The 225,773-nt window shown below is 72.7% G+C and carries 202 protein-coding genes, 3 tRNA genes, 2 pseudogenes and 1 riboswitch (2 of these 208 running past the window's edge); of the genes and pseudogenes, 90 read left to right on the top strand and 117 right to left on the bottom strand.

The window, feature by feature from the left end; genetic code table 11:
* Positions 1–218, top strand: partial view of a hypothetical protein gene (locus tag OG500_RS23650; protein ID WP_327068828.1) — the 3' portion only. It extends 76 nt beyond the left edge of the window; only the last 218 of its 294 coding nucleotides appear in the window; its start codon lies off the left edge, out of view; its stop codon occupies positions 216–218.
* A 24-nt stretch (positions 219–242) separates the two neighbouring features.
* Here OG500_RS23650 and OG500_RS23645 read toward each other — a convergent pair whose 3' ends face one another.
* The gene (locus OG500_RS23645) at positions 243–965 is read right to left on the bottom strand and encodes a ferritin-like fold-containing protein (protein ID WP_327068827.1); all 723 of its coding nucleotides are present in this window, start codon (positions 963–965) and stop codon (positions 243–245) included.
* A gap of 505 nt (positions 966–1,470) precedes the next feature.
* Here OG500_RS23645 and OG500_RS23640 point away from each other — a divergent pair.
* The 5 genes from OG500_RS23640 (at position 1,471) to OG500_RS23620 (ending at position 7,231) form a co-directional block, all read left to right on the top strand.
* Complete coding sequence (locus OG500_RS23640; protein WP_442907149.1) at positions 1,471–3,906, top strand: DEAD/DEAH box helicase; 2,436 nt, start codon at positions 1,471–1,473, stop codon at positions 3,904–3,906.
* Positions 3,907–4,042: 136 nt separating this feature from the next.
* Complete coding sequence (locus OG500_RS23635; RefSeq protein ID WP_327068825.1) at positions 4,043–4,930, top strand: alpha/beta fold hydrolase; 888 nt, start codon at positions 4,043–4,045, stop codon at positions 4,928–4,930.
* A 332-nt stretch (positions 4,931–5,262) separates the two neighbouring features.
* Positions 5,263–5,409, top strand: a complete 147-nt coding sequence (locus OG500_RS23630) for a hypothetical protein (RefSeq protein WP_327068824.1) — start codon at positions 5,263–5,265, stop codon at positions 5,407–5,409.
* Between the two features lie 278 nt (positions 5,410–5,687).
* On the top strand, positions 5,688–6,326 hold the full coding sequence (locus OG500_RS23625; RefSeq protein WP_327068823.1) for a DUF6758 family protein: 639 nt from the start codon (positions 5,688–5,690) through the stop codon (positions 6,324–6,326).
* Between the two features lie 44 nt (positions 6,327–6,370).
* Positions 6,371–7,231, top strand: a complete 861-nt coding sequence (locus OG500_RS23620) for a PHP domain-containing protein (RefSeq protein WP_327068822.1) — start codon at positions 6,371–6,373, stop codon at positions 7,229–7,231.
* Between the two features lie 34 nt (positions 7,232–7,265).
* Here the strand turns inward: OG500_RS23620 and OG500_RS23615 are convergent, their stop codons facing one another.
* The 3 genes from OG500_RS23615 to OG500_RS23605 are packed head-to-tail and all read right to left on the bottom strand — an operon-like array spanning position 7,266 to position 9,435.
* A complete protein-coding gene (locus tag OG500_RS23615) occupies positions 7,266–7,910 on the bottom strand; it encodes a suppressor of fused domain protein (RefSeq protein ID WP_327068821.1) in 645 nt (214 codons plus the stop codon).
* Between the two features lie 30 nt (positions 7,911–7,940).
* Complete coding sequence (locus OG500_RS23610) at positions 7,941–8,897, bottom strand: DMT family transporter (RefSeq protein WP_442789212.1); 957 nt, start codon at positions 8,895–8,897, stop codon at positions 7,941–7,943.
* Entirely contained in the window at positions 8,890–9,435 is a 546-nt protein-coding gene (locus OG500_RS23605; RefSeq protein WP_329583240.1) for a hypothetical protein, read from the bottom strand. The genes OG500_RS23610 and OG500_RS23605 overlap by 8 nt, the downstream gene beginning before the upstream one ends.
* Positions 9,436–9,561: 126 nt before the next feature.
* Between OG500_RS23605 and OG500_RS23600 the strand changes: the two genes are divergently transcribed.
* The 3 genes from OG500_RS23600 (at position 9,562) to OG500_RS23590 (ending at position 12,713) form a co-directional block, all read left to right on the top strand.
* On the top strand, positions 9,562–10,863 hold the full coding sequence (locus OG500_RS23600) for a magnesium transporter MgtE N-terminal domain-containing protein (protein WP_327068819.1): 1,302 nt from the start codon (positions 9,562–9,564) through the stop codon (positions 10,861–10,863).
* Positions 10,853–11,485: a DUF1003 domain-containing protein gene (locus tag OG500_RS23595; RefSeq protein ID WP_442789211.1), complete on the top strand. Its 633-nt coding sequence runs from the start codon at positions 10,853–10,855 to the stop codon at positions 11,483–11,485. Before OG500_RS23600 ends, OG500_RS23595 begins: the two co-directional genes overlap by 11 nt.
* A 67-nt stretch (positions 11,486–11,552) precedes the next feature.
* Positions 11,553–12,713, top strand: a complete 1,161-nt coding sequence (locus tag OG500_RS23590; RefSeq protein WP_327068818.1) for an Mrp/NBP35 family ATP-binding protein — start codon at positions 11,553–11,555, stop codon at positions 12,711–12,713.
* Between the two features lie 57 nt (positions 12,714–12,770).
* On the opposite strand, the gene OG500_RS23585 is transcribed toward OG500_RS23590, so the two are convergent.
* The 4 genes from OG500_RS23585 to sigE all read right to left on the bottom strand — a co-directional run bounded on the left by OG500_RS23585 (position 12,771) and on the right by sigE (position 15,865).
* Entirely contained in the window at positions 12,771–13,430 is a 660-nt protein-coding gene (locus OG500_RS23585) for a hypothetical protein (RefSeq protein WP_442789210.1), read from the bottom strand.
* A 164-nt stretch (positions 13,431–13,594) separates the two neighbouring features.
* A complete protein-coding gene (locus OG500_RS23580) occupies positions 13,595–14,032 on the bottom strand; it encodes a sec-independent translocase (protein WP_327068817.1) in 438 nt (145 codons plus the stop codon).
* Between the two features lie 166 nt (positions 14,033–14,198).
* Entirely contained in the window at positions 14,199–15,146 is a 948-nt protein-coding gene (locus tag OG500_RS23575) for a zf-HC2 domain-containing protein (RefSeq protein WP_329583235.1), read from the bottom strand.
* Positions 15,143–15,865, bottom strand: coding sequence for an RNA polymerase sigma factor SigE (gene sigE / locus OG500_RS23570; protein ID WP_327068815.1), 723 nt, complete (start codon positions 15,863–15,865; stop codon positions 15,143–15,145). Before sigE ends, OG500_RS23575 begins: the two co-directional genes overlap by 4 nt.
* Before the next feature lie 330 nt (positions 15,866–16,195).
* Here sigE and OG500_RS23565 point away from each other — a divergent pair, with 330 nt between their 5' ends.
* Positions 16,196–16,828 carry an O-methyltransferase gene (locus tag OG500_RS23565; protein WP_329587691.1) on the top strand — a complete coding sequence of 211 codons (633 nt, stop codon included), beginning with the start codon at positions 16,196–16,198 and terminating at the stop codon, positions 16,826–16,828.
* 176 nt (positions 16,829–17,004) lie between these two features.
* Here the strand turns inward: OG500_RS23565 and OG500_RS23560 are convergent, their stop codons facing one another.
* On the bottom strand, positions 17,005–17,172 hold the full coding sequence (locus tag OG500_RS23560) for a DUF3117 domain-containing protein (RefSeq protein ID WP_280668201.1): 168 nt from the start codon (positions 17,170–17,172) through the stop codon (positions 17,005–17,007).
* Between the two features lie 387 nt (positions 17,173–17,559).
* Between OG500_RS23560 and OG500_RS23555 the strand changes: the two genes are divergently transcribed.
* Positions 17,560–18,360, top strand: a complete 801-nt coding sequence (locus OG500_RS23555; RefSeq protein ID WP_327068814.1) for an enoyl-CoA hydratase/isomerase family protein — start codon at positions 17,560–17,562, stop codon at positions 18,358–18,360.
* An 89-nt stretch (positions 18,361–18,449) separates the two neighbouring features.
* Here OG500_RS23555 and OG500_RS23550 read toward each other — a convergent pair whose 3' ends face one another.
* Together OG500_RS23550 and OG500_RS23545 are read right to left on the bottom strand one after the other, a co-directional pair.
* Positions 18,450–19,016: a DNA-3-methyladenine glycosylase I gene (locus OG500_RS23550; RefSeq protein ID WP_327068813.1), complete on the bottom strand. Its 567-nt coding sequence runs from the start codon at positions 19,014–19,016 to the stop codon at positions 18,450–18,452.
* Entirely contained in the window at positions 19,013–19,477 is a 465-nt protein-coding gene (locus OG500_RS23545; protein ID WP_329583227.1) for a DivIVA domain-containing protein, read from the bottom strand. The genes OG500_RS23550 and OG500_RS23545 overlap by 4 nt, the downstream gene beginning before the upstream one ends.
* A gap of 199 nt (positions 19,478–19,676) precedes the next feature.
* Here OG500_RS23545 and folP point away from each other — a divergent pair, with 199 nt between their 5' ends.
* Positions 19,677–20,489, top strand: coding sequence for a dihydropteroate synthase (gene folP, locus OG500_RS23540; protein ID WP_327071650.1), 813 nt, complete (start codon positions 19,677–19,679; stop codon positions 20,487–20,489).
* Between the two features lie 53 nt (positions 20,490–20,542).
* On the opposite strand, the gene OG500_RS23535 is transcribed toward folP, so the two are convergent.
* Together OG500_RS23535 and dapE are read right to left on the bottom strand one after the other, a co-directional pair.
* Positions 20,543–21,382, bottom strand: coding sequence for a TIGR00730 family Rossman fold protein (locus OG500_RS23535; RefSeq protein ID WP_327068811.1), 840 nt, complete (start codon positions 21,380–21,382; stop codon positions 20,543–20,545).
* A gap of 99 nt (positions 21,383–21,481) precedes the next feature.
* Entirely contained in the window at positions 21,482–22,570 is a 1,089-nt protein-coding gene (gene dapE / locus OG500_RS23530; RefSeq protein WP_327068810.1) for a succinyl-diaminopimelate desuccinylase, read from the bottom strand.
* Between the two features lie 158 nt (positions 22,571–22,728).
* Between dapE and OG500_RS23525 the strand changes: the two genes are divergently transcribed.
* Together OG500_RS23525 and OG500_RS23520 are read left to right on the top strand one after the other, a co-directional pair.
* Positions 22,729–23,742, top strand: coding sequence for a hypothetical protein (locus OG500_RS23525; RefSeq protein ID WP_327068809.1), 1,014 nt, complete (start codon positions 22,729–22,731; stop codon positions 23,740–23,742).
* Positions 23,743–24,096: 354 nt separating this feature from the next.
* Positions 24,097–25,041 carry a hypothetical protein gene (locus OG500_RS23520; RefSeq protein WP_329583223.1) on the top strand — a complete coding sequence of 315 codons (945 nt, stop codon included), beginning with the start codon at positions 24,097–24,099 and terminating at the stop codon, positions 25,039–25,041.
* An 89-nt stretch (positions 25,042–25,130) separates the two neighbouring features.
* Here OG500_RS23520 and dapC read toward each other — a convergent pair whose 3' ends face one another.
* Together dapC and fdxA are read right to left on the bottom strand one after the other, a co-directional pair.
* Complete coding sequence (gene dapC, locus OG500_RS23515; RefSeq protein WP_442789209.1) at positions 25,131–26,273, bottom strand: succinyldiaminopimelate transaminase; 1,143 nt, start codon at positions 26,271–26,273, stop codon at positions 25,131–25,133.
* A gap of 4 nt (positions 26,274–26,277) precedes the next feature.
* Positions 26,278–26,607 (bottom strand): ferredoxin, encoded by a 330-nt coding sequence (fdxA, locus tag OG500_RS23510; protein ID WP_184935784.1) that lies wholly within the window; start codon positions 26,605–26,607, stop codon positions 26,278–26,280.
* A gap of 141 nt (positions 26,608–26,748) precedes the next feature.
* Here fdxA and OG500_RS23505 point away from each other — a divergent pair, with 141 nt between their 5' ends.
* Both OG500_RS23505 and OG500_RS23500 read left to right on the top strand, forming a co-directional pair.
* Entirely contained in the window at positions 26,749–27,765 is a 1,017-nt protein-coding gene (locus OG500_RS23505) for a GNAT family N-acetyltransferase (protein ID WP_442907148.1), read from the top strand.
* Between the two features lie 99 nt (positions 27,766–27,864).
* On the top strand, positions 27,865–28,749 hold the full coding sequence (locus OG500_RS23500; RefSeq protein WP_327068806.1) for a transglutaminase-like domain-containing protein: 885 nt from the start codon (positions 27,865–27,867) through the stop codon (positions 28,747–28,749).
* 25 nt (positions 28,750–28,774) lie between these two features.
* On the opposite strand, the gene OG500_RS23495 is transcribed toward OG500_RS23500, so the two are convergent.
* Positions 28,775–29,416 carry a response regulator transcription factor gene (locus tag OG500_RS23495; protein ID WP_329583215.1) on the bottom strand — a complete coding sequence of 214 codons (642 nt, stop codon included), beginning with the start codon at positions 29,414–29,416 and terminating at the stop codon, positions 28,775–28,777.
* A 168-nt stretch (positions 29,417–29,584) separates the two neighbouring features.
* Here OG500_RS23495 and OG500_RS23490 point away from each other — a divergent pair, with 168 nt between their 5' ends.
* Positions 29,585–29,794 (top strand): hypothetical protein, encoded by a 210-nt coding sequence (locus OG500_RS23490; RefSeq protein ID WP_327068804.1) that lies wholly within the window; start codon positions 29,585–29,587, stop codon positions 29,792–29,794.
* 108 nt (positions 29,795–29,902) lie between these two features.
* Here the strand turns inward: OG500_RS23490 and OG500_RS23485 are convergent, their stop codons facing one another.
* From OG500_RS23485 to OG500_RS23470, 4 genes are all read right to left on the bottom strand, one after another.
* Positions 29,903–31,213, bottom strand: coding sequence for a sensor histidine kinase (locus OG500_RS23485; RefSeq protein WP_329583211.1), 1,311 nt, complete (start codon positions 31,211–31,213; stop codon positions 29,903–29,905).
* An 8-nt stretch (positions 31,214–31,221) separates the two neighbouring features.
* The gene (locus OG500_RS23480) at positions 31,222–31,944 is read right to left on the bottom strand and encodes an ABC transporter permease (protein ID WP_329583208.1); all 723 of its coding nucleotides are present in this window, start codon (positions 31,942–31,944) and stop codon (positions 31,222–31,224) included.
* Positions 31,941–32,906 (bottom strand): ABC transporter ATP-binding protein, encoded by a 966-nt coding sequence (locus tag OG500_RS23475; RefSeq protein ID WP_327068801.1) that lies wholly within the window; start codon positions 32,904–32,906, stop codon positions 31,941–31,943. The genes OG500_RS23480 and OG500_RS23475 overlap by 4 nt, the downstream gene beginning before the upstream one ends.
* A gap of 126 nt (positions 32,907–33,032) precedes the next feature.
* Complete coding sequence (locus OG500_RS23470) at positions 33,033–35,174, bottom strand: S9 family peptidase (protein WP_329583202.1); 2,142 nt, start codon at positions 35,172–35,174, stop codon at positions 33,033–33,035.
* Between the two features lie 280 nt (positions 35,175–35,454).
* Between OG500_RS23470 and OG500_RS23465 the strand changes: the two genes are divergently transcribed.
* The 9 genes from OG500_RS23465 to OG500_RS23425 all read left to right on the top strand — a co-directional run bounded on the left by OG500_RS23465 (position 35,455) and on the right by OG500_RS23425 (position 46,492).
* Positions 35,455–35,649 carry a DUF2304 domain-containing protein gene (locus tag OG500_RS23465; protein WP_327068799.1) on the top strand — a complete coding sequence of 65 codons (195 nt, stop codon included), beginning with the start codon at positions 35,455–35,457 and terminating at the stop codon, positions 35,647–35,649.
* A gap of 44 nt (positions 35,650–35,693) precedes the next feature.
* The gene (gene mshB, locus OG500_RS23460) at positions 35,694–36,608 is read left to right on the top strand and encodes an N-acetyl-1-D-myo-inositol-2-amino-2-deoxy-alpha-D-glucopyranoside deacetylase (RefSeq protein ID WP_329583198.1); all 915 of its coding nucleotides are present in this window, start codon (positions 35,694–35,696) and stop codon (positions 36,606–36,608) included.
* Positions 36,608–37,039: a DUF6113 family protein gene (locus OG500_RS23455; RefSeq protein WP_327068797.1), complete on the top strand. Its 432-nt coding sequence runs from the start codon at positions 36,608–36,610 to the stop codon at positions 37,037–37,039. The genes mshB and OG500_RS23455 overlap by 1 nt, the downstream gene beginning before the upstream one ends.
* Before the next feature lie 188 nt (positions 37,040–37,227).
* Positions 37,228–39,606, top strand: coding sequence for a peptidoglycan binding domain-containing protein (locus OG500_RS23450; protein ID WP_329583194.1), 2,379 nt, complete (start codon positions 37,228–37,230; stop codon positions 39,604–39,606).
* A gap of 553 nt (positions 39,607–40,159) precedes the next feature.
* On the top strand, positions 40,160–41,185 hold the full coding sequence (locus OG500_RS23445; RefSeq protein ID WP_327068795.1) for an ABC transporter permease: 1,026 nt from the start codon (positions 40,160–40,162) through the stop codon (positions 41,183–41,185).
* 150 nt (positions 41,186–41,335) lie between these two features.
* Positions 41,336–43,075, top strand: a complete 1,740-nt coding sequence (locus tag OG500_RS23440; RefSeq protein ID WP_327068794.1) for an ABC transporter substrate-binding protein — start codon at positions 41,336–41,338, stop codon at positions 43,073–43,075.
* Positions 43,076–43,235: 160 nt separating this feature from the next.
* The gene (locus OG500_RS23435) at positions 43,236–44,216 is read left to right on the top strand and encodes an ABC transporter permease (RefSeq protein ID WP_327068793.1); all 981 of its coding nucleotides are present in this window, start codon (positions 43,236–43,238) and stop codon (positions 44,214–44,216) included.
* Positions 44,217–44,271: 55 nt separating this feature from the next.
* Complete coding sequence (locus OG500_RS23430; RefSeq protein ID WP_327068792.1) at positions 44,272–45,342, top strand: ABC transporter ATP-binding protein; 1,071 nt, start codon at positions 44,272–44,274, stop codon at positions 45,340–45,342.
* Positions 45,343–45,370: 28 nt separating this feature from the next.
* Positions 45,371–46,492 (top strand): ABC transporter ATP-binding protein, encoded by a 1,122-nt coding sequence (locus OG500_RS23425; RefSeq protein ID WP_329583189.1) that lies wholly within the window; start codon positions 45,371–45,373, stop codon positions 46,490–46,492.
* 59 nt (positions 46,493–46,551) lie between these two features.
* Here the strand turns inward: OG500_RS23425 and OG500_RS23420 are convergent, their stop codons facing one another.
* From OG500_RS23420 to OG500_RS23390, 7 genes are all read right to left on the bottom strand, one after another.
* Positions 46,552–47,727 (bottom strand): ABC transporter ATP-binding protein, encoded by a 1,176-nt coding sequence (locus OG500_RS23420; RefSeq protein WP_329583186.1) that lies wholly within the window; start codon positions 47,725–47,727, stop codon positions 46,552–46,554.
* Complete coding sequence (locus OG500_RS23415; RefSeq protein WP_327068789.1) at positions 47,720–48,772, bottom strand: ABC transporter ATP-binding protein; 1,053 nt, start codon at positions 48,770–48,772, stop codon at positions 47,720–47,722. The genes OG500_RS23420 and OG500_RS23415 overlap by 8 nt, the downstream gene beginning before the upstream one ends.
* A gap of 16 nt (positions 48,773–48,788) precedes the next feature.
* Entirely contained in the window at positions 48,789–49,817 is a 1,029-nt protein-coding gene (locus tag OG500_RS23410) for an ABC transporter permease (RefSeq protein WP_327068788.1), read from the bottom strand.
* Positions 49,810–50,733 (bottom strand): ABC transporter permease, encoded by a 924-nt coding sequence (locus OG500_RS23405; RefSeq protein ID WP_327068787.1) that lies wholly within the window; start codon positions 50,731–50,733, stop codon positions 49,810–49,812. The genes OG500_RS23410 and OG500_RS23405 overlap by 8 nt, the downstream gene beginning before the upstream one ends.
* A 67-nt stretch (positions 50,734–50,800) precedes the next feature.
* On the bottom strand, positions 50,801–52,438 hold the full coding sequence (locus tag OG500_RS23400; RefSeq protein ID WP_327068786.1) for a peptide ABC transporter substrate-binding protein: 1,638 nt from the start codon (positions 52,436–52,438) through the stop codon (positions 50,801–50,803).
* A gap of 185 nt (positions 52,439–52,623) precedes the next feature.
* Complete coding sequence (gene typA, locus OG500_RS23395) at positions 52,624–54,492, bottom strand: translational GTPase TypA (protein WP_329583179.1); 1,869 nt, start codon at positions 54,490–54,492, stop codon at positions 52,624–52,626.
* A gap of 132 nt (positions 54,493–54,624) precedes the next feature.
* Complete coding sequence (locus OG500_RS23390; protein ID WP_329583176.1) at positions 54,625–56,193, bottom strand: ABC transporter family substrate-binding protein; 1,569 nt, start codon at positions 56,191–56,193, stop codon at positions 54,625–54,627.
* A gap of 125 nt (positions 56,194–56,318) precedes the next feature.
* Between OG500_RS23390 and OG500_RS23385 the strand changes: the two genes are divergently transcribed.
* The 3 genes from OG500_RS23385 to OG500_RS23375 are packed head-to-tail and all read left to right on the top strand — an operon-like array spanning position 56,319 to position 59,768.
* Positions 56,319–57,104: a hypothetical protein gene (locus OG500_RS23385; RefSeq protein ID WP_327068783.1), complete on the top strand. Its 786-nt coding sequence runs from the start codon at positions 56,319–56,321 to the stop codon at positions 57,102–57,104.
* Between the two features lie 20 nt (positions 57,105–57,124).
* Entirely contained in the window at positions 57,125–59,008 is a 1,884-nt protein-coding gene (locus OG500_RS23380) for a fumarate reductase/succinate dehydrogenase flavoprotein subunit (RefSeq protein ID WP_329587688.1), read from the top strand.
* On the top strand, positions 58,995–59,768 hold the full coding sequence (locus OG500_RS23375; RefSeq protein ID WP_329583173.1) for a succinate dehydrogenase/fumarate reductase iron-sulfur subunit: 774 nt from the start codon (positions 58,995–58,997) through the stop codon (positions 59,766–59,768). The genes OG500_RS23380 and OG500_RS23375 overlap by 14 nt, the downstream gene beginning before the upstream one ends.
* Before the next feature lie 43 nt (positions 59,769–59,811).
* Here OG500_RS23375 and OG500_RS23370 read toward each other — a convergent pair whose 3' ends face one another.
* The 5 genes from OG500_RS23370 to OG500_RS23350 all read right to left on the bottom strand — a co-directional run bounded on the left by OG500_RS23370 (position 59,812) and on the right by OG500_RS23350 (position 69,386).
* Entirely contained in the window at positions 59,812–62,499 is a 2,688-nt protein-coding gene (locus tag OG500_RS23370) for a SpoIIE family protein phosphatase (protein ID WP_442907054.1), read from the bottom strand.
* A gap of 336 nt (positions 62,500–62,835) precedes the next feature.
* Entirely contained in the window at positions 62,836–65,616 is a 2,781-nt protein-coding gene (locus tag OG500_RS23365; protein ID WP_329583170.1) for a SpoIIE family protein phosphatase, read from the bottom strand.
* A 98-nt stretch (positions 65,617–65,714) separates the two neighbouring features.
* Entirely contained in the window at positions 65,715–66,182 is a 468-nt protein-coding gene (locus OG500_RS23360; RefSeq protein WP_327068780.1) for a (deoxy)nucleoside triphosphate pyrophosphohydrolase, read from the bottom strand.
* A gap of 875 nt (positions 66,183–67,057) precedes the next feature.
* Positions 67,058–68,515, bottom strand: coding sequence for a DUF4190 domain-containing protein (locus OG500_RS23355; protein ID WP_329583166.1), 1,458 nt, complete (start codon positions 68,513–68,515; stop codon positions 67,058–67,060).
* Positions 68,516–68,573: 58 nt separating this feature from the next.
* A complete protein-coding gene (locus OG500_RS23350) occupies positions 68,574–69,386 on the bottom strand; it encodes a methyltransferase domain-containing protein (RefSeq protein WP_329583163.1) in 813 nt (270 codons plus the stop codon).
* 146 nt (positions 69,387–69,532) lie between these two features.
* Here OG500_RS23350 and OG500_RS23345 point away from each other — a divergent pair, with 146 nt between their 5' ends.
* From OG500_RS23345 to OG500_RS23335, 3 genes and pseudogenes are all read left to right on the top strand, one after another.
* Positions 69,533–70,114 (top strand): pyridoxamine 5'-phosphate oxidase family protein, encoded by a 582-nt coding sequence (locus OG500_RS23345; RefSeq protein WP_329583161.1) that lies wholly within the window; start codon positions 69,533–69,535, stop codon positions 70,112–70,114.
* 35 nt (positions 70,115–70,149) lie between these two features.
* Positions 70,150–71,282, top strand: a pseudogene (locus OG500_RS23340) (dihydrofolate reductase family protein).
* 59 nt (positions 71,283–71,341) lie between these two features.
* Positions 71,342–72,004 (top strand): HAD-IA family hydrolase, encoded by a 663-nt coding sequence (locus OG500_RS23335; protein WP_327068776.1) that lies wholly within the window; start codon positions 71,342–71,344, stop codon positions 72,002–72,004.
* 158 nt (positions 72,005–72,162) lie between these two features.
* On the opposite strand, the gene OG500_RS23330 is transcribed toward OG500_RS23335, so the two are convergent.
* The gene (locus tag OG500_RS23330) at positions 72,163–72,417 is read right to left on the bottom strand and encodes a Txe/YoeB family addiction module toxin (protein WP_329583158.1); all 255 of its coding nucleotides are present in this window, start codon (positions 72,415–72,417) and stop codon (positions 72,163–72,165) included.
* Positions 72,414–72,695, bottom strand: a complete 282-nt coding sequence (locus OG500_RS23325; protein ID WP_327068768.1) for a type II toxin-antitoxin system Phd/YefM family antitoxin — start codon at positions 72,693–72,695, stop codon at positions 72,414–72,416. The genes OG500_RS23330 and OG500_RS23325 overlap by 4 nt, the downstream gene beginning before the upstream one ends.
* Positions 72,696–73,078: 383 nt before the next feature.
* Here OG500_RS23325 and OG500_RS23320 point away from each other — a divergent pair, with 383 nt between their 5' ends.
* A complete protein-coding gene (locus tag OG500_RS23320; RefSeq protein WP_329583153.1) occupies positions 73,079–73,348 on the top strand; it encodes a type II toxin-antitoxin system Phd/YefM family antitoxin in 270 nt (89 codons plus the stop codon).
* Positions 73,341–73,604, top strand: a complete 264-nt coding sequence (locus OG500_RS23315) for a type II toxin-antitoxin system RelE family toxin (RefSeq protein WP_329583150.1) — start codon at positions 73,341–73,343, stop codon at positions 73,602–73,604. Before OG500_RS23320 ends, OG500_RS23315 begins: the two co-directional genes overlap by 8 nt.
* Before the next feature lie 144 nt (positions 73,605–73,748).
* Here the strand turns inward: OG500_RS23315 and ychF are convergent, their stop codons facing one another.
* Entirely contained in the window at positions 73,749–74,822 is a 1,074-nt protein-coding gene (gene ychF, locus OG500_RS23310; protein ID WP_327068689.1) for a redox-regulated ATPase YchF, read from the bottom strand.
* A 138-nt stretch (positions 74,823–74,960) separates the two neighbouring features.
* Here ychF and OG500_RS23305 point away from each other — a divergent pair, with 138 nt between their 5' ends.
* On the top strand, positions 74,961–75,563 hold the full coding sequence (locus tag OG500_RS23305) for a DUF6542 domain-containing protein (protein WP_327068688.1): 603 nt from the start codon (positions 74,961–74,963) through the stop codon (positions 75,561–75,563).
* Between the two features lie 57 nt (positions 75,564–75,620).
* On the opposite strand, the gene ppgK is transcribed toward OG500_RS23305, so the two are convergent.
* Together ppgK and OG500_RS23295 are read right to left on the bottom strand one after the other, a co-directional pair.
* Entirely contained in the window at positions 75,621–76,382 is a 762-nt protein-coding gene (gene ppgK, locus OG500_RS23300) for a polyphosphate--glucose phosphotransferase (RefSeq protein ID WP_327068687.1), read from the bottom strand.
* A 134-nt stretch (positions 76,383–76,516) separates the two neighbouring features.
* On the bottom strand, positions 76,517–77,491 hold the full coding sequence (locus tag OG500_RS23295) for a 4-hydroxy-3-methylbut-2-enyl diphosphate reductase (RefSeq protein WP_327068686.1): 975 nt from the start codon (positions 77,489–77,491) through the stop codon (positions 76,517–76,519).
* A 97-nt stretch (positions 77,492–77,588) separates the two neighbouring features.
* Here OG500_RS23295 and OG500_RS23290 point away from each other — a divergent pair, with 97 nt between their 5' ends.
* Positions 77,589–78,953 (top strand): APC family permease, encoded by a 1,365-nt coding sequence (locus tag OG500_RS23290; RefSeq protein WP_327068685.1) that lies wholly within the window; start codon positions 77,589–77,591, stop codon positions 78,951–78,953.
* 10 nt (positions 78,954–78,963) lie between these two features.
* Entirely contained in the window at positions 78,964–80,241 is a 1,278-nt protein-coding gene (gene xseA, locus OG500_RS23285; RefSeq protein WP_327068684.1) for an exodeoxyribonuclease VII large subunit, read from the top strand.
* Here xseA and OG500_RS23280 read toward each other — a convergent pair whose 3' ends face one another.
* Positions 80,242–80,739: a GNAT family N-acetyltransferase gene (locus OG500_RS23280; protein WP_329583143.1), complete on the bottom strand. Its 498-nt coding sequence runs from the start codon at positions 80,737–80,739 to the stop codon at positions 80,242–80,244.
* A 73-nt stretch (positions 80,740–80,812) separates the two neighbouring features.
* Here OG500_RS23280 and OG500_RS23275 point away from each other — a divergent pair, with 73 nt between their 5' ends.
* A complete protein-coding gene (locus OG500_RS23275; RefSeq protein WP_327068682.1) occupies positions 80,813–81,076 on the top strand; it encodes an exodeoxyribonuclease VII small subunit in 264 nt (87 codons plus the stop codon).
* Positions 81,077–81,207: 131 nt separating this feature from the next.
* Entirely contained in the window at positions 81,208–81,816 is a 609-nt protein-coding gene (locus OG500_RS23270) for a malonic semialdehyde reductase (RefSeq protein ID WP_327068681.1), read from the top strand.
* 96 nt (positions 81,817–81,912) lie between these two features.
* On the opposite strand, the gene OG500_RS23265 is transcribed toward OG500_RS23270, so the two are convergent.
* Complete coding sequence (locus tag OG500_RS23265; protein ID WP_327068680.1) at positions 81,913–82,455, bottom strand: DUF4245 domain-containing protein; 543 nt, start codon at positions 82,453–82,455, stop codon at positions 81,913–81,915.
* Between the two features lie 197 nt (positions 82,456–82,652).
* On the opposite strand from OG500_RS23265, the gene glpX reads away from it, so the two are divergent.
* Complete coding sequence (gene glpX, locus OG500_RS23260) at positions 82,653–83,693, top strand: class II fructose-bisphosphatase (protein WP_327068679.1); 1,041 nt, start codon at positions 82,653–82,655, stop codon at positions 83,691–83,693.
* 159 nt (positions 83,694–83,852) lie between these two features.
* On the opposite strand, the gene OG500_RS23255 is transcribed toward glpX, so the two are convergent.
* Positions 83,853–84,227, bottom strand: a complete 375-nt coding sequence (locus OG500_RS23255; protein ID WP_329587685.1) for a WhiB family transcriptional regulator — start codon at positions 84,225–84,227, stop codon at positions 83,853–83,855.
* Positions 84,228–84,577: 350 nt separating this feature from the next.
* Positions 84,578–85,291, bottom strand: coding sequence for a DUF1707 SHOCT-like domain-containing protein (locus OG500_RS23250; protein WP_329583138.1), 714 nt, complete (start codon positions 85,289–85,291; stop codon positions 84,578–84,580).
* A 208-nt stretch (positions 85,292–85,499) separates the two neighbouring features.
* On the opposite strand from OG500_RS23250, the gene OG500_RS23245 reads away from it, so the two are divergent.
* On the top strand, positions 85,500–87,161 hold the full coding sequence (locus tag OG500_RS23245; RefSeq protein WP_329583135.1) for a fumarate hydratase: 1,662 nt from the start codon (positions 85,500–85,502) through the stop codon (positions 87,159–87,161).
* Between the two features lie 45 nt (positions 87,162–87,206).
* Here OG500_RS23245 and OG500_RS23240 read toward each other — a convergent pair whose 3' ends face one another.
* Entirely contained in the window at positions 87,207–87,530 is a 324-nt protein-coding gene (locus tag OG500_RS23240) for a nuclear transport factor 2 family protein (RefSeq protein WP_327068676.1), read from the bottom strand.
* Between the two features lie 206 nt (positions 87,531–87,736).
* Here OG500_RS23240 and OG500_RS23235 point away from each other — a divergent pair, with 206 nt between their 5' ends.
* Entirely contained in the window at positions 87,737–88,237 is a 501-nt protein-coding gene (locus tag OG500_RS23235) for a hypothetical protein (protein WP_329583132.1), read from the top strand.
* 111 nt (positions 88,238–88,348) lie between these two features.
* Here the strand turns inward: OG500_RS23235 and OG500_RS23230 are convergent, their stop codons facing one another.
* The gene (locus tag OG500_RS23230) at positions 88,349–88,558 is read right to left on the bottom strand and encodes a hypothetical protein (protein WP_329583130.1); all 210 of its coding nucleotides are present in this window, start codon (positions 88,556–88,558) and stop codon (positions 88,349–88,351) included.
* A gap of 210 nt (positions 88,559–88,768) precedes the next feature.
* On the opposite strand from OG500_RS23230, the gene OG500_RS23225 reads away from it, so the two are divergent.
* From OG500_RS23225 to OG500_RS23215, 3 genes are all read left to right on the top strand, one after another.
* Positions 88,769–91,792 (top strand): AfsR/SARP family transcriptional regulator, encoded by a 3,024-nt coding sequence (locus OG500_RS23225; RefSeq protein ID WP_329583127.1) that lies wholly within the window; start codon positions 88,769–88,771, stop codon positions 91,790–91,792.
* Positions 91,793–92,322: 530 nt separating this feature from the next.
* Complete coding sequence (locus tag OG500_RS23220; protein WP_327068672.1) at positions 92,323–93,066, top strand: class I SAM-dependent methyltransferase; 744 nt, start codon at positions 92,323–92,325, stop codon at positions 93,064–93,066.
* Between the two features lie 67 nt (positions 93,067–93,133).
* Positions 93,134–95,077 (top strand): ATP-binding SpoIIE family protein phosphatase, encoded by a 1,944-nt coding sequence (locus OG500_RS23215; RefSeq protein ID WP_329583123.1) that lies wholly within the window; start codon positions 93,134–93,136, stop codon positions 95,075–95,077.
* Between the two features lie 51 nt (positions 95,078–95,128).
* On the opposite strand, the gene OG500_RS23210 is transcribed toward OG500_RS23215, so the two are convergent.
* Positions 95,129–96,478, bottom strand: coding sequence for an FAD-binding oxidoreductase (locus OG500_RS23210; RefSeq protein ID WP_327068670.1), 1,350 nt, complete (start codon positions 96,476–96,478; stop codon positions 95,129–95,131).
* A gap of 235 nt (positions 96,479–96,713) precedes the next feature.
* Complete coding sequence (locus tag OG500_RS23205) at positions 96,714–97,676, bottom strand: LysR substrate-binding domain-containing protein (RefSeq protein ID WP_329587682.1); 963 nt, start codon at positions 97,674–97,676, stop codon at positions 96,714–96,716.
* Between the two features lie 143 nt (positions 97,677–97,819).
* On the opposite strand from OG500_RS23205, the gene OG500_RS23200 reads away from it, so the two are divergent.
* Positions 97,820–98,377, top strand: coding sequence for a peroxiredoxin (locus tag OG500_RS23200; RefSeq protein ID WP_329583120.1), 558 nt, complete (start codon positions 97,820–97,822; stop codon positions 98,375–98,377).
* A gap of 3 nt (positions 98,378–98,380) precedes the next feature.
* On the top strand, positions 98,381–98,911 hold the full coding sequence (locus OG500_RS23195; protein ID WP_327068668.1) for a carboxymuconolactone decarboxylase family protein: 531 nt from the start codon (positions 98,381–98,383) through the stop codon (positions 98,909–98,911).
* 1 nt (position 98,912) lies between these two features.
* Here the strand turns inward: OG500_RS23195 and OG500_RS23190 are convergent, their stop codons facing one another.
* The 6 genes from OG500_RS23190 to OG500_RS23165 all read right to left on the bottom strand — a co-directional run bounded on the left by OG500_RS23190 (position 98,913) and on the right by OG500_RS23165 (position 106,189).
* Entirely contained in the window at positions 98,913–99,662 is a 750-nt protein-coding gene (locus OG500_RS23190) for a hypothetical protein (RefSeq protein ID WP_329583117.1), read from the bottom strand.
* Positions 99,659–100,975, bottom strand: coding sequence for an AAA family ATPase (locus OG500_RS23185; protein ID WP_327068666.1), 1,317 nt, complete (start codon positions 100,973–100,975; stop codon positions 99,659–99,661). Before OG500_RS23185 ends, OG500_RS23190 begins: the two co-directional genes overlap by 4 nt.
* Before the next feature lie 9 nt (positions 100,976–100,984).
* The gene (locus OG500_RS23180) at positions 100,985–102,487 is read right to left on the bottom strand and encodes an AI-2E family transporter (protein WP_327068665.1); all 1,503 of its coding nucleotides are present in this window, start codon (positions 102,485–102,487) and stop codon (positions 100,985–100,987) included.
* 186 nt (positions 102,488–102,673) lie between these two features.
* Complete coding sequence (locus tag OG500_RS23175; protein ID WP_327068664.1) at positions 102,674–103,432, bottom strand: lytic transglycosylase domain-containing protein; 759 nt, start codon at positions 103,430–103,432, stop codon at positions 102,674–102,676.
* A 393-nt stretch (positions 103,433–103,825) separates the two neighbouring features.
* The gene (locus OG500_RS23170; RefSeq protein ID WP_327068663.1) at positions 103,826–105,160 is read right to left on the bottom strand and encodes a PhoH family protein; all 1,335 of its coding nucleotides are present in this window, start codon (positions 105,158–105,160) and stop codon (positions 103,826–103,828) included.
* 234 nt (positions 105,161–105,394) lie between these two features.
* Positions 105,395–106,189, bottom strand: a complete 795-nt coding sequence (locus OG500_RS23165; protein ID WP_327068662.1) for an isoprenyl transferase — start codon at positions 106,187–106,189, stop codon at positions 105,395–105,397.
* A gap of 375 nt (positions 106,190–106,564) precedes the next feature.
* Between OG500_RS23165 and OG500_RS23160 the strand changes: the two genes are divergently transcribed.
* The 3 genes from OG500_RS23160 (at position 106,565) to OG500_RS23150 (ending at position 110,161) form a co-directional block, all read left to right on the top strand.
* Positions 106,565–108,142 (top strand): chitinase, encoded by a 1,578-nt coding sequence (locus tag OG500_RS23160; RefSeq protein ID WP_329583111.1) that lies wholly within the window; start codon positions 106,565–106,567, stop codon positions 108,140–108,142.
* Between the two features lie 255 nt (positions 108,143–108,397).
* Positions 108,398–108,916, top strand: a complete 519-nt coding sequence (locus tag OG500_RS23155; RefSeq protein ID WP_329583108.1) for a hypothetical protein — start codon at positions 108,398–108,400, stop codon at positions 108,914–108,916.
* Positions 108,917–109,018: 102 nt separating this feature from the next.
* Positions 109,019–110,161 carry a hypothetical protein gene (locus OG500_RS23150; RefSeq protein ID WP_329583105.1) on the top strand — a complete coding sequence of 381 codons (1,143 nt, stop codon included), beginning with the start codon at positions 109,019–109,021 and terminating at the stop codon, positions 110,159–110,161.
* On the opposite strand, the gene OG500_RS23145 is transcribed toward OG500_RS23150, so the two are convergent.
* A complete protein-coding gene (locus OG500_RS23145) occupies positions 110,121–111,050 on the bottom strand; it encodes an aminoglycoside phosphotransferase family protein (RefSeq protein WP_329583102.1) in 930 nt (309 codons plus the stop codon). The two genes, OG500_RS23150 and OG500_RS23145, sit on opposite strands and share 41 nt — an antisense overlap.
* A 119-nt stretch (positions 111,051–111,169) precedes the next feature.
* Here OG500_RS23145 and OG500_RS23140 point away from each other — a divergent pair, with 119 nt between their 5' ends.
* Both OG500_RS23140 and pip read left to right on the top strand, forming a co-directional pair.
* Entirely contained in the window at positions 111,170–112,582 is a 1,413-nt protein-coding gene (locus OG500_RS23140) for an MFS transporter (RefSeq protein ID WP_329583099.1), read from the top strand.
* Between the two features lie 108 nt (positions 112,583–112,690).
* Positions 112,691–113,650, top strand: a complete 960-nt coding sequence (gene pip, locus OG500_RS23135; RefSeq protein ID WP_329583097.1) for a prolyl aminopeptidase — start codon at positions 112,691–112,693, stop codon at positions 113,648–113,650.
* Here pip and OG500_RS23130 read toward each other — a convergent pair whose 3' ends face one another.
* The gene (locus OG500_RS23130) at positions 113,651–114,241 is read right to left on the bottom strand and encodes a dihydrofolate reductase family protein (protein WP_329583094.1); all 591 of its coding nucleotides are present in this window, start codon (positions 114,239–114,241) and stop codon (positions 113,651–113,653) included. It abuts the gene before it with no gap.
* Positions 114,242–114,311: 70 nt separating this feature from the next.
* Between OG500_RS23130 and OG500_RS23125 the strand changes: the two genes are divergently transcribed.
* A complete protein-coding gene (locus OG500_RS23125) occupies positions 114,312–114,908 on the top strand; it encodes a TetR/AcrR family transcriptional regulator (RefSeq protein ID WP_327068655.1) in 597 nt (198 codons plus the stop codon).
* 7 nt (positions 114,909–114,915) lie between these two features.
* On the opposite strand, the gene OG500_RS23120 is transcribed toward OG500_RS23125, so the two are convergent.
* From OG500_RS23120 to OG500_RS23110, 3 genes are all read right to left on the bottom strand, one after another.
* The gene (locus OG500_RS23120) at positions 114,916–115,833 is read right to left on the bottom strand and encodes a hypothetical protein (protein ID WP_329583090.1); all 918 of its coding nucleotides are present in this window, start codon (positions 115,831–115,833) and stop codon (positions 114,916–114,918) included.
* 305 nt (positions 115,834–116,138) lie between these two features.
* A complete protein-coding gene (locus OG500_RS23115; RefSeq protein WP_329583087.1) occupies positions 116,139–117,002 on the bottom strand; it encodes an ABC transporter permease in 864 nt (287 codons plus the stop codon).
* Positions 116,999–117,985 carry an ATP-binding cassette domain-containing protein gene (locus OG500_RS23110; RefSeq protein WP_329583081.1) on the bottom strand — a complete coding sequence of 329 codons (987 nt, stop codon included), beginning with the start codon at positions 117,983–117,985 and terminating at the stop codon, positions 116,999–117,001. Before OG500_RS23110 ends, OG500_RS23115 begins: the two co-directional genes overlap by 4 nt.
* A gap of 99 nt (positions 117,986–118,084) precedes the next feature.
* On the opposite strand from OG500_RS23110, the gene OG500_RS23105 reads away from it, so the two are divergent.
* Positions 118,085–118,213 carry a hypothetical protein gene (locus OG500_RS23105; RefSeq protein ID WP_327068651.1) on the top strand — a complete coding sequence of 43 codons (129 nt, stop codon included), beginning with the start codon at positions 118,085–118,087 and terminating at the stop codon, positions 118,211–118,213.
* A 138-nt stretch (positions 118,214–118,351) separates the two neighbouring features.
* Here the strand turns inward: OG500_RS23105 and OG500_RS23100 are convergent, their stop codons facing one another.
* Both OG500_RS23100 and OG500_RS23095 read right to left on the bottom strand, forming a co-directional pair.
* Positions 118,352–118,759, bottom strand: a complete 408-nt coding sequence (locus OG500_RS23100; RefSeq protein ID WP_329583076.1) for an RICIN domain-containing protein — start codon at positions 118,757–118,759, stop codon at positions 118,352–118,354.
* A gap of 48 nt (positions 118,760–118,807) precedes the next feature.
* Positions 118,808–119,248 (bottom strand): ATP-binding protein, encoded by a 441-nt coding sequence (locus OG500_RS23095; protein ID WP_329583073.1) that lies wholly within the window; start codon positions 119,246–119,248, stop codon positions 118,808–118,810.
* Between the two features lie 212 nt (positions 119,249–119,460).
* Here OG500_RS23095 and OG500_RS23090 point away from each other — a divergent pair, with 212 nt between their 5' ends.
* The 3 genes from OG500_RS23090 to OG500_RS23080 all read left to right on the top strand — a co-directional run bounded on the left by OG500_RS23090 (position 119,461) and on the right by OG500_RS23080 (position 121,050).
* Entirely contained in the window at positions 119,461–120,297 is an 837-nt protein-coding gene (locus OG500_RS23090; protein ID WP_329583070.1) for a helix-turn-helix domain-containing protein, read from the top strand.
* Positions 120,281–120,490 carry a DUF397 domain-containing protein gene (locus OG500_RS23085; protein ID WP_329583067.1) on the top strand — a complete coding sequence of 70 codons (210 nt, stop codon included), beginning with the start codon at positions 120,281–120,283 and terminating at the stop codon, positions 120,488–120,490. The genes OG500_RS23090 and OG500_RS23085 overlap by 17 nt, the downstream gene beginning before the upstream one ends.
* Positions 120,491–120,576: 86 nt before the next feature.
* The gene (locus tag OG500_RS23080; protein ID WP_329583064.1) at positions 120,577–121,050 is read left to right on the top strand and encodes a GNAT family N-acetyltransferase; all 474 of its coding nucleotides are present in this window, start codon (positions 120,577–120,579) and stop codon (positions 121,048–121,050) included.
* A gap of 13 nt (positions 121,051–121,063) precedes the next feature.
* Here the strand turns inward: OG500_RS23080 and OG500_RS23075 are convergent, their stop codons facing one another.
* Positions 121,064–122,203 carry a M20/M25/M40 family metallo-hydrolase gene (locus tag OG500_RS23075; RefSeq protein ID WP_329583061.1) on the bottom strand — a complete coding sequence of 380 codons (1,140 nt, stop codon included), beginning with the start codon at positions 122,201–122,203 and terminating at the stop codon, positions 121,064–121,066.
* Between the two features lie 183 nt (positions 122,204–122,386).
* On the opposite strand from OG500_RS23075, the gene OG500_RS23070 reads away from it, so the two are divergent.
* On the top strand, positions 122,387–123,127 hold the full coding sequence (locus tag OG500_RS23070; RefSeq protein WP_329583058.1) for a class I SAM-dependent methyltransferase: 741 nt from the start codon (positions 122,387–122,389) through the stop codon (positions 123,125–123,127).
* 31 nt (positions 123,128–123,158) lie between these two features.
* Here the strand turns inward: OG500_RS23070 and OG500_RS23065 are convergent, their stop codons facing one another.
* Positions 123,159–123,713, bottom strand: coding sequence for a Uma2 family endonuclease (locus OG500_RS23065; protein ID WP_329583055.1), 555 nt, complete (start codon positions 123,711–123,713; stop codon positions 123,159–123,161).
* Positions 123,714–123,864: 151 nt separating this feature from the next.
* Here OG500_RS23065 and OG500_RS23060 point away from each other — a divergent pair, with 151 nt between their 5' ends.
* The 4 genes from OG500_RS23060 to OG500_RS23045 are packed head-to-tail and all read left to right on the top strand — an operon-like array spanning position 123,865 to position 126,525.
* Positions 123,865–124,230 (top strand): SAV_915 family protein, encoded by a 366-nt coding sequence (locus OG500_RS23060; protein WP_327068642.1) that lies wholly within the window; start codon positions 123,865–123,867, stop codon positions 124,228–124,230.
* Entirely contained in the window at positions 124,227–124,544 is a 318-nt protein-coding gene (locus OG500_RS23055) for a DUF6317 family protein (protein WP_329583050.1), read from the top strand. Before OG500_RS23060 ends, OG500_RS23055 begins: the two co-directional genes overlap by 4 nt.
* 17 nt (positions 124,545–124,561) lie before the next feature.
* Entirely contained in the window at positions 124,562–125,968 is a 1,407-nt protein-coding gene (locus tag OG500_RS23050; protein WP_329583047.1) for a WXG100 family type VII secretion target, read from the top strand.
* A gap of 23 nt (positions 125,969–125,991) precedes the next feature.
* On the top strand, positions 125,992–126,525 hold the full coding sequence (locus tag OG500_RS23045; RefSeq protein WP_329583044.1) for a hypothetical protein: 534 nt from the start codon (positions 125,992–125,994) through the stop codon (positions 126,523–126,525).
* A gap of 8 nt (positions 126,526–126,533) precedes the next feature.
* Here the strand turns inward: OG500_RS23045 and OG500_RS23040 are convergent, their stop codons facing one another.
* Positions 126,534–127,781: a serine hydrolase domain-containing protein gene (locus tag OG500_RS23040; protein WP_329583041.1), complete on the bottom strand. Its 1,248-nt coding sequence runs from the start codon at positions 127,779–127,781 to the stop codon at positions 126,534–126,536.
* 244 nt (positions 127,782–128,025) lie between these two features.
* Here OG500_RS23040 and OG500_RS23035 point away from each other — a divergent pair, with 244 nt between their 5' ends.
* The gene (locus tag OG500_RS23035; RefSeq protein WP_327068637.1) at positions 128,026–128,427 is read left to right on the top strand and encodes a hypothetical protein; all 402 of its coding nucleotides are present in this window, start codon (positions 128,026–128,028) and stop codon (positions 128,425–128,427) included.
* A gap of 66 nt (positions 128,428–128,493) precedes the next feature.
* Here OG500_RS23035 and OG500_RS23030 read toward each other — a convergent pair whose 3' ends face one another.
* On the bottom strand, positions 128,494–129,183 hold the full coding sequence (locus OG500_RS23030) for an A24 family peptidase (protein WP_327068636.1): 690 nt from the start codon (positions 129,181–129,183) through the stop codon (positions 128,494–128,496).
* Positions 129,184–129,334: 151 nt separating this feature from the next.
* Here OG500_RS23030 and OG500_RS23025 point away from each other — a divergent pair, with 151 nt between their 5' ends.
* Both OG500_RS23025 and OG500_RS23020 read left to right on the top strand, forming a co-directional pair.
* Complete coding sequence (locus OG500_RS23025) at positions 129,335–131,767, top strand: serine/threonine-protein kinase (protein WP_329583037.1); 2,433 nt, start codon at positions 129,335–129,337, stop codon at positions 131,765–131,767.
* Positions 131,768–131,851: 84 nt separating this feature from the next.
* A complete protein-coding gene (locus OG500_RS23020) occupies positions 131,852–133,066 on the top strand; it encodes a pyridoxal phosphate-dependent aminotransferase (protein WP_327068634.1) in 1,215 nt (404 codons plus the stop codon).
* Between the two features lie 159 nt (positions 133,067–133,225).
* On the opposite strand, the gene OG500_RS23015 is transcribed toward OG500_RS23020, so the two are convergent.
* Positions 133,226–135,052: a phosphoenolpyruvate carboxykinase (GTP) gene (locus tag OG500_RS23015; protein WP_327068633.1), complete on the bottom strand. Its 1,827-nt coding sequence runs from the start codon at positions 135,050–135,052 to the stop codon at positions 133,226–133,228.
* A 268-nt stretch (positions 135,053–135,320) separates the two neighbouring features.
* On the opposite strand from OG500_RS23015, the gene trhA reads away from it, so the two are divergent.
* Positions 135,321–136,037, top strand: coding sequence for a PAQR family membrane homeostasis protein TrhA (gene trhA, locus OG500_RS23010; RefSeq protein WP_442789204.1), 717 nt, complete (start codon positions 135,321–135,323; stop codon positions 136,035–136,037).
* Positions 136,038–136,059: 22 nt separating this feature from the next.
* Here trhA and OG500_RS23005 read toward each other — a convergent pair whose 3' ends face one another.
* The 3 genes from OG500_RS23005 to OG500_RS22995 all read right to left on the bottom strand — a co-directional run bounded on the left by OG500_RS23005 (position 136,060) and on the right by OG500_RS22995 (position 138,164).
* The gene (locus OG500_RS23005; protein ID WP_327068631.1) at positions 136,060–136,335 is read right to left on the bottom strand and encodes a hypothetical protein; all 276 of its coding nucleotides are present in this window, start codon (positions 136,333–136,335) and stop codon (positions 136,060–136,062) included.
* 206 nt (positions 136,336–136,541) lie between these two features.
* Positions 136,542–137,423: a hypothetical protein gene (locus OG500_RS23000; RefSeq protein ID WP_329583029.1), complete on the bottom strand. Its 882-nt coding sequence runs from the start codon at positions 137,421–137,423 to the stop codon at positions 136,542–136,544.
* Positions 137,424–137,432: 9 nt separating this feature from the next.
* The gene (locus OG500_RS22995) at positions 137,433–138,164 is read right to left on the bottom strand and encodes a papain-like cysteine protease family protein (protein ID WP_329583026.1); all 732 of its coding nucleotides are present in this window, start codon (positions 138,162–138,164) and stop codon (positions 137,433–137,435) included.
* Positions 138,165–138,439: 275 nt separating this feature from the next.
* Here OG500_RS22995 and OG500_RS22990 point away from each other — a divergent pair, with 275 nt between their 5' ends.
* Positions 138,440–139,402 carry a hypothetical protein gene (locus OG500_RS22990; RefSeq protein ID WP_329583023.1) on the top strand — a complete coding sequence of 321 codons (963 nt, stop codon included), beginning with the start codon at positions 138,440–138,442 and terminating at the stop codon, positions 139,400–139,402.
* Positions 139,403–139,407: 5 nt separating this feature from the next.
* On the opposite strand, the gene OG500_RS22985 is transcribed toward OG500_RS22990, so the two are convergent.
* A complete protein-coding gene (locus OG500_RS22985; protein ID WP_329583020.1) occupies positions 139,408–140,274 on the bottom strand; it encodes a GNAT family N-acetyltransferase in 867 nt (288 codons plus the stop codon).
* A 66-nt stretch (positions 140,275–140,340) separates the two neighbouring features.
* Positions 140,341–142,395, bottom strand: coding sequence for a thioredoxin domain-containing protein (locus OG500_RS22980; protein WP_329583017.1), 2,055 nt, complete (start codon positions 142,393–142,395; stop codon positions 140,341–140,343).
* 161 nt (positions 142,396–142,556) lie between these two features.
* Between OG500_RS22980 and OG500_RS22975 the strand changes: the two genes are divergently transcribed.
* Positions 142,557–143,036, top strand: a complete 480-nt coding sequence (locus OG500_RS22975) for a very short patch repair endonuclease (protein WP_329583014.1) — start codon at positions 142,557–142,559, stop codon at positions 143,034–143,036.
* An 85-nt stretch (positions 143,037–143,121) separates the two neighbouring features.
* Here the strand turns inward: OG500_RS22975 and OG500_RS22970 are convergent, their stop codons facing one another.
* The 3 genes from OG500_RS22970 to mca form a co-directional block, all read right to left on the bottom strand.
* Positions 143,122–144,852 carry an LCP family protein gene (locus OG500_RS22970; protein ID WP_329587679.1) on the bottom strand — a complete coding sequence of 577 codons (1,731 nt, stop codon included), beginning with the start codon at positions 144,850–144,852 and terminating at the stop codon, positions 143,122–143,124.
* 476 nt (positions 144,853–145,328) lie between these two features.
* The gene (locus OG500_RS22965; RefSeq protein WP_327068579.1) at positions 145,329–145,520 is read right to left on the bottom strand and encodes a hypothetical protein; all 192 of its coding nucleotides are present in this window, start codon (positions 145,518–145,520) and stop codon (positions 145,329–145,331) included.
* 80 nt (positions 145,521–145,600) lie between these two features.
* Positions 145,601–146,497 (bottom strand): mycothiol conjugate amidase Mca, encoded by an 897-nt coding sequence (gene mca, locus OG500_RS22960; protein WP_327068577.1) that lies wholly within the window; start codon positions 146,495–146,497, stop codon positions 145,601–145,603.
* A 137-nt stretch (positions 146,498–146,634) separates the two neighbouring features.
* Here mca and OG500_RS22955 point away from each other — a divergent pair, with 137 nt between their 5' ends.
* On the top strand, positions 146,635–147,054 hold the full coding sequence (locus OG500_RS22955) for a DUF4307 domain-containing protein (RefSeq protein WP_327068576.1): 420 nt from the start codon (positions 146,635–146,637) through the stop codon (positions 147,052–147,054).
* 288 nt (positions 147,055–147,342) lie between these two features.
* Positions 147,343–147,843: a transcription elongation factor GreA gene (gene greA / locus OG500_RS22950; protein WP_327068575.1), complete on the top strand. Its 501-nt coding sequence runs from the start codon at positions 147,343–147,345 to the stop codon at positions 147,841–147,843.
* Between the two features lie 179 nt (positions 147,844–148,022).
* Here greA and OG500_RS22945 read toward each other — a convergent pair whose 3' ends face one another.
* The 3 genes from OG500_RS22945 to OG500_RS22935 form a co-directional block, all read right to left on the bottom strand.
* Positions 148,023–148,886 carry an ABC transporter permease gene (locus OG500_RS22945; RefSeq protein ID WP_329583010.1) on the bottom strand — a complete coding sequence of 288 codons (864 nt, stop codon included), beginning with the start codon at positions 148,884–148,886 and terminating at the stop codon, positions 148,023–148,025.
* A 1-nt stretch (position 148,887) separates the two neighbouring features.
* Positions 148,888–149,931: an ATP-binding cassette domain-containing protein gene (locus OG500_RS22940; RefSeq protein WP_329583007.1), complete on the bottom strand. Its 1,044-nt coding sequence runs from the start codon at positions 149,929–149,931 to the stop codon at positions 148,888–148,890.
* Between the two features lie 171 nt (positions 149,932–150,102).
* Positions 150,103–151,257: a cystathionine gamma-synthase gene (locus OG500_RS22935; protein ID WP_327068571.1), complete on the bottom strand. Its 1,155-nt coding sequence runs from the start codon at positions 151,255–151,257 to the stop codon at positions 150,103–150,105.
* Between the two features lie 113 nt (positions 151,258–151,370).
* Here OG500_RS22935 and msrA point away from each other — a divergent pair, with 113 nt between their 5' ends.
* The gene (msrA, locus tag OG500_RS22930) at positions 151,371–152,036 is read left to right on the top strand and encodes a peptide-methionine (S)-S-oxide reductase MsrA (protein WP_329583004.1); all 666 of its coding nucleotides are present in this window, start codon (positions 151,371–151,373) and stop codon (positions 152,034–152,036) included.
* A 22-nt stretch (positions 152,037–152,058) separates the two neighbouring features.
* Here msrA and OG500_RS22925 read toward each other — a convergent pair whose 3' ends face one another.
* The 5 genes from OG500_RS22925 to OG500_RS22905 all read right to left on the bottom strand — a co-directional run bounded on the left by OG500_RS22925 (position 152,059) and on the right by OG500_RS22905 (position 158,472).
* Positions 152,059–153,531 carry a phytoene desaturase family protein gene (locus tag OG500_RS22925; protein WP_329583001.1) on the bottom strand — a complete coding sequence of 491 codons (1,473 nt, stop codon included), beginning with the start codon at positions 153,529–153,531 and terminating at the stop codon, positions 152,059–152,061.
* 139 nt (positions 153,532–153,670) lie between these two features.
* Entirely contained in the window at positions 153,671–154,606 is a 936-nt protein-coding gene (locus tag OG500_RS22920) for a helix-turn-helix domain-containing protein (protein WP_329582997.1), read from the bottom strand.
* A 60-nt stretch (positions 154,607–154,666) separates the two neighbouring features.
* A complete protein-coding gene (locus OG500_RS22915; protein ID WP_442789357.1) occupies positions 154,667–155,842 on the bottom strand; it encodes a L,D-transpeptidase in 1,176 nt (391 codons plus the stop codon).
* Between the two features lie 272 nt (positions 155,843–156,114).
* On the bottom strand, positions 156,115–156,447 hold the full coding sequence (locus OG500_RS22910) for a hypothetical protein (protein WP_327068565.1): 333 nt from the start codon (positions 156,445–156,447) through the stop codon (positions 156,115–156,117).
* Between the two features lie 627 nt (positions 156,448–157,074).
* The gene (locus OG500_RS22905) at positions 157,075–158,472 is read right to left on the bottom strand and encodes a cystathionine beta-synthase (RefSeq protein WP_327068564.1); all 1,398 of its coding nucleotides are present in this window, start codon (positions 158,470–158,472) and stop codon (positions 157,075–157,077) included.
* Positions 158,473–158,677: 205 nt separating this feature from the next.
* On the opposite strand from OG500_RS22905, the gene OG500_RS22900 reads away from it, so the two are divergent.
* The 3 genes from OG500_RS22900 to OG500_RS22890 all read left to right on the top strand — a co-directional run bounded on the left by OG500_RS22900 (position 158,678) and on the right by OG500_RS22890 (position 162,309).
* Positions 158,678–159,775 (top strand): SGNH/GDSL hydrolase family protein, encoded by a 1,098-nt coding sequence (locus OG500_RS22900; protein WP_329582992.1) that lies wholly within the window; start codon positions 158,678–158,680, stop codon positions 159,773–159,775.
* Between the two features lie 42 nt (positions 159,776–159,817).
* Positions 159,818–161,038 (top strand): acetyl-CoA C-acetyltransferase, encoded by a 1,221-nt coding sequence (locus OG500_RS22895; protein WP_327068562.1) that lies wholly within the window; start codon positions 159,818–159,820, stop codon positions 161,036–161,038.
* Positions 161,039–161,439: 401 nt separating this feature from the next.
* A complete protein-coding gene (locus OG500_RS22890) occupies positions 161,440–162,309 on the top strand; it encodes a hypothetical protein (RefSeq protein ID WP_442907147.1) in 870 nt (289 codons plus the stop codon).
* Positions 162,310–162,364: 55 nt separating this feature from the next.
* Here the strand turns inward: OG500_RS22890 and OG500_RS22885 are convergent, their stop codons facing one another.
* From OG500_RS22885 to OG500_RS22875, 3 genes are all read right to left on the bottom strand, one after another.
* Positions 162,365–162,745, bottom strand: a complete 381-nt coding sequence (locus tag OG500_RS22885) for a hypothetical protein (protein WP_327068560.1) — start codon at positions 162,743–162,745, stop codon at positions 162,365–162,367.
* Between the two features lie 103 nt (positions 162,746–162,848).
* Positions 162,849–163,673: a Bax inhibitor-1/YccA family protein gene (locus tag OG500_RS22880; protein WP_329582986.1), complete on the bottom strand. Its 825-nt coding sequence runs from the start codon at positions 163,671–163,673 to the stop codon at positions 162,849–162,851.
* A gap of 169 nt (positions 163,674–163,842) precedes the next feature.
* Positions 163,843–163,927: transfer RNA gene (locus OG500_RS22875), tRNA-Leu, on the bottom strand.
* A 316-nt stretch (positions 163,928–164,243) separates the two neighbouring features.
* On the opposite strand from OG500_RS22875, the gene OG500_RS22870 reads away from it, so the two are divergent.
* Positions 164,244–165,014 carry an ABC transporter ATP-binding protein gene (locus tag OG500_RS22870; RefSeq protein WP_327068558.1) on the top strand — a complete coding sequence of 257 codons (771 nt, stop codon included), beginning with the start codon at positions 164,244–164,246 and terminating at the stop codon, positions 165,012–165,014.
* A 52-nt stretch (positions 165,015–165,066) separates the two neighbouring features.
* On the top strand, positions 165,067–167,640 hold the full coding sequence (locus tag OG500_RS22865; RefSeq protein WP_329582983.1) for an ABC transporter permease: 2,574 nt from the start codon (positions 165,067–165,069) through the stop codon (positions 167,638–167,640).
* A gap of 253 nt (positions 167,641–167,893) precedes the next feature.
* Here the strand turns inward: OG500_RS22865 and OG500_RS22860 are convergent, their stop codons facing one another.
* The 7 genes and pseudogenes from OG500_RS22860 to OG500_RS22830 form a co-directional block, all read right to left on the bottom strand.
* Complete coding sequence (locus OG500_RS22860; RefSeq protein ID WP_327068556.1) at positions 167,894–169,276, bottom strand: NAD(P)/FAD-dependent oxidoreductase; 1,383 nt, start codon at positions 169,274–169,276, stop codon at positions 167,894–167,896.
* Positions 169,277–169,784: 508 nt separating this feature from the next.
* Positions 169,785–170,729, bottom strand: a complete 945-nt coding sequence (locus tag OG500_RS22855; protein ID WP_329582980.1) for a Ppx/GppA phosphatase family protein — start codon at positions 170,727–170,729, stop codon at positions 169,785–169,787.
* A 122-nt stretch (positions 170,730–170,851) separates the two neighbouring features.
* Positions 170,852–171,388, bottom strand: a pseudogene (locus OG500_RS22850) (DUF501 domain-containing protein); the annotation flags it as partial.
* A gap of 16 nt (positions 171,389–171,404) precedes the next feature.
* Positions 171,405–171,860 carry an FtsB family cell division protein gene (locus OG500_RS22845; protein ID WP_327068553.1) on the bottom strand — a complete coding sequence of 152 codons (456 nt, stop codon included), beginning with the start codon at positions 171,858–171,860 and terminating at the stop codon, positions 171,405–171,407.
* 151 nt (positions 171,861–172,011) lie between these two features.
* Positions 172,012–173,301, bottom strand: a complete 1,290-nt coding sequence (gene eno / locus OG500_RS22840) for a phosphopyruvate hydratase (RefSeq protein ID WP_327068552.1) — start codon at positions 173,299–173,301, stop codon at positions 172,012–172,014.
* Positions 173,302–173,506: 205 nt separating this feature from the next.
* Complete coding sequence (locus OG500_RS22835; protein WP_327068551.1) at positions 173,507–174,403, bottom strand: LysM peptidoglycan-binding domain-containing protein; 897 nt, start codon at positions 174,401–174,403, stop codon at positions 173,507–173,509.
* Between the two features lie 5 nt (positions 174,404–174,408).
* Positions 174,409–174,557: riboswitch (cyclic di-AMP (ydaO/yuaA leader) on the bottom strand.
* Between the two features lie 228 nt (positions 174,558–174,785).
* Entirely contained in the window at positions 174,786–176,042 is a 1,257-nt protein-coding gene (locus OG500_RS22830) for a cytochrome P450 family protein (RefSeq protein ID WP_329582975.1), read from the bottom strand.
* 148 nt (positions 176,043–176,190) lie between these two features.
* On the opposite strand from OG500_RS22830, the gene OG500_RS22825 reads away from it, so the two are divergent.
* The gene (locus OG500_RS22825; RefSeq protein ID WP_327068549.1) at positions 176,191–176,625 is read left to right on the top strand and encodes a hypothetical protein; all 435 of its coding nucleotides are present in this window, start codon (positions 176,191–176,193) and stop codon (positions 176,623–176,625) included.
* A 7-nt stretch (positions 176,626–176,632) separates the two neighbouring features.
* Here OG500_RS22825 and OG500_RS22820 read toward each other — a convergent pair whose 3' ends face one another.
* The 4 genes from OG500_RS22820 to OG500_RS22805 all read right to left on the bottom strand — a co-directional run bounded on the left by OG500_RS22820 (position 176,633) and on the right by OG500_RS22805 (position 180,868).
* Positions 176,633–177,640 carry a MazG family protein gene (locus OG500_RS22820; RefSeq protein WP_329582971.1) on the bottom strand — a complete coding sequence of 336 codons (1,008 nt, stop codon included), beginning with the start codon at positions 177,638–177,640 and terminating at the stop codon, positions 176,633–176,635.
* Positions 177,641–177,706: 66 nt separating this feature from the next.
* Positions 177,707–178,378, bottom strand: coding sequence for a hypothetical protein (locus OG500_RS22815; protein ID WP_327068546.1), 672 nt, complete (start codon positions 178,376–178,378; stop codon positions 177,707–177,709).
* A 154-nt stretch (positions 178,379–178,532) separates the two neighbouring features.
* Complete coding sequence (locus OG500_RS22810) at positions 178,533–180,305, bottom strand: serine/threonine-protein kinase (protein ID WP_329582968.1); 1,773 nt, start codon at positions 180,303–180,305, stop codon at positions 178,533–178,535.
* Entirely contained in the window at positions 180,302–180,868 is a 567-nt protein-coding gene (locus tag OG500_RS22805) for a hypothetical protein (protein WP_329582965.1), read from the bottom strand. Before OG500_RS22805 ends, OG500_RS22810 begins: the two co-directional genes overlap by 4 nt.
* A 234-nt stretch (positions 180,869–181,102) precedes the next feature.
* On the opposite strand from OG500_RS22805, the gene OG500_RS22800 reads away from it, so the two are divergent.
* Positions 181,103–181,489: a VOC family protein gene (locus tag OG500_RS22800; protein ID WP_327068543.1), complete on the top strand. Its 387-nt coding sequence runs from the start codon at positions 181,103–181,105 to the stop codon at positions 181,487–181,489.
* A 7-nt stretch (positions 181,490–181,496) separates the two neighbouring features.
* On the opposite strand, the gene OG500_RS22795 is transcribed toward OG500_RS22800, so the two are convergent.
* Positions 181,497–183,575, bottom strand: a complete 2,079-nt coding sequence (locus OG500_RS22795; protein WP_329582962.1) for an N-6 DNA methylase — start codon at positions 183,573–183,575, stop codon at positions 181,497–181,499.
* Between the two features lie 185 nt (positions 183,576–183,760).
* Here OG500_RS22795 and OG500_RS22790 point away from each other — a divergent pair, with 185 nt between their 5' ends.
* Positions 183,761–184,363, top strand: coding sequence for a DUF4352 domain-containing protein (locus OG500_RS22790; RefSeq protein WP_329582959.1), 603 nt, complete (start codon positions 183,761–183,763; stop codon positions 184,361–184,363).
* A gap of 106 nt (positions 184,364–184,469) precedes the next feature.
* Here the strand turns inward: OG500_RS22790 and mfd are convergent, their stop codons facing one another.
* On the bottom strand, positions 184,470–188,108 hold the full coding sequence (gene mfd / locus OG500_RS22785) for a transcription-repair coupling factor (protein WP_329582956.1): 3,639 nt from the start codon (positions 188,106–188,108) through the stop codon (positions 184,470–184,472).
* A gap of 537 nt (positions 188,109–188,645) precedes the next feature.
* Between mfd and OG500_RS22780 the strand changes: the two genes are divergently transcribed.
* The gene (locus OG500_RS22780; RefSeq protein ID WP_327068539.1) at positions 188,646–189,917 is read left to right on the top strand and encodes a nucleotide sugar dehydrogenase; all 1,272 of its coding nucleotides are present in this window, start codon (positions 188,646–188,648) and stop codon (positions 189,915–189,917) included.
* Between the two features lie 43 nt (positions 189,918–189,960).
* Here OG500_RS22780 and OG500_RS22775 read toward each other — a convergent pair whose 3' ends face one another.
* From OG500_RS22775 to OG500_RS22765, 3 genes are all read right to left on the bottom strand, one after another.
* Entirely contained in the window at positions 189,961–191,322 is a 1,362-nt protein-coding gene (locus OG500_RS22775) for a hypothetical protein (RefSeq protein ID WP_329582953.1), read from the bottom strand.
* Positions 191,323–191,486: 164 nt separating this feature from the next.
* On the bottom strand, positions 191,487–193,997 hold the full coding sequence (locus OG500_RS22770) for an SUKH-4 family immunity protein (protein WP_329582950.1): 2,511 nt from the start codon (positions 193,995–193,997) through the stop codon (positions 191,487–191,489).
* Between the two features lie 82 nt (positions 193,998–194,079).
* A complete protein-coding gene (locus OG500_RS22765) occupies positions 194,080–195,081 on the bottom strand; it encodes an SMI1/KNR4 family protein (RefSeq protein WP_329582947.1) in 1,002 nt (333 codons plus the stop codon).
* Between the two features lie 267 nt (positions 195,082–195,348).
* Here OG500_RS22765 and OG500_RS22760 point away from each other — a divergent pair, with 267 nt between their 5' ends.
* Positions 195,349–195,813, top strand: coding sequence for a YwqJ-related putative deaminase (locus OG500_RS22760; RefSeq protein WP_327068535.1), 465 nt, complete (start codon positions 195,349–195,351; stop codon positions 195,811–195,813).
* 97 nt (positions 195,814–195,910) lie between these two features.
* Positions 195,911–196,450: an SUKH-3 domain-containing protein gene (locus OG500_RS22755; RefSeq protein ID WP_327071641.1), complete on the top strand. Its 540-nt coding sequence runs from the start codon at positions 195,911–195,913 to the stop codon at positions 196,448–196,450.
* Positions 196,451–196,584: 134 nt separating this feature from the next.
* Here OG500_RS22755 and OG500_RS22750 read toward each other — a convergent pair whose 3' ends face one another.
* On the bottom strand, positions 196,585–197,856 hold the full coding sequence (locus OG500_RS22750) for a sensor histidine kinase (protein ID WP_327068534.1): 1,272 nt from the start codon (positions 197,854–197,856) through the stop codon (positions 196,585–196,587).
* A 251-nt stretch (positions 197,857–198,107) separates the two neighbouring features.
* On the opposite strand from OG500_RS22750, the gene ppc reads away from it, so the two are divergent.
* Positions 198,108–200,894 carry a phosphoenolpyruvate carboxylase gene (ppc, locus tag OG500_RS22745; RefSeq protein ID WP_327071640.1) on the top strand — a complete coding sequence of 929 codons (2,787 nt, stop codon included), beginning with the start codon at positions 198,108–198,110 and terminating at the stop codon, positions 200,892–200,894.
* Between the two features lie 71 nt (positions 200,895–200,965).
* Here the strand turns inward: ppc and OG500_RS22740 are convergent, their stop codons facing one another.
* From OG500_RS22740 to OG500_RS22715, 6 genes are all read right to left on the bottom strand, one after another.
* Complete coding sequence (locus OG500_RS22740) at positions 200,966–201,709, bottom strand: hypothetical protein (RefSeq protein WP_327068533.1); 744 nt, start codon at positions 201,707–201,709, stop codon at positions 200,966–200,968.
* Positions 201,710–201,896: 187 nt separating this feature from the next.
* Complete coding sequence (gene pth, locus OG500_RS22735; RefSeq protein ID WP_327068532.1) at positions 201,897–202,478, bottom strand: aminoacyl-tRNA hydrolase; 582 nt, start codon at positions 202,476–202,478, stop codon at positions 201,897–201,899.
* 97 nt (positions 202,479–202,575) lie between these two features.
* A complete protein-coding gene (locus OG500_RS22730) occupies positions 202,576–203,169 on the bottom strand; it encodes a 50S ribosomal protein L25/general stress protein Ctc (protein ID WP_327068531.1) in 594 nt (197 codons plus the stop codon).
* Positions 203,170–203,512: 343 nt separating this feature from the next.
* A complete protein-coding gene (locus OG500_RS22725) occupies positions 203,513–204,490 on the bottom strand; it encodes a ribose-phosphate diphosphokinase (protein WP_327068530.1) in 978 nt (325 codons plus the stop codon).
* A 204-nt stretch (positions 204,491–204,694) separates the two neighbouring features.
* On the bottom strand, positions 204,695–206,152 hold the full coding sequence (gene glmU, locus OG500_RS22720; RefSeq protein ID WP_329582940.1) for a bifunctional UDP-N-acetylglucosamine diphosphorylase/glucosamine-1-phosphate N-acetyltransferase GlmU: 1,458 nt from the start codon (positions 206,150–206,152) through the stop codon (positions 204,695–204,697).
* Positions 206,153–206,352: 200 nt separating this feature from the next.
* Positions 206,353–206,425, bottom strand: a tRNA-Gln gene (locus tag OG500_RS22715).
* 273 nt (positions 206,426–206,698) lie between these two features.
* On the opposite strand from OG500_RS22715, the gene OG500_RS22710 reads away from it, so the two are divergent.
* The 3 genes from OG500_RS22710 to OG500_RS22700 all read left to right on the top strand — a co-directional run bounded on the left by OG500_RS22710 (position 206,699) and on the right by OG500_RS22700 (position 209,002).
* Positions 206,699–207,667, top strand: coding sequence for an acyl-CoA desaturase (locus tag OG500_RS22710; protein WP_327068528.1), 969 nt, complete (start codon positions 206,699–206,701; stop codon positions 207,665–207,667).
* Between the two features lie 26 nt (positions 207,668–207,693).
* Positions 207,694–208,377 (top strand): TetR/AcrR family transcriptional regulator, encoded by a 684-nt coding sequence (locus OG500_RS22705; RefSeq protein WP_327068527.1) that lies wholly within the window; start codon positions 207,694–207,696, stop codon positions 208,375–208,377.
* A 127-nt stretch (positions 208,378–208,504) separates the two neighbouring features.
* A complete protein-coding gene (locus tag OG500_RS22700) occupies positions 208,505–209,002 on the top strand; it encodes a MarR family winged helix-turn-helix transcriptional regulator (protein WP_327068526.1) in 498 nt (165 codons plus the stop codon).
* Between the two features lie 7 nt (positions 209,003–209,009).
* On the opposite strand, the gene OG500_RS22695 is transcribed toward OG500_RS22700, so the two are convergent.
* From OG500_RS22695 to OG500_RS22655, 9 genes are all read right to left on the bottom strand, one after another.
* Positions 209,010–209,903: a response regulator transcription factor gene (locus OG500_RS22695; RefSeq protein ID WP_329582935.1), complete on the bottom strand. Its 894-nt coding sequence runs from the start codon at positions 209,901–209,903 to the stop codon at positions 209,010–209,012.
* Positions 209,904–210,027: 124 nt separating this feature from the next.
* Complete coding sequence (galK, locus tag OG500_RS22690) at positions 210,028–211,161, bottom strand: galactokinase (RefSeq protein ID WP_329582933.1); 1,134 nt, start codon at positions 211,159–211,161, stop codon at positions 210,028–210,030.
* A gap of 39 nt (positions 211,162–211,200) precedes the next feature.
* The gene (gene galE, locus OG500_RS22685) at positions 211,201–212,172 is read right to left on the bottom strand and encodes a UDP-glucose 4-epimerase GalE (RefSeq protein WP_327068523.1); all 972 of its coding nucleotides are present in this window, start codon (positions 212,170–212,172) and stop codon (positions 211,201–211,203) included.
* Complete coding sequence (galT, locus tag OG500_RS22680) at positions 212,169–213,365, bottom strand: galactose-1-phosphate uridylyltransferase (protein WP_327068522.1); 1,197 nt, start codon at positions 213,363–213,365, stop codon at positions 212,169–212,171. The genes galE and galT overlap by 4 nt, the downstream gene beginning before the upstream one ends.
* 167 nt (positions 213,366–213,532) lie before the next feature.
* A complete protein-coding gene (locus OG500_RS22675; RefSeq protein ID WP_327068521.1) occupies positions 213,533–214,201 on the bottom strand; it encodes a response regulator transcription factor in 669 nt (222 codons plus the stop codon).
* A 202-nt stretch (positions 214,202–214,403) separates the two neighbouring features.
* A tRNA-Thr gene (locus OG500_RS22670) sits at positions 214,404–214,479 on the bottom strand.
* A 160-nt stretch (positions 214,480–214,639) separates the two neighbouring features.
* Positions 214,640–215,953, bottom strand: a complete 1,314-nt coding sequence (locus OG500_RS22665) for an MFS transporter (protein ID WP_327068520.1) — start codon at positions 215,951–215,953, stop codon at positions 214,640–214,642.
* A 248-nt stretch (positions 215,954–216,201) separates the two neighbouring features.
* The gene (locus OG500_RS22660; RefSeq protein WP_329582930.1) at positions 216,202–217,485 is read right to left on the bottom strand and encodes an ABC transporter permease; all 1,284 of its coding nucleotides are present in this window, start codon (positions 217,483–217,485) and stop codon (positions 216,202–216,204) included.
* Positions 217,482–218,402, bottom strand: a complete 921-nt coding sequence (locus tag OG500_RS22655; RefSeq protein ID WP_329582927.1) for an ABC transporter ATP-binding protein — start codon at positions 218,400–218,402, stop codon at positions 217,482–217,484. The genes OG500_RS22660 and OG500_RS22655 overlap by 4 nt, the downstream gene beginning before the upstream one ends.
* Positions 218,403–218,506: 104 nt before the next feature.
* Here OG500_RS22655 and OG500_RS22650 point away from each other — a divergent pair, with 104 nt between their 5' ends.
* The 3 genes from OG500_RS22650 to OG500_RS22640 all read left to right on the top strand — a co-directional run bounded on the left by OG500_RS22650 (position 218,507) and on the right by OG500_RS22640 (position 220,543).
* Entirely contained in the window at positions 218,507–219,451 is a 945-nt protein-coding gene (locus tag OG500_RS22650) for an SPFH domain-containing protein (protein ID WP_327068517.1), read from the top strand.
* A gap of 6 nt (positions 219,452–219,457) precedes the next feature.
* A complete protein-coding gene (locus OG500_RS22645; protein ID WP_329587676.1) occupies positions 219,458–219,781 on the top strand; it encodes a hypothetical protein in 324 nt (107 codons plus the stop codon).
* A 132-nt stretch (positions 219,782–219,913) separates the two neighbouring features.
* Positions 219,914–220,543: a GOLPH3/VPS74 family protein gene (locus OG500_RS22640; protein ID WP_329582924.1), complete on the top strand. Its 630-nt coding sequence runs from the start codon at positions 219,914–219,916 to the stop codon at positions 220,541–220,543.
* Positions 220,544–220,629: 86 nt separating this feature from the next.
* On the opposite strand, the gene OG500_RS22635 is transcribed toward OG500_RS22640, so the two are convergent.
* From OG500_RS22635 to OG500_RS22625, 3 genes are all read right to left on the bottom strand, one after another.
* On the bottom strand, positions 220,630–222,120 hold the full coding sequence (locus tag OG500_RS22635) for a S8 family serine peptidase (protein ID WP_327068515.1): 1,491 nt from the start codon (positions 222,118–222,120) through the stop codon (positions 220,630–220,632).
* A gap of 122 nt (positions 222,121–222,242) precedes the next feature.
* Complete coding sequence (locus tag OG500_RS22630) at positions 222,243–223,928, bottom strand: WXG100 family type VII secretion target (protein ID WP_327068514.1); 1,686 nt, start codon at positions 223,926–223,928, stop codon at positions 222,243–222,245.
* 43 nt (positions 223,929–223,971) lie between these two features.
* Positions 223,972–224,607, bottom strand: coding sequence for a hypothetical protein (locus tag OG500_RS22625; RefSeq protein ID WP_327068513.1), 636 nt, complete (start codon positions 224,605–224,607; stop codon positions 223,972–223,974).
* 391 nt (positions 224,608–224,998) lie between these two features.
* Between OG500_RS22625 and OG500_RS22620 the strand changes: the two genes are divergently transcribed.
* Positions 224,999–225,773: the start of an FUSC family protein gene (locus OG500_RS22620; RefSeq protein WP_329582920.1), read on the top strand. The gene runs 1,316 nt beyond the window's last position; the window shows 775 of its 2,091 coding nt (coding positions 1–775); it begins with the start codon at positions 224,999–225,001; its stop codon lies off the right edge, out of view.

Here is a 225,773-nt window from a genome sequence, read left to right as displayed (position 1 = left end):
CCGCGTACTACCCGATGGCGCGCGGCCTGACGATCGGCACGGGCCTGGTGTCGGCGCTGCTCAGCGGCGTGATCACGCGGATCACGCTGGCCAACGGCCATCCGGCCACCACCGTGCTGATCACGCTGGTCTGCACCGGGCTGCTCACCTCGGTACTGGCCCGGCCCGACCAGGCCGCCAAGCGCGGCAGCCACCGCCGCCGCCGGCACGCCGCGTAGCGGTCGGCCGGGCCGCGCGGTCGATCAGGAGGCCAGGCCGAGCGCGCTCATCCGCTTGGTGTGCGCCTCGGTGATCCGGTTGAACATCTTGCCGACCTCCACCAGGTCGAAGCCGCGCACCTCGGCGCCGCCGACCAGCAGGTTGGAGAGCGCGTCCCGCTCGGCCACCACCCGCTGCGCCTGGCTGAGCGCCTCGCCCATCAGCCGCCGGCCCCAGAGCGCGAGCCGGCCGCCGACCCGCGGGTTCTCCTCGATCGCCTGGCGCACCTTGTCCACTGCGAACTGCGCGTGCCCGGTGTCGCTCATCACCCGCAGCACCAGGTCCCGGGTGTCGTCGTCGAGACGGACGGCCACCTCGCGGTAGAAGTCGGTCGCGATCGAGTCGCCGACATAGGCCTTGACCAGGCCCTCCAGCCAGTCCGAGGGCGCGGTGACCCGGTGGAAGGACTCCAGCGGCTCGACGAAGGGGGTCATCGACTCGGTCGGGTCGGCACCGATCTCGGCCAGCCGGTCGTGCAGCAGCTGGTAGTGCGCGAACTCGGCCGAGGCCATCCGGGCCAGCGCCGCCTTGTCGGCCAGGCCCGGCGCGAACTTGGCATCGTCGGCCAGGCGCTCGAAGGCGCTCAGCTCGCCGTAGGCGAGGGCGCCCAGCAGGTCGAGGACGGCCGCCCGGTAGTTCGGGTCGGCCGAGCAGGTGGTCCAGTCACCGATCGAGCCGACCTGGCCGGCCTCGCCTTGAGTCTCCATGGATCGTCACTCTAGACCGCCGTGCCGTCACCGTGAGCCCGCCCAGCTGGCATGTCAGACGCGTCACGTGTTCGAGTCGTCGGCTGACTGTACAGTGGTGCAGAGACCCGTATGCCCGCACGGTCCGCAAACCGCGCGGGTTCGCTTCGCCCGGACGACTCCGGTGCGAGGCGCTTGGGGACTCACGTACGCGGATGCCCGGTCGGAGAGCCGATCGGCTCCGACCTTGGCTTGGACCCCAAGCCAGGCACCGCATCAGTGGCCGAGCGAGGGCCGCCGCGGACCGCGCCGCAGGGCGCCGGTCCCGCGCCGGACCCCTCACGGGACCTCTCCCCCACGCCACGGGACGCCGCGGCCCAGCCAGGGCCCGGCCGCGCCCGGACGCCGCAGGGACCGGCGCGGTCGTGCACGACCTCGCAGCTCGCGAACCGCCCCCCGGGCAGGACGCAGCCGCGAGGCTGCCCGCCGCCTCTCGCTCTGCCCGCCACACGGAAGAGGCAGCACCCTGTCCACCACGACTGAACCGACGAAGACCACGTTCCGCGAACTCGGCATCCTCCCGGAGACCGCCGAGGCGCTGGAGGCGGTCGGCATCATCCACCCGTTCCCGATCCAGGAGATGACCCTGCCGGTCGCCCTCACCGGGCACGACGTCATCGGCCAGGCCAAGACCGGCACCGGCAAGACCCTGGGCTTCGGCCTGCCGCTGATCGAGCGCGCCATCGTGCGCGCCGACGTCGACGCCGGCCGCGCCACCGAGGCGCAGCTCTCCGACAGCCCGCAGGCGCTGATCGTGGTCCCCACCCGCGAGCTGTGCACCCAGGTCACCAACGACCTGCAGACGGCCGGCAAGGTCCGCAACGTGCGCGTGCTGGCCATCTACGGCGGCCGGGCCTACGAGCCGCAGGTCGAGGCCCTCAACAAGGGCGTCGACATCGTGGTCGGCACCCCGGGCCGACTGCTCGACCTGGCCGGGCAGAAGAAGCTCGACCTCTCCAAGGTCCGCGCGCTGGTGCTGGACGAGGCCGACGAGATGCTCGACCTGGGCTTCCTGCCCGACGTCGAGAAGATCATCACCATGCTGCCCGCCAAGCGGCAGACCCTGCTCTTCTCGGCCACCATGCCGGGACAGGTGATCAGCCTGGCCCGCCGCTACATGAGCCAGCCGACCCACATCCGGGCCGCCGCGCCGGACGACAGCGGCCACACCGTGGCCAACACCACCCAGCACATCTTCCGGGCGCACTCGCTCGACAAGGTCGAGCTGGTCTCGCGCATCCTGCAGGCCGACGGCCGCGGCCTGGCGATGATCTTCTGCCGCACCAAGCGGACCGCGGCGGACGTCTCCGACCAGCTGACCCAGCGCGGCTTCGCGGCCGGCGCGGTGCACGGCGACCTCGGCCAGGGTGCCCGCGAGCAGGCGCTGCGGGCCTTCCGCAGCGGCAAGGTCGACGTGCTCGTCTGCACCGACGTCGCGGCCCGCGGCATCGACGTCGAGGGCGTCACGCACGTCATCAACTACCAGTGCCCCGAGGACGAGAAGACCTACCTGCACCGGATCGGCCGCACCGGCCGGGCCGGCGCCTCGGGCACCGCCGTCACGCTGGTCGACTGGGACGACATCCCGCGCTGGCAGCTGATCAACAAGGCGCTGGAGCTCGGCTTCAGCGAGCCGGAGGAGACCTACTCCACCTCGCCGCACCTGTACGAGCTGCTCAACATCGCACCGGGCACCAAGGGCGTGCTGCCCCGCTCGGAGCGCACCCGGGCCGGACTGGCCGCCGAAGAGGTCGAGGACCTCGGCGAGACCGGCGGGCGCGGTGCCCGCTCCGGCCGCGGTGACCGCGGCGGTGACCGCGACCGTGGTCGCGGACGTGGCGGGGCCGACAGCTCCGGCCCGCGCCGCGGCCCGGCCGTCGAGCAGCCGGCGGCCGAGGAGCGGCCGGCCCGCGCCCCGCGCAACCGGCGGCGGACCCGTGGCGGCGCGTCGGTCGCGGGCGAGCAGGCGCAGGCACAGCAGCAGGTGACGGCCGGCGGCCAGAGCACCGCCGCGCCGGCCGGCGGGCCCGTGAGCGTGGACGGCGAGAGCACGGCCCCGCGCCGTCGCCGCCGCCGCTCGCGCGGTGGCGCCTCCGGTGAGGCCCAGGTGGCGGCGGCCGTGGCCGCGCCGCAGAGCGCGCAGGGCGAGGTCACCGTCGCCAAGCCGGCCGCCGCCCCGGCGCCCGCGGTCGAGACCCTCGTGGTCGAGGCCCCGGCCGCCGCCACGGTGGTGCCGAGCCAGGCGGAGGCCCCGGCCGAGGAGAGCGCGACCCCGGCGGTCAAGAAGACCACCCGGGCGCGGAAGAGCGCTGCCAAGCAGGCCACCGCCGTCGAGGCACCGGCCGCCGAGGCACCGGCCGTGGTGGAGACCATCGAGGCAGAGGCCGCACCGGCCCCCGCCAAGAAGACCACCCGCACCCGCAAGACCGCCGCCAAGAAGACCACCGCCCCCGAGGCCACGGTCACCGAGGCACCGGCCACCGAGGTCACCACCGAGCCCGAGGCCGCACCGGCCAAGGCCCGCAAGACCGCCGCCAAGCGCACCACCAAGAAGGCCACCGCCGCCGAGGCACCGGCCATCGAGGCACCGGCCGTGGTGGAGACCATCGAGGCAGAGGCCGCACCGGCCCCCGCCAAGAAGACCACCCGCACCCGCAAGACCGCCGCCAAGAAGACCACCGCCCCCGAGGCACCGGCCACCGAGGCACCGGCCGTGCTGGAGACCATCGAGGCAGAGGCCGCACCGGCCCCCGCCAAGAAGACCACCCGCACCCGCAAGACCGCCGCCAAGAAGACCACCGCCCCCGAGGCCACGGTCACCGAGGCACCGGCCACCGAGGCGGTCCCCGCCCCGCGCCGCCGTACCCGCAAGGCCGTCGCGGAGGCCCCGGTCGCCGACTGACCCGGCGCCGACAGGCACAGCACGCACCGAGAGGGGCGGTCGGACCAGCTGGTCCGACCGCCCCTCCCGGCCGTCCCGGCAGCTCAGGCCCTATGCTCGGGTCGGCGCTGCCAGCCGGCCGACGAAGGAGTTTCCCTTGAGCACGCTGCCCTTCCTCGCCCTTCCCCCGTGCGCCGCCGCCGTGCGGCTGGCCACCACGCGCGGGGAGTTCGCCGCGCTGCGGGCCGAGCCGGCCGGTGTCCCGCGCGGCACCGCGCTGCTGGTGCCGGGGTTCACCGGCAGCAAGGAGGACTTCATCGCGCTGCTGGAGCCGCTCTCGCTCGCGGGCTTCCGGGTCGTCGCCTACGACCAGCGCGGCCAGTACGAGACCGGCGGCGGTGCCGATCCGGCCGGCTACGCGCTGCCCGAGCTGGGCCTGGACCTGCGGGCGGTCACCGAGCTGCTGGCCGCCGAGCCCGCGGCCGGACCGGTGCACCTGCTCGGCCACTCCTTCGGCGGCTTCGTCTCGCGGGAGGCCGTGCTGTCCGGCAGCGCGCCGCTGCCCTGGGCCTCGCTGGTGCTGCTCTCCACCGGCCCCGGGCCGCTCGACCCGCCGGAGGCGGCGCGCACCAAGCTGCTGATGGACGCCCTGCTGGGCGGCATGGACCTGGAGACCATCTGGCAGGTGAAGGAGGAGATGGACGGCGACCAGTCGGACGCCGCCCTGTCCCCGGCGCCCGAGGTCACCGACTTCCTGCACCGGCGCTGGCTGGCCAACGTGCCGCAGGCGCTGGTGGCGATGGGCGAGCGGCTGGTCGGCCAGGAGGACCGGACCGAGGAGCTGGCGGCCGTCGCGCTGCCCAAGCTGTACGTCTCCGGGAGCGAGGACTACGCCTGGCCGGTCGAGGAGCAGGCCCGCACGGCCGCGCGGCTGGGCGTGCCGCACGTGGTGGTGGACGGCGCCGGCCACTCCCCCAACGCCGAGCGCCCGGCCCGGACCGCCGCCGTGCTGCTCGACTTCTGGTCCTCGGTGGGCACCGGCTGACCACCGCTCACCCGTCCCCGGTGCACCGCCACGGCCGCGCACCGGGGATTTCTGCTGGCCCAAAAATCCTTAGTTACGGTAATATTTGATTCTGGCTGGGAATGAACAGCCCCACCTGTGCGGTTGAGCCCCGATGGACGTCACCGAAACCACGACGTCATCAGCGGGCAATCGCCAGGCAAACGTCCGGCGCCACGCTGGCGGACCGGGCCCGATCGGGCCGCCGTCCCGCCGGCAGCGAGGGGGGACACATGGCACTGACCGCCGTACCGCGACCGACGAGCAGCACCCCACCGCCTCGGGTGCCACCGAGGCCAGCAGAGGAGAGGCCCATGCGTTTCGAGATTCTCCGACTGGACGACCAGCAGGGTTCCGCCACCGATCGGCTGATCGCCGACGCCGAGACCGTCCGCCAGCTGGTGGCGGACGCCGCCCTGACCGGCGAACGTCTCTACATCCGTCCGTGCCACAACGCCTGACACCGCACCAGGCCGCCCCGGCGCCCTGCCTGGCCGCGTCCCGCTCCCTGACGCCCCGACCATCGATTCGTCGATGACGGGGCGTCAGCCGTTCCCCCCGGCGCTGCCGTGCGCCCCGGCGCGCCCCGCCGACGTTTGCCGTCGGGCGGGGCGGGACATCCCCTAGCCGGGGCCGCCGCCCCGGCCGAGCGGGCCCGCCACCGGATCCGCTCGCCGAGGCCCTCCGTACGGGTGATCGTCCTTGACGCGGCGGCCCGGAGGGAGGAGCGTTGGCTGTTATGAGGGGCGAGCCAAGTTGCCCGAGGTGCGGCGGTCGGGTGCGTGCCCCCGGGCTCTTCCGTGACACCTGGCAGTGTGACGAGCACGGTGCCGTCCATCCGATGCAGCCGGTGCTGCCACCGAGCATCGAGGCGCTGAGCGTGGCCGTGGCCCGCTCCCAGGTGCCCGTCTGGCTGCCCTGGCCGCTTCCGGTCAGCTGGCTCTACACCGGCATCGCGCACGTGGGTGACGACCTCTCAGGGGCCCGCGCCACCGCCGTGGCCTGCTCCGGCCCCGCGCCGCTCGGTGGCTTCGGCGAGCTGGTCCTGGTGGCCGAGGAGCTCGGCGTCGGTCTCGGCGCCCGGTACGCGGGTCTGCCCGGGCCCGACCCCGGCGACGCCCTCTCGCTGCACAAGCCCGCCGACACCAAGCTGCTGGCCGCCGGCCGGCCCACCCCGATGTGGCACCTCCAGGGCGCCCCCGACGACCGTGCGGTCTACGTCGGCGAGGCGCTGGGTCTGTGGCTCTGGGCGATCGCCTGGCCCGAGCAGTCCGCGCTGCTGATGTACGACGAGCTGGTCCTCACCGACCTGCGGGACGCCGGAGCCGAGCTCGAACTGCTGCCCTGCGGAGCCCTCTCCCAGCAGCTCCTGGGCTGACTATCCTGGGCTGCCTTGACCCGCAGCGAGCCAGGAGCCAGCCCGTGCGCATCGACCTGCACGCCCACAGCAACGTCTCGGACGGCACCGACACCCCGAGCGAGCTGATCGCCGCCGCCGTCGCCGCCGGGCTCGACGTGGTGGCGCTGACCGACCACGACACCGTCGCCGGCCATGCCGAGGCGGCCGAGGCGCTGCACGCGCTGCCGCCCGGCCGACGCCCTGTCCTGGTGCCCGGGGCCGAGCTCTCCTGCCGGGTCGGCGGGATCAGCATGCACCTGCTGGCCTACCTCTTCGATCCGACCGAGCCGGAGTTCGCCCGTGAGCGCGAGCTGGTGCGCACCGACCGGTTCCGCCGCGGGCAGGCGGTGGTCGAGCGGTGCCGGGAGCTGGGCGCACCCATCAGCTGGGAGCAGGTGCAGCGGATCGCCGCCGGGGGCAGCTCGGTGGGCCGTCCGCACATCGCCAGCGCGCTGGTGGAGGCCGGCGTGGTCAAGGACGTCTCGGCCGCCTTCACCGCCGAGTGGCTGGCCAACGGCGGGCGGGCCGACGTGCCCAAGCACGAGACCGACCCGGCCGTCGCGGTGCGGCTGGTCCGCGCCGCGGGCGGGGTGCCGGTCTTCGCGCACCCGGGCGCCGACAAGCGCGGACGCACCGTCTCCGACCAGGTGATCGCCGACCTCGCGGCGGCCGGGCTGGCCGGCCTGGAGGTCGACCACACCGACCACGACGAGCCGACCAGGGTCCGGCTGCGCGGCCTGGCCGCCGAGCTGGGCCTGTTCACCACCGGCTCCAGCGACTACCACGGCACCCGCAAGACCGTGCGGCTGGGCGAGTTCACCACCGCGCCCGAGGCCTACCAGGCGCTGCTCGACCAGGCGACCGGGGCCAAGCCGATCGACTGACCCGGGCCGGTCCGACCGGTCCGCCGACGGGCCGTCAGTCCAGCGCCACCGCGCGCCGCTGCGGGTCCCGCAGGTCGGTGCCGCGTTCCAGCCAGCGCTCCTGCAGCGCGCCCGCGCCGTGCACCCGCTTGTGGGCCGCCTCGTTGGGCGTCATCGGCAGCAGCGGCAGGAAGCGCACCGGGTCGGCGGGCTCGTCCAGTTCGAGGTCCGCGACCAGGCCGCCGCTCTCGGCCGCCAGGACCGAGGTGAACGGCGCACCCTCCCAGAGCGGTGCGCCCAGGTCGAGCGAGCTGCCGGGGGCCACCACCAAGCCCTCGACCTGCGGCGTCGCCGCGAAGGTGGCCAGTGCCCGGAGCACGTCGTCGCGCCCGCCGCGCAAGGTCAGCAGCAGCTCGGCGCGCGGGCCCCGCACCGGGTCGGCCAGCGCCGCGGTGGGGTCGGCCATCGGTGCGGCGGCCATGCCCAGGGTGGCGTACCGCACCAGGCCCTCGGTGTCGGGGCCGAACCGCAGCACCTCGATCCGCTCGGCCCCGAGGAAGGTGATCGAGGCCCGTCCGCTCGGCTCGCCGAAGGTGGTGAGCAGCCGTGCCTCGACGGCGGCCAGCACCTCGTCACGGGTCGGACCCTGCGGTCCGTGCGGTTGGCCGGGGTCGCCGAAGAGCGGGAAGTCGTGCGCCATACCGCGAGCGTACCGGTCGGTAGCCGCCGCTCAGCGGCGCCCGCCGCGCACCACCAGGGCCAGCCCCAGCAGGATCAGCGCCACCGCCGGATAGGCGGCCGCGGCCGGCCACTGGCCCAGCCAGACCGCGGCGATCAGCGCCGCCCCCGGGGTCTCCAGCAGGATCGCCGTGGAGGTGACCGAGGGACCAAGCGTGCGCACCACGCGGTTGCTCAGCGAGTGGCCGAGCAGCTGGGCGGCGAGCATCAGCAGCGCGATCTGCCCCCAGACCCCGGCCGACCAGCCGGTCAGCCCGGTCCCGGTGGCCAGGCAGAGCGCGAGCAGGACGAGCGCGGTGGTGCTGTAGCAGACCAGCGTGTAGGCGGTGGTGCTGACGGTGCGCCGGACCTCGGCGCCGAGCAGCAGGTACCCCGCCGCGGCCAGTCCGGCCCCCAGCGCCAGCGCGTCGCCGAGCAGCGCGCGCGGGGAGACCGTCAGGTCCACCCCGGTGAGCACCAGCACGCCGGCGAAGGCCACGCACATGCCCAGCCAGACCAGCCGGGGCGGGCGCACGCCGGTCAGCCGCAGCAGCAGGATCGTCCACAGCGGGGTGGTGGTGACCAGCGCGGTCGAGGAGGCGACCGAGGTCATCCGCAGGCTGGGCATCCAGAGCGCGAAGTGCACGGCCAGCAGCGCCCCGGCGGCCATCGCGAGCAGCAGCGCGCGCCGGCCGATGGCACGCAGCTCGGCCCGGTGGCGCAGCAGGGCGTAGGGGCCGAGCACGCCCACCGACATGAGGTTGCGCCAGCAGGCGATGGCCAGCGCGGGCGCGGCCGTGGCGCTGATCAAGGGCGCGGAGAGCGAGATCCCCGCGATCGAGACGGCGAGCAGCAGCAGATCGGTCTTCGGCAGCCCGGCCGGGGCGGCGGGTGCGAGGGACGCCGGGGACGGCCCGGCCGCCGCGGTGGTGGTGGTGCGGCCGTGCACCGGGGCGGTGGACTCAGCCACGGCGCTTCAGTCGGCCCAGCACCAGCTTGGGCAGCCCCGCCGGGATCGGCCGCCGGGTGGTGGCGGAGCTCGGCATCGGCGAGGCGGCGTGCGAGTCCTGCGGCATCGCGCCCGGGTGCTCGGTCAGCGGGCCGACCGGCTCCAGCCGCAGCACCCGGCACTCGCGCGCCCAGCGCTCGCCGATGGTGTCGGTGTCGGGCGCGTTCAGCCGCTTGCCCTTGAGCTCCTCGACGGCGCCGGTCCAGGCCTCGCTGTGCGGCTCGGCCACCACCACCTGGGCCGGGAAGGCGACCAGCCGGCCGCCCTTGTCCTTGCTGCGCAGCACCACCTCGGCGCCGGCCCCCGCCGTCAGCCCGTGCAGCGGCTGCTCACCGGCGTCGCCGACCACCACCACGGCGCCGTCGTGCCAGGCGTGCCAGAGCGGACGGCGCTCGGCGGCACCGTCGGCCCGCACCCAGAGCAGACCGGACTTCTTCACGGCCTCCTCCAACAGGGCGCGGTCGAAGAAATCGTCAGCTGTGGCTCGCGTACCGTCCATAGCGCACAGCGTACGGGGCCGCCCGAGCGGCCCCGGGCGGCGGCGCAAGCCTGACGAGCCTGGCTCGATGGCGTTCGGTAGCCTGGCCCCCCACAGCCTGACCCACCGCGAGCGAGAGGACGTGCTTTGGCAGCGCACGGCAGTCGGGTCTTCATCTCCCACCTGACCGGAGTCGCCGTTTTCGATCCCAACGGCGACCAGGTCGGCCGGGTGCGCGACGTGGTCGTCTCGCTGCGGATCGGCGGCCGCCCGCCCCGGGTGCTCGGTCTGGTGGTCGAGGTGATCGGACGGCGCCGGATCTTCCTGCCGATGACCCGGGTGACCAGCCTGGAGTCCGGCCAGGTACTGACCACCGGGGTGGTCAATATGCGCCGCTTCGAGCAGCGCCAGACCGAGACCCTGGTGCTGGCCGAGCTGCTGGACCGCCGCGTCACCGAGACCGCCTCCGGCGACGAGGTGACCGTGCTGGACGTGGCCATGGTGCAGACCCGGCTGCGCGAGTGGGAGATCACCAAGGTCTTCGTGCAGCGCGGCAGGAGCAGCCGGCTGCGCAAGAACCGCGGCGAGGCGCTCACCCTGGACTGGTCCGCCGTCACCGGGTTCACGCTCACCGAGGAGGGCCAGGGCGCGGCCAACCTGCTGGCCACCTTCGAGCAGCTGCGCCCGGCCGACCTGGCCAACGTGCTGCACCACCTGTCGGCCAAGCGCCGCGGCGAGGTGGCCGCCGCGCTGGACGACGAGCGGCTCGCGGACGTGCTGGAGGAGCTGCCCGAGGACGACCAGGTGGAGATCCTCGGCAAGCTGCAGGACGAGCGGGCCGCCGACGTGCTGGAGGCGATGGACCCGGACGACGCCGCCGACCTGCTCTCCGAGCTGCCCGGTGACGAGGCCGAACGCCTGCTCCAGCTGATGGAGCCGGAGGAGGCGGCCCCGGTGCGCCGGCTGCTCTCCTACGAGGAGGACACCGCGGGCGGTCTGATGACCACCGAGCCGATCGTGCTGGAGCCGGACGCCACGGTGGCCGAGGCGCTGGCCCGGGTGCGCGTCGCGGACCACAAGCCGGCGCTGGCGGCGCAGATCTACGTCTGCCGGCCGCCGAACGAGACGCCGACCGGCAAGTACCTGGGTATCGTCCACTTCCAGCGGCTGCTGCGCGAGCCGCCGTACACGCTGGTCGGCTCCATCGTGGACGGCGACCTGGACCCGCTGCCGCCGGACACCCCGCTCCCGCTGGTCACCAGCTACCTGGCCACCTACAACATGGTCGCGGCACCGGTGGTCGACGAGGCGGACCACCTGCTCGGCGCGGTCACCGTGGACGACGTCCTGGACCACCTGCTGCCCGAGGACTGGCGCGAGGCAGCGCTGCACGGCGGCGAGGTGCACCGCAGCACCGAGCAGGAGAGCGAGGAACCTGGTGGACACTGACCGCAAGCACCGCCGGGAGGGCCGCGAGGAGCCGGCCCGCCAGCGCCTGCAGGGCGAGCTGCGCGACCTGCGGCAGCTGCGCGAGCTGCGCGCCCGCGAGGGCAGCCGCAGCCAGACCGTGCACGGCACCTCGGTGCGCTCCCGGCTGGACCAGCCGCGCACCGCGAGCCCGGGCCTCTTCTCGCTGCCCGCCTACGATCCGGAGGCCTTCGGCAAGCTCTCCGAGCGGATCGCCCGGTTCCTGGGGACCGGCCGGTTCATCGTCTGGATGACGGTGGTGATCATCATCTGGGTGCTCTGGAACACGATCCTGCCCCCCGCCGTCCACTTCGACAACTACCCCTTCATCTTCCTCACCCTGGTGCTGTCCCTGCAGGCCTCCTACGCCGCGCCGCTGATCCTGCTGGCCCAGAACCGCCAGGACGACCGGGACCGGGTCAACATGGAGCAGGACCGGGCCCGCAGCGACCGCAACATCGCCGACACCGAGTACCTGGCCCGCGAGGTGGCCTCGCTGCGCCAGGGGCTGGGCGAGGTGGCCACCCGGGACTTCATCCGGTCCGAGCTGCAGAGCCTGCTCAAGGAGTTGGACGAGCGCCGCGACGGGGTGGAAGTGGCCTGACCGGCTGTGACCCGCGGCACGCTACCGGCCAGTCAGGTGGCCGCGGGGCGCGCCGTACCATCAAGGCATGGCCAATGAGACTGAGGTGGCGACCGGCGTGACGGAGGAATCCGTCCGCGAGGCGCTGTCGACCGTGCAGGACCCGGAGATCAACCGACCGATCACCGACCTCGGCATGGTGAAATCGGTGGAGATCTCCGGCGACGGCACGGTACGGGTGGCCGTCTACCTGACCGTCTCCGGCTGCCCGATGCGCGAGACGATCATCGATCGGGTGAAGACCGCGGTCGGCCGGATCGCCGGCGTCACCGGCGTCGAGGTCGAACTCGACGTGATGAGCGACGAGCAGCGCAAGGAGCTCTCCCAGCTGCTGCGCGGCGGCGCTCCCGAGCGCGAGATCCCGTTCGCCAAGCCCGGCACGCTGACCCGGGTCTACGCCGTGGCCTCCGGCAAGGGCGGGGTCGGCAAGTCCTCGGTCACCGTCAACCTGGCCGCCGCGCTGGCCGCCAAGGGCCAGAAGGTCGCCGTGGTGGACGCCGACATCTACGGCCACAGCGTGCCGCGGATGCTGGGCGTCGAGGGCCGCCCGACCCAGGTCCAGGACATGATCATGCCGCCGTCGGCGAACGGCGTGAAGGTCATCTCGATCGGCATGTTCACCCCCGGCAACGCCCCCGTGGTGTGGCGCGGCCCGATGCTGCACCGCGCGCTGCAGCAGTTCCTGGCCGACGTCTACTGGGGCGACCTGGACGTGCTGCTGCTCGACCTGCCGCCCGGCACCGGCGACATCGCGATCTCGGTGGCCCAGCTGGTGCCGAACGCCGAGATCCTGATCGTCACCACCCCGCAGATGGCCGCCGCCGAGGTGGCCGAGCGGGCCGGCACGATCGCGCTGCAGACCCACCAGAAGATCGTCGGCGTGATCGAGAACATGGCCGGCATGCCCTGCCCGCACTGCGACGAGATCGTCGACGTGTTCGGCACCGGTGGCGGCCAGATCGTCGCCGAGGCGCTCACCCGGGCCACCGGCGCCACCGTCCCGGTGCTCGGCAGCATCCCGATCGACGTGCGGCTGCGTGAGGGCGGCGACGACGGCCGGCCGGTCGTGCTGGCGGCCCCCGACTCCCCGGCCGGCGCCGCGCTGCACGCGGTCGCCGACAAGCTGGGCGGACGCCAGCGCGGCCTGTCCGGCCTCTCGCTGGGACTCACCCCGAAGAACAAGTTCTGACCACAAGGTCCGCCGGCCCCTGGCCGGCGGACCTCGTCGGTACGCACGGACGGGCCCTCAGGGCCTGGTGTACGCCGCCAGGTCCGCGATCGCGCTGAAGCCCACGCCGTAGGCACTGACACCACGGCCGTAGGCGCCGAGCAGCACGCCCGGGGCCTCGCCGGCCAGCACCCAGCCGTACTCGGACTCGCGGTAGCGGAAGGGCTGCGGCAGGCCGTTGACCGGCAGGGTGAGCGGGGACCAGCCGGGGCCGCCGAGGTCGTCGGCCAGGTCCCAGGCCAGTGCGGTCTGCTGGTCCAGCCACTCCTGTCGACGGCCGCGGTCCAGCTGGCCCGGCCAGGTGACGGCGAGCAGCCCGGAACCGGCCAGCCAGGCGGCCGAGGCGGCGGAGGTCGCTTCCAGCACACCGGTGCCGTCCGCGCTGCGCCTCCCGGGGCGGCGGGCGACCGTGACCACGACCGCGAACCGGCGCGGCCCCGGGGCCTCGGGCTGCTTGGGCGGCTGCTCGCCGTGGCCGACCGAGCCGTAGTCGATGCTGCGCGCCGGGCCGGGGCGGTTGCCGCCGGCGCCCGCCTGGAGCAGCCAGCGCCGGCCGGTCCAGCCCTCGTCCAGGCCGTACCAGGGGAAGTCGGCCGCCTGGTAGGGCGCCAGCGGGTCGGTGGGCTCGGCCACCCGTCGGCCGGGCACCTCCGCCGCCTTGGCGGCGGTCGTTCCCACCGTACGACTGCTCGTCGCGTCCAATCCGGGACCTCCTTGGCAACCTGTCGGGCACTCAGCACAATAGCGGCGCAACGGCCGACACCCCGTCCGGCGGCTGGCCGGACGGGGTGTCGTCGTCGTACAGGGCCGTACGGGAGTTCGTGCGGGGCGGTCCCCGGTGCTCAGGTGGCGTCGAGGTCGTAGGGCGGGCGCTCGCCGGCCGCCAGCGGCGGACCGGCCGAGGCCGGGCTGGGGACGGCACCGCCCGCCGCGGCGGGGGTCTTGGTGGTGCTGACCCGGCCGGCGGCCGGCTTGTCGTCGAGCACCGACTTGAGGTCCAGCCCCTCGCGCAGGTCCTTCAGCCCCAGCGGGTCCTCCTCGCCGCCGACCAGCGTCTTGCGCACGAAGGTCTTGGGATTGAGGTCCTCGAACTCGAAGTCCTTGAACTCCGGACCGAGCTCGTTGCGGATGTCCTCCTTGGCGTTGTCCGCGAAGGTGCGCACCTTGCGGATGAACCCGGTGGCATCCTGGATCAGCTTCGGCAGCTTGTCCGGCCCGAAGATCACGATCGCCATGATGATGAGAGTGATCCACTCCAGGCCGCCGATGTCGAAGAACACGTGAACTCCCAGCTGCTGGCGGACGATCCCGGTTCGGCCCGCGACACCGGCTCCCTACAGGGTAATAGCCACCGGCCGGTCCTGGCCCACGGGTGGAAGAAGCCGTGGCAAAGACCAGCCGGTGGCCGGGGTACCTCGAGGTGGCGGGGCCAGGGCCTGTCCGGCCCTAGGGCGCTGACACGCGTCCGTGCGCCACCGGGCTGACTCCCCGGGCGGTGGGCCCCGGGCTCAGCAGGTCGTAGCCGTGGTCGGCGGGGCCGCCGAACGGCAGGTCCACCGTCTGCGGGCCGTGCAGCGGAGCCGCCGGGACACCGCCGGGCACCTGGGGGTTGACCGCCGTACCGTGCTGCTCGTCCGAGGGGCTGTCGCCGGCGACCGCGGCCAGGCCCAGGCTGCCGAAGCCGCCCAGTGCCACCGCCGCCACCGAGAAGGCGCCCGCCGCCGCCACCACCAGGCGCCGTCCGCGCGGCGCCGCGCCCGGACCCGAGCGCGGGCCCAGCGCCGCGGGGCGCTGGCTCTCGGCGCTGCCGCCCGAGCGGGAGGCACCGCGCCGGCCGCTCCACAGCCGCCCGTCCGGGCCGCGCCCGGTCTCCGGGTACCACCGGCCGGGGGCCGGGCGGGGGTCGACTCCGGGCAGCGGACTGCCGGCGCCCAGCGCGCCGGAACCGAACGAGGCACCCGCACCGTGGCCGAACGAGCCGCCGGTCAGCCTGCTGCCGCCCAGGGTGGGCGCGCTCGGCAGCACCGAGCCGCCGCCGGGGCGGTGGTCCTCGTCGTCGGGCAGCGCGGCGACCGCGAGCAGCCGGGCCATCAGCTGCCCGGACGGGCCGGGGGCATCGGTCCTGGTGAGCAGCTGCTTGACCGACCGGGCCTCCTCGGCCTCGGCCAGGCAGCCCGCACAGGTCGCCAGGTGCGCCTGGACCCGCTCACGGTCGTCATGGCCCAGCTCGCCGTCCAGGTAGGCGGTCAGCCGGTCACCGAGGTGGTGCTCCTCCACCGGGGACGACTCGCTCTGGCGTACGGCGATCGGCCGCAGCACGGACGCCTCCTGCCGGGCGCTCCCCTGCCCGGCGGGCACCGGGCGCCGGGCGCCGGAGCGGCCTGCGGCGCTCACGATCGCCTCCGCCCGCTCCCGCCCGCACCGGCCTCTCCCACGGCCGCCGCCACCGGCTCCAGCTGCTCCGAACCACCGCGCCGGACCCGGCCGGGCGCGGAACCGGGCGCACGGTGCTTGAGCGCGGCGCGCAGGTGCGAGCGGCCGCGGTGGATCCGGCTGCGCACGGTGCCCAGCTTGACGCCCAGGGTGGCCGCGATCTCCTCGTAGGACAGGCCCTCGATGTCGCAGAGCACCACGGCGGCGCGGAACTCCGGCGCCAGGGTGTCCAGCGCCTGCTGCACGTCGGCGTCGAAGTGGGTGTCGCTGAAGGCCTGGGCCGGGCTCGGCTCACGGCTGGGCAGCCGCTCGGCGGCGTCCTCGGCCAGCGCGTCGAAGCGGATCCGCTGGCGGCGGCGGACCATGTCGAGGAAGAGGTTGGTGGTGATCCGGTGCAGCCAGCCCTCGAAGGTGCCGGGGGTGTAGGTGGACAGCGAACGGAAGACCCGGACGAAGACCTCCTGCGTGAGGTCCTCGGCGTCGTGCTGATTGCCCGTCAGGCGGTAGGCCAGGCGGTAGACGCGGGCGCTGTGCGCCTCGACGATCTCCTCCCAGCTGGGCGGGGTCCAGTTCTGCGCGTCGGGCCCCTCGGCGAAGGTCGCAAGCGCAACGGGAGCCGAGGACTCGGCGGCGGTGCCGTCGGACGACTGGTTCAGGGGGGAGGACGCAGACTGGTTCATCACGGGCTTCGGCGTACGGGCCGACGAGGTGCCGCGGAGTTGCCGCCGCACAGGGACGTCGCCCTCGGCCACACCTCCTCGGTTGGCTCTTCTGCCCAGCAGGGCCACCACCATATCCACCTCACCCGTCAGTTCCGGATAAAAGTGTGCTCATCCACCCGACAGCACCACGAACCGTCTCCCGAGCCCCCTGGCAGGGCAACCCGGCGGGTTGGCACAGTCGCTCTCTGACCGTTCCAACGGCCCGCCGCCGGACGCGGTTCCCACCCGGCCAGTAATCTGTGGCAGGAAATATCGACATCCGGCAGCGCCCCTACTCCCCAGGACCAGATCATCGACTTCGGGCCCGCGGCTGCGACCCTCGCCGACACCTACGTCGGCGAGGACGCCGTGCTGACCTATGCCCGGGCGCAGGCGGCCCGCACCGGCGTCCAGGCGGTGGGTCCCAGCGGCGGCGCCTGCCTGCGGCTGCTGGCCGCGGCGCTGGGCGCCAAGGCGGTGGCCGAGATCGGCACCGGCACCGGGGTGTCGGGCCTGTACCTGCTGCGCGGGATGCGTCCGGACGGGATCCTGACCACCGTCGACCCGGAGCCGATCCGCCAGGAGCTGGCCCGCGAGGCCTATCTGGCGGCGGGCTTCGCGGCCGGCCGGGCCCGCTTCATACCCGGGCGCGCGCTGGACGTGCTGCCGCGGCTCGCCGACGGCCAGTACGACCTCGTCTTCTGCGACGGCGACCCCGCCGAGTCGCGGTCGTATCTCGCAGAATCGTTGCGGCTGCTGCGCCCGGGCGGCGCGGTCTGCTTCGAGGGGGTGTTCCAGCAGGGGCGGCTGACCGACCCCGCACTGGAGGATCCGGCGACCGCCGCCATGCGCGAGCTGGTGCAGGCGGTGCGGGAGAGCAAGGCACTGGTGCCCGCGCTGCTGCCGGTCAGCGACGGGCTGCTGTGCGCCGTCAAGCGCTGACCGGCACGGCCCGGGTGGGCCGGGAGCCCGGCGGGCCCGCGCGGGCCCCGGGAAGGCGGCCGTACGGGCACGAGAGCGGGGCCCGGTGCCGCTGGTGAAACCAGTCGGTGCCGGACCCCGAGAGTGCGCCGTGGCGATGCTGAGTGACGTCGCGGGACGCGTCCTTCGTGCGGGAGTCAGCCGCAGGCCTGCTTCAGGGCCTCACCCAGGGCGATTGCCTCGTCCGGAGTGAGCTCCACCACCAGGCGACCGCCGCCCTCGAGCGGAACTCGCATGATGATGCCCCGCCCCTCTTTGGTGACCTCGAGCGGGCCGTCACCCGTCCGCGGCTTCATGGCCGCCATGCTCGTTCCCCTTCCTGCAACCGCTCAGGTACGTACCAGCAGTCCGTCCACCGCCGGTATCGAACGCATTGATCGGAAGCCATTATCCCGCATACGGCGCCCCGATGACCAACATCACTCTTTCCGCACCAGCGGCCACACCGGTACGGACCGGCTGAATACGCCTCAGTCCCGCCCTCACCCGACCGGGCGAAGACCCATCAGTTACCGCGCCATACCTGCCCGAGCCCGCTACTATCCGGCCGTCCGGAGCCCGCGCGGTGACCGCCGCGCTCCCCGCGCGCAAGAGGCGACAAAGGTGCGCTACCTCACACTCCCGCCCGTCCGCGCGCTCCGGCATGCTGACTCAGGTCCGCGGTGTTACCGAACGGTTGGGAGCCCTCACCGATGTCCGACTCCGTCCTGTACGAGCTCGACGGCGCGCTCGCCGTCATCACCATCAACCGGCCGGACGCGATGAACGCGCTCGACACCCCGACCAAGGTGGCGCTGCGGGACATCGTCACCGAGGCGGCCGGCGACCCCGCGGTGCGCGCGGTGCTGCTGACCGGCGCGGGCGGCAAGGCGTTCTGCGTCGGGCAGGACCTCAAGGAACACCTCGAACTGCTCGGGCGCGCCGAGCAGACCGGCGAGCCGCCGCTGAAGACCGTCGCCGAGCACTACAACCCGCTGGTGCGGGCACTGGCGGGGATGCGCAAGCCGACCGTGGCCGCGGTCGGCGGGGTGGCGGCCGGCGCCGGGGCCTCGCTGGCCTTCGCCTGCGACTTCCGGATCGTCGCCGACAGTGCCGGGTTCAACACCTCGTTCGCGGGCGTGGCGCTGACCGCCGACTCGGGCGCGTCGTGGACGCTGCCCCGGCTGGTCGGGCCGGCCCGGGCCACCGAGCTGCTGATGTTCCCGCGGACGGTCAAGGCCGCCGAGGCGCTCACCCTCGGGCTCGCCACCCAGGTCGTCCCGGCCGCCGAGCTGGCCCAGGCCGCCCACGCGTTCGCCCGGAAGCTGGCGGACGGCCCGACGGTGGCCTACGGCGCGATCAAGGCCGCGGTGGACTTCGGCGCCTCGCACTCGCTGAGCGAGACGCTCGACAAGGAGGACGAGCTGCAGACCCTGGCCGGGGCCAGCGAGGACCACCGGATCGCGGTGCGCGCCTTCCTGGCCAAGGAGCAGCCGAAGTTCCTGGGCCGCTGACCGGTCCCCGAACGCGAACCGGCCCGCTGACGCACGGTCAGCGGGCCGGTTCGCTCTGTCGGATCGGTCGGCTCTGCCGGAGCAGCCGGTCAGCGGGCGTGGCAGCCGGCCAGGTGGTCGTTGACCAGCCCGCAGGCCTGCATCAGCGCGTACGCGGTGGTCGGCCCGACGAACTTGAAGCCGCGCCGCTTCAACTCCTTGGCCAGCGCGGTCGATTCCGGGGTGACGGCGGGGACGTCGGCCAGCGTGCGCGGTGCCGGGCGGGCCGGATCGGGGGCGAATCCCCAGATCAGCGCGTCCAGACCGCCGTCCAGGTCCTGGGCCGCGCGGGCGTTGGCGACCGCCGCCGCGATCTTGAGCCGGTTGCGGATGATCCCGGTGTCCGTCAGCAGCCTGGCCTCGTCCTGCTCGGTGAAGGCCGCGACCCTGGCGATCTCGAAGCCGGCGAAGGCCGCCCGGAACCCCTCGCGGCGGCGCAGGATGGTGATCCAGGAGAGTCCGGACTGGAAGGCCTCCAGGCAGATCCGCTCGAAGAGCGGGTCCTCGCCGTGCACCGGCTTGCCCCACTCGGTGTCGTGGTAGACCCGGTAGTCGTCGGCGGACTCGCCCCACGGGCAGCGCAGCAGGCCGTCCGGGCCGGTCCTGAGGTCGGTCACGCCCGCTCCGCGCGCTCGGGCGCCCCCAGCGTGGCGTCCACCCGCCCGGAGGCGTCCACGGCGGCCTGCACGGGCTCGGGCGCCGCCACGGCGGTGTCCTGGCCGGCGGCGAAGTCCTCCAGGCCGGGCAGCGGCTGCGAACCGGCCTGCTCGGCATCGCCCGCGCGCCCGGCGTCCAGCCCCGCCACGGCCGCCTCCAGCTCGGCGATCCGCGTGTCGCGGTAGGCGAGTTCGGCGCCCAGTCGGTCCAGCACGTCGTCCACCTCGTCCATCCGGTAGCCGCGCACCGCCATCGGCAGCCGGATCTCGTCCACGTCCTGCCGGCTCAGCGGACGCTCCTGCGGCAGCCGGGCCGCGATCCGGTCGTGCACGGCCTCCGGCAGCGAGCCACCGCCGCCCAGTGCCACCAGTGCGGCACCACCGACCACCACGGCCATCGCCACCACGATCACCCAGAACACGAGCTGTCCTCCCGACACGTGAGTATGCGGCCGAGTGAGGGATCATGGTCCCTGGGAAGGCCGGGGCCCCATCATCGCACCAGGGTCCCCCTGGATCGATACCCGGCGATACCAGCGACACCTGCCGAGGACGGCGGAAGGAGCAAGGGTGGCACTGCGCCTTGGACCGCGCGAGTTCGGCGCGGATGAACTGGTCATCATGGCCATCGTCAACCGCACCCCGGACTCCTTCTTCGACCGCGGCGCGACCTTCGCCGACGAGGCCGCGTTCGCCGCCGCCGACCGGGCGATGGCCGAGGGCGCGGCGATCCTGGACATCGGCGGGGTCAAGGCCGGTCCGGGCGAGGAGGTGACGGTCGAGGAGGAGCTGCGCCGCACCGTGCCGTTCGTGGCCGAGCTGCGCAAGCGCCACCCCGGGGCCGTGATCAGCGTGGACACCTGGCGGCACGAGGTGGGCGAGGCGGTCTGCGAGGCCGGCGCCGACCTGCTCAACGACGCCTGGGGCGGGGTCGACCCGCGGCTCGCCGAGGTCGCCGCCCGGCACGGCGTGGGCCTGGTCTGCACGCACGCCGGCGGGGCCGAGCCGCGCACCCGCCCGCACCGGATCGGCTACCCGGACGTGATGGCGGACATCCTGCGGGTCACGGTCGGGCTGGCCGAGCGGGCCGCCGCGCTCGGGGTGCGCCGGGACGCGCTGATCATCGACCCCGGGCACGACTTCGGCAAGAACACCCGGCACTCGCTGGAGGCCACCCGGCGGCTGCCGGAGATGACCGCCACCGGGTTCCCGGTGCTGGTCTCGCTCTCCAACAAGGACTTCGTCGGCGAGACCCTGGACAAGCCGGTCGACCAGCGGCTGCTGGGCACCCTGGCCACCACCGCCGTCTCGGCCTGGCTGGGCGCCCGGATCTACCGGGTGCACCAGGTGGCCGAGACCCGGCAGGTGCTGGACATGGTCGCCTCGATCCAGGGCGTCCGGCCGCCGGCGGTGGCCCGCCGCGGCCTGGCCTGATCCGGGCCCGGGGTCCGATCCCCGGGCCCGGATCAGCGGCCGCCGGACAGGTCCTAGATCTCGCCGTTGGGGCGGCGGCTCTCGGCCAGGATCTTCAGCACCTCGTCCACCTCGTCGGTGACGTGGAACAGTTCGAGGTCCGCCGCCGCGGCCTTGCCCTGGGCGACCAGGGTGTCCCGCAGCCAGGCCACCAGCCCGCTCCAGTAGGCGCTGCCGAAGAGGATCACCGGGAACCTGGTGACCTTCTTCGTCTGCACCAGGGTGAGCGCCTCGAAGAGCTCGTCCAGGGTGCCCAGGCCGCCGGGCAGCACCACGAAGCCCTGCGCGTACTTCACGAACATCGTCTTGCGGACGAAGAAGTAGCGGAAGTTCAGCCCGAGGTCGACGAACTCGTTCAGGCCCTGCTCGTAGGGCAGCTCGATGCCCAGGCCCACGCTCAGCCCGCCGGCCTCGGAGGCGCCGCGGTTGGCCGCCTCCATCGCCCCGGGGCCGCCGCCGGTGATCACCGCGTAGCCGGCCTCGGCCAGCGCCCGGCCGATCGCCACCCCGGCCGCGTACTCGGGCGAGTCGACCGGCGTCCGGGCCGAGCCGAAGACGCTGACCGCGGTCGGGAGTTCGGCGAGCGCGCCGAAGCCCTCGACGAACTCCGAGGTGATCCGCCAGACCCGCCAGGGGTCGGTGTGCAGCCAGTCGGTGGGGCCGGTGGTGTCCAGCAGCCGCTGGTCCGTGGTGCCGGTGCCGACCTGCTCGCGGCGCAGCAGCACCGGGCCCTTCTGCTTCTCCGGCCAGGCCTTCTTGGTCGGCTCCGAATCCGTGAGGTCCGGCTCCACCAGCTCCGGCCCGTGGCCGAAGCGCCGTCCGTCTGCGCCGTCGTGCGCTGATGTCCCTGTCATGACGAAACTGTACGCCTGGCAGGGGTGATTAACGGGCAACCTTTGCCGGGCCGGCAGCTGACGGTACGGCGACGGTCAGGCGGTCAGGCGGTCAGGCGGTCAGGCGGTCAGCCAGTCGCGCAGCCGGCGCTCGCACTCGGCGATCGCGCTCAGCGAGCAGTGCTCGTCCCGCTTGTGGGCCAGGTTCGGGTCGCCCGGGCCGTAGTTGACGGCGGGCACGCCCAGCGCGCTGAACCGCGCCACGTCCGTCCAGCCGTACTTGGCCCGGGCGCTGCCGCCGGTGGCCGCCAGGAAGGCCTGGGCGGCCGGCTGGGCGAGCCCGGGCAGCGCGCCGGGCGCACTGTCGGTGACCTCGACCCGGAACCCCTGGAACACCTCGCGCACGTGCGCCGCGGCCTCGGCCTCGGTGCGGTCCGGCGCGTAGCGGAAGTTGACGGTCACCACGCACTCGTCCGGGATCACGTTGCCCGCCACCCCGCCCTCGATCCGCACCGCGTTCAGGCCCTCGCGGTACTCCAGGCCGTCGATCTCCACCCGGCGCGGCTGGTAGTCGGCGAGCCGGCCGAGCACCACGGCGGCCTGGTGGATCGCGTTGTCGCCGAGCCAGCTGCGGGCCGAGTGGGCCCTGGTGCCGGTCAGCAGCACCTGGGCCCGCAGGGTGCCCTGGCAGCCTCCCTCGACCATCGCCTCGCTGGGCTCCAGCAGCACCGCGAAGTCCGCGGCCAGCCAGTCGGGGTGCTGGGCGACCAGGTGGCCGAGGCCGTTGCGGGCGGCGTCGACCTCCTCGCAGTCGTAGAAGACGAAGGTCAGGTCGCGGTTGGGGTCGGTCAGGGTGGCGGCCAGCCGCAGCTGGACGGCGACGCCGGACTTCATGTCGGTGGTGCCGCAGCCCCAGAGCAGGTCGCCCTCGACCCGGGAGGGCAGGTTGTCGGCGATCGGCACGGTGTCCAGGTGGCCGGCCAGCAGCACCCGCTCGGAGCGCCCGAAGTCCGTGCGGGCCACCACGTTGTTGCCGTAGCGGTCCACGGTCAGGTGCGGCAGGGTGCGCAGCGCGGCCTCCACCGCGTCGGCCAGCGCCTGCTCGTCCCCGCTGACCGAGGGGATGTCGACCAGTTGCGCGGTGAGCGCACCGCCGTCCAGGCTCAGATCGAGGGCGGTCGGGACGCTGGTGGCGGGCTGGCTGCTCATGGCGCAAGCCTAGTGGGGGCGCCGGGAGCGGCTCCGCGCGGCACGGCCGAGGTGATCGCTTGCGTCCCGACGCAACCAGCACAGACCGCACAGTCGTCCGGTCAGGTGGTGACTGAGTACGGTGTGCGGGACACAAACGCGAGGCGAGAGGGGCCACGGTGGTCATTGAGGAGGGGGCGGCCCGTGGCCGCCGTCGGCGCCGCAGGCCGCTGCGCTGGGTGCTGACGTCGCTGCTGCTGGTCGGGGCGGTGATCGCCGGGCTGGTGCTGTGGAACCGCAACCACCTGGGCGAGAGCGCGGAGCAGTGCGAGGTCACCCAGCCCGGCGGCAAGCCGGTCACGATGGACCTGGACCAGGGCTCCAACGCGGCCACCATCGCGGCGGTGAGCATCTCCCGCGGGCTGCCGGAGCGCGCCCTGACCATCGCGCTGGCCACCGGGATGCAGGAGTCCAAGCTGCACAACCTGGCGGGCGGCGACCGCGACTCGGTGGGCCTGTTCCAGCAGCGGCCCTCCCAGGGCTGGGGCACCGAGCAGCAGATCATGGACCCGGTCTACGCCACCAACAAGTTCCTGGACGCGCTGGTGAAGGTGCAGGGCTACGCGCGGCTGCCGCTCACCGAGGCCGCGCAGGACGTGCAGAAGAGCGGCTACCCCGGCGCGTACGCCAAGCACGAGGCCAACGCCACCCTGCTGGCCGAGGCGCTCACCGGCCACACCCAGGCCACCTTCAGCTGCACGGTGAACTCCTTCCCGCAGTCCGACCAGGTCGACACCGGTGCGGCCTCGCCGAGCGGCACGGCGAGCCCGGCCGCCCCGAGCGGGGCGCAGCTGGTGACCCTCCAGGTGCAGCGCGAGTTCGGGCGGGCGGTGGCGGCGAGCCCGGCCACCAGCAGCCCGGCCATCAGCGGGGCCACGACGAGCCCGGCGCTCGCCCTCACCCCCGACCCCGGCCTGAACACCGGCGGGGGCCAGGACGCGCAGCTGCAGAGCGGCTGGGCGGTGGCGCAGTGGGCGGTGGCGCACGCCCAGGAGCTGAGCATCGGCACCGTCGCCTACAACGGCAAGGTGTGGCGGATCGACCGCTCCTCCGGCGGCTGGCAGCCGCTGGCGGGCGCGACCTCGACGACCCAGGTCCTGGTGACCCTCGGGATGCCCTCCGCGAAGCACTGACGCCCGCCCCTCGGGATCGTCAACGCGAATTGACGAACACCGGGCCGTTTGCCCCTCCGGCGAGTGAACATCGGGACGCCGAGTGGACGCGGCCGTCCGGTACGGCGCGCGCCGCGGCCGGTCCGTCCCCGCGCGGGGGCGGACCGGCCGCGCATCCCCGAGCCTTGGCGCGCAACGGAAGTGACGTTCCTTCGGAAGCGCGGCCCGCGGACGAAATGTCCCGGATGTCAGAAAAAAGATCATGCGATCTTTAGGGACTCTTTACCCTCGGTCACCGAAACCTTCTCGCTCCTCAGGCGGTAATCACGGCGTCCGCCCGGCGGACCCGTCGTGTCGTCACCTCTTAGGAGCACCATGTCCCTCCCCCTCTCGCGCCGGATCGCCCAGGCCGCACTCCTGGTCGCGGCCGGCGCGACCCCGCTGATCGCCGCCGGGTCGGCGTCGGCCGCCGAGCTGGTCCCGCACGGCACCGACCTCGGCTCCGGGTTCAGCAAGCTGGACGGCGTCACCAAGACCTCGACCCTGCAGGGGGAGACGCACCAGGCCGGGCAGGCCCTGGGCACCACCGCCGCGGTGCTCGGCCGCACGGCCGTGCCGGCCGCCGCCGACGCCACCGGCATGATGGCGGCCACCGCGCTGCCCCAGACCGACAAGATGGTGGACGAGCTCAACCACCAGGACGGCTCGACCACGGCCGCCAGCGGCCTGCTGACCGAGACCGCCCACAAGCTGGTCCCGCTGGTCGGCGGCTCGCTGCCCGGCGGCGCGACCCGCTCGATGCCCGCGATGCCCGCCTCGCCGCTGTCCGGCACCGGCGCGCTGGCCGCCCCCGGCTCGCTGCCGGGCCCGCCGACCGTGAGCGGGGTGGACAAGGTGGTCAACGCCGACACCGTGAGCAACCCGCTCGGCGCCACCCGCCACCTGCTCGGCCAGGTGCCGGCCACCAGCAGCCTGTCCGCCGCGATGCCGGGCCAGGACCGGCTGGCCGGCGCGCTGCCCAGCTCCGAGGGCCTGGGCAGCGCGCTGCCCGACACCGGCCACCTGCTCGGCGCGGTGCCCGCCACCCAGCACATCGGTGAGCACGGCCTGCCCAGCACCGAGCACCTGACCAGCGGCACCCCGCAGGCCGGCGACCTGGTGCACCCGACCGAGGCCACCGACGCACTGCACCTGGCCCAGCTGAACGGCCAGGCCGGCGAGAGCGCCCACCGGCTGGGCGGCCTGCCCGACCTGGGCAGCGTGCCGAACCTGCTCGGCGGCCTGACCGGGGCGCTGCAGCACACGCCGTCGGTGAGCTGACCGGCCGGCAGCCGCACCTGACGAAACGGGCGGTGGGGACGGTTCTCAACCGTCCCCACCGCCCGTTGTGCTGCCGTCCCGGCCGGGTGTCAGCCGTTCAGCCGCCGCACCGCCGCCGCGACCCGCTCGTCGGTCGCGGTGAACGCGACCCGGACGAACCGCTCGCCCGCGGGCCCGTAGAAGTCGCCGGGCGCCACCAGGATGCCCAGCTCGGCCAGCGCCGCCACGGTGTCCCAGCACGGCTCGTCCCGGGTGGCCCACAGGTACAGGCTGGCCTCGGAGTGCTCGATCCGGAAGCCGTGGGCGGTCAGCGCGTCCCGCAGCGCCGAGCGGCGGGCGGCGTACCGGGACCGCTGCTCGGCCACGTGCGCGTCGTCACCGAGCGCCGCGATGGTGGCCGCCTGGACCGGCGCCGGCACGATCATGCCGCCGTGCTTGCGGATCTCCAGCAGCTCGCGCACCACCACCGGGTCGCCCGCCACGAAGGAGGCGCGGTAGCCGGCCAGGTTGGAGCGCTTGGAGAGCGAGTGCACGGCCAGCAGGCCCTCGTGCGAGCCGCCGCAGACGTCGGCCCGCAGCACCGAGACCGGCTCGGCCTCCCAGCCCAGCTCGAGGTAGCACTCGTCGCTGACCAGCAGCGCCCCGTGCGTCCTGGCCCAGGCCACCGCGCGGCGCAGCTGATCGGCCGTCAGCACCCGCCCGGTGGGGTTCGAAGGCGAGTTGAGCCAGATCAGCCGCACCCGGGCGGGGTCCAGCTCCTCGACGTCCTCGTATTCGACCGGCGTCGCGCCGCACAGGCGGGCGCCGACCTCGTAGGTGGGGTAGGCCAGGCGCGGATAGGCCACCTGATCGCCCGGACCGAGGCCGAGCTGGCCCGGCAGCCAGGCCACCAGTTCCTTGGAGCCGATGGTCGGCAGCACGGCGTCCGGCGCGATCTCGGCGCCGACCCGGTGGCGCAGCCACCCGGCGATCGCCTGCCGCAGCTCGGGCGTCCCCCACACGGTCGGGTAGCCCGGGGTGTCGCTGCTGGCCGCCAGCGCCTTCTGGACCAGCTCGGGGACCGGGTCCACCGGCGTGCCGACCGAGAAGTCGCACAGCCCGTCCGGATGGGCGAGCGCGGTGGCCTTGTACGGCTCCAGCTTGTCCCAGGGGAAGACCGGCAGAAGGTCGGAGACGCGGCGCGCCGCCCCCGGGTGACCCGGGAACGGCGCGCGCGGTTCGTTCGTGCTCACAGGCTCAGTGCTCGCCCTGGTTCTGCGGCGGCAGGGCCGCGATGAACGGGTGGTCCCGCTCGATCAGGCCGAGCTTCGAGGCACCACCGGGCGAACCGAGGTCGTCGAAGAACTCGACGTTCGCCTTGTAGTAGTCCTTCCACTCCTCCGGAGTGTCGTCCTCGTAGAAGATCGCCTCGACCGGGCAGACCGGCTCGCACGCACCACAGTCGACGCACTCATCCGGGTGGATGTAAAGGGAGCGCTCGCCCTCATAGATGCAGTCAACCGGGCATTCTTCGATGCACGCCTTGTCCTTGACGTCGACACAAGGCTGCGCGATGACGTAGGTCACGCTGTCGTTCCTCCTCGGTTGGGCCGGTGCCCAAACTATCTGCTTGCGTGCGCGGGTGAGCGCGGCGTCGTCGATGCCCGCACCTAGTATCGCGGGTCAGAGACTACAAATGCACCGGAGGTTAGCTTGAGTAGCACCCCTATTCCGATCGGTGCCCGCCCCGAGGTCCGGATAGACCGCTCTGACGTGGGACGACGGGTCTCTGTGCGACAGGTCGAGCCGGCGCCCGACCCGGCCACCGGTCGCCCTTCGTTCCGCGATGCGATCGGCGTGCTCACATCCTGGGACGATCATGAGCTGACCGTGGTCACCCGCGACCGCTGCGAGGTGCGGATCCCGCTCGAGCGACTGGTCGCGGGCAAGGCGGTCCCGCTCTTCCCGGCCAGGAACACGCCGCTGCCCGCCACCGGCCCCGTCGAGCTGCAGCGGATCGCCGCGCGCGGCTGGCCCGCCGTGGAGCAGCAGCCGCTCGGCGAGTGGCTGCTGCGCGCCTCGGCCGGCTTCACCCGCCGGGCCAACTCGGTGCAGACCCTCGGCGACCCCGGGCTGCCGCTGCCGCAGGCGCTGGTGCGGGCCCGGCAGTGGTACGGCGAGCGCGGGCTGCCCACCTGGGTCGAACTGGTCACCCCGGGCTCGCCGGCCGAGCTGACCGCGGAGCTGGACCGGCTGGGTGCCCGGTTCGCGCCGACCCTGGTGCGCACCGCGCCGCTGGCCCCGCTCGCCCGGGCCGGCCGCGGCACGGGCGCGGGGGCGGGGGCGGTCCGGCTGTCGCGCGTCGCCGGCCCCGGGTGGCTCTCGGCCTACCAGCGGGTGGAGGCCGACCCGGCGCTCACCGAGGCCGCCCGCCAGGTGCTGCACGGCGGCCCCTCGGTCTGGTTCGCCACCGTCCCCGACCCGCACGGCGGCGTCCCGTCGGCGATCGGGCGGTGCGTCATCGACGGCCCGTGGGCCTGCTTCGGGGCCGTCGAGGTGCGCCCCGACGCCCGACGGCGGGGGCTTGCGACGGCCGTGATGGCGGCGCTGGCGGCACGCGCCGCCGAGGAGGGCGCGCAGGGCGCCTACCTGCAGGTGGAGGCCGAGAACAGTGGTGCGATCACGCTCTATGACGGACTCGGCTTCACGACGAGTCACACTTACCACTACGCCCGTCTTCCTTAGGGCTCGGCCCTCCACGTAGGTTCCCGCCATGGGAATCCCCTCGCGGGGTCCCCGCCCGTCAGCCGAAAGCCGTCACGCACGAAAGCCAGCGCAGCCACCGTGACCGAGCAGAGCAGAACCCGCTTCCGCGCCGAGGCCAGGTCGGAGCAGCCCGATCCGGTGCTGCTCTGCCTGTTGGCCGCCGCAGAGCACACCCTGGCCGACCCCGGCTACACCGAGGACGGCCGCCTGGAGCCGCCGCCCACCCTGGAGGCGCTGCTGGCGGCCTGTCAGGCCGCCCTGGACCGACACGCGGCCGCGGTGCGGCGCGCGGTCGCCGAGCGCTCCCCCGCCACGCCGGAGGAGACCGCGGCACTGCTGGCGGCGGTGCTGGGCGGCCGGGAACGCTTCCACGGCCGGCAGTCGGACTACCGGCGGCTGGAGTCCTCGCTGCTGCCCGAGGTGCTGCGGCGCCGGCGCGGCCTGCCGATCATGCTGAGCCTGGTCTGGTCCGCGGTGGCCGCCCGGGCCGGGCTGACGGTGCACGGGATCGCGCTGCCGGGGCACTTCATCGTCGCGGTGGGCGGCCCCGAGCCGGGCGAGGAGTACGTGCTGGCGGACCCCTTCCACGGCGGGCGGCTGCTCAGCTCGCAGGACGCCGCCACCATCGTGCTCGCCGCCGGCCACCGCTTCACCCCCGACCTGCTGACGCCCGCCCAGCCGCTGGACCTCACGCTGCGGGTGCTGGGCAACATCCGCAGCTGGGCCGCCGACCGGCCGGAGCAGGCCAGGGTGCAGCTGTGGGCCACCGAGCTGTCGCTGCTGCTCCCCCGGCACCCGGCCCAGCTGCGCCTAGAACGGGCCGAACTGCTCGTGCGCACCGGCGACTTCCTGGGCGGGGCGGCCGAGATGGAGGACTACGCGCGGATCCTGGACACCTTCGATCCGGAGTCCGCCGCCAAGGTCCGCCAGGAGGCCCGGTCGGCCCGGCACCGCCTCAACTAGGCGGTCGGGCCGGGCCGGGCCGGGGTCACATCCAGCCCTTCTCCTTGGCGATCCGGATCGCCTCGGCGCGGTTGCGGGCGCCGGTCTTCTGGATCGCCATCGACAGGTAGTTGCGCACCGTGCCCTCCGACAGGTGCAGGCGCCGGGCGATCTCGGCGTTCACCGCGCCGTCCGAGGCCGCCCCGAGCACGTCCAGCTCGCGCCCGGTCAGCGGGTTGGCGCCCTCGGCCAGCGCGGCTGCGGCCAGGGTCGGGTCGATCACCCGCTCGCCGCGCAGCACCCGCCGCACCGCCTCGGCGAGTTCGGCTGCCGGGGCGTCCTTGACCAGGAAGGCGTCCGCCCCGCTCTCCATCGCCCGGCGCAGGTAGCCGGGGCGCCCGAAGGTGGTGGCGATCACCACCTTGGTGCCCGGGCAGCGCCGCTTCAGCTCGGCCGCCGCCTCGATCCCCGTCATCCCGGGCATCTCGATGTCCAGCACGGCGACCTGGACGTCGTGCGCGAGCACCGCGTCGACCACCTCGTCCCCCCGCGACGCCTGGGCGACGACCTGGATGTCGCCCTCCAGCCCGAGCAGCGCCGCCAGCGCCTCGCGCACCATGCCCTGGTCCTCGGCGAGCAGGACCCTTATCCCTTGCACAGGCGTTCCTGCCCCCGTCTTGTCCGTCATGCGGCCAGCCTAGGCAATATCCGCCCGCCGCCTTCCACCAGGAGTGCGGCGTACTACGCCCAACAGGGTGAAAGCGTGCGTACGCGACTAACTGACCCCATGTCAGATAGTGCATTCTCTTGGACATAACGGGCCATAATCATCGGTCCGCCGGAGAAGGGAATACTTATGCGAATTCGCACCGCCCTGGTCGGCTTTGCCCTCGCTGGCATCGCGGTCGCCGGTACCGCGACCGGCGCCAGCGCCCACAGCATCAGCGGCTCCGAGGCGAAGTACCACAACAACAGCGGCACCGCCATGGCGGGCCGCGGCCAGGCCGGCGCCACCTGGAGCAACGAGGGTGGCTCCGAGGGCAGCTTCGACGCCTCGTCCGACTGATTTCCCCCGCGAGTCCCCCGCGCGGATCTCAATCGTGCGGCCGGGCCGGCCAGGCGCACCTGTGCGCCGCCGTCCCGGCCGTTGCCGTTGACGGGGCCTGAGGCGCCGTCAGGCCACCCGGGCGCCCAGCGGAACCAGGGCCCGGATCCGGAATCCCTTGCCGTGCTGGCCCGGTGAGGTCTCCAGGCGGCCGCCGACCAGCGCGAGCCGCTCGTCGAGGCCGGACAGCCCGTTGCCGGGGCCCGACTTGCCCGGGCCGGCCCCGTTGTCGGTGATCTCCAGGACGGCGTAGCGCCCGCCCTCACCGTCCCAGGTCTCGTCCAGGCCGATCGTGCAGAGGGTGGCGCCCTGCGCGTGCCGGACGATGTTGGTGACCGCCTCGCGCAGCGCCCAGGCGAGCGTCTCGGCCTCTGCCGCGCCGAGCCCCGGCCGGTCCTCGGCCAGTGCGGCGGGCGCCTCCAGGGTCACTCCGACGGTGCTCAGCGCCCGGCGGGCGGCGGAGAGTTCGACCGGCAGGGTGGGCCTGCGGTAGCCCGTGATGGCCGCCCGGACGTCGGTCAGCGACTCGCGCGCCACCTGCTCGATGTCGGTCACCTGGGCCCGCGCCGCCTCCTGCTGGCCGGCCTCCATGAACCGCCCGGCCAGCTCGCTCTTGAGGGTGATCAGCGAGAGCGAGTGACCGAGCAGGTCGTGCATGTCGCGGGCCAGCCGCAGCCGCTCCTCGGCCGCCGCCAGGTGCGCCACCGTCTCACGGGCGTCGCGCAGTTCGCGCATCACACCGACCAGGCGCTGCATCCCGATCATCGCGGCGCCGCCGAGGAAGGCCGGCAGGGCCAGCTCCCCGATCGTGCCCAGGTCCTGGGAGAGCGACAGGGCGGTCACCGCCATCGCCCCGGTGACCGTGGCGACCCCGGCGAGCGCCAGCCGCGGCACCAGCACCGCACCGACCGCGACCGCCAGGTAGTTGAACATGACCAGCCAGTCGGTGCCCAGGCCGAGGCTGGTGGCCGGCGCGAGCACCGCCATCACGGCGACCAGCGGGTAACTGCCGCGCCACCGGATGCCCCGCATCGAGCGGAAGAGCACCAGGGTGACGTAGCAGCCCAGGAAGCCGGCCAGGGCGGCCCAGCCGAACGCCTTGGCGGCCGGACCGTGGTGGCTGCCCGTCAGGTCCTTGATCGGGTAGACCAGGTAGAACGCCCACAGCAGCATCCAGCAGAGCTTCACCAGCAGCTGGCGCCGGTTGTCCACCGGACCGCCCGGGACCGCGCCCTTGAACTGCAGCTCGCCGTCCGCGGCGGCCAGCGCCCGCTCGGCGGCGCCGGACGATGAGCCGGCGCCGGACGGTGAGCCGGTGGAACGCCCCTGGTCCGCCGCCTCGGACTCGTCCGGGCGGCGGTCCAGCGGTGTTGTCGACATGGCGGCCATCATGCCTGCTTGGTGTCCCTGCGGTACAGCACGGCCGCCCCGGCCACGAAGACCGCCAGGAACCCGGCCAGCCCGGCCGCGGCCGACACGTCGAAGGAGGTGCCGGGGTGCACGAAGCCCGCCAGTTGGTTGTACAGGTAGACCGGGTTGAACCGGGCCACCGACTTCAGCCCGCCGGTGACCGGGAACCAGGTGCCGCCGAAGGCCGCCATCAGCATGTAGACGATCATCACGATCGGCTGCACCGCGCTCGGCTCCGCCGCGTACCCGAGCGCCACGCCCAGGGCCGCGAAGACGAAGCTGCCCACCCAGAGCGCGGCCACCAGGCCCAGCCACTGCCCGGCGTCCAGCCGCACGCCCTCGAAGGCGCCGAGCACGAAGACCACCAGGATCGAGGGCAGCGTGGTCACCGCACAGGAGCTGATCTTCGCCACCGCGTACGCCCGGCCGGGCAGCGCGGTCAGCCGCAGCTGTCGGGTCCAGCCGCTCTTGCGCTCCAGCGAGATCCGCTGCGCACTGCCGGTGAGCACCGCGCCGACCGCGCCGAAGGTGGCCATCGAGACCATGAAGTAGCTCTTGGCACTGACCCCGGTGGAGACGTTGCCGTTGCTGTAGGCGCTGATGAAGAAGAAGTACATCAGCGACGGGTACAGCACCGTGAAGAAGACGTAGCGCCGGTTGCGCAGCGTGCGCAGGATCTCCAGCTTGATCAGGGTCCTCATCGCGCCTGCTCCGTCCCGCTCAGGGTGCCGTCGTGCTCGTCCTGCTCGTCCTGCTCGCTGGTGATGGTCAGGAAGGCCTGCTCCAGCCCGAGGCTGGTGACCTCCAGACCGCGCGGGTAGCAGCCGGCCCGGTAGAGCCCGGCCACCACCGCGTCGGCGTCGGTGGAGCGGATCCGCACCGTGCGCACCCCGCTCGCCGGGCCGCTGATCTCCAGCGCCACCAGGCTCGGCAGCGCCCGCAGCGCGGACTCCTCGACCTGTCCGTCCGTCGCGTGCAGCTCGAAGCTGACCCGCCGGGCGCCGGCCTTGGCCTTGATCTCGGCGGACGAGCCGTCGGCGATCAGCCGCCCGCGGTGCAGCACCAGCACCCGGTCCGCGATCGAGTCGGCCTCTTCCAGGTAGTGGGTGGCGAAGAGCACCGTGCGGCCCTCCTCGGCCTGCCGGCGCATCGCGCCCCAGAACTGCTGGCGGACCGAGACGTCCATGCCGGTGGTCGGCTCGTCCAGCACGATCAGGTCGTTCTGCCCGGCGATCGCCAGCGCGAAGCGCACCCGCTGCTCCTGGCCGCCGGAGAGCTTGTCCACCCGGCGGTCGGCGATCTCGGTGATGCCCGCGTCCTGCAGCACCTGCTCGACCCGGTGGCCGCGCGGGTGCACGTCACAGGCCAGCTGCACCAGCTCGCGCACCTTGACGTCGGTCATCAGGCCGCCGCTCTGCAGCATCGCGCCCACCCGCCCGGCCGCCACCGCCGCGCGCGGGGTGCCGCCGAACAGGGTGACCTCCCCCTGGTCGGGGTCGCGCAGGCCGAGCAGCAGGTCCAGGCTGCTGGACTTGCCCGCGCCGTTGGGACCGAGCAGCGCCACGGTCTGGCCCGGATGTAGCGTCAGGTCGAGCCCGTTCACCGCCTTGACGTGACCGTAGCTCTTGCTGACCCGTCTGAACGCGGCCACTTCCTCGGGCATGGCGGCTCTCCCCGTCGTCTACTGCCGTTGTGCTGACCCGACCAGGATGGCGGAGCGGCGCCGGGCGCGGCAGTGTGCGTCGTCGCGTCCTCGGCATGACGGATGTCATGCCGAGGACGCCCAGGGTCACGGCGTCGGCTTCAGGCCCAGCTTCTCCTTCAGGAAGTCGACCTGGAGCAGCAGCAGGTTCTCCGCCACCTGCTCCTGCGGCGTCATGTGGGTGACGCCGGACAGCGGCAGCACGGTGTGCGGGCGGCCCGCGGCCAGCAGGGCCGAGGAGAGCCGCAGGGTGTGCGCGGCCACCACGTTGTCGTCGGCCAGACCGTGCACGATCATCAGCGGGCGCTCCAGCCGGGCCGCGTCCCCGGTCAGCGAGTTGGCCTCGTAGACCTCCGGGCGCTCGTCGGGGTGGCCCAGGTAGCGCTCGGTGTAGTGGGTGTCGTAGAGCCGCCACTCGGTCACCGGAGCGCCGGCCACCGCCGCGTGGAAGACGTCGGGACGGCGCAGCACGGCCAGCGCCGACAGGTACCCGCCGTAGGACCAGCCACGGATGGCCACCCGGCCCAGGTCCAGCGGGAACTCCTCGGCCAGCGCCTGCAGGGCCTCGACCTGGTCGTCCAGGGTGACGCCGGCGAAGTCGAAGGCGATCGCCTTCTCCCAGGCCGGGCTGCGGCCCGGGGTGCCGCGGCCGTCGGCGACCACCACGGCGAAGCCCTGGTCGGCGAACCACTGCGAGCTGAGGAAGGCGTTGTGGGCCTGCACCACCATCGCGGCGTGCGGGCCGCCGTACGGGTCCATCAGCACCGGCAGCAGGCCGTCGCGCTCCCGGTCGTAGCCGGTCGGCAGCACCACGGCGGCCGGGATCCGGCGCTCCCCGGCCAGCCGGAACTGCGGCCGGGTGGTGAGCACCGGGGTCTGCGCGTACGAGGTGACGGTCAGGAGGCTCTCCCCACCGCGCAGCACCTCGGCCCGGCGGCCCGGGCGGTCCAGGGCCGAGCTGGAGAGCACGGTGACCTCGCCGCCGCGCACCGCGTCCAGTGCCGCGCCCCGGCGCAGCAGGCGCGGGCCCGAGCCGTCCAGCGGGACGGCGTACAGGCCCTGCAGGCCCGGGGTCTGGTCCTCGGCGCCCTCGCCCGCGCTCGCGGTGCACAGGACCTCCCCGGCACCCACCGCCAGCACGGCCCGCAGGTGCAGGGTGTCGTCGGTCAGCTCGACCTGGTCGACGAGGAGCGCGCGGTGGCCGGGCTCGTCGCTGATCCGCACCAGCCGCCCGTCCGGGGTCCAGGCGGGAGCCCCGGGGAACAGCTCCAGCCAGGCCGCGTCACGCTCGGCGAGCAGCTCGCCGGTGGCGCCGGTGGCCGGGTCGACGGTCAGCAGCAGCTGGCTGCGCTGGTCGCGGGCCTGCACCAGGAGCAGCGGCACGCCGCCCGCCGACCAGTGCACCCGGCCCAGGTACGGGTAGGCGGCGCGGTCCCAGACGACCTCGGTGCGGGTGCCGTCCAGGGTGACCAGCCAGAGCGTGACCTCGGCGTTGGGGGTGCCGGCGGCCGGGTAGGCGACCTCGGTGGGCACCGTCGCGGGACTGGCCGGGTCGGCGATCCACCAGCGCTGCACCGGCGCGTCGTCGGCCCGCGCGACCAGCAGCGCATCGCTGCGCGGGGACCACCAGTAGCCGCGGTCCCGGTCCATCTCCTCCTGGGCGATGAACTCCGCCTGACCCCAGGTCACCCCGGCCGCCTCGGGCTCCGCGAGCGCGCGGTCCGCGCTGCCGTCGGCCGCGATCAGGCGCAGCGCGCCCGCGGTGGTCGGGTAGGCGATCCAGCGGCCGTCGGGCGAGGGGCGCGGGTCGAGCAGCGGTCCGGCGGCGGGCAGCTCGCGGGCCGCGCCGGCCACCAGGTCGGCGGTGAAGAGCCGCCCGGAGAGGGCGAAGGCGGCAAGCGTGGCCGCACCGTCCAGCGCGTAGCCGACGATGCCGGCCGAGCCCTCCCGGCTGCGCTCGCGGCGGGCGCGCTCGGCCGGCGAGAGGTCCTCCTCGCCGCCACCGAGCAGCTGCGCGGGGTCGGCGGCGACGGTCTCCGCGCCGGTGGCCGGGTCCAGCGTCCAGAGCAGGTTGGCCCGGTCCCGACCGGTGGAGCGCAGGAAGACGACCCGGGCCCCGTCGGGTGCCACGGCGAACGAACGGGGCTGGCCGACGGTGTAGCGCAGGGTCCGCGCGTACTGCCGGGGGAAGGTGTCCTGAGCGGTGGCTGAGGGAGCTTCAGTGGTCATGGCACCGCACCTTACGGCGTCGACCTGCCGCCGCTCACTCGTTCGGCGCAGCGTCAGGAAGTCGCCCGCACAGCCCCTCGCACCCCTTCCCACCGGCTGTTGCGCCGCTTCGAGGGCCCGCGCCACGACCGGCGCTGACTCACGGACAGTAATGCGATCCTCACTGATCGGGTATTCCTTGTTCGGGGATCCGGATGATCGATATCCGGTTCGACCCTGTCCGACACGGTCCAACCGCCGCCCGCACGGGCGGCGCACCCGAGAAGGGGTGTGAGCCGTCATGGCTTTGTCCATCTCCGCAGCCATGCTGATGCTGGTCATCGTGGTGGTCCTGGTCCGCCGCTCCGGCCTCAAGCTGGCCCACGCGGTCATCTGCTCGCTGCTGGGCTTCTACCTCGCCTCCACATCGATCGCGCCGTCGATCCAGCAGGTGACCAGCAACCTCGCCGGGATGCTCAATGACCTGAAGCTCTGAGACCTGGGGCAGCGGTCGTGGCGGCGGTCGTTAGGCTGCTCCCCATGACCGCTGCCGCCGACCGGACCACGACCGCAGACCGCCGCCTGCTGCTGGTGCACGCCCACCCCGACGACGAGTCGATCGGCAACGGCGCCACCATGGCCCGCTACGCCGCCGAGGGCGCCCAGGTCACCCTGGTGACCTGCACCCTCGGCGAGGGCGGCGAGGTGGTCCCGGCCGAGCTGGCCCACCTGACGGCGGACCGGCAGGACGAACTGGGCGCCCACCGGATCGGCGAGCTGGCCGCCGCGATGCGGGAGGTCGGCGTGACCGACGTCCGCTTCCTGGGCGGCCGGGGACGGTACCGGGACTCCGGCATGCTCGGCATGCCGGAGAACGACCGTCCCGACTGCTTCTGGCAGGCCGATCCGGACGAGGCCGCCGCGGAGCTGGTCGCCGTGGTGCGCGAGGTGCGCCCGCAGGTCCTGGTCACCTATGACGAGCACGGCGGCTACGGGCACCCGGACCACATCCAGGCGCACCGGGTCGCGATGCGCGCCGCCGAGCTCGCCGCCGACCCCGCCTTCCGCCCCGACCTCGGCCCGGCCTGGCGGATCGCCAGGATCTTCTGGAACCGCATGCCGCGCTCGGTGCTGCTGACCGGGCTGCGGGCCGCCGCCGAGCGCTTCGAGCTGGCCGCCGACCCCGAGGACGTGCCGGGCGTGGTCGCGGACGAGCTGATCGACGCGGCACTCGACGGCGCCGGGTTCGCCGACCGCAAGGCCGCCGCGATGCGCGCGCACGTCACCCAGATCACCGTGGACGGCACCTTCTTCGCGCTGAGCAACGACCGCTGGCAGCCGCTGGTGGCCGACGAGTACTACCAGCTGGCCCGCGGCGAGGCCGGCACCACCCGACCGCTGACCGACCTGTTCGCCGGCCTGTCCGGCGACGGCGCCACCGGAATCGAGTCCTGATGAGCAACCCGCTGCACACCCTGTTCGGCACCCGGGCCCAGCGGCTGGCCGAGCCGCTGCCGGCGCGCCCGGTGCGCATCGCCTGGTACGCGGTGCTCTTCGTGCTCGGCGCGCTGGTCTCACTCTGCGGTTGTTTTGTGCAGGGTCTGTGGAGCCCGGCCGGCCTGCTGTTCGCGCTGCTCGCCAACGGCGCCGTCTGCTACCTGGGCCTGCGGGCGACCGGCACCAAGCTGGGCGCGGGCGTGCCGATGATCGGCTGGTTCCTGGTCCTGCTGGTCCTGCTGTCCCCCCGCCCCGAGGGCGACTTCGTCCTGGCCACCGGGGTCGACTCGTACGTGTACGTCCTGGGCGGCTGGCTGCCCGGTCTGGTGTGCGCGACGCTGCCGACCCGCTCGCCGTTCACCTTCGGCATTCCGCGCCAGCGGGACTGACCGGACCCGACGGGCAGTCAACGCGCCCGCCCCGTAGGCTCGACGGTGCGGAACCGGACGTATCGGGTCCTGGAACCGGACGTATCGGGTTCTAAGGGAAGCAGTTCGCCACCCTGGGGTTCCCAGTATGGTGGTGCCGCAGCAACGTCGGACGAGCCGTCCGGCCGCGAACCCGGAGCAGAGCAGCATTGAGCAGCCGCGAATCTGACAGCGCCTACCCGTCCTCCCGGCGGGCGACGCCCCCCGGCCACCGGGCGGGTGAAGGGCTCGACGCCTACCCGTCGGGCACTCCCCCCTACGGCATCCCGGGGCTGGCGAACGGCTTCGGTGGCGACCCCTTCGGCTCCCCGAGCCCGGCGGCCCACGAGGAGACCGAGCCCGAGGTCCCCAAGACCGAGACGACGCTGACCACCCGAATCTCGATCAACATCCCGGGCTCCCGGCCGATCCCGCCGGTGGTGATGCGAAGCACCGTCAAGCCCGAGGAGCAGGCCGCGGAGCCGGAGGCCGGTGCCCGACGCCGCCCGGCGGCGCCCGCAGCCCCGGGCGCCGGGCCGGAGCCGACGCCGGCGCCGGACTGGCGCACGCCGCCCGGCGGGACCCCGGTGCCCGGCGGTGCCCAGGCGCCCGCCGGGGCCCAGCAGGGCGAGTCCGAGGCGGAGTCGACGGGCGAGTGGTTCCGGCCCCGGCAGAAGAGCCGGCCCGAGCCGGTGGGCTCCACCGCGCCGCGCGCCGCCGCCCCCAGCCCGGCGCCGAGCGTGGGCGCACCCGCCGCCGCACCCACCGGCGCACCCACCGCGCCGCAGGGACAGACGCCGTACCCCCAGGGCGGCGCGCCCGCCGCCCCGCTCTTCTCCGCGGAGAGCACCCTGCAGACCCCGCTGCCCCGGCCCGCCGGCACGCCGCCCTCGCCGTTCGGCGGCGGCGAGTTCGCGGGCAACGAGTTCGGCGGCGGCGGGTTCGGCGGCGGCGTACCGCAGCAGCCGGCCACCGGCAGCCCGTACTCCGACCAGCCGTACCAGCACACCGGCGGCACCTCCTACCCGGGCGCCGACCAGTCGTACGCGCCCGGCTCCCCGTACGCGAACGCCGGGCCGTACCCGGGCGACCCGTACCAGGGCAGGCCCGAGGGCCCGGCCGCCTCGTTCCCGGGTGCCGCCGACCCGCAGCCCGGCCTGGGCACGCCGCCCCCTGCCGCGGACCCCTTCGGGACCACCGCCAACCCGCGGCCCACCGGCACGCCCGGCGCGCCCGGACGGTTCGCCAAGCCGCAGCCGCCGGTCAACCCGCCCGGCGCCTTCGGCCGGCGCGCGCCCGGGTCCGAGGAGCCCGAGGACACCCAGATCGGCGGCTTCGACCCGATCAGCGGTGAACTGCCCGAGGAGGCCATACCGGGCCTGCCGGTCGCCGGCGTGTACGGCGCGGCCCCCGCTGCGCCGCGGCCCGGCGGCGCCGCCACCGCGGCGGGCGCCCCCCGGTCGGCCACCGAGCCGCCGGCCCCCGGCGCTCCGGTGCCCGCCCCCCTGGGCACCGAGCCGCTCGGCGGCGCCGAGGCCGCCCCGGCGGCCGCGCCGCCCAAGAAGCAGGCCGCTGCCAAGCCCAAGGCCCGCTCCAAGGTGCAGAAGCTGCTGGTCACCGGCGTGGGCGGGGTGCTCTTCCTGGGCGCCGCCGCGTACGGCACCGGCCTGATGCTCAACCAGGCGGACGTGCCCCGCGGCACCACCGTCCTGGGCACCGACATCGGCGGTGACAGCCGCGACCAGGCGGTCCACCAGCTCGACGGCACGGTGGGCCAGATCGGCGCGAAGCCGATACAGCTCAAGCTCGGCGACCAGACGCTGCCGCTGGACCCCGCGACCGCCGGCCTGAGCTTCGACACCACCGCCACCGTGGACGGCCTGACCAAGCACAGCTACGGCCCCATGACCGTGATCGGCTCGCTGGCCGGTGGCACCAAGAAGGTGCCGCCGGCCATGCGGATCGACCGGGCCAAGCTCAAGGCCGCGCTGGACAGCCTGGCGGCGAGCTCGGCGCACGGGCTCAAGGAGGGCTACGTCCAGTTCAGCGACACCGGCGACCCGACCGTGGTACCCGGTCAGGCTGGTCAGGCGGTGGACGGCAACTCGGCGGTCGACCAGGTGGTGCAGAGCTACCAGGACCGGGCCAACGGCAAGGCGGACGCCCCGGTCACCCTGGCGGTGACCGCCGCCCAGCCCAAGGTCTCCACGCAGGCGCTGCAGCAGGCCGCCGACGGTCTCGGCAAGGCGATCGTCAGTGGCCGGGTCACCGTGCTGGCCGGTACCGGCAGTGCGACCAGGAAGTTCGTCTTCACCAAGGCAATCGCCGCCAAGACGCTCACACTGGTGCCGGATGGCAACGGAAACTTCGTTCCCAAGTGGGACCTCAACCAGTTGGCGACGGCTGTCGGACCGGTCTTCGACAAGCTCAAGTTCCGTAAGAGCGACGGTACTTTGGCCCCGATCACAACCCAGGACGTGGCCGACGCGATCGCTTCCGTCTATGACAAGAACACGGATGCGGAGCGCACTTCCAAGTTCCATATGTGAGCATGTCAAAAATGCTCGGCCGAAGCCCCGGAACGTCGATCGTTCCGGGGCTTCGACGTGATTCACGGCGACATCTCGCCACTGGCGTGTAACCGACAGCGGGGTTGGGCAGCACCTCTCCCGACGGATTCCGGGAAGCCATTAATGGCTGACGAAAAGTCGCCAGCGGCGGCTTCCCGCCAAATCCGTCCGGATACCGGACGCTGAAAACCGACGAGTATTCACCCCATAGCAGGTCAAAACGGACACCTTTATCTATGCGCGTCAACCTTACAAAGAGCCGCCCTCGGCGTTCAGATACCGGTGCGACTAAGCCCTCGTTACGAACTTATGAACGAGCTTTGCCGGTATATGTCCGTTTTGGTACGTCTCGTCATGAGGCTGTCAAGTATCTGAAAGCTACAACCTGGTGGACATTCCAGAACGAAGCCAAAACTGCCTGTCCAGCTACAGAGAAACTCTTGACGTTCGATAAACGAGTTGCGAGAGTCCGTTCGACCAACTTCTTCCTCGTTGCTGCTGCACAGACCACACCGGCGGGAGCTTTCGCACCATGACGACGCCAACTGAGGACACGACAGAGACCGACCCGGTCCTCGTCGCGTCCGCGACAGGAGACGGCGGCAAGAAGCCCGCCGCGCTCCTCGGGCGCACCCCGGGCCAGATTGCCTGGAGCCGCTTCAAGCGCAACCGCATCGGTGTGTTCTGCGCCGCGATCGTGATCCTCTACATCCTGATCGCGATCCTCGCACCGGTGATCACGAAGTTGTACGGCCAGTCGCCCTACATCCCGTACGGGGTGCGCGACATGTCGCTGCTCGACGACTCCGGCATCCCGATCGGCGCGAACGGCGGCATGAGCTCGACCCACTGGTTCGGCGTCACGCCGAACGCCGGGTACGACATCTTCGCCAAGCTGGTCTACGGCATCCGCACCTCGCTCGGCATCGGCCTGCTCATCACCATCGCCTCCGGTGTGGTCGGCATCGTCGTCGGCGTCGCGCAGGGTTACCTCGGCGGCCGTTTCGACTACTTCGTCGGACGCTTCACCGACATGCTGCTGGCCCTGCCGCAGCAGCTCTTCTTCATCGCCTTCACCCCGATCGTGCTGGCCGTCTTCGTCGCGCCGGACCGGCCGACCCCGGTCTACATGCGCGTCATCGCGATCGTGCTGGTGCAGACGTTCCTCGGCTGGATGGCCACCGCCCGTCTGCTGCGCGGCCTGTCGCTCAGCCTGCGCGAGCGCGAGTACATCGAGGCCGCCAAGATCACCGGAGCCTCCTCCTGGCGCATCATCTTCAAGGAACTGATGCCCAACCTGGCGACCACCATCCTGGTGCAGATGACCCTGCTGCTCCCGGCCATGGTGACCGCGGAGGCCGGCCTCTCCTTCCTCGGCGTCGGCATGACCGAGCCGACCCCCGACTGGGGCCTGATGTTCCAGGACGCGGTGAACAACTACCGCAACGACCTGACCTACCTGATCTTCCCCGGACTCTCGCTGATGATCTTCACCATCGCGTTCAACCAGTTCGGAGATGCGGTCCGGGACGCGCTCGACCCGAAGACCATCCGCTAGCCGCTCCACCCCCCTTGTAACACCCTGTTTCACCTCGCTCCCCCCAGCACCGGCCACCCCGGGGCAACGCAGCCCCGCCGGTCCGCGCTGGTTAGACAGTTCATGACCAGTGACAGGTAGGAACCAATGAGACTTCGCAAGGCAGCACTCATGCCGGCGCTCGTGGCGGTCAGCGCCCTCACGCTGACGGCATGTGGTGGGGGCGGCGGCACCAAGTCCGACAACGCCAAGGGTCCGGCCGCCTCGGTCTCCACGATCGCCGTGGGCACCAAGGCCGACTCGACCGGCCCGGCCGCCGACGTTCCCGGGGCGAAGCAGGGTGGCACCGCCCACGGCATCGAGGCCGCCGGCTTCGACTACCTGGACCCGAGCCAGCAGTACGTCAACGAGTACCAGGCCGTCGGCATGCTCTACAGCCGTCAGCTGACGAACTACAAGACCGACCCGACGACCGGCAAGACCACGCTGGTCGGCGACATGGCGACCGACACCGGCACCGCCTCCGACGGCGGCAAGACCTGGACCTGGACGCTGAAGGACGGCCTGAAGTTCGAGGACGGCACGCCGATCACCTCGAAGGACGTCAAGTACGCCATCGAGCGCCTCTACGCGGACTACCAGACCAACGGTCCGACCTACTTCCCGGTCTGGCTCTCCGGCCAGGACTACCGCAAGGTCTACCAGGGCCCGGACCACGGTGAGCTGCCGGACAGCGTGATCGGCACCCCGGACCCGAAGACCATCGTCTTCCACTTCCAGGCCGTCCACTCGGACGCGAACTTCGCGGCCGCGATGCCCGACGTGACCGCGATCGAGAAGTCCGCGGACACCAAGCAGGACTACAACAACCACCCGGTCTCGATCGGTCCTTACAAGATCAAGGACTACCAGCCGGAGAAGTCGCTGACCCTGGTCCGCAACCCCAACTGGGACCCGAAGACCGACCCGCTGCGCCACCAGTACGTGGACAGCTGGGTGTTCGAGCTCAACGTCAGCAACCCGCAGCTGACCCAGCGCCTGATGGGTGGCGCCGGGACGGACAAGGACGCGCTGACCCTGGTCCAGAACGCGGACCCGAGCCTGACCCAGACGATCCAGAACGACCCGCAGTACAAGGCCCGCACCATCAGCCTGTACCAGCCGTACGTCGACGTCTTCTCGATCAACACCACCCGGGTGACCGACCCCAAGGTCCGCCAGGCGATGGCCAAGGCGTTCCCGTACTCCGCGGTGCTGCGTCAGTTCGGTGGTCAGACGGCCGGTGACCTGGCCGGCAACCTGGTCAGCCCGACCGTGTCCGGTTGGAAGGACACCGACCCGCTGGGCATCAAGGCCAACCCGGCCGGTGACCCGGACGCGGCCAAGAAGCTGCTCCAGGACGACAACAAGGTCGGCTACCACATCGTGCTGGCGTACGCCAACACCACCAGGTGGCAGACCATCTCCGCGACCATCCAGGACGCGCTGAACCGGGCCGGCTTCAACGTCGAGACCAAGGCGATCGACCCGACCACGTACTACACCGAGATCGGCAAGACCGACAACGGCTTCGACATGTACCGCACCGGCTGGGGCGCCGACTGGCCGAACGGCTCGACGGTCATCCCGCCGACCCTGGACGGCCGCACCATCGCCACCGGTGCGCCGAACTACTCGCACTACAACAACCCGGCGATGAACGCCGAGATGGACAAGATCAGCGCTGAGGCCGACCCGGCCCAGGCCGCGTCCGACTGGATGAGCCTCGCTGACAAGATCCTGAGCACCGACGTCCCGCAGATCCCGTACGCGTACGACAAGTTCTTCCAGGTCTACGGCGCCGGTCTTGGCGGCGTGGCCTACAACCCCGGCCTCGGCTGCATCGACCCCTCCAGCATCTTCATCAAGTAAGCACCGGACCCGGAGTCGGCCTCCGGGCCGACTCCCCCGGGCGGGGCCACCCTCATCGGGTGGCCCCGCCCGGGGGACGTGCTGACCGTCTGTGCCCCGGGCGGTCGCACTCTCCACGACGTGGCCGCCGTAGGCGCCCTCACTCGGAAGAGCTCACCCAATGCTCCGATTTCTCATCCGCCGGGCGCTCGGCGCGATCGTCATCATGTTCCTACTCATCTGCCTCACCTTCTTCGCCTTCCACGCGATGCCGGTGGACGCTGCGCAGCTGAACTGCCCCAAGGGCTGCAGCCCGCAGCTGCTGGAGCAGATCCGGCAGAACATGCACCTGAACCGGCCGATCACCACCCAGTTCTGGGACTACATCAGCGGTCTGTTCGTCGGCCAGGACATGGGCAACATCGGCCACTGCGCCGCCCCGTGCTTCGGCTACTCGTACAACACCTCCACCTTCGTGTGGAGCCGGATCGTCTCCAACTACCCGGCCACCTTCGTGCTGGCGATCGGCGGCGCGGCCTGCTTCCTGATCATCGGCGTCGGCCTGGGCATGCTCTCCGCCTGGAAGCAGGGCACGATCATCGACCGGATCGCGAGCTCGATCTCGCTGATCGGCCAGTCGACCCAGATCTACTTCATCGGCCCGCTGGCGATGGCGCTCTTCGTCTACAACCTGGGCTGGCTGAACCGTCCCGAGTACATCCCGATCACCCAGGACCCCTGGGGCTGCTTCATGGGCATGCTCCTCCCCTGCCTGGTGATGTCGGTGATCTTCTGGTCCAACTACACCCGCCAGGTCCGCTCGCTGATGCTCGAGCAGCTGTCGGAGGACCACATCCGGGCCGCCCGCGCCAAGGGCATGTCGAGCTCCTACGTCTGGTGGCGCTACGCGCTGCGCGGCGCGATGGCCCCGATCATCACGATCTTCGGCATCGACCTCGGCACCGTCTTCTCCGGCGCGATCATCACCGAGTTCACCTTCAACATCCAGGGCCTCGGCTTCCTCGCGGTCAAGTCCGTGACCTCGCAGGACATCAACCTGGAGCTCGGCGTGCTGATCTTCAGCTCGGTCGCCATCCTCGTCTTCAACATCATCGTCGACGCCGCCTACGGTCTCCTCGACCCCCGGGTCCGGCTGGGATGACCCCCTCCGCATCCGTATCAGTTCCGCACCACCCCGCCCCAGAGGAGATCCGACCGTGAGCACCCTCACCACGTCCGAGGCCGTTCCCGCGCCCCGGGCCGGCAGCAGCTTCCTCTCGGTGCGCGACCTGCAGGTCCGCTTCCGCACCGAGGACGGCATCGTCAAGGCCGTCAACAACCTCACGTTCGACCTCGAGAAGGGCAAGACCCTCGGGATCGTCGGTGAGTCGGGCTCCGGCAAGTCGGTGTCCAACCTGGCCGTGATGGGCCTGCACAACCCGAAGAACACCACCATCGAGGGCTCCGTCGTCCTCGACGGCCAGGACCTGCTCAAGGCCTCGCAGAAGGACCTCGAGAAGCTCCGCGGCCAGAAGATGGCGATGATCTTCCAGGACGCGCTGGCCGCGCTCTCGCCGTACTACACGATCGGTCGGCAGATCGCCGAGCCGTTCATGAAGCACACCGGCGCGAACAAGAAGGAGGCCCGCGAGCGCGCGATCGAGATGCTGCGCCGCGTCGGCATCCCGCAGCCGCAGACCCGGGTGGACGACTTCCCGCACCAGTTCTCCGGCGGTATGCGCCAGCGCGCCATGATCGCCATGGCCCTGGTCTGCGACCCCGAGCTGCTGATCGCCGACGAGCCGACCACCGCGCTCGACGTGACCGTCCAGGCCCAGATCGTCGACCTGCTCAAGGACCTCCAGCAGGAGTTCGGCACCTCGATCATCTTCATCACCCACGACCTCGGCGTGATCCGCGAGATCGCCGACGACGTGCTGGTGATGTACGCGGGCCGGGCCGTCGAGCGCGGCACCATGCGCGAGGTGCTCAAGAGCTCCCAGCACCCCTACGGCTGGGGCCTGCTGAGCTCGATCCCGCGGATCAACGCCTCGGTGGACGTGCCGTTGGAGCCGATCCCGGGCTCCCCGCCGTCGCTGCTGAACCCCCCGGCCGGCTGCGCCTTCCACCCGCGCTGCGCGTACCGTGAGCTGGTGGTCGGCGACAAGTGCGAGACCGAGCGCCCGGCACTCGAGCTGGCCAACGGACACCTGTCCGCCTGCCACCTCACCGCCGCGCAGAAGCAGTCCATCCTCACCGAGCAGATCCTGCCCCGGCTGAGCAGCTGAGCCTCGGTAAAGGAGCCAAGGAAACCCCATGAGCGCAGAGCAGACTCTGAGCAAGTCGGCCGGCAAGGCCGCCGCCTCCGGCACCCCGCTGCTGGAGGTCGAGGGCCTCACCAAGCACTTCCCGGTGATGGGCGGCTTCCCGTTCAAGCGCCAGGTCGGCGCGGTGCAGGCGGTCGACAACGTCAGCTTCACCGTGGCCGCGGGCGAGAGCCTGGGCCTGGTCGGCGAGTCCGGCTGTGGCAAGTCGACCACCGGCCGCCTGGTCACCCGCCTGTACGAGCCCACCAGCGGCTCGATCAAGTACAACGGCCAGGAGATCGCGCACGCCTCCCGCAAGGAGCTGGCGCCGATCCGGTCCGAGATCCAGATGATCTTCCAGGACCCGTACTCCTCGCTGAACCCGCGGCACACCGTCGGCACGATCATCACCAGCCCGATGGAGATCAACGGGATCAACCCGCCCGGTGGCCGCGCCGCCCGGGCCAAGGAGCTCCTGGAGATCGTCGGTCTCAACCCGGAGCACTACAACCGCTTCCCGCACGAGTTCTCCGGCGGCCAGCGCCAGCGCATCGGTGTCGCGCGCGCTCTCTCGCTCAACCCGAAGCTGATCATCGCGGACGAGCCGGTCTCCGCGCTGGACGTGTCGATCCAGGCCCAGGTGGTCAACCTGCTCCAGGGTCTGCAGCGCGACCTGGGCATCGCCTTCGTCTTCATCGCGCACGACCTGTCGATCGTGCGGCACTTCTCGCAGCGCGTCACGGTGATGTACCTGGGCAAGGTGGTCGAGATCGCCGACCGCGACTCGCTCTACAACAAGCCGCGTCACCCGTACACCCACGCGCTGCTGTCGGCCGCGCCGGACGCCGACCCGGACAACGAGGCCGCCGACCGGATCCGCCTCACCGGTGACGTCCCCTCGCCGCTCAACCCGCCGTCGGGCTGCCGCTTCCGCACCCGCTGCTGGAAGGCGCAGGAGAAGTGCGCGACCGAGGAGCCGCCGCTGGTGCAGCTCAGCGGCAGCGCCGAGGGCCACCTGACGGCCTGCCACTTCCCCGAGGACGGCAGCACCACCGATGCCGTGCGCATCTCCAAGAGCGACACCAAGGCGGCTGCCACGCCGGCCGCCAAGGCCGAGCCGGCCAAGGACTGACCGGGCCGCACTCCGACGAAAGGGCCCCCTCCGCGCATGGAGGGGGCCCTTTCGCGTGGTCACTGCGCGGGGTTCTCGCCCTCCGGCGCGCCGTGCCCGTTCTGCCCGTTCTCGCGCTCCGCCGCGCTCTGCCCGATCTCGCGCTCCGCCGCGCTCTGCCTGATCTCGCGCTCCGCCGCGAAGTGACACGCCGACTCGTGCGCCGCCGGCCCCGTCAGCCAGGACGGCCGGGCCAGCAGCGGCTCCTCGCTCGCGCACCGCTCCTGGGCCTTCCAGCAGCGGGTGCGGAAGCGGCAGCCCGAGGGCGGGTCGGCGGGCGAGGGCACGTCGCCGGTCAGCACGATGCGGTCGCGCCCCTCCCGCGCGCTGGGGTCGGGCACCGGCACCGCGGAGAGCAGCGCCTGGGTGTACGGGTGCGTGGCGTGGTCGTAGATCTCCAGGTCGGAGCCGATCTCCACCATCTTGCCCAGGTACATCACGCCCACCCGGTCCGAGATGTGCCGCACGATCGACAGGTCGTGCGCGATGAAGATGTACGACAGCTCGAACTCGTCCTGCAGCTTCTCCAGCAGGTTGATGACCTGGGCCTGGACCGAGACGTCCAGCGCGGAGACCGGCTCGTCGCAGATGATCACCTCGGGCTTGAGCGCCAGCCCGCGGGCGATGCCGATCCGCTGCCGCTGGCCGCCGGAGAACTGGTGCGGATAGCGGTTGATGTACTCCGGGTTGAGCCCGACCACGTCCAGCAGGTCCTGGACGGCCTTGCGCCGCTCGCCCTTGGGCGCCACCTCGGGGTGGATCTCGTACGGCTCGCCGATGATGTCGCCGACCGTCATCCGGGGGTTGAGCGAGGTGTACGGGTCCTGGAAGACCATCTGGATGTTGCGCCGCACCACCTTGAGCGCGTTGCCGGAGAGCCGGGAGATCTCCTCGCCCTTGTAGCGCACCGAGCCCGAGGTGGCCGGCTCCAGGTTCATCAGGACCTTCGCCAGCGTCGACTTGCCGCAGCCGGACTCGCCGACGATGCCCAGCGTCTCCCCCTTGCGCAGGTCGAAGGAGACCCCGTCCACCGCCTTGACCGCCCCGATCTGCTTCTTCACCACGACGCCCTGGGTCAGCGGGAAGTGCTTGACCAGGTCGCGGATCGCCAGGATCGGTTCGCCCTCGGAGACCGGCCGGCCGAAGGCCGCGTCCTGCGGCACGGGCGCGTTGAGCGCGGTGGCGCCGTCAGTCATCGAGGGTCTCCTTCCAGAAGTGGCAGGCGCTGGCCCGCCCCGGCAGCGGCGCGCCGTTCGCGTCCGTCACCTCGAAGAGCGGCGGCACGGTGGTCCGGCAGATCTCCTTGGCCCTGGGGCAGCGCGGGTTGAAGGCGCAGCCGGGCGGGATCCGCAGCAGGTTGGGCGGCAGCCCCTTGATCGCGTAGAGCTCTTGGCCCTTCTGGTCGAGCCGCGGGATGGAGTCCAGCAGGCCCCGGGTGTAGGGGTGGGCCGGCTTGGCGTAGAGCTCGTGCACCGGCGCGGTCTCGACGATCCGCCCGGCGTACATCACCGCGATCTTGTCAGCCACGTCCGCGACCACTCCGAGGTCGTGGGTGATCAGGATCAGGCCCATGTGGTACTCGGCCTGCAGCTCCGCCAGCAGGTCCATCACCTGGGCCTGGACGGTGACGTCCAGCGCGGTGGTCGGTTCGTCGGCGATGATCAGGTCGGGCTCCAGGGCCAGCGCCATCGCGATCATGATGCGCTGGCGCATGCCTCCGGAGAACTGGTGCGGGTAGTTGCCGACCCGCTCCGCGGCGGCCGGGATGCGCACCCGGTCCATCAGCTCGATGGCCTTGGCCTTGGCCTCCTTGCGCGACGCCCCTTGGTGCACCCGGTACATCTCGCCCAGCTGCGCGCCCACCGTGTGCACGGGGTTGAGCGAGGAGAGCGCGTCCTGGAAGATCATCGCCATCTGCGAGCCGCGGATCTTGCGCCGCTCCTCGGTGCCCAGGGTGAGCAGGTCGCGGCCCTTGAAGACGATCTGACCGCCGGTCACGAAGCCCGGCGGGCTGTCCAGGATGCCCATCACGGCCTGCGCGGTGACCGACTTGCCGGAGCCCGACTCGCCCAGGACGGCCAGCGTCTCGCCGGCCCGCACCGAGTAGTTCACCCCGTTGACGGCCGTCGCCACCCCGTCCCGGGTACGGAACTCCACGTGCAGGTCGCGGACCTCCAGCAGCGGGGACTCCTCGGTGTCCGCGGTGCTCTCGCGCGGCTGGGCGCTGATGCTGCTACTCATCGGTGGTGACCCTTCCTCAGCGCAGCTTGGGGTCGAGGGCGTCGCGGACCGCGTCGCCGAGCATGATGAACGCGAGCACCGTGATGCTCAGCGCGCCGGCCGGGAAGAGCAGCATGTGCGGCGCGATGCTGAAGGTGTCCGACGCGGCCGAGATGTCGATGCCCCAGGAGACCGTGGGCGGCTTGAGGCCGACGCCGAGGTAGCTCAGCGTGGCCTCCAGTGCGATGTAGGTGCCCAGCGCGATGGTGGCCACCACGATGATCGGGGCCACCGCGTTCGGCAGGATGTGCCGGATCATCAGCCGCCCGCTGCCGGCGCCCAGCGCGCGGGCCGCCGTGACGTAGTCCTGCTGCTTGGCCGTGATCACCGCGCCGCGGGCGATCCGGGCCAGCTGCGGCCAGCCGAGGACCACGATGAACGCCACCACGATCCAGACCGACCGGGTGGAGATCACCGAGAGGAAGACCAGACCGCCCAGCAGGATCGGGATACCGAAGAAGATGTCGGCGACCCGGGAGATCACCGAGTCCGACCAGCCGCCGAAGAAGCCGGCCAGCCCGCCCAGCAGGGTCCCGACGATCGCCGAGCCGGCGGTGGCGCAGACGCCGACGGTGATCGAGGCGCGTGCGCCGTAGACGGTGCGGGCGTAGACGTCGCAGCCCTGGGTGTCGTAGCCGAACGGGTGGCCGGAGGTGGGGCCCTGCTGCGACTTGGTCAGGTCGCAGCTGAGCGGGTTGGTCGAGGTGAGCAGGCTGGGCCAGATCGCCACGATGACCAGGAAGAGGATCAGCAGGCCGGAGATGATGAAGATCGGGTTGCGCCGCAGGTCCCGCCAGGCGTCCTGCCACAGGCTGCGCGGCTCCACCCGCTCCTCCGCCGCCGCGGTCTCCGGGTGGTCGGTCAGCCGCTCGGCCTTGATCAGGGTCTCGGCCTCCATGGTGCCGAGATCGAGGGTCCGGCTCTCGACCGCGCTCTGCATCTCCTCGTCTTCGTCGCCGGCCCCCGCCATCGGGTCCGATTGGTTGTACTTCTCCTGGTCAGGCATACCGGATCCTTGGGTCCAGGACCGCGTAGAGCAGGTCGACGAGCAGGTTGGCCAGCAGGAAGACGATGACCAGGATGGTCACGAAGCCGACCACGGTGTTGGTGCTCTGCCGCACGATCCCCTGGTAGAGGGTGTAGCCGACGCCGTGGATGTTGAAGATGCGTTCCGTCACGAGCGCGCCACCCATCAGCGCTCCCAGGTCGGTCCCCAGGAAGGTGACCACCGGGATCAGCGAGTTGCGCAGCAGGTGGTTGATCACCACCCGGCGTCTGGGCAGCCCCTTGGCCACCGCGGTGCGCACGTAGTCCGCCTTGCTGTTCTCCGCGACGGTGGTGCGGGTCAGCCGGGCGACGTAGGCGAGCGAGACCGAGGCCAGCACGATGCCCGGCAGGATCAGCGACTCGAAGGTCACGTCGAAGCCGACCGTGGCCGGCAGGATCCCCCACTTCACGCCGACCAGGTACTGCAGCACGTAGCCGGTGACGAAGGTCGGGATGGAGATGACCACCAGGGTGAGGACCAGCACCGAGTTGTCCGCGATCCGCCCCCGCCGCAGTCCGCTCAGCAGGCCCAGGCCGATGCCGAAGACCACCTCGATGACGAAGGCCACCGCCGTGAGCTTGAGGGTGACCGGGTAGGCGGCCGCCAGCTGCGAGGTCACCGTCTGGCCGCTGAAGGTGGTGCCGAAGTCCCACTGGAAGAGCTTGCCCATGTACTTGACGTACTGGAGCCACAGCGGGTCGTTCAGGTTGTACTGGGCCCGGATCTGCGCCGCCACGGCCGGATCCGGGGCCCGGTCGCCGAAGAGGGCGTTCACCGGGTCACCGAGCGCGTGCACCATGACGAAGATCAGGAAGGTGGTCCCGATGAACACCGGGATCATCTGGAGCAGGCGCCTCAGGACGTAGCGTCCCATGCGAACCTCCACTGGGCGGGCGAAGACCGGCGGCCGACTCCGCACGGGAGCCGGCCGCCGCCGCTGACTAGCTGACAGTGATCTCGGTGTAGACCGGGACGCTGAACGGGTCGAGCATCACGTTGCTGACGTGGCTGGACCAGGCGACCGTGCCGTTCTGGTACCAGAGCGGGATCGCGGGCACGTCGGTGACGAGCATCTTCTCGGCGGTCTGGAAGTCGGAGACCGAGGTGGCCGCGTCGGACGCCGCGTTCGCCGTGTTGACCTGCGCGTCGAACTGCGGGTTGCTGTAGTGCGAGTCGTTGGACGAGCCGCCGGTGGTGTAGACCGGCTGGATGAAGTCCTGGATCAGCGGGTAGTCCATCTGCCAGCCGGTCCGGAAGGGGCCGGTCATCTTCTGGCTGGTGACCTGGTTGCGGAAGTCCGCGAAGGTGCCGATCGGGTTGCCGACACAGGCGTTGTTGTTGCCCATCACCGTGTTGATGCTGTTGCAGGTGGCGTCGACCCAGTCCTTGTGCGGGCCGTCGGCGTTGTAGCTGATGGTCAGCTGGCCGCCGGGGATGCCGCCGCCCTGCTCGATCAGCTGCTTGGCCTTGGTCGGGTTGTAGGTGCAGAGGTCACCGCAGAGCCCGTCCTTGAATCCGCCGGTGGCGCCGAGAACCGGGGAGGTCCAGTCGCTGGCCGTCGTCCGGGTGTTGGTGAAGATGTTCTTGACGATCGTGGGCCGGTCGATCGCCATCGAGATGCCTTGGCGGACCAGCTTCGCGCCATCGGTGTTCCACTGCGGCTGGTACAGCGGGAACGAGATGGTCTGGATGATGCCGGCCGGCGTGTTCAGGAAGCGCGCCGTACTCGGCCCGCCCGCGAGCTGCTTGATCGCCGTGTTGGAGAGCGTGTTGTCGACGTCCAGGGCACCGGACTGGAGATCGGAGTAGGCGGCGTTCGGGTCGGTGTAGACGACGAGGTTGATGCCGCCGTTCTTCGGCTTGTTGGTGCCGCTGTAGTCCGGGTTCGGCACCAGCTGCATCTGCTGGCTGCGGGTGTACGACTGGATCATGTACGGCCCGTCGCCGATCGGCTTGTTCAGGTACCCGGCGTGGTTGCTGAAGAAGCTGGCGGGCAGCGGGTAGTAGGCGTTGTAGCCCAGGGTCTGCGGCCAGGTGGTGAACTTCTGGGTGAGCGCCACCGTGAAGGTGTTGTCGTTGACCACCTTGAGGCCCGACATCGTCTGCGCGGTCGGCGAACCGCTGGCCGGCGCGACGTCGTTGTAGCCCTGGATGTACTGGAAGAAGCTCGCGTTGACCTGCTTGTTGGTGGAGAGCGCGCCGTAGTTCCAGGCGTCCACGTACGACTTGGCGGTCACCGGGGTGCCGTCGCTGAACTTCCAGCCCGGCTTGAGCGTCACCGTCCAGTTCTGCTGGTCGGAGGAGGTGATCGAGTCGGCGTTGGCGTTGCTGGCCGCACTCGTCTTGGGGTCGTACTGGACCAGTCCGGCGAAGATCATGTTCATCACCGCGCCGCCGTTCACCTCGTTGGTGTTGGCCGGCTCCAGCGGGTTCTGCGGGTCGCCCCACCATGCCTTGACGACGCCACCGCCCGAGCCGCCGCCACTGCTGCTGCTGTTGCTACTGCTGCAGCCGGTGGCCGCCAGCGCCACCGATGTCACAGCGATCACGGCCCAGCGCACTCGGGTGGCTGCAGGCATGAAGGACCTCCTCGTGGTGTGTGTGAGGCATCACATCCCATTCGAGGGGCCCAGCCATGGCGGCGCACCCGCAGCAGGGCCACACGGGCACCCGGTGCCGCCGAACGGGTGGCCGGAACGCCGTCAGCCGGCTCCCCCGAAGGGGAACCGGCTGACGGGCTGCGGTGCGAAGAGCTGGCGCTGTGTCAGTTCTTCTTGGCGCGCGAGGCGCTGCGGCCGCGCTCCTTCTGGTCCAGCACGACCTTGCGGATGCGCACGGTCTCCGGGGTCACCTCGATGCACTCGTCCTCGCGGCAGAACTCGAGCGACTGCTCGAGCGACAGCTTGCGCGGCGGCACCAGGTTCTCGGTGGTGTCGGAGGAAGCGGCACGCATGTTGGTGAGCTTCTTCTCCTTGGTGATGTTGATGTCCATGTCGTCCTGGCGCGAGTTCTCGCCGACGATCATGCCCTCGTACACCTCGGTGGTGGGCTCGACGAAGAGCGTGCCGCGCTCCTGGATGCCCATCATCGCGAACGGCGTCACGACGCCCGCGCGGTCGGCCACCAGCGAACCGTTGTTGCGCATCCGCAGCTCGCCGAACCACGGCTCGTGGCCCTCGAAGATGCTGTGCGCGATGCCGGTGCCGCGGGTGTCCGTGAGGAACTGGGTGCGGAACCCGATCAGGCCGCGCGACGGGACGATGAACTCCATGCGCACCCAGCCGGAGCCGTGGTTCGTCATGGTCTCCATGCGGCCCTTGCGGACGGCCATCAGCTGGGTGATCGCGCCGAGGTACTCCTCGGGGCTGTCGATGGTCATCCGCTCGACCGGCTCGTGCACCTTGCCGTTGACGAGCTTGGTGACGACCTGCGGCTTGCCGACGGTCAGCTCGAAGAGCTCCCGGCGCATGGTCTCGACCAGGATGGCCAGCGCCAGCTCGCCACGGCCCTGGACCTCCCAGGCGTCCGGACGCTCGGTCGGCAGCACGCGGAGCGAGACGTTACCGATGAGCTCGCGGTCCAGGCGGTCCTTCACCATGCGGGCGGTGACCTTGTGGCCCTTGCCGCCCTTGCCGACCAGCGGCGAGGTGTTGGTACCGATGACCATGGAGATGGCCGGCTCGTCCACCGTGATCAGCGGCAGCGCGATCGGGTTCTCCAGGTCGGCCAGGGTCTCGCCGATCATGATGTCGGGGATGCCCGCGACGGCGCAGATGTCGCCGGGGCCGGCCACCTCGGCCGGCTTGCGGGTGAGCGCCTCGGTCATCAGCAGCTCGGTGATCTTCACCTGCTGGATCGAGCCGTCCCGCTTCATCCACGCGACCTGCTGGCCCTTGCGCAGCTCACCCTGCTCGACGCGGCAGAGCGCGATGCGGCCGAGGAAGTTGTCGGCGTCCAGGTTGGTGACGTGCGCCTGCAGCGGGGCGTCGGCGTCGAACTCCGGGGCCGGGACGTGCTCCAGGATGGTGGAGAAGAAGGGCTCCAGCGAGTCGCTGTCGGCCGGGACGGTGCCGTTCTCCGGCTTGGTCAGCGAGGCGACGCCGTCACGCGCACAGGCGTAGACGATCGGGAACTCGATCTGCTCCTCGGTGGCGTCCAGGTCCAGGAAGAGGTCGTAGGTCTCGTTGATGACCTCGTCGATCCGGGAGTCCGGGCGGTCCGTCTTGTTGATGCAGAGGATGACCGGGAGCTTGGCGGTGAGCGCCTTGCGGAGCACGAAGCGGGTCTGCGGCAGCGGGCCCTCGGAGGCGTCGACCAGCAGCACGACCGCGTCCACCATCGACAGACCGCGCTCGACCTCGCCACCGAAGTCGGCGTGGCCAGGGGTGTCGATGATGTTGATGGTGATCGGCGCGCCACCCTCCTTGGGGTGGTACTTGACCGCGGTGTTCTTCGCGAGAATGGTGATGCCCTTCTCGCGCTCCAGGTCGTTCGAGTCCATCATGCGGTCGTCGAGGTGCTGGTGAGCCGCGAAAGCGCCGGCCTGCTTGAGCATCGCGTCGACCAGGGTCGTCTTCCCGTGGTCGACGTGGGCGACGATGGCGACGTTGCGGATGTCATTGCGCGTGGGCATGCGGAGCGAACTCTCCCGGAGTCGTGGATTGCGGCGCCCCGGCCTGTCCCGGTCCACCCGCCGGGCTTACCATGCCACGGCTTGTCCTATGGTACGTGGCCGCCCACCGCTGACGCGAAGCGGAGGACCAGCTCAGCGCCGGAAGCCCAGGTCCTGGTAGCGCGGCCAGCCGAATCCGTAGGCGCCCGCACCCGCCACCCCGGCGCGCACCGCCACCAGATCAGGGCGCTGGTAGAGCGGCACCGAGTGGCCCAGCTCCCAGATCGCGGCATCGGCCTGCTGGAGCAGCGCGGTCCTCCTGGCCTGGTCCGGCTCGGCGGCGGCCCGGTCGAAGAGCCGGTCGATCTCGTCCGTCCCGGCGCCGCCGTAGTTCAGACCCGCCACCGGCTTGCCGTCCGGGCCCGGCTGCGGCTTGGCGTAGAGCGGACGCTCGTCGGTGGCGGGGAAGGCGGTCGCGGGCCAGGAGAAGAGCGCGAGGTCCCAGTCGCCGGCGGCCAGCTGGTCGTGGACGAAGCTGTCGGGGGCGGCGGCCTTCGGATGCACGGTGACGCCCTGCGGGGCCAGCTGCGCCACCAGGGCGTCGGCGGTGCGGCGGGCGGTGGCCGAGCCGTCCGGGTAGAGCAGGTTCAGCTCCAGGTGCAGCTGCTTGGCGGTGGCGCCCAGGTAGGCACTGTCGTCCTGGTAGCCGCTCTGGCCGGTCATGAGCAGGTGGTTGCCGAGCGGGGCCGCGGGCAGGCCGAGCGGGGTGAGCGCGGCCTGGACGAGCTTCTTGCGGTCCACGCAGGCGGCCACCGCACGGCGCACGGCGGCGTCGGCCAGCGGGCCGCGGGAACCGTTGAAGGTGAGCTGGGTGTAGGCGGGAGCCGCCGCGCGGTGCAGGGTGATGTTGGGCAGCGTCTGGGCCCGCCGCAGCGCCTGGACGGAGGAGTCCAGCGCATCGGTGGAGCCGGCACCCGGCGGGTGGTCGACGGTGCCCTCCAGTGCGGCCACGTCGACCTTGCCCTGGCCGAGCGCGTCCAGCCGGTCCGTGGTGGCCAGGAAGTCGAGCTCGTCGACCTTGGGCGGGTCGCCCCACCAACGGGCGTTGCGCACCAGGACCGCCCGTCCGCCCTTGGCGTCCAGCGACTGCAGGGTGAGCGGGCCGGCGCTGCGGGGCATGCCGGCGGCCGGGTAGAGCGGGCTGAACAGGCCCTGCCACTCGGCGTACGGGTGCTTGAAGACCACCGTGACCTGGTGCGGGTCGGCGCCGGGCGCGACCGACTCGATCGCCGCGTAGCCGGGGTGGACGCCCCGCTGCGCCGCCCACTGGGCGCTGAAGTCGGCCGCTGTCACCGGCGTGCCGTCGCTCCACACGGCCTTCGGGTTGAGCCGGTAGGTGACCGTGCGGCCCACCGCGTCGGCGCCGGCCAGGTAGTCCGGATCGGCCACCGGGCGGGCGCGGTCGTCCAGCCGGAAGAGGCTGGGCAGCAGGGCGTGGGCGATCAGCGCGGTGTCGGGGGTGGCGTCGGGCTGGTAGACGTCCAGTGAGGCGGGCACCGCGTCCACCGCCCAGCGCAGCGTGCCGCCCTCGCGGACCGAGCCGCGGTCGGCGGAGGTGAGGTCGGAGGCGGACTGGGAGGGCGTGGCCGGACCCTGCGCGCCGGAGCAGCCCGCCAGTGCGCCGAGCAGTGCGGCGGCGGCGAGCACCCTGATGCTCTTCATGGCGCCCACTCAACTCCCGCATCAGGGCGAAGAGCTGACGACACGACAAGTTGTCCTCCGATCGGCGCAGAGTCAATCCCGTCCGAGGTCTTCCGACCTGATGTGATCAAGGTCACACTCACAGGATGGCCATCACGACCAAGCGCGCTGCGATACCGGAACGCACTCTCCGTACCGACCGCTGGTGGTTGCCCCAGCTGAGCACGGCGGCCGGCCTGCTGGTCTTCATCGGCTACTCGACCTGGCGGGCCTTCAGCGGCAGCCACTACTACGCCGCCCCGTACGTCTCGCCGTTCTACTCCCCCTGCCTCGCGACCAACTGCGTGCCGATGCGCGGCGGGGCCGACTGGGCGGTGGTCGGCGACTGGTGGCGGCTCTCCCCCGCCCTGCTGGTGCTGATCTTCCCGCTCGGCTTCCGGCTGACCTGCTACTACTACCGCAAGGCCTACTACCGCGCCTTCTGGGCCTCGCCGCCGGCCTGCGCGGTGGGCGAACAGCACGCCAGGTACACCGGCGAGACCCGGTTCCCGCTGATCCTGCAGAACCTGCACCGCTACTTCTTCTACCTGGCCGTCCCGGTGGCCGCGATCCTGAGCTACGACGCGGCGCTCGGCTTCCGCAACGCCGCCGGCGCCTGGGGGCACGCCGGGCTCGGCACCCTGGTGCTGCTCGTGAACGTGGCACTGATCTGGGCCTACACGCTCTCCTGCCACTCCTGCCGGCACATCGTCGGCGGGCGGCTGCGGCACTTCTCCAAACACCCGGTGCGCTACCGGGCCTGGCAGCTGGTGGGGCGGCTCAACGCCCGTCACATGCAGCTGGCCTGGGCCTCGCTCGCCTCGGTCGGGCTGGCCGACCTGTACGTCTACCTGGTCTCGTCCGGCGTGTTCAGCGACCCGAGGTTCTTCTGAGGAGGGGCACTGTGACGGAGATGCACAGCTACGACGTCCACGACGGGTACGACGTGGTGGTGGTCGGCGCCGGCGGGGCCGGGCTGCGGGCCGCGATCGAGGCCCGCGAGCAGGGGATGCGGGTCGCGGTGATCTGCAAGTCGCTCTTCGGCAAGGCGCACACCGTGATGGCCGAGGGCGGCATCGCGGCCTCGATGGGCAACGTGAACAGCGGCGACAACTGGCAGGTGCACTTCCGCGACACCATGCGCGGCGGCAAGTTCCTCAACCACTGGCGGATGGCCGAGCTGCACGCCAAGGAGGCGCCCGAGCGGGTCTGGGAGCTGGAGGGCTGGGGCGCGCTCTTCGACCGGACCGCGGACGGGCGGATCTCGCAGCGCAACTTCGGCGGCCACGAGTACCCGCGGCTGGCGCACGTGGGCGACCGGACCGGGCTGGAGCTGATCCGCACCCTGCAGCAGAAGGTGGTGGCGCTGCAGCAGGAGGACTTCAAGGAGAGCGGCGACTACGAGTCGGGCCTGAAGGTCTTCCAGGAGTACACGGTCACAAGGATCCTGAAGGACGGCGAGCGGGTCGCGGGGGTCTTCGGCTACCAGCGGGAGAGCGGGCGGTTCTTCGCCGTCGCCGCCCCCGCCGTGGTGCTGGCCACCGGCGGGATCGGGAAGTCGTTCAAGGTGACCTCCAACTCCTGGGAGTACACCGGCGACGGCCACGCGCTGGCGCTGCTGGCCGGCGCCCGCCTGCTGAACATGGAGTTCGTCCAGTTCCACCCCACCGGCATGGTCTGGCCGCCCTCGGTGAAGGGCATCCTGGTCACCGAGTCGGTGCGCGGCGACGGCGGGGTGCTGCGCAACAGCGAGGGCAAGCGGTTCATGTTCGACTACGTGCCCGAGGTGTTCCGCGGCCAGTACGCCGAGACCGAGGCGGAGGCGGACGGCTGGTACGCCGACCCCGCCGGGCACCGCCGCCCGCCCGAGCTGCTGCCCCGTGACGAGGTGGCCAGGGCGATCAACTCCGAGGTCAAGGCGGGGCGCGGCACCCCGCACGGCGGAGTCTTCCTGGACGTCTCCAGCCGGCTGCCGGCCGAGGAGATCATCCGGCGGCTGCCCTCGATGCACCACCAGTTCAAGGAGCTGGCCGACGTCGACATCACCCGCGAGCCGATGGAGGTCGGCCCGACCTGCCACTACGTGATGGGCGGGGTGGAGGTGGACCCGGACACCGCGGCCAGCCCCGCCGTCCCCGGGCTCTACGCCGCCGGCGAGGTGGCCGGCGGGATGCACGGCTCCAACCGGCTCGGCGGCAACTCGCTCTCCGACCTGCTGGTCTTCGGCCGCCGCGCGGGACTGCACGCGGCGCGGTACGCGGCCGGGGCGCCGGCGCGGCCGGCGCTCGACGAGGCCCAGCTGTCGGCCGCCGCCGCCGAGGCGCTGGCCCCGTTCGGCGAGGGGAGCGAGCACCCGTACGCGCTGCACCAGGAGCTCCAGCAGACCATGAACGACCTGGTCGGGATCATCCGCCGGGCCGGCGAGATGAAGCAGGCGCTGGACCGGCTGGCGGTGCTGGGGCGGCGGGCCGAGGCGGTGGCGGTGGAGGGCCACCGGCAGTTCAACCCCGGCTGGCACCTGGCACTGGACCTGCGCAACATGCTGCTGGTCTCGGAGTGCGTGGCGCGCGCCGCGCTGCTGCGCCGGGAGAGCCGCGGTGGGCACACCCGGGAGGACTGGCCGGGGATGGACCGGGACTGGCGGCGGGTCAACCTGGTCTGCTCGCTGGCCGAGGGGCAGCTGACGGTCGAGCGGCAGCCCAACCCACCCGTCCGGGCCGACCTGCTGGCGCTGTTCGACCGCACCGAACTGGCGAAGTACTTCACCCCGGAGGAGCTGGCCGATGAGCACGGATGACAGGGAGTTCCGGATCTGGCGGGGCGAGGGCGGCGCGGGCGGGTTCGTCACGTACCGGGTGCCGGTCAACGAGGGCGAGGTGGTGCTCGACCTGGTGCACCGGCTGCAGGCCACCCAGGCTCCCGACCTGGCGGTGCGGTGGAACTGCAAGGCGGGCAAGTGCGGCTCGTGCAGCGCCGAGGTGAACGGGCGTCCGCGGCTGCTCTGCATGACCCGGATGTCGGTGCTGCCACCGGACGAGCCGGTGGTGCTGACCCCGCTGCGTGCCTTCCCCTCGGTGCGCGACCTGGTCACCGACGTGACGTTCAACTACGCCAAGGCCAGGGAGGTGGCCGCCTTCGTGCCGCCGGCGGGACTGGCACCGGGCGAGTACCGGATGCGGCAGGAGGACGTGGCGCGCTCGCAGGAGTTCCGCAAGTGCATCGAGTGCTTCCTGTGCCAGGACACCTGCCACGCGGTGCGCGACCACGAGGAGAACAAGGCGGCCTTCGCCGGGCCGCGCTTCCTGATGCGGGTGGCCGAGCTCGACATGCACCCGCTGGACGCGGCCGGTGCCGGCGGCCTGGACCGCCGTGCCAGTGCCCAGGACACCCACGGCCTGGGCTACTGCAACATCACCAAGTGCTGCACCGAGGTCTGCCCGGAGCACATCCGGATCACCGACAACGCGCTGATCCCGCTCAAGGAGCGGGTGGCCGACCGCAAGTACGACCCGCTGGTCTGGCTGGGCTCGAAGATCGGCCTGCGCCCGCGGGACTGACCCGGCCGCCGGGCCCCCTTGCGGCGGGGGCCCGGCGCGGCGGTCAGAGGCCCAGCTCGAACCAGACGATCTTCCCGTGCGGGGTCCGCCGGCTGCCCCAGCGCTCGGCCAGCAGGCTGACCAGCTGCAGGCCGCGCCCGCCCTCGTCGGTCTCCTGCGCCCGGCGCCGGCGCGGCTGGGCGTACCCGTCGTCCCAGACCTCGCAGACCACCGTGGTGTCGCGCAGCAGGCGCAACCGGATGTCGCCGCGCCCGTGCCGCAGCGCGTTCGTCACCAGCTCGCTGACCAGCAGCTCGGTGGTGTCCACCAGGTCGTCCAGGCCGCGGGTCAACAGCCAGGCGCAGGCCTTCTCGCGGGCCTTGGCCACCGAGGTCGGCTCGGGGGGCAGCTGCCAGTCGCCCACCGCGTCCTCGGGCAGCGCCCGGACCCGGGCCAGCAGCAGGGCGATGTCGTCCTCGCCGTGGTGCGGGTCGAGCTCGTTCAGCACCTCGTCGCAGAGCGTCTCCAGGACGGGCGCGCCGTTCTCCAGGGCGATCCGGAAGGCCTGCAGGCCCTCGTCCAGCTGGTGCTTGCGGGACTCCACCAGGCCGTCGGTGTAGAGGCCGAGCAGGGCGCCGTCGGGGAGGGTCAGGGTGACCTCCTCGAACGGCTCGCCGCCCACGCCCAGCGGCAGGCCGGGCGGCACGTCGAGCATCCGGGCCGGCTCGCCCGGGCTGAGCAGCGCCGGGGGCAGGTGGCCGGCGTTGGCGAAGACGCAGCGCCGGGTGACCGCGTCGTAGACCGCGTAGACGCAGGTGGCCAGGTAGACCTCGGGGGCGTCGTTGTCGCCGGTGCGCTGGGAGCCGTAGCCGGCCATCGAGCCGGGGCCCGGGTCGCCCAGGCCCCGGGCGATCTCGTCCAGCGAACCGAGCACCTCGGCCGGCTCCAGGTCGAGCATCGCCAGCGTCCGCACCGCGGTGCGCAGCTGGCCCATCGCGACGGCCGCGCGCAGGCCGCGGCCCATCACGTCGCCGATCACCAGCGCGGTGCGGTTGCCCGGCAGCGGGATCACGTCGAACCAGTCGCCGCCGACCTCGGTGTTGTTGTTGCTGGGACGGTAGCGGCAGGCGATCTCCAGGCCGCTGGCCTCCGGGTTGCCCGGGGGCAGCAGGCTGCGCTGCAGGATCAGCGCCCGCTCGTGCTCACGCCGGTAGAGCCGGGCGTTGTCCACGCAGACCGCGGCGCGCGCCGCGATCTCCTCGGCGATCGCCACGTCCCGCGCGTCGAAGGGCTCGCTGCCGATCGCCCGGGAGAGCTGGATCAGGCCGAGCACCACGTCCCTGGCGACCAGCGGGACCACCAGGGTGCTGCGCAGCAGCGGGTCGGGGCCCGGGTCCGGGATCGCGCTGCGCCCGGTGCGCAGCGCCCGGGCGTGCGGGGAACGCGGCGGGTAGCAGAGGGTGCCACCGGCCTCGGCGGCGGCCAGGCGCGCGCCGTAGGCCTGGTCCGGGTAGCCGCCCTGGTCGCCGCCGAGCAGCGAGCCGAAGCCCACCGCGCCCGCGCCGACCACGCTGGAGACCGCCACCCGGCGCAGCTCGCCGCTGCCGTCGTACGGGTGGGCGCCGGACCCGGTCAGCGAGGGACCGCTCTCGCCGGAGAGCAGTGCCGAGTAGAGGTCCACGGTGGCCAGGTCGCAGAACTGCGGGACGACCACGTCGAGCAGTTCCTTGGCGGTGGTCTCCAGGTCCAGGGTGGAGCCGATGTGCGCGCTGGCCTCGTTGACCAGCGCCAGGTTGCGGCGCACCCCGGCCGCCTCGCGCTCGGCGACGTGCCGGCTGGTGATGTCGTTGACCTGCCCGGCCACGCCCATCGGGCGCTCGCCGGGGCCGGTGAGGCGGTAGAGCGAGATCGCCCAGCGGCGTTCGCCGGACCGGGTCGGCACGGCACCGCTGAACCGCAGGTCGACCACCGGGTCGCCGCTCTGCAGCACCTGGCGCAGCGCGGACTCCAGCCGCTCGGCCTCGCTGGTGGTGAACAGGTCGTGCGCGCTGCGCCCGGCCAGCGCCTCGGGTTCGAGCCCGACCGCCTCGGCGAAGGCCCGGTTGACCCGCTGCAGCCGCAGCTGCCGGTCGAACAGGAAGAAGCCGCTCGGGGTCTGCCCGAAGACGGCCTCGGAGGCGGCCAGCTCGGTCTCGATCCGGCGCAGCCGGCCGAGGTCGACGGCCAGGCAGAGCGCGCCCGGCGAGCGCTCTCGCGAGTCTTCGAACTCTGCGCCCGGCTCGCCCGCTTCGTCCTTGGGGCCGACGGCCGGCATCAGGTAGACCTCGGCCAGGCCCTCGCGGCCGTCCGCTCCCCGGTAGGGCGCGGTGCCGACCCACTCCTCGCCGGCCAGCGTGCGCTCCAGCCTGGTGCGGCCCCGCCGCCACAGCTCGCGCGGCACCAGGGTGGTCACCGGATCGGCGCCCAGTGCCTCGGCGGCGGGCACCGCGAAGAAGTCGGCGGCCCGCTCGCTCCACTGGCTGATCAGCCCGTCCGGGCCGATCGCGAAGGTGGCGACGCGGATGAACTCGTAGATCGAGCCCGGATCGCCCTCGCCCCAGCGCGGCGAACCGAGCGGCTGGCGCTCGGCGGCCTCCGCCAGCTCGGCGTCCGTCGGCTCCGCGTCCGTCGGCTCCGCGTCGGCCGCGGCGGCATCGCGCCCGGGGTGGGTCTCGGGGACACGGGGGACGGCAGCGGCGGCTGGCCCGGACACCGGTGCACCCGACTGTCCGGGCACGCCGACATGGCCGCTACCACTCAGCGCCTCCCGCGCCGGCAAGCTGTTCAAGGACCGACCCCTCCAACCCGCGCCCATCCGGATGTCGAGAAGACCTGAGATGACCGAGTATTCATCATCCGAGGGCACGCGCACACGCCCCCAACATCACAACATCAAATCGGGCGAAGGATTTTGCCCCTGGCTTCGCGCCACCAGCCTGCCACCCTCGCGCCCCTGGTCCGCTCCCGTGCGCCTGGTCGGCGGACGTGACGTGAACAAGCCTTGAAAATTCGAATATCTGACCGAATCCCGCCCTGATCAATCCCGTGATCAATCTCGCCCCGGCTCCTTCCCCGGCAATTCCTGTTCGAACCAGACCACCTTGCCCATTCCCTCGGCCCGCGCGCCCCAGCGCAGCGCCAGCCGGCGCACCAGCTCCAGCCCCCGGCCGCCCTCGTCGGCGGCAGCCGCGTGCCGCTCCCTGGGCGGGTCGGGCAGCGGGTCGGAGATCTCCACCAGCAGCGTGTTGCCGAGGGTGAGCCGGACCCCGATCGGCGCGCTGGCGTACCGCACCGAGTTGGTCACCAGCTCGCTGACCAGCAGCTCGGCGGTGTCGCTCAGCTCCTCCACGCCCCACTCCTGGAGCGCGCCGCGCACCAGCCGGCGGGCCCGGGAGACCGCGGTGGGCTCGGCCGGCAGCGTCCAGCCCACGGTGCGGGCGCCTTCCTCGCCCCGGCCGAGGCGGGCCAGCAGCAGCGCCACGTCGTCGGGCTCACGGCCCTGCTCCATGGTGTCGAGCACCGCCTCGCAGGCGTGCTGGATCGACACGTACGGCTTCTCCAGCACCGACTGCAGCCGGCCCAGGCCGACGTCCAGGTCCTTGTCCCGGGACTCCACCAGGCCGTCGGTGCACAGCGCCAGCACACTGCCCTCGGGGATCAGCAGCTCCACCGCCTCGAACGGCACCCCGCCGACGCCCAGCGGCGCGCCCGAGGGCAGGTCCAGCACCTCGCCCTCGCCGCCGGGCAGCGGTCCACCGGAGCGGGCCGGGCCCGGCGTGGGCGGGCGCACCAGCACCGGTGGGATGTGGCCCGCCTTGGCGACCGTCAGCCGCGCGGTGGCCGGGTCGTAGACGGCGTAGACGCAGGTGGCGAGCAGCGCCTCGTCCGGCCCCTGAGCGAGGTCGTCGGCCAGCTCGTGGACGTGGCGCAGCAGCACGTCGGGCGGCAGGTCGAGGGCGGCCAGCACCCGCACGGCGGTGCGCAGCCGGCCCATCGTGGCGGCTGCCCGCAGGCCGTGGCCCATCACGTCCCCGACCACCAGCGCGGTGCGGTCGCCGGGCAGCGGGATCACGTCGAACCAGTCGCCGCCGACCTCGGTGCCGCTGCTGCCCGGCACGTAGCGGTAGGCGACCTCGACGCCGGTGGGCTGCGGCACCTGCTGCGGCAGCAGGGTGCGCTGCAGGGTGAGCGCGGCGGTGCGTTCACGCACGTACAGCCGGGCGTTGTCGAGCGAGCTGCCGGCCCGGTCCGCGAGCTCCACCGAGAAGGCCAGGTCGTCCCGGTCGAAGGCCTCGCGCCGGCCGGCCCGGCTGAGCACCAGCAGGCCGATCACGATGCCCCGGGCGCGCAGCGGGACCACCAGCATCGAGTGCGCGCCGAGCGCCAGCGCGGCCCGCACCTTGGGGTCGCCGGGGTAGGTTGCCTCCGCCAACTCCTCTGCTCCGGAGAGCAGTTCGGGCACTCCGCTGCGCAGCACCCGGCCGTAGCAGGACTCCTCGGCGAAGCTGATCCGGGCGCCCCGGCGGAGCATCACCTCGACGTCCTCGCCGTCCTGGACGGCCGCCACGCCGAGTTGGAGCAGCGAGGTGCGCCGGTCGTGGGCGTGCCGGGGCAGGTCGTCGCCGTGCGCCACCGCCTGGAGCAGGATCGCCGCCGCGAAGTCGGCGAGCCTGGGCACCACCGCGCCGGCCAGCTCCTGGGCGATCCGGCCGGCGTCCAGCAGGTCGCCGATCCGCGAGCCGAACTCGTTGAGCAGGGCCAGGCGGCGGCGGGCGTGCTCGACCTTGGCCACCGCGCGGTAGCGCTCGGTCACGTCCATCACGGTGCCGGAGATGCCGAGCACCTTGCCGCCGCGGTCGGTGAGCCGGCTGTAGGAGATCGACCGGTAGCCCGAGCGGACCGCACTCTGGGCGGCCAGCGTCACGTCGATCACCGGCTCGCCGGTGGCCAGCACCTGACGCTGGATCACACTGACCTCGTCGGCCGCCCGTTCGGGCAGCGTCTCGCCGGTGGTGCGGCCGATGTGGTCCTCGGCCGCCACCCCGTTCATCTCGGCCAGCGTCTGGTTGACGGCCGTGTAGCGCAGTTCGGTGTCCAGCACCGCGATGCCCAGCGGCGACTGCTCGAAGAGCGCGTCGCGCACCGCCAGATCGCGTTCCACGGCCTGCAGGGTGCGCGCCTCGGCGAGCGCGACCAGCAGGAACGGGGTGCCGTCGCCGTCCACCAGCAGGGAGATCCGGGCCTCCACCGGGACCCTGGGGCCGTCGCGGTGGTGCAGCCAGGTCAGCCCCTTCCAGCCGCCGGTGCGCAGCGCGATCCGGAACGCCTCGCGGGTCTGCGCGACGCGTTGCTCGTCGGCCATCAGCTCCTCGATCCGCCGGCCCACCAGCACCTCGCTGGGCCAGCCGAGCAGTTCCTCGGCGGCCGGGCTCCAGAGCACCACCCGGCCCGCGGTGTCGAGCATCGCGATGGCGACCTTGACGACGTCGAAGAGGCTGCCCTGGGTGTGCTCGCCGATCGCCTCGGGCGAGCTGGCGGCGCCGGCGGGGAACGGCTCCCCCGGTGCGCCGCGGTGGGCCGGGGCCGCCCGGGCGGCGGGGCGGGGGGCGGCGCCCGGGGCGGCAGCGGTGGGTGCGGCGCCGGTGGCGGGTACGGCCGATGCGGAGCGGGGGCGCGCTGCGGGCCCGGTGGACGGGCCTGCGGACGGGCGCTGCGCGCCGGGCGCCGGGGCGCTGACGCGCAGGCGCGCGCGGGCGGCTGCCCCACCCGTCCGCCCGGAGCGGGGGGCGCGGGTGCGTCGCGCTCCGTCGGCGCTACCCGTGCTGGTCACCGACGCGGCCTCCCAAGTACCGACGCGGACTGACGCCACTCGACACGCCAAACGTTACGGATCATGCCGAACTGTGACATACCCAGACGCAATGTGCACTATCCATGCGTTCGGGTCATCTTTTCCGATCGGCCTACAGGACCTGACGCCGGGCTCTGCGCTGACGGCGCATCAGCGGCCCTGAGCAGGCCGGCCACCTCCGGGAGCACCGCGCGGTCGTGCTCCAGCCAGTCCACCGCCGTCAGCTCGTCAGGTCCCAGCCAGCGCACCTCGGAGTGGTCCTGCAACGGCCGCGGCTCGCCCGCCACCAGCTCGGCCGCCCAGATCCGCAGCACCAGCCCGGCTCGGACCGGCCACTCGCCCGCCAGCCGGGTCACCGCCCTGGCCCGCACGCCCAGCTCCTCGGCGAGCTCGCGCTCCAGCGCCTGCTGCTCGCTCTCCCCCGGCTCGGCCTTGCCACCGGGGAACTCCCAGCGCCCCGCCAACTCGGCGGGCGCACTGCGCCGGGCGGCCAGCACCCGGCCCTGGGCGATCAGCGCGCCGCCGACCACGATCCGGTTCTCCATGCTGGGGAGCTTAGTCGGGCGGCCGGCGGAAACCGGCGGGCCGAAGGGGGGCCGGGCGGCGGGCCGCAGGAGGCCTGGGCCTGGGCCGACGATGGCGGGCTGCGCCGCGCCGGGCCCGGCTCGGTGGGGGTCGAGTCGGGCCCGGGGCGGTGCCGGTCGCACCCTGGCCCGAGGCTAGGGACGACCCGCTAACGGGACGTACGGACGAGGTTTCGGCGTCGTCACACACCCGGGGAGCCGGGTTAACGGCGCGTAAGACGTTGGGGTTCGCGGGTCGGCCGGACCGCCGGCCCACACCTCCGACACATGATTCGCCTACGACTGGCTCCGCTGATGCGGCTCCCGCACCAGCGAATCCCTACCGACGCGTACACCTGCCCCCGTTTCGCCCCCGTCCGACCGCCGCGCGGGAGGAGCCAGCACGTGGCCGCGTCGAGCCGCCCCCGCCCGGCGGGTGGGCGCAGCGCCGACAGCGGCCGTGGCAACGCGGTCCGCCCGGATCTCTCCGGCGCGGCCACCTCACGGACGACTATCGCAAGGGTGGACCGGCTCCCGCGTCGGCGCAAGGTCCTGGCTGTCTCGTTCCGGGCCGGGTCACCGGGTCGCCGTGCGGCGGACGGGCGGCCGACCGCGCCTCGGCCCCGCCCGGGTCCGGGCGCGCGGGCACCGTGGGCGCGGGCGCGCGGCGGCGCGGGCCGCCGTCGGCCGAGGCCACCGCGGCCGGCCCGGCGCCCGCCTGGCCGGGCCTGGACGGCACTGCGGTGGCCCCCGGTGCCCGTGGGGTCGGGTGCCGGTCCCGCACAGGCACCGGGCAGCGCTGCCCGCCACGGGCCGCGCTGCCCGTACTGAGTGAGGTCCCGACCGCTGCCCCGACGTCAGACGCTGTGCGGGACGTCGTCACTTCGCGGCGAAGCGCCGCCCTGGGCCGGCGGGTTGAGCCAGGACTCGTCGGTGGAGAGCTGGAGCAGCTGCCGGACCGCCTTCTGCTGGTCGTAGCCGCGGTGCTGGTCGGCCTGGGCGATCGCGCGCACCAGGTCACCCGTCCCGGTGGAACCGGCGGCCTGCTGCAGGGCCGGGATCCGCTGCCGCAGCTCGGCCAGCTGCGCGTCGAGCGCGGTGCGGACATCGGGGTCCCAGCTGCCCGCGTCGAGTTCGGTGGTCTGGGTGCGCAGCACGGTGGCCAGGGCGCCGGCCCAGTCGCGGTAGCCGTCCGGGTCGTCCGCGGCCGAGCCGCTCGGGCGCCGGCTCGCGGCCTCGTCGATGGCGTCCATCGCCTTCAGATAGTCGAGCTGGGCCGCGGTCGCGTTGCCGGCGTCCTTGCGGACCGAGCCGGTGTGCTGCTCGTCCGGGTCGGTGAAGAAGCAGGTGGCCTTCCGGTCCCCGGTGTCCCAGGAGGCCTGTTCCGGATAGAAGTAGTGCACCACCATGCCGTCGGGGACGGCCCAGTCGTCCATCGCGTAGTTCTGCGCCTGCTGGTCGCAGACCGTGCCGACCTGGCTCTTGCGCGCGTCCGCGTCCGGGTAGGCCTGGCCGGTGAGCAGGGTGTGGCCGACCACCTCGCCGTCGTGCGCGTCCGTGCAGGAGACCTGGTCCACCAGGCCGCCGGAGGTCCGGTTGAAGCAGTCGCCGACCCCCAGGTCCTCGGCCGAGCTGCCGTGGTCGGCGGCGAACGAGCCGCCGGCGTTGTGGGCGAGCGTGGCGGTGGTCACCACACCGAGGGTGGCCAGCAGCCCGAGGCCGGAGAGCACCAGGCCGCTCACGGCCAGGCCGGTGCCGCGCTGGCGGCGGTTGCGGATCTGGACCAGGCCGGTGATCCCGAAGGCGATGCCGAACGGCCACAGGAAGCAGGTCAGCGCGGTGACCAGGGCGGCGACGGCGAAGCCGTTCACGCCGGTGCGCGGTGGCGGGTAGGGCGCCGGGCCCCAGTACCCGCCGTACGGGGCGTGCGCCGCGCTCGGGGGGTACGGGGCGTAGGGCCCCGGGGCGGCCGGGTGGGGCGGGAGGCCGGGGGTGGACGGCGGGGCGAAGGGGTCGAAGGGGGGCGGGGTGGCGGCTGGCGGGGCGTCGGCGGGCGGTGCGTCGGCGGGCATCGGTGATGCGGAGGGGGCGGGGCCGGCTTCGGCCGGCGGGGTGGCGGCCGGCGGGGTGGCGGCCGGCGGGGTGGCGGCCGGCGGGGTGGCGGCCGGCGGGGTGGCGGCCGGCCCGCCCTCGGCAGCCGCCGTCGGCGCCGGCGGGGTGGCGGCCGGTCGCTTGACGAGCGACACGACCTCCTCCCGCGCCGCGTCCTGCTTGTCCTCTGCCGTCATCAGGCCCTTGCCCCCCTGCCCGCCCATGCGCGCACCAGTTCGATGGATGCGCGGACTCTAACCGACCGGGGCGCCGGCCAGCCGCTCAGCCTCGGGCCAGCACCTCGCCGTGCAGCACGGCGAACCAGCCGTCCGGCTGCACCGTCCAGCGCTGCCAGCCCTCGGCGATCGCGGCCAACTCGGCGGCGTCGGCCAGGCCGTGCTCCAGCGCGGTGGCCGCCAGCCCGGAGCCGCGCACCCGCTCCGCCCAGGACTCGCCCCACCACAGCCGCTCGCCGGGTGTGGCGAAGGTCCAACTGGAGCTGCCCGCCGCCACCTCGGTGAACCCGGCCGCCTGCGCCCAGGCCAGCAGCCGCCGCCCGGCGTCCGGCTCGCCCCCGTTGGCCCGGGCCGTGCTCCGGTACAGCTCCAGCCAGGCGGTCAGCTCGGGCAGTTCGGGGTACCAGGTCATGGCCGCGTAGTCGGCGTCCCGGGCGGCCAGCACCCCGCCCGGCGCCAGCACCCGGCGCAGCTCGCGCAGCACGGCCACCGGGTCGGCCACGTGCTGCAGCGTCTGGTGGGCGTGGATGACGTCGAACTCGCCTTCACCGTAATTCAGTTGGTGCGCGTCGCCGACCTCGAAGACGACGTTGTCCAGCCCCCGCCCGGCGACGTGGGCGGCGGCCTGCGCCAGCACCTCGGCCGAGGTGTCCACGGCCACCACGCGTCCGGTGGGGCCGACCAGCTCGGCCAGGTCGGCGGTGATCGTGCCGGGGCCGCAACCGACGTCCAGCAGCGCCTGCCCGGGCCGCAGCTCGGGCAGCAGATAGGCGGCCGAATTGGCCGCGGTGCGGCTGCGGTGCGAGCGCAGTACCGCCTCCTGATGGCCGTGCGTGTAGACAGTCCGATGCTCGGTCATGACCGGTCCCCTCCATGGCTGGTGTGGCCTTCAGCGGCCCTTCGAGCTTAACCAGCGTCTCAGTTGGCAAGAAATTCTGTCTCGCAATACGGGACGGCAGGACATGGACCTTTCCGGCTCCGAGCAGCCGGGCGAATAATCGAGCCATGGGAAAGAGCTACGACCGAATCGACGGCAGGCTCCGTACGTTCATCGAGGCCCAGCCGATCTTCTTCACCGCCACCGCCCCGCTCGCCGGGGACGGCCATGTGAACCTCTCGCCCAAGGGCCGGGCCGGCACCCTGGCGGTCCTGGACGAGCTGACCCTCGCCTACCTGGACTTCGGCGGCAGCCACGCGGAGACCATCGCGCACCTGCGCGAGAACGGGCGGATCACGCTGATGTGGTGCGCCTTCACCGGCCCGCCCACCGTGGTGCGGGTGCACGGCCGCGGCGAGCCGGTCTTCCGTGACGACCCGCGCTTCGCCGAGCTGCTGACCCGCTTCGCCCCCGAGGCGGACGGGCCGGGCCTGCGGGCGATCGTGCTGGTGCGGGCGGAGCGGATCAGCGACTCCTGCGGGTTCGCGGTGCCGTTCCTGGAGTACCGCGAGGAGCGCCCGCTGCACGCCGACTACTTCGGCCGCAAGAGCGAGCAGGAGTTCGCCGACTACTGCGCCGCCAAGGAGTACGTCGGGGTGAGCGTGGACGGCCTGCCCGGCCTGCCGCTCCCGCTGCCGCCCCGGCCGTGACCGCAGCGGCCCCGCGGCACCGTACGGTGGAGGGCATGCCCAACCGCCCGTACGTGCTGCTCAGTGCCGCGATGTCGATCGACGGCTACCTGGACGACGCCTCCCCCGAGCGGCTGCTGCTCTCCAACGCCGCCGACTTCGACCGGGTGGACGAGCTGCGCGCCGACTGCGACGCCATCCTGGTCGGCTCCACCACGCTGCGCCGCGACAACCCGCGCCTGCTGGTCAACCACCCCGACCGGCGGGCGGCCCGGGTGGCCGCCGGGCGAGCGGCCCACCCGCTCAAGGTGACCCTGAGCGCGCGCGGCGACCTCGCGCCCGACCTGCGGTTCTGGCACACCGGCGAGGGCCGGCTGGTGTACACCACCGACCGGGCGGCCGAGCGGCTGCGCGGCACGCTGGACGGGCTCGCGGAGGTGGTCGCGCTCGGCCCCCTGGTCGACCTCGGCGCACTGCTCGACGACCTCGGCCGGCGCGGGGTCGGCCGGCTGCTGGTGGAGGGCGGCGGCTCGGTGCACACCCAGTTCCTGGCCGAGGGGCTGGCCGACGAGCTGCAGCTGGCCGTCGCGCCGCTGCTGGTCGGGCAGGCGACCGCGCCCCGCTTCGTCAACCCGGCCGAGTTCCCCGGCGGGAGCACCCGGCGGCTGCGGCTGCTGGCGGCCCAGCCCGTCGGCGACGTCGTCCTGCTCCGCTACGCCCCCAAGGAGTCCACCCCGTGACCGACCGGACCGATCTCGACTTCCTCGCCCGCGCCGTCGAACTGTCCCGGCGGTGCCCGCCCTCCGCCGGCGCCTTCTCGGTCGGCGCGGTGATCGTCGGCGCCGACGGCGAGGTGCTCGCCGAGGGCCACAGCCGCGAGGGGGACCCGGTGGTGCACGCCGAGGAGTCCGCCCTCGGCAAGCTGGCGCCCGGCGACCCGCGGCTGCGCGCCGCCACCCTGTACAGCTCGCTGGAACCGTGCAGCCGCCGCGCCTCGCGCCCGCACCCCTGCGCCGACCTGGTGATCGCCGCCGGGATTCCCCGGGTGGTGCTGGCCTGGCGCGAACCGGACCTGTTCGTCACCGGCTGCGAGGGCGTGGACCGGCTCACCGCCGCCGGGGTGCGGGTGGTGGAGCTGGCCGAGCTGGCGGACGAGGCCCGGGCGGTCAACGCGCACCTGCTCGGCTGAGCGCGCCCGCCTTTTGTATCATCGGGGAACATAATCTCCCGCGCCCCGAGGAGCCAGGCATGTCCGCCGTCACCGAACTGTCCGTCCGCGCCCTGCTGCTCGACATGGACGGGACGCTGGTCAACTCCGACGCCGCCGTTGAGCGCTGCTGGCGGCGCTGGGCGGAGCGCCACGGGCTGGACGCGGACGCCGCGATGCACGTGGTGCACGGCCGCCAGGGCCACCTGAGCATGGCGATCCTGCTGCCGGACCGGCCGGTGGAGGAGAACCTGGCCGAGAACCGGATCATGCTCGCCGAGGAGAGCGCGGACACCGAGGGCATCGTCGAGGTCCCCGGCGCCACCGCCTTCCTGGCCGCACTGGCCCCCCACCCGCACGCCCTGGTCACCTCCGCCGACCTGGCCCTCGCCCGCACCCGGATGGCGGCCGCCGGCCTGCCGATGCCCGAACTCGCCATCACCGCCGAGTCGGTCGGCGCCAGCAAGCCCGACCCCGAGGGCTTCCTCAAAGCCGCCGCCGCCCTCGGCATCGACCCCACCCACTGCCTGGTCTTCGAGGACTCCCAGGCCGGCATCGAAGCCGCCCACGCCGCGGGCATGCGAGTCATCGGCGTCGGCCCGCGCGCCGCCGCCCACGCCCCGACGGCGCACGTGGACACCCTGCAGCAGATCCGCCTCACCCCGGGGCCGGACGGCACCCTCCTGGTCCGGGTCACGGCCTGACGGCGGACGCTGCCGGCTTGCCGCTTTGCCGCATCATGGGTGGACAGCGCTGTTGGCGGTGCGTCACACGTTGAACCTGAACGTTGAGTGCAGAGCAGCGACCTGCGGAAACGTCGTTTCGGAGGGGCTCCTCCCAGCACCGTCCCAGCACGGGCGGGTCAGTAGTGGTACCGAGCAGCGAGGATGACGATCTCCTTGTCCGTTACCAGGTAGACAAGGCGGTGCTCGTCGTCGATCCTCCGCGACCACACCCCAGGCAGGTGGTACTTCAAAGGTTCAGGCTTGCCGACCCCGGAGAAGGGGTCACGCCTGACGTCCTCGATGAGCTTGTTGATCCGGGCGAGCATCTTGCGGTCGTTCTTGAGCCAGGATGTGTAGTCCTCCCAGCCCTGATCCTCGAAGACCAGCCTCACGCGGCACCCGTACCCGCGTCCGCCGACTCGGGATCGATCAGCTCACGCTCGGACAGGTTGACGTTGGCCAGGGCGTTCTCATACGCCTTGAGGAGCCGCCGAGCGTTCGCCGGAGAGCGCAGCAGGTACGAGCCCTCACTCAACGCCGCGTAGTCCTCGGCCGAGACAAGTACGGCATTGCCGTGCTTGGAGACGATCTCGATGGCCTCGTGGTTCTCGTTGACCTTCTTGATCAGCGGAAAGAGTTCCTTGCGGGCTTCGCTCGCAGTGATGGACATGACCGGACCCCTCCCTCAAGTGGTACCTAATAACGTACCACTCTCGACGTTCGCTCGACGGGTGAACAGCTGACGGGCAGCCAGATTTCCCAGCACCATGCCAGCACGGGAAACAAGCAGGGCCCGACTCCGTAGAGCCGGGCCCCTTGTGACCTGCATGTTTGCCACGTCAGCGACGTGGTGTTCTTTCATCCGCTCACACGTTGAAGCGGAACATTCAGCACAGGGCTGCGACCTGCGGGAACACAGCCTTGGAAGTGGTCATCCAGCACCCATCCAGCACGGTGCGGACTTGTCCAGCGCATCCAGCACACGCAACCGCGATCACGCCCCACATAGCGAAGCGTTGTGTACACATGGAACACTCGGTACGCTTGGGCGCTATGACGCAGCCACTGCCCATAGAGTCCATCCGGGATGTGCGCGCACACCTGGCCGAGGTCGTGGAGCGAGCCGATCGGGACGACGTGCCCACGGTGATCACACGCCGAGGCAGGGAGGTCGCCGCCGTCGTCTCCATCGAGGTACTGCGCAAGTACCAGGAATGGGAAGAGCGCGAGATCAACCGGATCATCGATGAACGAATGGCGAACCCGGCCCCCGGTATCCCGATCGAGGACATCATGAGGGAGACCCTGGCTCGCAGTGAGTGAGCACCGAACCGTATTCCGACCTGAGGCTCAGGCCGAGCTTCGGAAGATTCCCCGCGACATTGCACTGCGCATCCTGGCCAAGCTGACCGAGCTGGAGAGCGATCCCCTCGGCTTCAACACCACCGCGCTCGTGTCGCAGCCCGAACGTCGGCGCCTGCGAGTCGGCGACTACCGGGTCGTCTACACGATCGACAACGGGGAGCTGGTGGTGTGGGTCGTGCACGTCGGGCATCGCTCCACCGTTTACGGCACCTGACACCGGCTGATCCAGCGTCAGGATATCCAGCACCTATCCAGCACCTATCCAGCACGGTGCGAACGAAGGGGTCGACCCCCAGAGGAGCCGACCCCTTTCGACCTGCATGCTTGACGAATCACCTAGCGTGCAGTAATGAGTCGATCACACGTTGAAGCGGAACTCCACCACGTCGCCGTCCTGCATGACGTAGTCCTTGCCCTCGATGCGGGACTTGCCCTTGGCGCGGGCCTCGGGGATGGAGCCGCAGTCGACCAGGTCGTCGAAGGAGACGATCTCGGCCTTGATGAAGCCCTTCTGGAAGTCGGTGTGGATCACGCCGGCGGCCTCGGGGGCGGTGGCGCCCTTCTTGATGGTCCAGGCGCGCACCTCCTTGGGGCCGGCGGTGAGGTAGGTCTGCAGGCCGAGGGTGTCGAAGCCGACGCGGCCGAGGGTGGCCATGCCGGGCTCTTCCTGGCCCATGGACTGGAGGAGTTCGAGGGCGTCGGCGTCGTCCATGCCGATCAGCTCGGACTCGATCTTGGCGTTCAGGAAGATCGCCTCGGCGGGGGCGACCAGGGCGCGCAGGCCGTCCTTGAAGTCCTCGTCGGTCAGCTCGTCCTCGTCGACGTTGAAGACGTAGAGGAAGGGCTTGGTGGTGAGCAGGTGCAGCTCGCGGACCGAGGTGGCGTCGAAGCCGGCCTCGAAGAGGGTCTTGCCGGACTCCAGGACCTTCTGGGCGGCCTCGGCGGCGGCCAGCGTGGCGGCCGACTCCTTCTTGAGGCGGGCTTCCTTCTGCAGGCGCGGCAGCACCTTCTCGACCGACTGCAGGTCGGCCAGGATCAGCTCGGTGTTGATGGTCTCGATGTCGTCCTTGGGCGAGACCTTGCCGTCCACGTGGACCACGTCGGGGTCGTTGAAGGCGCGGATGACCTGGCAGATCGCGTCCGACTCACGGATGTTGGCGAGGAACTTGTTGCCCAGGCCCTCGCCCTCCGAGGCGCCGCGGACGATGCCGGCGATGTCCACGAAGTCGACGGTGGCGGGCAGGATCCGCTCCGAGCTGAAGATCTCGGCGAGCTTGGCCAGGCGGGCGTCCGGGACACCGACCACGCCGACGTTCGGCTCGATGGTGGCGAACGGGTAATTGGCCGCCAGGACGTCGTTCTTGGTCAGGGCGTTGAACAGAGTCGACTTGCCGACGTTCGGCAGGCCGACGATTCCGATCGTGAGCGACATGAAGCGAGATCCCGTGGGCTTGGAGGGCGTGGAGCGGCACCGTACGGGCCGACCGCCCAGTCTAACGGGGCAGGACACGGAGCAGGTCTTGAGGCGTCATTACCCAAGGTGATGTAAATCGGACCGTACGTTGGGCATGTGGAGCAGAGCATCCGAACCCAGCCGCCCGGGCCCCGACCCCGACCGCCAGCCGGCGGCAGGTCGCGCGAGGCCGCCGTTCCGGGGCCGGCCGCGCCCCGCGATGCCGTCACCGTACGGCCGTCCCGTCTCCGCCCCACCTCCGGTGGACCCGCGCCGCTGATCCGGCTGCGGCAGCGGCTGGGGCGGGGCGGGTCCGGTGCGGAGGCGGCCAGACGGCCCGGGCCGCCGACCCGGCTGACCGCGATCGGCACCGGCCTGCTCTCGGTGCTCGGCACCCTCGCCTTCGGGCTGCTCGACCAACTGTTCTTCGGCGGCCTCGGGGTGCTGTTCGGGCTCGGGTTCCTGGTGGTCTGCTTCCAGAGCGCGGTGCGGGTGCGGCTCGCCGACCTGCCGGCCGCGCCGATCAGCGGGCCGATCGCGTTCGCACTGGCCATCGGGCTGCTCGGGCCCGCACCGCTGCCCGGGGTGATCGGTCAGCTGCTGGCACTGGCCGGCGGGCTGGCGCAGCGCGCGGGGTGGCTGTTCGCCGGGACGGGGCTGGCCACCGTCATCGTCGCCGCGCGGTTCGTCGCCCAGCGCCGGATCCGCCGCAGCCGCTGAGCGACCAGCGGATCCGGCGGGCCTGCCAGCGGGACTGCCCGCGCGCCTGGCGGCGCGTCAGCGTCCGGGACCGGCCGCGGCCATCGCGGCGCCGACGATGCCCGCGTCGTTGCGCAGTTCGGCCGGCACCACCGTGGCCGCCCGCTTGCTGAGCAGCGGCAGGAACTTCTCGTGCTTGCGGCTGACGCCGCCGCCGATGATCACCAGCTGCGGCGAGAAGAGCCGCTCCACCAGATCCAGGTACTCGTCCACCCGGACCGCCCAGTCCGCCCAGCTCAGCTCGTGCCGCTCACGGGCGGCGGCCGAGGCCCGGCGCTCGGCGTCCTTGCCGCGCAGCTCCAGGTGGCCCAGTTCGGTGTTCGGCACCAGCTTGCCGTCCACGAAGAGCGCGCTGCCGATCCCGGTGCCGAAGGTCAGCACCAGCACCACGCCCTGCTGGTCGCGGCCCGCGCCGTGCGCGATCTCGGCCAGTCCGGCGGCGTCCGCGTCGTTGAGCACGGTCGCGGGCAGGTCGAGCGACTCGCGGAACAGGCCCTCGGCGTCCAGGTCGATCCAGCCCTGGTCCACGTTGGCGGCGGTGCGGGTGCGACCGCCGACCACCACCCCGGGGAAGGTCAGACCGACCGGGCCGCGGTAACCGAAGTGGTCGACCACCTCGCGCACCGCGGCGACGACCGCTTCGGGGGCGGCGGGGTGCGGGGTGAGCACCTTGAACCTCGGCTCGGTCACCTCACCGCGGGTCACGTCCACCGGGGCACCCTTGATGCCGGTGCCGCCGATGTCCACGCCGAACAGTACGGATCCTGCGGGTGCCGTCACGTCGCCTCCTCAAGGACACAAGCGAGCGGGTCCGGGCCCGGCCGGCCGGCCGGGCCTCACCGTACGACCGTACGAGAGGTGGCGCCCGAAAGCAGCCGGGACGCCGCCACAGCGTCAGGTCGCCACGGCACCGGTCAGAGCTTGCCCGCCGCCTCGGCGCGCAGGTCGCGGCGCAGCTCCTTGGGCAGCGAGAAGGTGAGCGTCTCCTCGGCGGTGCGCACCGTCTGGACGTCCTCGAAGCCGCGCTCGGCCAGCCAGCCGAGCACGCCCTGGACCAGGATCTCCGGCACCGAGGCGCCGCTGGTCAGGCCCACCGTGGTGACGCCGGTCAGCCAGGCCTCGTCCAGCTCCTCGGCGAAGTCGACCAGGTGCGCGGCCTTGGCGCCGTACTCCAGGCCGACCTCGACCAGGCGGACCGAGTTGGAGGAGTTCTTGGAGCCGACCACGATCAGCAGGTCGGTCTCGGGGGCGATCTGCTTGACCACCACCTGGCGGTTCTGGGTGGCGTAGCAGATGTCGTCGCTGGGCGGGGAGACCAGCAGCGGGAAGCGCTTCTTCAGCTCGCCGACGGTGGCCATGGTCTCGTCCACCGAGAGGGTGGTCTGGGAGAGCCAGACGACCTTGGACTCGTCGCGCACCTGGACGTTGGCGACGTCCTCGGGGCCGTCGACCAGGTGGATCCGCTCCGGGGCCTCGCCCATGGTGCCGACCACCTCCTCGTGGCCCTCGTGGCCGACGAGCAGGATGTCGTAGTCCTCGTCGGCGAACCGGACGGCCTCCTTGTGGACCTTGGTCACCAGGGGGCAGGTGGCGTCGATGGTGGCGAGCTTGCCGGCCTTCGCCTCGTCGTGCACCGAGGGGGCCACGCCGTGCGCGGAGAAGACCACGATCGAGCCCTCGGGCACCTCCTCCGTCTCGTCGACGAAGATCGCGCCCTGCTTCTCCAGGGTCTGCACGACGTACTTGTTGTGGACGATCTGCTTGCGGACGTAGATCGGCGCCCCGTACTGCTCCAGGGCCTTCTCCACGGCGATGACGGCGCGGTCGACGCCCGCGCAGTAGCCCCGGGGGGCGGCGAGCAGGACGCGGCGCGAAGCGGTGGTCGACATGGCACCTATCGTACGGGCGGCCACCGGGGCCGGTGTGCCGCGCCGAGAACCCGGGGCCTGCGGGTCGGGTCCGGCGTTCGGTGATCAAATCTGAGGAATGAGCGATCGAGTCGGACCAGGTGGTCTGCGGCGCAGTCTCGGCCTGCGCGATCTGGTGGTCTACGGGCTGCTCTTCATCGCGCCGATGGCACCGGTGGGGGTCTTCGGGGTGCTGGACGCCAAGAGCCACGGCGCGGTGGCGGCGGTCTACCTGGCGGCCACCGTGGCGATGGGCTTCACCGCCTTCTCGTACGCGCAGATGGTGCGCGCGGTGCCGCGCGCCGGTTCGGTCTTCGCGTACGCCCGGGCCGGGCTGGGCGAGGGGCCCGGCTTCGTCGCCGGCTGGATGGCGATGCTCGACTACCTGCTGATCCCGGCGGTCGCCTACCTCTTCTCGGGCATCGCGCTGCACTCCCTGGTGCCGGGCGTGTCGCGGTGGGTGTGGACCGTGCTGGCCGTGCTGGTCACCACCGCGCTCAACCTGGCCGGGGTGCGCACGGCCGCCGCGGTGGGCTTCGCGGTGCTGGTGATGGAGATCGCGGTGCTGGTGGTCTTCGTGGTGGCGGCGCTGGTGGTGCTGGTGCGGGACGGGGCGGCGCGGCCGCTGCTCTCGCCGCTGGTGGGCACCGGGGGCTTCTCGCCGGCGGCAGTGCTGAGCGCGGTGAGCGTGGCGGTCCTGTCCTACCTGGGCTTCGACGCGATCGCCTCGTTCGTGGAGGAGGCGGTGGGCGCGTCGGCGGCGGTGGCCCGGGCGGTGCTGCTCTGCCTGGTGCTGGCCGGGGTGCTCTTCGTCGTGCAGACCTACCTGGCGGCGCTGCTGGAGCCGCTCACCCCCGAGCAGCTGGCCGCGCGCCCCGCCGCGCAGGGCTCGGCCTTCTACGACACGGTGCAGAGCGCGGTCGGCGGCTGGCTGCACACGCTGGTCGCGGTGAGCAAGGCGATCGGCGCCGCCTTCGCCGCACTGGCCGGGCAGGCGGCGGCCGGCCGGCTGCTCTTCGCGATGGCCCGCGAGGGGCGGCTGCCGCGCCGGCTCTCGGTGGTGGACCCGGGCTCGGGCGTGCCGCGCCGGGCACTGCTGGTCGCGGCGGTGGTGACGCTGGCCGCGGCGGGCTGGGCGGCGGGGCGCGACGACGGGCTCGACCAGCTGACCTCGGTGGTGGACATCGGCGCGCTGACCGCCTTCGCGCTGCTGCACGCCTCGGTGATCGGCTGGTACGCCGTGCGCAACGGCTCGCGGGACTGGCTGCGGCACGTGCTCGCACCGGTGCTGGGCATCGCGGTGATCGTCGCGGTGGTCCAGCAGGCCACGCACACCGCGCAGCTGGTGGGGGCGGTGTGGCTGGCGGCGGGGCTGTTGGTGCTGCTGGCCCAGCGGGGGCGCGGGGCGCGCGGATCGGGCGGCGCTGTCGGCCGCTCGCGCTAGCCTCAGGGGCATGGCCAACAGCAGCTCCCCCGAAGCCCCGCTCCCGGTCGCCAAGGTCTCGCAGCTGATCGGTGGCTGGGTGGACCGGCTGGGCGCGGTCTGGGTGGAGGGCCAGATCACCCAGCTCAGCCGGCGCACCGGCATGCAGTTCCTGACGCTGCGTGATGTCGAGCACGACGTCTCACTCGTCGTCACCTGCTTCCGCTCGGTGCTCGAACCGCTCGCCGACACCCTGCACGAGGGCTCCCGGGTGCTGGTGTACGCCAAGCCCGAGTGGTACACGGCGCGCGGCACCCTCTCGCTGCGGGCCACCGAGGTCCGGCTGGTGGGGCTCGGCGAGCTGCTGGCCCGGCTGGAGCAGCTCAAGCGCAGGCTGGCCGACGAGGGCCTGTTCGCCAGCGAGCGCAAGCGGCCGCTGCCGTTCCTGCCCGGCTGCGTCGGGCTGGTGACCGGCCGCGCCTCGGCCGCCGAACGGGACGTGCTGGAGGTGGCCCGGCGCCGCTGGCCCGCGGTCCGCTTCGAGGTGCGCAACGTGCTGGTGCAGGGCGCGCAGGCGGCTGGCCAGGTGAGCGCGGCGGTGCGGGAGCTGGACGACCACCCCGAGGTGGACGTGATCATCGTGGCCCGCGGCGGCGGCAGCGTGGAGGACCTGCTGCCCTTCTCCGACGAGGAGCTGTGCCGCACCGTGGCGCAGGTCCGCACCCCGGTGGTGAGCGCGATCGGGCACGAGCCGGACCAGCCGCTGCTCGACTTCGTCGCCGACCTGCGGGCGGCCACCCCCACCGACGCGGCCAAGCGGGTGGTCCCCGACGTGGGCGAGGAGCAGGCCCGGGTGCGGCAGCTGCGCGACCGGGCCCGGCGGATGGTCACCGAGCTGGTGCGGCGCGAGGAGCACGGGCTGGCCACCGTGCGCACCCGCCCCGCGCTGGCCGCGCCGCACCGGCTGGTGGCCGAGCGGGGGCAGGAGCTCACGGCGCTGGTCGAGCGCGCCCGGCGGACGCTGGGGCACCGGCTGGACCGGGCCGAGTCGGACCTGGGGCACACGCTGGCCCGGGTGGTGGCGCTCTCCCCCGCCGCCACGCTGGAGCGCGGCTACGCGGTGCTGCAGCGGCCGGACGGGCAGGTGATCACCGATCCGGCGCTGCTCACGGCGGGCGAGGAGCTGCACGCCCGGGTGGCGGGCGGCGGCTTCGGGGTTCGGGTCGGCCGGCTCGACGAGGACGGGCTCGCCGCGGCGCGACCCGACGGGGACGGGCCCGACGAGGGCCAGGTGCCGCGGACTCCCTAGCTAGGGCCGCGGGCGGTTGCGGGAGAGCGGCACCGAGTGCTCGGCGAAGCCGAGGCTGCGGTAGAGCTGCTCGCCGCCCTCGGTCGCGTGCAGGTCGATCCGGGTCACCCGCTGCTCGTCGAACCAGGCCAGCAGCGCCGCGGTGCAGGCCCGGGCGTAGCCGCGGCGGCGGTGCGCCGGGTCGGTGCAGATGTTGAAGACGAAGCCGAAGCGGCCCTCGGGGTGGCCGGGCGCCGGCAGCCGCTGCTCCAGGGTGCCGACCGCGCAGGCGGCCAGCCGGCCGGGGGCCGTGGCGTCGTCGACCACGAAGGCGGGCATGGTGGTGCGGCCCGGGTCGGCGAGCCGCTCGCGCAGCAGCGCCTCGGCCCGCTGCTGCCAGGGGCCGGGGCGGAGCTCGCCCTGCATCGCCTCGAACATCAGCAGGCGCAGCCTGACCAGCTCCGGGGCGTCCTCGGGCCGAGCCTGTCGTACAGCGGTCGTCGAACCTGTGTCGGTCATGGCGCCCGACCGTAGCGAGCGGGCCCGCGCGGGCGCAGCTGGATTTGTCGGGGCCTGCCCCTACGCTGAGCCCATGGCCGACGAGGAGACCGCAAGCAGCACGACACCCGATCAGCTGGGCTACGAGCAGGCCCGGGACGCCCTGATGGAGGTGGTCCGCCGGCTGGAGACCGGGGGCACCACGCTGGAGGAGTCGCTGGCCCTGTGGGAGCGCGGCGAGGAGCTGGCCAAGGTCTGCCAGCGCTGGCTGGACGGCGCCCGGGCGCGGCTGGAGGCCGTGCTGGCGGCCGAGCAGCAGGCGGACGGCGCCGGGGAGGGCGGCAGGGCCGGCGAGTGAGCCGGTCCGGCGGCGGTGCGAGCGGAGTGAGTCAGGTCACTCCACTTGAGAAATGGTTGAAACTTCACCTACATTGGTCCATGTGAGCGGCACTCGGCCGCCCGTACCGATCCAGCATGAGGTGCAGCACCATGACCACCGGCAATGACGCTCTCGTTCTCGACACCGCCGCCCAGGACCTGCTCTTCCGTGAGGCCCGCACCGCCAACACCTTCACCGACGAGCCGGTCAGCGACGAGCAGGTCCAGGCCGTCTACGACCTGGTGAAGTACGCGCCCACCGCCTTCAACCAGCAGGCCCTGCGCGTCGTCCTGGTCCGCAGCGCCGAGGCCCGCGAGCGCCTGGTGGCGCAGATGTCCGACGGCAACAAGGCCAAGACCGCCAGCGCCCCGCTGGTCGCGATCCTGGCCGCCGACAACGAGTTCCACGAGGAGCTGCCGGCCCAGTTCCCGGCGTTCCCGCAGGCCAAGGACGTCTTCTTCAGCGAGCGCCCGGTGCGTGAGAACTCCGCGCGCTTCAACGCCGCGCTGCAGGTCGGCTACTTCATCATCGGTGTGCGCGCCGCCGGCCTGGCCGCGGGCCCGATGACCGGCTTCAACGCCGAGGGCATCAACAAGGAGTTCTTCGCCGACGGCGACCACTCGGTGCTGGCCGTGGTCAACCTCGGCAAGCCGGGCGCCGACGCCTGGTACCCGCGTTCGCCGCGCCTGGCCTACGACGAGGTCGTCACCACCGTCTGAGCCACCGCGCCGCACAGCGTGCCGCGAATGGCCGTGGGCCCGGTCCCCGAGAGGGACCGGGCCCACGGCCATTCGCGTCGGTGCGTCGGACAGACCCTAGGACTTGAGTGCCTGGGCCAGCTCGCCCAGCTCCTGGTAGGAGGCGCTGCCGGTGACCAGGGTGGTGTCCGAGCCGCTGGTGACGGTCAGGCCGCGGTAGCTGTCGCCCTGGTAGCGGGACCAGTCCTGCCCGGCGATGGTCGCACTGCCGTCCGGTGCGTAGCCCGTGACGATGCTCTTGAGCAGGTCGGCCTTCGGCGCGTTGCTCTGCTCCACCGCCGCGTACTTGCCGTCCGGCGTCACGAAGCCCAGGTGCCAGCCGGCGTGGCCCTCGGCATCCGAGGGCTGGTAGGTCACCGAGGTCGCCCGCCACTTGTCCGAGAGCCCCTCGGGAGCCGCGATCGGGTACGGCGCCGCACGCTTGGCCGAAGCCAGCGCGGCGCTGTAGTCCACCACGTGCACGGGGTCGCCGTCGGTGCTGTGCGGGATGGTGAGGTACGCCACCAGGGCGACGCCCATCACGGCCACCATCGACAGGATCATGTCCCGGACGGTCTGCCGCCCTCTGCTGCTTGCTGCCACCCCCACATGGTGAACCATCACCGCTTCCGGGCCGACCACCGGGGTCCTCCGTGGCACCGCAAACCGCCCATAACGACGCAGAAGCGCAGGTAGAGGGGACCCGCGCCACAGACAGTCATTCCATCCACAGATACGATCGGATGACCCTCATCGCAGCGCTCGACCAGACAGTAGTCGACCGCTGACTGGCCGTCGCGTACAGAGAGGTAACGACGATGACCACGCAGCACCCCTCCCACCTTCCGCGTTCGCTGGAGGTGGCCCCGGAGGCCCCGGACCGCAACCTGGCCCTGGAGCTCGTCCGGGTCACCGAAGCCGCGGCCATGGCCGCCGGCCGCTGGGTCGGCCGTGGCGACAAGAACGGCGCCGACGGCGCGGCCGTCAAGGCCATGCGCACGCTCGTCTCGACCGTCTCGATGAACGGCGTCGTCGTCATCGGGGAAGGCGAGAAGGACGAAGCCCCGATGCTCTACAACGGCGAACGGGTCGGCGACGGCACCGGCGCCGAGTGCGACGTGGCCGTGGACCCGGTGGACGGCACCACGCTGACCGCCAAGGGCATGGCCAACGCGGTCGCCGTACTGGCCGTCGCCGACCGCGGCACCATGTTCGACCCGAGCGCCGTCTTCTACATGGACAAGCTCGTCACCGGCCCCGAGGCCGCCGAATTCGTCGACATCACCGCCCCGCCGGCGGTGAACATCCGCCGGGTCGCCAAGGCCAAGGGCAGCTCGGTCGAGGACGTCACGGTGATGATCCTGGACCGCCCGCGCCACGAGCAGCTGGCCCGTGAGGTCCGCGAGGCGGGCGCCCGGATCAAGTACATCGCCGACGGCGACGTGGCCGGCGCGATCATGACCGCCCGCGAGGGCACCGGCGTCGACCTGCTGCTCGGCGTCGGCGGCACCCCCGAGGGCATCATCGCGGCCTGCGCGATGAAGTGCATGGGCGGCGTGATCCAGGGCCGGCTGTGGCCCAAGGACGAGGCCGAGAAGCAGCGGGCGCTGGACGCCGGCCACGACCTGGACCGGGTGCTGACCACCAACGACCTGGTCAGCGGCGAGAACGTGTTCTTCGTGGCCACCGGCATCACCGACGGCGAGCTGCTGCGCGGTGTGCACTACCGCCACGAGACCGCCACCACCAGCTCGCTGGTGATGCGCTCCAAGAGCGGCACGATCCGGCAGATCGACTCCGTCCACAAGCTGTCCAAGCTGCGGGCGTACAGCGCGATCGACTTCGACCGGGCGAACTGACACCTCGCACGAACGGCGCTGGGCGCGGCCCCCTCGGGGGTCGCGCCCAGCGCCGTTCTGTTGCCGCGCCGCCGCGGTCGCCGGGTGCCGGGTCGCCGTTCTGCCGTGCCGCCGGGCGCCGGGTTGCCGCGGCGCACCGCCGGCCGGCGACGGCGCCGCTCAGCCCGCTATCCGCCCGGGCTCGGGCACCCGGCGCCGGGCAGCCCCGCGCTGGCCGGAGACCAGCTGGGCCTCGGCGCGCAGCTCGACGTCGCGGCGCCGCCGACGGGCCAGCACCACCCGCCGCTCGGCCGCCGTCAGCCCGCCCCACACGCCGTACGGCTCCGGCTGGGCGAGCGCGTGCTCGCGGCAGGAGAGCAGCACCGGGCAGCGGGCACAGACCTGCTTGGCGTGCTCCTCACGGGCCAGCCGGGCGGCCGTCGGCTCCTTGGAGGGCGCGAAGAACAGGCCCGCCTCGTCCCGGCGGCAGGCCGCGCCGGTGTGCCACGGGTTCTCCTCGGAGTGGTCGAGCCCGACCGCCGCGGGCGCACTCAGCGGGGCACCCCCGGACCCGCGCCGCTCGGTTGCGGCCCGGACGACGTCGGTGGTGCTGGGCTCGATCTGGTGCAGCACGGCGAACTCCTGACACAGCTCGGGAAAGGCTCGCGACACTGCCCGGCTGCCGCCCTGAGTGCCGTACGACGCCGTCTGACCGCAGCCGTTCAAGAAAACGATGTGCCGGAGGAATTACCCCGCACGATCCCGGTTCATGCACACCGTGTTCGTCCGGCCACAGCCTGCACTCGGGTCAACCAGTCGTGCCGGAAAAGGAGTTGACGGAACACCAGATTCCATCTGATGCTCCGTCAGACCATCGGGCGATGAGCTGCGCAAACCCGCGCCCGTCAGTCGCCCAGCTGCTTGCGCGCCCACTCCTTGAGCTTCTTGCCGCGGCGCGGCTTGGCGTCACAGCCGCCGAAGATCGCACTCCCCTTGACCCGGACCACCGGTGCGTACGGGTCGGCCGCGGTCTGCTCACGCACGTCGAAGCCACCGAAGACGCCGACCCCGCTGCCGATCAGCGTGACGTTCTCCGGCACCCGGATCGAGACCCCGCCGAACATCGCGGAGACCTCGATCAGCACCTCGGGGGCCTCGAAGACCGCGTCCGTCAGGTCGAGGTCCACGCCGCCGAAGATCGCCGTCGCGCGGATGTGCGAGCCGACCCGCCAGCGCCCCTTGCGGGTCGCACCGCCGAAGACCGCCACCAGGCTGGCCGACTCCTCGCGGGCCGGCGGCAGCGGGGCGGCGGCCGGCGCCGGGGCCGGGCGCGGAGCGTCGCCGGGCAGCGGCTGATGGGCGGGAAGGTCGCGGGTCAGCGGAGCCAGCTCGCCCAGCGTCTTGGCGCTGTAGGCCGCCTCGATCCGCTCGGAGTGCTCCTCGACGGTCAGCCGGCCCTCGGCGTAGGCGTCGCGCAGCAGCTCGGCGATCCGCTCCCGGTCGGCGTCCGAGGCGCGCAGCTCGGCCTCGGCCACCGGAGCATGGGGCGCCGGCGCGGCATCGGCCTTGCGCAGCGGGACGGGCTGGTCGGACGGCGCGGGTGACGGCGTATTCTCCACGTCCCTCAGCCTAGGGGCTGCACCCGCCCCGAACGAGGGGTATCAGGGTCGACTCCGGGTGCTCTTAGGGTCGGCAGCGGGTCCCCCTGAGGGTCGCCGACGTGACGCCGGTCACCCCGGCTCACCCGGGCGCGGCGCCACCGCCCGCGGGTTCTAACCTGGAAGGCGCTTCGCCGACGCAGCACCCCCGATCCGTGAAGGACCTCGCATGGCACCCACGCCAGACTTCGCCTACTCCGACCTCCTCCCGCTCGGGGCCGACCCGACCCCGTACCGCAAGCTGACCTCCGAGGGTGTCAGCACCTTCGAGGCGGGCGGACGGCGCTTCCTGCAGGTCGAGCCGGAGGCCCTGCGGCTGCTCACCGCCGAGGCGATGCACGACATCTCGCACTACCTGCGCCCCGCGCACCTGGCCCAGCTGCGCCGGATCCTGGACGACCCGGAGGCGAGCCCGAACGACCGCTTCGTGGCGCTGGACCTGCTGAAGAACGTCAACATCTCGGCCGGCGGCATCCTGCCGATGTGCCAGGACACCGGCACCGCGATCGTGATGGGCAAGCGCGGCCAGAACGTGCTGACGCAGGGCGGCGACGAGGCCGCGATCGCCCGCGGTGTCTTCGACGCCTACACCAAGCTCAACCTGCGCTACTCGCAGATGGCCCCGCTGACCATGTGGGACGAGAAGAACACCGGCTCCAACCTGCCGGCCCAGATCGAGCTCTACGCGACCGACGGCGACGCGTACAAGTTCCTCTTCATGGCCAAGGGCGGCGGCAGCGCCAACAAGTCGTACCTGTACCAGGAGACCAAGGCGATTCTCAACGAGAAGAGCATGCTCTCCTTCCTGGAGCAGAAGATCCGCGGGCTCGGCACCGCCGCCTGCCCGCCGTACCACCTGGCCATCGTGGTCGGCGGCACCAGCGCCGAGTTCGCGCTGAAGACCGCCAAGTACGCCTCGGCGCACTACCTGGACGAGCTGCCGACCAGCGGCGACGCGGCCACCGGCCACGGCTTCCGGGACCTGGAGCTGGAGGCCAAGGTCGTCGAGCTGACCCAGAAGATCGGCATCGGCGCCCAGTTCGGCGGCAAGTACTTCTGCCACGACGTGCGGGTCGTCCGGCTGCCGCGGCACGGCGCCTCGCTGCCGGTCGCGATGGCCGTCTCCTGCTCGGCCGACCGCCAGGCGCTCGGCAAGATCACGGCGGAGGGCGTCTTCCTGGAGCAGCTGGAGACCGACCCGGCCAAGTACCTGCCGGAGACCACGGACGACCACCTGGACGACTCGGTGGTGCGGGTCGACCTCAACCGGCCGATGGCGGAGATCCGGGCCGAGCTCTCCAAGCACCCGGTCAAGACCCGGCTGTCGCTGACCGGCACCCTGGTCGTGGCGCGCGACATCGCGCACGCCAAGATCAAGGAGCGGCTGGACGCCGGCGAGGGCATGCCCCAGTACCTCAAGGACCACCCGGTCTACTACGCCGGCCCGGCCAAGACCCCCGAGGGCTACGCCTCCGGCTCCTTCGGCCCCACCACGGCGGGCCGGATGGACTCCTACGTCGACCAGTTCCAGGCGGCCGGCGGCTCGATGGTGATGCTGGCCAAGGGCAACCGCTCCAAGCAGGTCACCCAGGCCTGCGCCACGCACGGCGGCTTCTACCTCGGCTCGATCGGCGGCCCCGCGGCCCGTCTCGCCCAGGACTGCATCAAGAAGGTCGAGGTCCTGGAGTACGCGGAGCTCGGCATGGAGGCGGTCTGGCGGATCGAGGTCGAGGACTTCCCGGCGTTCATCGTGGTGGACGACAAGGGCAACGACTTCTTCTCCGAGGTCACCGACGGCCCGCTGATCACCAGCATCCGGGTCCGCTCGTAGCTCTCGGGCGCTGTGCCCCGGAGCGGTCCTCGCTCCGGGGCACTGTCATGCCTGGCCGGTCTCGAAGCGGCTGACCTTGCCGTCCTCGACGGTGAACCGCCACGCGGTGCGCATCTCGCCCCAGGTCTCGTTGCGGAAGTTGGCGATCAGCGCCCGACCGCCGTCCGACTCGGTCTGCACCTCCATGTGGCCGCGGCTGGAGAAGATCTCCTTGTCGATCCACTCCACGAGGTCGCGGTCCGAGCCGTCGTCGGTCATCGTCGCGCCCTCGGTGAGCAGGGCGAGGAAGGCGGCGCGGTCTCCCGCGTTGATCGCGGTCACGAGGGCGCGCACGGTCGGGTCGGAGAGCTTGGCGGGGGCGATGGTCATCTGATGCATCCTCATGTGTGGGGGACTGGGGACTACTCCCGCACTGTCGCACGCAGGATCGATGCCCCCGGGCGCGAAAAGCCCGTCTCTTTATGCCTGTTCACCCGTACGGGGCATATGCACCGCGCGCTGGCATCGGCAATGTGGTTCGTCCGCAGATGATGTGAAGGCTCATCACATATCTGGAACCACAAGGATGGTGTCGCATGCTCCTTCGGTCCCCCGCCCGGCCCCGGCGACGTCTGATGACCGCCGCCGCCGTGGTCACCCTCGGCCTTGCGCCGCTGACCGCTGCGGCAGTCGCCGGTGCGGCGACGCCGTCGGACTCCCGCCTCGAGGTCGTCCGGATGAACCCCGACCCGGTTCCGGCCGGCGGGCAGACCGTTGTGCACGGTTTCGTCGCCAACAACGGCCCCGACACCACCGCCAGCCCGATCACCATGACGATCCTGTTCCCCGTCGGGAGCTACGCGGCGGAGCCGTTCTTCCCGACCGACTGCCAGCCCGGCATGGGCGGGCACAGCGTCACCTGCGTCTTCCCGGCCGGTCTGCTCCCCGGGCGGTCGGCCACGGCGCTGATCCCGGCCGACGTCTATGCGGGCACCCCCGCCGGGACCGTGCTGACGGGCGGGAGGGTGACGGTGACCAGCCCCGACGACCCGAACCCGACAGGCCACAGTCAGCCGTTCGAGATCCTGGTGCGCTGACCCGCCCTGAACGCAGCAGAGCCCCCGGAGGTTCCGGGGGCTCTGCGCGCGTAGCTACGGTGGCCAACTACGCGATGCAATCAAGCCAAACTCAGATGCGTCCGACGCCGGTCACTGTGAGGCGACGATCGAACCAAGAGGCCCGACGGTGCCGTTGCCGCTCGCCTGTGCGGGCGCCGCGGGCGCCGGCGTCGCAGCGACGTTGCTGGGCTCAACATGCTGGTCGCCAGCCTGCTCCGTCGCCTGGACAGCGCTCGTCAGGACGCTGTCCGCCTCGTCGGTCTGCTCGGGGAGCGCGATCGGAGTGTTGTTGTCGGCCATCGCCGAACCACCTCTCGGGTGCCAGTACTGAAGCGCCCCGGGCGGTCTGTCCGTGGCGTGGGGACAGTATCCTAGGGTCCGCTAAATGTCTTATAAACGGCCCTCCCGCTGAACAATCCGTCCGTTTTGCCCTTCCTGACCAGGCATTCCGGCCGGAGCATGGAGGCAACGACTTCGAGGTTCGAAGTAACAGGCCATCGGGGGACCCTCATGGAGCTTCAGGCAACGCCGCACAATGCCGTGCTGCGCTTCCAGGTGCTCGGACCCGTCCAGGCCTGGCGCGACGAGCAGCCCCTCGCGCTGGGATCGCCACAGCAGCAGGCCGTTCTGACCGCCCTGCTGCTGCACCGCGGACGGCCGGTGACCACCCAGGAGTTGGTGGACGGCCTCTGGGGCGACCGGCCGCCGCCGCAGGCGGTCGCGGCGCTGCGCACCTATATCTCCCGGCTGCGTTCCGTGATCGAACCAGGGCGAGAGGTGCGGAAGCCCGCAGAACTGCTGATTTCCGTCCGTGACGGATATGCGCTGAGGATTCCGGACGAATCACTCGACCTCGCGGTCTTCGACGCCCGCTGTGCCGAGGCGGCGACCGCCCGGCAGGCGGGCCAGTCGGAGGCGGCGCACCAGCTGATGACGTCGGCGCTCGACCTCTGGAGCGGGCAGCCGCTGAGCGGGATTCCCGGTCCGTACGCGGACTCCCAGCGCCAGCGCCTGGTGGAGCATCAGGTGGCGGCGCGCGAGGAGCGCTGCACCATCGCGCTCGAAATCGATCTGCACGCCGACATCGTCGCCGAATTGGGCCACTTGTCGTCCGAGCACCCGCTGCGCGAACGACTGCGCGAGCTGCTGATGCTCGCGCTTTATCGGTGCGGCCGACAGGCCGAGGCGCTGAGCGTGTACGCGACCACGCGAAAGCTCTTGATCGACGAGCTCGGTGTCGAACCCGGCACCGCCCTCGCGGCCATGCACGCGCGGATCCTCTCCGCCGACCCGACATTGATGAATTCCGCACCGGAATTGCGGATTCCAGCGGCCGAGCCCGTGCCGCTCGCACCGCCCGCGCAGCTCCCCGCCGACGTCTCCGACTTCAGCGGGCGCGGCGAGCTGGTCGGCGAGCTGCGCCAGCTGCTGCGCGGGGCCTCCGGCCAGGCGGTCGTGGTGACCTCGCTGGCCGGCATCGGCGGGGTCGGCAAGACCACACTGGCGGTGCACGTCGCACACAGCGTGCGGTCCGAGTTCCCGGACGGACAGCTCTACGTCGACCTGCGCGGGGTCAGCGCCACACCGGCCGACCCGACCGTCGTGCTGGGCGACTTCCTCTTCGCGCTCGGCATCACCGAGGCACCCGAGTCGTTCGAGCAGCGGGTGGCGATGTACCGCTCGATGCTGGCCGACCGGCGGATGCTGATCATGCTCGACAACGCCCGTGACGTGCAGCAGGTGACCCCGCTGATCCCCGGCGTGGCCGGCTGTGCCGTGCTCGCCACCAGCCGCTCGCGGCTGGCCGGGATCCCCGGCGCCCATCTCTTCGACGTGGAGGAGCTGAGCCCGGCCGAGGCGCTGGAGCTGTTCGCCGCGATCGCCGGGCGGCACCGGGTCGAGTCCGAGCCCGAGGCCGCGCTCGCGGTGGTGACCTCCTGCGGCTTCCTGCCGCTGGCGGTGCGGATCGCGGCGGCCCGGCTGGCGAGCCGGCCGCGCTGGACCGTCACCGACCTGGCCCGGCGGTTAGCTGATCAGCGACGGCGGCTGGACGAGCTGCAGCTGGGGAACCTGGCGGTGGAGACCACCCTCGGGCTCGGCTACGGCCAGCTCAAGCCCGCCGAGGCGCGGGCCTTCCGCCTGCTCGCCCTGATCGACTGCCCGGACCTGCCGCTGTCGGCGGTGGCCGCGTTGCTCGGCACCTCCGAGGACGAGGCCGAGGACATCGCGGAGGCGCTGGTCGAGGCCAACATGCTGGAGTGCTTCACCCCGGGCCGCTACCGCTACCACGACCTGCTGCGGCTCTTCGCGCAGAAGCAGCGGGAGAAGGCCGCGGACCTGGCGGACACCCAGGCCGCGCTGCTGCGCCTGCTCGCGCTGCTGGTCTCCACCGTGCGCAACGCGGCACCGCTCCTGGAGCCCGACGACGACCTGATCGAGCCCCTGAAGGAGCTGACCCATCCCGGTGAGCAGTTCGACAGCGCGGACGCGGCGCGCGGCTGGCTGCGTTCGGAGCTGCCGCTCATCCTGGGCGCGATCGAGGAGTCCGTCGCCGGCTCCGCGGAGTTGCTCCCGCTGGCGATAGACCTGCTGCTGACCCTGAACACCCTGGCCGAGGAGCAGAACCACGCCCAGCGGATCTGCCGCACCCTGACGGTGGCCGCCATGGCCGCCACCGAACTCGGCTCGGACGAGGCTCTGGCCCGGGTCCGCTACGCGCTCGCCTTCTTCGCCTACCTGACGGGCGAGTACCCCGAGGCCGAGCGCTCCCTGCGGGAGTGCCTGGCCCTGCTCAGCCTGCCGTCCCCCGGCCTGCGGTCGGCTGCCAGCAGCCTGCTCGGCACCGTGCTCGCCGCCACCAGCCGCCCGGCGGAAGCGCTGCACTTCTTCCAGCAGGCGCGCGACCTCAGCACGATGCTCGCGGCGATGGCCAGCGCGGCCCGGATCGAGAGCAACATCGCCCGCGCCCACCTGATGCTCGGCCAGGACGAGGAGGCCGTCTCCTCCGCGCAGTCCGCCGTGGCCGCCGCACGTGGCTCGGGCAACGCGGGCGCGCTGGCCGACACGCTCTACCAGCTCGGTGTGGTCCTGCGCGCCACCGGTTCGGCCGCCGAGGCGGCCGGCCATCTGAGCGAGGCGTACCTGCTCTACCAGCGCCAGCAGCAGCGGCTGCGCGAAGGTCTCGCGCTGGCCCGGCTGGCCGGCTGCCTACTGGCGGACGAGCGGGTGGCTGAGGCCGCAGCCGCGGCCGAGGAGGGTCTGAAGATCGCTCAGGAGCTGGACTCGGCCGCCTACTGCGAAGGGCTGGCCTCCGCTGCCCTCGGTGAGGCACTGGTACGGCTGGGCTCCCCCGAGCGCGGCCGTGCGTGCCTCACCGAGGCTCACGAGATCTTCTCCCGGCTCGGTGTGCCAGAGGCTCAGGTCGTCAGGAGCCTCATCGACGAACAGCAGCACACCGAGCCCTCCTCCCCCGACAGCGCCGTGAACACCGGAGTTCCCCCCCAGCAGGGCCCCCGCGCCCCGCTCCCCCGTTGAGACTCCGATGGTTCCCCCGATTTGGAAAGCGCGGCCCCCCGGACAAGGTGGCCCCGCAGCCCCCCGGCTGCGGGATCACCCTGCTGCGCTTCCCCGGCGCTGAGAAGACTCTGACAGTCGGCGATTGACGTTCAATAAACGACGGCAAGTCGCGCAGGTACAGGCATACTGTCAGCTCATCAGCCCAGTTCGGGCGGTCCGCACCTGGATTTCGCGCCAGTGCGGGCGTGCGCCACCGGAGCGCACCACCCCTGTCCACCCCGTCATGCTTCCATCTACCAGGCGGATCGCTGCCGCTTACCACGAGTTGGCCGGAAACGGACTCCAAAGCACGGTGATCACGCATATTCTCAAAGGCCAGGTGGCACATGCGGTGGGCAGTGCCCACCGCGGACCACGACGGACCACGACGACCATGCCGGACGGATGCGGACGGAGCTGACGAGGGCTCGACAGGCGGCGCAGAGCGGGACCACGGCCGGTGCGGCGCACCACGGTCGGTGGCCAGGTGGGAAAGGTGCCTCTCAATCGTGACGACGGGACAGATATCGGACCCCGCCCGGGGTGGGACCGCCGGGCCTGCCCCGACCTGCCGCAGCACCGAGCGAGCGCTGCAGGCGGTGGCCTTCGACGCGATCGGCCCCCGCTACAGCGAGGCCTTCCCCGCCAAGGCCGGCCAGCTCGCCGCCGGCCGCCGGCTGCTGGCCGAACTGGAGCCGGGCGCCCCGGTGCTGGACATCGGCTGCGGCACCGGTGACCCGACCATCCGCCAGCTCTCCGAAGGCGGTCTCGCGATCACCGCGATCGACCTCTCGGACGGCATGCTGAGCCTGGCCCGGCAGGAGCTGCCCGGCGCCGCGGCCTATCACCGGATGGACCTCTTCGACCTCGCCACCCCCCGCGCCGAGACCGCCTGGGGGCTGCCCCGGCTCGGTCCCGCCGGGGCCGGCAGCTTCGGCGCCGCCACCGCCTTCTTCTCCCTGATCCTGCTGCCCCAGCGGGAGATCCGGCCGGCGCTGAAACGGATCCGGACACTGCTGCGCCCCGGCGGTCTGCTGGTGCTGGGCATGGTCGAGGCCGACCTGGACGACTACCCGATGCGGTTCCTCGGCCAGGAGATCCGGATGAGCGGGTTCCTGCGCGAGGAGCTGACCGAGACGCTGCGCCGGACCGGCTTCACCGTGGAAGCGACGAACGGCCGGCCGTACGCGCCGGCCTGCTCCGCGCTGCCACCGGAGGAGCAGCTCTTCCTGCACTGTCGCCGCACCACCTGAGCTCCCCGTCCCACCCGCACCTCGTCCATCCCCCCAAGCCAGCTCCGACCAGTTAGAACGGGCAGCCGTGCGCGACCTTCCCCCTCCCCAGGCCGGCCAGCCGCCCGCCGTTCCGGCCCAGCGCCGGCCGCCGCCCGCCCCGGCCGTCACGGGCGTGCCGGGCGTGCCGGGCGTGCCGGGCGTGCCGGCGGGCAACGGGACGCCGCTGAACCTGCGGGTGCGACAGGCCGTCACCGAGCGCCTGGGCTACCTCAACGACGCGACCCGGTTGATCAACACCAGCCTGGATCCGGCGGTGACGGTGCGCAGCCTGGCCAAGGTGCTCGTCCCGGCGCTGGCGGACGCCGCGCTGGTCCACCTGCGCGAGCCCGACCGGCCCGGCGCCCGGGACCGCGACCGCGGCGCGCCGCCACCCGAGCTGCGGCTGCACCGGGCGGAGGGCACCCGGCTGGGCCTGAACCGCCGGGTGGTCGCCGCCCGGCCCGGCGGAGCGCTGGAGCAGGCGCTGCGCGAGGCTCTGCCCGCCGGCCCGATGGTGCTGGGCACCACCGAGGGCGAACGGCTGCGCCCGCTCTTCGCCGAGCTCTACGGCGCCCGGGCGCTGGCCGGCCTGGCCCGCGGCACGGCGCTGCTGGCGCTGCCGCTGCGCGGGCGGGAGAAGAGCGGGCGCAGCCGGCGGCGGGAGGACCCGGTGCTCGGCCTGCTGGTGCTGATCCGCCGCCCGGACCCGGCCCACGACCGGCACGACGCGCCCGGTGTCCCGGCCCTCCCCCGCCACCAGGAGCGGGATGCCGCCCGGCCCGCCAAGGAGCCCGCGCGGTTCGACCCGGCCGACACCCAGACCGCCGCCCACCTCGCCGCCTTGGCCGGCCTCGCAGTGGACACCGCGCAGCGCTACACCCGGGAGTCGGAGATCGCCAACGAGCTGCAGCGCAGCATGCTCCCGGACCACCTGCCGCAGCCGCACGGGGTCCGGCTCGCCCACCGCTACCTGCCGGGCGAGGCCGGCTCGCAGGTCGGCGGGGACTGGTACGACGCGATCCCGCTGCCGGGCAACCGGGTCGCGCTGATCGTGGGCGACGTGATGGGCCACTCGCTGACCTCCGCGGCCGTGATGGGCCAGCTGCGGACCAGCGCGCAGACGCTGGCCGCGCTCGACCTGCCGCCGCACGAGGTGCTCTACCACCTGGACGAGCAGGCCCAGCGGCTGGGCCGCGAGCAGCACCTGGCCACCTGCGTCTTCGCGGTCTACGACCCGATCGCCAACCGGATCGTGGTGGCGAACGCCGGGCACATGCCGCCGGTCCTGATCCACCCGGACGGGCGGGCCGAGCTGCTCGAGGACCTGCCGGCGGGCGCGCCGATCGGCGTCGGCGGGGTGGACTTCGCCTCCCAGGAGCTGGCGGCGCCGCCGGGTTCCGCGCTGCTGCTGTTCACCGACGGGCTGGTGGAGACCCGCCGCCGGCCGCTCGGCAGCGGCCTGGAGCGGCTGCGCGAAAGGCTCTCCGGGGTGCACCAGCACTCGCCCGAGCAGCTCTGCCACGAGGCGCTGCGGATCCTGCCGCCCGGCGACCGGGGCGACGACATCGCGCTGCTGGCCGCGGCCTTCGACGGGATCCCCGCCAACGACGTCGCCTACTGGTACCTCCAGCCGCGGCACGAGACCCCGGGGCGGGCCCGCCGGCTGGCCGGGCACGCGCTGCGCCGCTGGGGGCTGGACGAGCTGGCGGAGAGCACCGAGCTGATGGTCAGCGAGCTGGTCACCAATGCCGTGCAGCACGCCAAGAAGCCGGTGACGCTGCGGCTGGTGCGCACCTCGGTGCTGCGCTGCGAGGTCGGCGACGACAGTCCGCAACTGCCGCGCCGGCGCAAGGCGGGGCCGGAGGAGGAGCGCGGGCGCGGCCTGGAGCTGGTCGCCAAGTGCGCGGACTCCTGGGGGTCGACGCGGCTGGGCGGCGGCAAGGTGGTCTGGTTCGAGCAGCGGCTGCCGCTGCGGGTGCGGCACGGCTGAGCCGGTCCGGCCCAGGCCAGGTCAGGGCCGGTCAGGGCTGGTCAGGCCCGGTCAGGGGCACAGACCCAGGCGGCGTCCCAGGTCGGAGCGCATGGTGCCGGCGGGGTCCAGGCGGGCGCGGGCCGCGCGCCAGTCGTCGAGCGGCCGGTACATCGCCTCGAAGGCGGCGCGCCCGAGCCGGGCGTCCTTGGCCAGGTAGACCCGCCCGCCCGCCTCCGCCACCCGCCGGTCCAGCTGGTCGAGCACCGCGCGCAGCCGCGCCTGCCCGGCGCTGCCCGCCACCGGCAGGTCGACGGCGAGCGACCAGCCGGGCAGCGGGAAGGAGAGCGGGCCGAGGCCGACGTGCCCGAAGCGCTTGACGGTGCCGAGGAACGGCGCCGCGTGCGCGCGCCGCAGCGCGGTCAGCGCCTCGCCGAGCAGCCCGGCGGCCGGGTCCGGGACGGCGAACTGGTACTGCAGGAAGCCGCGCGGGCCCAGCGAGCGGTTCCACTCGCGCACCGCGTCCAGCCGGTGGAAGAACTCGGACAGGCCCTGGACGCCGGTGCGTTCGCGCGGCGCCTTGCGGTACCAGAGCCCGTTGAAGGCCCGCGCGGTCAGCGGCGTGAACGGGCCGACCGGGAGCCGGGGCGCGCGCGGCGCCCGCCCGGGGGCGTAGGCCAGGGGGCCGTCCGGGGCGTCCAGGTGGTCGCCGCGGTCCACGATGCCGCGCCCGAGGTGGGGGCCGCCGGCGGTGGTGTCGATCCAGGCGACCGCGTACCGGCTGGCCCTGGCGGCCTCGTCCAGTTCGTCCAGCAGGGCGTCCAGGTGCGCGGCCCGCCGGGAGGTGACCGTGAGGCGGCTGCTGCTGATCGGGATGAGCCGGATGGTGGCGGCCAGGATCACGCCGGTCAGGCCCATGCCGCCGACCGTCGCCGCGAAGGCCGCGCCGTCCACCTCCGGGGTCAGCAGCCGCACCTGGCCGGTGCCGTCCAGCAGTTCGACGCTCTCCACCCAGTGGCCCAGGCTCCCGTCCGCCCGCTGGTTCTTGCCGTGCACGTCGGCGGCGACCGCACCGCCCACGGTCAGCCGGCTGGTGCCCGGCAGCACCGGCAGCAGCAGCCCCTCGGGCACCACCTTGGCCAGCAGCTCGGCGAAGCGGGCCGACCCGGCGGCCCGCACGGTGCCGCCCAGCACGTCCACGGTGATCGAGCTGGGGGTGGCGGGGGCCAGCACCACCCCGCCGGCGTTCTGCGCGGCGTCGCCGTAGCTGCAGCCGGCGCCGCGGGCCAGCACCCCGCCCGCGGGACACCCGGCGACCAGCTCGCCCAGCGCCTCGGCCGCCAGCGGCCCGCGCACCCGGGCACGGCTGCCGGTGCTGCGGCCCCAGCCCTGCAGCAGGGTGTCCTGGCGAGGTTCCGTCATCTGTGGCTCCATCACGCCCGTCGCCGGGGCCGTGCACTCCGGCCGGGTGGCTTCGCGAACTGTCCGGCCTGGTCAAGCTCACCCTCCGGCAGGCCGGTCGGCGACGCGAGGACGACGTGCCGGCGCCCACCCGCGGCCGGCCGCCCGAGCCGCCACCATGCCTGGACAGAACGTGATTTGACCGAGCGTCAGAGCAGAGCCGGGAGGCCGGTGCATCACCCGGACGGGCGCATCCCTACGGGCCGACGATCCGCACCGGCAACTCGGCGAGGACCGCGCGCAGCGAGTCGGCGAAGCGGTCGTGCTCGGCGGCCCGGGCCGAGCCGGGGCGGGTGGCCAGGCCGATCCGGCGACCGGGGGCCGGGTCGGCGAAGTGCACGGCGGCCAGCCGGTCGGTGCGCCCGGCCTCGACCGCCAGGGCGGTGGCGGGCAGCAGCGTGACACCGAGGCCGCCGGCCACCAGCTGGACCAGGGTGGACAGGCCCGCCGCCCGGGTGGAGCCGCCACCGGCCTCGGCACCGACCTCGCGGCAGAGGTCGAGCGCCTGGTCGCGCAGGCAGTGGCCCTCCTCCAGGAGCAGCACGTCCAGGTCGAGCAGCACGTCGCGGGGCACGTCGGTGCGGCCGGCCAGCTCGTGCTCGGGCGGGGTGACCAGCACGAAGTCCTCGTCGAAGAGCGGGATGTCGCGGGTCGGCACGCTGCCTCCGGCGGGCAGCGCGAGCAGCAGCAGGTCGAGCCGACCGGCCACCAGGCCGTCGAGCAGCGAGGCGGTGCGCTCCTCGTGGACGTGCAGTTCGAGATCGGGGTACCGGTCGCGGACCAGGCGCAGCACGGTGGGCAGCAGGTAGGGCGCGACGGTGGGGATCACGCCCAGGTGAAGCGGCCCGGTGAACGGGCGGCGGGCCGCCTCGACCTCCTGGGTGAGGTCGTGCAGCGCGGTCAGCGCTCGGCGCGCGTGCTCGGCCACGCGCTTGCCCAGCGGAGTGATGATGACCTTGCGTGTCGTACGCTCCACCAACTGGGCACCGAGCGACTCCTCCAGCGCGGCGACGGCGCCGGAGAGCGCGGGCTGGCTGGTGCCGATGGCCGCGGCGGCGTCCCGGAAGTGCAGGTGCTCCACGACGGCGAGGAAGGCGCGCAGCTGTGCGACGCTGGGCTGCTTGGGGCGGCCGTGCGGGGTGCTGTGGTGGGTACTGATAACTCTCTCCGATCAGATGGATCGAGTCTAGCTATTTCACTGATCACTGCCGACTGTGTCACGCTTGGGTCACGTCGGGATCCGTCGAATCATAGGCAATCCGGACATACTCCCCGCACCTCTACACCCCAGGAGAAGCGAACGTGCTCACGATCGGTGACCAGTTCCCCGCCTACGACCTGACCGGCGTGGTCGGCCCGTCCGCTGACAAGCTGGAGTTCAAGCCCTTCAGCAGCAAGGACGTGGAGCCGAACGGCTGGCGCGTGGTCTTCTTCTGGCCGAAGGACTTCACCTTCGTCTGCCCGACCGAGATCGCCGCGTTCGGCAAGCTGAACGAGGAGTTCGCCGACCGTGACGCGCAGATCCTGGGCGTCTCCGGCGACTCGGAGTTCGTGCACCACGCCTGGCGCAAGGACCACGCCGACCTGGCCGACCTGCCCTTCCCGATGCTGGCCGACATCAAGCACGAGCTGATGCAGGCCTGTGGCGTGCAGGACGCGGACGGCACCGCCCAGCGCGCCGTCTTCATCGTGGACCCGAACAACGAGATCCAGTTCGTCATGGTGACCGCCGGCTCCGTCGGCCGTAACCCCAAGGAGGTCCTGCGGGTGCTGGACGCCCTGCAGACCGACGAGCTGTGCCCGTGCAACTGGAACAAGGGCGAGGACACCCTGGACGCCGCCGCCCTGCTGGCCGGCTGACCCATGGCGCTCGACGAGCTCAAGGCGGCTCTGCCCGACTACGCCAAGGACCTCAAGCTCAACCTGAGCGCGGTGATCGCCAACTCCGAGCTGCCGGCCCAGCAGCTCTGGGGCACGGTGCTCTCCTGCGCGATGGCCACCGGCAGCAAGTCGGTGCTGGCCGAGCTGGAGCCGCAGGCCAAGGAGATCCTGTCCGAGCAGGCGTACACCGCCGCCAAGGCCGCTGCCGCGATCATGGCGATGAACAACGTCTACTACCGGACGCTGCACCTGCTCTCCGACAAGGAGTACGGCACCCTGCGCACCGGGCTGCGGATGAACATCATCGGCAACCCGGGCGTGGAGAAGGTCGACTTCGAGCTCTGGAGCTTCGCGGTCTCCGCGATCAACGGCTGCGGCCAGTGCCTGGACTCGCACGAGCAGGTGCTGCGCAAGGCCGGTGTGGAGCGCGAGGTGATCCAGGCCGCGGCCAAGATCGCCGCCGTGGTCCAGGCCGTCGCCTCGGTGCTGGACGCCGAAGCCGCGCTCGCCTGATCTACCTCCCGTTGATGGGGCCCCGCTCGTTCGAGCCGGGCCCCATCAGCACGTTCGCGGTCAGCACGGTCAGGCCCGCCACCGCCTCCGGGCCGAAGACCAGCGCGGCGCGCGGCGCGGCGCGCAGCCGCAGCATCTCGTAGAGCACGTCCGCGAAGGGCTGCACGGCGAGCGCGTGACCCACCGCCGCCGCCTCGGCCCGCTCGCCCGCCGCGGCCAGGTGGGCCAGGTCGCGCAGCATCGAGCGGCAGCGCACATAGGCCTGGGCCCGGCCGCGCTCCAGCACCGGGCGGTCCAGGCCGAAGATCCGGATCGTCTCGCGGCCCTTGGCGCTGCGCGGACGGTAGGCGCCGGTGGCGAGCACCAGGTCGAGGTGGTCGGCGGGCTCCTCGGCGGTGGGGTCGATCAGCAGCGCGCGGCCCTGACGGTCCATCGGGTAGAGGTCGCGCTTCTGGTTGCTGTTGCAGAAGGCGCAGGCCCACAGGTGGTTGAGCCAGTCGAAGGCGCGTTGCGGGGCCAGGGCGATCGGCTGGAAGTGGTCGATGCTGGTGCCCTCGCTGTCCCCGCAGTACATGCAGCGGGACAGGCCCGCGGCCATCGCGACCAGGTGGACGCTCAGGTCGCGGCGGATCGTGCGGCTGTCGCGCCACAACTCCCGTGCGGCGCCGCCGCGATCCGAGAGCCGTTCGGCTCGGGCGGTCAACCGGGCGGACAGGTCCTCGGGTAACGGCTCGCGCCGCAGCGGGATCACCGCGGGCGTCCCAGCCGGGCCGCCACCTCGTCCACCCGGGCCGAGAGCGAACTCATCAGACGATCCGTCAACTCCTGGTACTCGGCCAGCTCCTCGTCCGTGGAGTCGCCGGCCAGCACCCTGCCCTCCAGGTCGCCGATCCGGCGCCGGGCGTCCTCGGCCCGGGCGGAGTACGGCGACTCCAGGCCGAACAGCTCGGAGAGCACCGCGTCGTCGCCGCTGCCGTAGACGATCCGGCGGTACAGCTCCTCACTGACCGGCTGCGGCGGGGCCTGCTCGTCCAGCCCCGCGATCCGGATCAGCCCGCCGGGGTCGGCGGCCTGGCAGATGTACGGGCTGTGGGTGGAGACGATGAACTGCACGCGGGGGAAGTGCGCCTTGAGCCAGGGGCCGATCCGCTGCTGCCAGCTCACGTGCAGGTGGGCGTCGATCTCGTCGATCAGCACCACACCGGGCAGGGTGATCGCGCCGCTCTCGTCCTGCGGCAGGCCGCCGTAGCAGTTCTGGAACTGGCGGACCAGGTCGAGCACCAGAGCGGCCACCGTGCGGTAGCCGTCGCTGAGTTCGCGCAGCGGGAAGTCGGGCCCGGGGGCCTCGGGATCGGTGGTGCGGCGCACCCAGAGACCGTCCGAGTCGACCCGGGAGACCGCGAAGCCGTCCGGCAGCAGGCCGTCCGAGAGCAGGCCGCTGACCACGTCCAGTGCCTGCTGCGCGCCCGGGCGGCCCTCCAGCCGGCGGACGTGCTGGTCGATCAGCCAGGAGACCCCCTCGGCGAGCGAGGCCTCCTCGTGGAAGAGGGTGGCCAGCCGGCCGACCGGACCGGCCGAGAGCATCAGCCGCTGGCTCTCCCCCGCACCGCCGAGCAGCCGGCGGAACGGGCCGTACCCGGCGAAGAACCAGCCGCGCGGGTTCTCCGCCCACGGACCGCGCTCGGGGCTGGGCGAGCCGAACACCTCCAGCTCGGGGCGCGGGCCGCCGGCCGGCCTGGTCCAGCGCAGGCCGAGCTTGAGGTCGTACTTGGGCGCCTTGCCGCTGCCCGCGAGCCGGTCCACCGACCAGTCGGGACGCACGAAGGCCTGGACCCAGCCGGTGCGCTCGCCGGCCGTGATCCAGCCGGAGAAGTCGCTGACCAGGCTGCGTGCCACCGAGGGCCCGCCGAGCGCCAGCGCGAGGGCGCGCAGCAGGGTGGTCTTGCCGGAGCCGTTGCGGCCTGCCAGCACCGTCCAGCCCGCCTGCGGGAGTTCCAGCTGCCGCACCTCGCGGGCCGGCGTGAAGCCCCGGATGCCCGAGATGCCCAGCCTGGTCACATACATGACGCAACTTTAGGTCGTGGCGGGCTGCTCCGGGGAGGGGTCGGACAGGACCCGCGCGGCGACGGCCGCCTCTTCGGCGGCCTCCTGGGCGGCTTGGGCGGCCTCCTCGGCGGCGTCCTGCGCCGCTCCCAGCGCCACGAAGACCTCGTCGGCCGCGGCATTGCGCCGCCGCTGGTGGCCGATCACCGTGTTGGTGACGGCGATCAGCGGCACCGCGACGATCGCGCCGGCGATCCCGCCGATGATCGAGCCGGAGGCCACGCCGAGCACCACGCCCAGCGGGTGCACCCGCACCGCGCGCCCCAGGATCAGCGGCTGCAACAGGTGGCCTTCGAGGTTCTGCACGGCGACCAGCACCACCAGCACCATGCCGGCGGTGTAGACGTCCTTGGTGACCAGCGCGACCAGCACCGCGAGGGTGCCGGTGACCAGCGCGCCGATCAGCGGCACGAAGGCGCCCAGGAAGATGATCACGGCCAGCGGCATCGCCAGCGGCACGCCGAGCAGCTGGATGCCGATGCCGATGCAGAGCGCGTCGATGAAGGCCACCGCGACGGTGCCGCGGACGTAGGCGGTCAGCGTGGCCCAGGCCTTGGGGCCGGCGCCGGCCATCGCGTGCCGGGACTGGCGGGGCAGGCCGCGCAGCAGCCAGCTCCAGATCCGGGCGCCGTCGTAGAGCAGGAAGTAGGTGGTGAAGGCGGCCAGCAGCACCCCGGTGATCACCTCGATGACGATGCTCACGGTGGTGAAGCCGAGCGAGGTGATCTGGTTGGTGTTGCTGGTGATCGCGATCTTGACCTGGTTGGTGAAGTCGGTCAGCTGGGTGTCGGTCAGGTGCATCGGCCCCTTGAGGAGCCAGTTGTGCAGCTGGTTGATACCGGCGGTGGCCTGCTTGGAGACCTCGCCGAGATTGGTGCTGACCTGCCAGAAGACGAACCAGCCGACCAGACCGATGCCGGCCAGCCCCATCAGGAAGGTGCCGGCCGCGGCCACCACCCGCGGCACGCCGTGCCGCTTGAGCCAGGAGACGGTGGGCTCCAGCAGCGCCGAGATGAGCAGGCCGGCCAGGATCGCGAAGGCGACCAGGCGCAGCATGTCGACCACCTGGAAGACCACGTAGAGCGCGGCGCCGAGCAGCAGCAGCCGCCAGGTCGACTCCGCCGCCACCCGCAGGCTCCACGGCACGGCGTCGGCGGGGGTGGCCGGGCGGCCCGGGTGCGGGTCGCGGCGGTACTGCTCGCGGTAGGGGGCCTCGCGCAGCTCGGGGGTCTCGCGGGGCGCGGCGTCGTGGTCCGGGGCCTCGGCGCGCGCGGCACGGCGCGGCGCCGGGGCCGGGTCGGCCGCCCGGACGGGCTGCGGCACGGGGACCGGAACCGGCTCGGGCCCGGCGGCCGACGCCCGGCGGTGCTCCTCCAGGGCGGCGCGACGGCGCTCCGCCAGCTTGGCCGCCACCGCGGCGCCCCAGGCCACGGCTTTGGCAGCCTTGCCCTCGCGCTTCTCACCCCTTGCCATCGAGGTCCGTCCTCCCGCTTGCGCCGTGGCCGCGTGCCACGGGTCTGCGGTATGACGCTACCCGCCTGGATCACCCGTTCGGCGCACCGGGCTCGAGAATCGCCGGACGGCGCGGCAAACGGGAGGCCCCCGAAAGCCCGATGCCCCCGGCCGAGGGGCCAGGGGCGTCCGGGAAGAGCCGGCGGTCTAGTACCAGCTGTGGGCCTGCCAGAACGACCAGGCGCCGCACGGGCTGCCGTAGCGGTCGTTCATGTAGCCGAGGCCCCACTTGATCTGGGTCGCGGGGTTGGTGCGCCAGTCCGAGCCGGCCGAGGCCATCTTGGAGCCGGGCAGCGCCTGCACCAGGCCGTAGGCGCCGGAGCCGGCGTTGGTCGCGGTGTAGTCCCAGCCGCTCTCGCGCGAAACGATGTTGCTGAAGCACTGGAAGCTCGACGCGTCCATCATGCTGGCCGCGATCGACTGCGCCGACCCGCCGCTGACCGGCGCCGTCGCGGTGTCGTTGGTGACCGCGAGCTGCGACTTGGCTGCCGCCCGGGCAGCGGCCTGCTGCGCCGCCTGCTGGGCGGCGGCCTTGGCCTGCGCATCGGCAGCGGCCTTGGCCTGTGCGTCGGCAGCCGCCTTGGCCGCGGCGTCGGCGGCCGCCTTGTCGGCGTCGGCCTTGGCCTGCGCGTCGGCAGCGGCCTTCAGGCGGGCGGCCTCCTGGGCGGCCTTCTGCGCCGCGAGGTCGGCCGACTGCTGCTGAGCCGTGGACTGGACGGCGAAGTTGTCGCTGATGACCTGCGCCTGGGCAGATGACGGGACGTCGGCCAGGAGCGTGGCTCCCGCGACGTCGACCGACTGGGGGGTCGCGCCCTCGCTGCCCGAGGCCACACCCACGACGGCACCGACAGCGGTGACGGCGGTGGCGGAGGCCACAGCAACTCCCCGGACCGAGATCCGAGTCACATGGTTTCCTTCCAGCGTCGCCCCCGCGTGACCGTGAGGACGCAACATGCCCTGGTCACTGGCCTCCACCTGTGCTGGTCACGGGAGGCACTGGCCCGGTGCCCGGGTGCCGGACGAGCCGGTGCGGGCAAGGAGTTCGGGCGGCGTACGGACCATCGATATTCAGTTGACGCCCAACAAACGGGCCGCACGCGGGGCCTGACAGAAACCTCACCATGCCGCAACCGGACGCCGGCGCGCAATTCCCGGTTGCGTGGCGAAGCTCACATCCACCCCTGGAGCGGGAATTGGCCGTTCGTCGGACAGCACCCGGTCCGATGTGCTGACGATCCGCCCAGTTCCGGACATAGGCCAGGAACCGGACGGATCGTTCGCATGCGCGCCGCGGCGGGCCTACGGCTGGATGTCCTCCAGCATCTCGGTCACCAGGGCGGCGATCGGGGAGCGCTCGGAGCGCGTAAGGGTGATGTGCGCGAAGAGCGGATGCCCCTTCAGCTTCTCCACCACCGCCACCACGCCGTCGTAGCGCCCCACCCGGAGGTTGTCCCGCTGCGCCACGTCGTGGGTGAGCACCACCCGCGAGCCCTGGCCGATCCGGGAGAGCACCGTGAGCAGCACGTTGCGCTCCAGCGACTGGGCCTCGTCCACGATCACGAAGGCGTCGTGCAGCGAGCGGCCCCGGATGTGGGTCAGCGGCAGCACCTCCAGCATCCCGCGGGAGATCACCTCCTCGATCACCGCGGGCGTGGTGACCGCGCCCAGGGTGTCGAAGACCGCCTGCGCCCAGGGGCTCATCTTCTCCGACTCACTGCCGGGCAGGTAGCCCAACTCCTGGCCGCCGACCGCGTACAGCGGCCGGAAGACCATCACCTTGCGGTGCTGCCGGCGCTCCAGCACGGCCTCCAGGCCCGCGCAGAGCGCGAGCGCGGACTTGCCGGTGCCGGCCCGGCCGCCGAGCGAGACGATGCCGACCTCGGGGTCGAGCAGCACGTCCAGCGCCACCCGCTGCTCGGCGCTGCGCCCGCGCAGGCCGAACGCCTCCCGGTCGCCGCGCACCAGCTTGACGCGGCCGTCGTGGGTGACCCGACCCAGCGCCCGGCCGCGCTCCGAGCTGAGCACCAGGCCGGTGTGCACCGGCAGCTCCTCGGCGCCGTCGATGTCCACGGCGGTGTCGTGCGGGGCGCCGAAGAGCTCGTCCACCTGGCCGCCGGAGACCGGCAGTTCGGACATACCGGTCCAACCGGACGTGATCGCCAGCTCCGCGCGGTACTCCTCGGCGAGCAGGCCGACCGCACTTGCCTTGATCCGCATCGGCAGGTCCTTGGAGACGACGGTGACGTCGTACCCCTCGGCCTGGAGGTTGCGGGCGACCGCGAGGATCCGGGTGTCCGCCTCGCCGCCGCCGAGCCGGTAGCCGGCCGGCAGCAGGGAGGGGTCGGAGTGGTTCAGCTCGACCCGGATCGAACCGCCGATCTCCCCCACCGGGATGGGCTCGTCGAGTCGGCCGTAGCGGACCCGGTAGTCGTCCAGCAGGCGCAGGGCCTGGCGGGCGAAGTAGCCCAGTTCGGGGTGGTGCCGCTTGGCCTCCAGTTCGGTGACCACGACCACCGGGAGCACCACCTCGTGCTCCTCGAAGCGCGTCATGGCGAGCGGGTCGGCCAAAAGCACGCTGGTGTCAAGGACGTACGTGCGCCGGTCTGGTGTCCGGCGGCTCTTGGTACTGACCACTAGGCCTCCAGGGCGGGCGACCCTGCGTCACCCGCGGCTCACCGGCCCCCGCGACCCCGATGGGCAGGGTGCCGGTCTGCCATGTCTATTCCCTGACGAAGCGTCCGGCATGCCCGAACAGACGAAGTGCTGGATCACTTCTCATGAACGTCAGACAGTGGTCACGCGCTATTGACGAGCTGTTGGGCGTGGCTGGAGGGACGGGTGGGGTTCCGGACCGCCCTGGCGCGCGGGTCAGCCGCCGTAGCGGCGGTGGCGCTGTTCGTACGCGCGCAGGGCGCGCAGGAAGTCGACTTTGCGGAAGGCCGGCCAGTACGCCTCGCAGAAGTAGAACTCGCTGTGCGCGCTCTGCCAGAGCAGGAAGCCGGACAGCCGCTGCTCGCCGGAGGTCCTGATCACCAGGTCCGGGTCCGGCTGGCCCTTGGTGTAGAGGCGCTCGGCGATGTGCTCGACGTCCAGGATCTCGACCAGTTCCTCGATCGTGGTGCCCCGGTCGGCGTGCTCCTGGAGCAGCGAGCGGACCGCGTCGGCGATCTCGTGCCGGCCGCCGTAGCCGACCGCGACGTTGACCGTGATGCCTTCGAGGTGCTCGGTGGCGGCGGCCGCGTTCTTCAGGATCTCGGCCGTCCTGCCGGGCAGCAGGTCCAGGGTGCCGATCGGGTTGACCTTGTACCGCTTGGCCTCGGCCAGCCCGGTCACCGCGTCCTCGATGATGCCCAGCAGCGGCACCAGCTCCTCGGGCGGGCGGTTGAGGTTGTCGGTGGAGAGCATCCAGAGGGTGACGACCTCGATGTTGGTCTCGTCGCACCAGCCGAGGAACTCGGCGATCTTGTCGGCGCCGCGCTGGTGGCCGAAGACCGTGGTGCCGCCGGCGGCCTTGGCCCAGCGGCGGTTGCCGTCCATGATCACGCCGACGTGGTGCGGGGTGCGGCCGAGGTGGGCCTCCACCCGCTGGCCGTAGAGGCGGTACATGCCGCCGAGGACGGTACGCAGACCTGGTGTGCGGTCGACGAGATCGCGCAGACCCATACGTTCAGCCCCTCCGAGCTTGACCCCTTTTGTCCCCGACCGGCCCTGGCTGCCACGGGTCCTGGAGCAGCGTACTCCCGCTCGATGAGGAGGAGGAAAGCCGCAGGTCGGCTGGGACATGGAGGTATGCGGACACTGTGGTGACGGTCACGTTCCGAGGCGGACACGGCGAGGTCTCCGATTCCTTAAAGAATGCGTAAGCAGGGGGTCGACTCCTTGACGCGTGCCATTGGTCTAGTCCAGCTTGTTCGACAAGCGGTTGCGGGTTCAACTGCCTGGTCTCCCCCCTCTTCGAGCGGTTCCCTCCCTCCCCCACGCGGGGCCGCCGCGACCCCCACCGCGGCGGTCCCTCTCCGCCCCACAGGAGAGTTCGTCATGGCCCGTACGGTCCTCCCCACCCACCGCCGACGCCGCCGGGCGCTGCCCGCGCTCGCCGCCGGCACCACCGCGCTCGCCCTGGCCGGCACCGGCCTGGCGGTCTTCGCCGGTGGCGCCAGCGCGGCGGTGGGCAACCTGGTCGTCAACGGCGGCTTCGAGTCCGGCCTGGCCGGCTGGACCTGCACCAGCGGGGCGAGCGTCGTCTCCTCCCCCGTCCACAGCGGCACCGGCGCGCTGCAGGCGACGCCCAGCGGCTCGGACACCGCGCAGTGCAGCCAGACCGTCTCGGTGCAGCCGAACTCCAGCTACACGCTGGCCGGGTGGGTGCAGGGGTCGTACGTGTACCTGGGCGCGAGCGGCACGGGTGCCGCCGGCGACCCGAGCAGCTGGTCGAGCCAGAGCGGCTGGAACCAGCTCAGCAGCACCTTCACGACCGGGGCGAACACCACGAGCCTGACGGTGTACGTGCACGGGTGGTACGGGCAGCCGGCGTACGGCGCGGACGACATCACGCTGACGGGGCCGGGCGGGTCGGGGACGCCGACGCCCACGCCCACGCCGACTCCCACTCCCACGCCGACGCCGACGCCGACCCCCACGCCCACCCCCACGCCGACCCCGACCCCGACTCCCACGCCGACGCCCACTCCCACCCCGACTCCCCCGCCGGGTGGCAGCCTGCCCAAGCACGTCATCACCGGCTACTGGCAGGACTTCGACAACGGCGCGACCGACCAGAAGCTCGCCGACGTCCAGAGCAACTACGACATCACCGCGGTCTCGTTCGCCAACGCCGACCCGACCACCCCCGGCGGGATCACCTTCGCGATCGACCCGACCCTCGCCACCAATCTCGGCGGCTACACCGCGGCCCAGTTCAAGGCCGACATCGCCGCCAAGCACGCGGCCGGCAAGAAGGTCGTCCTCTCGGTCGGCGGTCAGAACGGCGCGATCACCGTCGGCGACGCGGCCTCCGCGACCAACTTCGCCAACAGCGCCTACGCGCTGATCCAGCAGTACGGGTTCGACGGGATCGACATCGACCTGGAGAACGGGATCAACCCGACCTACATGGCGCAGGGCCTGCACAGCCTGGCGAGCAAGGTCGGCAGCGGCTTCATCCTGACCATGGCCCCGCAGACGATGGACATGTACACCACCACCAGCGGCTACTTCCAGCTGGCGCTGAACGTCAAGGACATCCTGACCGTCGTCAACACCCAGTTCTACAACTCCGGCGGCATGCCCGGCTGCAACGGCAGCGTCTACAACCAGGGCACCGAGGACTTCATCACCAGCCAGGTCTGCAGCTACATCCAGGGCGGCCTGAGCCCGGCGCAGGTCGGCGTGGGCGTCCCGGCCTCCAGCCAGGCGGCGGGCGGCGGCTACGTCAACTCGACCGTGGTGAACAACGCGCTGGACTGCCTGGCCACCGGCACCAACTGCGGCAGCTTCGTCCCGCCGGCCAAGTGGCCCACCATCCGCGGCGCGATGGCCTGGTCGACCAACTGGGACGCCAAGAACGGCAACGACTTCTCCACCAACGTCGGCAACCACGTGCACGGCATGGCGTGACGCCCGACGACCACCGGCCAACTCTCCGGCGCTGAGGCCTCCTCGGGGGAGGGGCCACAGCGCGGGGCGGGGCCCGTCACACCGAGCAGGTGTGGCGGGCCCCGCTTCGTTCGCGCCCGGCTGCCCGCCCGGCTCACCGGTCGGCGGCGGGAGTGGCGGTGGGCCCCCAGCCTGCCGTCCCGGGTGGTACGAGGGTCAAGGGGCCGGACCTCGGCCGGACACCGACCAGTCCCGTGGACAAAATATGATGAATTGGTGGAGAAGATCGAATACCGGCCCGAGGGCCGACTGCTGGGCTGGCTCGCCGTGGGCGTCTGCGCGGGCTGGGGCGTCACCTCGCTCTGCCTGGTGAGCTTCCTCGACGGCTGGGCCGTCTTCCTGGAGCACTGGCGCGAGGGGCGGCACGGGCCGCACGCGCGCAGTGCCAAGGTGCTCTCGACGGGGATGTCCCTGCTGCTGATCGTGCCCCTCGGCGTCAACTTCGTGCTGGCGCGCACCATCAGCACCGCCGCCGGCCTGCGCACCTGGATGCCGCTGCGGTGGCGCTCAGTGCCCTGGGAGCGGATCGAGGACATCCAGGTGGCGAAGCCGACCAGCACCTACTTCGGCAGCAAGTCGTACCGGGTCAGGGTGCGGCTGACGAACGGGAAGGCGCTCACCCTGCCCGCTCCGCTCTCCGATACGGGCGGCGAGGAGTTCATGCGGGCCGCGGACGCGATCATCGGACGCTGGCAGGCGGCCACCGGCGCGGTCAGCCTGACGAAGCGGGGCTGACCGGCACCCGCTGCCGACCGTGCCTTGGAACAAGGCGAACTGACGTGCCAACAGTAACTAAGGTTCGCAGGGCGGGGACGGACGGCGATGAGGGGGCCGACGGTGGATCGGACACAGCAGGTGCGGCTGCGACTCGTCAGGCGATTAGCCGCGGCCCTCATCGGACTGACGATCGCCACGATGACGGCGGGTTGCGGCGAGGACGACCGCGGCAACGGCAACGGCACGACGCCGGGGCCAACGGTGAACCTGGCGCAGTATGCGCAGGGTGTTCAGCAGGCCCAGCAGGAACTTGATCTGGGAGCCCTGTCGTACACCGCCATGAAGACGCTGAGCCCGAACGCCGAGGTCGAGTTCGAGGTGGCCGTCACCGACATGGGGAAGAGGTCCACCCGTCCGACCACGCCGCCCGGCGGCACCGTCGGCGCGCCCGGCAACGTGCCGACCGGGAGCGACCTCACGGTGACGCTGGACTGCTCGCAACCCCTGACCTGCAAGCCGCAGGACAGCAGCCGCAAGACCATCGTCGGCCAGGGCAACGCGGGAGTCTGGAGCTTCTCCGTCCACGCGGACCAGGTCGGCGACGCGCACCTGCACCTCGCCGTGGAGACCTATCTGGGCGACTCGGACACCGTCCTGTCGACGGTGCCGGTCGACCTCGATGTCACGGTCCGGCGCACTTTGCCGTACACCCTTTCGCAGGGCCTGCACTGGCTGTTCAGCACCCTGCCCGGCCTTGGCCTCTTCTCCGGGGGCGCCCTCGCCACGGCGGCCGGAGGTCTGCGACGGTGGCTGCACCTGCGGCAGCGCTCGGACGCCGACCGCGTGTTGGCGGCCATCCCGCGCCGCGCGATCCGGGACCAGCTGCTCTTCCGGCTGATCCACGACACCGGGCGGCCGGTGCGCGAGGTGGTCGCCCTCCGACCGGCTGACGTGCGGCTGAGCGGCGGCGCCTCCGGCGGGGGCCGCATGGCGGCGGCGGTCCTTCTCCCCGGTCCCGGCGGACGGCGCGAGCCCGTCGAGATCACCGACCGGCGCAGCGCACGGCTGCTCCATCAGCAGGTCGCGAGCTGCGCGGGCCGCCAGGGGCTGCTGCTGTCGGGCGAGGTGCAGCTCTCCGTGCCCGAGGTCGAGGAGCTCTGGCGCTGGTACTGCGGGCGCATCGGCCTGGACCTGCCGCTGCGCGATCTCGGCCGGAGGTCGCTCAGCGGCGGGTCTGGAACGACCCGAGCACCCGGCGGATGACCTGGCGGGCGGTGTCGGCCATCGCCGGGCGGGTGTCGCGGTAGTAGTGGAGCTCGCCGAGGGCGGTGGACAGGGCCCAGGCACGACCGCGGGCCCAGCAGGCGTCGTCGGTGTGGTCCGGGGGCAGTGCGGCGCGGAAGGCGGGGTGGGCGGCGGCGGGCAGCAGGTACCAGGCCGCGAGGTGGTCGACGGCGGGGTCGCCCAGGCCCAGGCAGCCGAAGTCGATCACGGCGCTGAGCCGGCCGCCGCTGGTCAGCACGTTGCCCGGCTGCAGGTCGGCGTGGATCCAGACGGCCGGACCGGGGTGGGCGGCGGCATGCAGGCCCGCCGCCCAGACCGCTTCGGCGACCTCGGCGTCGACGGTGCCGGGCTCGGTGACGGCGAGTCCGGCGATCGCGGCGCGGACCGGGGCGTCGCGCGCCGCCAGCGGCTCGCTGCGGTAGGACGGCGGGCCGTCGGCCGGGTCGATCAGGTGCAGCGCGCCGATGAACCGCGCCAACTCCACGGCGAGGGCTTCGGGTTCGGCAAGGGCTTCGGGCTCCACGACGGTCGCGGCCTCGCCGTCGAGCCAGGTGTGGACCGACCAGGGCCACGGGTAGCCCTCCCCCGGCACGCCCTGGCCCAGCGGGAGGGGGACGGCGACCGGCAGCCGGGGTGCGAGGTACGGCAGCCAGCGCTGCTCCTTCGCCACGTCGGCGGCCGAACCGGCGGTCCGGGGCAGGCGCACCACCCTGTCCGCGCCGAGCCGGAAGACGGCGTTGGAGGTGCCCGCGGAGTCGAGCGGCGTCACGGGCAGGCCCGCCCACTGCGGGAACTGGGCGGCGAGCAGGGCGCGTACCAGGGGCGCGCCGGTGTCCGGCTCGGCGGGGTGCAGCTTGGGCGCGGTCATGGGTGTCGATGCAACCGGGGCGGGCGGCGGTCGTCAACCGGGTTCCCACCTGCTGAAAATGGGTGGCCGGCGGTCAGTGGCGGTGCCTAGCTTGTGCGTTCGTGACTGATGATCCCATGATGACCGGGCCTCTCCCGGTCGCCGATCCCCCGCCGGCGCGGACAGCGGTCACCCCGGAGGGCCTGTTCTCCCGGACCTACGCCGCCGTGACCGTGAGCTTCACCGCGGTGATGTTCCTGACCGGTTTCGCCGCGCTCGCCGTGCTGCCCACCCTGCCGGTGGCCGCCCGCGACCTGCACGGCGTGGGCCGCTACCCGCTGGTGGCGGGCTGCTTCGTGGCCGCGAGCCTGCTGGGCGGGGTGCTGGGCGGCAGTTGGGCGGACCGGGCCGGGGCGCGCCGTCCGCTGGCGGCGGGCACCGCGCTGGCGGTGGTCACCCTGCTGGTCTCGGCCACCAGCACCACGATCTGGCAGCTGGCCGCCGGGCGGTTCCTGGACGGGCTGGCGGCCGGGATGGTGGCGGTGTCCGTCAACACCGCGATCGGCCAGGCCTACCCCGACCGCCTGCGCCCGCGGGTGCTGTCGCTGATGAGCACCAGCTGGATCATCCCGTCGCTGGCCGGTCCGCCGGTGGCCGGGCTGGTGGCCGCCTGGTGGTCCTGGCGGGTGGTCTTCTTCGGGCTGGCCGCGCTGACCGCGCTCCCGGCGCTGGCGGTGATCGTGCTGCTGCGGCGCACCGCCACCCCGGCACCCGCGCCGGTGCGCACGTCCGCGGGCGAACGCCCGCCGCGCCCGGGGCTGTTGGTGGCACTGGCGGTGAGCGTGGGCGCGGCGCTCGGGCAGTGGGCGGTGGCCGGGTGGGACGCGGCGCACCTGCTCTGCCTGCTCCTCGCGCTCGGCCTGCTGGTGGCGTTCACGCCGCGGCTGCTGCCGCCGGGCACCTGGCGGGCGGCGCGCGGTCTGCCCGTCACAGTGCTGCTGCGCGGCCTGGGTTCGGGGTCCTACTTCACGCTGGAGGCCTTCGTGCCGCTGCTGCTGGACACCGCCCGGCGGGTGCCGACCGCGGTGACCGGCCTGGCGTTCACCGGTGCCGCCGTGGCCTGGGCGGCCTCCTCCTGGGTGCAGAGCCACCTGCTGGCCGACCGCCCGCGCCAGCAACTCGTGGCCGTCGGCGCCCTGGTGCTGGCGCTGGCCGCCGGGCTCGGGATCGCCGGGACGCTGCCCGCGCTGCCCGCGCTCACCGCGGCGGCGGCGATCGTCGTGGCGGCCCTGGGGATGGGACTGCTCGCGCCGTCCGTCACGCTGCTCTCGCTCTCGCACAGCCCGCCGGACCGGCAGGGCTATGCGAGCAGCGCCATGCAGACCGCCCAGAACCTGGGCCAGGTCGGGGTGTTGGGGATCGCCTCGGCCGTGTTCAACGCCTGCTCGGGCTCGCACGGGGCCGGACTGGCCGGCTACGGCACGGTGTTCGCGCTGCTGCTGGTGCCGAGCCTGCTGGCCGCGCTGCTGGCGGGGCGGACCCGGACCGCCTGAGGGGTCCGCGGCAGGGACCGGACCGGCCGGGCGGAAATCAGGTGCGCGGCCTCAACACGCCGACTATTCTGGCGCGTTCGCTCTTCGTGCCTTCCCGAAGGAATCGCCATGACGGAACTGTTCACCGTGTCCGAACCGTACGATCACGGCCTGCTCGATGTCGGCGACGACAACCAGATCTACTGGGAGGCCTTCGGCAACCCCGAGGGGAAGCCCGTGCTGATCGTGCACGGCGGCCCTGGCGGCGGCCGGGGCAAGGGCCGCCGGTCGAGCTTCGATCCCGAGGTCTTCCGGATCATCCGGTACGACCAGCGCGGCTGCGGCGACAGCCTGCCGCACGCCGCCGACCCGGCCACCAGCCTGGAACACAACACCACCCACCACCTCGTCGCCGACATGGAGCGCCTGCGCGAGCACCTGGGCATCGAGCGCTGGATGCTGTTCGGCGGCTCCTGGGGCCCGACGCTGATCGTGGCCTACGCCGAGAAGTACCCCGAGCGGGTGACCGAGATCATCCTCATCAGCGCCTCGCTGGCCAGCCGGGACGAGATCGACTGGCTCTACAACGGCCTGAGCCGGCTGCTCCCCGGCCCCTGGGAGGCGTTCCGCGACGCCCTGCCCGCCGCGGAGCGGGACGGCGACCTGCTGGCGGCCTACAGCCGACTGCTGAACAGCCCGGACGAGGCCGTCCGTCTGAAGGCGGCACACGACTGGTGCACCTGGGAGGACGCGGTGATCGCCCACGAGTCGCAGGGCCACCCGGGCGCCTACAGCAACCGGTCCGACGAGGCGCTGGTGGCCCTGGCCCGGCTCTGCGCCCACTACTGGTCCCACGGCGCCTGGCTGGAGGAGGGCCAACTGGTGCGCGACGCCCACCGGCTGGCCGGTATCCCGGGGGTGCTGGTGCAGGGCCGGCTCGACCTGGGCTGCCCGCTCAAGGCCCCCTGGGAGCTGGCCAAGGCCTGGCCCGGCGCGGAGTTGACGGTGATCGACGACTCGGGCCACACGGGCAGCGACACCATGACCGAGGTGGTCATGGCTGCCGTCGCCCGGTTCGCCAAGCGGTAGCTAGCGGCGGATCAAGCGGGTGAGGGTGACCCCGTTGGGGAAGGCGGTGCGTTCGGCGACCGTGAAGGCGGTGGGGTCGAACGCGCCGTCGAAGAGCGGGACGCCGGCGCCGGCCACCACCGGGTAGCTCTTGAGCAGCAGCTCGTCGATCTCGGGCTGCAGGGCGCCGGCGAGCTTGCCGCCACCGCAGAGCCAGATGTCCAGCTCGGAGGCCTCCCGCTTGAGCGCGCGGACCAGGGCCAGCGGGTCGCTCGGAACGACGGTGACGGCCGGGTCGGTGTCCGGGGCGAGGGTGCTGGAGACCACGTACTGGCGCAGGTGCGCGTACGGGCTGGTGATCCCGGCGTCCAGCGCGGGGCGGTAACTGCCCAGGCCCATGAGGACGGTGTCGAAGCGGCGGTTGGGCGCGCGGTCGAGCCCGAGCGCGGGGCGCACGGCGGTCGGCACGGTCTCGGGGTAGAGCGAGGTGGTCCAGGACTGGTAGGCGGCGGTCTGCTGCTCGTCGCCGGCCGGGAAGAAGTCGTACTCACCGCCGGGGCCGGCGATGCGGCCGTCGAGCGTGACGGCGACGTAGTACGCGAGCTTGCGCAATGAACAACTCCATCCGCAGTACTCTGCCTGAAGTGACTACATACATAGTACTACGCCTGGAGTGGTTTCAATGGTGAGACGAAACGACCAACGGCGCACCGCACTCGTCGACGCCGCGATCGAGGTGCTGGCCCGGGAGGGCGCCCGCGGTCTGACCTTCCGGGCGGTGGACGCCGAGGCCGCCGTACCCGCCGGGACCGCCTCCAACTACTTCGCCAACCGCGACGACCTGCTCACCCAGGCCGGCGCCCGCGTCTACGAGCGCCTCCAGCCGGACGACGCCACCCTCACCCGCCAGCAGTCGGCCGGCCGCGACCGGGAGACCTACGCGGTGCTGATGCGCGAACTCGTCGGCCGCGTCGCCGGATTCCGCACCGGCTACCTGGCGCTCCTCGAACTCCGCCTGGAGGCCACCCGACGGCCCGAGCTGCGCGAGGTGCTCACCGAGCGGGTCCGCGCCGACCTCGACGCCAACCTCGCCTACCACCGGGCCTCCGGCCTGCCGGGCGACGCCATGGCCGTCAAGCTGCTGCACCTGGCGCTGAACTGGCTGATCGTCGAACAGCTCACGCTGCCGGACGTGTTCACCGAGGCCGAGCGGGAGCAGCTGGTGACAGCGGCGGTCGAGCGCATCGTGACGGCGGACGGGCGCGAGGACAGGTCCTGACCCAGGCCTAACCCGACTGCCCGGCGAGGGCCTGCTCCCGGGCGTCGCGCAGGGCCCGGCGGGCCAGACCGGCGCACCGGGCGGTGGCCGCCGCACCGCCGCCGACCGCGACCGGGCGGGCGCCCAGGCCCGCGCAGGAGCGGCAGATGCCCGGGCGTGGGACGGGGTCGTGGCACCTGGCGCACTCGGCGTAGCGCGGCGCTGGCGGCGGTTCGGGGGGCGGGGCGGCCGGGGGCAGCTTGCGTTCGAGGCGGCTGCGGAGGAAGGCCACCGGGGAGTGGACGGGCGCGGGCAGCTTGCAGCACAGGGCGCGCGCCAGGTCGGTGACGGTGCTGCCGCGCTCCAGCCACGGGATCACCAGTGGAGCGAGCACGCGGGCTTCGGCCTCGCCGATGCGCAGCTGCGGCTCCGGGCGGATCGCCCGGTAGAGCGCGTCGACGGCGGCTCGGGTCTGCTCGTCGGGCTCGGCCGGCCCGGCAGGCCCGGCAGGCCCGGCAGGCCCGGCAGACCCGGGGCTCGGGAGGGTGGGTTCTTTCTCTGGGTACTTTGTCTTATGGCCGTCAGGGGGACCGGCCTTCACCTCACCGGATCCCGGAGGGGCGGCACTCGGTGGCGTCCACTGCTGCTGCGGGAGCTGCGGGGTGTCGAAGACGTGCACCTCGGAGCGGAGCGTGCCGTCGGGCATCCGGACCAGGTCGACGCGGTAGTACCCGGCCCTGGTCAACTCGCCCAGGGCCCGGCGGATCGCACCGCGCCCCTGCGGGCTGGAGTCGGCCATCTGCCGCCCGTCCTCGCGCCAGCCGTCCGGGCGGGAGAGGAGGTCCGCGAGGAGACCCCGGGCCGTGAAGCTGAGTTGGCGATCCTGGAGGACTCTGTTGGAAAGCACGGTGAAAGAGCGCGCCTGCGCGCTACGATGGATGTGCATCGGAGGGCTAACTCCTGGTGTCGGACCCCGGGGTGTTCCTGCACCGCCGGGGTCGTTCCTGTTCTTGATGAAGTTGTGGGTTTTCCGGAAACGTAGCACGGTGAAAATCGGTGTGATCACCGAATCAAGCGTTTGAATCAAAGTGACTGATAGTTCGTCAATTTGATCGTGGCGCTTCGACTTTGCCCGTGCCTCTTCCGACGACGACAGACAGCAGCGCGCGCCGCGCTCGGTGGGTTCTCACCGAGGCGGCGCGTTGCGGTGCTGTGTGGTGCTGTGCGGTGCTGTGCTGTGCTTCGTGCGGATCAGGCCCGGCGGTTGAAGAGCTTCACGGCCCAGACGTAGGCCGCCACGCTGATCCCGACGCACCAGGCGATGGCGGTGAACCCGTCGTGGCCGATCGGGGTGCCGAGCAGCAGGCCGCGGATGGTCTCGATGATCGGGGTGAAGGGCTGGTTCTGGGCGAACCAGCGCAGCCACGGCGTCATCGAACCGGTGGGCACGAACGCGCTGCCGAGGAAGGGCAGCAGCGCGAGCGGCATCACGATGTTGCTGGCGCCCTCGGGGCTCTTGCTCAGCGTGCCCAGCGCCACCGCCAGCCAGGTCACCGCCACCGTCAGCAGGCCGATCAGCCCGATCGCCGCCAGCCAGTGGGCGACGTCCGCGGTGGGCCGGAAGCCCATCGCCACCGCGAGCCCGATGACGATCGCGACCGTGACCATCGTCTGGATCACGCTGCCCACCACGTGGCCGACCAGGATCGAGGCCCTGGAGATCGCCATCGTCCGGAAGCGGGCCACGATGCCCTCGGTCAGGTCGGTGCAGACCGCCACCGCCGTGCTCATCGAGGCGGAGGTCACCGTCATCAGGATGATGCCGGGGGCCAGGTAGTCGATGTAGTCGCTGCCGTGCCCGATCCCGTCGGCGAGCGTGCCGCCCAGCACGTAGACGAAGAGCAGCAGGAAGATGACCGGCACCATCAGCGAGCCGAGCGTCAGTCCCGGGTAGCGCAGCGCGTGCTTCAGCTTGCGCCGCAGCATGGTGGAGGAGTCGCGCAGGGCCTGCGGGCGCGCGGTGGGGGACATGGGGGTGCTGACACTGGTGCTCATGGTGTTCCTGCCCATCGGATCGGTCGTGGTGGTGGTCGCGGCGGCGGTGGTGGCGCTCATCGGGCGCTCTCCAGCGCCGGGGCGGGCCGGTCGGCGGAGGCGGCCGGGCGGCCGGTGAGGGCGAGGAAGACGTCGTCCAGGTCCGGGGTGTGCACGGTCAGCCCGCCGACCTCGATCGCCTCGGCGTCCAGCCGGTCCATCAGCGAGCGCAGGGAGCGCACGCCGCCGTCGCTGGGGACCTGCAGGGTGAGCGCGTCCTGGTCGGCGGTCACCTCGCCGAGGGAGCGGGCGGCCCGCTGGTAGGCGGCGGGGTCGGTGAAGGCCAGGCTGATGTGGCCGCCCGGGACCAGCCGCTTGAGCTCGTGCGCGGTGCCCTCCGCCACCAGCCGCCCGCCGTCCAGCACCGCGATGCGGTCGGCGAGTTGGTCGGCCTCCTCCAGGTACTGCGTGGTCAGGAAGATCGTGGTGCCGCCCGCCACGAGGTCGCGGATGATCTGCCACATCGAGCGGCGGCTGCGCGGGTCCAGCCCGGTGGTCGGCTCGTCCAGGAAGATCACCTGCGGGTTGCCCACCAGCGTCATCGCCAGGTCCACCCGCCGCAGCATCCCGCCCGAGAAGGTCGCCGCCGGCTTCCTGGCCACGTCCACCAGGTCGAAGCCCTCGAGGAGTTCGGCCGCCCGGCGCCGGCCCTCCCGCTTGCCCAGGTGCCGCAGGTCCGCCATCAGCAGCAGGTTCTCCTCCGCGGTGAGGAGCTTGTCCACCGCCGAGAACTGCCCGGTGACCCCGATCGCCGCCCGCACCGCGTCGGGCTGCTGAGCCAGGTCGTACCCCGCGATCCGCACCTGCCCGGCGTCCGCCGCGATCAGCGAGGTCAGGATCTGCACGGTGGTCGTCTTGCCGGCGCCGTTCGGCCCGAGCAGGGAGAAGATCGTTCCGGCCGGGACGCGCAGGTCGATCCCGTCGAGGACGTGCTTGTCGCCGTACGCCTTGCGCAGGCCGGTGGCCTCGATCGCGAGCCGGTTCGTGTGGTGTGACTGGGTCATCGTGTCCGCCTGTTCGGTGGTCGTTCCCTGCTGACAGGACGACTCTCGACGGGGGCGCTGATAGGCGCTGGAGCGACCGCTGACAGACCGCTGATACGGATGGGGAGGGCTCTGTCAGGGGAACGACCCACCGCACACCTCGAACACGGCGACGTGACGGTGGTGACCAGCGACACCGACGACCTGCGCCTGCTGTGCGATGCGCGCATCGCGGTCGAGCAGATCTGAGCTGGGCGTCGGGCGACTCCAGGAGGAGCCGCCCGGCACGCACTCATCACCGGACGACGACTGTCCGACGCGGCATCATCGCCGTGGCCACCCTGCGCGGAGTGCCTGGGGTGGCTCACTCGGCGTGCCCGGGGTGGCTCACTCGGCGTGCAGGATCCACCTCTGGTTGAGCGTGCCTCTGGCCCGCACCAGCGTCACGGGCGCGTCGGGTCCGTTCCCCTGCAAGACCGCACCGCGACTGCCCACCGCGCCGATAGTGGTCTCCCCGCCGGGTTCGACGACCCAGAGCTGCGCGGAGCTCTCACCGTCGCCTGCCTCATGCGTCACAGCGGCGCCCACACCCGCAGCCTGGAGGCACGTGCCCGGGGAGGCGGTACTGCTGAAGGTGCAGATGCCGACGCCGTCGCCGAAGGAGTCGACCTCGGTGAGGATCCACGTCTGAGGCCTCGCCGTGGAGTCGCGGCTCCGCAGCCGCCCTCCCTCGCCGGCGGCGAGACTGGTGCCGTCGGAGTAGTTCCGGACAACTATGGTGGTCTTGGCAGACATTGGGAGTCCCCTATCGGTGCTGACCCCGGCGATCGGAACGTAGCAACCCTAGGCCTGTCCGGCGGATCCCGTCCCCTCCGGGCCGACCAGCGCCCACACGCGCTTGCCGATGCCCTCACGCGGGCCGCAGCCCCAGGAGAGGGAGAGGCGGTCGACCAGGTACAGGCCGCGACCCGACTCACCGTCAGCGGTCGGGCAGAGGCGGGGCTGGGCGCTGCTCGGGTCCTCCACCGCGATCCAGAGCCGGTCCGGGTCGACCCTCAGGCCGACCCAGATCAGCTGGTCGGAGCGGGTGCCGTGCAGGACGGCGTTCGTGGCCAGCTCGGAGAGGACCAACTCCCCGTGCTCCCGGAAGCGTTCACCTCCCTTGACGCGACCGAGGAGGTCCCGGAGCAGGCGCCGCGCCATGGCGGGGGAACGGTCACGGCGCGGGAGCCAGCAGGCGTCGGTGGCGACCAACTCGGAGATGTCGCCGGGGGTATCAGGCATGGCGAAACCCCTTGGCTCCGAACCGGTGCGCGATATTGTGGAGCACGTCGACCTGCTTTCTCGATTCCCAGGTTGGCCAATCCCCGGGGCGCTGGCAGGCGTCGCCGGGGTCAGTTTTCGGCGGTTTCCAGATTGGCCGAAAGGGAAGGCTCCAACCACCCCCGAACTGTTACCAAATCACTGCGGTGGACGCTGATTTGAAAGGGTGTTCGATGGAGCTGCACGAGGATGACGGCAAAGTGACCCCCCGCACGATGCTCGGCCGCCGTCTGCGTCGGATGCGCGACGATGCAGGGCTCTCACTGCGCGCACTCGCTGAGCAAGTGGGCTACCCCCACACGTACCTGAGCCGCGTGGAGCACTGCGAGCAGCTCCCGTCAGAGGCGCTGGTCGCGGCGCTGGATACCTACTTCAAGACGAATGGACTCTTCGCCGATCTCCTGGAGCTCGCACAGGAGAACGCAGTACCTGACTACGGCAGGGTCATTGTCGGCGGGGAGGAAAAGGCGACGCGCATCCAGGTCTTCACCAGCAGCCTGGTCCCCGGCATCCTCCAGACCGAGGACTACGCACGGGCGCTGTTCCAGGTGTCCCAGCCGGGCGCTTCAGACGAGAAGATCAACGCCGTGGTCGACATCCGCATGCGGCGCAAGCGCGTCTTCGCCAAGGAGGATCCACCATTTTTCTGGGCCATCATCGACGAGGCCGCCCTACGGCGTCCCATTGGTGGCCGCAAGTGCATGCGGGAGCAAGTGAGGCAACTGATCAAGCCACCGACGGCACCCCAAGTGACCATCCAGGTACTACCGTTCGATCAGGGAGGCCATCCGCTGCTCGGAGGAAGCCTCACGCTGCTGACGCTGGGGAACGGCACTACGATCAGCTACGTCGAGAGCTTCGCCTCTGGGGAAACAGTGGAGCTGCCCAGGAGGGTTCTGGCCCTCACCCAGAAGTTCGACTTGGCCCGCTCAAAGGCGCTGCCTGAGAAGGAGACCCTCGACCTCCTCCATGCCTACCTGAAAGAGTACGAAGATGACGACCAAGCCTGACGCCCTCGCCTGGCGCAAGAGCAGCTACAGCAACGGCGAAGGTGCCGAATGTGTCGAGGTCGCCGACGGCCTCCCCGCCTCCGTCCCGGTGCGTGACAGCAAGGACCCCGAGGGCCCCGCGCTGACCTTCCCCGCCAGGGCCTGGTCCGCCTTCGTCGCCGATGTGAAGTCAGGCCGCATCCCGCTTGTCTGACGCGCTCGCCGCTGCCACCGGCCGAACCGGGAATCCCTGGGAAAACCGGTGGCCTGCGCCGCGACCGGCCTTGTACGGTCCCCCGGGTGACCGACGACAACAAGATCACCATTCGCCCCGCGGGCCCCGCCGACGCGGCGGAGATCGCCACCGTCCACATGACCTCCCGCGCGGCCACCATGCCGTACCTCCCCCCGCAGCGGCGCACCCATGACCAGGTGACCCGGTGGGCCGAGGACGTGCTGCTCAGGGAGTGCCGCACCTGGGTGGCGGTACGCGGGGCGGAGGTCCTCGGCTACGCCGCATTGGCGGGGGACCTGCTGGAGCACCTCTACCTGCGCCCGACCGTCCGCCGCCAGGGCATCGGCTCCCTGCTCCTCGACGAGGTCCGGCGGCACAGCCCCGCCGGTGTCTCGCTGCACGTCTTCGAGCAGAACACCGACGCGCGCGCCTTCTACGAGCGCCACGGCTTCACCGTCGTCGCCAGCACCGACGGCAGCGGCACCATGGAGAAGCTGCCCGACCTGACCCTGCGCTGGACCCCGAGCGCCAACCGCTGAGCAGGGCGGCACATCAGCGCAGGTCGTCGACCAAGTGCGCGAGGAGCGCCGCACGTTCGGGCATGCCCGCGATCTCGACGTACTCGCCTTCGGCGTGCGCCTTGTCGCCGACCGCGCCCAGGCCGTCGAGTGTCGGACACCCCACCGCGGCGGTGAAGTTGCCGTCGGAGGCGCCCCCGACCACGATGCCCCGCGGGCGCTCCAGCCCGAGCCTGCCCGCCTGGACGCACGCGCGCTCGAACAGCGCCGCGCTCGACGCGGGTGGCAGCGGCGGCCGGTGCGGACCGCCGGTGACGGTCAGCGAGGTGCCGGGGACCACCGTCGTCAGGCCCTTCAGCGCGGCATCGATGCGGGCGGCCTCCTCCTGGCTGGTGACCCGCACGTCGAGTTCGGCGTAGGCGTGCGCCGGGACGGTGTTGCCCGCGGTGCCCGCCGCGCTGAGGGTCGGGGTGATGGTGGATCCCGACTCGGGCCCGGCCAGGGCGTCGACGGCCAGCAGCAGGTGCGCCAACGCGGTGAGGGCGTTGGCTCCCTTCTCCGGTTCCAGGCCCGCGTGCGCGGCGCGGCCCGCCACCTCCAGCCGGTACATGCCGGTGCCCTTGCGCCCGGTCTTCAGCGCGCCGCGCCCCGAGCCTTCGAGGATGAGCGCGGCGGCGGACCGCCGGCCCAGGTCCTCGATCAGCTGCCGGCTGCTGTAGGACCCGATCTCCTCGTCGGAGGTCAGCAGGATCTCGACCCCCGCCCGGTCGTCCAGCACCGAGACGGCGTGGAAGAGCTGAACGATGCCGGCCTTCATGTCGAAGCAGCCCGGGCCCGTGGCGGTGCCGGCCGCCTCGTCCACGGCGAACGGCCAGCGCTCCAGCGTGCCCAGCGGCCAGACCGTGTCGAAGTGCCCGATCAGGGCGACGGTGGCGCCCCCGGGAGGCGCGGGCCACCGCCAGCGCAGCTGGGTCCGGCCGTCGACCTCGACGAACTCGCCCGGCTCGCCCAGGACTTCCTTGCCCAGCTGGGAGACGGCGTGCGCCCCGGCGGCGCAGGCGGCGACGTCCTCCGACGGGGTCTCGACGGATACCAGCCTCCCGAGCTGCTCCACCATGCGATCGGTCCGCCGACGCAGCTCGGCCGGCCTGCCACCCTCGTTGGTCATCTCCATCCCGGCATCATCGCGCACCGTGCGGTGCCGCGACGACAACCGGAGCGGGCTGGTGAGAACCCACAGCCCGTCGGACCGGCCGCGTCGAACGACCGGTGCGATCCCCTCATGGCCCGGCTGCGCACCCCCTGTGTTTGATGGGTGGCACCCCAACGACCCGGCAGGACAAGGGAGGGCAGCATCGTGAGTGTGCAGCAGTACGACGAGATCGGTGAGGCGTTCGAGGGCTTCAAGGCCCTGCCGCTGGCACAGTACGGGGAGGTGCCCGGCTTCCTGGCCTTGGTCGGGGACGTGCGCGACAAGGCGGTCCTCGACCTGGCCTCCGGCACCGGCTTCTACAGTCGCGAGTTCAAGCGGCGTGGCGCCGCCGAGGTGCTCGGCATCGACATCTCCGAGGTCATGGTCGCCGCCGCCGTGGAGTTCGAGCAGCGCGATCCGCTGGGCGTGCGGTACGAGGTGGGCGACATCGCCGAACTGCCGCCGCTCGGACGGCGCTTCGACGTCGCCACGGCGGTGCAGCTGCTCAACTACGCGCCGGACGCCGCCACCATGGAGCGGATGTGCCGCCACGTGCACCAAAGCCTCGTCCCTGGTGGCAAGTTCTTCCTCCTCAACCAGACGCCCGACTACGGCTTCGACGGGCCGCCTCTGGACAAGTACGGCTTCCGCGCCGAACTGACCGGCGAGAAGGCCGAGATGGGACCGCGCGTACGGATCACGGCACTGCTCGACCCGCCGATCTCCTTCGAATCCACCTGCCCGCGCCGCGAGGTCTACGAAGCGAGCCTGCGGGCAGCCGGATTCAGTGAGCTGGCCTGGGTCCCGCTGGGCGTCTCCGACGGCGGCCTGCGCACGTACGGCGCGGACTTCTGGGCCGACTGCCTCGCCAATCCCCCGCTGGTGATGCTGCGCTGCCGCGCGTGAGGGACGCACGGTCGTCCCGGCAGTCGTGTCGTCAGTTCGGGTAGGCGATCAGCTGGCTGGTGGCGAGATCGAAGGAAAACGGCTCCGGGACGGGCACGGTGTCGCCGAACTTGCCGTTCCACTGCCGGTGGTACACCCCGCCGGAGGGCTCGGAGTAGAGCGTGATCCGGCCCTCCCGGGGGTCGATCAGCAGGTAGAGCGGAATACGCATCAGCGGGTAGTCGCGGACCTTGCCCACCAGGTCGTTCTCCGGGTTCGACGGGGAGACGATCTCGACCGCGATCGCGGCCAGCTCCGCCGGCACCTCGTTGCCGCCGCTCTCGACCACGGCGATCGGGATGTACGTGAGATCCGGGTTGCGCAGCTTGCCGACGGCCGGCGAGGCCAGGTCGGTGTTCTCGCTCGGCATCAGCTCCGCGGGGCGATGGGCGTCGAACTGCTCCCGGACGATCTGCAGGTTGCGCTGATGGATCACCGATGGCGCGACCGTGATGGTGATCTGGTTGCCGGACGCCTCGATCTTCCAGCCCGAAGGTGGCGTCAGGCTTCGCGCGTACTCCAGCAGCTTGACGTGACGTTCAGGCATCTGGGACTCGACCATGCCCTCATCCTCCCGCTCCCCCATGTCCAGCCCGCCCCCTCCCATTGTCAGAGTTGGTGACTACTATCTGGTGATCAGCCCGGACCCCGCGTGATGCGCGGGGCCCCGACGGCGACATCGACGGTAGGAGAAGGCCGTGTCGATTCCCGACCCGGAACAGCCGGTACGGAGTGTGGCGCCACCCGCGTACGTCGGCGACTGGCTGCCCGAACTGGTCTACGCGCCCGCCCGGCCGATCATCCGCGAGGGACGCCGGGAGCTCCTGTACGAGGTCCGCCGCTACCCCGACGGACGGCAGGTCCTCCCGGTCTTCAGCACGCTGGAGCTGCTGGTGGCGGCGCTCGGTCCGGCACAGCCCTGGGCGCAGGCGCCACTGCGGGCGGTGCGCGCCGTCATGGCGGCAGCGGGCGTCACCGAGGTGGAGCTGGACCCGGTGGTGGCCGAGGGGGCCTGGCGCTGGAACGAGGCGGACCTGGCCCGGTATCAGGGGGGCATGCGATGAGCGGGCAGTACACCGTGGTCCTGGACGACCTCCAGGGCGCGTCCGACACCTTCCACCGGGAGGCGCAGAGCTTCGCGGCGATCATCCCCACCGACGGCCCACTCCGCCCCGACGGCGGCAGCGAGGCCGTCAACGGGATGCTGCAGTGCGTGCTGGAGGCGATCGGCGGCCTGCACCTCGCCGTTGCGGGCACCATCGGCAACCACGGCGACAAGCTCCGGACGGCACACGACAACTACCAGAAGTGCGAAGTGTCGGTGCGGGAGCTCTACGACGACCTGAGCAATCCCAGCAAGATCACCAAGCTCAACTGAGCGGACGGGGGAGAGACATGGCCGCCAAAACGCCATCGGCGCTCAAGGCGTTCGCGAACACCTGGGTGGGAGGCGACATCCACGGCCTCTCCGCCCTCGCGGGGACGCTGTACGGCTACGCGCCGCAGATCGACGAAGCCGTCACCTTCCTGGACACCAGCGTGACCAAGGTCGCCCACGACGCCGGCTGGACCGGGAGCGCCGCCTCGGCGTTCCAACAGGCCTGGGGCACCGACTCGATGGCGGCCAAGGCGCTGGAGAGCGTGATCTCCTCGGCCGGCGACGTGATCGACACCCTGGCCGTCAACCTCGCCTCGATCGAGTCGGCCCTGGAGGACGGCGCCGACCAGGCCCGCAAGGCGGGCGTGGCCATCGGCGCCGACGGCAAGCCACCCGCCGCCGCGCCCACCGTCGGGCCGCCGACCCCGGCCGAGGCCGCGGGCACGGGCGCGGGCGCGGGCACGGCCAGCGAAGCCGTTGCGGGCGAGTACGCGACGTTGTGGGCGCAGAGCATGCAGCTCGCCGAGGACGCCCGGGTCGACGCGGCCGGCCAGCTGCAGCAGATCTACCAGCAGATCGCACCGCCCGGCAGCGGCGGCAGCTCGCTGACCACCAGCGACAAGGTCACCGTCGGCGACTACCTGCGCGGGCTGTGGGCGGTTCCGTCCGCGTACAGCAAGACGGTCAACGAGCAGGTCGAGAAGCTGAGCAAGGACGCGGCGGCGGCCAAGACCGCCTGGGTCAAAGCGAAGAACGCGCGCCCCAATCCGAACATCGCGATGCCGAAGGACGTCAAGGACGCTCTGCACAATGCGCGTGTGGAGCTGGCGAGTGCGCAGACGGACCTCGCGGCAGCGGAAAAGGTGGAGAGCAGGTTCCCGCTGTCGAGCGAGGTGGACGTCCGGGCATCAACGTTCATGACCGGGCTGACCTCAGAGGCCCGCGCCACGGCGGAATCCGACCTCCTTGAGAAGACCGTCAAGTTCGCGGGCGACATCCCGGTGCTGGACTACGTGGCCGCCGGTGCCGGCACTTACCTGGGGGCCCGGGACGACATACAGAAGGGCATGCCCTGGTACGAGGCCGTACCGGAGAACGCCTTGGCCAACCTCGGCAGCCTCGCGGTCGGCTCTGCGGCCGGCGCGTTCGTCGGCGGCGCGATCGCGGCTGCCGGCTTCGCCGGTGCTACCGTCACCGGCGTGGCGGTCGGTGCAGTGTTCGGTGGCGCGGTCTGCGTCGGCGTCGGCGACCTGACCTCCAACCTCTTCCACGAACACTGGGACGAGGACATCCACAAGGACGGCGTCCTGGGCGGTATCGGCGACGGCATCGGCCACAGTGCGGCCAAGACCGTCTCCGACCTCGGCAGCCTGGCCGGGAATGTGGACCACCTGGGCAAGAAGCTCTGGCACGGTATTTTCTGACGCCCCCACGCAAGGATCAGCACATGCGCAAGCGCGACAAGGCCGTCCCACCGTCCTGGGAACGCGTACACCTGCCGCATCTCCCCGACGGCGTGACGCTGCTCTCGATCCCCGGGGTCGGCCTCGGTTGGTACCTGCGCCGCTGGCGCTACTGGGCAGCCCGTGTGATCATCCTTGCCTTGGCGGCGGGAGCGATGGCCGTGTCACTCCTGATGTACAAGTTGATCCTCGTGGACGACCCCCACACGACCCGCTTCGGCGCGGAGTGGTGGGGGGTCGTGGCCTTCGGGGTCCTCGCCACCATCGAAGGCTTCCGGATGGCCTTCTTCAGCCGCGAACTCCCCTTCCCCGGCCTCCGGAAGCCCCCGAGCAGGGCCATCCGCAACCTGCTCGCTCTTCCCCTTCTCGTCTACATCCTCAGCATCGTCTTCCTCGCCCCCGGCGTCTTTCTTTCCGCGACCATCGATGCCCTGCGCCTCGTCCCCCACCACGAACGCACCGCCCGCGACGACCTGATCGCCCAGCTCCGCGCCCTCCCCGGCTACACCGAGCGCTGACCCGGCCCTCACTTCCCACCCGCCCCCGGGGCCAGCACCGCGCCCAGCAGGCGGTCCGACACCGCTGAGGGGCCGCCGTTGTTGACCGCCGTGCTGGAGACCGAGAACACCGCGCGCAGCGAGAGGTCACGCGTCGCGAACATCCCGTTGACGTAGCCGTAGTCGTGGCCCGTCTTGCCCCACAGCGTCTGGCCGTTCGGCAGCGGGATGGACATCAGGCCCGCGCCGAAGCAGGCCGGGCCGGGCTTGCCGGCGACGGCGCAGTTGAAGGTGTCGGTGTACGGGACGGGCTTGCCGTCGGGGCCCTTGGGCAGCGTGAACATCTCGTTCAGCTGGGCGGGCGGCAGCAGTTGGCCCTTGAAGAGTGCGCTGATGAAGTGGTCCAGGTCGGCCGGGGTGGAGATCATGTTGGACGGGTCGCCGCCCTGCTCGCTGACGTCGACGGGCTGGCCGGCGCTGTTGGTGAGGTAGCCGTGCAGGTAGGGCCTGGGCATGGTCGGGTCGTCCTCGGGCACCGAGGTCTGGTCCAGGTGCAGCGGGTCGAGGATGCGGCTGGTGACCTCGTCCCGGTACGAGTTGCCGGTGATGTGCTCGATCAGCGCGCCGCCGATCCGGAAGCCGAGCGAGTTGTACTCCTGCTCGGTGCCGGGCGCGAAGTGCGCGGTCGGCCAGGGGCGGTCGGTGGGCCGCAGGGTGCCCTCGATCTCGTCGTCGAAGGTGCGGTACTGGAGGTGGTCGGCGATCTGCTGGTCCGCGGTCAGCGCCGGTGCGCCCTCGAAGACGTCCGGCAGGCCGCTGGTCATGTTGAGCAGTTCCCGGACGGTGATCGGGGCGTAGCGGTCCGGGAGCAGGCCGGGCAGGTACGACTGCACGCTCTGGTCCAGGTCGATCCGGCCCTCCTGCGCCAGCTGCAGGATCACCACGGTCTCGAAGGTCTTCGAGATGCTGCCGATGTGGAAGTGCGCGTTGTCCGCGACGCTGCGGCCGGTCACGGTGTCGCCGGAGGCGCCGCGCCACAGCTGGCCCGGCTCGGCGACCCGGGCGATGGCGCCCGCCGCCTGGTCGCCGGGGCGGATGTCGATGGCCGCCTGGAGCGCGGCCGGGTCCAGCGCGGGGAAGCCGGGCGTGGAGACCGGCGCGCCGCCCGAGGAGGCGGGTGCGTCCGCAAAGGCCGTCGCCCCGCCCGCCGCGGTGGTGGCGACCAGCGCGGAACAGGCCAGGCTCAGGGTGGCGATGCGACGGACGAGGGTGTTCATCAAGGACTCCGACTGAGGATGCGTCAACTGGTGTTCGGTACGGGTACATCCTGTCGGCGCGGCGCCCCTGCCGGGTATCGGGTACAACCCTGGAACGCCCCTGAGGAGGACCCCCGAGGGACGCCCCGGTGCCCGCGACGATGTCCGAAACGCGCACAGGGGAGCCTGACTCTCCGTACACCATCGATAGCATGCAGTGGCCACGTGGTGACTGCCCGTGGCGCCCCCGATGAACGGAGTCCCCATGCGTCATCGCCGCTTCCGTCTGGCCGTCATCGCCGTGGCCGCCGTGGGCCTGTCGGCCAACGCCGCGTCCGCCACCACCCGCGCCGACGCCGGTCCCTCGGCACAGGTGTGCAAGGAGGGCTACTTCTGCCTCTGGGAGGGGGAGTACCAGACCGGCCGGCTGCTCTTCGCCGAGGACGCGCATGTGACGGACGAGGGCTTCCAGTTCCCCGACCGGGACGACATCGAACCGCCCATCCACCCGCTCTCCGCCCGCAACCCGGTGCCCGACGACTTCGGCTGCGTCATCCGCCTCAACAACCAGCCGAAGTTCGCGGGCGAGGAGCAGGAGCTCGCCGGTTCCGGCGACCACGAGCTCGACGGCCACCGGGTGGCCTCGATCACCACCGACTGCGGCTGACCACTACCCGCCACGCCTGGTGCGGCGGGCCGGCCCCGGCCCGCCGCACCACCGACGGCCCGCCGCTCAGCTCGCCGCCAGCACCGTCAGCAGCGCCCCGAGCAGCATGCACGGCCCGAACGGCAGCGGGTCCTTGGGTCTGGCCCGGCGGGTCAGCAGCAGGGCCAGCCCCCAGCAGGCGGCGAGCAGGAAGCCCGCGAAGGCGCCGTCCAGCACCCAGCGCCAGCCGTACCAGGCGAGCAACGCGCCCAGGGTCGGGGCGAGTTTGGCGTCGCCCAGGCCCATCGGGCCGAGTGCGGCCAGCGACCAGTAGACCAGGCCGAGCACGAGGGCGGCCAGCAGGCAGCGGAGCAGGACGTCGCCGTGCCGGAAGCCGGTGCCGAGGAGCAGGACGGCGGTGCCGGCGGCCAGCGGCAGGGTCAGCGCGTCCGGCAGGCGGTGCACCGCGGCGTCGACGAAGGCGAGCACCACGCCGAACAGGCCGACCCAGGCCAGCAGCAGCCCGATCGGCCAGCTCGCCGCCGTGCCGACGGCCAGGCCCACCCCCACCGCGACGACCTCCACGGCCAGCGGCGGCGGGCCGGAGAGCTCGGCGCACCCCGGGCAGCGGCCGGTCGGCGGCAGCCACCGGCGGGCCCGCGCGCAGCGGCAGGTGCGCGGCGGCTCGCCGGCGGGCACCGCGTGGCGGGTGGCGGCGGCGCGCAGGACCGGCGCGGCGGCGGCGCCGGCCAGCGTGCCGAGGATCAGACCGATCATGCCGGTGCTCCTCCCCTGCGCACGCCACCGCCAATCACGACGGCCCGGACTGCGCCCGCGCACACCGCTGTTGGTCTTCCCAGCGGGGCGCGCGCCCACCACAGTAGTGATCTGACCGATCGTCACCGAGGACGCACGGGGGACCACACGCATGGGGCTGCAGCCACTCGGGCCGCAGGATCCGCAGGCCATCGGGCCGTACCGGCTGCTGGCCCGGCTCGGTTCCGGCGGCATGGGCCGGGTCTACCTGGGGCGGCCGAGCGAGGGCGAGGGGCCGGGTCCGGTCCGGGCCGTCGCGGTCAAGGTGGTGGACGCCGACTACGCGCGGGGGCGCGACTACCGGCCCCGGTTCCGGGCCGAGGTGACGGCCGCCGGCGCGGTCAGCAGCCCGTACGTGGCGGCGCTGCTCGCGGCCGACCCGGAGGCCGAACCACCCTGGCTGGCCACCGAGTTCGTCCGCGGCGTGGCACTGCGCGAGCTGGTGGAGCAGGTCGGGGCGCTGCCGGAGCGGACGGTGCGCCGGCTGGGCGCCGGGCTGGCCGAGGCGCTCACCGCGATCCACGCGGCGGGGCTGGCGCACCGCGATCTGACGCCCGCCAACGTGCTGGTGACCGCCACCGGGCCGCGGGTGATCGACTTCGGCATCGCCCGCGCCGCCGGGGCGCCCGCCCTGACCCGCACCGGCGCGGTGATCGGCACGCCCGGCTACCTGGCCCCCGAGGCGGCGGCGGGCTTCCGGGCCGGGCCGGCCGGGGACCTGTACGCGCTGGGCGCGGTGCTCTACTACGCCGCCACCGGCCACCGCCCGCATCCCGGCCCGCCGCACCGGAGCAGACCGGGCACCCTCGCCGGGCGGTTCGACCGGCTCACCGGCCACGGCCCGGACCTGCGCGCGGTGCCGGCCGGCCTGCGGCCGCTGCTGCGCGACCTGCTCTCCCGCGATCCGATCGACCGGCCGATCGCCCGGGCGGTACGCCGACGGCTGCTGCCGGACGAGGCCGGGGCGACGCTCGAATACCTGCCGACCTGGCTGCCGGCGGCGACCCGGGCAGTCGTGGCGGACCAGCTCCAGGCGGCGGACGGCTACCTGCACCCCGGCGGGCGGGCCGGATCCGGGCTCGGCCGGGCGCTGGCCCAGCTCGGCGGGGTGCTCACCGGTGCGGGACGGAACACCAGCGGGGAACGGGACCCCGGCGCGGGCACCGCCGGCCCCTCCCCCGCCGGTGAGCACCCCGCATCCGCCGCGGCCGAAGCCCCCGACCCCGCCCCCGGAGCGCCGCCCGCCGCCGCGCCGGTGAGCACCCCGCCGCGCCCGCCCGCCACGCTCTCCCGCCGCACCGCGCTGCTCGCCGGCGCCGCCGCCACCACGGCCGCGGGCGCGCTGAGTTGGGCGGCGCTGGGCCGCCCGGGCCGTACCCCGCTCGCCGCACCGCCCGTCGGGCAACTGCAGCGGCTCTGGGTGCACAGCAGCGACATCACGGACAACCTGCAGCCGCAGTTCGCCCCCTCGCCCGCGAACGACATGCTGGTCTACACCTCCGACGGCCAGCTGATCGCCGTGGGCGGCACCAGCGGGGTGGTCGCCTGGTCGTTCACGGCGCCCGACGCCCCGCTCAGCGATCCCGTGGTGAGCGGTCCGCTGACCCTGGCGCTGGCCGGCAGCACCATCTACTGCTTCAACACCGCCGACGGCTCCCAGAACTGGAACACCGCCAACGCCACCCGGAACCCCGACGGCACCCCCACCTGGCCCCCGGGCCAGCTGGCCACCCAGGTCGGCACCGTCCTGCCGCAGACGCTGGTGCTGGCCAACGACTACGCGCTGTACGGCGGCGGCCCGGTGCTGTCGGACAGCGGCCCGCCCACCCGGTACTCCTGGTTCGCGCTCTCGCTCGGCAACCACGCGGTCAAGTGGGCCTTCTCCGAAAAGATCATCCGGAGCGGCACGATCTTCGCCAGTGACTCCGCCTGCCTCGGTCACTCGCAGACCGGTGCACTGGTCTTCGCCGCGGCGAGCTCCGGCTACGTGACGCTGGTCGACCCGCTGCAGGGCGGCGCGCTGTGGCAGTTCCCGGCGACCAGCGCATCCGACCCGGAGACCAGTACGACCAAGCGCACCAGCTGGATGGTCCCCGAGATCGACCAGCTCTACCTGCCGATCGGGCAGGACGAGGCGACCCTGCAAGCGCTGGCCAACGCGGACGGCAGCGAGCTGTGGCAGGCCGCACTGCCGCGGGGGGCCGGCGGGCCGTGGGCGGCGCCCGCCCCCTACCGCGGCCTGGTGCTCGCCACCTGCGGGCCGCCGCTGGTGTACGCGTTCGACGCGTCGAGCGGCGCCCAGCGCTGGTCCTGCGCACTGCCCGGGCCGCCCGCCGCGGAGCCCGCTCTGGTGGTGAACGACAGCCTCTTCGTGCCGGGCGCGTCGAATCAGCTCTACCGGGTGGATCTGCGCCGACGGCGCGTGGACGGGGTGTTCGCGCCGGATTCGCGGTTCGCGACCGGCTGGCGGCTCGACGCCGACGCGCAGAACGCGCTGCTCTACGCGGCCCTGGGACGCTCGTTCTACGCACTGCCGGTGCCGTGACGCGCGGGCCGGGCACTGGGTGACCGCCGACCGCGTGGTCAAGAACACGCGCGGGCGCACACCCGGGCGCCGTACAGTGACGGGATGCAGGTCATCCAGTCCAGCAAGCTCGCCCATGTCTGCTACGACATCCGGGGTCCGGTGCTCGACGAGGCGATGCGACTGGAGGACCAGGGGCATCGCATCCTCAAGCTGAACACCGGCAACCCCGCCGCGTTCGGCTTCGAGGCGCCGCCGGAGATCCTCCAGGACATCCTGCGCAACCTCTCCACCGCGCACGGCTACGGCGACTCCAAGGGCCTGCTCTCCGCGCGCCGCGCCGTGGTGATGAGCTACGAGGAGCGCGGGCTGCACGGGCTGAGCGTGGAGGACGTCTTCCTCGGCAACGGCGTCTCCGAGCTGATCCAGCTCGCCATGAACGCGCTGCTGAACGACGGCGACGAGGTGCTCGTCCCCGCGCCGGACTACCCGCTGTGGACGGCCTCGGTCAGCCTGGCCGGCGGCACCGCCGTGCACTACCGCTGCGACGAACAGGCCGAGTGGTACCCGGACCTGGCGGACATCGAGTCCAAGGTCACCGACCGGACCCGGGCGATCGTGGTGATCAACCCCAACAACCCCACCGGTGCGGTCTACCCGCGCGAGGTGCTCGAGGGGATCGTGGAGATCGCCCGCCGGCACCAGCTGGTGATCTACGCGGACGAGATCTACGACAAGATCCTCTACGACGGCGTGGAGCACGTGCCGCTGGCCACGCTGGCGCCCGACCTGTTCTGCGTCACCTTCAACGGCATGTCCAAGGCCTACCGGGTGGCCGGCTTCCGCTCCGGCTGGATGGTGCTCTCCGGCGACCGGGGCCGCGCCCAGAGCTACATCGAGGGCCTGCACGTGCTGGCCAGCATGCGGCTCTGCGCCAACATGCCCGCGCAGCACGCGGTGGCGGCCGCGCTCGGCGGCCGGCAGTCGGTCAAGGACCTGCTGCTGCCCGGCGGCCGGCTGCTGGAGTCGCGCGACGCCGCGTACCGGCTGCTCAACGAGATCCCCGGCGTCAGCTGCGTGAAGCCGAAGGGCGCGCTGTACGCGTTCCCGCGGCTCGACCCCTCGGTCTACAAGATCAAGGACGACGCGCAGATGGTGCTCGATCTGCTGCGCGCCCAGCGGATCCTGATCGTCCAGGGCAGCGGCTTCAACTGGCCGGAGCCGGACCACTTCCGGCTGGTCACGCTGCCGCGCCCGGAGGAGATCGAGGACGCGGTGACCCGGATCGGCGACTTCCTGGCGGGGTACGTCCAGCCGTAGGCACGGATGTCGGAACGGCCGCGGTCCCCGGCCCGACGACCCCCGGACGGGGAGGTCGCCGGCCCGGGGACCGCGGCCGTACGGCGCTGACGTCAGAGGTCCGGCCGCCGCGCCACTCCGCAGCGGCGGCCGGACCTGGTCGCAGGAGCCCTCGCGGGCTCAGCCCAGGCGCTTGAGCAGGGCCTGGTACTCGTCCCACAGCTCGGTGGGCGTGTGGTCGCCGAACAGCTCCAGGTGGGCCGGGATCAGCGCGGCCTCCTGGCGCCAGATCTCGTTGTCGACCGAGAGCAGCAGCTCCAGGTCCTCCGCCGAGAGGTCCAGGCCGTCCAGGTCGAGCGCGTCCTTGGCCGGCAGCACGCCGATCGGCGTCTCCACGCCCTCGCCGGTGCCCTGCAGGCGCTCGACGATCCACTTCAGCACGCGGCTGTTCTCGCCGTAGCCCGGCCAGACGAACGTGCCCTCGGCGTTCTTGCGGAACCAGTTGACGTAGTAGATCTTCGGCAGCTTGGCCGCGTCGGCGGCCGCGCCGAGCTTGAGCCAGTGGGCGAAGTAGTCGCCCATGTTGTAGCCGCAGAAGGGCAGCATCGCGAACGGGTCGCGGCGCAGCTCGCCCACGGTGCCCTCGGCGGCGGCGGTCTTCTCCGAGGCGATGTTGGAGCCCAGGAAGACGCCGTGCTGCCAGTCGAAGGACTCGGTGACCAGCGGGACGGCGGTGGCGCGGCGGCCGCCGAACAGGATGGCCGAGATCGGCACACCCGCCGGGTCCTCCCACTCGGGGGCGATGGTCGGGCACTGCGCGGCCGGCACGGCGAAGCGCGCGTTCGGGTGGGCGGCCGGGGTCTGGCTGGCCGGCGTCCAGTCGTTGCCGCGCCAGTCGGTCAGGTGGGCCGGCGGCTCCTCCGTCAGGCCCTCCCACCAGACGTCGCCGTCGTCGGTCAGCGCGACGTTGGTGAAGACGGTGTTGCCGTACAGCGTGTCGATCGCGTTGGCGTTGGTGTCCACGCCGGTACCCGGGGCGACGCCGAAGAAGCCGGCCTCCGGGTTGATCGCGTAGAGCCGCCCGTCGGCGCCGAAGCGCATCCAGGCGATGTCGTCGCCGATCGTCTCGACCTTCCAGCCCGGGATGGTGGGCTGGAGCATGGCGAGGTTGGTCTTGCCGCAGGCGCTCGGGAAGGCGGCGGTGACGTACTTGACCTCACCGTTCGGCGCGGTGAGCTTGAGGACGAGCATGTGCTCGGCCAGCCAGCCCTCGTCGCGCGCCATGGTGGAGGCGATGCGCAGCGCGTAGCACTTCTTGCCCAGCAGGGCGTTGCCGCCGTAGCCGGAGCCGAAGGACCAGATCTCGCGGGTCTCCGGGAAGTGCGAGATGTACTTGGTGGTGTTGCACGGCCACGGCACGTCCGCCTGGCCCTCGGTGAGCGGGGCGCCCACGGTGTGCACGGCCTTGACGAACTCGCCGTCCTCGCCGAGCTGGTCGAGCACGGCCTGGCCCATGCGGGTCATCACGCGCATCGACACGGCGACGTAGGCGGAGTCGGTGATCTCGACGCCGTAGGCGGCCAGCGGCGAGCCGACCGGGCCCATCGAGAACGGCACGACGTACATCGTGCGGCCCTTCATCGCGCCCCGGAACAGCCCGTCCCGGCCGCTGAAGATCTCCCGCATCTCGGCGGGCGCCTTCCAGTGGTTGGTGGGGCCCGCGTCCTTCTCCTGCTCGGAGCAGATGAAGGTGCGGTCCTCGACGCGCGCGACGTCGCTCGGGTCGGAGGCGGCGTAGTAGGAGTTGGGCCGCTTCTGCTCGTTGAGCTTCTTGAAGGTGCCCTGGGCGACGAGCAGGTCGGCGAGGCGCTGGTACTCCTCCTCCGAGCCGTCGCACCACTCGACGCGGTCCGGCTGGGTGAGCTCCGCGATCTCGCTGACCCAGGTCAGCAGCCGCTGGTGGCGAGTGGGTGCCGCCGCGCTGACGGCAGAGTTCTCGTACGACACGATCGCTCCGTTTCACGCCTGCTCGGCCATCGAGCAGGCGTCCGGGGGGTTGAGGGTGCTTGCAGCGTAGCCCCGGCTCGAAAAGCCCAACACAGCGCGATGGCGTTTTTGCCGCAAGTTTTGCTCCTCTATGGCCAAAAACTGGCACTTTCGCGGGCGGTTGCGGCACGTCCGAGTCCTCTCCGGATCACATCCAACTCTGCCATATTGTCCAAAAGTGATGAGAGCCACTTCCTACTTATCAGTAACCTACGCAGGCGTAGGTAGCATGAGCGCCATGACAGCGGATCAGAACCCGGCTACGGACCCGGTCGCCGACGTGACGGCGACGAGCGCGGCGCCCCTGCCCGCCAAACCCGCCTGGCGCGGCTGGCTGCACGCGGGCATGTTCCCGGCCTCGCTGGCGGGGGGCATCGTGCTGATCTGCCTGGCGGACTCACCGCGGGCCCGGCTCGCCTGCGCCATCTACTCCGTGAGCGCCTGGCTGCTCTTCGGCATCAGCGCGGTCTACCACCGCTTCACCTGGGGCCCGCGCGGCGACGCGATCCTGCGCCGGCTGGACCACGCGAACATCTTCCTGATCATCGCCGGGTCCTACACGCCGTTCACCATCCTGCTGCTGCACGGCGGGCGGCGCGAGACGCTGCTCTGGCTGGTCTGGGGCGGGGCACTGGCCGGGATAGCGTTCCGGGTCTTCTGGGTCGGCGCACCGCGCTGGCTCTACACGCCGTGCTACCTGGCGCTGGGCTGGGCCGCGGTCTTCTTCCTGCCCGACTTCCTGCACACCGGCGGGGTCGCGGTGATCACGCTGATGATCGTCGGCGGGCTGCTCTACAGCGCGGGCGGCGTGATCTACGGGCTGAAGCGGCCCAACCCCTCACCGCGCTGGTTCGGGTTCCACGAGGTCTTCCACGCGTTCACCCTCGGAGCGTTCATCGTGCAGTACGTAGGGGTCTCGCTGGTGGCGTACAGCGTGACGAGCTGAGCACGCCCACGGTCCGCCGCCGTCAGTGGGAGGCGCGCTCGCGGACCCGGCGGCAGCGCTCGCAGTGGGCGGCGTCCGGGCGGGCATCGGGGTCGGCCGCGGGCTCGTGGCGGGACTCGACCGGATGACCCAGGTACCGGAACCGCCGGGAGACGTGCACCATCACCAGCAGCGCCTCCACCGAGGCCACCGCCCACACCAGTGCGGCGCCGTCGGCCAAGTAGGCGGCCACCACGGCCAGAGCGGCACCGACGACGGCGACCGTCCCCCAAAGCTGCAGGTCCCGCGTGTCCTTCATGGCGCTCGCCACCTCTCCCCGGTCTAACCCAGTGACACATGGTATCTACCGATAGTGACAGGGCGTAGTCAAAGACGAGCGAACAACACATCAATGTTTCATCAACTCCGGGTGCCGGAACGGCTGCCGGTCCCGCCCGGGGCGTCCAACGCCGAGTGGCCCCACGGGAGATGATCCCGTGGGGCCACTCGGCTGCGCGGCCTCGGTCAGCCGCGCGCCCGGCGGCGGACGGCCAGGCCGGCGCCCGCCAGCGCGGTCACTCCGAGCGCGCCGGCGGCCGTGAGCGCCGGCACGGGCAGGCCGAGTGCGCCGCCCACGGCGCCCGCGCCCTGCTGCGCGACGCTCGCCGTGGTCGGCGAGAAGCCGCCGCCCAGCCCGGCCTTGTCGTAGGCCGAGCCCGGCAGCTTGTCGCCGTACCGCCGGTGCACCAGCTGCTGGTACGCCGCCAGGCTCGTCCCGTTCGCGCCCACCGACTCCCGGGCCTCGGTGTCCAGCGGCAGCACCCGGCCCGCGCGCAGCACGTACCAGGCGTTCACCTGCGGCTCACGGAAGACCGTGCCACCGCCGCCGGCCGCGCCGCGCGCCGCATAGTCGGTCTCGTCGCTGCCGGAGGCGATGTTCACCACCCGCCAACTCCCGTTCTGCTGGACGGCCCAGACCGAGGCCTTCTGCCCGTCGGCGGCCACCGCCTCGGTCGCCGTGAAGTCCGCCCGGGCCACCGGCGATCCCTTGGTGCCCGCGACGAAGCCCGGGTCCAGGGTGTAGACCGGGACCGTCGCGCCGACCAGCGTCGGGTCCGCCTGTGCCGCCGCCTTGGCCTCGGCGGCCGCGCCGAGCTGGAGCGGCTGGGTGGGCGGCACGCCCCTGCGGGCGAAGAAATCGCCCAACTGACCGAGGACGGCCGGGCTCTGGACCGCCGAGCGGGCGGCGGCCAGGTCACCGGCGGCCACCGCGGCGGGTGCCGCCTCGCCGGCCGCCCAGGGTGCGGACTGCGGTGCGGCCTGGGCCGGCAGCGCCAGCGCGAGTCCGGCCGTCGCCGCCAGGACGGCCAGCACGGCTGCCCGATGCGAGAACTGAGTGATCGTCATGGCTCCTCCTCACGCTCCGATCTGGTACAGGGAGTGGGTCCAGGAGAAGGAGTCGTTGCTGACGTAGTAGTTGTAGTCCGCCCAGTTGTAGCGGTTGTCCGAGGGCCACGGGTCGCCCCAGTAGACCCAGTTGTTGCCGGTGTCGTACCCGTACAGCACCTCCATGTGGCCGCCGCCCGAGGACCACTGGATCCGGGTCTCGACCGGCCGGTTGTTGGTGATCTCGTTCTGCACGGTGCTGTAGTACAGGTACCCGGTGACGTAGTTGCCCGGGTTGATCCCGATCCAGCCGAGCGCGTTCTGCACGTCGTCCAGCGCCGCCTGGCTGTTGGGGCAGGAGGAGTTGATGCTGCGGCCAAACGCGGCGTTGCAGAACTGGTTCTGGCTGTAGGTGTAGCCGAACCAGCTCGCGACGGTGTCGCCGCTGGCCGCCCAGCACCAGTTGGAGTTCTGCTGTTGCTGCATCCCGATGTTGAGCGTCTTCCAGCTGCCCGCGTCGGGGGTCGCGGCACTGGGAGCATCGGTCCCGGAGCTGGTGCCGGCGGCGAACGCCGGCTGTGCCTGGGCGAGCCGCCCGGACTGCGCGGGCGGTGCGGCGGCGGCCGAGGCCGGGGAGCTCGCCGCCACGGTCAGGGCCGGGGCGAGCGTGGCCAGCGCGGCGACGGCAAGCGCCTTGCGCAGCCAGGCCGTTCCGGTCGGCCGGGCCGTTCTGGTCGGCCGGGCGGTTCTGGGCAGGGGCATGGGCGTTTCCTCCTTGCGGACGGGCAGGGAAGGGAAGTGGGGGACACGCGAACCCCGGTGCCGTCGCGGGCGGCGGTGGGGTGTGACCGAGCATCAGCCGTTGACCGTCCCTGGTCAACCGTGGTTCGGTGGCCTCCGGACCCGGTGTGAACGGCGCCCTCCGAGTGTGAACAGCACCGGGCGCCGGGCGACGCAGGGCCCACCCCACGGGTGACGAGGGGCCATGGAGGTGTGAATATTCACCGCACCCGCCGCCCCGGGAGGGAGGCCGCGCCATGGGGCGATCGCCACAGCGCACCGCACCGCACGCCGTGCGGCCCGACCTGGCCACGGTCCTGCGCACCGGCCCGTTCCACCTCGCGCTGCGCACCGCGCTCAGCGCGCGCGGCCTGGCCCTGCACCGGGTCCAGCAGCACCTCGCGCAGCGCGGCGTGCACGTCGGAGTGACCAGCCTGAGCTACTGGCAGCAGGGCCGGCGCCGCCCCGAACGCGCCGAGTCGCTGCGCGCGGTGCGGGCCCTGGAGGAGGTGCTGGAGCTGCCCGCGCACTCGCTCACCCGGCTGCTCGGCCCGCGCCGGGCCGCTGCGGACGCCGCGGCCGGGCCGCCGGTGGCCACCCGCCCCTACCGCGACCTGATCGCCCCCGCCGACGCGGTCGACCACCTGCTCGCCGGGCTGCCCGGGCCGCGCGACACTGATCTGCACACGGTCACCCACATCGAGCGGATCCGGATCGGCGCCGACCGCCAGTTGCTGCGCCGCGACTCGCAGCACGCGGTGCGGGCCCACCGCGACGGCATCGACCGGTACCTGGCGATCCACCAGGGCGACCCCGGCTGCGACGTGTCCCAGGTGGTGGTGCGGGCCGAGGAGAACTGCCGCCCGGGCCGGATCAGACGCGACCCCGCGGCCCAACTCGTCATCGCCGAACTGCTGCTCGACCGCCGCCTGCGCACCGGCGAGACCCACCTGCTCGGCTACGGCTTCGACGACGCCCCCGCGCCGCAGCCCAGCACCGAGTACGTGCGCGGCTTCAACTCCGGGACCGGGCAGTACGTCCTGCAGGTCACCTTCCACCCGCAGGCGCTCCCGGTGCGCTGCCACCGCTTCGTCAGCAGCGCACCCGGCGCGCTGCCCGACGAGACCGAGGAGCTCACGCTGGACGGGCACCACTGCGTCCACTTGATCGCCACCGGGCTGGCGCCCTGCCTGCTGGGCATCCGGTGGGACTGGGACTGACCGCCTCAGCCCGTGAAGCTCAGTTCCAGGTTGTCCGCCACCGGCCGGTAACCGATCTTCTGGTAGATCGAGTTGCTCACCGGGTTCGCCAGGTCGGTGTAGAGCAGCACCTCCTGGGCCCCGCGCGCGATCGCGAGCGTGGAGGCGCCCGCGGTCACCGCGCTCGCGTAGCCGTGGCCGCGCTCCTCGGGCGGGGTGTAGACCGGGCCGATCCGGGACATGCCCGCCAGCGTCGGGGAGACCGCCGCGATCGACACCGGCCGGACCTGCTCGTCCGCGCCGTCGGTCTCCCACACGAGGATGTCCCCCTCGGCCGTGCGGCGGGCCACGCTCTCCTCCACCGGGGTGAAGGCAGGTATCCCGGCCTCGGTCAGGAAGGCCTGCCACCAGCCGACCAGCAGCGCGTGGTCGTCCGGCCCGGCGGCGCGCAGCCGGCCCCGCACGGTCGGCAGGACCAACTCGCCCAGCCGATAGAGCCGCAGGCGCTCCCGCACGTCGGTGGTCAGGTCGAACCGCTCGGCCCAGGCGCCGGCGAACGCCTCGGCCACCGCCGTGGTGGCCGCCACCCCGGACAGCCCCGACCACCCCTCGGGCAGCGCCAGTGCCAGCTCGGCCGCGCGCTCGGGCGCCATCGCGCTCAGCCGCAGCGCATGCGGCGGGGTCTGCACGAAGGCCGCGGTCACCGGGGCCTTCGGGCCCGCGCGCCACCAGCCCAGGCGCGGCGGCAGCGCCGGGTCCCCACCGACCGACTGGCCGGCCGCCAGCCGGTGGACGAGGGTCAGCAGCACGGTGTTGGCGGCCGGGTGCTCGCCCAGGAAGCCCTCCGCGTGCGCCCGGAACTCCGCGACGTCCTCAGTGCATGTCCAAGTCATCCACCGATCCTGGCCGCCGCATCCGCCGCCCGCACCTGAATATCCGGGGCGGCGGATGCGCCCGCCTCAGCGCCGGGTGGCCCCCACCTGCTCGGCCAGCGCGGCCGGGTCCGAGGTCGGCACCTGGCAGGCGAAGTGCCGGCAGACGTAGGCCGCCGGCGCCCCGTCCAGCAGCGGCCGGTCGGCGAGCAGCGGCACCTGCAGGCCGGTGCTCTCCCCGGTCGCCGTGCCGAGCGCCACCACCGCGCCGGGCGCGGTGGCCAGCAGCGCCGTGCGGTGCAGCGCCGCCGTGCGCGGATCGTCCGCGGCACCGACCACCGCCACCTCGCGCGGGCCGTCCAGCAGCGCCTCGGCCGCCGCCAGCCCCCATCCGATGAACCGCGGTGCCTGCCCCGCGAGTGCGCCCACCACGCCCAACGCCCGCTCCGCGGCGGCGCGGTGGCGCTCCGAACCGGTGTACGCCGCGTACGTCAGCAGCGCCTGGGCGGCGGCCGTCCAGCCGGACGGGGTGGCGTTGTCGGTCGGGTCCTGCGGCCGGCGGATCAGCTCCTCGGCATCATCGGCCGTGTCGTACAGGCTCCCTGACGCCTCGTCGGTGAAGTGCACGAGCACCGTGTCCAGCAGCCCGCCCGCGAGCCCCAGCCACTCGGCCTCCCCGGTCACCGCGTACAGCGCGAGGAACCCCTCGGCCACGTCGGCGTAGTCCTCCAGCACGCCCGCATTGGCACCCGGGCGACCGTCCCGCGAGGTACGCAACAGCCTTCCGTGCGCGCTGAGATGGACGCTCAGCAACAGATCGGCCGCGCGGCCCGCGGCCTCCACCAGGTCCGGGCGGTCCAGCAGCGCGCCGGTCTCGGCGAGCGCCGCGATCGCCAGCCCGTTCCAGGCGGCCACCACCTTGTCGTCCCGCGCCGGGGACGGCCGCTTCGCCCGCGCCGCCAACAGCCGCTCGCGCAGCCGCTGGTAGCGCGGGACGTCCTCGGGGTCGGCCAGCAGCTGGAGCACCGAGGCCCCCTCCTCGAAGGTCCCGTCCTCGGTCACCGCGAACAGCCGGGCCGCCAGCGCGCCGTCCTCCTCCCCCAGCTCCCGCGCCAACTCCCCCGGCGTCCAGACGTAGTACGCACCCTCCCGGTGCGCCCCGTGCGCATCCTCGCTGTCCGCGTCCAGCGCCGAGGCGAACCCGCCCTCCGGCGTGCCCAGTTCACGCACCAGGAAGTCCGAGGTCTCCAGCGCGATCCGCCGCGCCCGCTCGTCCCCGGTGGCCCGCCACAGGTGCAGGTAGACCCGGATCAGCAGCGCGTTGTCGTAGAGCATCTTCTCGAAGTGCGGCACCACCCAGCCCGCGTCCACCGAGTAGCGCGCGAACCCGCCGCCGAGCTGGTCGTAGATCCCGCCGCGCGCCATCGCCTCGGCCGTCCCGGTCACCATCTCCAGCGCCACCTCGGACCTGGTGCGCGCGTGGTGCCGCAGCAGGAACTCCAGCGCCATCGCCGGCGGGAACTTCGGCGCCCCGCCGAACCCGCCGCGCGCCGGATCGAAGCTCCGGCTCAGCCCCGCCAGCGCCTGGTGCAGCTCCGCCTCCCCCGGCGCGGCCAGCCCCGCCCCCGCCCCGTACACCCCGGCCCGCTCGGCCAGCTCCGCCCGGATCCGCCCGGCAACCTCGGCCACCTCCTCACGCCGCTCCCGCCACGCGGCGTCCACCCCCTCCAACACCTGCCGGAACGAGGGCATCCCGTGCCGCGGCTCGGGCGGGAAGTACGTCCCGAAGTAGAACGGCTCCCGCCCCGGCGTCAGGAACACGGTCATCGGCCACCCGCCCTGCCCGGTCGCCGCCTGCACCGCCTCCATGTACACGGCATCGACGTCCGGCCGCTCCTCGCGGTCCACCTTCACCGCGACGAACCGCTCGTTCAGGTAAGCAGCGGTTGCTTCGTCATCAAACGATTCGCCGGCCATCACATGACACCAGTGACACGCGGCATACCCGACAGACAGCAGCACCGGCACCCCCCGCCGCTCCGCCTCCGCGAACGCCTCGGGGGACCACTCCCACCAGTCGACGGGGTTGTCGGCGTGCTGCTGCAGGTACGGGGAGGTCGCGTCCGCGAGACGGTTCGGCATGCAGTCATCCTCGCGCACAAAGTTGACGAAACCTGTATGCGGCGCAGCAGGAGCAGCGAGGTTGCACTAGTTCCTCGGCCCGCGACACCTCGTGTCCCACCCGCTCGAAGCGCCCCGCAGCCGTCGGCCACCGACGCGCCGGTCGATGGGAGACTCGAACCATGCGAGCCGTTCCCCCGTCCAGCCCCGAGGTCTCGGCCCGGATGAGCCGACAGACCAGCAAGGACACCAGCGCCGAACGAGCGGTGCGCCAGCTCCTCCATGCTTCCGGGTACCGCTATCGGATCCACTATCCGGTGCCGGGCATGCGCAGACGCACGATCGACATCGCCTTCACGCGAGCGAAGCTGGCCGTCCTGGTCGACGGTTGCTTCTGGCACGGCTGCCCCGAGCACGCCACCAGCCCCAAGGCGAACGCCGAATGGTGGCGGCAGAAGCTCGACCGCAACATCGAGCGCGACCGGGAGACGACCGCACAGCTGCTGTCCGAAGGCTGGACGGTCATGCGGTTCTGGGAGCACGAGGCACCGGAAGCCGTCATGCACCAGGTGTCCGAGGCCGTCGACCAGGAGATGGCCGACAGGCGCCGGCGACTCGCAGAGAGCGGGAGCGAAGGCGAGGGCGAGGGCGAGGGCGACTGATCGGAGCCGCCGGGACGCGCAAGAGCAGCGGCCCACCGTCGCCTCATGGGCTGACGGTGGGCCGCTGTGCTGCGGTGCTCACGGGTCAGGGGGCGGAGTCCTGGACGCTCGGGCTCTTGTCGTAGGCCTTGATCGGGCTCATGCCCACCCCGTTGATCGCCACCGTGTCCTGGGTGCTGACCTGGGCGCACTTGGTGGAGTCGTCGGCGGTCTGCGCGTCGCTGTTGCTCAGCGCCTGCTGGGTGTTGACGGGGGCCGGGGCGGCGGCGGGGGCGCCGCTGCCGGAGCCGCCGGCGGGGGCGGAGCCGAAGGTGGTGCCGCTGGTCCAGTCCTTGCCGATGACCAGGGTGATCCCCGGGCCCTCGCCGGGCTTGACGGCGGAGGCGGGCAGGCCGAGCGAGGCGGCGACCTCCTGGGCGTCGGCCTCGCGGCCAGCGGTGTAGGTGACCTCGCTGGTCTCCGCGGTGACCGTCGCGTTGGCGGCGGAGGTGGCGGAGTTGTAGCCGGCCGCCTTGAGCGCGGTGGCGAGGTCACCGGCGCGCCCGGCCACCCCGCTGCCGTTCTTCACGTGGACCGCGATCTCGCTCTTCGGGGCGCCGGAGGGCGCCGCGGGCGGGGCCGAGCTGGTCGCGGGGGCCGGCGTGGGCGACGGCGCGTTGGGGTCCGCGGTCGAGGTGGCGGAGGCGGCGGCCGAGGACTTGTCACCCGTGCCGGTGGTCAGCGCGACGTCGTTGGTGATCGCGGAGAAGAGGTTCTTCGCCGCCGGCGCGACCAGCACCCGGCCGTCCTCGCCCTTCACGTTGTCGGGCTCGTTCTGCATCGTGGTCATGGTGATGCGGTTGGCCGGGACCTTGTTGAGGTCGTTCGCCAGGCCCACCAGGTTGGTGATGCCGCTGAGCCCGTTGTCGACGGTCAGCGCCTTGGTGGCGGCGTTCGCCAGCGAGAGCACCGCGGCGGGGTTGGTCAGCGTGCCCGCGCTCTTGAGCTGGCGGACCATCGAGCTGAGGAACATGTGCTGGGAGACCGTACGGCCCAGGTCGCTGCCGTCGCCGAAGCCGTGCCGGGTGCGGACGAACTCCAGGGCGGCCATGCCCTGCAGGGTGTGGTTGCCCTTCTTCAGCTTGAGGTGCGAGTACGGGTCGTAGACGTTGTTGTCCACGCAGACCGGCACGCCGCCGACCGCGTCCGACATCTGCACCACGCCGGTGAAGTCGACCATCATGAAGTGGTCGATGGGTATGCCGGTCAGCTGGTGCACGGCGGCCACCGTGCAGCCCGGGCCGTAGTCCAGGGTGCTGTTGATCATGTCCCGGTGCGGCTTCATGCTGGTGTGGTTCTGGGTGTCCGTGCAACCGGGCAGCTGCGTCTCGAGGTCGCGCGGGATGCTCATCACCGTCGCGTTGCTGCGGTCCGCCGAGACGTGCAGCACCATCTCCACGTCGGCGTTGGCGCCGGGCCCGCAGTCGCCGCCGATCGCGCAGTCGGCCGCGTTGTCACGCTGGTCGGAGCCGATCACCATGATGTTGATCGGGGTGCGGCCGAAGGCGTCCGGCGTCTCGTGGCCCGCGTCGCCCGAGGTGCCGGCGAAGAGCGCGGAGTGCTTGATGTTGCCGTTCAGCTTCTCGTAGAGGTAGCCGAAGGTACCGCCGGTGACCAGCACCAGGCCGGCCGTGGTGTATGCGAGGATGCGCAGGCCGCGCCGCTTGGGGGGCTTGCGGCTCTTGCGGGCCGCCGCCCGGCCGCCGGTCGCGGGGGCCGACGGCTGGGCGCCGCGCGCACGCCGACGTGGCCCGGGACCGGGGCTGTCCACCTGCATTCCGCTCACGTCCGCTGTCCTTCCGCCGTCGATCTCCGGCTGTGACGCCTGCCACCGGGAGCACGGCGCAGCCGTACGTCCGGTTGCGAAGCAGCCGGTGATCCTCCGGTTCCATCAGTCGCTCGCGGCCGGTGCCGTGAGGCGTTGCTTGGTTCGTGCCTGTCTGGACGTCGGCGTGTCGAGCCTCGGTTCCCAGGCGCGCAGCATAGCCGCCCACCCTTATAAGACTTAAGAGCGGAGCGAGCACTGCCCGCACGGCAGTTGAGTGACCGGCGCCACACAACGGCTGTCCGTCCGGGTCCGGTTCAACGGGCCGCTGACCGGCCCTGTCGGCACGGCCGAGCGGGCCGCGAGGGGCAGGAGCGGCACGGACCCGGGGGAAACGGGTGCGATGGAACGGGAGTTGGCCGGCGCTCGGACAGTGATCGAGGTCACCGGCCGGACGGGCGGCCCGACGGGCGGTGCCGGCGGACCGGTTACTCCTTGGGGCTCTCCGGCTCCTCCGCGAAGTCGACCCGCTTGAAGCGCGAGTTCATCGACTTCAGCAGGAACCAGGTGGCGACGCCCAGCCCGCAGAAGACGACGAAGCCCAGCAGGCCCGGGGTGACCGAGTTGGGGTCGTAGGCGAGCTGGGTGGTGGCGTGGGCGAGGTTCAGGGGAGCGCTCATTGCTCCATGGTGACCCGGCTTCCCACGGGCCGGGTCACCGGGGTGGGGCGTGTCGCGCGCGACGCGCCCCACCAGCGCACCTACTGCGCCGCCTCGCCCGCCAGGCTGGTGGCGCGCAGGCCGGCGAACAGGTCGTCCTCCGGCAGGTCGGTGTCGACCAGCGAACGGGCCAGCTCGTAGTCCTCGGTCGGCCAGACCTCGCGCTGCACCTCCAGCGGCACCCGGAACCACGGGCCGTCCGGGTCGATCTGGGTGGCGTGCGCGATCAGCGCCCGGTCACGGGTCTCGAACCAGTCCGCGCAGTGCACCCGGGTGGTGATCTCGCGCTCCGCCCGGCCGCTCTTCTCCCAGCCCGCGATCCACTCGCCGTACGGGGAGTCGTGCCCGTGCTCGGTGAGGTACTGGTGCAGGGCGCGGATCCGGCCCATCGGGAAGCCGTGGTTGTAGTAGAGCTTCAGCGGCTGCCAGGGCTCGCCGGCCTCCGGATAGGCGTCCGGGTCACCGGCGGCGTCGAAGGCCCGCATGGTGATCTTGTGGGTCATGATGTGGTCGGGGTGCGGGTACCCGCCGTTCTCGTCGTAGGTGGTGATCACCTGCGGCTTGAACTCGCGGATCAGGCGCACCAGCGGCTCGGCGGCCGTCTCGACGTCCTGCAGCGCGAAGCAGCCCTCGGGCAGCGGCGGCAGCGGATCGCCCTCGGGCAGGCCCGAGTCGACGAAGCCCAGCCAGGCCTGCTCGACACCCAGGATCTCGCGGGCGGCGTCCATCTCCTTGCGGCGGACCTCGTGGATGTTCTCCTCGACAAAAGGGTCGCCCTGGAGCTTGGGGTTCAGCACTGAACCGCGCTCGCCCCCGGTGCAGGTGGCCACCAGCACCTCAACGCCCTTGGCGACATACATGGCCATGGTGGCCGCGCCCTTGCTGGACTCGTCGTCCGGGTGCGCGTGCACCGCCATCAGCCGCAACTGCTCAGTCAACGCCTGGTTCCTTCCGGGAATGTCCGGGCTCAGCATCGTCCCCCTATAGTGACGGACTGGAAGGCCCGCACATTCCCGTCGCCCGGCGCGTGGACAGGTGCCGCAGCCCACGGCCTTCCCGGAAGGGACTACCTGCCATGACCGCCACCAGCAGCACCGCCCCCGATTCGCTGCCCCAGAGCCGCTACGGCCGGCAGAGCGACGAGCAGGCGGACCGCACCCTCAAGCTGGTCGGCGCCGTGCTGGCGGTCCTGCTGCTGGGCCTGGTGGCCTGGCTCGGCGGCTCGTACCTGATGTCCGCCACCAAGCTCAACGGAGCGGTCCCGGTCTTCAACCCGGTCTCCGACAGCGAGGTGCAGGCCGAACTCTCGGTGACCAAGGACTCCGGCACCGGCGGCACCTGCACGATCCGCTCGCAGGCCGCCGACGGCTCGGTGGTCGGCCAGCTCGACGTCCCGGTCCCCAAGGCGGGCACCACGTTCGTCCAGACGGTCACGATCCGCACCACCGAGCGCGGCACCACGGCCGAGCTGATGGGCTGCACCCCGGCGAAGTAGCGCCGGGCACCGCCGTCAACCAGGGCCCCCGTCCGCCCTGGTGGGATTGGTCCGGCCGCGGACCGGGCAAGTGACTCGGAACAGCCCGGACAAACTGACCGTTAACGCACCGCTACCGGACTCCCACTGCGGGCCGGACATTGTTAGGCTCGTGGTTTCGCCCCTTCCGCGCCGGACGGCTCGGAGGCGGGCGTTGCTTTGTAGAGAGCACCTGTAGCACCCAGCACCTGTAGCACCGAACTGCTGACGAAAACCCTCAGCACCTCCCAGCACCGACGAGGAGCACCCGTGACCCAGACCAGCGAGACCGTGACCTGGCTCACTCCGGCCGCCTACGACAAGCTCAGGAACGAGCTCGAGCATCTGACCGGTCCGATGCGCGCCGAGATCACGCAGAAGATCGAGGCCGCGCGCGAGGAGGGTGACCTCAAGGAGAACGCCGGCTACCACGCCGCCCGCGAGGAGCAGGGCAAGATGGAGCTGCGGATCCGCCAGCTCACCCAGCTCCTGGAGCGCGCCAAGGTCGGCGAGGCCCCCGCGGACTCCGACGTGGTCGCCCCCGGCATGATCGTCACCGTCGCCTTCGCCGGCGACCCCGACGACACCATGGTCTTCCTGCTCGGCTCCCGCGAGGTGGCCGGCGACGACGACCTCGACGTCTACTCGCCGCAGTCGCCGCTCGGCCGCTCGATCGACGGCAAGAAGGTCGGCGAGGACGCCCAGTACGAGCTGCCGAACGGCAAGAAGGCCAGCGTGCGGATCCTCGAGGTCAAGCCCTTCACCGGCTGACCCGGCCACGCCCCGTGCGACGGCGGTGGGCCCGGACCGATCGGTCCGGGCCCACCGCCGTCGTCCGTACCGGGGCCCCGCTTGACGACAGAACGGCCCCCAGCCAGCGCCGACCGCAGAGCGGCCCAGCTGTCCGGCCGCGGAGCGGCCCCGGCTGTCCGACCGCGGAGCGGCTCCAGCTATCCGACCGCGGAGCGGTACTTGCGCACCGAGAGCCAGGAGAAGACCCCCAGCACCACCAGCGAGGAGACGATCGACACCCCGATCGCGTGCTGCATCGGCCAGGCCTCGTCCACCGGCCCGATCTGGTTGCCGAACAGGTCGCGGCAGGCCTGCACGGTCGAGCTGAACGGGTTCCAGTAGGCGACCGGCTGCAGCCAGCCCGGCATGCTGCTGATCGGCACGAAGGCGTTGGAGACGAAGGTCAGCGGGAAGAGCCAGATCAGCCCCGCCGAGGTGGCCGCCTCCGGGCTGCGCACCGAGAGCCCGATCAGCGCGCCGATCCAGGAGAACGCGTAGCCGAGCAGCAGGAGCAGCGCGAACGCAGCCAGCGCGCGGAAGAACCCGTGGTGGATCCGCCAGCCGACCGCGAGCGCCACCAGCGCGAGCACCAGCAGCGTGAACGCGGTCTGCACCAGGTCGGCGAGGGTCCGTCCGGCCAGCACCGCCGAGCGGGTCATCGGCAGCGAGCGGAACCGGTCCACCAGGCCCTTGGTCATGTCCTCCGCAATGCCGGCCGAGGCACCCGCCACCGCGAAGGTGACGGTCTGCGCGAAGATGCCGGCCATCAGGAACTGGATGTAGATCGAGGAGCTGGACCCGGCCATCGGGATCCTGATCGCGCCGCCCATCACGTACGAGAAGAGCAGGACGAACATCACCGGCTGCAGCAGCCCGAACACCACGATTTCCGGAATTCTGGACATTCTGCGCAAATTGCGCCGGGCGATCACCCAGGAGTCGTGCAGCATCGCCCCGATCCCGTGCCGCTGACGCGGGACGGCGCCGCCGATGGCGTGCTCGGTCGCGGTGGACGCGCTCATCTCAGGCCTCCTTCCGGGCCCGCCGGCCCCGGCCCCCGCCCCCGCCGGGCGCCGCGCCGCTCCCGCCGCCCGGCGCCCGGTCCTCCGGAGCCTCGCCGCTCGAAGCCGCCGTGGCGTGCCCGGTCAGCGACAGGAAGACGTCGTCCAGGGTCGGCCGGCGCAGCCCGATGTCGTCGATCTCGATCTCGCGCGCGTCCAGCTCGCGGATCACGTCGGCCAGCACCCGGGCGCCGCCGGTGACCGGCATGGTGATCCGCCGGGTGTTCCGCTCCACGCTGGGCTCGCCCACCGCGTAGCCCTTCAACGCCTCGACGGCGGTGCCGATCAGCTCGGCCTGGTGCACCACCACCTCCACCCGCTCGCCGCCGATCTGCGCCTTGAGCCGGTCCGCGGTGCCGCGCGCGATCACCCTGCCGTGGTCGACCACCGCGATGTCGTGCGCCAGCCGGTCGGCCTCCTCCAGGTACTGGGTGGTGAGCAGCAGCGTGGTGCCCTGCTCGACCAGGCTCTCGATGACCCCCCAGAGCGCCAGCCGGTTGCGCGGGTCCAGTCCGGTGGTCGGCTCGTCCAGGAACATCACCGGCGGTCGCACCACCAGCGCGGCGGCCAGGTCGAGCCGGCGCCGCATGCCGCCGGAGTAGGTCTTGGCGGTGCGGTCGGCCGCCTCCGCGAGGTTGAACCACTCCAGCAGCTCCAGCGCCCTCGCCTTCGCCGCCCTGGCCGGCATCTGGTACAACTCGCCGACCATCTGCAGATTCTCACGCCCCGTCAGGTACTCGTCCACGGCCGCGTACTGACCGGACAGGCCGATCACGCCGCGCACCCGGCCGGGTTGGCGCAGCACGTCCAGCCCGGCCACCACGGCGCTGCCGGAGTCGGGCCGCAGCAGCGTGGTGAGGACCCGCACAGTGGTGGTCTTGCCCGCGCCGTTGGGGCCGAGCAGGCCGAGCACCGTCCCCTGCGGGACGTCCAGGCTCACCCCGTCCAGGGCGCGCACGTCGCCGAAGGTCTTCACCAGGTTCTCGGCCTGGATGGCTGCTGGCATCGGGCTGTCCCCTCTGCTCGGAGCGGGCCCGGAAGGAGCGGGCGCAGTACAGGTCCACTCTGTCCCGCACGCCCCCGCCCGGCCACCCGGAGGCGCCGAGAGCGCCCCGGTCCCGACGGACCGGAGCGCCCTCACCGCGCCCCAACTCGGCCTGGACGCAGGCCGGAAGGATCAGCCCAGCGCGTGCGCCAGGTCGGCGACCAGGTCGTCGGCGGACTCGATGCCCACCGACAGCCGCACCAGGTCGGCCGGGACCTCCAGCAGCGAGCCGGCCACCGAGGCGTGCGTCATCCGCCCGGGGTGCTCGATCAGCGACTCCACGCCGCCCAGCGACTCACCGAGGGTGAACAGCCGGGCCCGGTTGCAGACCTCCACGGCCGCCTGCTCGCCGCCCTCGATCCGGAACGAGACCATGCCGCCGAAGGCCTTCATCTGCTTGGCCGCCACCTCGTGGTTGGCGTGCGAGGCCAGCCCCGGGTAGAAGATCTGGGTGACCTTCGGGTGCCGGGCCAGCAGCGCCACGATCTGCTCGGCGTTGGCGCAGTGCCGGTCCATCCGCACGCCCAGGGTCTTGATCCCGCGCAGCACCAGCCAGGAGTCGAACGGCCCGGCCACCGCGCCCATCGCGTTCTGGTGGTAGGCCAGCTGCTCGCCGAGCTCGGCGTCCGCCGCCACCAGCGCGCCGCCGACCACGTCGGAGTGCCCGCCCATGTACTTGGTGGTGGAGTGCACCACCACGTCCGCGCCCAGCGCCAGCGGCTGCTGGAGGTACGGGCTGGCGAAGGTGTTGTCCACCACGAGCAGCGCGCCGGCCGCGTGCGCGATCTGCGCGACGGCGGCGATGTCGGTCACGCCGAGCAGCGGGTTGCTGGGCGTCTCCACCCAGACCGCCTTGGTGTTCGGCTTCAGTGCCTCGCGGACCTTCTCGGGGTGCTGGGTGTCGGCCACCGAGAAGTCCACGCCCCAGCGGGTCAGCACCTTGGCGAAGAGCCGGAAGGTGCCGCCGTAGGCGTCGTTGGGGATCACGATGTGGTCGCCGGGGGCGAGCACGGTGCGCAGCAGGGTGTCCTCGGCGGCCAGGCCGGAGGCGAAGGCCAGCCCGCGCTGCCCGCCCTCCAGCGCCGCCAGGCACTCCTCCAGCGCCGTACGGGTCGGGTTCGCCGACCGGCTGTACTCGTAACCGCCGCGCAGGCCGCCGACGCCGTCCTGCTTGTAGGTCGACACCTGGTAGATGGGAGGGACGACCGCCCCGGTGAGGGGATCGGCTTCCTGACCCGCGTGGATGGCGAGGGTCTCGAAGCCCTGAGGGTGCTGGTGCTCAGTCATACGACCGAGCGTAGTGGCACCCGGACGGCCCGGGCGCGCGCTCGGTCCTCCCCGGCCGACCGGACCCGGCCGCGGCGGCGGAATCCCCGGCCCCGCCCGGGCGTTCACCGGACATGCTGTTCAACCGCCACAAGACCGCGCTCGTCACCGCCGACCAGGCCCTGCCCGGGCGTCCGGCGCCCGCCTTCACCCTGGCCGAGCCGCACACCGTGCTCGGCCACCCGCTGACCGGCCCCTACCCGCCCGGTCTCGAGGTCGCCGACTTCGGTCTCGGCTGCTTCTGGGGTGCGGAACGGACGTTCTGGCGCCTGCCCGGCGTCTGGACCACCCTGGTCGGCTACCAGGGCGGCCACACGCCCAACCCGACGTACGAGGAGGTGTGCAGCGGCCTGACCGGCCACACCGAAGCCGTCCGGGTGGTCTTCGACCCCGCGCTGATCTCCTACGAGACACTGCTCAAGACCTTCTGGGAGGCCCACGACCCGACCCAGGGCAACCGCCAGGGCAACGACGTCGGCACCCAGTACCGCTCCGCCGTCTACACCCACTCCCCCGCCCAGCTGGCCACCGCCCAGGCCACCCGGGACGCCTTCCAGCCCGCCCTCACCCGCCTCGGCCTGGGCCCCGTCACCACCGAGATCGCCCCCGCCGGCCCCTTCTACCCCGCCGAGCCCTACCACCAGCAGTACCTCTCCGACGCCAAGAACCCGGGCGGCTACTGCGGCCTCGGCGGCACCGGCGCCAGCTGCCCGATCGGCGTCGCGAAGACGGACGGCTGACCCCGGCCGGGCCCCGGCCGGCTCAGGGCAGGTCGGCCAGGCGGATGCCGAACTCGCGCCGCAGGGCCGCACGCGCCGCCAGGTGGCCGGACATGCCGTGGACGGCCGGGCCGGGCGGGGTGGCGGCGGAGCAGAGGTAGAGGCCGGGCAGCGGGGTGCGGTAGGGGTTCCAGCGCACGGCGGGGCGGAAGAGGCTCTGGCGCAGGCTGATCGCGCCCGCGCCGATGTCGCCGCCGACGTAGTTGGGGTTGTACGCCTCCCACTGCGCGCCGGTGACCGTGCGGTGGGCCAGCACGGTGTCCCGGAAGCCCGGGGCATGGCGCTCGATGGCCGAGGTCACCAGCTCGTGGCGGTCCACCGGGTCGCCGTGCGGGACGTGCGCGTAGGCCCAGACCGGGCGCCGGCCGCCGTGCGCCCGGCCGGGGTCGGTCACGGCGGGGTCGACCACCAGCACGAACGGGCTGGGCGACAGCTGCCCGCGCGCGGTCAGGGTCTCACCCGCGTAAAGCTGGGCCCGGGTGCCGCCGAGGTGCACGGTGCCGGCCTGGCGCAGCCCCGCGTCGGCCCACGGGACGGCCCCGTCGACCAGGTAGTCGACCTTGGCGGCGGCCGGCCCGTAGCGGTAGCGGGCCAGCTGCCGGGCGTAGCCGGCCGGCAGCCGCGGGCCGGCCAGTGCGAGCAGGCCCTTGGGCGCGACGTCGGCGAGCACCGCCTTGGCCCGCGGCAGCTCCCGCAGGTCGGTGACCGGAGTGCCGGTGTGGATCACCCCGCCGTGCGCGGTGATGTCGTCGGCCAGCGCCCGGGCGATCGCCTGCGAGCCGCCTCGGGCCAGTGGCCAGCCGCTGCTGTGGGCGAGGTGGCCGAGCAGCACCGCGATCGCACCGGCGGCCGGCGAGGGCAGCCGCCCCACGCCGTGCGCGGCGACGCCCGCCAGCAGCGCGGCCGCCTGCTCGGTGCGGAACTGGTGGCGGGCCAGCACCGTGCCGTGCCGCAGGATCCGCTCGGCCAGCAGCAGCGGGGTGGCCAGGTCGGTGGGCGGGGTTCGCAGGTCGGAGAGGAAGAGCCGGACGACCTCGGTGCTGTGCTCGACCAGCGGCGCCATCAGCCGGCGCCAGGCCGGGCCGTCCGCCCCCAGCCCGGCCACCGTGGCGTCCAGGTCGTGCCAGGCCAGCGCGGCGGGCCCGGTGGGCAGCGGATGCCCGTAGGCCACCGGTGCCCGCAGCAGCTCGACGCCGTGCGCGGCCAGGTCGAAGGCGCGGAGGAAGGGCGAGGCGGCGCCCATCGGGTGGACGGCGGCGCAGATGTCGTGCAGCACCTGCGAGTCGAACAGCGGCAGACTGCGCAGGCCGCCGCCGATGGTCCCGGCCGCCTCGTACAGCTCCACCCGCAGCCCGGCCCGGGCCAGCGTGACACCGGCGGCCAGCCCGTTCGGGCCCGTGCCGATGACCACGGCGTCGGGCGCACCACCGCTGCCGGTCCTGCCGCCTGTGCGCATGCGTCGATCATAGGACCCGACCCGCTTGCCGCAGCGGAGAGTTCGCGGGGTGGCCGACCGCGGACCGGCCACCCCGCGGCTCAGCCGCTCGGCTCAGCCGGCCCCGCGGCTCAGCCGGCCCGCGGCTCAGCCGATCAGCTCAGCCGGCCCGCAGCGCCTCGGTCAGCCAGCCGAAGGCCGGGCCGAGGGCGGGCTGCGCGGGCCAGCCGTTGATCTGCCCGATCAGCTGCCAGTACCGCTCGTAGCGCGGGTCGTTGCCGTTCTCCATCCGCTCCAGCAGCCAGGCCCGGAACTCCGGTCCGTCCGGGCGCTCGAAGAACCCGGCGAAGGCCCCGGCCAGTTCGTCGAGCACCGGCCCGGCGACGGCCCCGCCCGGGCTGATCCCGGCTGCCAGCGCCGCGCCGGCCCGGCTGAGCACGAGGTCCACCAGCGCCCGGTTGGCGGCCACGTCCTCCTTGGTGCCCAGCGCCCGGTCCTGGGCCTGGTAGGCAGCCGCCTTGCGGACCCCGGCCCGGAACGCCGGGTCCTGGACCAGTTCGGCCAGCTCGACCCAGGCGTCGGTCTGCGCGGGGGTCGGGTCGTCCGGCAGCTCGGGCATCGCGGCGCGCATCTTGGCCACGAACTCGGGCCCCACGTCGAGCCCATCGAAGGCCTCGTCGATGAAGTCGTTGATCAGGCGGCGGCGTTCCCGGTCGGTGAGCTTGGCGAGCTTGTGCATCAGTTCCATCTCCTCGGGTGTGGCCCCCCGCCGGGCCACCGCGCGCAGCACGGAGCGACGCAGCCGCAGCGTGCGGATCTGCACGTCCAGGGCCTCGGCGTGCGCCTGCGCGACCTCGGCGACGGTGACCTCGCGGGCCAGCACCTGCTGGATGGTGGCGAGGTCGACGCCGAGTTCGCGCAGCGTGCGCACCAGGTCCAGTCGGGCCAGCGCGTCGGGTCCGTAGCGCCGGTAGCCGGCGGGGGTGCGGTCGGTCGGCGGCACCACGCCCGTGTCGGACCAGAACCGGATGGTCTTGACCGAAAGGCCGGTCAGCCGGGCCAGTTCCCCGATCGTGTGCAGGGTGTCGTCGTCCATGGCCACCACCTTGGGGTCTCCCGTCACTGGAGACTCAAGCCTAGGAGCGCCCCGCCGGGATCAGAGCGCGCTGCCGGCCTTCCAGTCGGCCCAGGAGAGGTTCCAGTCGCTCAGGCCGTTGCCCGGATCCACCGTGCGGTCACCGGAGTTGACCACCTCCACCACGTCGCCCGCCATCGAGCTGCGGTAGAACTTCGCGCCGTCGGTGCCCGGGTCGCCCGCGCCCTTGACGTCGCGCAGCGCGATGCAGCCGTGGCTGGTGTTGCTCCTGCCGAAGGCCGAGGGCGCCGACCAGTAGTTGCCGTGGATGAAGGTGCCCGAGGTGGTCAGCCGCTGGGCGTGCGGCACGTCGGGGATGTTGTACTCGTCGCCGAGGCCGACCGTGGCGGAGTCCATCTTGGTCTGGTCGAACCGCTCCGAGATGACCATCCGGCCCGCCCAGGTGCGGTGCTGGGGCGAGCCGCCGATCACCTTGTAGACGGCGCTGACCTGGCCGTCGGTGGTCACCGTGAGGGTGCCGGCCGCGAGGTCGGCCACCGAGGTCTGGGCCCGGCCGACGGTGAAGCCCACGTCCTTGGACTGGGTCCCGTAGACGCCGGGGGCGCCCTGGACGTCCTTGAGCCGCAGCTTGAGGGTGACCTTGGTGCCCTTGGCCCAGTACTGCTGCGGGCGGAAGTCGAGCCGGGTGCTGGAGTACCAGTGGCCGACGATCTCCACGCCGGGCTCGGCGGTCACGGTGATCGCCTGCTGGACGGCCTTGCGGTCGGTGACCGGCTTGTTGAAGGTGATCGAGACCGGCATCCCGACGCCGACGGTGGAGCCGTTCTCCGGGGTGAAGTGGCCCACGAAGGTGTTGGCGGGGGTGGCGGTGCTGAACGAGGTGTTGGCGTCCGCCTGCAGCTTGGCGCGGTCGGTCGCGACGGCCGCCACCGTGTACCGGGTGCCGCTGCCGAGCGGGTCGGTGCTGGTCCAGCTCTGCCCGTCGGCCGCGAGCTGCCCGGCCAGCTCCCGTCCGGTGGCGTCGGCGACCTTGACCGAGTCGAGCGTGCCGTCGGCCACGGTCACGGTGACCGGCTTGCCGAAGGCGGCGTTGGGGGTGCCGTCGGCGGGCGAGACGGTGATCACGGCGGCCGAGGTCTTCGGGGTGGGGCCGGCGGCGCCGGGCGAGCTGCCGGCGCCGGACGAACTGACGACGGACGGGCCGCCGCCGCGGCCTGTGCTGCAGGCGGCGACCATCAGGACCGGCGCGCCGAGCAGCCCGGCGAGCACCCCGCGCCGGCTCCAGGTCCCACCGTCCGTGCCACGTTCCCGCTGCTCCTGTGCCACGACCGTCTCCCTGCTGCCGACCCACATATCGGATATAACGACTCGATCCAGGGCGTATCGGTTCCGCCGAAGAGGTTCAGATCGTATGAGATGGCGAGAGATTGCGCCAAAAATGGACATACCGCCCAACTGACCGGCCGTTTGGCCGCCGCTGGACGGTATGCGCAACGCCGCGAGGGGAGTTACTCCACCTCGAACTCGTAGCTGTCCTCCTCCGGGTCGTACGCGACCTGCGCGGACTCCCAGGTGGCCTGCGTGAGTTCCACCCCGGGCACGTCGCCGAGCAGCGCGACGGGGTCGATGAAGTGGGCGAGCGAACCCGAGGGGTCCAGCTCGATCGCCTCGACGGACTGGGCGCGCTCCTCATCGTCGAGGTACTCGTCGGCCTCGACCTGGCCGAGCGCGGCGGCCTTGAGGGCGCCCTCGTCGGTGATCTCGGCGATCAGCTCGATGCTGAGGCGGACATAGCGGGGGGCGTCGGACTCTTCGACACTGGTCTCTTCGGTGCTGGTCATGGGCCGAGCGTAGGCGAGAACGGTGCCGTTGACCCAACGGCACCCGCCGACGCCCACCGGCGCCCGCCAACGGCCCGTCGGAACACCGCAACGCCGGAACGCCGGAACGCCGGGAACGAACACCGGAACGCCGGAACGCGGCGAGGGCCGGCCCCGGTGAACCCGGGACCGGCCCTGCCGGTCGCTCCGCCCTGCTCCCCCACCCGGGAGCCGCGGAGCCGCGCCACCGAGGGCGCGAGGTGCCGTGGGAGCCGCCACACCCTGCAGGCCGGCGCGAACCAGCGGCAGGGGCGGGACGACGGCGGCCCCCTCGTGGGGCCCCTCCACCCGCGAGCGGGCCGGGAGGGAGACACAGTGCACCGGGTCAGGCCGGTGTCGTGTGTCCGATGGCCGCCGTGCCCGGGGAGCCGCTCCCGGACACCGCCTGCCATCACGCTCGGCGTTCTGCCGTGCGCACTACGATGCCGGACCGTTGTTAACCGGGTGCTGCACGCAGATGACGCCGGTGTACCAGATGGTCCGAAAACGAACCATCAGGTAAACCGGCGTCACACCCGGCCGAAGGAGCACCAGCGGCACGGCGCCGCCGGTGCGGTACCGGCGGCGCGGCCCGGGCCCGCGACAGGATCAGTGCGCGGTGCGGGCCATGAAGGCGAGCAGGTCCTGGCGGGTCACGATGCCCTGCGGCTTGCCGTCCACCAGCACCACGGCGGCGTCGTTGGCCTCCAGCACGCTCATCAGACCGGTCACCGACTCGCCCGAGCCGACCACCGGCAGCGGCTTCGACATGTGCTGCTCCAGCCGGTCGGTGAGCTGCGCGCCGCCGCTGAACAGCGCCGCCAGCAGGTCGCGCTCGGCCACCGAACCGATCACCTCGCCGGCCATGATGTCCGGGTGCCCGGCGCCGGGCGAGACCACCGGCATCTGCGAGACGCCGAAGTCGCGCAGCACCTGCACGGCCTCGCCGACCGTCTCGGCCGGGTGCATGTGGACGAACTGCGGGATGCCCTCGTGCTCGATGCCGTCCTTGCGGGCCAGCACCTCACCGATGGTGTGCTCGTCCTCGGCGGTGGGCAGGAAGCCGTAGTCCGCCATCCAATCGTCGTTGAAGATCTTGGACAGGTAGCCGCGGCCGCCGTCCGGCAGCAGCACGACGACCACGTCGTCGGGGCCGAGCCGCTTGGCGACCTCCAGCGCGGCCACCACGGCCATCCCGCAGGAGCCGCCGACCAGCAGGCCCTCCTCCTTGGCCAGGCGGCGGGTCATCTGGAAGGAGTCCTTGTCCGAGACGGCGACGATCTCGTCCGCCACCGTGCGGTCGTAGGCGGTGGGCCAGAAGTCCTCGCCGACGCCCTCGACCAGGTACGGACGGCCGGTGCCGCCGGAGTAGACCGAGCCCTCCGGGTCGGCGCCGATCACCTTCACCGTGCCGTCCGAGGCGTCCTTCAGGTAGCGCCCGGTGCCGGAGATGGTGCCGCCGGTGCCCACGCCCGCGACGAAGTGGGTGATCTTCCCCTCGGTCTGCTCCCACAGCTCCGGGCCGGTGGAGTGGTAGTGCGAGGCCGGGTTGTCCGGGTTGGAGTACTGGTCCGGCTTCCAGGCGTTCGGGGTCTCCCGGACCAGGCGGTCGGAGACGTTGTAGTACGAGTCGGGGTGCTCGGGGGCCACCGCGGTCGGGCAGACCACGACCTCGGCGCCGTAGGCCCGAAGCGTGTTGATCTTGTCAGTGGACACCTTGTCCGGACAGACGAAGATGCACTTGTAGCCCTTCTGCTGGGCCACGATCGCCAGCCCCACGCCGGTGTTGCCGCTGGTGGGCTCGACGATGGTGCCGCCGGGCTTGAGCGCGCCCGAGGCCTCGGCCGCCTCGATCATCCGCATCGCGATCCGGTCCTTGACCGAACCGCCCGGGTTGAAGTACTCGACCTTGGCCAGCACGGTGGCCGAGATGCCCTCGGTGACCTTGGTCAGCTTCACCAGAGGGGTGTTTCCGACCAGCTCGATGATCGAATTGTGGTACCGCACGGGGATCCTCCCGGTCTGTGGCCATGGCCGTTCTTCGGTGATCCAAGCCTATGGCTCCAGATGGTCGACTCCGCCCGATAGCGCGAACCCATCGAGGGGTATGGACGCAGTGGCCGCGCGCGCTGTACCTGGTGCGGGGTCGCAGGCCGGTCGGACCGGCCCCGGACACCGCGGGTGACCGGACGGACGCGAAGGGGGTAGCCGGATGCCAGGGGCGCAGCAGTCGAGGGTGCGGGTCGCCCGCCGGATCGCCACGGCCGCGGCGTACGGCGGCGGCGGGCTGGGCCTGCTGGGCGCCGGGCTGGCCGGGTTGCTGATCACCGAGAGCCGGCTCGCGGTGCGCGCGGTCGGCCTGCTGGAGGGCGACCCGCCGCGGGCCGACGGCGTCTACGGGGACGGCCTGGCCGACCAGAGCAGCGCCGAGCAGGAGCCGCTGGTGCTCGCCTTCCTCGGCGACTCCACCGCGGTGGGCCTGGGGGTGCGGCGCAGCCGGGAGACGCCGGGGGCCCTGCTGGCCACCGGACTGGCGGCGGTGGCCGAGCGGCGGGTCAGGCTGGTCAACGTCGCGGTCTCCGGTGCCCGTTCCGACGACCTGGCGCGCCAGGTGCGGCTCGCGATGGCGGCCCGCCCCGAGGTCGCGGTGATCATCATCGGGGCCAACGACGTGACCCGGCACACCCCGGCCGCCCAGGCGGTGCGCCAGCTCGGCGAGGCGGTGCGGGACCTGCGGATGCTCGGCTGCGAGGTGGTGGTCGGCACCTGCCCGGATCTGGGCACCATCAAGCCGGTCCGGCCGCCGCTGCGCTGGCTGGCCCGGCGGGTGAGCCGGCAGCTGGCGGCGGCGCAGACCATCGCGGTGGTGGAGGCCGGCGGGCGCACCGTCTCGCTCGGCTCGCTGCTCGGGCCCGAGTTCGCCGCGCGCCCCGAGATGTTCGCCTCCGACCGCTTCCACCCCTCCGCCCAGGGCTACGCGACGGCCGCGATGGCGGTGCTGCCCTCGCTGTGCGCCGCGCTCGACCTCTGGCCGCAGGCCGCCGAGGAGGAGCCGGCCACCCGCCGGGAGGCGGTGCTGCCGATGGCGGTGGCCGCGGCGACGGCGGCCGGGCGCTCGGGCACCGAGGTGGCCGGCGCCTCGGCCGGGGCCGGCGGCAGCCGCTGGGCGCTGGTCAAGCACCGGCTGCGGCTGGCCCTGCCGCAGCCCTCGCCGGTCGCCGCGGCGACGGACGACGCCGCGGCGACCGACGACGGGGAGTCGGCCAGTTCACACCCGGGCACAGATGACGTACGCGCTACTTGGGAGTAACTTTCCTCTCCGTAGCAGCCGGACACGCACCCAGGAGCCGTCATGCCCGAAGCCGTCATCGTCAGCGCCGCCCGTTCGCCGATCGGCCGCGCCTTCAAGGGCTCGCTCAAGGACGTCCGCCCGGACGACCTGACGGCGCAGATCATCGCCGCCGCACTGGCCAAGGTCCCGGAGCTGGACCCGCGCCAGATCGACGACCTGATGCTCGGCTGCGGCCTGCCCGGCGGCGAGCAGGGCCACAACCTGGCCCGGATCGTCGCGGTCCAGATGGGCATGGACTACCTGCCCGGCACCACCATCACCCGGTACTGCTCCTCCTCGCTGCAGACCACGCGGATGGCGCTGCACGCGATCAAGGCGGGCGAGGGCGACATCTTCGTCTCGGCCGGCGTGGAGACCGTCTCGCGCTCGATCAACGGCACCTCGGACGGGATGCCGAACACCCAGAACCCGGTCTTCGCCGATGCGGTGGCCCGCACCGCCAAGCGCGCCGAGGAGGGCGGCGGCGAGTGGCACGACCCGCGGGAGGACGGCCTGCTGCCGGACGCCTACATCGCGATGGGCCAGACCGCCGAGAACCTGGCCGCGCTCAAGGGCATCACCCGCGCCGACCAGGACGCCTTCGGGGTGCGCTCGCAGAACCTGGCCGAGGCCGCGCTCAAGGCCGGCTTCTGGCAGCGCGAGATCACCCCGGTCACCACGCCGGACGGCACCGTGGTCTCGGCCGACGACGGCCCGCGCGCCGGGGTCACGCTGGAGGGCGTCCAGGGCCTCAAGCCGGTCTTCCGCCCCGACGGCACGGTCACCGCGGGCAACTGCTGCCCGCTGAACGACGGCGCCGCGGCACTGGTCGTGATGTCCGACACCAAGGCGCGCGAGCTGGGCATCACGCCGCTGGCCCGGGTCGTGTCGACCGGCGTCTCGGCGCTGTCCCCCGAGATCATGGGCTACGGCCCGGTCGAGGCCTCCCGGCAGGCGCTCAAGCGGGCCGGCCTGACCATCGACGACATCGACCTGGTGGAGATCAACGAGGCCTTCGCGGCCCAGGTCATCCCCTCCTACCGGGACTTGGGCATCGACCTGGACAAGCTGAACGTCAACGGCGGTGCGATCGCGGTCGGCCACCCCTTCGGCATGACCGGCGCCCGGATCACCACCACGCTGATCAACTCCCTGCAGTGGCACGACAAGCAGTTCGGCCTGGAGACGATGTGCGTGGGCGGCGGGCAGGGCATGGCCATGGTGATCGAGCGGCTGAGCTGAGACGCAGCGGACCCACCCGGCTCGCCACTCGTTTGGCATAACAGAGCGTAATTGAGGGCCAGATCACCCCGCGGGGTCCGATCTGGCCCTCAACTCGTTGTTCCGGCCATCGACTTCGACCCCCCGCAGTCGTGCAACTGCGCAGCGTACACCAGCACGCCCTTGAATTTTTGGACAATGACCAACGTCACGGACATTTCGGACATCTTCCACTGCAGCACCACCCACCCATACGGCAGTGTGGAGACGTTCCCCTGTTCCACTCCCCGCGAGGAGTACGTTCCGTGAGCGCCGTCTATGTCACCCTGCTGCTGATCCTGATCGTCGTCTCGTCGGCCGTCCTGCTCCAGCTGCGCGCCCTGCGCCGGCTGACCGCCGCCCGGCTCACCGCGCCCGCCCCCGTGGACGAGGACGCGATACGCCGCGCCGTCGCCGACGCGCTGGCCGCCGACCGGGAGCGGGAGATCGCCGAGGCCCGGGCGTTCTGGGCCGAGCAGGAGGCCCGGGCGGCCGAGGACGACCCGCTGCTGGACACCCCCTTCGCGGGCGCGCCGGGCGAGTTGGGGCACGGCCTGAGCGGTCTGAGCGGCCTGGGCCCGGTGGAGACCTGGCCGATCTTCTTCCCGCGGCCCACCGGCCCCGAGGATGCGGTGGACAACGCGGGCACCATGGACCCGGCCTTCGGCGAGGCGCTGCGCTCGGCGCTGGAGGACATGATCAGCGACAGCGGCTCGCTGGCCGCGCCCGGCACCCCGGGCGGCCACCCCGCCGGTCACCCGGGCAGCCACCCCGGCCAGGGCGCGCCGAACGGCGAGGGCAACGACGCCCGGGCCGCGCGCGAGGCCGACCTGCTGGCCACCGGCCTGGAGGCGGGCCTGCTCGACCCGGACCCGGCCGCCGGGGCCGAGCCCGCCGCCGCCCCCGACCCGCGCCGCCACCCCTCGCACCCCGACTTCGTGCCCAGCCAGGCCCCGTCCCGCGAGTGGACCGACACCCGGCTGACCGCGCTCGCCGAGGAGCGGGTCGCGCTGACCGACGTGCGCCCCGGCCCGCTCGGCACGCTGGACGTCTACGCCTTCGCGGACGGCACCACGCTCTGCGTGGCCCCCGGCGACCGGGAGGCCGCCTACCGGCTGATCGACGCGGTCCGGGCCGGCGAGGACGTCCGGCTGCTCGGCGGCTCGCGGTTCTCCGGCTCGTACTCGCTGACCTTCTCCACCGACGAGGAGGCCGTCTACGTACTGGCCGACCGTGTGGTGGCCAGCATCTGACGCACCGTCGGACACTTCCCCCGCCGGCGGCCCGGTGGCCCAGGGGCTGACGGCGTCAGCCGCAGAGCGCGCCGACCTCGGCGACCGCCGCAGCCGCCCGGGCCAGCACCTCGCCGGCGTCGGGCCCCGGGGCGTCGAGTGCCGCCGGGAACGGCGAGGGCGTGACCAGCGCGGTGACCAGGTCGTGGCCGGCCACCGCGAGTTGGTCGCCGACCGCGAAGACGCCCGCGTCCGGCACGGTCCGGGCCGCGGCCCGCGGCCCCTCCTCCAGCCGTTGCGCCGCATCCGCCAACTGCTGTGCCAGCGCCAGCGCGGCAGCCGCGCGCGAGGCGTGACCGGGTACCGCACCGAGCAGCCTGCTCTGCGGCATCGCACGGAACCGGTCCGCCAGCCGCTCGACGGACTCCACGAACTCGGCCAGCGCCTCTTCACCCATGCCGGGAGCCTAGCCCCCCGCCCGCACCGCCCCGGACCCGCCCGGGGCCCCGCTCCGCGACGCGGAGCGGGGCCCGGTGGCACGCGGCCCGACCGGCGGTCGGTCAGTCGTCGCCGCGCAGGATGGCGATCAGCCGCAGCATCTCCAGGTAGATCCAGACCAGCGACAGGGTCAGCCCGAAGGCCGCCCGCCAGGACTCCCGCCGCGGCGCACCGCCGCGGATCGCCTGCTCCACCGCCGCGAAGTCCAGCGACAGGAAGAACGCGCCGAGGCAGATGCCGACCAGGCCGACCACGATCCCGAGCGGACCGGAGTTCAGGCCCAGCGAGGCGCCGAACAGCGAGGCCACCAGGTTCACCAGCATCAGCAGCACGAACCCGAGGGCGATCGCCAGGCCGACCCGGGTGTACCGCTCGGTGACCTTGATCCGGCCCGTCCGGTAGGCGATCAGCATGCCCGCGAAGACGGCGGCCGTGCCGAGCACCGCCTGGAGGGCGATGCCCGGCAGGAGCGTGTCGAGGACCTTCGTCAGGGCGCCCAGGAAGAAGCCCTCCAGCGCCGCATAGAGCAGCACCAGGACCGGACTGACGCTGCGTCGGAAGCTGACCACCAGCCCGACCACGAGGGCCCCCAGCGCGGCCGCCCCCGCGATCCGGAAGCTCGCCTCCGGCAGCGCGAACCAGGCCACCGCGCCCGCCGCCACCACCGTGAGCAGGGTGAGCGCGGTACTGACGACCACGTCGTCGATGGTCATCCGGCCGGTGGCGCGCGGCCCGGCGGCCGGCGCGGCGTACAGCTCCTCCAAGTGCTCGGCCGTGAGCGGCTGGTCGTACCGCCCCGCGTCGTGCCGGGTGCCGCCGAACCCGGCGTATCCGGTGCCGCGGCTGAACGATCCCTCCCGCGAGAAGACCGGGTTGCTGCTTCTCATGCTCTTCCTCCCAGGGCGGCACGTCGCCACCCGCCGGGCCAATGGTAATGCGTTGGTAAAGGAAACGGCATGATCCGCGAAAGCGTTCCCGGACGGCACGAAGAACCCCCAGGTCGGTGAGCCGGCCTGGGGGTGCGGTATTCCTGGCTGATCCTGGTCGTCCTGCGGGTGGTGCCCGGAGCCGGACTCGAACCGGCACGGCCTCGCGGCCAAGCAGTTTTAAGCTGCCCGTGTCTGCGTTCCACCATCCGGGCGGGGACCACTGGGCCCGTGTGTGGGCTACCCCTGAGCCTAGTCGTCCCGATCCCTCTCGCGCATGTTCCCAGCCATGGAAGTTGTCATGTTTCCTTGCCATCTGACGAACAGTCTGCGATCCGGCCACCCGAAGCACTGAAATCGGCCATCAGGGGTCGTGTCATACCGCAGGAGGAGATCGGCGGTCCCGGGTCAACCTCGCGGTCAGCCCGTAACCCTCCATCGGGGCGACCAAACGGCCCAAAGTCCACTGGAGCATGGAGGTATCCCCGAGTGAACCGCCGTCGCCCGACGGCCGACCCCCAGGAGTGCCCCGTGACCACGACCGCAGCCGCCGTCCGCACCGACCGGGCCGCTGCCCGGGCGACCGGCCTGAACAAGGTCTACGGCTCCGGCGAGACCCGGGTGGTCGCGCTGGAGAACGTGGACATCGAGTTCCGGCAGGGTGAGTTCACCGCGATCATGGGGCCCTCCGGCTCCGGCAAGTCAACCCTGATGCACTGCATGGCCGGGCTGGACGCGGTCACCTCCGGGTCCGCCACCATCGGCGACGTCGAGCTGGTCGGGCTGAAGGACAAGCAGCTGACGCAGCTGCGCCGGGACAAGATCGGCTTCGTCTTCCAGGCGTTCAACCTGCTGCCGACCCTGACCGCGCTGGAGAACATCACGCTGCCGATGGACATCGCGGGGCGCAAGGTGGACAAGGCCTGGCTGGACGCGGTGGTGGAGACGGTGGGCCTGTCCGGTCGCCTGTCGCACCGGCCCAGCCAGCTCTCCGGCGGCCAGCAGCAGCGCGTGGCCTGCGCCCGCGCCCTGGCCGGCAAGCCGGACATCATCTTCGCCGACGAGCCCACCGGCAACCTGGACTCGCGCTCCGGCGCCGAGATCCTCGCCTTCCTGCGCAACTCGGTGCGCGAACTGGGCCAGACCGTGGTGATGGTGACCCACGACCCGGTCGCGGCCAGCTACGCGGACCGGGTGGTCTTCCTGGCCGACGGCCGGATCGTGGACGAGCTGACCGCACCCACCGCGGACACCGTGCTGGACCGGATGCGCCGCTTCGAGGCCAAGGGCCGGACCAGCTGAGCCTCTCGGCACCCCCGTCCCCGCGCCCGCACATCTGACCCCTGGACTCCCCATGTATCGCACCGCACTGCGCAATGTGCTGGCCCACAAGGGCCGGCTGCTGATGACGGCGCTCGCCGTGCTGCTCGGCACCGCCTTCGTGGCCGGCACCATGGTCTTCTCCGACACCTTCGGTTCGGCCCTGAGCAACAGCTACTCGAAGAGCTACTCCGACCTCTCCGTCCAGGTCACCGACCGCGCCTCGCAGTCCACCGCCGGCGACAGCGGCACCGGCAAGAGCGCGGCCACCGGCCCGCAGCTGACCGCGGCCACCGTCGACCGGCTCGCCGCGCTGCCGGGCGCGGCCCAGGTGCGCGGCACGGCCGAGAACTTCGCCGCCGTCGCCGACAAGCACGGCAAGGCGCTGGGTCAGGGCCTGGGCTCCTACGGCGCCAACTACGTGCCGAACAGCAGCGGTGCGGACAGCCGCTACCCGATGGCGCAGGGCCGGGGCCCGCAGAAGTCCGGTGAGATCGCGCTGGACCAGCAGAGCGCCGACAAGGCCGGCTACCGGATCGGCGACACCGTGCGGGTGGCCACCAACGGCCCGGCCATGGACACCACGCTGACCGGCATCTTCACCACCGACGACCCCAACGTGGAGTCCGGCGACCCGCTGGTGCTCTTCGACACCGCCACCGCCCAGCGCCTGCTGCTGACGCCGGGCCAGTTCTCCGAGATATCGGTCACCGCCAAGCCCGGCACCAGCCAGGAGGCGCTGCTGGACCAGGTCCTGCCGGTGCTGCCGCACAGCAACTCGGTCACCGCCGAGACCGCCGCCCAGCTGCAGGCCGACCAGCGCACCCAGGTCGACAAGCAGATGTCCAGCGTGCGCACCATGCTGCTGGCCTTCGCCGGCATCTCGCTCTTCGTCGGCATCTTCATCATCGCCAACACCTTCTCCATGCTGGTCGCCCAGCGCACCCGGGAGCTGGCGCTGCTGCGCGCGATCGGCGCCAGCCGCAAGCAGGTCACCCGCTCGGTGCTGCTGGAGGCGCTGCTGATCGGTGCGTTCTCCTCGGTGGCGGGCCTGCTCGCGGGCATCGGCATCGGCGCGGGGATGCAGTCGCTGATCGGCCACCTGGGCAGCGGCACCACCCCCTCGGGCCCGCTGGTGATCTCCCCCACCACGGTGCTCACCGCACTGGTGGTCGGTGTGCTGGTCACGGTGGTCTCGGCGCTGCTGCCGGCCCGCCGCGCCTCCCGGATCGCTCCGGTGGCCGCGATGGCCAGCGGCGACCAGCCGGCCACCCAGAAGGGGCTGGTGGTGCGCAACAGCATCGGCGGCGTGATCACCGGCGGCGGCCTGGCGCTGATCCTGTGGGGCGCCTCGGCCGGCACCAGCGGCAAGTGGATCGTGGCCGGCGGCGCGGTGGCCACGCTGATCGGGACCTTCATCCTGACCCCGCTGCTCTCCCGCCCGCTGATCGCGCTGATCGGCCCGGCCCTGGGCAAGCTGTTCGGCGTCTCCGGCAAGCTGGCCCGGCAGAACGCGGTGCGCAACCCGCGCCGCACCGCCGCCACCGCCTCGGCGCTCACCATCGGCCTGACCCTGGTCAGCGCGCTGACCGTGCTGGCCGCCTCGATGAACGGGTGGCTGGACAAGGAGATCAGCAGCTCGCTGAAGGCCGACTACACGGTGCAGATGTCCAACGGCCTGCACGTCTCGCAGGCCATCGCCGAGCAGGTTGCCAGGACCCCGGGCGTCGCGGCCTCCTCCCCGGTGAACGACACCTACCTCAACCTCGACGGCCAGGACCAGTCGGTCACCGGCGTCGACCCTGCCCAGGTGCCGCAACTGCTCACGCTGACCATGCAGAGCGGTTCCTTCGCCGCGCTGGGCCAGGGTCAGCTGCTGGTCGACGCGAACACGGCCAAGAGCCGGCACCTGGCCGTGGGGAGCACCCTGCCCGCCGCGTTCCCGGACAGCGGCACCGGCACCGGCACCCTCACGGTCGGCGGGATCTACACCACCAACCCGCTGATCAACTCGTCGGCCATGATCAGCAACGCGGTCCTGTCCGCCCACGGCGTCCGGCCCACCTACAACCAGGTGCTGGTGAAGGGGGCGCACGGCGAGAACAGCACGCTGGAGCAGGCGCTGGTGTCCGCCGGCGGGAACAACCCGCTGATCCAGGTGCAGAGCCAGCAGGACATGCGCAACGAGCTGAACTCGGTCATCACCTTCGCGCTGAACATGCTCTACGGCCTGCTGGCCATGTCGGTCCTGGTGGCCGTGCTGGGCGTGGTGAACACCATGGCGATGTCGGTCTTCGAGCGCAAGCGCGAGATCGGGATGCTGCGGGCGATCGGGCTGAACCGTCCGGCGGTCAAGCGGATGGTCCAGCTGGAGTCGGTGGTGATCTCGCTCTTCGGCGCGGTGCTGGGCCTGGGCCTGGGCTGCTTCCTGGCCTGGGCGGTGGCCGGCACGCTGAAGGACGACCTCTCCGGCCTGACCACCGTGCTGCCCTACGGCAAGCTGCTGGTCTTCCTGGCGCTGGCCGGGCTGGTGGGCCTGGTGGCCGCGATCTGGCCCTCCCGGCGGGCGGCCAAGCTCGACATCCTGGACAGCATCAAGGCGGCCTGACCCGGCTGGGGGCCGGTCCGCCGGACCGGCCCCCAGCGGTGAACGGCAAGAAGGCCCCGGCCGGTGGTCCTCTCCACCGGCCGGGGCCTTCTCGTGTCCTGCAGATCCTGCTGGTACCGCTGGTCCTGCTTGTTCGTACTCCGCCCGGTCGCACGGCCGGCTGAGCACCACGGAGGTCGTGGTCCGGCGACACTGCCGGGCGGAGGGCCTCCGACTCACACCCCGGCTCCCTACTGCCGGGGTCAGTCGCTGCTTACTTGCTCGCGAGCGCCTTGTCGGCCTGGTCCGCCTTGCCGTCCACCGGCGCGGCCGGCTTCGGGACGACGACGGGGGTGACCTCCTGGAAGGCGCCGAACGGCTTCTCCATCTCCGAGAGGCCGACCGTCTCGCGCTTGAGGAACATCGCGAGCGTCCAGTCGGTGAAGACCCGGATCTTGCGGTTCATGGTCGGCACCCGGCTGCCGTGGTACAGGCGGTGGAACCACCAGGCCGGACGGCCCTTCAGCTTGTACTTGCCGAAGAGGATCGCCACACCCTTGTGCAGGCCCAGACCGGCGACCGCACCGAGGTTCTTGTGCTTGTACTCGGCCTGCGGGAAGCCCCGCATGCCGGAGATCACGTTGTCGCCGAGCACGATCGCCTGACGCACCGCGTGCTGGGCGTTCGGCGGGCACCAGGCGCCCTCGCCGACGGCGAGGTCCGGCACCTGGGCGTTGTCGCCGGCGGCCCAGACGTAGTCGAAGCCCTGGACCTGCAGGGTCGGGGCGGTGTCGACGTGACCACGCGGGCCCAGCGGCAGACCGAAGCTGGCCACGGCCGGGTTGGGCTTGACGCCCGCGGTCCACACGATGGTGGAGGCGTCGGCCTCGATGCCGTTCTTCAGCACGACGTGGCCGTCGATGCAGGAGTCCATCGAGGTCTCGATGTAGATCTCGATGTTGCGCTCTTCGAGCTTCTGCTTGGTCCACAGGCCGAGGTCCGGGCCCATCTCGGGCAGGATCCGGTTGGCCGCCTCGACCAGGATGAAGCGCATGTCGTCGCGGCTGACGGTCTTGTAGATCTTCGCCGCGTCCCGCGCCATGTCCTCGACCTCGGCGATGGTCTCGACGCCGGCGAAGCCGCCGCCGATGATCACGAAGGTGAGGGCCTTGCGCCGGATCTCGGGGTCCGCGGTGGACTCCGCCTTGTCCAGCTGCGCCATGACGTGGTTGCGGAGGCTGATCGCCTCTTCGACCGTCTTCATGCCGATGCCGTGCTCGGCCAGGCCGGGGATCGGGAAGGTGCGGGAGACCGAGCCGGTGGCCACGACGAGGTAGTCGAAGGGCAGCTCGTAGGTGTCGCCGGCCAGCGGCGCGATGGTGGCGACCTTGCGCGCGTGGTCCACCTCGGTCACGTGACCGGTGAGCACCTCCGCGTTCTTCAGGGCGCTGCGCAGCGGCGCGACGAGGTTGCGAGGCGCGACGTTGCCGCCGGCCGCCTCGGGAAGGAAGGGCAGGTACGTCATGTACGACCGCGGGTCGACGACCGTGACGGTCGCCTCCCCGTAGCGCATCTTCTTGAGGATGCGCATCGCGGCATACAGGCCGACGTAACCACCGCCGACAATGAGGATGCGAGGACGCTCCGTGGTGCTCATATCGGAAAGTATCCAGCACCGTTCGGAGCACCCATCGTGAGGCCCGTCACAACCGTCTGGACAGCCTCTGCTACACTGCCCGCCCCCGTCCGGGCCCCTGAGGGTGGGTCAGCGGGCCCCCGCCCGGACCGTCCGGAGGCTCGGCCTCCGGCGCCCCGGTTGAGCAGCAACGATCCGGCTTCCAGCGATGCGACCGAGCGCTGTTTCGATTCCACCGGCCGATCCGAAGCCCCGCCTGGGATCCAGCGGGCAAGCCCGGTCGGCGGCCTTCGGTCCCACCAATCAGGACGAACCGCCCATCGGAGTGCGCCGAAAGGCGGGATCGCCATGTGAAGAAATTCACGAAGGTTTTTCGCGGCGCCGCGCCCGTCGCACGATCAAGGAGCCCGCAGCGGCCCTTCCGGTCTCTCTCCGCAGCCCACCGGTCTCTCTCCGCAGCCTCGGCGGACCAGTGGCGCCCGGCCCGTCGGGGACTCCGCAGGGTCCCGGCGGGCCTTCGGAACGACCGTCAGCCGGCCACGCTCCAGGCGATCCCGTCCAGGATGTCGTGCTCGCTGACCACCAGCTCCGCGGCCCCGGTCCGCTCCATGATCGACAGGAGCACCAGCGCGCCGGCCCCGATCACGTCCACCCGGCCCGGGTGCATGACCGGGATCGCGGCCCGCTCGGCGTGGGTGCTGCGCAGCAGCCGCCCGGTCACCTCGCGCACCTGCGCCAGCGTGAGCCGCGAGTGGTGCACCGCCTGCGAGTCGTAGGCGGGCAGGTCCAGCGCGATGGCGGCGACCGTGGTGACGGTGCCGGCCAGGCCCACCAGCGAGGCGGCCTCGGTCAGCGGCACCACCTCGGCGGCCAGGTCCAGCGCCGCCTCGATGTCGGCCCTGGCCGCCGCGATCCGCTCCTCGGTCGGCAGCTCGACGCCGGCGAAGTGGCGCTCCGTCAGCCGCACGCAGCCGATGTCCACCGAGCGCGCGGCCTGCACCCGCCCGCCACCCAGCACGAACTCGGTCGAGCCGCCGCCCAGGTCGAAGACCAGGTAGGGGGCGGGCACCGCGGGCAGGCCGGTGAGCTCCTTGGTGGCGCCGGTGAAGGAGAGCTGGGCCTCCTCGTCGCCGCTGACCACCTCGGGCTCGACCCCCAGGATCTCGCGCACGCCCTTGGTGAACTCGGCGGCGTTCTCCGCGTCCCGGGAGGCGCTGGTGGCCACGAAGCGGGTGCGCTCCGGGCCCACGCCGTACTCGGCGATGACGGCCGCGTACTCGCGGCAGGCTGCGAAGGTGCGCTCCAGCGCCTCGGGGGCCAGCCGCCCGGTGCGGTCCACGTCCTGGCCGAGCCGCACGATCAGCATCCGGCGGTCCAGGTCGGTGATCTCGCCGGTGCGCGGATCGAGGTCCGCGATCAGCAGGCGGATCGAGTTGGTGCCGCAGTCGACCGCGGCGACCCGGGTGGCCGTCATTCCTGCTCCTCCTGCTGCTCGCGCTTGGCCGCGCGCTCCGCGGTCTTCTGCTCCTTGGCGGCGATCACGGCCGCGTGGTCCTCCTGCTGGGCCCGCTGGGCCTCGAGGGCGGCGATGCCGCTCTCGACGGCCTGCTCGCTCACGCAGGGGCCCTTGCGCCACCACTCGGGCAGCATCGCGAGCGCCTCGTCCCCCAGCGGGTTGACGCCGGGTCCGGCCGCCAGCGAGTGGCCGACCAGCACGTGCAGGCACTTCACCCGGTCCGGCATGCCGCCGGCCGACGGGAAGCCCTCCAGCACCTCGATGGCGTCACGGCGGGCGATGTAGTCCTCGTGCGCCTTCTGGTAGGCCGCCGCCAGCTCCGGGTCCTCGGCCAGCCGCGCGGTCTGATCCTTCATCACCCCGTCCGCCTCCAGGGTGCCGATCAGCGAGGCGGCCTTGGGGCAGGTCAGGTAGTAGAGGGTCGGGAACGGGGTGCCGTCGGGCAGCCGGGGAGCGGTCTCCACCACGTCGGGGTTGCCGCACGGGCAGCGGTGCGCCACCGCCCGGGTGCCGCGCGGGACGCGCCCGAGCTGGGCCGCCACCGCGGCGAGGTCGCGATCGGCGACCGGCTCGTCCTTGGCGGGCTGGGCGGCGGCGCTCTGGTTCTCAGTGCTCATCAGTTCTGCAGTCTTCTCACGGGGCGGGAGCCCCAGACGGGGCGGGGGTGGGGGCAGGGGCGGCAGCCGCGTCCACCGAGTCCCAGACGGCGGCGTACCAGGGCTTGGCCGCCTTCGCGGCGGCCTGCGGGGACCCGGCGCCGGCGGGCTGGGGGGGCGTGGCCGAGGGGGTGGGGTCGATGGAGACGAACGGGGTCTCGCCGGGCAGCGCGTAGTGCAGGCGCTCGCGGGCCTGGGCCTTGACGAACATCGGGTCCTGCCAGCGGGCCCACTCGGTCTTCAGCTGTTCCACCTGCTGGCGGGCCTGCTCGGCCTTGACCCGCTGGTCGCTGATCTGGGCGCGCTGGTTCATGAACTGCCGGGTCGGGTAGGCGAGGATCGCCACCAGCGAGCAGAGCACCAGGACCAGCACGGTGGCCCGGGAGGTGAACCGCGGCCGGCCGGCCAGGCCCGGGATCTTCCAGCGTGCCATCTCCTGACCCCTCCCGATCCGTCCGCTCGTACCGGCCCCAGTCGTGCCGGTGCCCCGGCGTCCACCCTACGGGGCGACGGCCGGGGCATCGGTCAGGCGTGCTGCGAGGGCGGTGCTCAGCCCTCGGGTTCAGCCCTCGAACTTCCGGTGCTCACTGGTCCGCGAAGCGGAACCGCGGGAAGGCCGCGCGACCCGCGTACTCGGCGGCGTCGTCGAGGATCTCCTCGATGCGCAGCAGCTGGTTGTACTTCGCGACGCGCTCGGAGCGGGCCGGGGCGCCGGTCTTGATCTGGCCGCAGTTGGTGGCGACGGCCAGGTCGGCGATGGTGACGTCCTCGGTCTCGCCGGAGCGGTGCGACATCATGCAGCGGTAGCCGTTGCGCTGGGCCAGCTCGACGGCGTCCAGGGTCTCGGTCAGCGAGCCGATCTGGTTCACCTTCACCAGCAGCGCGTTGGCGGTGCCGGTCTCGATGCCCTGGGCCAGGCGGGCCGGGTTGGTCACGAACAGGTCGTCACCGACCAGCTGGACCTTGGCGCCCAGCTTGTCGGTCATGGCCTTCCAGCCGTCCCAGTCGGACTCGTCCAGCGGGTCCTCGATGGAGACCAGCGGGTAGTTGTCGACCAGGTCGGCGTAGTAGTCGATCAGCTCGGCGGCGGACAGCGGCTTGCCCTCGAACTGGTAGGCGCCGTCCTTGTAGAACTCGGAGGCGGCCACGTCCAGCGCGAGCGCGACGTCCTTGCCGGGCACGTAGCCGGCCTTCTTGATCGCCTCGGTGATCAGGTCCAGCGCCTCGCGGTTGCTGTCCAGGTTCGGCGCGAAGCCGCCCTCGTCGCCCAGGCCGGTGGACAGGCCGCGCTCCTTCAGCACGCCCTTGAGCGTGTGGTACACCTCCACGCCCCAGCGAACGGCCTCGGAGAAGGACTCCGCACCGATCGGCGCGATCATGAACTCCTGGATGTCGACGTTGGAGTCGGCGTGCGACCCACCGTTGAGGATGTTCATCATCGGGACCGGCAGCACGTGCGCGTTCGGGCCGCCCAGGTAGCGGAAGAGCGGCAGGTCGCTGGCCTCGGAGGCGGCGTGCGCGACGGCGAGCGAGACGCCGAGGATCGCGTTGGCGCCCAGCGAGGACTTGTCCGGGGTGGCGTCCAGGTCGAGCATCGCCTGGTCGATCAGCCGCTGCTCGGTGGCGTCGTAGCCGACCAGCTCCGGGCCGATCTGCTCGATCACGGCGAGGACGGCCTTCTCCACGCCCTTGCCGAAGTAGCGGTTCTTGTCACCGTCGCGCAGCTCCAGCGCCTCGAACGCGCCGGTGGAGGCGCCGGACGGGACAGCGGCACGGCCGGTGCTGCCGTCGTCGAGGCCGACCTCGACCTCGACCGTGGGGTTGCCGCGCGAGTCGAGAATCTCACGGGCGACGACGACATCAATGGACGGCACGAGGCATCTCCTAGACGGAAGCGGTCCTGCGGACGTGGAACGGAGTCGTTACGACCAGAGCCTAACCGCACCGGCCGCCCGGGCCGTCCAGGCCTGGGTGCCGTCTCACGGTGTGGCTCGGCTACCCGCGAGTAGTTCACTCGAAAGCGCGCGGGGCGTCGCCGGGGCCACGTTCCGGGGCACCCCGCGCGCTTTCGTCGGCCCGTCAGCCGAAGTGCAGCTGCTGACCCGGCATGATCAGGTTCGGATCGCCGCCCACCGTCGAGTGGTTGGCCTGGTACAGCTGCTGCCAGCCGCCGGTCAGGTGCTGGGCCCGGGCGATGGAGGAGAGGGTGTCGCCGGCCTGCACCGTGTAGCCGTGACCGGCCGGGGCGGCCTGCGCCGCAGCGGCGGGCGCGGCAGGAGCGGGGACCTGGACGGGGGTCTGGACCGGGGCCTGGGCGGGAGCCTGGGCAGGGGCGGCGTACTGGTTGTACACGCTCTGGTGGCTGGTCCAGTACCAGCCGCCGTCCTTCTGGTACCAGAACACCTTGCCGTCCGCGTCCCAGCCGGCCTTCCCCGGGAAGTTCGGCGCGGCCGACTGCTGAGGCTGCGTCTGCTGCTGGGGCTGGGCCTGCTGCTGGGGCTGCGGCTTCGACTGCCGGGTCGCCGACTGCTCCTGCGGCGCGCTCTGCTGCTGGGCCGCGCCCGAGTCGGCGCTCGCGTCGAGGGCGGCCGAGGCGCCGCCCTTGCTCAGCCCGGCCTTGACCGAGCAGACCGGCCAGGCGCCCGGGCCCTGGTCCGCCAGCACCCGCTCGGCGACCGAGATCTGCTGGGCCTTGCTGGCCTGGTTGGCCTGCGCGGCGTACTGGGTGCCGCCGTACGCGGCCCAGGTCGAGGAGGTGAACTGCAGGCCACCGTAGAAACCGTTGCCGCTGTTGATCGACCAGTTGTTGGTGCTTTCGCAGTTGGCGACCTGGTCCCAGACCGAGACCGGTGCGGCGTGCGCGCTGGTCGCGGTGAGCAGCGGAACCGCGAGGCCGACGCCGGCCACGCCGGCCGCGGCGATCGCCTTCTCGGCCTGGGTACGACGGCGGTGCCGGCCATTGCCAGTGAGCAGCATGAAGCTATCCCTCTCCGCACGCCTGCGAGGTGAGCTGTCGGGTTCGGGCCCGTGAGGTTGGCCCGGCCGCTGACGCGGCTTCACCCCTAGCCGTGGGAGACGGCAGAAAATCCTGGGTCCCCCGCCCCTGCCCGGGTGTCGGTCGGTGTCCCGGGAGCGCGACGGGCAGGACTCGGCGTTCCGCACTCCGGGGTTCGCAGCAGCGAACTCCAGGGAGGGTAAGCAGATTGACGGACCGATCACAAGCTCATATCGCGTACATCACATGAAAATTACGGAGCGCGATCGATCGCCTACCAACTGGTCTTGTTTGTCCGGGTTGATGGTCATTCAGGCCGCACCGGACAACGGACTTCGACACGCCGTCAGAGCTGCCGTTCCGTCACTTCGCGGCAGCTTCGGGCGTGAACGAAACAGGGAGTTCGCGCAGGCCGCGCATGATCAGACCGCCACGCCACCGCAGTTCGGCGGGGTCCGCGGCGAGCCGGAGATCGGGCAACCGGGTCAGCAGGGTGGCGAGTGCGGCCTGGCCCTCAAGTCGGGCCAGCGGAGCGCCGATGCAGTAGTGGATGCCGTGCCCGAAGCCGAGGTGCGGGTTGTCCCGGCGGGCCAGGTCAAGGGTGTCGGGGCGCTCGAACCTGGCCGGGTCCCGGTCGGCCGCCGCGAGCACCACCAACACCGGGTCCCCCACCGGGATCCGCACCCCGCCGATGGTCAACGGCTCGGTGGCGAACCGCCAGGTGGCCAGCTCCACCGGGCCGTCGAAGCGCAGCAACTCCTCGACCCCGGTGGCCAGCAGCCCGCTCTCGCCGCGCGCGATGGACTCCTGCAGCCGGGCCCGCTGGAGCGGCTGGTTCATCAGTGAGTACAGGCCGTTGCCGATCAGATTGACCGTGGTCTCGAACCCCGCGAACAGCAGGATGAACGCCATCGCCGCGGCCTCGTTCTCGGTGAGGTGCTCACCGTGGTCGCTGGCCCGGATCAGACCGGAGATCAGGTCGTCCCCGGGGTCGGCCCGCTTGCGGTGGATCAGCTCGGCCAGGTAGGTGCGCATCCGCTTGACCGCGCGCGCCACGCCGCCGCGCGGGCCGCCGCCGTGGCGGATCATCATGCCGGCCCAGTCCCGGAAGTCGTCCTGGTCCTCGGCCGGCACGCCGAGCAGGTCGCAGATCGCGTAGATCGGCAGCGGGAAGGCGAACTCGTGGATCAGGTCGGCCGAGCCGCGGGCCGCGAAGCCGTCGATCAACCGGTCCGTCAGCTGCTGCACCCGGGGCTCGAACTCGGCCACCCTGCGCGGGGTGAAGGCCTTGGAGACCAGGCGGCGCAGCCGGGTGTGGTCGGGCGGGTCGATGTTCAGCAGGTGCGTCATCAGGTCGGCCTGACGCTCCCCCGGGATCCCCACCCGTCCCGTGCGGTGCGCCTGCTCGCTGTGGTGCGCCGGGTTCTTGGAGAGCCGGGCGTCGGCCAGCGCCTGGCGGGCGTCCGCATAACGGGTGACCAGCCAGGCGTCAACCCCGCTCGGCAAGGTGGTGCGGTGCACCGGCGCGTGTTCCCGCAGCCAGGCGTACGCCGGGTAGGGGTCGGCCGCGAACTCCCAGGTGAAGAGGGTGGGCGGGGGCGAATCAGGCTGGTCGGACATGTTCTGACCGTATCCGGTCGCCGCCAGGAGTGAGTCTGGTCACCTGGCGGGTAATCCCTGTTGCGGAGGGTCAGCTGGAGCCTACGATCCTCCGATACGTGGTTGGCGGGCGACGCAGTGCGGCGGTGCCCCCAGGGAGGAGCAGGCCATGCGGGTAGCCGGGGCAGTGGTGGTTATCGCGGTACTCGACGGCGGCGACGGCGACGGGCCGGCCCGTCGGTTCGCCGCGGCGGGCGCCGCCGGCCTGCTGATCGCCGACCCCCGGGTCGGCGTCGCCGAGGACCTGGCCACCGCCCTGGACCGGATCGGCTGCCCGGTGGTCGGCGTCAGCTCCGACATCCACCAGCCGAGCGACATCGCCGCGCTGGTCGACACCGCCGAGAAGCACCTGGGCCCGATCGACCTGTTCTGCGTGGCCGGCCCGGACGGCGAGAAGATCGTCACGATGGCCGAGCTGCCCGGCCGCCTCCACCGCCTCGCCGAGCTGCTCGACCCGCTGAGCGAGGCGATCGGCGAGGCCCTCGGGACGGCGCTCGGCGAGGCCGTCCCGGCCCAGCGGCAGGCCGAGGGCGTCCGCCCGTAGGCAGGCCCTAGGCCGGCAGCCCCTCGGCGGCCCGCACCGCGTCCCGGTAGGCGCGCGCGGCCGCCCGCAGCGCCGCGTCCGGGTCCACCTTCGCGTCGTGGGCCCGCTGCACCACGGCCAGCAGCAGTGCGCCCGCCGACTCCTCGGTCAGCTCGGCCGGCAGCGCGTACGGGGCGTCGGGCACGCCGGTGAAACCGGCCCGGCGCACCCGGGAGACCAGCTTGGCCGCGTACGCCAGGGCCGGCAGGCCCGCCGGCACGCCGTCCAGGACCGACTCCCGGTCCTGCTTCTCGGCGGCCTTGAGCGCCTCCCAGTTGGCCTCCACCTGGTCGGTGGTGGCCGCGTCCGAGTCGCCGAAGACGTGCGGGTGGCGGTAGACCAGCTTGTCGACGATCTCCCCGGCCACCTCGTCGATGGAGAACGGGTCCTCGGCGTGCTCCTCGGCGATCCGGGCGTGGAAGAAGACCTGGAGCAGCACGTCGCCGAGCTCCTCGCGCAGGGTCGCGCGGTCGTCCTGCTCGATCGCCTCGACCAGCTCGTACGCCTCCTCCACCAGGTACTTCACCAGCGAGGCGTGGGTCTGCTCGGCGTCCCAGGGGCAGCCGCCGGGCGAGCGCAGCCGGTCCATCACGGCGACCAGGTCGAGCAGCCGGGCACCGGGCAGGTCGTAGGAGCCCGGCAGCAGCTCGATCTCGGGCGCCTGCCCGGCCTGCTCGACCGCGATCCTGGCCAGCGCGTCGGTCAGCCCCGGGTCGCCGTCCTGGCTGCCCAGGAAGAGCACCGGCGCCCGCCCGGCGAGCAGCCTGGCCAGGGCCGGCGCGCTGTCGCGCGCCACCAGCTCCACGGTCACCCCGGCCTGGGCCAGCGCGGGCAGCTGGGGGTGCGCCGGGTCGGCGGCCAGCACCAGCGGCGCGGCCTGCAGGGCCGACCAGGCGGGCCAGCTGAGCAGGCCGGGGGCGACCCGGTGGGTCGTGGTGAGCAGGGTCAGCTTCGGGGCGTCGATCACGGTGTCCACACCCCCGAACCTACCGCCCGGAGCGGGCCGGCGGGGCGGGCGCGGGGAGTGGTCCGGACGGGGTGGTCAGGAGGCGGCGCCGGACTGGGGCAGCCAGTCCTCGGTGGGGCTGTCCAGCACCGACTGCTGGACGTCCCAGCTGCCGTAGCGCGGGTTGACCGTCACCTTCAGCTCGCTCGCCGCCTCGGCCAGCAGCTGATGGATCGTCTTGTTGCCGTCGGTGGTGCCCAGTTGCTGCCCGCTCTGGGCCACCAGCTTCTGCAGGCCGATCTGCTCGCGGTAGAAGCCGTCGATCTCCCCCGCCGGCACCGCGTGCTTGAGCAGCAGCATCTGCTCCAGCCCCGTCTCGCCGCCCCAGGCCTGCGCCTGGTCGGCCCGGAGCTGGGCCACCTCGGTGTCGCTCACGGACAGCTGGTGCTGGGCCAGCGCGTAGTCGACCACGTCGCCGAAGACCATCCCGGAGACCGTCGCCCCCACCAGGCCGGCCTGCTCCTGGTACTGGCCGCTGGGCAGCTCGGCGGCCTGCGCACGGAACTCGGCCACCCGCGCCTCGACCGCGGCCTCGGTGATCCGGTCCCGGCCCACCACCGCGGCGGCCCCCGGATGCGGTGACTGCGCACCGCAGGCGCTGAGCAGCACTGCCGCCAGCACCACCCCGGCCGCGGGCACCAGGCGGTGTCCGCGGCGGACGGGAACGCGGCGAGCGGCAAAGCGGTGGACGGAGCTGCTGCGGATCACGCGGGGCCTCCCGGGCGGGGCTGCGGCGACGTCTGACTCCTGACGGGACACGACAATAGAGAGCCCGCCCGCCCGTTGCCCAGATGTTGCACCGAACGAGTGAGCTCGAACAGCTCATCTGACTGATCATCACATCCGCTGGGGCGGTGGCCGATCAGAGCCGGTTCGGGTGCCAGGCCGACGCCTGCGGCGGGTAGGACGGCCAGCTGCCGGTGCGCGGGTCCAGTGGCGGCGGCGCGGCGGGCGCGGGCTGCCAGGCCGACGGCGGCACGGCCTGCGGCGGCTGCGGTCCGGTGCGGCGGTGGCGCCCCAGCTGCTCCAGGTGCTGCCGCAGCCGGAGCACCTCCGGGTGGTGCGGGCCCAGCAGCGGCTCGCGGTCGAAGAGCAGCGCGAGCAGCCACTCCCAGGCGCCTTCGGTCTCCCCCGAGCCCGCCAGCAGCAGCCCGATCCGCTCCCGCAGGTCGAAGCAGCGCGACGGGTCGGTGTCCTGGCCCTGCTCCAGGCGCACGGTGTGGTCGGCCAGCAGCGCCCGGTACTCCGCCAACGCCTCGGGTCCCCGCCCCAGTTGTTCCAGACAGGCGGCGGCCTTGCGACGGTGGTCCAGCGCCTGCGGGGCCCGCGGCCCGCCCTCGGCCGCCGCACCGGCCGCCAGCAGCTGGTACTCGGGCAGCGCGGCCCGGTACTGGCCCTCCTGGAGCAGGGTGCGCGCGTAGATCGTGCGCAGGGTGCGGACCAGCGGCGCACCGTCGCCGTGCGCGGCCCGGGCGAGCGGGAGCAGCCGTCCGGCGAGGTCGATCACCTCGGCGTAGCGGTGGGCGGCGAGCAGGTCGGAGACCCGGCCGCAGGCGGCGGCGAGCTCGGTCTGACCGGTGAGGCGGGCGGCGGTGGAACCGGCGGGCGGCGCCGCCAGGGGGGCGGGGGCGGGCGGCGCCTGCAGCACGGGCGGCGCCGGCGGGAGGGCGCCCGCGCCGCCGGGCCCGCCCGGCAGCGGCTGGTTCGGGTGGCGGAACGGCCCGGTCGGATCCGGCACCGGCCCGTACGCCGGACGCGGCCCGCCCGCGTCGCCCGGCAGCAGCGGACGCAGTCGCTGGAAGACGGCCTGCGCGTCGCGCGGGCGGTCGGCCGGCGGCTTGGCCAGCAGCTCCAGCACCAGCGCCTCCAGCTCCGCCGGCACCTCGGGCCGCAGCCGCCGCAGCGGCACCGGCGCCTCGTCCACCTGGCGGCGCAGCACGCCGAGCGCGGTCGGCGCCCGGAACGGCTCCTCGCCCGCCAGCATCTCGTGGAGCAGGCAGCCCAGCGCGTACAGGTCGCTGCGCGCGTCCACCGCCCCGGAGAGCGCCTGCTCGGGCGCCATGTAGGAGGGGCTGCCGATCGGCACGCCGGTCATGGTGAGCCGGGTGTGCTCGCCGTCCAGCGCGGTGGCGATGCCCAGGTCGAGGACGACCACCCGGCCGTCCGGGCGGACCATCACATTGCTCGGCTTCAGGTCCCGGTGCACCACCGGGACGGCGTGCACCACCGAGAGCGCCGCGCAGATCTGGGCGGCCACGGCGACCGCCCACGGGACCGGGAACGGGGCCTCCTCGGCGATCAGGTCGCCCAGCCCGACGCCGGGCAGCCGCTGCATCACCAGGTAGAGCTCGCCGTCGTCCTCGCCCGCGTCGAAGACGGTGACCAGACCGGGGTGGTCGAGACCCGCGGTGATCCGGCACTCGCGCAGGAACCGCCGCCGCAGCTCGGCGCGGCGCTGCTCGATCTCCGGGCCCTGGGCGCCGACCAGCAGCGCCTCGGTGCGCAGCAGCTTCACCGCGACCCGCCGGTCGAGCCGCTCGTCGTAGCCGGCCCACACCTGGCCCATCCCGCCGTGCCCGATCTTCTCGGCCAGCCGGTAGCGGCCGCCGATCACCCGGGCCGCCCCGGCGCTCACCGCCCACCGTCCTCGGCCTGCCGGCGCAGCAGCTCGCCGAGCTGCTGCAGCTCGTCCAGCGGCGCGGCGGCCGACTGCGTCTGCAGTTGGGGCTGGGTCTGGGTCTGGGGCTGCTGGTACATCGGGACGGGCCCGGCCGGCCGGGGCACCGGCTGCTGGTACACCGGCGCCGGCACCGGCTGCCAGTACCCGGGCAGCGGCGCCGGGGACGGCGCGCCCCACACCTGCCGACGGTCCATCAGCAGGAAGTGCACGGGCGCCCCGAGCATCAGCACCCCCACCAGGGCCTGGCCCGTCCCGTTGGCCACCGTCGCGTGCTTGTCCCCGCCCGCGATCACCGCGCAGGCGACCAGCAGCACCGCCAGCGCCCCGACCACCACCGCCCCCAGCACGTCCGCCCGCCGCCTGCGCCGCGCGGCCAGCGCCACCGCGGGAACGAACCCGAGCACGCCGCCCGTCAGAACCGCCACCAGGCAGAGCAGCACCCGCGCGCCCGCCCCGAACGGCCCCTTCGCCGGCGCCGGCACCACCGGCCCGAACTGCCCGGGAAACTGGCCAGCCATGCGTATCCGCCCCCACGCGAAGAAGTCCCCACCGACAAAATCGCGCCCACGCTACGCCCCCTCCCCCGCCTGCGACCAGCACGGACCCGTCCGCGGCGGTGCGCACCCGCGGGCGGACGCCGCTTCCCGGCCCGCTCCCAGCGTGTTGGCGGCGCAACGACCGGCCGCCTCCGGATCATCGGACGCAGGCCCGCAACTCCGCGCGGCCGGCGACCGAGAGCAGGACGACGCGCCATGTTCGACAACAGCAAGGCCTTCAGCAGCTTCTCCGTGAACGACCTCGACCAGGCCAAGCACTTCTACGCCGAGACCCTGGGGCTGAACGTCTCCGACCTGACCATGGAGCAGCAGTACCGGCTGCTGCGCCTGCACCTGCCCGGCGGCGGCGAGGTGCTGATCTACCCGAAGGAGGACCACGCCCCGGCGTCGTTCACCGTCCTCAACTTCCCGGTGGCCGACGTCGAGCAAGCCGTCGACGAGCTGGCCGGGCGCGGGGTGCGGTTCGAGCGCTACCCCGGGCTGGCCACCGACGAGAAGGGCATCTTCCGCGGCGGCGGCCCGCACATCGCGTGGTTCACCGACCCGGCGGGGAACATCCTCGCGGTGCTGCAGGAGAACTGAGTTCCACTCACCCCAGCGACAGCCCGCCGTCCGCCAGACCGTCCGTCAGCCCCTGGGCCAACTGCCGCCCCAGCTCCTCGGCCTGGCGCAGACCGGCGGCGAAGGCGGCGATCCGGCCGAAGGCCTCGCCCAACTCCCGCTGGCTCCCGATCGGCAACCGGGGCACCTGGACCCGGCGGACGTCGAGGCGGGAGGTGGTGGAGGCGTGGCTGCTGGCGGAGCGCGCACCGGCGGTGGAACGCAGGCGTCCCGCCAGGAACTCCGGGTCGAGCAGCGCCGGATCGGGACGCAGCAGGTGCAGGCGCGCGCCGAGAGCCGCGCCGTCGGCCGGGTCGCCGGGGCGGACGACCAGCGCACTGGCGCCGCCCAGGGCCGCGGCCAGCACGTCGCCGGGCCGGGCGAGCAGGGCCGCGCCCTCGCCCGGTGCACCGGCCTCGGCCAGCGCGGCGCTCGGGCGGCGGCCGGCGGCGAGGTCCTGCTCGGTCAGCACGGGGGTGGCTGACAGGTCCTCGGCCCACGGCCGGACGGCCGGGCCTGCGCCGGAGGAGAAGAGCTCCAGGGCGCCGGCGCGGGCCAGCTCGCCGATGGTGGTCATCGGGGCACCCTGGCCGGCCCCGGTCTCCGCGACCACCGGCAGCCGCTGATCCAACTCGGCCAGCATGGAGAGCAGTTCGCCCAGTCGCCCGCGCTGGTCGGCCAGCGCCGAGGCGCCGCCCGCCGGGGTCGGCGGCGGCAGGTGGCGGGCCGGGGCGAGGTCGGTGTCGTCGTCGAGCAGCTCGATCGAGTCCAGCACCCGGTGGACGCCCAGCCGCTCGACCACCTCGCCACCGGCGTCGAAGGCCTGCCAGCCGTCCAGCACCGTGCGGTGCAGGATCGGCCAGTCGAACTGCTCGGGCTGGGTGGCGGTCGCGTCCAGCAGCAGCAGCCGACGGGTCGGCGCAGCGCCCCGCGGATCGGGCCGGCGCAGCAGCCACAGGTGGAGCGGCACGCCGTAGGGCGGTGCCGCCCCCGCCGGCAGCGCGAGGACGGCGCGCAGCGCGCCGGTGCGCAGGAGTTCGGCGCGCAGGCGGCGGCCCGAGCGGCGGGAGGCGACGGTGGGCGGCAGCAGCAGCGCGGTCAGACCACCGGGGCGGGTGTGCGCCAGGCAGTGCAGCAGCCAGGCCAGTTCGGGCTCGGCGCGCGGTGGCGTCCGGTCGAAGAGCCAGCGCGCGTCGTAGCGCAACTCCTCGTACCCCCAGTCGCGTTCGTTGTACGGCGGGCGGCAGAGCACCGCGTCGACGAGCAGCGCGGGGTCGGCGTCGGCACGCAGCGCGTCCCCGGTGGCCAGGTGCAGCGGCAGCGGCACCGGAGCGTCCGGAGCGGCCTGCAGCGCGAGCCGCAGCAGCGCGGCGCCGGCCGTCACGGGGTCGCGCTCCTGACCGTGGCGCACGGCGTCGGCCGGGGCGGCGCGCAGGACGGCGCCGAGCCCGCAGGACGGGTCGAGGATGCTCGCGGGCCCACCGGCGAGCGCGAGGAGCAGGGCCGCGGCCTCCGGCGGCAGCTGGCCGGACTGCCGGGAGGTGGTGAGCAGCGCTTCGTAGGCCGCGGCGGCACCCTGCTCCGCCGTCAGCCGGGCCAGCATCCGGCAGAGTTCGAGCTGCGTGCTGCCGTAGAGCGTCGGCAGCTCCAGCAGCCCGAGCCCCGCGTCGCCGAGCAGCTCGCCCACGACCTCGGCCACCGCCCGGGGCAGCGCCAGGGCGAGCCGGGTGTCCGGCTCGCCGGCCAGCGCGGCCCAGCGCCGGGGCGCCCGGTGCAGCAGGAGCAGGAAGGCGCCGGCCGGCAGCAGCGGGGCCCCCGGGTTCCCGGCCGGGTCGCGCAGCGCGTCGAGCTGCTGGCGGCAGCGCTCCACCAGCGGCAGTTCGGCGATCTTGCCCTGGCGGCGGAGCCAGTCCTCGACCTGGGGCAGCGCGAAGGTGGGGCTGGCCTCGCTGCCGCCCACCGGCTGCGGGAAGTCGGCGTGCCGCTTGCGCCAGTTGCTGACGGCCGCCCGCCCGACCCCGGCGAGCCGGGCGATCTCGACGGCGGTGACCTCGGGACTCGGCGGCATGGCGGCTCCTCGGCGAAGGCGGCAACAGCGACTGTGATCATCCAGCATAGCCACCCGGCCCCGACCTCCCCGTTCACACGTGAACAGAGAGGTTCTTTATTTTTCTGTTGACGATGTTCACAGTACTCTGCTGTGATGGACCTGTCGCCAACCGGGGCGATCACCTGAAAACCGAGGGACCCGCCATGCGCAGCACCACCACCGCCCGCCGCCGCTCCAGCTCGCTCGGTCTGCTGGCGGGCACCGCCCTGCTGGCCCTGGCCACCACCGCCTGCGGGCCGACCGGCACCAGCACGGTCAGCACCAAGCCCGTGCAGAACTCCGCCGCGGCCGGCTCCGCCAGCACCGCGGCCGGCGGCAGCAAGGCCCCCGCCAACGCCAAGGTCGGCGACACCATCGCGCTCAAGGGCATGGACAAGGGCGCCGCCGCCGACGTCACCGTGGTCAAGGTGGTCGACAACGCCCCGAGCGCCAACGACTTCCACCCCGCCGACGGCAAGCGCTGGATCGCCGTGCAGTTCCGGATCAAGAACACCGGCACCGCCGCCTACAGCGACGCCCCGGACAACGGCGCCGGCGTGCTCGACGACAAGGGCCAGTCCTACAGCGCGGTGATCGCCGACACCACCGCCGGCCCGAGCTTCCCCACCCCCGCGAACATCGCCCCCGGCGACAGCGCGCTCGGCTTCATCACCTTCGAGGTGCCCGCCGACGCCAAGATCGCCAAGACCCAGTTCGGCCTCGACAGCGGCTTCGCCGACCAGGCCGGGCAGTGGAACCTCGGCTGAGCCCCGGCGGTGCGGGGCGCCCGGCGGCTGGGAACGACCAAGCGGCCGGGAACGACCAAGCGGCGGGTGGCACGAGGCCACCCGCCGCCCAGGAACCGGGGGTCCGCTACTTCTTCGCCGCCGCCAGCTCCTCGAACATGGTAGTCAGGAAGGTCCCGCACCAGGCCAGCAGCTCCCGTCCGACCACCGGCTTGCCGCCGATCCGCGCGGTCGTCGGCCGCGGCACCAGCACCTGCGAGGTGGCCGCCTTGACCTGGCTGCGCGGGTAGAGCCGGTTCAGCCGCAGCTGCTGGGACTCGCGCAGCTCGACCGGGCCGAAGCGCACGTTCGCGCCCTGCAGCGTGATGTCCGCGACCCCGCAGCGCCGCGCGTACAGCCGCAGCGCCGCCACCAGCAGCAGATTCTCCACCGGGTCGGGCAGCTTGCCGTAGCGGTCGGTGAGTTCGGCGCGCACCTGCTCGATGTCGGCCTCGGAGTTGACCGCGGCGATCGAGCGGTACGCCTGCAGGCGCAGCCGCTCGCCCGGTGCGTAGTCGTGCGGCACGTGGGCGTCCACCGGCAGCTCGATCTTCACCTCCAGCGGCTCCTCCTCCACCTCCCCGCCACCGCCCGCCAGCGACTCGCGGAACTCGGCCACCGCCTCGCCGACCATCCGCATGTAGAGGTCGAAGCCGACGCCCGCGATGTGCCCGGACTGCTCGCCGCCGAGCAGGTTGCCCGCACCGCGGATCTCCAGGTCCTTCATCGCCACGTACATGCCCGCGCCCATCTCGGTGTGCTGGGCGATGGTGGCCAGGCGCTCGTGCGCGGTCTCGGTGAGCGGCTTCTCCGGCGGGTAGAGCATGTAGGCGTAGCCGCGCTCTCGGCCACGGCCCACCCGGCCGCGCAGCTGGTGCAGCTGGGAGAGGCCGAAGGTGTCGCCGCGCTCCACGATCAGCGTGTTGGCGTTGGAGATGTCGATGCCCGACTCGACGATCGTGGTGGAGACCAGCACGTCGAACTCCTTCTCCCAGAAGTCGACCACCACCTTCTCCAGGGCCGTCTCCCCCATCTGCCCGTGCGCGGTGGCGATCCGCGCCTCCGGCACCAGGTCCTTGAGCCTTGCGGCCGCCTTGTCGATCGACTCGACCCGGTTGTGGATGTAGAAGACCTGTCCCTCGCGCAGCAGTTCACGCCGGATCGCGGCCGAGATCTGCTTCTCGTCGTAGGGACCGACGAAGGTCAGCACCGGGTGCCGCTCCTCCGGCGGGGTGGTGATGGTGGACATCTCGCGGATGCCGGTGACCGCCATCTCCAGGGTGCGCGGGATCGGGGTCGCGGACATCGTCAGCACGTCCACGTTGGCCCGCAGCTTCTTCAGCTGCTCCTTGTGCTCGACGCCGAAGCGCTGCTCCTCGTCCACGATGACCAGGCCGAGGTCCTTGAACTTCGTCTCGCTGGAGAAGAGCCGGTGGGTACCGATCACCACGTCCACCGACCCGTCGCGCAGGCCCTCCAGGACCGCCTTCGCCTCGGTGTCGCTCTGGAACCGTGACAGCGCCTTGACCACCACGGGGAAGTTGGCGTACCGCTCGGCGAAGGTCGAGAAGTGCTGCTGCACCAGCAGCGTGGTGGGCACCAGCACGGCCACCTGCTTGCCGTCCTGCACCGCCTTGAAGGCCGCGCGCACAGCGATCTCGGTCTTCCCGTAGCCGACGTCGCCGCAGATCAGCCGGTCCATCGGGACCGACTTCTCCATGTCGGACTTGACCTCGGCGATGGTGGTCAGCTGGTCGGGCGTCTCCGCGTACGGGAACGCGTCCTCCAGCTCGCGCTGCCAGGGCGTGTCCGGCCCGAAGGTGTACCCGGGGGCGGCCATCCGGGCCGAGTAGAGCTTGATCAGGTCGGCGGCGATCTCCTTGACCGCCTTCTTGGCCCGCTGCTTGGTCTTGGCCCAGTCCGCGCCGCCGAGCCGGTGCAGGGTCGGGGCCTCGCCGCCGACGTACTTGGTCACCTGGTCCAGCTGGTCGGTCGGCACGAAGAGCCGGTCGCCGGGGTGCCCGCGCTTGGCCGGCGCGTACTCCAGCACCAGGTACTCGCGGGTGGCGCCCTGGACGGTGCGCTGCACCATCTCGACGTAGCGGCCCACCCCGTGCGCCTCGTGCACCACGTAGTCGCCGGCCGCCAGGGCCAGCGGGTCGATCGCGTTGCGCCGCCGGGACGGCATCCGGCGCATGTCCTTGGTGGAGGAGCGCTGCCCGGACAGGTCGGTCTCGGTGATCACCGTGAGCTTGAGCGCCTCGTCCACGAAGCCGTGCTCGATCGAGCCGCAGGCGACGTGGACGACGTCGCGGGTGGGCGCCTGGGTCAGGTCCGGGACCAGCCGGGCCGCGATGCCCTCGTTGCCGAGCACCTCCGCCAGCCGGGAGGCCGGACCCTGACCCTCCGTCACCATGACGACCCGCCAGTCGGTGGTCAGCCGCTCCTTGGCGTCCGCCACGGCCCGCGCGGTGTCGCCGCGGTAGGCCTCCACCGCGTGCATGCCCAGGGTCAGCGTGTTGCCGTCACTGTGCCAGTCAGCGGCTCCGCCGCGGGCCAGTACCGAGCCGACCTCCGCGTCGCTGGTCGCGAACGGGCTGACCGACCACCAGGGCAGGCCGATCGCGCCGGCGTGCTCGCGCACCTCGGCCAGCGAGCGCAGTGAGGCGGCGGAGACGTCGATCTGCTCGACGTCGATCGGGCGGTCGCCGCCGGAGGCCGCCGCCACCCAGGAGGCGTGCAGGAACTCCTGACTGGTCGCCACCAGGTCGGCCGCCCGGGTGCGGACCCGCTCGGGGTCGCAGACCACCGTGACCGAGCCGGCCGGCAGCACGTCGAGCAGCAGCTCCATGTCGTCCACCAGCACCGGGGCCAGCGACTCCATGCCCTCGACCGCGATCCCCTCGGCGATCTTGTCCAGGATCTCGGCCAGCTCGGGGTGGCGCACGGCGAGCTCCGCGGCCCGTGCCCGCACCTGCTCGGTGAGCAGCAGCTCCCGGCAGGGCGGCGCCCACAGCCCGTGCTCGGCGATCTCCAGCGAGCGCTGGTCGGCGACCTTGAAGTACCGGATCTCCTCGACCTCGTCGCCCCAGAACTCCACCCGCAGCGGGTGCTCCTCGGTCGGCGGGAAGACGTCCAGGATGCCGCCGCGCACCGCGAACTCACCGCGCTTCTCGACCAGTTCGACCCGCGCATAGGCAGCCGCGGCCAGCCGCCGCGCCACCTCGTCCAGGTCCGCCGACCCGCCACCGCGCAGCGCCACCGGCTCCAGCTCGGCCAGCCCCTTGACCTGCGGCTGCAGCACCGAGCGGACCGGCGCGACGACCACCTGCACCGGCCCGGCGGACGGGTCGTCGGCCCGCGGATGAACGATCCGGCGCAGCACCGCGAGCCGGCGGCCCACGGTGTCCGAGCGCGGCGAGAGCCGCTCGTGCGGCAGCGTCTCCCAGGCGGGGTACTCCGCGACGGCGTCCGGCGGCAGCAGCGAACGCAGGCTGGCGGCCAGGTCCTCGGCCTCCCGACCGGTGGCGGTCACCGCGAGCACCGGGCGGCCCCGCTCGCCGGCCCCCGCGGCCAGCGAGCGGGCCAGCGCGGCGACCACGAACGGCCGCGCGGCGGGCGGGCCGACCAGGTCGAGATGCGGGCGATGGCCGCTGGCCGCCGCCTCGATCGCCTCGGCGAGGGCGGTGTCGCGAACCACGACATCGAGCAAACCGGTCAGGCTCATGGAGTCTTCTCGTCCCGTTGCGTCCAGGCGGAGCGCCCGGCCTGACGTTCATCTGCGACCGGGCAGCTTGATGGGCCCGGCACTCGCGGTGCAGGGGCCGGGTCAGGCTCCCAGGGTACGCCGAGCAACCGACGCCGACTCCGTCAGTCACCCGCTCCCGCCTGGCCATGGGCATGACCTGCGGTTCGGACGGGAGGGTCGATTGTCAAGAATTGGACACACTCCTGTCACTGGGAGTCCATGGACACCGCGCAGGATGGATCACGTGCCCGCCGCTCCAACCGTGGGGGATGGCGCAGCGGGACCAGCGCACTCCGATGGGGGTCGGGGTGCGAGGCCGGGCGACCCTGGGTGGGGGCGCCCGCCCGAGCGTCGGGAGTCGTGGCGCCCTTTCCTGGAGGGCGCCACGGGTCCTGGCCCAGTTTCCACTCCGCCGTTCGGGGCCGCCGCGGTCCGGGCTCCTCTTTCCGGTGATCTTTGCGCCGCACGGGTGCTGCCCGCCGACTTCCGCGCCGCCCGCTCCCTACGCTGAGCGCCATGCGTGTCGTCATCGCCGGTCAGGGCTACGTCGGACTCCCGCTCGCGGTTCGCGCCGCCGAGGTCGGCCACCGGGTCGTCGGATACGACATCGACCGGCGCCGGATCGCCCGGCTGGCCGGCGGCGACTCGTACGTGGAGGACATCCCGAACGCGCGGCTGCGGCCGCTGCTCGCCGACGGCAGCTACCGGCCCTCCGCGGAGCCGGCCGACCTGGCCGGCTTCGACGTCGCCGTGATCACCGTGCCCACCCCGCTGCGGGACGGGGTGCCCGACCTCTCCTTCATCGAGGCCTCCGGCCGGCTGCTGGCCGAGCGGCTGCGGCCCGGGGCGCTGGTGGTGCTGGAGTCCACCACCTATCCCGGCACCACCGAGGAGCTGCTCACCCCGCTGCTGGAGAAGGGCTCGGGGCTGCGCGCCGGGATCGACTTCCAGGTCGGCTACAGCCCCGAGCGGATCGACCCGGGCAACCAGCAGTGGCGGCTGGAGAACACCCCGAAGGTGGTCTCCGGCATCGACACCGACTCGCTGCACGCGGTGGACGACTTCTACCGGCAGCTGGTGGAGCGCACGGTGCCGGTCTCCTCGTGCAAGGAGGCCGAGCTGGCCAAGCTGCTGGAGAACACCTTCCGGCACGTCAACATCGCCCTGGTCAACGAGCTCGCGGTGTTCGCCCACGAGCTGGGCATCGACATCTGGGAGGCGATCGACGCCGCCGCCACCAAGCCGTTCGGCTACCTGCGCTTCGACCCGGGCCCGGGGGTGGGCGGGCACTGCCTGCCGATCGACCCCTCGTTCCTGTCCTGGCGGGTCGAGCGGGCGCTCGGCCGGTCGTTCCGCTTCGTCGAGCTGGCCAACGACGTCAACAGCCACATGCCCGACTACGTGGTGCGGCGCCTGGCCACCGCGCTGAACGAGCGCCGCCAGGCGGTCAAGGGCTCGCGCATCCTGCTGCTCGGCCTGGCCTACAAGAAGAACACCGGGGACGCCCGCGAGACCCCCGCCGCCCGGGTCGCCGAGCTGCTCACCCGGATGGGCGCCGAGGTCCGCGCCGCCGATCCGCACGTGGCCCGCGTCCACCTGCCCGGCCAGCGCGGCCCCTTCTCCCGCGTCACCCGCGTCACCGCCAGCCCCGAGGAGCTGACGGCGGCGGACGCGGTGGTCCTGCTGGCCGACCACGACGACTTCGACTACGCCACGATCACCGAACACGCCCGGTACGTCCTGGACTGCCGACGCCGCCTCACCGGCGCGGCGGTCGAGGTGCTCTAGGCCGAGCGCATCGCGCGCTGGCACGCGCGCTCCGCACCGGAGGTCAGGTCCGCCGACGTCCCACGGTGTTCGGCAGCGAGTCGATCTCGGTGCCGTCGTCGATGATCACGATCTTCGGGATGATCCTGGTCTCGTCCTCGGGCGCCGGCCCGGCGACCGGGGCGGCACCGCTGCCCTGGGCGGTCGGCGGCGGGGTGGCCGGGCGGGGCGGGAGCGGCGGCTGGGCGGCACCGGCGGCGCGCAGGGCGGTGCGTGGGTCGACCGGCGGGGTGCCACCCGGGGGCGGCGGCGCGGGCGCGTCGCGCAGGTCGGCGGGCAGGCGCAGCACCGTGGTCGGGGCGTCGGAGGAGGCGGTCGGCAGCGTGGGCGGCGCGGCCGGCGCGGGCGGCAGCGGGACCTCGCCGGTGTCGGCCTCCGGGTCGGTCGCCTGGACCGTCGGGATCACCTCGGTCACCTGGGTCTCCTGGACCGCCGGAGCCGCCGCGGTCACCTGCGTCACCGCGGTGCCGGGCCCGGCCGGCTCGATCATGCCGACGGCCTTGCCGGTCAGCGAGGCGAGCGTGCCCTTGATGTGGTCCAGGTGCGTCTGCACCGTCTCCAGCCGCTTGTCGAACGCCGCGCGCTCCGCGGCGCTGGCCGCCTCGATCTTGTCGGCCTCGCGGCGGGCCTGCTCGATCAGGCGGTCGGCCTTGGCCTGGGCGTCGGTGTCGATCTGCTTGATCAGGCTGAGCACCGACTCGCGGTGCTGCTCGGCCTCCTTGAGGCGGCGCTCCGCGGCCTGCGAGATCTTGGCGTCCTCGGCGGCGGCGGCCGCCTCCTCGGCGGCGAACCGCTCGTCGGCGTCACGGCGCAGCTCGGCCAGCTTGGTCTCGGCCCGCTCGCCCGCCTCGGCGGCGGCGACCCGGATCTTGGCGGCCTCGGCGGTCGCGCCGTCCCGGATCGCGCGGGAATCGGCGTCGGCCTCGCCCCGCAGCTTCTCGGCCTCGGCGCGGGTGCGCTCGTCGATGCGGCGGGCGGCCAGGTCGGCCTCGGCACGGGTGGCGGTCGCGTACGCGGCCGCCTCGGCCTGCAGCTCCTGGCCGGCCTGGTAGGTCTCGTCGCGGGTGTCCTCGGCGAACCGCTCGGCCTTGTCGCGCACCTGGCGGGCCTCGTTGTCGGCGATGGCCATCAGGTCGGCGGCCTGCTCGCTGAGGGTGGTGTAGTCGGGCTCCGGCGCCTCGGCGGCGGCCTTGCGGGTGGCTGCCAGCACCGCCTCGAGCTCGCGGATCTGGGCGCCGAGCCAGCTCAGCCGCTGCCAGGCCTCGTCCCGCTGGGAGGTCAGCGCGATCAGCGCGCGGTCGACCTGCTCGGGCGCGTAGCCGCGCCGGGCAGCGGTGAAGCCGTACGACGGGATGGCGTCGCTCATCTGCTGTCTTCCCCTCAGTGCCGGCTGGGCACGAATTTGCCTGCGCTCGTTTCCTGCGATCCTCTTGACCTATTTTGCGCAGATCATCTGGAAAGCCCAAGGAAGCGACACCACCGGCTGGGGCCGCACCCACGGTGCGACCCCAGCCCCAGCCGTGCTGACGGCTAGAGCAGGCCGTCCCAGAACTGCTCCAGGAGGACCGCCCACCAGGTGTCCGGTGCCTGGAGGGCGGCCGGGTCGATCGCGGCCAGCTCGGCCTGGAAGTCGGTGGTCCAGCGCCCGGCCTGATCCGGGGTCAGGCCGTAGCGCAACGGCCACATCCGACCGAGCAGGGCGAGCGACCGGACGAACTCCGGTACGCCAGTGTTGACGAAGCGCGGGGCCTGCGCGGTTCCCTCCAGGTCCACCGCGACCACGGCCGCTGTGCCGTACTGCACACAGAGTTGCCGTCCGTAGTCGTTTCCGAGCACCAGGTAGCCGCCCGCATCGGGCGCGGCCTGGCGACCGCGCTCGGCGGCCAGCTCGGCCAGCGTCGGGATCGGCCGGTTCTCCGGTGCGTGCGCCCAGAAGAACGGTCCGAAGCTGGTCGGCAGGCCCGCCCAGACCAGGGTCTGCGCCACCGCCTCGGGCACCCCCTGCCGGGAGACCGCCCGCTGCTCGTAGCGGAAGACGGCGGGGCCGAAGTACTGCGCGAGCTCGGCACCGATCTGCTGCGGCGGGACGGGGGCGGCCGGCGGGATGCTGCCGGGAGCGGGCAGCGGCACCCGGACCGGACGCGGGCGGCGCGGGCCGGCGGCCAGCTGGTGCAGCTCGTCCAGGTGGTTGAGCAGGTGCGCCATGCCGGCCTGGCGGGCCTGGTGCTCGCGGCCGTACCCGGCGGTGTGGGTGATCCGCACGTTGGGCCACGAGGAGGCGATCAGCCGGGAGCAGTAGCCGCCGGGCAGGTCGCAGGCCTCCAGTTCGGTGTGCAGCTCCAGCACCTGCTCGGCCGGCACGCCGAGCCGGCGCAGCTCCTGCAGGATCCGCCACTCCGGGTGCGGGGTGCCGGGCTCGCTGCGGTGCATCACCTTCTGCTCGGAGCCGTCGGGGGCGCGGTAGCTGAGCACGGCCAGGTAGCCGGGGCCGACGGTCGGCACGCCCGGCGGCACCGGGGCGCCCTGCGGCGGCAGCCCGGGGACCGGCGCGGCGGCACCGGGCAGGCCGGGGGCGCCGGGCACGTCCGGCGCTCCGGGCACCGGGCCGCCGGGGAAGCCGGGGGCGCCCGGGAGGGCCGAGGCCAGCTGGGTCGCGGCGTGCGCGACGCCACCGCCCTGGGCGCCCTGACGGGACGGCGGGGCGGCCTTGGAGGTGTCGGCGTCGGCCAGGTCCCCGCTACCGGCGGCGGGCGCGGCCGCACCGCGCAGCGCTCCCGGCGGCGGGGGCGGCGGAGCGCCGACGCCGCCACGACCGCCCGCCGGGGGCGCCACCGGCGCACCCGGGTGAGCAGGCGCGCCACGCAGCGCACCGGGCGGCGGGGGCGGCGGCGTGCTGCCGGACCCGCGGCCACCGGCGGCTGCCGGGGCCTCCGCGCCACTGCCACCCGCGTGCAGCAGCCCGCCGGGCGGCGGGGGCGGCGGAGCGCCGACACCACCACGGCCGCCCGCCGGGGGCGCCACGGGGGCGCCGGGCAGGCCCATCAGGCCGGGCGGGCCGTCGGAGGCGAGCATCGTCGGCGCGTACTCGACGCCGGGGGCGGGGGACGGCGGGACGGGGGGCCCGACGGGTGCGGGCACGGCCGGCGCGGGCGGTGCCGACGCGACCGGCGCGCCGGGCAGGCCCATCAGGCCGGGCGGACCGTCCGACGCCAGCATGGTCGGCGCGTACCCGCCCACCGGCGCCTGGGGCGCGGCAGGCGCGGGCACCGGAACAGGCGGCGCCGCGACGGGCGCCTCGGCGGCCGGCGGCGGCATCCGGACCGTCATGGCCTCCGGCGGGGTGGCCGGGGCCGACGGCCGCTCCTCGCCGTGCTCCTCCAGCTCCCAGCTGGGCGGCGGCGCGAGCATGGTCGGTGCGTCACCGGCCGGCCGGTCCGAGACCGGCGGCTCCGTCAGCACGGCGGGCGCCGCCGGCACCGCGGGCGGCGCGGGCTGGGCCATCACCGGCACGGGCGGCACCTGATCGGGCAGGCCCGGGACCGGCGGGGGCCCGGCGATCGGCCCGACGGGCCCGACGGGCTCGACCGGCGCGGCGGGCGCGGCGGGCTCGGCGGGAGCCGGCCCCTGGTCGGCGCCCTGCGCGGCCCCCAGCTGCTCCGCCTCGGCGGCGATCGCCGCCGCACCGGCGTCCAGCATCCACTGCGGCGGGCTGAGCAGGAAGGAGGTCGCCTCGGCCGGAGCGGGCACCGGCTTGACCGCCCCGGGCGCGCTGCCCTGGGCCGGCCGGCCGTACTGCGCCTCGTAGCGGTGCACCACCTCGTTGACCGGCAGCGCGGGCCAGAGCGTGCTCGCCCCGGTCTCCCGGGCGATCACCAGCTTGACCGCCCCGCCGTCCGAGGAGGGGCCGCCGTCGCGGTCCTCGGCCCAGCAGACGAAGCCGAGGTCGAACTCCCGTACCCGCACCTCGCGCTGCTGGAAGGGCGACACCCCGCCGTTGATCCACTCCGTCGCCAGGTCCTGTGCCTGCGCGTACGTCATCATGCTGCCTCGCCCCTGTCCTCTTGCTCCGGCCGTCCGCTCCCACCGATCGCACCGCCGGCCCGCCGGCTGTTCACCGACCGCCTCACGACACCGGCACCGCGCGGGCGAACCCGCCGTCCACCATCAGCTCCGCGACCGTCTCCAGCTCCGGCGGGCTGCCGGCCAGCCGGAGCAGGAAGTCGTCGAAGCTGTCCCCGCAGGGCAGCAGCAACCGCCGTACCCGGTCGGCCGCCTCCTCGGGGGCGCCGTTGTCGCGGGCGTCGTCATAGAGGCAGAACCAGACCGAACCCAGCTGCTCGCCCCGCACCTTGAGGGCCAGGATGCCGCCCTGGACGAAGGCGATGCCGAGGTAGTCCTTGGTCAGGTGGTCCCGCAGGCACTTGTTGACGTAGACCAGGTCCTCGACGCCGTACTCCTCGCTGAGCGTCAGGAACGGCTGGTCGAGCAGGAGTCCGAGGTCGGTGTCGAGCGCCACGCCCGCCGGGGTCCGGCCGCCGGCCAGCTTGAGGAAGCCGCGGTAGGGCCCGGGCAGCCGGTAGCCGAGCCGCTCCTCGGCCGCCTGGACCAGGTCCTCACCGACGGTCAGCGGGTCGGCGCCCTCCTTGGAGAGCGGGAAGTGCACGGCCTTGCGCTCCTGGAGCGGGCGGGTGCCGCGCCGGGCGTGGTCGGCGGCCGAGCGGGCCAGGCCGCCGTGGTGCCGCAGCAGCGCCTTGACCTCGACCGGGATCAGCTCCATCCGGCGCCAGCCGTGGGCCGCGCCGCCGACCGCGTGGTGCCAGGTCCAGCCCGCCGGGGTGGCCACGGCGCACTCCTGATCGGCCCACAGCTCGTGTCCCTGGCTGAACAGCGCGGCATTGGCGGACACGTAGTCGGTCAGCCGCAGCTCGTCCACGCCGAAGCCCTCGGGCGGGTCCGCGACCTCGGCCGCCGCCGCGGCGTACGCACCGAAGTCCGGGTACCCCTGGGCATCGACCCGCACCCCGTCGGGGTACTTGGCCGCCCGCACCGGGTCGGGAAAGTGAACCACCTGACCCGCGTAGGCCGCGTTGGGCACGGCGGCGATGCCGGGCCGACCTGTCGTCATTCTGGGTGCCCCCACTGCGCTGAAGCCGATTTAGCTAGCCACCAGGGTATGGGGTCCCGGGTTCGGACGGACGTCCTGGTCCGGCGGCCGGGGCGAACCGGAGCCCTGTGATCAAGTTGTGAACAATTGGTGCGTCTGACGGAGTCTCAGTACGCGGGCCCGCCCCCCGAGTGATCCACTGTCCGAAACGTTTGGCAGGCTGACGTATGAGCGGGTTCGTCCGACCCGCCCGACAGAGGACCAGCCGACAGAGCGAGAGGAGCAGCCGTGGACGAGGGTCCGCCGGTCGCACCCCTGCTGCGCCACCACCGGGACAGCCTGCTGCCCGCCGTGGCCGCGGCGCTCTCCCTGCGCGGTGGCGAGGTGCACACGCTGGCCGGCCGCAAGGCCGACCAGGAGCCCGCGCTGCACCCGCTGGTCGGTGACTTCCTGGCCCGGCTGCCGCTGGAGCACCGCGAACGCTTCACCGGGCGCTGCCCGGAGGCCGTGCTGCTCTCGCAGTACCTGACCACGGTGGACAGCAGCCGCTCCAAGCGCGCCGCGAAGAAGCCGCTGAGCCTGCACGACGCCCGCAAGGCGCTCAAGGGCGCCAAGCTGACCACCGTGCGGATCCGCGAGCAGGACGACCCGGCGCACGGCACCCACGCGCCGCCCTGCCGCTCCTGCGCACCGCTGCTCGAACACCTCACCGTGCAGAGCGTGGTGGTCGGGCCCAGGTCCGATCCGGCCTGAACCGGCCCGTGGCCCGGCGGCCGAGGCCGTGAACCAGTAGCCCCGCAGCGCCGCCCAGGTCGCGTGCCGCCCCTGTCCCCCGACACCGGAGTCCCCCCTGAACCCGCTCACGTCACCGGCCGCAGGCCCAGCGTCCGCCGCCGTACGCTCCCAGCCCAGGTTTCCCGCCGACGTCGCCGCGGCGCTCAAGCAGGCCGGCTGGCACCCGGGCCGCTGGGAGATCCGCCGCGCCGAGGAGTGGGCCGACGAGCTGCTCTCCCGGCACTCCGCCGACGGCGTCCAGCACGCGGTCTTCCCCGCTGCCATCGAGGCCTGGGCCGAGTTCGGCGGGCTCTCCTTCGACCTCGGCGGCGCCGGGCGCGAACTGGCCCGCACCCCGTTCCTGCTCGACCCGATCTGCGGCCTGCACCTGCCGCGCACGCTGGCCGACCTGTCACGCGCGCTGGACAGCCGGGTGGCGCCGCTGGGCGAGGAGCACTACGGCCAGGCGCTGCTCGCGATCGACGAGGCGGGCCGGGTCTACAGCCTGGACCACACCGGCGAGTGGTTCCTGGGCGCCGACCTCGACCAGGCGGTCACCGCGCTGGTCCTGGGCACCCGGCCGGAGCGGCTGCGGACCGTCACCGACCCGCTCTGAGCCGTGCTCCCGGGCGTGCTCCGCGGCGCCCGGGCGGCGAGCCGGGTTCAGCAAAGTTGTGAAGCTTCCGCACGGATCTCCGCCCGCGAGCCCTGAGCCGGCCTCAGCGCAGCCAGGCCTCAGCTCGGCCGGCCTCAGCCCAGCCGGTCACTGCGCTGCGCCAGCCGCGAGGGCAGCAGCGCCTCCACCCGGAACCCGCCCTCCTGCTGCGGCCCGGCCGTGAAGCTGCCGCCCAGCGCGACCACCCGCTCCTCCATGCCGACCAGCCCGTTGCCCCCGCTGGGCAGCCTGACCTGGTCACCGCCGACCGGCCGCTCGTTCACCACGGCCACCCGCACCCCGTTGGGCACGTAGGCCAGCAGGACGGCGACCCGCGCGCCACCGGCGTGCTTGTGCGCGTTGGTCAGCCCCTCCTGCACCACCCGGTAGGCGGTCTGCTCGGCGTCCCCGCGGTAGGGCCGGCGGTCGCCGCTGACGGTCAGCGTCACCTGCATCCCGGCCGCCCTGGACTGGTCGATCAGCCGCGGCAGTTCGGCCAGCCCCAGCGGGCTCTCGGCCGGCGCCTCCTCGCTCATCCGCAGCACGCCGAGGATCTCGCGCAGCTCGTCCAGCGCCTGGCGCCCGGTCTCGGCCATCAGCTTGGCGCTCTGCGCCGCCTTCTGCGGCTCCCGCAGCGCGATCCGCTCCACGGCGCCCGCGTGCACCACCATCAGGCTGACCCGGTGCGCCACCACGTCGTGCATCTCGCGGGCGATCCGGGTGCGCTCCTCCAGCCGGGCCCGCCGGGCTCGCTCCCTGGCCCGCTCGGCGAGCAGGTCCAGCTCCGCCTCCAGGCCCTGGGCCCGGTCCTTGAGCGATTCGATCAGCCGGCGCCGGGCGCCGATGTAGAGGCCGCCCACCACCGGCGAGACGGTCAGCCCGACCGCCACCAGCACCGAGAAGAGCACGAAGACCCAGGTGGCCGGCAGCTGCTGGCCCGGCTGCGGCTCCGTGGTGAGCATCGCGAAGAGCACCATGCCCAGCGTCTCCACGAAGATCACCGCGGTGAGCGCCACCACCTGTCTGCGCCCCGAGGGCCAGGTCCAGGTGGAGCAGAGCGTGTAGAGCGCGACGACCAGCAGCACGATCCCGAACAGTCCGGGGACCAGGACCATCGAGACCAGCACCGGCACGGTCGGCCAGCGCCGCCGCACCAGCAGGCTGGCGCCGGCCAGCGCACCGATCACCGCAGCCGCGATCGCGTACCCGTGGCCCAGGTGGAAACGGTCGCGGACCAGGCCGTAGCCGCCCAGCGCACACTCCACGGCGGCCAGCAGGGCCAGCACCGCGTCCAGCAGCGCACTGCGCCGCCGGTCCCACCACCACAGGCCGCGGTCCGGTGCGCCCTCCCCAGGCGACATGCTCATACGGGACAGCCTAAGTGAGGCGTCCCCTGCGGCCCCACCCAGTTCTCGGCTCCCCATGCGCCGCGCTGTCCGCCATTCGACCGAGTCGACCGCGGGGCAAGGACCTCCCCATATGCTGGTCCGGTCGGACAGCGCGGTCCGCCGAAGCCGAAGCCCACCACCCCAGGGAGCCAGCCGTGACCGCTCAGGTCCCCACCTCGGCCGACCACCCGAGTGCCGACCAGCCGCCCACCGGGCGTTCAGGCGCCAGTCTGGCCGCCGTGGAGCTGCCGAACGCCGACCCCGCCGCCGACAACGCGGCCCTGCGGGCCGACATCCGCCGCCTGGGCGACCTGCTCGGCGAGACCCTGGTCCGCCAGGAGGGCGCCGAGGTGCTCGGCCTGGTCGAACAGGTCCGACTGCTGAGCCGCACCGACGGCGAGGCCACCGCGGAGCTGCTCGCCAACATCGATCTGGAGACCGCGGCCAAGCTGGTGCGGGCCTTCTCCACCTACTTCCACCTGGCCAACGTCACCGAGCAGGTGCACCGCGGCCGCGAGTTCGCCGCCCGCCGGGCCCGCGAGGGCTCGCTGCTGGCGCAGACCGCCGACCAGCTGGTGGAGGCCGACCCCAAGCACCTGGCCGACACACTGGCCAACCTGGCGGTCCGCCCGGTCTTCACCGCGCACCCCACCGAGGCCGCCCGCCGCAGCGTGCTGAACAAGCTGCGCCGGATCGGTGAACTGCTGGAGCGGATCCACCGCGAGCACGCCGCCGCGGGCATCTCCCCCACCGACTCGGCCCGGCTGACCTCGGCCAAGCGCTCGGCCGACCGCCGCCTCGCCGAGGTCATCGACCTGCTCTGGCAGACCGACGAGCTGCGGATCGCCCGCCCCGAGCCCACCGACGAGGCCCGCAACGCCGTCTACTACCTGGACGAGCTGTACCGCGAGGCCGTCCCCGAGGTGCTGGAGGAGCTGCACGAGGAGCTGGCCCGGGTCGGCGTCGCGCTGCCCGAGGGGGTCCGCCCGCTGACCTTCGGCACCTGGATCGGCGGCGACCGGGACGGCAACCCCAACGTCACCCCGCAGGTCACCTGGGACGTGCTCAACCTGCAGCACGAGTACGGCATCAAGGACGCCCTGGACGCGGTCGACGACCTGCGCAACACGCTCTCCACCTCGGTGCGCCTGGCCGGTGCCTCCGAGCAGCTGCTCGCCTCGCTGGAGGCCGACCTCAAGCTGCTGCCCGAGCTGAGCCCGCGCTACAAGCGGATGAACGCCGAGGAGCCGTACCGGCTCAAGGCCACCTGCGTGCGGCTGAAGCTGGAGAACACCCGCGAGCGGCTGGCCGCCGGCACCCCGCACCTGGACGGCCGCGACTACCTGGGCACCCGCGAGCTGATCGCCGACCTCAAGCTGATCCAGGACTCGCTGCGCTCGCACCGCGGCGAGCTGATCGCGGACGGCCGCCTGGCCCGCGCGATCCGCACCGTCGAGGCGTTCGGCCTCCAGCTGGCCACCATGGACGTGCGCGAGCACGCCGAGGCCCACCACCACGCGCTCGGCCAGCTCTTCGACCGGCTCGGCGAGGAGGCCTGGCGCTACAACGACATGCCGCGCGAGTACCGCCAGCGGCTGCTCGCCAAGGAGCTGCGCTCGCGCCGCCCACTGGCCCCCACCCCCGCGCCGCTGGACGCCGCGGGCACCAAGACGCTGGGCGTCTTCACCACCATCCGCGAGGGCTTCGAGCGGTTCGGCGACGAGATCGTCGAGAGCTACATCATCTCGATGTGCCAGGGTGCGGACGACGTCTTCGCCGCCGCCGTGCTGGCCCGCGAGGCCGGCCTGATCGACCTGCACGCCGGGGTCGCGCGGATCGGCATCGTGCCGCTGCTGGAGACCACCGAGGAGCTGCAGCAGGCGGACCGGATCCTGGAGGAGATGCTCTCCGACCCCTCCTACCGCCTGCTGGTCTCGCTGCGCGGGGACATCCAGGAGGTCATGCTCGGCTACTCCGACTCCTCCAAGTTCGGCGGCATCACCACCTCCCAGTGGGAGATCCACCGCGCCCAGCGCCGACTGCGCGACGTGGCCCACCGCTACGGCATCCGGCTGCGCCTGTTCCACGGCCGCGGCGGCACGGTCGGCCGCGGCGGCGGCCCCTCGCACGAGGCGATCCTGGCGCAGCCCTGGGGCACCCTGGAGGGCGAGATCAAGGTGACCGAGCAGGGCGAGGTGATCTCCGACAAGTACCTGCTGCCCTCGCTGGCCCGGGAGAACCTGGAGCTCACCCTCTCCGCCACGCTGGCCGCCTCCGCCATGCACACCTCCCCGCGCCAGGCCCCCGAGGAGCTGGCCCGTTGGGACGCCGCGATGGACGTGGTCTCGCAGGCCGCGCACACCGCCTACCGGGGCCTGGTGGAGCAGGAGGACCTGCCGAAGTACTTCTTCGCCGCCACCCCGGTCGACCAGCTCGCCTCGCTGCACCTGGGCTCGCGCCCCTCGCGCCGTCCCGACTCGGGCGCCGGACTGGACGGCCTGCGGGCCATTCCGTGGGTCTTCGGCTGGACCCAGTCCCGCCAGATCGTCCCCGGCTGGTACGGCGTCGGCTCCGGCCTGGCCGCCGCCCGCGAGGCGGGCCTGGGCGACGTGCTGCCGGAGATGTACGGCAAGTGGCACTTCTTCCGCAACTTCCTGTCCAACGTCGCGATGACGCTGGCCAAGACCGATCTGCGGATCGCCCGTCACTACGTCGAGCAGCTGGTCCCCGCCGAGCTGCGGCACATCTTCGACCAGATCACCGCCGAGCACGACCTGACGCTGCGCGAGGTGCTGCGGCTGACCGGCGAGAGCGAGCTGCTGGAGCACAACCCGGTGCTCAAGCAGACCTTCACCGTCCGCGACGCCTACCTGGACCCGATCTCCTACCTGCAGGTGGCGCTGCTGCGCCGGCAGCGCGAGGAGGTCGCCGGCGGCCGGCCCGAGGACCCGCTGCGGGCCCGCGCGCTGCTGCTGACCGTCAACGGCATCGCGGCCGGCCTGCGCAACACCGGCTGACGGACCGACAAGCCGAAGGGGCCCGCTCGCCGTGCAGGCGAGCGGGCCCCTGGCGTTTCGGCCGGCTCGGGTCAGCCGGTCTCCTTGTCGGTGCGGCGGCGCTTGAGCCAGAGCGCGCCACCGCCGGCCGCGACCACCAGGCCGCCGGCCACCGCCGGGATGCCGGCGTTGCCGCCCAGGGTGGAGATGAAGGCGCCGGAGAGCGCCGCGGTCTCGGGGGCCGGGGTCGGCGCGGGCGACGGCGCGGCGGTCGCCGGCGGGTCGTCGACCAGCTGGGCGTCCAGCGCGCTGGAGACGGGCTGCGGGGCCGCCTGGCGCAACCGGCCGCTGCCGCCCCGGCCGCCGCCGACCGAGATCGCCGAGGTGCGGTTGGCCGAGGGCGTGGGGGTCGGCGTCGGGCTGGGGCAGCCGCTGGGCAGCTCCGTCGGCGAGGCCCCCGGCGAGGCGGTGGCCGAGGCGTCGGCCTGGGCCGAGGCGGGAGGCTGGGACGGCGGTTGCGGTGCCGCCCCGGCCGACTGCCCGGGCGAGGCGGTGGCCGAGGCGTCGGCGCCCGGCAGCGGCGGACAGCTGGGGCCGGCCGTGGTGCTCGGCGAAGCCGTGGGCGGATGCGGTGCCGCGGGCGTGGCCGCGTCGGTCGGCGGCCCGCTGGCCGCCACCGCGGTGGGCACCGGCGAGGGTGCCGTACTGCTCGCCGCCGGCGTCGGCGAGAGCGTCGCACTCGCCGAGGGCGCGGGTGAGCCGCTCGGCTCGGCCGCGCGAGCGAGTGCGGCGCCGGAGAACAGCGCCGTGACCGCCAGAACCCATGTGCCGGCCATGCGTGCCGAGCCCAACCCCGCGCCCACCAGCGCCCCTATCTTCCCGAGTCCGGGTCGACCGTACCCGATGCGCCAAAGCGATCCGGCCGCGGAGAGGGGGCTGCGGCGAAGAGTTGTACGACTGTTGCCCTATCCGTCATACGAGGGCGCCGAGCTGACGTCAGGTCAGCTGTGAGCCGGCTGGGAGTCAGGTGTTGTAGGTGCCCTGGGCCCGCTCCAGACCCTCGGTCAGCAGCGCCTCGACGGCGTCGGCCGATCGGTCCACGAACCAGTCCAGCTCCTTGCGCTCGGCACCGGAGAAGTCCTTCAGGACGAAGTCGGCGACCTCCATCCGGCCCGGCGGGCGGCCGATGCCGCAGCGCACCCGGTAGTAGTCCGGGCCGAGCGACTTGGTGATCGACTTGAGCCCGTTGTGGCCGTTGTCGCCGCCGCCGAGCTTGAGCCGCAGGGTCGCGTAGTCGATGTCCAGCTCGTCGTGGACCGCCACCACCGCGGCGGCCGGCGCCTTGTAGAAGTCGCGCAGTGCGGTGACCGGGCCGCCGGAGAGGTTCATGAAGGTCATCGGCTTGGCCAGCACCACCCGCTGCCCGACCAGCCGGCCCTCGGCGACCTGGGCGCGGCTCTTGTGCGTCTTGAACCTGGCACCGATCCGCTCGGCCAGCAGGTCGGCCACCATGAAGCCGATGTTGTGCCGGTTGCGGGCGTAGCCCTCGCCGGGATTGCCCAGGCCCACGATCAGCCAGGGGCCGCTGTACGCCTCACCGCTCATCTGCGCTCCTCCTCCGATACCTCATCATCATGGACACACAGCTGCCCCGGCTCCCACACGGGGAGCCGGGGCAGCGGCAGTGGAACTACCGGGAGGCTCAGGCCTCGGCGGCGGCCTCAGCGGCGGCCTCGGCGTCGGCGTCGGCCTGCGAGGCCTGGGCGCCGATGACCTGCAGCACGACGGCGTCGGCCTCGACGGCCAGCGAGGTGCCCTTGGGCAGCGCGATGTCGCCGGCCACGATGGAGGCGCCGGCCTCCAGGCCCTCGATCGAGACGGTGACCGACTCGGGCAGGTGGGTGGCCTCGGCCTCGACCGGCAGCGTGTTCAGCACGTGCTCGACCAGGTTGCCGCCGGGGGCCAGCTCGCCCTCGGTCAGGACCGGGATCTCGACGGTGACCTTCTCGCCGCGCTTGACCAGCAGCAGGTCGACGTGCTCGATGGTGCGCTTGATGGCCTCGCGCTGGACGGCCTTCGGCAGGACGAACTCGTCCTTGCCCTCGATCGGGACGACCAGCAGGGCGTTCGGGGTCTTGAGGGCCATCATCAGGTCGTGGCCGGGCAGGTTCAGGTGAACCGGGGCGTGGCCGTGACCGTAGACGACACCGGGGACGAAGCCGGCGCGGCGGGCGCGGCGGGCGGCACCCTTGCCGAACTCGTTGCGGGGCTCGGCGGCAAGGCGGATCTCGGACACGACTGCACTCCTCGGAAGACTGGCGGGGGGTGCAGGCAACACTCGTACGGTGGTCATACGAGGCCCGAACAGCACGAAGCCGCCGGGACCACACCCTTAAACACTGGGGGGTTCGCTCGGCGGCGGGACGACTCTGCCAACGGTCGGTACTCCGACCCCGGCAGCGCGTCGATCACGGAGCACGCGCCCGATGGGCGCGCGGCATCCCTCGCCGAGCAGTCTCACGAGTCTAACCGCAGCACTCGTCAACCGTGAAATCGGCCCCGTCGCCAGCAGCGACGGGGCCGATCGGACCTGACGGACCTTCAGCGGAGAGCCCGCGGAGAACCCGGTTCACGCACGCTCAGTGCACGCCCTCGAAGAGCGAGGTCACCGAGCCCTCCTCGAAGACCTCACGGATCGCGGCGGCGATCGAGGGGGCGATGGAGAGGGTGGTGACCTTGTCCAGCTGGAGGTCGGCCGGGCAGGGCAGCGTGTTGGTGAAGACGAACTCGCTGACCCGCGAGTTCTTCAGCCGGTCGCCGGCGGGGCCGGACAGCACGCCGTGGGTGGCGGCCACGATGACGTCGGCGGCGCCGGCCTCGAAGAGCGCGTCGGCCGCGGCGCAGATGGTGCCGGCGGTGTCGATCATGTCGTCGACCAGGACGCAGACCCGGTCCCGGACGTCACCGACCACCTCGGCGGAGAGGATGGTGTTGGCCTGGCTCATGTCGCGGCGCTTGTGGATGATCGCCAGCGGGGCGTCCAGGCGGTCGCACCACTGGTCGGCCACCTTCACCCGGCCGGCGTCCGGCGAGACGATGGTGAGCTTGCTGCGGTCGACCTTCTCGCCGACGTAGTCGGCGAGAAGCGGGAGCGCGAAGAGATGGTCGACCGGGCCGGCGAAGAAGCCCTGGATCTGCGCGGTGTGCAGGTCCACGGCCATGATCCGGTCGGCACCGGCCTGGGCCAGCAGGTCGGCGACCAGGCGCGCCGAGATGGGCTCGCGGCCCAGGTGCTTCTTGTCCTGACGGGCGTAGCCGTAGAACGGCAGGATCGCGGTGATGCTCTTGGCCGAGGCCCGCTTCAACGCGTCGATCATGATCAGCTGTTCCATGATCCACTGGTTGATGGGAGCCGTGTGGCTCTGCATCACGAAGCAGTCCGCCCCCCGGGCGGACTCCAGGAAGCGGACGTAGATCTCGCCGTTGGCGAAGTCCAGGGCCTTGGTCGGGACGAGCTCGGTGCCCAGCGCCGCGGCCACCTCCTTCGCCAGCTCGGGGTGGGCACGGCCGGAGAAGAGCTTCAGTTTCTTCTCACCCGACGTCGTGATCCCGCTCACTGCACCGTCTCCTCGTGTTGCTGCCGCATGGTCCCGCCGCGCCGCACCCGGACAGCGGGAGCCGTCCGGGCCGGTGGTCGACGAGGGATTGGGTACGCCACGGCACGGGCTACAGCCCCACGGCGCACGTATGTACACCAGGTTACGCGCCCGCCCGTGAAGCGTCCGGCCCGGGAGGGCCGCAGCACCGCTGAGCGGGGTGGCTCAGGCCTCGGCGGGCTGGCCCAGCGCGGCGGCGGCGGCCTCGGCCGAAGCAGTGCCGGGGCGCTTGCGCGCCACCCAGCCCTCGATGTTGCGCTGCTGTGCGCGGTTCACGCCGAGCGCGCCGGGGGGCACGTCCTTGCTGATCACCGAGCCGGCGCCGGTGTAGGCGCCGTCACCGATGGTGACCGGGGCGATGAGCATGTTGTCGGTGCCGACCCGGGCGTGCGCACCGATCGTGGTGGGGTTCTTGTTCACCCCGTCCCAGTTGGCGGTGACCGTGGCCGCGCCCACGTTGGCGCCCTCGCCGATGGTGGCGTCGCCCATGTAGGACAGGTGCGGCACCTTGGCGCCGGCGCCGATGCTCGACTTCTTGACCTCGACGAAGGTGCCGATCTTGCCCTTGGCCCCGAGCGCGACCCCGCCGCGCAGGTAGGCGAACGGGCCGACGCTGGCGCCCGCGCCGATCTCGGCCTGCTCGACCACCGCGTTGCTCACCGTGGCACCGGCCCCGACCACGGTGTCGGTCAGGGTGCTGTTCGGGCCGACCCGGCAGCCCTCGCCCAGGTGGGTGGCGCCGTGCAGCTGGGTGCCGGGGAGCAGGACGGCGTCCGGCTCGAAACCCACCTGCGCGTCGATCCAGGTGGTGGCCGGGTCGACGACGGTGACGCCGGCCCGCATCGCGGCCACCAGCAGGCGGTCGTTGAGCAGCCGGCGGGCCTCGGCGAGCTGGACCCGGTCGTTGATCCCCAGGATGTCGCGGTGGTCGGCGGCGACCATCGCGCCCACCCGGTGGCCGGCCTCGCGCAGGATCTCCAGGGTGTCGGTCAGGTACTCCTCGCCCTGCACGTTGTCGGTGCCGATCCGGGCCAGCGCGTCGGCCAGCAGCTTGCCGTCGAAGGCGTAGACGCCGGAGTTGATCTCGGTGATCGCCAGCTGGGCGGCGTCGGCGTCCTTGTGCTCGACGATCGCGGTGACGCTGCCGTGCTGCGGGTCGCGCAGGATCCGGCCGTAGCCGCTCGGGTCGGGGACCTCGGCGGTCAGCACGGTGACGCCGTTGCCCTCCAGGGTGTGCTGGTGGACCAGCGCGCGCATGGTCTCCGCGGTCAGCAGCGGGACGTCCCCGTAGGTGACCAGCACCGTGCCGTCCAGCGTGATCCCGTCGGCGGCCAGTGCCTCCAGCGCGATCCGGGCCGCGTGGCCGGTGCCGTTCTGCTCGTCCTGCACCACCGTGCGGGCCTGCGGGTGCTCGGCGCCCAGGTGCTCGGCGACCTGCTCCTTCAGATGGCCGATCACCACCACCAGTTGCTGGGGCGTCAGCTCCTGGGCGGCGGTGACCACGTGTCCCAGCAGGCTGCGGCCACAGATCGGGTGCAGCACCTTGGGCAGGGCCTTCGACTTCATCCGGGTGCCTTCACCGGCGGCGAGCACGATGACGGCGGCAAGGGGGTTGGCGCTCACGCGGGAGGCTCCTTGGGGGTGACCGGAAGCGGGTCGGGTCCGGATGGGCGGGCTCCGCACGCCGCGCCATCGAGAAGGGCCCGAGAAATGACCAGACCCGAGAATAACCGCGCAATCCGCCCATGACCGCACAGCGTCACGCCCAGGTCGGTAAACGACAAGCGCGCGACCGGGGCGATGGACCCCGGCCGCGCGAAGTGCTCCGCCGGTTGGATTCGAACCAACACTGCAAGGCTTCAAAGGCCTGCGGGCTGCCGATTACCCCACGGCGGATGGCTGCTCAGACCATACCGGAGTCCTCCCCTGACTGGGTATCGCCTTCGATCCCCAGGGCGCGCCACACCGTTCGACCCAGCTGCCACGCCGTTCGGCCCAACCCCGCCGACGGTCGGCGCGACCTGCTTCCCTTGGCAGGCACAGCAACCTACGATGCCGTAAGTTACGCATTCGTAGGCTCCGGCCCAGCGACGCCCGGCGCCGAGCACGCTCCATTCCCCCGCTTTCTCCCACGTTTTCTCATAAACGTATTCCCTCAAGGGAGCGCCCATGACGATCCAGGCCGACCAGGCGCCGCCCGGCTCCGCGTCCAATGCCCGGCCCGCCTCCGAGGTCTCCGCCACGCTCGGCGGCGAGAAGCAGGGCCTGCCCGAGCGCCTGGCGCTCGGCCTCTTCATCGCGGTGCCGTTCCTGGCCCTGCTGGCCGCCGTGCCGGTGGCCTGGGGCTGGGGGCTGGGCTGGCGGGACCTGGCGATCGCGACGGTCATGTACTTCACCACCTGCCACGGCATCACCGTCGGCTTCCACCGCTTCTTCACCCACCGCTCGTTCAAGACCGGCCGGGTGCTGAAGATCGCGATGGCGGTGGCCGGCAGCCTGGCCGTCGAGGGGCCGGTGGTGCGCTGGGTGGCCGACCACCGCAAGCACCACAAGTTCTCCGACCAGCAGGGCGACCCGCACTCGCCCTGGCGCTACGGCGAGAGCGTGCCGGCCCTGCTCAAGGGCCTGTGGTGGGCACACATGGGCTGGCTCTTCGACTCCGAGCAGACCCCGCAGCACATCTACGCGCCCGACCTGGTCAAGGACCGCGACATCCGGACCGTCTCGCGGCTCTTCTGGCTCTGGACCTCGATCTCGATGCTGCTGCCGCCGCTGGTGGGCGGGCTGCTCAGCTGGTCCTGGCAGGGTGCGCTCACCGCGTTCTTCTGGGGTTCGCTGGTCCGGGTGGCGCTGCTGCACCACGTGACCTGGTCGATCAACTCCATCTGCCACGCGATCGGGCAGCGCCCCTTCAGGTCCCGGGACCGCTCGGGCAACGTGTGGTGGCTGGCGGTGCTCTCCTGCGGCGAGTCCTGGCACAACCTGCACCACGCCGACCCCACCTCGGCCCGGCACGGGGTGCTGCGCGGGCAGCTGGACTCCTCCGCCCGGCTGATCCGCTGGTTCGAACAGGCCGGCTGGGCGCGCGACGTCCGCTGGCCGGGCCCCGGGCGCATTGACGCCCGGCGCGTCGCATGACCCGTCGCCTACAGCATGATGGGGGGGTGAACGGGAGCAACGGAGACAGCGCAGTCGGCCATCGACCGCCCGCCCGCGGCGGCACCGGGCGGGCGGGCCGGGTCCGGATGACGGGCAAGCAACGGCGCGAACAACTGCTGGACATCGGGCGCTCCGTCTTCGCCGAGCGCGGCTACGACGGCACCTCGGTGGAGGAGATCGCCGAGCGGGCGGGCGTCTCCAAGCCGGTGGTGTACGAGCACTTCGGGGGCAAGGAGGGCCTCTACGCGGTGGTGGTGGACCGCGAGATGCAGCTGCTGCTCGACATGGTCACCGGAGCACTCACCGGGGGGCACTCCCGCGAGCTGCTGGAGCAGGCGGCCTTCGCGCTGATGGACTACATCGACACCTCGACCGACGGTTTCAAGATCCTGGTCCGGGACTCGCCGGTGGCCCAGTCCACCGGCACCTTCGCCTCGCTGATCAGCGACATCGCCACCCAGGTCGAGGACATCCTGGGCCTGGAGTTCAAGGCCCGCGGCTTCGACGCCCGGCTCGCGCCGATGTACTCGCAGATGCTGGTGGGCATGGTCGCGCTGACCGGGCAGTGGTGGCTCGAGGTGCGCAAGCCGGGCAAGGCCGAGGTCGCCGCGCACCTGGTCAACCTGGCGTGGCACGGCCTGGAGGGCATGGAGCGGCACCCCAAGCTGGTCGGCGAACGGCAGACCTGAGGGCGCCCGCCGGGCGGGCGGCGGCGGCCGGGGCCCGGCGCCGCCGCACCAACGGAATGTTTCGGCCAGGGGTTTTCTCGATGTCAAGAGGCTTCATATCGACAGAACCCCCGATACACTGATCCACATGGAGGACGAGGTCGACCGCCTGGTCGCAGCATGGCGCCGAGAGCGCCCCGACCTCGACGTGCAACCACTGCAGGTGCTCAGCCGGGTCAGCCGGCTCGCCCGGCACCTGGACCGGGCCCGCCGCACCGCCTTCGCCGAGCACGGCCTGGAGCCCTGGGAGTTCGACGTGCTGACGGCGCTTCGCCGGGCCGGACGCCCCTACCAGCTCTCCCCCGGGCAGTTGCTCACCCAGACCCTGGTCACCTCGGGGACCATGACCAACCGGATCGACCGCCTGGCCGGCAAGGACCTGGTGCAGCGGCTGCCCGATCCGGACGACCGGCGCGGCGTGCTGGTGCGGCTGACCGAAACCGGGCAGGAGAAGGCGGACCAGGCGCTGGCCGGGCTGCTCGCCCACGAGCGCGAGCTGCTGGCCGAGCTGTCGGGGCAGCAGCAGGGCGAGCTGGCGGCGCTGCTGCGGCAGCTGGTCGCACCGTTCGACAACATCCCGGGCTGAGACCGGCTCAGGAGGTCGGCGCGCCCGCCGGTTCGGCCGGGCCGACACCCGCCCGGCGGGCCAGCGCGACGGCGGCCAGCGTGGAGTGCACGCCCAGCTTGCCCAGCACGTTCTGCATGTGGGTGCGCACCGTGTGCGGGGAGAGGTAGAGCCGCTCGGCCACCGCCTGCCGGCCCAGCCCCGCCACCATGCAGCGCAGCACCTGCTTCTCCCGGGGCGTCAGCGACTCGACCAGCCGTTCGCTCTCGGTACGGTCGCGCCGGGCCGTGGTCAGCTCCCGCACCACGCCGGTGAGCAGGGTGGGTGGCAGATGGGTCTCGCCGCGCAGCACCCCGCGCAGCACGGTCAGCAGCCGGGTCAGCGAGCTCTCCTTGGCCACCCAGCCCGCCGCCCCCGCGTACAGCGCGCGCACGGCCCGGCGCGGGTCCTCCTCGGCGGCCAGCACCACGGCGCGCAGCCCGGGATAGGTGTGGCAGGAGCGGCCGAGCAGCGCGATCCCGTCCACCGGGCGCCGCACCGGCGCCACCGCGGCGGGCTGCTCCGCCGTCACCACCGGCGGTCCGGCCGGGCGCTGCGGGACGAGCACGCTGCCGGAGCGGCGCGGCGCGGGGACCACTCCGGTGGTGGCACGGCGGGCCGGCGCCGGGCCGGCCTCCGGCTCCACCGCCTGGCGCGGACGGCGCGGCGGGACCAGCGAGCCGCCGACGCTGCCGAGGTCGGCGTCGACCAGCAGGATGTCGAAGGGCCGCCCCTCGGCCGCGGCCCGTTCCAGGGCATGCTCGGCGGCGGCCGCACTACCGGCGGCGCCGACCTCGATCTCCGGCTCGGCGGAGAGCGCCGTCGCGAGCGCTTCGGCGAAGATCCGGTGGTCGTCGACCACCAGGACACGGATCCGCCCCATCTGGTGTCCCCCTGAGTCCGGTACGGCCCCCGTCCGATACCGGACTCAGGGTACGGGGTGCCAGGCCTGGAGGTGGCGGTTCAGTGAAATTCCGTCAGGTCCGCGCAGGTCGTGCCGCGAGTTCTCAGGCGAGCCGGCGGGCCCCCGCCGCCGCGGTCGTCGTGAAGACGTTCGGCACCGCATGGCCCGCCGCCAGGAAGGCGCCGGTGACGGCCTGTTCGACCTGCCCGGCCGCGTCCTTGGGCACCAGCGCGATCACCGAGCCGCCGAAGCCGCCCCCGGTCATCCGGGCGCCCAGGGCACCGGCCGCCACCGCCGCCTCGACCGCCAGGTCGGTCTCCGCGCAGGAGACCTTGAAGTCGTCGCGCAGCGAGGCGTGCCCCGCCGTCAGGATCGGTCCGAGCGCGGCGTACTCGCCCTGCTCCAGCAGCTCGACCGCCTGGCCGACCCGCACGTTCTCGGTCACCACGTGGCGCACCAGCGGGCCCAGCTCGGCGGGCAGCTGGGCCACCGCCCCGGACAGCGCGGCGGCGGGCAGGTCGCGCAGCGCGGCCAGCCCGAGCAGTTCCGCCGCCCGTTCGCAGCCGGCCCGCAGCGCGGCGTAGGCGCCGTCCCCGAGGTCGTGCTTGACCCGGGTGTCGATGACCAGCAGCAACAGCCCCTGCTCGTCCAGCGAGAACGGGACCTGGCGCTGCGCCAGGTCCCTGGTGTCGAGGAAGAGCGCGGCCCCCTCGGTGCAGCAGGCCGAGGCCATCTGGTCCATCACCCCGCACGGGACCCCGACGAAGAGGTTCTCGCCGCGCTGCGCGAGCACCGCCGACTCGGCCGCGGTGAACGGCAGTTCGTACAGATCGCGGTAGACCGCCGCCGCCGCGCACTCCAGCGCGGCGGAGGAGGAGAGACCGGCGCCGCTCGGCACGTCGCTGTCGAAGTAAAGGTCGGCGCCGCCGATCGGGTACCCGGCCTCGCGCAGCGCCCAGACCACGCCGGCCGGGTAGCCGGCCCAGGTCGTCACCGCGCCCGGGGCGAGTGCGGCCACCGACAGGTCGGTGACCACGTCGTCGCCCTGGGCGCTGTAGAGGCGCAGCCGACCGTCCGGGCGGGCCCGGGCCGCCACCTTCACCGCCTGCGGGAGAGCGATCGGCAGGACGAACCCGTCGTTGTAGTCGGTGTGTTCGCCGATCAGGTTCACCCGGCCCGGTGCCGCCCACACGCCGGTGGGGGTGGCGCCGAAGATCCGTTCGAACTGCTCTCTCACGTTGCGCTCTCCCGCGGTCTGGCTACTGCTCGGGTCCGGTCACTGCGTGCTGCTGGTGTTCTTGTTCAGGGTGAAGGTCCAGGCGTCGGCCACGATGTCGTCCAGCTCGGGCCGCTTGGGGGTCCAGCCCAGCCGGGTGTGGGCCTGCTCGGCGGAGGCGACCAGCACGGCCGGGTCGCCCGGGCGGCGCTCGGCCATGACCACCGGGATCTCGCGCCCGGTGACCCGCTTGACCGACTCGATCACCTCGCGGACCGAGAAGCCGCTGCCGTTGCCCAGGTTGCAGATCAGGTGCTCGCCCGGCTTGGCCGCGGTGAGCGCCAGCAGGTGGGCGTCGGCCAGGTCGGCGACGTGGATGTAGTCGCGGATGCAGGTGCCGTCGGGGGTCGGGTAGTCGTCCCCGTAGACGGCGATGTGCGGGCGCTGGCCGAGGGCGGCCTGGAAGACCAGCGGGATCAGGTGCGACTCGGGGTCGTGCCGCTCGCCGTAGGCGCCGTAGGCACCGGCCACGTTGAAGTAGCGCAGGCTGACCGCCGCCAGACCGTGGGCGATCGCCTCGCTGGTGATCAGGTGGTCCACCGCCAGCTTGGTGGCGCCGTAGGCGTTGGTCGGCGAGGTGCGGGCGGTCTCGGCGATCGGGACCTGCTCCGGCTCGCCGTAGACCGCGGCGGTGGAGGAGAAGACCAGCTTGCGCACGCCGGCCTTGCGCATCGCGCTGACCAGCTCCAGCGAGCCGGCCACGTTGTTGCGCCAGTACTTCTCCGGGTCCGCGACCGACTCGCCGACCTGCGAGGAGGCGGCGAAGTGCAGCACCGCCTCGAAGGAGGAGTCCAGCACCTCGGCGGCCTGCTGGATCCGGCCGTTGACGAACTCGGCACCGGCCGGGACGCCCTCGCGGAACCCGGTGGACAGGTCGTCCAGCACGGTGACCTGGTGGCCCGCCTCCAGGAGGTGGGCGGCAACCACGCTGCCGACATAGCCGGCACCGCCGGTGACCAGGTACTTGCTCATATCGCGACCTCCCGCAGGCGCTGTGCCGCCGCCTCGGGCGACACATCGTTGACGAACGCGTCCATGCCGGACTCGACGCCGGCAAGGAACTTCAGCCTGCCTACCGTACGTCGGATCGTGAACAGCTCCAGATGCAGTGCCAGCTCGGCGCCGCCCCGCCGGGGCGCCTGGTGCCAGGCGGCGATGTAGGGAGTGGGCGGCGTCGCCCCGCCCGGGGCCGGCCGGGGCGAGGCCGGATCGGTGAAGAGCCGGTCGAAGCGGCGCAGCAAGTCCAGGTAGAGACCGGGGAACTCGGCCCGCTCGGCCTCGTTCAGGCCGGTCAGGCCCGGCACCCGGCGGTTGGGGTAGAGGTGCACCTCGTACGGCCAGCGGGCGGCGAACGGGACGAAGGCCGTCCAGTGCTCGCCGGTGAGCACCACTCTGACGGGGTCGGCGCGTTCGGCGCGCAGCAGGTCCTCGAAGAGGTTGCGGCCGGTGCGGGCGCGGTGCTCGTCCGCCTGCGCGACCATCTTGGCGGTGCGCGGGGTGACGAACGGGAACGCGTAGATCTGACCGTGCGGATGGGCCAGCGTCACGCCGATCTCCGCGCCGCGGTTCTCGAAGCAGAAGACCTGCTCGACGTCGGGCAGCGCGCCCAGTTCGGCGCTGCGGTCGGTCCAGGCGTCCAGCACCAGGCGGGCCTTGGACTCGTCGAGGTCGGCGAAGGAGGCGTGGTGGTCGGCGGTGAAGCAGACCACCTCGCAGCGGCCGACGCCGGGACGGGTCAGGTGCAGGGGGCGGTCGGCCCAGGTCTCCTGGGAGCCGCCCGGGACGCCGGTGGCGCTGGTGGCGTTCGTGCCGCTCGCCGTGCTCGCCGCGTTCGCCGCGTGGACGTGGGCCGCCGCGTCGGCGGCCAGTGACGGGAAGCGGTTCTCGAAGACCACCACGTCGTAGTCGGCCGCCGGGATCTCGCTCAGCCGGCCGTCCCGGCTCGGGCAGAGCGGGCACTCGTCGGCGGGCGGGTGGTAGGTGCGGCTCTGGCGGTGCGCGGCCACCGTGACCCAGTCGCCGAGGACCGGGTCGCGGCGGACCTCGGCCAGGTTGACCGGCGCCTCCAGTGGGCGTCGGTCGCGCACGTCGCGGGAGGCCGACTCGTCCCGGTCGTAGTAGATCAGCTCGCGGCCGTCCGCCAGCTTGGTCGTGGTCTTCCGCACAGTGTCCGCCCTCGCTGTGGCCCGCTGCCGTTGACTGCATCACACATAATCAAACATTACTCATCAGCAGTCAACAGATTCGGGCGTGGACGGCGCGTTCGGGGCAGCACGGAGCAGGGCCGGGCGGCCAGCGGGCCCTGCCCGGCATCAGGTTCTGGGCGACGGCCCTACTCGCGGACCAGGCGGGCGAGCAGGCCGGTGCGGTCGGCCACGGCCGCGGCCTCCAGCCGGGTGCGGGCCCCGAGCTTCATCAGCACCCGCTGGACGTGGGTGCGTGCCGTGCTGGGGGCGATCCCCATCCCGACCGCGATCTCCTGGGTGTCCTGCCCCTCGGCGATCCGGACCAGCACCTGGACCTCGCGGCGGGTCAGCGCGCCGAGCAGCCGCAGCGCCTCGTCGTCCGGCTCCCGCACCGGGTGCAGCAGCCGCTCGAAGGCCGCCTGGAGCACCTCCACCGTCACCGCGGCCTCGCCGGCCTTGGCCCGGGTGATCGAGCGGTCCACCACCTCGATCCGCTCGTCGCTGCGGACGAAGCCCGCCGCCCCGGCGGCGAAGGCGTTCGCCACCCCGCGCAGGTCGTCCACCGGACCGAGCACCACGACGGCGACCTCCGGCCGCTCCTGCCGCAGCCTGCGCACCGGCGCGAAGGCGCCCGGGCTGCCCGGACGGGCCACCCCGAGCAGGCAGACCTCCGGCCGGCGCTGGGCGACCAGCTCGGGTCCGGCCGCCGTGGGACACCCCACCGCCAGCACCCGGTGCCCGCGCACCTGCAGCGCGGCAGCCAGTGCCTCGGCCAGCAACCGGTGATCGTCGACGACGACAAGCCGCACGCCCAAGGGGCCCCTCCCCCACAACCCTGCGCGGAGCCGCATCCGCGCGACGCGTACCGGCCTTACGCCACACCACTGTTGACGCCCCATCACAGCGCATCGCGGACCCGATCGCTAGATACCGGCGGGTTGGATGAGTACGGGATGGAACAGTGGCAGCGAGAATAACGAAAAAGGCCCTCGCCGTGCTGGCGAGGACCTTCTCCGATGGAGCCCCCATGCGGAATCGAACCGCAGACCTTCTCCTTACCATGGAGACGCTCTACCGACTGAGCTATAGGGGCGAACCGGTCGAACGAGGAAGACATTACATGGTCATCGCGGGTCTTGGGAAATCGATGCCCGTCAGGCGCCACGCGCCCCACCGGCCCGGCCACGCCGCCCCCGGGCGCGGCGGACCGGCCCGGCGGCCGGAGCCTGTCCGACCCAGTGCCTGACGCGGCACTAGATCGCCGGGCCCCCGGTGACGGCGGCGGAGGGCCGGCGGCCGGGATGGTCGGTGGCCCGCTGATCGACGGTCAGGTCCTGGCCGTTCGTCTCGGGAAGGGCGAGCAGGCAGAGCACCGAGGCGACGCCCAGCACCGCCAGGCACCAGCCCACCGGCGCCGCCGTCCCGTAGGCGGCGGTCAGCCGGGTGGCGACCAGCGGCGCCGTCGCTCCGCCCACCACGCCGCCGAGGTTGTAGGTGAGCGCGGCGCCGGTGTAGCGCACCGAGGTCGGGAAGAGCTCCGGCAGGTAGGCCCCGACCGGGCCGAGCAGCAGCCCCGACAGCACCCCCGTGGTGACCACCGCGAAGAGGAGCAGCGTCGGCCGCAGCGTCTCCAGCAGCGGGAAGAAGAGCGGCGACCAGACGATCGCGGCCGCGAAGGCGGCCAGCAGGGACCGTCGCCGCCCCCAGCGGTCCGAGCTCGCCGCACTGAACCAGATGGCCAGCGCACCGCCCGGCGCGGCGAGCAGCTGCAGGCTGAGCATCAGCGTCCGGTCCACGCCCAGCTGGCCGGTGGCGTAGCCGAGGGCGTAGGTGCCGGTCAGGTAGAAGAGCGCGTAGCCGAAGCAGAGCAGGCCACCGCCCAGCAGCACCGTGCGCCAGTGCCCGCGCAGCACCGTCAGCAGCGGCACCGGGGACCGCGCACCCGCCTCGGCCGCGGCGAACACCGGCGTCTCCGCGATCCGCAGCCGGACGAAGAGCCCGACCCCGACCAGCACCAGCGAGCCGAGGAACGGCAGCCGCCACCCCCACCCGGTGAACTCCCCCTCGGTGAGCCCCAGCGAGAGCGCCAGGAAGACCGCGGTGGCGAGCGCCGAGCCCACAGCGGCACCGAGCTGCAGATACCCGCCGCTGCGCCCGCGCCGGCGCACCGGCGCGTACTCCGCGAGCAGCAGCGCCGCACCGCCCCACTCGCCGCCCAGCCCGATCCCCTGGCAGAACCGCAACAGCACCAGGAGCACCGGCGACCAGATCCCGATCCGGCCGTACCCGGGCATCAGCCCCACCGCCGCCGTCGACAGCCCCATCATCAGCAGCGACGCCACCAGGACCGCCTTGCGCCCCACCCGGTCCCCGAAGTGCCCGAACAGCACCGCACCCACCGGCCGGGCCACGAACGCCACCGCATAGACCGACAGCGCCGCGAGCAGAGCGTTGACGGGACTGAGCACCGGAAAGAACTCGCGCCCGAAGACGAGCGCCGCCGCCATCCCGTACAGGAAGAAGTCGTAGTACTCGATCGCCGTCCCGACGAAGGCGGCAACAGCCACCCGCCCAAGCCCCTCACCCACACCGGGCCCCGGCCCACCCTGATCTGACACACCATCAATCCCCATGCTCCGACCATCCCCCGCCGGCCACACCCCCGTCATCCGCCGCCCGAGTGACGGGGGCGCACACCCCCACCCCCACTCCCCACCAACACCCCCAGCGCCCACCGGGGGCGACCTCCCCACAACCCGCCCCCGGCCACAACGCCCCTCCGTGCGACCAGTAGGGGCGGGATCCCCAGGGGCTGTTACGCCGCCTTCAGGGCCTCGCGCCAGCTGACGCGGGCGCCGCTGCGGAGGACGGAGTTGCGGTAGATGCGGGCGGCGAAGCGGATCAGCAGAACGGCCAGGGCGAGGGTGAGCAGCAGGGCGGTGACGCTCTGCCAGATCGGCGCCACGCCGAGGGCGATCCGCATCGGCATCAGGACCGGGGCGAAGAGCGGGACCATCGAGAGGACGGTCAGCAGGCTGTTGTCCGGGGTGCCGGGCAGGACCGAGATGCCGATGATCCAGGAGGCCATGATCGGCATGATCAGCGGGAACTGGACGCCGGCCAGGTCCTCCTGACGGGAGACCAGGGCGCCCGCGGCGGCGAAGAGGTTGGCGTAGAGGGCGAAGCCAGCCAGGTACCAGGCCACCGCCCAGAGCACGGCCGAGGCCGAGCCGCCGAGCGAGAGCGACAGGGTGCCGGTGAGTTTGCCCGCGGCCACGCCGGCGCCGCCGACCACCGCGACCTGGACCAGACCGAGCAGTCCTATGCCCAGCACCTTGCCCGCCATCAGCTGCCAGGGACGCAGGGTGGCCAGCAGCAGTTCGACCACCCGGCTGCTCTTCTCCTCGACCACGCCCTGCGCGATCATCGGGCCGCAGGTCATCAGGGAGAGGTAGATCAGGAAACCAGCGACGATCCCCACGATCAGGTGCTGCGTGTGGGCCGGCTTGGGCGGCTGCAGGGTCGACACCTGCACGCTCGCCGCGCCCGCCGCCTCGGCCACCTGGCCCGGGTCACCGCCGAGTCGGGTGATCTGGGCATCCAGCGCCTGTTCCCGCGCGACGGCGCCGAGCACGCCGCGCAGCGTGCCGTCCAGGGACTTGTTCACGGTGACCTGCAGGCCCTGCGGCGCGCTCATCACCAGGGCGTTGAGCTGTCCGCCGCGCACCTGGGCCTGGCCGGCCGCCTGGTCGGGGACGGTCCGGGTGACCACGTGCTGCCCGGCGGCGGTGCCCGCGGCCTCCAACGGCGCGGAGAGCGGGGCGTCCTGGCGCAGCAGGCCGATCGTCTGGGTGCTCTGGCCGCCGGTGTGCACGAAGTGGAAGATCACGCTGGTCGCGACGACCGCCAGCACCATCACGGCGAGGCTGATCCGGTACGCCTTGGAGCGCACCCGGGTGGTCCACTCGCGCCGGGCCACCAGGGTGATGGCGTCGCGCGACTCCAGCCTGATGTCCTGGCCGTTCATCCCGCCGGTCCCGCCGGTCCCGCCGGCCCCGCTGGTGCGGTTCATCCCACTCGTTCCGTTCGTGCCGCTCATGACGCGTCCTCCTGCTCGCTCACCACGTGCCGGAACAGCTCGGTCAGCGACGGCCGCCGGCGGGCGAACTCGCGCACCGGCCCGGTGGCCAGCGCCGCCGCCAGCACCGCCTGGTCGTCGGTGCCCGGCGCGAGTTCGAGGACGGTACGGCTGCCCTCCATCCGGTGCGAGGTGACGCCGGGCACCCCGGCCGCCCAGCCGCCCGGGGCCGCCGGCGCGTCCACCACCAGCAGCTCCCCGCCGCCGGAGCGCAGTTCGTCCACCGGGCCGCAGGCGACCATCGCACCGGAGCGGACGATGCCGACCCGGTCGCAGAGCCGCTCCACCAGCTCCAGCTGGTGGCTGGAGAAGATCACCGGCACCCCGGACGCCGCCTTGTCCCGGAGCACCTCGCTCATCACGTCCACCGCCACCGGGTCCAGCCCGGAGAACGGCTCGTCCAGCACCAGGATCACCGGGTCGTGCACCAGGGCGGCGGCGAGCTGGACCCGCTGCTGGTTGCCCAGGCTGAGCTTCTGGACCTCGTCGCCGACCCGGGCCGCCACGCCGAGGCGCTCGGTCCACTCGCGGGTGGCCCGGGCGGCCTCGGCCGCGCTCAGGCCGTGCAGCCTGGCCAGATACTCCAGTTGCTCGCCGACCCGCATCCGCGGGTAGAGGCCGCGCTCCTCGGGCATGTAGCCGATCCGGCTGCGGGTCCGCAGGGTGACCCGGTCACCGTCCCAGCGCACCTCCCCGGCGTCCGCCGCCAGCACGCCGAGCACGATCCGCATGGTCGTGGTCTTGCCGGCACCGTTGCTGCCGACGAAGCCGAAGATCTCCCCGGAACGGACCTCGAACGTCATCTCGCGCAGCGCCACGGTGTCGCCGTAGCGCTTGGAGAGGCCGTCCACCTCCAGCCTTCGCTCGCTCAGATTCACTGCCCGCTCCTCCCGTTCTTGGCCGGCCCCCGTTTCGACCGCCCAATAAAGTGATATCACTATGCTAGATTGATGCCAAGCGCTGGACGGAAGGAAACCTCGCGATGAGCCAGAACCAGCAACCACCCGTCACCGACCTTCCCGCCATGCCCGCACCCAAGGTCGAGGAACGCATCGCCACCGGCGCCCCCGGCCTGCCGATGCTCGGGCTGTGCCTGCTCCTGCTGCTCGGCGGCATCGCACTGGTCGTCACCGGCATCGCGCTGACCGCGAATCAGCACGGCACCCCGGGCGTCCCCCTGCTCGTCGTCGGCATCCTGGCGGTGCTGTCGGGCCTGGTCTGCACCCGCGGTCTGGCCGTGGTCGCCCCGGGCCAGGCCCGCGTGGTCACGCTGCTCGGCCGCTACCGCGGCACCCTGCGCCGCCCCGGGCTGACCTGGGTCAACCCGTTCAGCAACCTGCGCACGGTGTCCACCCGGATCCGCAACCAGGAGACCGCGATGGTCAAGGTCAACGACGCCGAGGGCAACCCGATCGAGATGGCCGCGGTGGTCGTCTGGCAGGTGGAGGACACCGCGAAGGCCGTCTTCGAGGTGGACGACTTCCGCCAGTTCGTCTCCATCCAGTCCGAGACCGCCGTGCGCCACATCGCCAACAGCTACCCCTACGACTCCCGCGAGGAGGGCCTGGTCTCGCTGCGCGACAGCGCCGAGGAGATCACCCGCACCCTGTCCGCCGAGATCTCCGCCCGGGTCGCCTCGGCCGGCGTGACCGTGATCGAGTCGCGCATCACCCGGTTGGCCTATGCGCCGGAGATCGCCCAGGTGATGCTGCAGCGGCAGCAGGCCGGTGCAGTGGTCGCGGCCCGGACCCGGATCGTCGAGGGCGCCGTCGGCATGGTCGAGCTGGCCCTGGCCCGGCTGGCCGAGCACGACGTCGTGGAACTCGACGAGGAGCGCAAGGCCGCCATGGTGAGCAACCTGCTGGTGGTCCTCTGCGGCGACCGCGGCACACAACCGGTGGTCAACACCGGCTCCCTCTACCAGTGAGCGCAGCTGGTGACCGTCGAACGCAAGAAGATCCTGCTGCGCCTCGATCCCGCGGTGCACGACGCACTGGCCCGCTGGGCGGGTGACGAACTGCGCAGCACCAACGCCCAGATCGAGTTCCTGCTGCGCCGCGCGCTCAGCGACGCCGGACGGATGCCGCGCGACGCGGCAGGAATGGCCCGCCGCGGGCGGCCGCCCAAGGCCACCCGGACGCCCGACGCCACGGCGACGGACGACGCGGCGGGGAACGACACCGCGGGGCGCGACTCCGCGGCGGACGACACCGCGGGGCGCGACTCCGCAGGAGGTGACGGGGACGCGGCGCGGTGAGCGCCGCCGGGCCGGCTCGCCGACTTCTCGGACCTTGCCGGTCCGCCCGACCTCCGGCAGCTGCGCAACACCCCCGCCCCCTGGGAATGACTCACTGCGGCCCCCGGCACCCGGACCGGATTGGAGCATCCGATGGACCTCCCCGACACCCTCCCCGGCAAGCTCTACCTACTGGCATACCCACCGGACGCCGCCTGCCTGCGCCGCCGCGGCGAGCTCGGCCTGGTGCTGCGCGCGGCGGCCCTGACCGACCTGCTCCAGCGCGGCCTGATCGCCGACCGGGCCGGCTGCCCACTGCCGGACCGCCCGGCCCCCGCCCGACTCGACCCGGTGCTGCGGAGCGTGCTGGACCAGATCACCGAGTCCAAGCCGCACGGCTGGGAGCGCTGGGTCAGAACGAAGGACCGTCCCTTCACCCTGGCGGTGCGCGACCGGCTCAGCGAGGAGGGCTACCTGGACCTGGCCGAGCACCGGGTGCTCGGCCTGTTCCCCACCCTGCGCCCGGTCCCGCGCGACCAGTCCGTGCGACAGCGCCTGGCCGCCGAGGTCGAAGCGGCCTTCACCGGCCCGGCCGAGCAGGTCGAGCCCTGGCGGGCCGCCGTGGTCGCGCTGGCCGCCGCCGGCGACATGTCCACCGTGCTGCCCCGCCAGCGCCGACGTGCCGAGCGCGCCCGGATCGCCGAACTGACCGCGCTCACCGGACCGGCCCCGGCTGCCCTGCGCCGCGCCGTCCGGGCCCGGCACGCGGCGTACTCGAGCTGACGGCGGGCCGGTTGGGCCCGCCGAACCGGTTGGGCCGGTGGACCGGTCCGGCCAGTGGGGCCGACGAGGCCCGGCGAGCTGCGGCGTCAGCCCTGCGGCGGCTGCTGGTACGGGCCGGGCTGGGGCTGCTGGTACGGGTTGCCCTGGGCAGGCGGCTGCTGCGGGGGCTGCCCGTACGGCGGCTGACCGGGGCCGTACGCGGGCGGCGGACCGAAGCCCTGCGCCGGCGGGGTGTGCGGAGCCGGCGGGCCCTGCGGGGGCACCGGGTAGCCGTACGGCGCGCCGGGTGCCGGGGGCGCGGTGGCCGCAGCCCCCTTGCGGCGCAGGACGAAGAAGACCACGCCGCCGATGACCAGCACCGCGAGGACGGCACCGCCGATGATCAGCGGCATGCTGCTGGAGGACTTCCCGGACGCGTGGGTCGCGGGCACCGGGGCCGCGGAAGCGCTGTTGGCGGTGGAGCCGGTCGGTGCGGCACCGGTCGCCGGAGCGGAGGCGGCGGCCGAGGGGGAGGCGGGGGCGGATGCGGACGCCGAGCCGGGGGGATTCACGTCGATGCCGGCGGCGATCAGCGGATTCACGTCGGCCGGTCCGGGGTCACCGGTGTAGTGGATCGCGTTGCGGGGGCTGACGTTGCCGAAGCCGATGTAGTCGGACCGGTTGGCGCCGTTGTTGGGCTTGTTGGCGGTGTTCATCAGGACGCGGAGGATCTGGTTGCCGGTCCAGTCGGGGTGGACCTGCCAGAGGACGGCGGCGGTGGCGGCAACCAGCGCAGTCGCGTCGGAGGTGCCGTGGCTCTTGCAGTACCCCGACGGGTCGATGCAGGCACTGATGATGTCCTGTCCAGGTCCCGCAAGGGCGATCTGTGGGCCGTACTCGGATTCGGCCGTGTGGTTCCCCTGCTCATCGAAGGCGGCGATGGCAGCGACGCCCGAGGCCACCGAGGGGTACATCGGCCAGTTGCCCTCCTGCCCGCTGTTTCCCGCACCAGCCACGATCAGCCGTCCCTTGCTGATCGCGTAGTTGACGGCGTCCTGCAGTGCCGAGACATCCGACGGCGAAATGTCAATGTTTCGAATCGCCTGCGAGATGCTGATCACCTTGGCGCCTTGATCAACTGCGTAGGTGATGCCCTCGTCGATCTGCTTGAGGGATGCCGGAGCCCCGATGGCCGTGCTCGAATTTGAGTTCGTGTTGACCTTGATCGGCAGAATCCGTGCGCCGGGCGCAAGACCCTCAGCACCCTTGCCATCGAAGTTCTTGCCTGATCCAGCGATAACGCTTGCCATCCCGGTGCCGTGGCCCTCGGGATCAGTGTTCACTCCGCCGGGGAGGCCGCTGAGGTCCTTGCCAGGCAGGACCTGACCGACCAGATCCGGCAGATCGGCCTTGACGCCACTGTCGATCACCGCGACGGTGACACCCGCCCCAGTGCTGGTCTGCCAGACCTCCGGCATGTGCAGCGCGTCCAGGTGCCACTCATCGCCGCGCGGCGTGTCAGCCGCCTGCGCCGCCGTGGCCAGACCGCCACCCAGACACATGGTCAAGGCAAGCGCTGCGGCCACCCGCCGCCGCATGCCCGCGCCTGATCGCCGCATCACGCTCTCCTCATCGCCGTGGCTGGCCGAACACCGGCTCGACCGAACAGATCTGCCCGGCCACCGAGACTCACCCAGTGGCCGGGCAGGAGATCCGAGCCTTACTCAATCACGTCCGGATTGCTCTCCGGGGTTCCACCCAGCCACGTCTCCTCGTCCTCGACGAGGTAGTCGGCGCGGCCACGGCGGTCCTTGCTCCGCTTCTTGGCACTCCCGTGAGCGCCGGGCAACATGCCGGCCTGGCCCTCGGCGGCCGGGCGCCCCTCGCCGTTGGCACCGGCACGGGCCCGCAGGCCGCTGCCGCCCGGGGTGAACTCACCGCTCGCACCGGGACCACGGCTGCTGCCGACCTCGCCACCCTCGGTGGACACCAACCCGCGACCACGGGCGCCGCTGCCACTGCCGACACCGCCACCACCGAAGCCGCCACGGGCACCGCCACCGGCCCCCATGCCGCCACCGGCCATGCCCCGGCTGCCGGCGCCGCCGCCCATGCCGCCGGCGGACTCCTCCGCACCGATCGCGTTCGCGCCGAGCTGGGAGCGCCCTGACACGGCGCCAGGACGACTGACACCGCCGGAGATCCCCTCCTCCGGACCAGGTCCGCTCGCGCCGCCGAGCCGGTTGGTGGTGCGGGGCGCGGGGAAGCCGCCGTCCGGGTAGCCGGAGGTCTTGCCGCCGGGGTAGCCGCCGAGGCTGCCGCCTGGCACACCGGTCACGGTTCCCGGGTAGCCGCCGAAGCCGATCGGACCGTTCGGACCGGTCGGGACGCTGCCCCCACCCGGGACGCCCTGCGGGGGCAGCCCACCGGTGGTGCCGGTCGGCGGCGGCAGGGTCGGCGCCGGCGGGGCGCTGTCGATGCCGGTGCTCGGCGGCGGAACAACCGGGTTGGAGACCGGCGGGTTCACCGGGACGGGCTGCACCGGAATGGGCTGCACCGGGCCAACGGGCTGGTAGGGCTGCCTGACTGGACCCGTGTGCACCGGCGGGGGCTTCGGCGGGTTGGGCACCGGCGTCGGGCCCGTGACCGGCGGATGCACGGTGGGCGGTGCGGGCTGCACGACGCGCTGCTGCGGAGACGGCTGGTAGGTGGACCCGCCGCCACGGCTACCGCCTGACGTACCGCCCCCGTTTGAGCCACCACCGTAGTTGACGCCAGTGGCACTCCAGACGGACTGCGGCTCCGGCCCCATCACCGACGTCGGTGTCGGCGGGAACAGCGGCGGCGTCTGCGACTGTATCTCCGACGTCGACTGCGTGTACGCGCCCGCCAGCGTCGTCATCGCGGTGATGGCGTCCTCGTGGTCCTTCGTGACGTTGGCCTGCGCGGCCTGCATCTCCGCGGTGGTCACGAAGTTGGGGTTCTGCGCCTTCATCTGCGCCTCGCTGGCGAGGGGCACGCACGGCTGCCAGTTGTACCGGTTGACCGTGTCCATGTCCTTGCTCGGCAGCGGCGGGATCGCCTTGCTCGCCGTGCCCAGCGCGGTGCTCGCCGTCTCCAGCGAGGTGGAGGAGGTCTGCGCGTAGTCGCTCAGGTTCTGGGTGGCGGTGGAGATCTTGCCCGCCCAGTCCCGGAAACTGTCGGCGGCCGGACCGGTCCACTCCAGCTGCCGGACGTTACTCGTCAGCTGCTGACTGATGTCGCTCAGCGTGGTGGACGCGCTGCTCAGCGCACCGCTGCGGTTGGACAGCGTGGTCGGATCCGCGTTCTTGACCATGTCCAGCAGCTGCTGGTGCGACATGCCGGCGAAATAGCTGTGCGTGTCGTCGACGGAAGGATTGGGCATCACAGGCTCCCCGTGCCGGTGTCGATTCGGTTGCTGGGCAGGCTCATCCGACGTTGCTGCCTGTTCCGCCGCCCGTGGTGGTACTGCCACCGGTCGTGGTGGTGCCACCGGTGGTGACCGAGGCCTGAGTCGTCGTGCCGCCGGTCGTCGTCGTGCCGCTCGTCGTGGTGCCGTCGGACGGAACGGCCGCGACGATGCCCGTCGGGTTCACCCCGGAGGTGTACTGCGCGTCGGTCTGGTTGTGGATCTTCCAGAGCGTCTCGCGCTGCGAATCGTCCACGTTCTGGTAGCCGTTGATCGAGATGTTGATCGCGATGCTCATCGCCTCGATCTGGTTCGACAGCGCGGTCGAGAGCGTCTCGAGGTTGGTGTGCACGATGTTGTACGCGCTGTACAGGTCACCGGACTGTGGAAAGCCGGTGCCGAAGTGGGTCTGCTCCAGGCTCTGCTGAGCGATCTTCGGCTGCGACGCGTCCGAGCCGTCCAGCGAGGTCAGCATCGCGTCGACGCGCTTCTTGAACTCGGTCAGCGTCTCCATCTCGAGCGAGAGGTTCTGTGTCCCGCCCGCGTCCACGGCCAGCTGACGCGCCATGTCGTAGGTGGCGTTCTTGGCCCCCTGCTGAAAGTAGCTGGGCGCGGCAACCGGGCCGCCGTCGCCCGCAGACACCATCTCAACCATTGCGGTGCACCTCCCCCGTACACGGACCGGCCAGCGGGCCGCCGTGCCGCAACACTTCATCGCCTTCGAAATCTCACACCGGTACGTGGCCGAGCGCCTATTGGCCAGGCAGCGACAGCCATGGGACATCCTAGCGAGCACCTCTGTCAGCACGGCAGTGGCCATGGGATTGCGGGCCGTTATCGGTACGGACTTGTCATGCTGGCCTCGTCCGGACGTAACGCCACCACGGCAGTGTTCCTGGACGAAGGGCCCTCCGAAACCCCGTCAGGGCAGTGCACCCGGGATTCCCCCAGGAGAGCGGCCCGGCGAGACCGGCCCGGGCAGGAACTGCCCGGCGACACCGGCCCGGCGACAGCGGCACCGCACGGATATGGCAGGTTTGACCCATATGAGCAGCAGTCCAGCCCCACGACCGCCCTGGTGGGCCCACGCGGCCCGGCCGACCCGCCCCGCCGTCCCGTGGGCGCTGATGGTGCGGGCGGCGGCCGGGACGGCGCTGCCGCTCCTCGTGGGACTGGCCTGCGGGCGGCTGGGGTTCGGGGTGTTCGCGGCGCTGGGTGCGATGCACGCCACGATCAACGACCGGGTGGAGCCGGCCTGGTCGCGCGTCCAGCGGATCGGCTCGGCGGTCGGGGCCTCGGCGCTGGGCATGGTGATCGGCGGGGCACTGCGGCACTTCGACGTTCCGCTGCCGGCCGCGGTCGCGGTGCTGACGCTGCTGGGCTTCGCCTCCGGCGCGCTCAGCGCCACCGGGCCGCGCGGCTCGGGCGCGGGGATGCTGCTGCTGGTCTCGGCGGCGCTGGGCGACGGGATGGCCCCGGCCCACCCGTGGTGGGCGGCCGGACCGCTGATGCTGCTCGGCGCGGCCCTGGTGCTGCTGCTCGGACTGCCGTACCGCCCGGCCCGCCCTGCGGACGATCCCCGGGTCCAGGCCCTGGCCTCGGTGTACCAGGCACTCGGCGAGCTGCTGGCGGCGCTCGGCACACCGCAGGGGGCGCCGGCCCGACGGGTGCTGACGGCCCGTCTGAACCAGCTGCAGGACCTGCTGCAGAATCCGCTGGCCGACCTGCTGCCCCGCCCCCGCAGTCCCCGCGGCCAGGCCGGCCCCCGCCCGCAGGACTCCGCCGAGCTGCGCCGGCTGCACCGCGCGTACGAGGCGGCGC

This window comes from Kitasatospora sp. NBC_01250 (assembly GCF_036226465.1).
Taxonomy (GTDB): Bacteria; Actinomycetota; Actinomycetes; order Streptomycetales; family Streptomycetaceae; genus Kitasatospora.
This window is presented reverse-complemented; position numbering and strand designations above follow the sequence as displayed.

What these genes read in the sequence shown, in the direction of transcription:
- OG500_RS23645 (WP_327068827.1), bottom strand. Translation starts at nt 965, where the DNA reads ATGGAGACTCAAGGCGAGGCCGGCCAGGTCGGCTCGATCGGTGACTGG.
- OG500_RS23630 (WP_327068824.1), top strand. Translation starts at nt 5,263, where the DNA reads ATGCGTTTCGAGATTCTCCGACTGGACGACCAGCAGGGTTCCGCCACC.
- OG500_RS23625 (WP_327068823.1), top strand. Translation starts at nt 5,688, where the DNA reads ATGAGGGGCGAGCCAAGTTGCCCGAGGTGCGGCGGTCGGGTGCGTGCC.
- OG500_RS23615 (WP_327068821.1), bottom strand. Translation starts at nt 7,910, where the DNA reads ATGGCGCACGACTTCCCGCTCTTCGGCGACCCCGGCCAACCGCACGGA.
- OG500_RS23605 (WP_329583240.1), bottom strand. Translation starts at nt 9,435, where the DNA reads ATGGACGGTACGCGAGCCACAGCTGACGATTTCTTCGACCGCGCCCTG.
- OG500_RS23590 (WP_327068818.1), top strand. Translation starts at nt 11,553, where the DNA reads ATGGCCAATGAGACTGAGGTGGCGACCGGCGTGACGGAGGAATCCGTC.
- sigE (WP_327068815.1), bottom strand. Translation starts at nt 15,865, where the DNA reads ATGAACCAGTCTGCGTCCTCCCCCCTGAACCAGTCGTCCGACGGCACC.
- OG500_RS23560 (WP_280668201.1), bottom strand. Translation starts at nt 17,172, where the DNA reads ATGGCGGCCATGAAGCCGCGGACGGGTGACGGCCCGCTCGAGGTCACC.
- OG500_RS23555 (WP_327068814.1), top strand. Translation starts at nt 17,560, where the DNA reads ATGTCCGACTCCGTCCTGTACGAGCTCGACGGCGCGCTCGCCGTCATC.
- folP (WP_327071650.1), top strand. Translation starts at nt 19,677, where the DNA reads ATGGCCATCGTCAACCGCACCCCGGACTCCTTCTTCGACCGCGGCGCG.
- OG500_RS23535 (WP_327068811.1), bottom strand. Translation starts at nt 21,382, where the DNA reads ATGACAGGGACATCAGCGCACGACGGCGCAGACGGACGGCGCTTCGGC.
- dapE (WP_327068810.1), bottom strand. Translation starts at nt 22,570, where the DNA reads ATGAGCAGCCAGCCCGCCACCAGCGTCCCGACCGCCCTCGATCTGAGC.
- OG500_RS23520 (WP_329583223.1), top strand. Translation starts at nt 24,097, where the DNA reads ATGTCCCTCCCCCTCTCGCGCCGGATCGCCCAGGCCGCACTCCTGGTC.
- OG500_RS23495 (WP_329583215.1), bottom strand. Translation starts at nt 29,416, where the DNA reads ATGACGGACAAGACGGGGGCAGGAACGCCTGTGCAAGGGATAAGGGTC.
- OG500_RS23490 (WP_327068804.1), top strand. Translation starts at nt 29,585, where the DNA reads ATGCGAATTCGCACCGCCCTGGTCGGCTTTGCCCTCGCTGGCATCGCG.
- OG500_RS23485 (WP_329583211.1), bottom strand. Translation starts at nt 31,213, where the DNA reads ATGTCGACAACACCGCTGGACCGCCGCCCGGACGAGTCCGAGGCGGCG.
- OG500_RS23480 (WP_329583208.1), bottom strand. Translation starts at nt 31,944, where the DNA reads ATGAGGACCCTGATCAAGCTGGAGATCCTGCGCACGCTGCGCAACCGG.
- OG500_RS23475 (WP_327068801.1), bottom strand. Translation starts at nt 32,906, where the DNA reads ATGCCCGAGGAAGTGGCCGCGTTCAGACGGGTCAGCAAGAGCTACGGT.
- OG500_RS23470 (WP_329583202.1), bottom strand. Translation starts at nt 35,174, where the DNA reads ATGACCACTGAAGCTCCCTCAGCCACCGCTCAGGACACCTTCCCCCGG.
- OG500_RS23465 (WP_327068799.1), top strand. Translation starts at nt 35,455, where the DNA reads ATGGCTTTGTCCATCTCCGCAGCCATGCTGATGCTGGTCATCGTGGTG.
- mshB (WP_329583198.1), top strand. Translation starts at nt 35,694, where the DNA reads ATGACCGCTGCCGCCGACCGGACCACGACCGCAGACCGCCGCCTGCTG.
- OG500_RS23455 (WP_327068797.1), top strand. Translation starts at nt 36,608, where the DNA reads ATGAGCAACCCGCTGCACACCCTGTTCGGCACCCGGGCCCAGCGGCTG.
- OG500_RS23445 (WP_327068795.1), top strand. Translation starts at nt 40,160, where the DNA reads ATGACGACGCCAACTGAGGACACGACAGAGACCGACCCGGTCCTCGTC.
- OG500_RS23440 (WP_327068794.1), top strand. Translation starts at nt 41,336, where the DNA reads ATGCCGGCGCTCGTGGCGGTCAGCGCCCTCACGCTGACGGCATGTGGT.
- OG500_RS23435 (WP_327068793.1), top strand. Translation starts at nt 43,236, where the DNA reads ATGCTCCGATTTCTCATCCGCCGGGCGCTCGGCGCGATCGTCATCATG.
- OG500_RS23425 (WP_329583189.1), top strand. Translation starts at nt 45,371, where the DNA reads ATGAGCGCAGAGCAGACTCTGAGCAAGTCGGCCGGCAAGGCCGCCGCC.
- OG500_RS23420 (WP_329583186.1), bottom strand. Translation starts at nt 47,727, where the DNA reads ATGACTGACGGCGCCACCGCGCTCAACGCGCCCGTGCCGCAGGACGCG.
- OG500_RS23415 (WP_327068789.1), bottom strand. Translation starts at nt 48,772, where the DNA reads ATGAGTAGCAGCATCAGCGCCCAGCCGCGCGAGAGCACCGCGGACACC.
- OG500_RS23410 (WP_327068788.1), bottom strand. Translation starts at nt 49,817, where the DNA reads ATGCCTGACCAGGAGAAGTACAACCAATCGGACCCGATGGCGGGGGCC.
- OG500_RS23405 (WP_327068787.1), bottom strand. Translation starts at nt 50,733, where the DNA reads ATGGGACGCTACGTCCTGAGGCGCCTGCTCCAGATGATCCCGGTGTTC.
- OG500_RS23400 (WP_327068786.1), bottom strand. Translation starts at nt 52,438, where the DNA reads ATGCCTGCAGCCACCCGAGTGCGCTGGGCCGTGATCGCTGTGACATCG.
- typA (WP_329583179.1), bottom strand. Translation starts at nt 54,492, where the DNA reads ATGCCCACGCGCAATGACATCCGCAACGTCGCCATCGTCGCCCACGTC.
- OG500_RS23390 (WP_329583176.1), bottom strand. Translation starts at nt 56,193, where the DNA reads ATGAAGAGCATCAGGGTGCTCGCCGCCGCCGCACTGCTCGGCGCACTG.
- OG500_RS23385 (WP_327068783.1), top strand. Translation starts at nt 56,319, where the DNA reads ATGGCCATCACGACCAAGCGCGCTGCGATACCGGAACGCACTCTCCGT.
- OG500_RS23380 (WP_329587688.1), top strand. Translation starts at nt 57,125, where the DNA reads ATGCACAGCTACGACGTCCACGACGGGTACGACGTGGTGGTGGTCGGC.
- OG500_RS23375 (WP_329583173.1), top strand. Translation starts at nt 58,995, where the DNA reads ATGAGCACGGATGACAGGGAGTTCCGGATCTGGCGGGGCGAGGGCGGC.
- OG500_RS23360 (WP_327068780.1), bottom strand. Translation starts at nt 66,182, where the DNA reads ATGGAGAACCGGATCGTGGTCGGCGGCGCGCTGATCGCCCAGGGCCGG.
- OG500_RS23355 (WP_329583166.1), bottom strand. Translation starts at nt 68,515, where the DNA reads ATGGGCGGGCAGGGGGGCAAGGGCCTGATGACGGCAGAGGACAAGCAG.
- OG500_RS23350 (WP_329583163.1), bottom strand. Translation starts at nt 69,386, where the DNA reads ATGACCGAGCATCGGACTGTCTACACGCACGGCCATCAGGAGGCGGTA.
- OG500_RS23345 (WP_329583161.1), top strand. Translation starts at nt 69,533, where the DNA reads ATGGGAAAGAGCTACGACCGAATCGACGGCAGGCTCCGTACGTTCATC.
- OG500_RS23335 (WP_327068776.1), top strand. Translation starts at nt 71,342, where the DNA reads ATGTCCGCCGTCACCGAACTGTCCGTCCGCGCCCTGCTGCTCGACATG.
- OG500_RS23325 (WP_327068768.1), bottom strand. Translation starts at nt 72,695, where the DNA reads ATGTCCATCACTGCGAGCGAAGCCCGCAAGGAACTCTTTCCGCTGATC.
- OG500_RS23320 (WP_329583153.1), top strand. Translation starts at nt 73,079, where the DNA reads ATGACGCAGCCACTGCCCATAGAGTCCATCCGGGATGTGCGCGCACAC.
- ychF (WP_327068689.1), bottom strand. Translation starts at nt 74,822, where the DNA reads ATGTCGCTCACGATCGGAATCGTCGGCCTGCCGAACGTCGGCAAGTCG.
- OG500_RS23295 (WP_327068686.1), bottom strand. Translation starts at nt 77,491, where the DNA reads ATGTCGACCACCGCTTCGCGCCGCGTCCTGCTCGCCGCCCCCCGGGGC.
- OG500_RS23290 (WP_327068685.1), top strand. Translation starts at nt 77,589, where the DNA reads ATGAGCGATCGAGTCGGACCAGGTGGTCTGCGGCGCAGTCTCGGCCTG.
- xseA (WP_327068684.1), top strand. Translation starts at nt 78,964, where the DNA reads ATGGCCAACAGCAGCTCCCCCGAAGCCCCGCTCCCGGTCGCCAAGGTC.
- OG500_RS23280 (WP_329583143.1), bottom strand. Translation starts at nt 80,739, where the DNA reads ATGACCGACACAGGTTCGACGACCGCTGTACGACAGGCTCGGCCCGAG.
- OG500_RS23275 (WP_327068682.1), top strand. Translation starts at nt 80,813, where the DNA reads ATGGCCGACGAGGAGACCGCAAGCAGCACGACACCCGATCAGCTGGGC.
- OG500_RS23270 (WP_327068681.1), top strand. Translation starts at nt 81,208, where the DNA reads ATGACCACCGGCAATGACGCTCTCGTTCTCGACACCGCCGCCCAGGAC.
- OG500_RS23265 (WP_327068680.1), bottom strand. Translation starts at nt 82,455, where the DNA reads ATGGTTCACCATGTGGGGGTGGCAGCAAGCAGCAGAGGGCGGCAGACC.
- glpX (WP_327068679.1), top strand. Translation starts at nt 82,653, where the DNA reads ATGACCACGCAGCACCCCTCCCACCTTCCGCGTTCGCTGGAGGTGGCC.
- OG500_RS23245 (WP_329583135.1), top strand. Translation starts at nt 85,500, where the DNA reads ATGGCACCCACGCCAGACTTCGCCTACTCCGACCTCCTCCCGCTCGGG.
- OG500_RS23240 (WP_327068676.1), bottom strand. Translation starts at nt 87,530, where the DNA reads ATGACCATCGCCCCCGCCAAGCTCTCCGACCCGACCGTGCGCGCCCTC.
- OG500_RS23235 (WP_329583132.1), top strand. Translation starts at nt 87,737, where the DNA reads ATGCTCCTTCGGTCCCCCGCCCGGCCCCGGCGACGTCTGATGACCGCC.
- OG500_RS23230 (WP_329583130.1), bottom strand. Translation starts at nt 88,558, where the DNA reads ATGGCCGACAACAACACTCCGATCGCGCTCCCCGAGCAGACCGACGAG.
- OG500_RS23225 (WP_329583127.1), top strand. Translation starts at nt 88,769, where the DNA reads ATGGAGCTTCAGGCAACGCCGCACAATGCCGTGCTGCGCTTCCAGGTG.
- OG500_RS23210 (WP_327068670.1), bottom strand. Translation starts at nt 96,478, where the DNA reads ATGACGGAACCTCGCCAGGACACCCTGCTGCAGGGCTGGGGCCGCAGC.
- OG500_RS23195 (WP_327068668.1), top strand. Translation starts at nt 98,381, where the DNA reads ATGGCGCTCGACGAGCTCAAGGCGGCTCTGCCCGACTACGCCAAGGAC.
- OG500_RS23185 (WP_327068666.1), bottom strand. Translation starts at nt 100,975, where the DNA reads ATGTATGTGACCAGGCTGGGCATCTCGGGCATCCGGGGCTTCACGCCG.
- OG500_RS23180 (WP_327068665.1), bottom strand. Translation starts at nt 102,487, where the DNA reads ATGGCAAGGGGTGAGAAGCGCGAGGGCAAGGCTGCCAAAGCCGTGGCC.
- OG500_RS23165 (WP_327068662.1), bottom strand. Translation starts at nt 106,189, where the DNA reads ATGGGTCTGCGCGATCTCGTCGACCGCACACCAGGTCTGCGTACCGTC.
- OG500_RS23160 (WP_329583111.1), top strand. Translation starts at nt 106,565, where the DNA reads ATGGCCCGTACGGTCCTCCCCACCCACCGCCGACGCCGCCGGGCGCTG.
- OG500_RS23145 (WP_329583102.1), bottom strand. Translation starts at nt 111,050, where the DNA reads ATGACCGCGCCCAAGCTGCACCCCGCCGAGCCGGACACCGGCGCGCCC.
- OG500_RS23140 (WP_329583099.1), top strand. Translation starts at nt 111,170, where the DNA reads ATGACCGGGCCTCTCCCGGTCGCCGATCCCCCGCCGGCGCGGACAGCG.
- pip (WP_329583097.1), top strand. Translation starts at nt 112,691, where the DNA reads ATGACGGAACTGTTCACCGTGTCCGAACCGTACGATCACGGCCTGCTC.
- OG500_RS23125 (WP_327068655.1), top strand. Translation starts at nt 114,312, where the DNA reads ATGGTGAGACGAAACGACCAACGGCGCACCGCACTCGTCGACGCCGCG.
- OG500_RS23120 (WP_329583090.1), bottom strand. Translation starts at nt 115,833, where the DNA reads ATGCACATCCATCGTAGCGCGCAGGCGCGCTCTTTCACCGTGCTTTCC.
- OG500_RS23115 (WP_329583087.1), bottom strand. Translation starts at nt 117,002, where the DNA reads ATGAGCGCCACCACCGCCGCCGCGACCACCACCACGACCGATCCGATG.
- OG500_RS23110 (WP_329583081.1), bottom strand. Translation starts at nt 117,985, where the DNA reads ATGACCCAGTCACACCACACGAACCGGCTCGCGATCGAGGCCACCGGC.
- OG500_RS23105 (WP_327068651.1), top strand. Translation starts at nt 118,085, where the DNA reads ATGGGGAGGGCTCTGTCAGGGGAACGACCCACCGCACACCTCGAACAC.
- OG500_RS23100 (WP_329583076.1), bottom strand. Translation starts at nt 118,759, where the DNA reads ATGTCTGCCAAGACCACCATAGTTGTCCGGAACTACTCCGACGGCACC.
- OG500_RS23095 (WP_329583073.1), bottom strand. Translation starts at nt 119,248, where the DNA reads ATGCCTGATACCCCCGGCGACATCTCCGAGTTGGTCGCCACCGACGCC.
- OG500_RS23090 (WP_329583070.1), top strand. Translation starts at nt 119,461, where the DNA reads ATGGAGCTGCACGAGGATGACGGCAAAGTGACCCCCCGCACGATGCTC.
- OG500_RS23085 (WP_329583067.1), top strand. Translation starts at nt 120,281, where the DNA reads ATGACGACCAAGCCTGACGCCCTCGCCTGGCGCAAGAGCAGCTACAGC.
- OG500_RS23075 (WP_329583061.1), bottom strand. Translation starts at nt 122,203, where the DNA reads ATGGAGATGACCAACGAGGGTGGCAGGCCGGCCGAGCTGCGTCGGCGG.
- OG500_RS23065 (WP_329583055.1), bottom strand. Translation starts at nt 123,713, where the DNA reads ATGCCTGAACGTCACGTCAAGCTGCTGGAGTACGCGCGAAGCCTGACG.
- OG500_RS23055 (WP_329583050.1), top strand. Translation starts at nt 124,227, where the DNA reads ATGAGCGGGCAGTACACCGTGGTCCTGGACGACCTCCAGGGCGCGTCC.
- OG500_RS23050 (WP_329583047.1), top strand. Translation starts at nt 124,562, where the DNA reads ATGGCCGCCAAAACGCCATCGGCGCTCAAGGCGTTCGCGAACACCTGG.
- OG500_RS23045 (WP_329583044.1), top strand. Translation starts at nt 125,992, where the DNA reads ATGCGCAAGCGCGACAAGGCCGTCCCACCGTCCTGGGAACGCGTACAC.
- OG500_RS23040 (WP_329583041.1), bottom strand. Translation starts at nt 127,781, where the DNA reads ATGAACACCCTCGTCCGTCGCATCGCCACCCTGAGCCTGGCCTGTTCC.
- OG500_RS23035 (WP_327068637.1), top strand. Translation starts at nt 128,026, where the DNA reads ATGCGTCATCGCCGCTTCCGTCTGGCCGTCATCGCCGTGGCCGCCGTG.
- OG500_RS23030 (WP_327068636.1), bottom strand. Translation starts at nt 129,183, where the DNA reads ATGATCGGTCTGATCCTCGGCACGCTGGCCGGCGCCGCCGCCGCGCCG.
- OG500_RS23025 (WP_329583037.1), top strand. Translation starts at nt 129,335, where the DNA reads ATGGGGCTGCAGCCACTCGGGCCGCAGGATCCGCAGGCCATCGGGCCG.
- OG500_RS23020 (WP_327068634.1), top strand. Translation starts at nt 131,852, where the DNA reads ATGCAGGTCATCCAGTCCAGCAAGCTCGCCCATGTCTGCTACGACATC.
- trhA (WP_442789204.1), top strand. Translation starts at nt 135,321, where the DNA reads ATGAGCGCCATGACAGCGGATCAGAACCCGGCTACGGACCCGGTCGCC.
- OG500_RS23005 (WP_327068631.1), bottom strand. Translation starts at nt 136,335, where the DNA reads ATGAAGGACACGCGGGACCTGCAGCTTTGGGGGACGGTCGCCGTCGTC.
- OG500_RS23000 (WP_329583029.1), bottom strand. Translation starts at nt 137,423, where the DNA reads ATGACGATCACTCAGTTCTCGCATCGGGCAGCCGTGCTGGCCGTCCTG.
- OG500_RS22995 (WP_329583026.1), bottom strand. Translation starts at nt 138,164, where the DNA reads ATGCCCCTGCCCAGAACCGCCCGGCCGACCAGAACGGCCCGGCCGACC.
- OG500_RS22990 (WP_329583023.1), top strand. Translation starts at nt 138,440, where the DNA reads ATGGGGCGATCGCCACAGCGCACCGCACCGCACGCCGTGCGGCCCGAC.
- OG500_RS22985 (WP_329583020.1), bottom strand. Translation starts at nt 140,274, where the DNA reads ATGACTTGGACATGCACTGAGGACGTCGCGGAGTTCCGGGCGCACGCG.
- OG500_RS22980 (WP_329583017.1), bottom strand. Translation starts at nt 142,395, where the DNA reads ATGCCGAACCGTCTCGCGGACGCGACCTCCCCGTACCTGCAGCAGCAC.
- OG500_RS22975 (WP_329583014.1), top strand. Translation starts at nt 142,557, where the DNA reads ATGCGAGCCGTTCCCCCGTCCAGCCCCGAGGTCTCGGCCCGGATGAGC.
- OG500_RS22970 (WP_329587679.1), bottom strand. Translation starts at nt 144,852, where the DNA reads ATGCAGGTGGACAGCCCCGGTCCCGGGCCACGTCGGCGTGCGCGCGGC.
- OG500_RS22965 (WP_327068579.1), bottom strand. Translation starts at nt 145,520, where the DNA reads ATGAGCGCTCCCCTGAACCTCGCCCACGCCACCACCCAGCTCGCCTAC.
- OG500_RS22955 (WP_327068576.1), top strand. Translation starts at nt 146,635, where the DNA reads ATGACCGCCACCAGCAGCACCGCCCCCGATTCGCTGCCCCAGAGCCGC.
- OG500_RS22945 (WP_329583010.1), bottom strand. Translation starts at nt 148,886, where the DNA reads ATGAGCGCGTCCACCGCGACCGAGCACGCCATCGGCGGCGCCGTCCCG.
- OG500_RS22940 (WP_329583007.1), bottom strand. Translation starts at nt 149,931, where the DNA reads ATGCCAGCAGCCATCCAGGCCGAGAACCTGGTGAAGACCTTCGGCGAC.
- OG500_RS22935 (WP_327068571.1), bottom strand. Translation starts at nt 151,257, where the DNA reads ATGACTGAGCACCAGCACCCTCAGGGCTTCGAGACCCTCGCCATCCAC.
- msrA (WP_329583004.1), top strand. Translation starts at nt 151,371, where the DNA reads ATGCTGTTCAACCGCCACAAGACCGCGCTCGTCACCGCCGACCAGGCC.
- OG500_RS22925 (WP_329583001.1), bottom strand. Translation starts at nt 153,531, where the DNA reads ATGCGCACAGGCGGCAGGACCGGCAGCGGTGGTGCGCCCGACGCCGTG.
- OG500_RS22920 (WP_329582997.1), bottom strand. Translation starts at nt 154,606, where the DNA reads ATGGACGACGACACCCTGCACACGATCGGGGAACTGGCCCGGCTGACC.
- OG500_RS22915 (WP_442789357.1), bottom strand. Translation starts at nt 155,842, where the DNA reads ATGGTCGCCGCCTGCAGCACAGGCCGCGGCGGCGGCCCGTCCGTCGTC.
- OG500_RS22910 (WP_327068565.1), bottom strand. Translation starts at nt 156,447, where the DNA reads ATGACCAGCACCGAAGAGACCAGTGTCGAAGAGTCCGACGCCCCCCGC.
- OG500_RS22900 (WP_329582992.1), top strand. Translation starts at nt 158,678, where the DNA reads ATGCCAGGGGCGCAGCAGTCGAGGGTGCGGGTCGCCCGCCGGATCGCC.
- OG500_RS22895 (WP_327068562.1), top strand. Translation starts at nt 159,818, where the DNA reads ATGCCCGAAGCCGTCATCGTCAGCGCCGCCCGTTCGCCGATCGGCCGC.
- OG500_RS22885 (WP_327068560.1), bottom strand. Translation starts at nt 162,745, where the DNA reads ATGGGTGAAGAGGCGCTGGCCGAGTTCGTGGAGTCCGTCGAGCGGCTG.
- OG500_RS22880 (WP_329582986.1), bottom strand. Translation starts at nt 163,673, where the DNA reads ATGAGAAGCAGCAACCCGGTCTTCTCGCGGGAGGGATCGTTCAGCCGC.
- OG500_RS22865 (WP_329582983.1), top strand. Translation starts at nt 165,067, where the DNA reads ATGTATCGCACCGCACTGCGCAATGTGCTGGCCCACAAGGGCCGGCTG.
- OG500_RS22860 (WP_327068556.1), bottom strand. Translation starts at nt 169,276, where the DNA reads ATGAGCACCACGGAGCGTCCTCGCATCCTCATTGTCGGCGGTGGTTAC.
- OG500_RS22855 (WP_329582980.1), bottom strand. Translation starts at nt 170,729, where the DNA reads ATGACGGCCACCCGGGTCGCCGCGGTCGACTGCGGCACCAACTCGATC.
- OG500_RS22845 (WP_327068553.1), bottom strand. Translation starts at nt 171,860, where the DNA reads ATGGCACGCTGGAAGATCCCGGGCCTGGCCGGCCGGCCGCGGTTCACC.
- OG500_RS22835 (WP_327068551.1), bottom strand. Translation starts at nt 174,403, where the DNA reads ATGCTGCTCACTGGCAATGGCCGGCACCGCCGTCGTACCCAGGCCGAG.
- OG500_RS22830 (WP_329582975.1), bottom strand. Translation starts at nt 176,042, where the DNA reads ATGTCCGACCAGCCTGATTCGCCCCCGCCCACCCTCTTCACCTGGGAG.
- OG500_RS22825 (WP_327068549.1), top strand. Translation starts at nt 176,191, where the DNA reads ATGCGGGTAGCCGGGGCAGTGGTGGTTATCGCGGTACTCGACGGCGGC.
- OG500_RS22805 (WP_329582965.1), bottom strand. Translation starts at nt 180,868, where the DNA reads ATGGCTGGCCAGTTTCCCGGGCAGTTCGGGCCGGTGGTGCCGGCGCCG.
- OG500_RS22800 (WP_327068543.1), top strand. Translation starts at nt 181,103, where the DNA reads ATGTTCGACAACAGCAAGGCCTTCAGCAGCTTCTCCGTGAACGACCTC.
- OG500_RS22795 (WP_329582962.1), bottom strand. Translation starts at nt 183,575, where the DNA reads ATGCCGCCGAGTCCCGAGGTCACCGCCGTCGAGATCGCCCGGCTCGCC.
- OG500_RS22790 (WP_329582959.1), top strand. Translation starts at nt 183,761, where the DNA reads ATGCGCAGCACCACCACCGCCCGCCGCCGCTCCAGCTCGCTCGGTCTG.
- mfd (WP_329582956.1), bottom strand. Translation starts at nt 188,108, where the DNA reads ATGAGCCTGACCGGTTTGCTCGATGTCGTGGTTCGCGACACCGCCCTC.
- OG500_RS22780 (WP_327068539.1), top strand. Translation starts at nt 188,646, where the DNA reads ATGCGTGTCGTCATCGCCGGTCAGGGCTACGTCGGACTCCCGCTCGCG.
- OG500_RS22775 (WP_329582953.1), bottom strand. Translation starts at nt 191,322, where the DNA reads ATGAGCGACGCCATCCCGTCGTACGGCTTCACCGCTGCCCGGCGCGGC.
- OG500_RS22770 (WP_329582950.1), bottom strand. Translation starts at nt 193,997, where the DNA reads ATGATGACGTACGCGCAGGCACAGGACCTGGCGACGGAGTGGATCAAC.
- OG500_RS22765 (WP_329582947.1), bottom strand. Translation starts at nt 195,081, where the DNA reads ATGACGACAGGTCGGCCCGGCATCGCCGCCGTGCCCAACGCGGCCTAC.
- OG500_RS22750 (WP_327068534.1), bottom strand. Translation starts at nt 197,856, where the DNA reads ATGAGCATGTCGCCTGGGGAGGGCGCACCGGACCGCGGCCTGTGGTGG.
- OG500_RS22740 (WP_327068533.1), bottom strand. Translation starts at nt 201,709, where the DNA reads ATGGCCGGCACATGGGTTCTGGCGGTCACGGCGCTGTTCTCCGGCGCC.
- pth (WP_327068532.1), bottom strand. Translation starts at nt 202,478, where the DNA reads ATGAGCGGTGAGGCGTACAGCGGCCCCTGGCTGATCGTGGGCCTGGGC.
- OG500_RS22710 (WP_327068528.1), top strand. Translation starts at nt 206,699, where the DNA reads ATGACGATCCAGGCCGACCAGGCGCCGCCCGGCTCCGCGTCCAATGCC.
- OG500_RS22700 (WP_327068526.1), top strand. Translation starts at nt 208,505, where the DNA reads ATGGAGGACGAGGTCGACCGCCTGGTCGCAGCATGGCGCCGAGAGCGC.
- OG500_RS22695 (WP_329582935.1), bottom strand. Translation starts at nt 209,903, where the DNA reads ATGGGGCGGATCCGTGTCCTGGTGGTCGACGACCACCGGATCTTCGCC.
- galE (WP_327068523.1), bottom strand. Translation starts at nt 212,172, where the DNA reads ATGAGCAAGTACCTGGTCACCGGCGGTGCCGGCTATGTCGGCAGCGTG.
- OG500_RS22660 (WP_329582930.1), bottom strand. Translation starts at nt 217,485, where the DNA reads ATGAGCGGCACGAACGGAACGAGTGGGATGAACCGCACCAGCGGGGCC.
- OG500_RS22650 (WP_327068517.1), top strand. Translation starts at nt 218,507, where the DNA reads ATGAGCCAGAACCAGCAACCACCCGTCACCGACCTTCCCGCCATGCCC.
- OG500_RS22640 (WP_329582924.1), top strand. Translation starts at nt 219,914, where the DNA reads ATGGACCTCCCCGACACCCTCCCCGGCAAGCTCTACCTACTGGCATAC.
- OG500_RS22635 (WP_327068515.1), bottom strand. Translation starts at nt 222,120, where the DNA reads ATGCGGCGGCGGGTGGCCGCAGCGCTTGCCTTGACCATGTGTCTGGGT.
- OG500_RS22630 (WP_327068514.1), bottom strand. Translation starts at nt 223,928, where the DNA reads ATGCCCAATCCTTCCGTCGACGACACGCACAGCTATTTCGCCGGCATG.
- OG500_RS22625 (WP_327068513.1), bottom strand. Translation starts at nt 224,607, where the DNA reads ATGGTTGAGATGGTGTCTGCGGGCGACGGCGGCCCGGTTGCCGCGCCC.